Below are 230,686 nucleotides of genomic sequence, written 5' to 3'. Positions count from 1 at the left end.
ATCGGGGCCCGCGGCCTGGTCGATGTGGATACTCCGAATCTCGACCGACTCTACCAACAGGGCACGTCCTTCAATCGAGCCTACAACATGGGCGGCTGGAATGGGGCCATCTGCGTTGCAAGCCGCTGCATGCTCATCACAGGACGAACGCTCTGGGATGCTCACTCGATTTACGAGACGACCGCCGAGGAAGCAAACGCTGGGCGAGTTTGGCCATTGCTCCTGAATAAGTCAGGATATGAAACGTATTTCACTGGGAAATGGCACATCCGAGCCAACGCCAACGAACTCTTCGACGTGGTTCGTCATGTTCGTCCGGGCATGCCGGCCCAGACCCCGCAAGGCTACAACCGTCCTCTCCCCGATGGCGTCGATCCCTGGGACCCGACCGACCCTCGCTTCGGCGGCTTCTGGGAAGGGGGGACCCACTGGAGCGAAGTCACGGCCAACGACGCCATCGATTATCTCGATCGCGCCGCAGACCGGGATGCCCCATTCTTCATGTATGTCGCCTTCAACGCCCCGCACGATCCAAGACAATCTCCTCCAGCGTTCGTCGACCGCTATCCTCCCGATCGCGTCGCACTCCCTGAAAACTTCCTTCCCGAGTACCCCTTCAAGAATGCAATCGGCTGCGACCCGAAACTCCGCGATGAAGCGCTTGCCCCGTTTCCCCGCACCGAGCATGCGGTCAAGGTCCACCGTGGCGAATACTTCGCCTTGATCGCTCACATGGATGAGCAAATCGGCCGGATCCTCGACGCCCTCGACGCCTCCGGCAAGGCCGACAACACCCTCGTCATCTTCACCGCCGATCATGGGCTCGCGGTGGGACGACACGGCTTCATGGGAAAACAAAACCTCTACGAGCACAGCACGCGCGTCCCCTTCGTCATCGTCGGACCTGGAATCGCCGCCGGTGTCCAACAAGACAAACCCATTTATCTACAGGACATCATGCCCACGACCTTGGAACTCGCAGGCATTCCCGTACCCGACCATGTTGGCTTCACCAGTCTCCTTCCGCAACTCCAGAACGAGAGTTCACCCCCCCCTTACCAGGAGATTTACGGAGCCTACATGGACTTCCAACGGTCGATCACCCGAGACGGCTACTCCCTCATTCTGTATCCCAATGCCCAAATTGCTCGACTCTACAACCTCAGGGAAGATCCGCATCAACTTCACGACCTTGCCTCATCGCCGGATCACACCAACGTCTTGAACGCACTCTACACCGCGCTTCTCAGGCAACAGCATACCCTTGGTGATCCACTCGATCTCACCGCCACCTTCGGAACATCCCTTGCACGTCATCCCTGATCATGCTCCAGACGTTCGAGTTCTGATACACATCACATGAAGCGTTCCAGAGTCTCATTGGGGCAACTCCGTGACTCCACTCGGTTCTCCCAATCTCCCCGCCTCCCTATGAATCAGGTTTCGCCCGCGTGAGAATACAGTTAGAATTGAATTGTAGAACCGGAGAAACCTTCCGGTTCGAGTGATTCTTGCACGTCTACGGATTCCCGATTCGCGAACGCTCAACCAGGGATGACCGACGTTGATTGAAGGCTCTCCTCGATTCGAGACAACCTGCTGGAGCGTGGTTCTGGCCGCGGGCGGTGATTCCTCTCGGGCCAAGGAAGCGCTTTCCACCCTCTGCAAGACGTACTGGTATCCTGTGTATACCTTCATTCGTCGCTGGGGCCACGCTCCCGAGGATGCCGCCGACCTAACTCAGGGATTTTTTACCGAACTGCTTCGCCGCAAGGATCTCGAAACGGTCGACCCTGCCCGGGGACGGTTCCGATCCTTTCTCATGGCCTGCTGCCGAAATTATCTGTGCAAGGACCGACGCCATGCCGCCGTTCGAGGTCCAGCGCCGTTTTCCATCGACGCAGTCGACGCCGAGCAGCGCTATTGCATCGAACCTGCCGACATGCTCACCCCTGAACAGGTCTTCGACCATCGCTGGGCCCTGTCCATTCTGGAACGGGCGCTTGATTCACTCCGCGACGACTATCGCCGTTCGGGCAAGTCCTCATTATTCGATCGACTCGAACCGACACTCGCCGGTGAATCCCTTCCCGGTGGGCTTCGCGCGGTAGCCGACACCCTGGGTATGAGCAAGGGGGCCGTTCAGGTCGCCGCTCACCGTCTCCGGCATCGCTATCGAGATACCATCCGCAACCTGATCGCCGAGACGGTTGATGATCCCGCAGCCGTTGATGATGAGCTCAGGGATCTCTTCATCGCCCTGATGCCTCCAGACGCACGGAACATCCGCTAGGTTCCTCCTCGGCCCCAGCAACACGACCGATCACGCTAGAATCTCCCGGACGACCCGCCCGAACACATCGGTCAGCCGAAAGTCTCGACCACTGTGGCGGTAGGTCAGACGCTCGTGATCAAAGCCGAGCAGATGCAGAATCGTCGCGTGGAAATCGTGCAGATGGACTGGATTCTCCGCCGGATCATAGCCATAGTCATCACTTGATCCGTAGACCATTCCACCTTTCACCCCGCCACCAGCCAACCACGACGAGAAAACGTACGGATGGTGGCTCCGACCAGTCGGGCCGTCAGTGTGCGGAGTCCGTCCAAACTCGGTGGTCCAAACCACCAGCGTTTCGTCGAGCATCCCGCGCGACTTCAAATCCTTGAGCAGCCCGGCAATCGCCTGATCGACTCCCCGAGCCTTCGGCACATGGTCCTTCATTGCGCCATGAGAGTCCCAGTTGTCGGAGGAACCCGAGTCAATCAGCTCGACAAAGCGAACCCCTCGCTCCGACATTCGACGCGCAACCAGGCACTGCCACCCGAAACCGTCGGTCTGCCCCCGTTCCAGCCCGTAAAGGGCCAGCGTCGCGTCCGACTCCCCCGAGAGGTCAAGCACATCCGGCATGGCCTGTTGCATCCCAAAGGCCGTTTCGAACGATCGCATACGGCCGGCCAGTAACGGGTCGGACGGTCGATCCTGACCATGGCGGCGGTTGAACCGTGAGAGCAGGTCCAGCTCCAGCTCTTGCACCGTGGCGCTCGGCGCCCGGCGTCTCAGATCGCGGATCGGCTCGTCTCCAGGCTGAATCCGCGTCCCCTGATGACACACCGGCAGGAAATCAGACGACCAGACCTGAGTGCCGGCGTACGGCAGGTGAGGTGCCAGCACCACGAACGAGGGCAAGTTCTGGTTCTCGGTCCCCAGGCCATAGCTGACCCACGACCCAATGCTCGGCCGCTTCACGGTCAGCGACCCGGTATGCACGCCGAGCGTCGCCTGGAAGTGCTCGAAGTGACTCCCATGCAACGAACGAATCACACACAGGTCATCCACGCATGTCGAAACATGAGGGAACAGCTCACTGACCGGTATGCCCGATTGGCCCGCTCTCGAAAATCGGAACTGAGGAGCCAGCAGCGTGCGCCCTTGGTACTGGGTGCCCCCGTCTCGCGCCAGCAATGGCTTCGGGTCGAACGACTCCAGGTGCGACACCCCTCCCGTCATAAACAGGAAGATCACTCGCTTTGCCTTGCCGGGAAAGTGAGGCGCTTTCGGGGCCAGCGGATCGTCCTTCCCCGGTGCCGGCGCATCGGCTGCCAGCAGCTCCGAGGCGATTCCGGGAAGCAGCAACGAACCGCTCATCAACGATTGGACGACCTGGCGACGATTGGGATGAAACGGCATCGGTCGACCTCGCTGCGGAACCTAATCGACAAACACGAATTCGTTGCTGCCCAGAATCACCCGAAGATAGCTCGCCCAGGCGGCCCGGGGACGCTCCCCCTCCGATATGCCGGCCTTCTCCAAGGCCACCCCGACTTGAGCCAGATATTCCATCGCCTCGCTCACCTCATCCTCCGACGCGGGGCGACCGAAGGCCAGCCGAAACACCCGATCGACTCGGGCGGCGGGGCCAGTTTCCTCCGCCGCCAAACGGTCCGCCAACCGTCTGGCTTGCTCATGAACGAATTCATCGTTGAGCACGAAGAGGGCCTGTTGCGGTGTGGTACTAATCTTGCGAAGGTCGGTTGAGGCATTCGTGTCGGCCCCGTCGAACACCGCAAGAAACGGGTGCAACCGTATGCGCTGCTGCATCAGGTAAATGCTTCGCCGCCGACTCGGATAATCGTCCACAAACGGCTTGTGCTGAGAGTATCGCCATTTCCAGATATCTGGAAACGGATGTTCCCCTCCCGGTGAGCGATCCAGCGCGTCACTGACGCAGAGCATCGCATCGCGGATCTCCTCCGCATCAAGCCGCCTCCGGTTGAAGGTCCAGAGCAAGCGGTTTTCCGGGTCGTGTTCCTCAGACTCAGGAGCTTCGAGACTGGCCATCCGGTAGGTTGCCGAGCGCAGGATCTCCCGATGCAAGGCCTTGATCGACCACCCCTCCTCAAGAAATCGAATCGTCAGCCAGTCGAGCAATTCGGGGTGGGTCGGCGGCTCTCCCCGGGTGCCAAAGTCGTTCGGAGTTCGGACAATCCCCTGACCAAAATGATGCTGCCAGACCCGGTTGACCAGCACCCGGGCCGTCAGAGGGTTCTTCGGGTCCGTGATCCAATCGGCCAGCTCCAACCGACCGCTCCCCGACCCCTCGGCCAGTACCCGATGCCCACCCAGCACCGTGAGGAACCCGCGAGGCACTGCTTCCCCTAACCGCTCCGGATTTCCCTTGAGCTGGATCCGAGCGTCGGCCGGTTCACCCTCCGACACGCCATACGCCTGGTCATACTCCGGCAGCGACTTGACCAGTTCATCCCGCTCATCCTGGAGCTTCCGAACGTCTTTCCGCAACGAATCCTTGGCCGCTCCGGTGTCGAGCGACGCCATCAACGTATACGTGTCGTAAATCTCCCGGTCGAGTTCCTCCATCCGATCCAGCAACGGTCTCAGCTCCTCCTCGCTGCGTTCCGAGGAAACCAGCGGAATCAGATGCTGTGGATGCCGGTAGATTTCCGTTCCGGGGAACGCATAGGTCGTGCTCTGGAAGATGCCGTAGAGCGCATAATAGTCCCGCTGCGAGATCGGGTCGAACTTGTGGTCGTGGCAGCGAGCGCAACTGATCGTCAGCCCAAGAAACGCCTTGCCCAGGTTGTCGATCGTGTCGTCAATTGTCAGGTGGAACTCCTCGCCGAGCGAGGAAAACCGACGACTGATCGCCAGGTAGCCGGTGGCGATGATCTGCTCATAACGCTCCGGATCCTGGTCCGAAGGAAGTAAATCACCGGCAATCTGTTCCTTCAAGAACGCATCGAAGGGCAGATCGCTGTTGAAGCGATCCACCACGTAGTTCCGGTATCGATACGCCTCGGGCATCGGGAAGTCGCCGTTGCAGCCCGACGTATCTGCGTACCGCACCAGGTCGAGCCAGTGTCGGCCCCATCGTTCGCCATAGTGGGGGGAGGCCAGCAGGCGATCCACCAGCCGATCGAAGGCGTCCGGAGCCTTATCGCCGAGGAATGCCTCCACCTCCTCCGGGGTCGGCGGCAGTCCGGTCAGGTCAAACGTCAGGCGACGGATCAAGGTGCGGCGATCGGCCTCAGGTGCCGGCCTCATCCCTTCGGCTTCGAGCCGGGCGAGGACGAAGCGGTCGATCGTGTTCCTTGGCCAGGTTGTGTCCCGAATCGGTGGCAAATCGGGTTGGCGAACCTCCTGAAACGACCACCACGACGCCGAGATGTCCTCTCCAGACTCGACCGGCTCGGGCGATCCGTGTTCATCAGCGGGGCTGGGAGCACCGGCCTTCACCCAGGCTTCCAGAACCTCCACCTCCCGAGGGGAAAGCCGTCCGTCGGGCGGCATTCGCAGCGAGCGATCGTGATAACGGATCGCCTGGATCAAGAGGCTCTGGTCCAGGTCGCCGGGAACCACGGCCGGCCCAAGGCCCCCACCTTCGAGCATCCCGGATCGCGAATCCAGCAAGAGGTCGCCCCGAACCCGTTCCGCATCGGCCGAGTGGCACGAGTAGCACCGCTCGGCCAGGATCGGTCGGACCTCCTTCTCGAAAAATTCTCGCTCCGAGGCCGAAACGTCCGGGGCCGAGACCGGATCGCGTCCCTCCTGACCCTGCAGCCTGCTCGGACCAGTCAGCATCAGAACGCAAACAACCAGCACGGTCCGACGCGTGGCAGATGGAATCATGGGAGGAATCAACCGTGACGATGGCTGAGGATGAATCGCTCGAACGCGATCCGAGCGACAGGGAAGAACGCTCCCGGCACAGAGAGTTCAATCGTCAGGTCAGACCTGGAGACAACCAAGGCATCGGTGTCCTTGGCATTTCGAAAGAATATTCCACATGCCAGGATAGCCGACTCCCTTCCCCTTGAAAAGCCATCAACGATCGCAACTGCTCAGACGCGAAGGCTAGGCTCCTCCATTCGGCGATTGAGCAGGCGTCCTGATCACCCGTTGGCCGAATCCACACTCGCAAACCCCTCCTCCGTGATGTTGAGGCAACCGCGCCCGAAGGAACGTCGTTTGCACGTCGAACACACATTTTCCACGTTTCGGGGACAAACATGTCACGATCATGGGCTCAGGACGCCTTCTTCACCCACATTTACCCCCTCGGTCAGTGCGGTGCCGAACCGCTCAACGACTTCCGATCGCCACCGATCCCCCGCCTGGATCAGCTTCGTGACTGGATCGGCCACCTCCGAGCGCTGGGTTCCGATGCCCTCTATCTCGGTCCTGTCTTCGAGTCCTCCTCCCACGGCTACGACACGGCCGACTACCGCCTCGTCGATCGCCGCCTCGGTACCGACGACACCCTGGCCGGTGTGACCGCCGCGCTGCACGACGAGGGAATCCGCGTCATCCTCGACGGCGTCTTCCACCACGTCGGCCGCGACTTCTGGGCCTTCCGCGACCTTCAACAACAGGGCGAGCAATCGGCCTATCGCGACTGGTTCTCCGGCGTCAATTTCTCCCAGCGCAGCCCGCTCGGCGACCCATTCTCCTACGACGCCTGGGAAGGCCACTTCGATCTGGTCAAGCTCAACCTCGGCCACCCCGCCGTTCGGGATCACCTGTTCAACGCCATCCGATCCTGGGTTGATCGCTTCGCCATCGACGGCCTCCGCCTCGACGTTGCCTACGCCCTCGACCCTGGTTTCCTCCGCGCCCTCGCCGAGTTCTGCCGAAGCCTCCACCCCGACTTCTGGCTGCTGGGCGAGGCCATCCACGGCGACTACCGCCGGATCGCCGGCCCGGGCCTCCTCGACGCCGTGACGAACTACGAGTGCTACAAGGGCCTCTATTCCAGCCACAATGACCGCAATCTCTTTGAGATCGCCCACTCGCTTGATCGCCAGTTCGGCGACGGCGGCCTCTACCGCAATCTGACCACCTATAACTTCGTCGACAACCACGACGTCGACCGCATCGCCAGCACGCTCCGGGAACCAGCACATCTCGACCCGATCCACCTCTTGCTGTTCACCATGCCGGGCGTGCCGGCAGTTTACTCAGGCAGCGAGTGGGGCATCGAGGGCGCCCGAGCCAACGGCGATGACCGGCCGCTCCGTCCCCCGTTGCCCACTCCCGAAGCGGCCAGGACGCTCGGCCGCCATCCCGACCTGGCCCCGGTAATCGCCCAACTCGCTACCATCCGTCGGCGATTGCCTCCCCTCCGCCAGGGATCGTACCGGCAACTGCTCGTCGCCTCCGAACACCTCGCGTTTGAGCGTCCCTTCCAGGAGGATCGCGTGATCGTGGCCATCAATGCCGCTGGATCTCCCGCGTCTCTGGAGCTCCCCGTCTCGGCCCCCGATGGCGAAGGGTTCGAGGACCAGCTTGATCCCGGCAAGGTCGTCTCAGTCCTCGGTGGTCGGCTGTCACTCGACCTGCCACCCCGATGGGGCCGCATTCTCGCTCGCCCCGGATCGGCTCTGGCCTCGTCGAGTTGAGTTCCTGTCGGCCGTTGTCTCCCGATTGGCTCACCGACCGAACCGCCCCGACCGCCGAGCCCTTCCTTCCCAATTGCGCGCCGACTCGATCAAAAAGTGACTAACCCTCCTGATTTTCCTGATAGTGAAAGGAAGGGAGGTGTGCAGTCCTCCCCAACTGTCCGCGAAGCAATCGATTGGCGATCGAATCATTTGGGGAGACCGCGTCTCATGGCTACCATGAAGCAGACCATTGCCAACCGCCTGAATGCCTTGAAATCGACCGGCCCGCGTACGCTCGAAGGACGGGCCCGATCGGCCCGCAACGCCTTGAAGCACGGACTCTCCCGCCTCGGTTCGACCCGGCCCGCCGCCCTGGCAGACCTGATCGCTGAGCGGATCGAACATTGGCGCGAGGCCTATCGCCCCGAAGGTCCCGCCCAGCTCTGGATGTACGAACGCCTTTGTGCCGAATCGGTCCGCCTCGATGCCTGCGAGCGTCGCATCCTCGCCGTCCGAGCCGAGATCGCCGATCGGGCCTTCGAAAGTTGGGACGACGACCGAGCCGCGGAGGTCGCCTCCTTGGCCTCAAGGCTGGCGACCCATCCCGAGGTCATCCAGCCGAAGCTCCTCCAGAGCAAGCACGGCGTCCTCTGGCTCCTCGACCGCTGGGACGAGGTGGCCGACTCCCTCCAACGGCTCGACGGCTGGACTCCCGAAACCTGGAACCGAGCGATGGACTTGCTTGGCGTTTCTGCCCTGGCCCGAGAAGGCTCTGGCCCCTGGGACCTCGATCCCGATGACAACGGAGCCGGTCCCGGTCTGGAGCTGGCCTATCGCAGCATCGAGGCGCTTCGGGCTCGCATCGACACTGCGCTCGACGCCCGAGACGCCCGTGCCCGCGACGACGCCGAGGAAGGGCTGGACAGCGAGTCTCCCCAACTCCGCCTCCTGGAACGCTACGCCTCCGATGCTCGCCGCCAGATCGACCGCTGCCGCAACGAGTTGCGTCGACTCCAGGCGACCTCCCACGCGAACCGCGGCAAGCCCGATCCCGCAACCCCGTCCATTCCTGTCAATCGTCCTCCGAGGCAACCATCCTCCTCATCACTCCCACCGAACGCCCCTGCCGATCAGAAGCCCACCAGCCTCAACGCTGCGCAATCGAAATCGAGACCCAACCTCCCGAGCAGCCCTTCAAGGCTTGTTCGGTCCTCTCCCCTTCTCTGCCCGTCGAGCGCTCCGACGCCCCTCGCCAATCGACAGGCCCGCCGAGCGCAAGCCGCCCGAGCTCGACGATCCTGATCCCCAACACCCCGGCCCCAGCCCCAGCCCGAGTGTTTCAACCGGAACCGGCCTCCGACCGTCCCCATCGTGTCGAATCCTCGCCCGACGGCCCAATCAGTCCGTTCTGCCCGGGCCACCGTGTTGACTGGAACGCCCCGGAGCCGTGGATCTGACCGCGTTCGTCCCAACATCCACCTCTGTTCCAGACACTGGCAACCTTCTCTCCCCTCGATCCCGCTCAAGGCGCGAAACGAAGCCAATCGAGGGAAGCTCAAGTGGTCCGGTCGTCGGTGCAGCGAATTGACAAGACCCTCCGACGGCGAAACTTGAAGCAACCATCCTCGGCAAATCGTTTGAGCCGTACCGTCACTCGACGACCATCCCGGCTTATCCTGACCCCGCTTCCGACTGACCGATTCCCAGGACGCTGCCCCCCACCGCTCGGAAACGGAGAACGCCGCGCCCAGTACCCGACGTTTGAGACAAGCCCTATGTGTTCCATGAGTGGCAGATGGCGAAGGCAAGATTCGAACCCAAGGTCCCAGTGACCCGTCCCCCCGAATTCAACACCGGCCTACGACGACCACCAAACACCGTGAATGATCCCAGATCGCCTCAAACCGTGTCATTCGGTCGACACGAGCTCGCCCGCGAATCCGCACCGCAAACCCATCATGAATCACGGGTTCGGGAACGAACCCGTTGCACCCGACGACGAGCCTGGAGGAAAGTCATCCAGGCAATTCGGTCTCAGTCCCGGCCGCCCTCAGGTCGACCCGCCTGCGAGCTTCGCCGCCTCGGCATCGATCATATCGGGCTCGCCCATCTTCGCGATCAGTTGGTCGGTGCTGGTCGGGTCGACGACCCGGCAGCTCTCGGTCAGCTTCGCGGCCAGCTCGTGCAACTCGTCCCTCCAGGCGGAGGCGGAGGGGCCGGCGTCGACGTCGAGGGCGCATGCCCGCTCGAACTCGCCGCAGAGCATGATCATCCGCTGGACGTGGCGGAAGACGATCCCCTCCTGCTTGGTCAGGTCGACACTGGTCACAAACTTATTGAAGTTCCCGTCATACGCAATCAGCTCGCCGACACACCAGATCGCGTGCGAGTGGACGTCGGCGAGGTCGGGGTAGCGGTGGTCGAAGTACAGCCGGAGCTTCTCCGCCAGGGTCGGCGGCCGCTTCTCCCAATCCTCCCTGTCGTCGTCCTCCTCCTCTTCCTCGACCGGCGAGGCCATAAGCCCACGCTGGATCAGCTCGGTGTCGAGCATCGAGCTGGCGAGGGCGCCCGACTCCAGGAGCCGGAGCGGGACCCGGAGCCGCTTCCGGACCGGGCCGGGCATCTCCAGGGTGCTCTCCATCGCCTGCACGCGTTCGTCGGCATCGGCCCCGGCCAGAAGTTCGGTCAGGAAGGCGCCGTAGAGCGGATGGATGCTCCGGAACGCGAGCAGCTTCCCCAGCGAGGGCATCGGTTGGGCCAGGGTCGGTGTGTAGGGCGCCGGGGGCTGGCCAGGCTCCGGGGGCGGTGGCGGCTCGGGGCTCAGGGTCACGAACCCGCCGTCGTGCAGCGCCAGCAGCATCCGGTCGAGGGCCTTCTCGCCTGCGGCGATCCGAGGGTCGTCCATCAGCCGCTTGCGGACCGCGGCGCGGATGCCCTCGACCTCCGGCGAGACCTCGAGCAAATAAGCCAGCAGCCGCCACGGGAGCGGCCCCTTGCTGGAGAGTTTGCCGGGAGGGGCGGCCTGGAGCTGGTTGAAGTGCCCCTCGACCCAGTACTGCTCGGTCTCTCGGCGTCTCGGCTTCTTCTTCTTGAGCGCCTTCTTCGCCTTCAAGAGGCCCGGGTCGCGGGTGTCCTCGGGGATGGCGTCGTACTTCACCCTCCACCGCTCGATGTCGACGTCGTCGGGGTGGGCCAGGGCGTAGACATACCCCCGATCGTCGAACTGCGGGCGACCGGCCCGACCGAAGATCTGGTGGGCGATGCTGGAGCCGATCAGCTTCTTCGCCCCGAACGGGCCCTTGACCAGCGACGAGAGCACCACCGAACGCGCCGGCAGGTTGATACCGGCCGCCAGGGTCTCGGTGCAGACGACGACCGGGAGCAGTTTGCGCTGGAAGAGGTCCTCGACGGCCAGGCGATACTTCGGCAAGAGCCCCGCGTGGTGGACGCCAACCCCCCGGTGGAGCAATCGCTTGAGCTTGGGGCCAGCCCCCTGGCTCAGGTCGAGCGCGTTGATCCGGTCGTGCAGCTCCTTCTTCTGCGTGTCGGAGATGTTGAGGTCCTTGCCCATGACGTTCTCGGCGACGCTCCAGCACTCCTCACGATCGAAGCAGAAGACCAGGGCGGGCGTCCGACGTCCTTGCTCGTCGCCGGCCGCCATCACGACGAGCTGCTCGTTGAGAAACAGATCGGGAACCCATTCGTAGGTCAGCGGCACCCGGCGTTCCTTGCCCTCCACGACCGCGATCGAGCGGTTGTGCTGCCTCGCCAGCCAGTTGACGAACTCGGCCGAGTTCCCGACCGTCGCCGAGAGCAGGAGCAGCCGGACATGGCTGGGCAGCATACCGAGCGACAGCTCCCAGACGATCCCTCGCTGGATCTCGGCGAAGTTGTGGAACTCGTCCATGACGCAGGCCGTCACGTCGGAGAAGTCGAACCGGTTGAGCAGCCGATTCAGGAGGATCTCGGCCACGACGACGAGCACCGGGGCCTCGGGGTTGACCTTGCGGCTCCCGGTGACCATCCCCACGTCCTCGCGGCGGAACCCCCACTCGACGGCCCGGTCCTGCATCTCCTGGAATTTCTGCTCGGTCAGCGCGATCAAGGGGGTCGTGTAGTAGGCCTGCTTGCCCGTATGGAGCGCCTCGAAGAGGGCCGCCTCGGCGATCAGGGTCTTGCCCGTTCCCGTCGGGGCGCAGACGAGGACCCCCTGCTCGGACTCGAACCAGGCCTCCAGCGCGGCGTCCTGGACGGGATAGGGTTCGTAAGGCAACTGGTCCACATACCGCACGTACAACTCGTCTCTCGTCGGAATCTCCAACGGCATCGGCCGCATTCTCCCGGGCTGGTGGGCAGGAACTCCATCGGGCTCCCCTCACATCGGGCCGGCGCGAACCTGCCCTGCGAACGGTCCGGGAAACCCGGACCGGACGCCGAGCCTCGAGTCGGCCCCTCTCACGAGGATTCCTCCAGTGTGACCAGCGACGCGCTTTCACGAAACCCGGTCGCTCCGCGACGAGACGCGCGAGGACCCAAGTTCGAGGCCCCTTCACCAGGTCCATCGACGCCACGACTCGCTTCGGCATGGTCGCAGCACACTGCTCCCGCGAAGTCGACAGAGCCAGCGGGCGTCAGCGAAACGTCCTTGACCACACGGACATTCGCCTTCCTTCTCGTTCCAGGATGGAGTTTTCGGAAGCCCCAAGCGCTTCCTGTGAGATCACTCCGGCGGTTCATTCTCCCGAATTTACCAAGCAGGAACGGGTCAAGACGACAAGGGCTCGGGGAACCGAGGAGGTGGGCCAGGCGGTTCGGCGATCACGGCCTCAGCTTCTCTCCGGAAGGTGAGCAACTCGTTGCCGCTTGAGAGGCGTTGGCGGCCCTCAAACCATGCGACCGCCCGACCAAAGTCGGCCCGGGCGGCCTCGGGGTCGCCAAGGCGATGGAAAGCCATCGCCCGGAAGAGGAGGTCGAACACCTCGTCCCCCCGGGCGGTCGCCAGGCTCCGGGTCAGGACGTCGACGGCCTCGCCATAATCGCCGGCCCTGTAGAGGGCGAGGCCGAGGGTGTGGAAGGTCCTCTGGCTCACGGTCCCCGCGCCCGACTCCAGTCGGAGGGCCTGGCGGGCCTGGATCAGCCCGAATCGCACCGCGGCCTCGGAGGTCCCGGGCGGCGCCACCAGCTTCCAGGCGCGCTCGTGGAGCCCGAGGGTCAGGCGAAGCCGCAGATCCAACTGCGATTCGAGCAAGGAGACAGCGAGTCGCTCGTCCGCCTCGGCCTCGTCGACCCGGCCGATCATCGTCCGTGCGCGTGACCGCGCCAGCAGCGTCTTCGGCTCGTCGGGGCGGAGGGCCAGCGAGCGATCGAACGACGAATCGGCCTCCTCGAACCGGAACAGATCCGAGAGCGCGAGCCCGCGCTCGTGGTGCGCCTGTCCGTCGTCCGGATCGAGGGCGAGCTTGCGGTCGGCGACCGCCAGCTCCCAGCGGCCCTCCCAGTCGAGGTTCCGGATCGGCTCGGCCACGACCTCGACCCGGAGCGGCTGATTCGGGTCCGGCTCGGAGGGAAGATCCGGGAGCGCCGGCAGGTCCCAATCCAGTCCCATCGCGGCCAGTTCCTTTCGAACCAGCCTCAGATCCCACATCCGGGCGCCCCCCGGCTGGTCGTTGCCAGTGGCGACGACATACCCGCCGTCCGGGCTGACGGCCACGGAGCGATAGGTCTCCTCCATCGGGGCGTCGAGGAGGACGACCTCCCGGTTCGAACGCACCTCTCGGATGCCGATCCGGCCGGGACCGTCGCCCAGGAAGGCGAGAGAATGGTCCACCGTGAACCCCGAGTCGTTCTTGGTGAGTGTCATGGTATGCAAGGGCCCGACCCCGCTCGATCGATCGGCCGCATCGGGGACGCCCCACAGGTGCCAGACGGCCGCGAGCCCCGCCGGATCGTCGTTGTCGATGGTCCGCACTGAGGCCCCGGTGGCGGAATCCCAGACCTGGACGATCGGCGAGGTATGCGGCCGGGTGAGGACGTACCGGCCGTCCGGGCTGACGCTGAGGCCCCTGATGTCGATCTCCTCCGCGAGCCGGAACGCCCGATCGGGATCTTCCCTCGGGAACACGATCACACCGGACACGAAGTCGGGGGTGAGAGCGACGATGTTCCCGTCCGCACTTGTCCGGATCGGGTTGTCCGAGCTCCCCAACGAATCGACGCGCAGGGCGGGGCCGAACACGAGGGCCCCGGACTCCTCGCGGATCGGCCAGAGGTGCTTCCCCGACGTCCAGTCGGAGGTCCAGAGCGCCCGGCCGTCGGGCTGGAACCAAACGTTGCCCCCCGTCGGCAGCTCGCCGACCTCCCGACGGGTCGCCAGGTCCCAGAGCACCGTGCCGCCCTCGAGCATCCCGCAGGCGACCAGCCGGTTGTTCCGGTGGATGCTCACTTGCTCGATGAAGCGGTCGTCACCGGTAGCCACGCGACGGAGGCACTGGAACGCGGATCCGGGCACAAGGGTGTACTGGGCCAGCTTGCCGCCGTTCGACGGTATCGCCGACACGATGGTGTCACCGGCGGCTCGTCCCTGGGCCCGACCGTGGATACTGTGCAGCGAGAACCCGGGGATTCGGAGGAGGAGCCTCCGGGTGTTCGTCTCGTAGACGTTCAGGCCGCCCGTCGCCCAGTTACCAACGCAGGCCAGCATCGACCCCGAGGAGTTGAAGGCCGGATAAACGTTGGGTTCGACGTTGGTCGCCGGCGATTCCAGCCGGACGGGAGGCGTTTGCGAGAGGTCCCAGAGGCCGATGTCGCCGGTGTCGGTGGCCCCGACAGCGAGGAGGTCGCCGAGCGGTCCCCAGGCGATCGACTCCACGCCTTCCTCGAACGGCAAGGTCGTGATCTCCCCGGACTCCAGGTCGAGAATGCGCACGTTCCGGGACTCGGGCGACTGGTATCCCCCGTTGACGAAGGCCAGGCGGTCCCCGCTCGGCGCGATCGCGAGGTTGCAGTAGGACGGCGTCTTCGCGGGGACGCTGTAAGTCCTGCTGATGTCGCCCGAACCGGCATCGATCTTCCGGATGATCCCGGCATTCGAGTCGAGGATGTACAGAAACCGGCCATCCGGGCTGAACGCAGTGCTGTGCGCGGCTCCCGAGAGGGATGCGACCTTCGAGGCTGGATCTCCGATCGTCCAGAGATGAATGGATCCCGATTCCTGGAAGAACAGGGTTCGATTGTCGGGGCTGACGCCAAGCCATCCCCGTCCCGAACCCGTCCCTGGAAGTCGGGCCACCAGGCCGTCGTCCCGGGTCCGAGTGACCACGATCGTGCCGTCGTTCACGTCGGACCGGACCCGGAGCGAACCGTCCGGGCTGACGTTGAAGTGGGTCTTGTCTCCCTTGATCCCCGGGAAATCGGGCCAGATCGTCTCCTGCTGGTCGGCGAGCGCGAGCGCGGCGATGGCCAGATTGCGGAGTTCGGAGCGGCGGGAGTCGACCTCCTTGCGATCGAGGCCCAGGCGAGTGAGCAGCGCGTTGGCCTCTCGGACCGCCTTCAGGGTCCCGAAGCGCTGCCCCGCCCGGCCGCTGAACCGGCTGGCGCGGGCCTGGGCAACGAGCGCCTCGTATTCGCGCTCCAGGGCGACGGCCTCGGCCGCCTCGGCCCGGCGGCGGGCGTCGGTCTGCCGCTCCAGGGCGACGGTGAGCCGGCCCGCCGACTCGTTCAGCCGGAGGGCGGTCGTCGAGGCCACGACGGCGACGGTGATCGTCAGCGCCGCGGCGCTCGCGTTCGAGATGGCCAACGCCGGGTTGCGACGGCACCAGCGCCAGGCCCGCTCGGCCTGGCTGACCGGCCGGGCCTTGATCGACTTCCCTTCCAGGTAGTTCCCCAGGTCCTCGGCCAGTCTTCGGGCCGATTCGTATCGCCGGTTCGGGTCCTTCTGGAGGGCCTTGAGGACGATCGTCTCCAGGTCTCGGGGGACGGCGCTGTTGAGCTGGCGGGGGGGCACGGGCTCCTGGGAGCTGACCTGGCGGAGGGTGTCGATCGGCGACGCGGCCTGGAACGGCGGGCGGCCGGTCAGCAGGCAGTAGAGCAGTGCGCCAATCGCGTAAATGTCGGCGGTCCGGTCGACGGGCTTCCCCTCCGCCTGCTCGGGGGGCATGTAGCTGGGGCTGCCCATCACCAGCCCGGTGTTCGTGACGCTGTCGTCGCGCTGGAACCGCTTGGCCAGGCCGAAGTCCGTGACCTTGGGACGGCCTGAGCCGTCGATCATCACGTTGGCGGGCTTCAGGTCACGGTGGAGAACGCCGTGGTCGTGGGCGTGCTGGACAGCCTCGCAAATCTGGCTCGACAGCTCGGCCGCCCGGCGGGGCGGCAGCGGGCCGTCGGCGACCTCGGCTGCGAGGCTGCGGCCGTTGACGAAGGCCATGCTGAAGTAGTGCTGGCCGTCGTGCTCGCCGATCTCGAAGATGGGGACGATGCCGGGGTGGTCGAGGTTGGCGGCGGCCTCCGCCTCAAGGCGGAAGCGACGGACCTCGACCTCGGAGGCGAACTGCCCGGTGAGGATCATCTTCAGGGCGACCGGCCGGTTCAAGCTCACCTGCCGAGCGCGATACACCACGCCCATGCCGCCCCGGGCCAACTCGTGGATCAGCTCGTAGTCCCCGAACCGTCGGACGCACTGGTTGGGGGCGATGGAACCTGAGGCCGGCTCAGTGGACCGCCCCTCGTAATGATGAGGGGAACTCCGCAGGAAGTCAGTCCCGGCGGGGGGCTCCAGGTCATCCTCGTGGCAGAGGGTGAATCCCAGGTGGGACAAGTCCTCGACTCCCGGAGCGATGGGAACGTCCGCGTCATTCCCGAAAGCGGTCGCCATCAGGCATGAAGGGCAAAGGCCCTCGGGTGCGTCTTCCGGTGGCAGCCGTCGGCAACTCGGGCACGGAGCGAGGTCCGGCATGGGTTGGTTCCGATCCAAGGTCGTTTGTCCGAGGTGATCCTGGCCCAAGTCGATCCGAGGAAGGTCATCGGCACGTGGGAATGAAAGCACAGCTCGCCCAAGAATTGAACTATACCAACGAAGGACATCTCGATTCATCTCGAATCCGCTGAAGCACCGTTTCTCGACGCAGTCCGACTGGCCTGGCCCAGATCGTGCGAGTCGATCGGCCATTGAGAGCCGGTTGGTGCTGGCGAAACACAAACATGCAGGCGATGATTGACGAGAGGCCCCGGCCGTCTTGTGAACGCCCCGGGACCCTGGAATGAGGCCATCGACACGCCATGTCCTCCAATCCTCCAGAGACGGAACCAAGGGGCGTTGCGAAGGTCACGAGCTTCGAGACCACGTCATGGAGCCTGGTGCGGCTGGCCGCGAATCGGTCGAGCACCGAAGGTGAGGAGGCCCTCGCCAAACTCTGCCGCCAGTACTGGTATCCCGTGTACGCGTTTATCCGGCGCCGGGGCTTCGGCGAGGACGAGGCGGCCGACCTGACGCAAGGCTTCTTCGCGCGGCTCCTGGAGAAAGACACGCTTCGGGCGGCCGACCCGGAGAAGGGTCGGTTCCGAACGTTTCTCCTGGTCTCATGCCGGAACTTTCTGGCAAATGAGCACGACCGCAAGATGGCGATGAAGCGGGGCGGGGGCGTTCTCCCCCTCTCGCTCGACCTCAAGGACGCCGAGGATCGCTACCGTGCCGAGCCGTCACACGACCTGACTGCCGAGCGGCTCTTCGAGCGGCGATGGGCCCTGGAGCTGATCTCCCGGTCGCTCCAGCAACTGGAGGAGGAGTGCAAGGCGGCCGGCCGAGGCCCCCTCTTCGACGCCTTGAAGCCTGGCCTCTCCGGGGTCGACGAGTCGGTGCCCGCGTCGATCGTGGCCGCGTCACTGGGGATGACCGAGGCCGCCGTGAGGAAAGCGTCTCAGCGGCTTCGCCAACGGTTCGGGCAGATCCTTCGGGCCCGGATCGCCGACACCCTGCACCGTCCCGAGGATCTTGAGGACGAGATCCGGGCGCTCTTCCTCGCGCTGGCATCCTGAGCGGTTTCGGCGTCGTGGTCACACTTTGTTTGCAAGACTTTAAATACGTATGCCGAGAGGCGGAGTCCTGATCGCAGCCCTCCTCGGCCATACGGCGCGAGCGGCGGATTGCCCTGGGGCAGTCCCGTCCCGTCCCCCGACCGTGCCGCGGAAGCCGGCCTCTCAATGGTTCCCCACTGATCCGGGTTCGAGTGCTCAAATCCGCTGCCAAGGAGACCGCGATGAGGCGATCCATCGTCGAGGGCCGGGGCCCGGTGCGTCGTCGCCGAGGCCAGCTTTTCCGCGAACCTCGACCAGGTGTCGTACGGGGTGGCCGGAGCGATGGGTGGCCCGGACATCGCCCCTGACCTCGACAACAACGGCGGCCGAGTCGTCTCGATCGCGATACCCGGCCTGCCCAGAGTTCATCGCATTCCGACACCCGTCGGACATCGAGGGCACGGGAATCCGATCGGCGGCGATCACGTCGTTCCGTCCTTCGAGAATAACCCCCCAATCGTGATGCCTGCCCCGCCGGCACCCACCTGGCCAATCGTGGAGTTCTCGGAACGGCCGTGGAATCGCCGACTCCGTTCTCCCATCGTCCTTATTGGCTCGGACTTCAAACGAGCAACCTTTGTGACGCTGCGAATCCAGGTTACGTACAAGCGAGGATTGATGCCATGTCAGTCATTTATTCGATTCTATCATTCGTAGAGTCGGCACTGATCGCTCGTGTCGCTCAATATACGATCGGGACGGTCCTGGGGTTAACGATGTTAGCCTGGATCGCCAGCCGAGCCGGCTCAGCTGGCGAGGTGATCATTCATGTCACTGAATCCAATGTCCAGATCGATGTCGCTGGCTACACCTTTGACATCGACGACCAATTGTATGATCCAATCGTCCTCGATCTCAGCTCTGGTTCCTACGAGCTGGTTCTGAACCGAGACGATCAGGTCCTCTACCGAGAAACCTTCGAGGTTCGATCGGGAGAGACCTGCATCCTGACCGCTTACGACCCCAATCGGCCCGACTCCAATCCTTCACCCAGTCGGATCTTCTTTCCCGGCGACCTGATCGAGGTCGATTTCGCCAATCCGCTTGGCTCCAATCCTTGACTCCCAATCCTTTCTGATCCTGTTTGATTATACTTGGTTTTTGTTAGTAATTATGATCATGTGCTTCATAACTATAATGGAGAACCGGGTGCGAGTCTGCAAGATGCTCATCACCTTGGCCGGCAGTCGCAACGCTCGATCCCCATTTCCGCCAAACGTGATCCGAACAAACGAAAACCGCTCACATCATTGGTCAGCTGGGGTTGCACCAGATCAAGACGCGAGACGATCAAATTCAATCATGAACTAGTTTGCATGGATTTACTTATTATAACAGCAATTCTTTGGTTATAATTCTTCGCGGTCAAATCCCTGGACCGGGGCGATTGAGCTTCAATGGCGTCAGGAAGATCCACCCGTAATCCCGGACCTGCCTGGGTTTCTCTCCACGGGGAGAAAGCCGTCACTTTGCCGCGGCGATCAGGTCACGGAAGGATCGTTCCTGGCCATGCGGTCAATGGGCTTGTCATCGAGCCGATCGTCCAGGGACATGATGCGGTCGTGGTCGGACCAGACGAGGCTGATGAGATGGAGGGGGTGGATGACCCACTTTGCATACCGGACCAGACCCGGTGGACCAGCTCGATGGACTTGGTGTCGCGGTTTCGAGTGTCGAGTCCCTGGATGCCGTCGGCCTTGCCGACCAGCGTCTCGGCCTCGCGAGAGAGGGCCTTCCGGTTGTGCTCAGCAGCCGGGTGTCCTTGGCGGGGGCGGGAGGGTCGTGTGCGGGCGGCCCTCGGCGGGCGGATGGCTTCAGAATATCTGGCCGCCCTGGGGTCGCGATCTGGAACCCGATGCCGCCCGCGTCGCAACAACTCGGGTGGCACATGGGACCCGCGTCGCGCCACCGGCCGAGGGGCGCATCCTACACAGAAAGCCACAAACTGCCCAACTTCGACGCCAATCGAAGTCCGGAAAAAAATGCTGTCAGAACGTGATGGGTACGCTCAGGCAGTGATCGCGGCCTCCTCCAGGGAACGGCGCCACACCGAGGCGCCGATGAGATCCTGGACCCCGGGAGTCCATACCCTGGAGAAGGCTTCGCAGGACCGCGTTTCGTGGTTCCGAGAGTCAGGTTGGTCCGGCTGGCGGAGGATATCACCCAGGCGCACTGAGGTGACATCATCTCAGCCTCTGGACCGGGATCGGGGCGTCACGGAGTCGAGCCCAATCAGCACGGCCAGCATCAGCACCAGAGGATGAACGGCCTGGGCGACCATCGTCAATCCAGTCCCCTGCCCGGGGGCTCCACCCCCCCTGATGGTTCCTTGGAGCCAGGCGAGTTGGGTGAGCAACGGCACGACGACCGACACAGCAAGGAGTATCGTAGCGACGCGGAAGCTGTACAGGCTCCGGATTCGATCCGGATGGACCAGCGCCGCCCAGAACAGCCCGATAAGCAGGGCCGAGTCGACGAAGCCCCTCCCGCCACCGAACATCATCGAAAGCCATTCCATCGAGTGTTCTCCGAGACGGGAACGTGAACGCGACCACCCTGGGCGCGTCGGGGTGAGAATCAGACTGAGACCGGCCTTCGCCCCCGCATGAGGGCAACGACGCCCGCCAGCCCGAGGGCCGATGCCGAGAGGGCAAGGCTCGAGGGCTCAGGGACCACCGTGAGGATGTAGGTCACGTCCTGCACGTTCGGATCGAAGTCGCTGTAGATACCGGTCGGTGTGGCCATTCCGCCGAATCGCAGGGTGTAGGTGCCGACTTCCAGCGGCGCGAGCATCAGCCACCATCCCCGCTGGACCGAATCGATCGGCCCGGTGTAGTCGCCGCCGGTGAAGATCCCGCCTGGGGGGAATTCCAGTGTGAAGACGTCGGGAGAGAGTTGGAGCCAGTCATTCAGATCGCGACCTCCGGCCAGGCTCGTTCCGTCGAGCTCGGCATAGAAGCCGGAGCCCTCGCCGACGAACTCGATTACGTCCTGTCGCATCTCGTCGTACGATGGGCCATAGCTCGAATCGAGCACGGTGGTCACGCCGTTGGCGAGAGGCAAGAAGAGGTATTGATTCCTTCGGACGGTGGCCCTGCGAGTGACCGGCCCCGCTCCGCCGAAATGCCCCGCGAGGAAGAAGACCTTGCCCTGGTCTCCGAGGTTCGCGAAGGCCCCGGTTGTGTCTGTCACCGGATTTGAGGCCTCGGGAAAGCTCAACGTCCAGTTCCACCAGGCCTCGGCCCACTCGTTCTGGGTTCGGCCAGCGACTGACACCGAGGGCGAGAGGAGCTCGGCCTGCGCCCGGTTCGCGACGCCGAGCATTACGAAGATGATGAGGAATGCGCGTTCTGTTCTCATGAGGTGCTCCAAGATGCGTCGGACTTGAATCGCAAAGGGCCCCGCCTTACTGGGCGAACAACGACCCTCGAGGATCTAAAGCATCTCGGCTGAGAAGTGACGATAACAGCCAAACTCCGAGGTTCTCTCCTGCTCTCAGCGTGAACCGATGAGCGTTGCGCCACCCCTCCAGACTGCGTCTTCAAATCGCGTTCGAGTTCCCCTCGACCAAGACATAGGCATGGTGGTCGGCCGAGCGTTCTCGGCCGTCATCTGCAGCTGCAACACTTCGCGCGAGCTACCCTTCAGAATCATCTTGGATCATGGAAGCAGGGACAATTCGAATCTTCGCCCCGGTCGCCATCAGGTGGGTTGTCTCCATCCTTGCTTTGTCGGCGTCTGGCATTGGACGGAAAATCTGAAGTGACACCTTGTCAGAATGAGTCAATCAATTCAGACTCTTCACCGACGCGACGGTCCGACACGCCTGAACGTTTGGAGATAGTGGTTCACGTGCTCCAACTTGTCTTGATGTTCCTGATCGCCTTTGGCATCGTTGGATCGGTGGAAGCCCGTATGCGGTCGTTGCTCGGGCGTCACGAGCGGCGGCTTGACGCTTTGCGCGATGATCTGGATCGAGTCGAGCGAAAGTTGGATCGTCTGATGCGTCACGAAGGTTTGGACAGTCGGAGCTCGAGTGGTCGGGACGTTTGAACCGATTTAAATGCATACTTGTTTAATCATTTTGAAGCTTGTGTCGCCGATGCCATGCGAGATTGACGAGATTCGGCCACAGGGTCCGCCCTGCCGGCAACTGGTTCTGCTGACCGTGATTCGCGCCGAGCGGGCGAACGTCCGGGCACTCCTCGACGAAGCAACCCACGACGACGATCACACGGCAGTCGTCGGTCAGCGACCAGAGGCCGCTGTCGAACGCCCAGTGCGCGTCCTTGCTCAGGGCCAGGCCGTAGCCGATCTTGTCGCTCCCCAAGCGGGCGAACTGGCGGATGTGGGCCGCATCGACCAGGCTCCCGGCCGTGACTGTCGTCAGGCGGCAGCCCGTCAGGGCACAGGTGTAGTTGTAGGCCGCGACCACATCGATCCGGAACCGAGCCGAGGGCCCGTTCCCCCTCGCCCGACAAGAATCCGACTTTCGAGCCACCTCGATTGATGTCCCATCCTCCCCATCGGTCGGCTCCGGCTCGCCGACCAGGATCCCGAGGGCCACTTGCTCCGGGGGCGTGAAGGAGGAACGGATCAGGACTCGACTCGCCGCCCGGCGGAATTCCGGGACGCGGAGGGCGGCCTCGAAGGTCGGGGCAAACGAGGCGAAGCGTGCCGTTCGGGGAGTGTCCGCCGACCCGCCGTCCTTATGCAAGGCGTCTCAGAAGCCCTCGCTGCCGAGATGGAAGAACGGGAGTCGCACCTCGGGCCGCTGGGTCCTGCGATGGGCGACGATGCCCCAGTAGGAGCAGAAGCGGGAAGCCAGTTCCGGCGTCAACCGCAGAACCCTGGCCGGTAGCTCCCCCTTCTCGGCCATCTCCAGCAGGACCAGGAGCAGGAGCAGCCTGTGGGGTGCCGGTCCGCCTCGGGCCAGGTACACGTTGAGCCGCCCGAAGACCCGGAGCCAGTGTTCAGCATCGCCGTCCATTCCAGGATCCTCATCGATACCACCATTTCCGTTACAAATCCATCATACAAGGTGGAGGCTCACCGATCGGGATTCTGGGTAGAGTGGACCGACGGACGGGCCGCGGCGCATATGCCTTCCCATACTCTCACCGTTCCGCCGACATGCGTCCGCATGCGACGGCATTCGACAAGCGAAACGTGATCCGGGCCGGTCCTGCGGCCGGCCCGGAAATGCCGAACGCCGCGTCCCGGACGCGGCGTTCGGCATAAAGGTCACTGTCTCAACGGTTTGCTAGCGGAGGAGGTGGGATTCGAACCCACGGTACCGGAGACCGGTACACCGGTTTTCGAGACCGGCCCTTTCAACCACTCAGGCACTCCTCCAGGAGTTACGAACGCTGAGATCGCTTTCGAAGTGTTTGAAAAAAATGGGAGAGCAGTTCAGCACACTCGCCAGCAAGAAGTCCAGGTCGAACGTCAGTCTGATGATTCAGTCTTCGGTCGGTGGTGAGTCGGAAAAGCGATTCGCAGGCTCCCGCTTTGGGATCAGACACACCATAAAACACGGTGGAGATTCGAGCAAGAACAATTGATCCCGCACACATCGAACAGGGTTCAAGCGTCACGTAAAGCTTGCAGCCATCGAGACGCCATGTCCCCAGTGACTTTCCTGCCATCGACAGAGCAAGACGTTCGGCGTGAGCTGTGGGATCAGACAATGTCTCCCGAAGATTAAAGGCTTCCGCAATGATTCGATCACCGTGTGTGATGACGGCACCGACTGGGACTTCACCGAACCGTTCCGCTTCGCGGGCCATCGCAAGGGCACGCTGCATCGCCACAATGTCACCGGTAGAGAACGCTTGAGAAGCCAATCGTCCAGAGGTGTCAGGAAGGCGAGAGAACGGGGGAAACCGCCGATGCAGAAACCAACCGTTCAGACAATTGTGGAGAATGAGGTTGGTTATCGTGATAGAAAACTATCATCTCCTGCAATGCCGGGAGAGTCAAGGTGTCAGCTCGGTGGGACGAGGGGACAGCGCACTCCACCCAGACCGAGATCGTCTTCTCAAGACGAATGCTCGACGGGCAAGACTGACGAACCTTGGTTGGGCAAACAGGAAATTGGAGACAACCTGCGATTCAATCCCACAAGCGGGACGTTCCTCTCGTGGTGCTCAAGCAGCGTGAGCCTCAAGGCGAGGGCACTCAACCGTTCTCGACTATCCGAGCGACCGTCATTGGCTTGTGAGGGTGGTCGATTGAAGATTAAGATCTTGAAAGTGCCCAATAGGGCATCCCACGCACGCTCATCAGCGTTCTCGTGAACGTGTCTCGACGCCACCCCGTGCTCCTCCTCACCGAGGCCCCGCCTATGCCTCGCCTCTGCTTGATTGGGCTCGTTGGCTTCCTTGCATTCAGCAGCGGGACGAACCCGACATTCGGCGCTTCCGAGGACGGTCCGCCGATCGTGTTCAACCGGGATATTCGTCCCATCCTGGCTGAGAACTGTCTCTTTTGTCATGGGCCGGATCCAACAGACCGTCGCGGAAACCTGAGGCTTGATCAGTTGGAGGACGCTCGGGCCGATCGAGGAGGGTATCGGGTCATCGATCAGGACGATCCCGAAGCCAGTGAGCTCCTCTTTCGGATCACGTCCGAGGATGATCTGGATCGGATGCCCCCTCCCGACTCGGGCAAGGAGCTAACGGACGAGCAGATCGAGATGCTCCGCCGATGGATTGCCGAAGGCGCGGAGGATCAGCCGCACTGGAGCTTTGTTCCGCTTACTCGGCCACCGCTGCCAGAGGTGCATGAAACCTCGTGGCCGATCAACCCCATCGACCAATTCCTTCTCTCCCGCATCGAGACCGAGGGACACTCCCCTGCCCCAGAAGCCGATCCTGTCACGCTGGCTCGTCGGGTTGCTTTGGATTTGACCGGCCTGCCTCCCCAGTCTGAAGACGTGAATCAGTTGCTCGAACACGATCGGGCAGGAGAGTACGAGCGGTTCGTTGATCGACTGCTCGCGTCTCCCCGATACGGCGAACGGATGGCGATCCTCTGGCTCGATCTGGTGCGATATGCCGACACCGTGGGATATCACGGTGACCAGGAGCATCATGCCACCCCCTACCGGGATTATGTGGTCGCGGCATTCAATCAGAATATGCCGTTTGATCGATTCACACATGAGCAACTCGCTGGGGACTTGCTTCCGAATGCGTCGATCGATCAGCGTGTTGCGTCCGGATATAACCGCTTACTCCAAACAACGCACGAAGGAGGGGCACAGGACGGCGAGTACCTGGCCAAGTATGCTGCCGATCGGGTCCGCAATGTTTCGGCCGTCTGGCTCGGCGCCACCATGGGATGCGCCGAGTGTCATGATCACAAGTACGATCCGTATACACAACGGGATTTTTATCGGATCGCCGCGTTCTTCGCAGATCTGGAACAGCGAGGGGCTTACCCGGGTCCAGACGCAACGCCCACGATTCGGGCCCCCGAGATCGAAGTCCTCGACCCGATCGATCGACAGGCGCTTCTCGAAGTCGAGCAGGCGATCGAGGCGTTGACGATCGCCGGGAACAACGCGAACAAACAGGACCTGGAGCAACTGGAACAGCGCCGCGAGGCGATCCGCAAGCGATCGCGTCGCACGATGGTCAGCGTTTCGGTCGAGCCGCGCATCACGCGGGTTCTGGCCCGGGGTGACTGGATGGACACCACCGGAGAAGTGGTCGATCCCGGAGTTCCCGAAGTTCTCCCGGAGCTGAAAACCTCAGCATCACGCGCAAGCCGGCTGGACCTGGCCCAATGGCTGACCCGGCCCGATCACCCCCTCACGGCTCGCGTGTTCGTCAACCGGCTCTGGAATCATTTTTTTGGCCGCGGTCTTTCCCGATCACTCGACGACACGGGATTGCAGGGGGAACTGCCAAGCCATCCCGAATTGCTTGACTGGCTCGCCGTGGAATTCATCGAGAGTGGCTGGGATATCAAACATCTGATTCGACTAATCGTGACCTCAAAGGCATTCCGCCAATCGTCGATTCCTGACCCGGCCATGCTCAAGGCTGACCCCGGCAACGACCTGTTCGCCCGCCAGCAGCGGTTCCGACTGCCTGCGGAAGTGATCCGAGATCAGGCACTCGCGATCAGCGGGTTACTCGTGGAACAGCGAGGCGGTTCCAGCGCTCGCCCCTATCAGCCCGAGGGCTACTATGCTCACTTGAATTTCCCGAAACGACAGTACCAGGCCGACACTGATCTGAGCCAGTACCGCCGAGGACTCTACGTTCACTGGCAACGCCAATTTCTCCACCCCATGCTCCGCGCCTTCGATGCTCCGACCCGAGAGGAATGCACAACGCGGCGCCCTTCGAGCAATACGCCGATTGGTGCCTTGACCCTCCTGAATGATCCGAGTTTCGTAGAAGCCGCGCGCGTTCTTGCCACCCGAGTGTTGCTCGAACACGACGGGTCCGATCGCGATCGGATGGTATCGGCCTGGCGATCGACTCTGACCCGAGACCCGAGCGATGCTGAGCTAGAGGCCTTGCAACGGTTGCTGGAGGCTTCCCGCATCCGATACGAGTCCGATCCTACCGCGGCGTCCGCCGTGTGCTCGACCGGCCTGGCACAAGTCCCCGAAGCGCTTGACCGTGTCGAGGTGGCCGCCTGGACCGCCATCTGTCGGGCCCTCTTGAACTTGCACGAGACGATCACCCGATTTTGATTGACGGAGACCTTGCCCGATGCATCCGATCGAAGGCCGTCACTTGCGACTGTCTCGCCGCACATTCCTCGGTCAGAGTTCCCTGAGCCTCGGATCGGCGGCCCTGGCAACCTTGCTGAGCGGCTCCCGATCATCGGTCGCTTCGGATCGAGCGAAACGGGCAGGCGGATCGGATCGGCTGGGCGGATTGCCGCACCTGCCTCACTTCGCACCTCGGGCGAAGCGGGTTATTTTTTTGTACATGTCTGGTGGACCAAGCCATCTGGAAACGTTTGACTTCAAGCCGGAACTGGCTCGCATGGACGGCCAGCCCATGCCTGAGTCATTCACGGCGGGCCAACCGATCGCGCAGCTTCAAGGTCAGGAGCTCAGGTGCCTCGGGCCGCGATTCCGCTTTCGAAAGCACGGCGAGTCGGGCCTGGAGATCGCGGATTGCTTGCCCAGGATTGCCTCCATCGCAGACGATCTCTGTATTCTTCGGTCGATGTATACCGACCAGATCAATCATGATCCAGCCCACACAGTGATGAACACCGGCACCTCGATCTCGGGCCGACCGAGCATGGGCTCCTGGGTGACATACGGGCTTGGCAATGAGGCTGACGACCTGCCGGGATTTGTCGTCCTGACGAGTGAAGGAGGGCGGAATCCCCAGCCGATTTCCTCGCGCCAATGGGGAAGCGGCTTCCTGCCCGGGAAGTTTCAGGGGGTGCAGTTCAACTCGGTGGGAAGCCCCGTTCATTACCTTGAGAACCCTCCGGGCGTGGATCGATCAGACCAGCGTCATCTGATTGACACGGTCACCGAACTGAACACACTCGGCAATGAACGCTGGCACGACCCGGAGCTAGAAACACGGATCGCACAGTACGAGCTTGCCTCTCGGATGCAACTGAGTATCCCTGAACTGGCCAATTTCCGGGACGAGCCTGATCACATCCTTCGCGCTTATGGAACGAACGGGGCCGATGGGTCGTTTGCCGCAAACTGCCTCATGGCCCGTCGCTTGGCGGAGCGCGGAGTTCGATTTATCCAGCTTTACCACCGAGGCTGGGACCATCATGGCGATCTGGTTCGCTACATGGACACATGTTGCCGTCTATGCGACGGTCCCTCCGCCGCCCTCATTGCCGATTTGAAGCAGCGCGGCATGCTCGACGACACCCTGGTCATCTGGGGAGGCGAGTTCGGCCGGACCCCGATGTTTCAGGGCAAGGGCCAGGATGCCGGCCGCGATCATCACATCAAAGGGTTCTCCATGTTTCTTGCAGGAGGCGGGATCCGAGGCGGCCAAACCTATGGTGCGACCGATGACCTCGGATACAACGCCGTCGAGCATCCCACGCACGTCCGGGATCTGCACGCGACCATGCTTCATCTGCTCGGGATCGATCACGAACGCTTTACGCACAAGTTCCAGGGGCTCGACATGAAGCTCACGGGCGTGGAAGATGCCCGGGTGCTGACCGAGCTGCTGACCTGAGTGATCAGGCTCAGGAGATCCTCTCCCCTGACCGGATGATGGAGAATCACTGATGGCTCATTGCCGATGTTTTGCCACAATCGTCACTCTCGCCGCGTTCGTGATTCCGAGCGTTTCCTCCGCCCAGAAGCCGCCCCCACCGAATCAGGGGCCTCCGGCAGTCTACCCCCGGGTCAGTGTCGCCACCTGGTTTCAGGTCGATCCCGCCTGGCCGGGTACACCCGAAGGCATGCCAGGAGGCCACGTGCCGGGGATCGCCGTCGGTCCCGATGGCAATGTCTATGTGGCTGTTCGCGCCGAGCCCCCGATTCGGGTGTTCAAGCCTGACGGCACATTCGTCCGAGCCTTCGGCGGAGGTGAGAACTCAATGGTTCATCACCTCAAGTTTGATCCTGATGGGCACCTCTGGGTGGCCGACGTCGGTGATCACACCGTCAAGCAGTACTCGACCTCCGGAGAACTGTTGAAGACGCTTGGGACCCCGAACGAGAAGGGTTGCGATGAGTCACATTTCAACATGCCCACAGACATTGTTGTGACGGAAGCCGGTGATCACTTCGTTTCTGACGGCTATGGAAACGGCCGAGTGGTTCACTTTGACCGGGACGGCAACTTCGTGAAGTCGTGGGGCGAGCTTGGCATCGAGCCGGGCCAGTTCAGCATTGCTCATGCGATTGCGATCGACTCCAAAGGGCGTCTCTACGTCGCCGATCGCAATAACGTTCGGATTCAGATCTTTGACCAGGAAGGGAACCTGCTCGACACCTGGGCCAACATCATCGTTCCCTGGGGTTTCTGGGTGACCCCCGAGGATGAGATCTGGGTCTGCGGCTCCTCTCCGATGCCCTGGCGTGTTGAGGACATCACGCTTGGTTGCCCTCCCAAGGATCAGGTTTTCATGAAATTCTCAACCGAGGGTCGCTTGCTTATGCATTGGACCGTTCCCAAGGGAGAAGACGGGCACGAGCATCCGGGCGATTGCAACTGGGTCCATTGCATCGCCGCTGACACCGAGGGGAACCTTTATGTCGGCGACATTATCGGCGAACGGGCTCAGAAGTTCGTCCCCATTTCCAATGGGGACATTGCTGGGCCCATCGCGGACGCCGGTGACGAATGAGTGATCGGGGCAACCCTGTTATGATTGCCTGTCGTGCCACCCAACGAACCAGACGAACTTGATGGTGCATTCGCCTGGTTCGTGCTCTTCCTCGCTTCTCCGATCCGACCAACGGATGAACGAGAGAGACAGGAGCCCATTTCACCAGCTAACTGGCAATCGATGGATTGAAGCTCGATCAAATCTTCAGAAACAATTTCCGGCGATACATCCAGTAAAGTAGGAGCCACATGATGAGAAGGACCGCGGCCCCATGGAAAACCCGTTCGTAAGGGTCGCCGAAGGCACGGAACGTCTCGGCGCCGAGATGTCGGTTCAGGGCATCGCCAATAAACCCCTCGATTAGCCAACTCATCAAGTACGCGGCGATCGAGTTCATGCCGATCACGACCAGAGGAAAGACCCAACGCTTCCAGCCGAATCCGTCGATGACTCCATAGGCTGCTCCGAGGAACAGGAAGCACCAACCACCACTGAACAAGACCCAGCTTGGGGTCCAGATGCGCTTGACCACCGGGCAGAGATCAAGTTCTCCCAACCCCCAACCGACGGCCATTGAAATGGCTCCGGCCGCGAGAAGCCATCCGACCTTCCCTCGGGCAGTCCGAGCGTTGCGAAGCACCTCACCGGCGATCAAGCCCAGCGTCATGGTCGCGAGCGTCGGGATAAAATTGAGCGTTGCGTAACCTCCTCCATTGAACGCAAACGGCTCACTTCGAGGAAAAAGGTTGAGGAACCAGCGATCAAACGCCCAGGCCAGGTTCGTATTCTTGTTCCAGTGGGCCGTGATTCCATTCATCAGATGAGGCCAGTCGGGCGGCACTCCCACGTCCATCAAGTTGAAGGTTGGATCCGGAAGAGGGTAGAGCACGAACGCGACCCAGGTCCCGACGAGCAGCAGCGCCACGGCAATCCAACGGTCTCGTTGGGGACGTAGACCGAGAAGAAACAGGAAAGGATACCCCAAGCCAATTTGCGTCAACGTATCTTCGAACGTGTAATTTGTCCCAGGACTCCCGAGCGACCTGAGGAAGATCCCCAGGGCAACCAGGACCGCTGCTCTCCAGAGCGCATGGAGAAACAGTCGGCGTCGTGATTGCCCGTGTGCACTTCGACTTGCCAGCGAAAAGGGGAGTGAAACGCCGACCAGGAATGAGAACGACGGCTGAATCAAGTCGTGCAGCGAACATCCCACCCACTCGACATGGGACTGATGATACCCGAGGAAGTCCCAGACCGGGCTCCCCGGCACCGCCGCGGCAACACCGGCAAAGTGCATCACCTCTGCCATCATGAGGAACATGACAAGGCCTCGATAGGCGTCGATCGACGCCAGTCGGCCTGGGACCGGCGGAGGCGAGAAGGAATTGCTCATGGTGCAGATCGGTCCTGAATCGAGCGAAAGTCGTTCCCACCGCGATCGATCTCCCTTGCGAAGGGCTCGAGGCAGGAACGGCACGGAATCGTTGTCACGTGATCGGTGATCCTGATGGAACGGTTAGCCGATCAGTTCCTGGATCGGTTCACCGGTTTCAATCAGAGGAACAGGCCGGCGAGTCCGATCTTCAAAAACGACGTGGCGTGAATCGATGCCAAGATGGTGGTAAATTGTCGCGCAGACATCTTGAGGGCTGACGGGCCGATCGACCACCGTCTCACCCCGGGCACTGCTTCGGCCGATGATCTGGCCCATCTGCATCGAGCCGCACCCGAAGAGGACACTAAAGGTCCTGCCCCAGTGATCGCGTCCCGCATCTTTGTTCATGCGAGGCGTGCGGCCGAATTCACCCATGGCCACGATGAGCGTGGAATCATAAAGCCCACGATCGATCAGGTCATCCAAAAGCGCTCCGATTGCCATGTCGAGTGGAGGGATCAACTGGCGAGCCCCTTCCTCGGTCTTCAACTGATTGCCGGTACCGTGGTGATCCCACGGGACACAGTTCACGGTGACGAAGGGAACACCGGATTCGACCAGCCGTCGAGCCACCAACGCACTTTGTCCGAAGGTATGCCGACCGTAGCGATCGCGGAGCGTGTCTGGTTCCGAGGCGATGTCGAAGGCATTAGCGACGGCCTTGCCGGCTAGCATGTCGAAGGCTCGACCATAATGGTCATCGAGGTCGCCTAACGCAGGCTCGGCCCAGCGCCGCTGAGCATCGAGGGTTTCGAGCAAGGTCCGACGGTCCTGCAGCCGAGCCATGGACAATTCGCCGGGACGTTGCAAATTCCTCACTCGAAACTTCGGATCATTCGGGTCCGACTCGACGATGAACGGATTGGCGCCACCGCCGAGATAGGCGGCATAATGGAAAAAGTTGTCGGTCCCCCCTCGAAGATGAGGCACGGCGACGTAAGGAGGAATCCCAGGCTTTCGCTCGCCGATCAGGCGAGCCACAGCGGATCCCATGGCAGGGCGACGTTGCACCTTGTTGTCGGCGGCGTTGAAGGCGGGCCCTTCAAAGCCGGTGAGCATCCAGTGATTCCCCTTGGTGTGGTCGCCTGAGCCGTGATTGACCGTCCGGACAATGGCGAGCCGATCGGCCCTTCGGGCGTTTTCGGGCATCAGCTCTCCGAACTGGACACCGGGAAGACGCGTTGAGATGGCTCCAAACGGGCCTCGGAAGCCATCGGGCGCTTCCGGCTTCGGGTCCCAGGTTTCCATATGCCCGGGACCACCACTGAGCCAGAATAAGATGACGCTGCGCTCGGTACTGGCATTGGACGCCATTCCTGAGGCTCGAAGTCTCAGCAGGTCGGGAAGCGTCAGTCCTCCAACACCGAGAATCCCCGCCTGGAGAAAACTCCGTCTCGTCACGCCATCGCAGTCTCGCGCGCCACCCCCAAGAATTTTGAGCATCGATCAGACTCCCAATTCGACGTGTTCGAGGAGTGTTAAAATTTTCGATCGGTTGCCCAAAGTCAAGAGTTGAGTCGCTGGTCGAGCCTGATCATGAAGAAAACGCCCACTTTCCGTGGACCTTTCCTCGATTCAACCCTCCCCGGCTTGAGATGACGTAACGCACGATGAGAGGGTCAGCATCACCCAGATGAAGTATGCCTTCGACACGGACCTGCGGCAAATCCGGGAAGCTGGTCTGAAGCCCGGTTGCCGCTCCACGTCGGTTGTGAGGAACCATCCCAGTTGCAATCGCGCAGCGAGAAACCTCGCCTCTCGTGAAGAGAGGCGAGGTATTGAAGATCGCAGACTCAAAGGGGCTCTCAACGCTCAGAGCTGGAGGCACTTAGGGTTTAGGCTCACCCTTGATGGCCTCACCGGCTTTCTCAACCGCTTCGCCGGTCGTCGTCGTGGCACCAGCGGCCGATTCGCCCACATCTCCGGCTGCGTTTTCAATCTTTTCGCCAGTGCCTTCGAGGCCGACCGCCTTGGCCGCCTCGCCAACCTTTTCGGTCGTGGCTTCGGCTGCGTTCCCGACTTCATCGGCCGACGCTTCGATCGACTGACCGACGGATTCGATGGCGCCTCCCGTAACCTCGCGAGCCGAATCGACCGCTTCACCGGCGGAGTCCATGGCGGAGTTAAGCATCTCACCAGCCTGATCGGTGATCGACTCCGAAGCACCTCCCTCGGTGGAGATTGTGGCATCAGTCATGTCCGCCGGCTGCTCGCTGGCGCATCCAAGCGTCAAGAGGGCGGCGGTCAGCATTCCGAACCCACTGGCCCAACGGTTGAGCACAGGACTCATTGAAGTGAACTCCCGATGTGTGAAATACACGTTCGGACGATGAGACAGGTCGCATGACCCGCAGCACCCATCGTACGAATGCGCCGGGGTTGATCGTCCATGGAAGGTCATCGAACGCTCAACGGCGTCGGAACATCTCTCGGAGCGAGAAGACTTGGCTCCGTGGCTTCAACACGCTCAAGTCTCATGAAACCGGATCAGAACACGACACGACCGTCGCATCGTGCTCATTTTAGTCAAGCTCCGGCGGCTCGTCCAATCACTCCTCCAAAGAATTCGCTCCTGAACGGTTCTGGGTTTTTCCCTCATCGAAGTCACAAGGCAGGGTGATTCAGGTTTGCGTGTGTCTGACCTTCGGACTCTCGTACACTTGGAGAGGCAGTCCTCGATCCTGGCCGCCCCGGTGAAAGCTAGGTTTCAACACGACCGTTGAGGGACGCGGATCATGGAACGACTCGGCGCAGTCATCCTGTGTGGAGGGCGAAGCCGTCGCATGGGAAGGCCCAAAGAGTGGATGCCGATCGGGGAGGAGACGTTTCTTCAGCGCATGGTTCGACTGGTCTCGACCCGAACCCCGCTTGTGGTCGTTGCGGCGGCCAAGGGGCAGGAGCTCCCTGCTTTGCCCGCCGAGGTCGAACGTGTCTTCGATCTGGAACCCGATCGAGGGCCGCTCCAGGGGTTTGCGGTCGGAATGCAGGCCCTGGCAAGCCGATCGACGTGGGCCTTCGCCTGTGCGACCGACTGTCCGCTGCTTCGTCCTGAGTGGATCGATCGACTGCTCGCATGCACTTCGGACAAGATGGATCTGATTCTTCCCCACGTCGAAGGTCATGACCAACCCCTGGCGGCGTTATACCGACCTGAAGTCGCCGCGGAAGCCGCCGCCGAGTTGCTCGCAACAGGCCAAACACCACTGCGACTAATTCGCAATCAACTTCGTACCCATACGGTCGAGGCTGAAATTCTGGCGGACGTAGACCCAGATTTTCTCACCGTGAGGAATATCAATACGCAATCAGATTATGAAATTCTTATTGAATTGCTCTCTGATCCTGAGATGAATCCAATCAGGAAATCCAGGGACTAAAATAATAAAGAAATCGACTTGCAATAACACCAAGAAACGCTGTCACTTTCATCATTCCAAGAATCGAGCGACGCCGAGGCCAAAGGGATCGGCCCCGACCACTTCGATAGGTAAGTATCAGCACAATCAGTGCCGACGCCTCAGCGGCAAATCGACTACCGGCATCAATCAATCGATATTGCTCAAATGATCTCGGCAGGATTGAAGCGAGCTCAAAGGCAGCGGACAGCGCAATCGCCGTCATCGAGGCCGCCGCAATTGCAGTGAGCCCAGCCAGGCCGACCGCAAGTCCGGCGGAGGTCACTGGGCCGCAATCTGGCCCGATGCGTTCATCCATGGAGGATGCATTCATGACTCGTAGAGGTCCGTGGAGAGGTATTTCATTCCGCTGTCGCAGGCGAGCATGGCAATCGTCGAACCTCGCTCGGCTCCCTGAAGCAACTGGAAGGCGGCGGCCAGATGGGCGGCGGTGGAGAAGCCGGCGAAGATTCCTTCCTCCCGGGCAAGCAAGCGAGCCGAAGCAATGACGTCCTGATCGGTGACCTGGAGAAACCCATCGACGTGTGATCGCTCAAAAAGGGGTAAGTCCGAGTCGCTCCGTGAATAGCCAGCCCCTTGAATCCGATGTCCCTGCGAACCGGTGCTCTTGCCGGCAAGCACGGCCGAATTCCTCGGCTCGACGGCGTAGATCCTGACCGAAGGATTCTTTCGTTTTAGCACCCGAGCCACGCCGGTCAAGGAACCGCTGGTTCCGGGACAATCGACGTAAACGTCGATCGTCCCTCCAGACTGTTCCCAGAGTTCGGGGCCGGTCTGCTGTTCGTGGGCGAGCACGTTGCCGGGATGCTCGAACTGCTGGACACGGAAGGCTCCTCGCTCCGAGACAACGCGCTGGGTCGTGGCTTCCACCAGGGCAAGATCAGCCCCCGAGACCTGGCCGGGAATTGATCCCGGGGCCTGGTCCACCAGCGCAACCTCGGCGCCGAGCGCCGCCATCATCCGGACTCGTTCGATGCTGTTGCCCCGAGACATGACCGCCACGAAGGGATGATCAAGCATCCGACAGACGATTGCCAGACCGGTTCCGGTATTCCCGCTTGTCAATTCCACAACGGTCTGACCCTCACGGAGGGTTCCGTCACGACGGGCTTGCCCGATGATTTGAGCAGCGACACGATCTTTCTTGCTGCCGCCGGGACTGAAATATTCCAGCTTCATGAAGAGTCGGCCGCTAAGGTTGAGCAGCCTCACCAGGCGGCCGAGTTCGACCAAAGGGGTTTGGCCGATCGTTTCAAGGATGGAGCTTGCAAGCGGCGGAGGAGTGCGTGACATGGGTCAGATCCGAGGGACCGCGAGGATCCGCCGGCCAGGCTGATGATCCGGCGGTCGTTTCTCTCGTGATCTTAACGGGTTTCGTGGTCATGAGGCGACTGGGCTCGGACGACCAGAGCGTCTCCAGGAGACGGATCGGTGGGCATGGTCCGAGATGCGACCAGGTGCCACGATCGCCAGGCTCGGTCCAACTCTCGGGTGTTTGTGAACCCATAATGAGCGCGGGTCGCGGCATCCCAACCCTCGTTCATTCCCGCTCGAAGAAACGCGAGAAACCGGGGTCGGCCTCCCATTTCCACGAGAAAGCGGGAGACAGAATAGCCCTGGCCGTAGAACCCCATCAGGTCCTGGGGATACTCGTCGATGGTGAATAACTCGCTGAGCGCCCAGCCTCCGCTGCGAGTCATCAGATCGGCTGCAAACTGCTCGTGACGAAGCCGCTCCCGGCGATCTTCGCTGAGCAGCGAGGCCCCCTCATCGGCCCATCGTGGCAAGGGTTCACCGAAGTAGGACGCAAAGATGGTGTGAGTGATCTCATGAGGTAATGCTGAGGCAAGAATACGATCGAGCCTCCCTTCCAGACTCATTTCCTGGTCGACGACTCTCCCGCGACCGAAGCCGAAGGAGGTCACGCCTCCCGCTTCTCCTCCGGTCATCTTAATTCGGATGGCGCAGGGCCTCGGCCAGTCCGGCAGCGGTTCGCCAAGCCACTGGCGAGCAATCTCCTTACGATAATGCTCCGCGTAACGCGCGACCTGATGCGCGATTTCGGGCGTCGGGGCCTCGACTTCGAAGTTTGTTGACCGCGCCGAGGCCCCCATCAGCAATGGCAGCAAAATTAAGCCCAATGCTGCCCGCAGACGGGGACCGACCATCCGGGTTCGGGGGTGGATACCCATGCCCGAGTCCTCCCTGACCGGCTGAAACGGGTCCGTCATGAACCCGTGGTTCGATTCCGTTCGATCTCGACCGTCAACGCGATCAGGTCCTGGGCGTCTTGCCCGTTCGACCGCGACGGCGGCGAACTTTAGCAGAAGTCGAGCGACCTGTCATCCCCCGCTTCGTACGAAGAGGATGACGGGTCGAGCCACTTCCTGAAGCCATTGCCCATCAGGGCAGTCACCGGAACCAGTGACCCGCCACGCGGCGCGTGTGAGCCTGTCAGACCGAAGCCGTTCCAAGCGTCGGCTCGGGTTCCGGTATGAACCCGACCGTCTCGATCTCCTGAACCACACGACGCGCGGTGGCCTCGTCCAGAGATGCCAACGGGGCCGGGAGCATCCGAGTCAGGAAGCCCCGATGACGGCAGGCCACTTCGAGACAGGCGTGCATCGAACCGAACTCCATCGTTCGGGCAAGGCGGGTGAGTTGATTCTGGAGTCGGAAGGCACGGGCTTCGTCGTTGGACCGGGCCGCATCCCAAACGGCCACGCAAAGCTCGGGGAAGGCATTGCCGATTGCGGGAACGAAGCCGTCGGCCCCGAGTGCAGTGGAGGTTCCGATCAGGTCTGATCCATGAAGATAGGTGAAATTCCGTTCGCGACGTGTGGCGGAGGTCCAGTTCTGGGTTCGGAAGAGACTGGGACAAACATCCTTGACGCCGACGATTCTGGGATGCTCGGCAAGGACTTGGAGTTGCTCGAAGCTGAGCTGATTGCAGACCCAAGGGGCGTTGTATATCACCAGCGGCTTGCTGAGATCGTCGGCGAGGGCGTGGAAATAGGACATGAGTTCGCCGGCCGAGAGATTCAAGTACCAGGGAGGCAAGGCGGCGTAGTAGTCATAGGGCAGGTCATCGAATCGTGAGGCCCGTTCGAGCGTTCGCCGGGTACTCATGTCCGAGACATTCAGGACCAAAGGGATGCGCCCGTTATTGATCGTGACCACCAGTTCGGCCGCGCGACGGGCGACACGGTCGGTCACCAGGTCAAATCGGGCAGTGGTCCCCATAATCCACAATCCATGCACCCCACCGTCAATCAAGGCGCGGGTCAGCCGGTCGAGGGAGGGTTCGTCGATCACATCATCGGGCCCGAGCGGAGTGGCCAGCGGAGGAACGATCCCATGCAAATGAGGCAAATCCATCGAGTATTCTCCAAGCAGTTCAGACGGTGGGTCAGGACACTCCTGATCCGAGGTCTCCGGACGCCAATCGCCCTGTCATCCACCAAAGGAAGTCAAGTATGCCAGGTCCGACAATTCCTCGCTACGGTTGCGAGAGCCGGTCCTGCGATCAATGGACCTTGAGCGGTTCCGACGTTCGGATCGCTCGCAATCGCATTTCTGCGTTCAGTGGCCCAGAAGGGAACGATGGTGAGGGGGTTCACCATTTTTTGGGGAGAAATTGTCTGAGATTCCCTGATGGTCGTTCCCCGAAACGTCCGATAAGGCTTGTAAGACATCGAAAAATGGCGAGTCGTCGCATACCGGTTGGATTCCGGCAAAGCGGTCTCGGCCACTGTTGAGTAGTCGATCGTCTCTGCTAGGACTGTGAGGTTCTCGTGGCAATGGTCACAGAGCCAACATCCTCGCTCAGTCGGCGACGTCATCGGTAGCCGGCACTCCTTGAGACGATTTGCTCGGAGGAGGAGATCCGATGCCTACCCCCCGACTGCGTATTTTTCCCCGACCGCAGGACGAATTCGAGCTCGAGACCGATTCTCCTGCCGTCCCGATTCGTCTGGCGGACCTGTACCCTCTGCTCGCCCAGGCATACCGCGATAACTTCGTCTGGCTTCGTGATTTCGAAGAAGACGAACTCCTGGTGAGCAATGACCTGTTCGAGGTCGTTCGAGCCTTCTCGGATTACCGGCCTTCGGCCTGAGGTCGGTGGCACACGGCGACTTCCGCATTCGCCAGAGGGTCTGAGTTTCTCGAACCAAAAGTCACTGTTCTCTTGTTTGCGACGCGTTCCGACTCTAGGCTAGATCAGGGACAATCGGCAATCGCTTTCCATGCCATCGATTGTCCCCTTTCCCGAGCCCCGGAACGGTAGTCACACGCTCATGTCTCTGACCCCCTCAGACGATGGATTCACGCTCGAGCGTCGAGGCGACGTCCTGATCTTCGTTCCTTCCGCGCACCTTGAGGAATTTGACCTTTCGACCGCCGAGGAGCTGAGTTCGGTATTGCTTGGTCCGATTCAAGAACTGCCCATGCCGATGTTAATTGTCGACCTTGAAGGGGTCGATTTCTTCGGCTCCAGTTTTCTCAGCCTCTTGTTGCGGTGCTGGAAAGCGGTGCTGGTGAAAGGCGGACAAATGGTCCTGGCCGGGGTTTCTCCTCGGGCTCGCGAACTGTTGCGAATCACCTCCCTGGACATAGTCTGGCCCTTGTATGCAAACCGGTCCGAGGCACTCTCGGCGTTGCAATCCGATTGAGTGAGCTGGTCTCCCAACCAGTCTCGGTTGACAGGGGAACTGACCCCGACCGATGATGGAAAGGATGCCGGATCGTTCGCCTCGAGGAGGGAGGGCCTGACCGCCGCGCCATCATGGGAATCTACGATCGCGACTACATTCAGGACCGCCCCGGCGGATTCGGCCTTTTTGTGGGCGGTGGATCGGTCGTCAAGACCCTGATCCTCATTAATGTCGCGGTCTTTCTGTTGGGATGGCTTGGCGGGCCACCCCTTCGGATCTTCCTGGACGAGACTTTCGCGGCCCGAAGCGAGTCGATCGTTCAACATTTTCAGGTCTGGCGACTGCTGACCTACGCCTTTCTTCACGACCCCTCGAACCTGTTCCATATCCTTTGGAACATGATTTTTTTATGGTTCGTGGGACGAGAGCTGGAAGAGATCTATGGTCATCGGGATTTCCTGACCATGTACCTCACGGCCGCGATCATCGCCGGGCTGTGCTGGTCGATTCTTGATCTGAGCCAAGGGGGTCAGGCTCGGATGGTGGGAGCCTCTGGTGCCGTTGCTGCGGCCTTGTTCATTTATGTGCTCTACTACCCAAACCGGGAGATTCTGCTCTTCTTCGTGCTTCCGGTGCCAATGTGGATGTTCGCCATCATCTTCTTTGGCCGAGACCTTCTCGGATTGATCCAGAGCCTCCAGGGGTCGACCACCGCTCCAATCGCCTTCGCCGCGCATCTTAGTGGAGCCGCCTACGGCTTTCTGTACAAAAAGTACGACCTGCGATGGTCTCGGATCACCAGCGGATGGAGCTGGAGATGGGGCCGTCGCAGCCGTTTGAAAATCTTCACTCCCGAACCGCGAACTCGGCGGCCCTCCCGTCAGGGAGCAAAGACTCCTGCCCGATCCGGCAGTGCGGGCCAGATCGGGTCTTCGGGCATGTTCCCCGATGAACACCTCGATGCCAAGCTCGATGAAATTCTCGCCAAGATTGCCCGGGAAGGACGTTCCGGCTTGACCGAGGAAGAAAACCGCATCCTTCAAGAGGCAAGCGAACGTGCCCGCAACCGCCGAGGCGAGCGACTGAGATGAAGACCGGTTCCCTGATCGTCCGAGATGCTCAACTTTCGGATCGCGATGCCCTTGTGTCGTTCAATTGCTCGTTGGCACTCGAAACCGAAGGCAAACAGCTCGACCCTTCGGTCGTCGGTCGGGGCGTGGAACGAGCCCTGACGACGGAAGACCGCTTGCGATATTGGGTTGCCGAACGCGAGGGGAAGCTCCTCGGTCAATCCGCCATCTCCCGAGAGTGGAGCGACTGGAGATGCGGCTGGATCTGGTGGTTACAGAGCGTCTACGTGGTCAGCGAAGCCCGAGGGTTCGGGGTCTTTCGGGCTTTACATTCGCACATCAGGGAAACGGCTCACCAGACAGACGAGGTGATCGGGCTTCGGCTTTACGTCGAACAGGAGAATCACCGGGCTCAGAAGACTTACGAGGCTCTCGGGATGTTACCGGGCGGTTATGTTGTGTTTGAGGAACTGTGGCCCGATCGTTACGGTCGATCCGAGAGCGTGAGCGAACCGACTCGACATCCCTTCACGTCGAGGGGTGGGTCAGCCTGATCCAGCGATCGAGCAAGTCCCGAGCTTTGCCGGAGTCAATCGCCTCGGCCGCCTGGGAGACGCCTTCGGCCGGACGGCTCGCATGCCCGGCGACCATCAAGGCGGCGGCAGCATTGGCAAGCACGACCGATCGGACGGGGCCGGGTTCTCCTTCGAGCATCCGAAGGATGAGATCGGCGCTGTCGTTGGAATCAGAAACCCGGAGTTCGTCGGCTCGGGTCTCGGGAAGACCAAACTCCGCCGGCAACCAGGTGCGCGACTCGACCCGATTACCCTCGATCCAGATCACCTGAGTCGGTCCGGATAGTCCGACCTCGTCCAGCCCTTCCGGCCCAGAGACGACAGCCGCTCGGGTGATCCCGAGTCGAGCGAGGGCATTGGCTATCAGTTGAGCGAGCCTGGAATCCGGAACGCCGACAAGCTGATATTCAGGGCGAGCCGGGTTGGCCAGCGGCCCAACCAGATTGAACAAGGTGCGGAACGGCAACTGCTTGCGAACCCCTGCCACGTGCCGCAAGGCCGGATGAAAACTCGGCGCAAAGAGAAACGTCAGGCCGAGTTCCGCAAGGCAACGTTTCTGCGTCTCGTGCCCCGGATCAATCGCCACTCCCAATTGTTCGAGCACTTCGGAGCTTCCGGAGACTCCCGAGGCTGACCGATTCCCGTGCTTGGCGACGGGAACACCCGAGGCGGCGACGACAATCGCCGAGGCCGTCGAAACGTTGACCGAAGCCGCTCCGTCGCCTCCCGTGCCACAGGTGTCGAGCACAGGCCGCACGGGGACATCGAATGGGGTCATCGCACGCCGAACCGCATCGACGGCACCGGCGAGTTCCTCGTCTGATTCCCCTTTGACCCGCAACCCGACCAGGAAGGCCGTGATGAGGACCTCGGAAGCCTGTCCGGCCACAATCTCGGACACGGCTTCGAAGGCAAGTTCTCGGCTGATCGAGCGCGACTCACCGAGTTGCCGGAGAGCGAGTTGCAGGGATCGACAGTCACCAGACGAGGGGAGCAAGGTCTGAGCTCGTTGAGAAGGGAGAAGGAATGCAAGGAAGTCGGACCGGAGGGGAGGACGCTGAGTCTCGGCTCAGCATTCCTGTTCCCTCCAGACACAGCCCACGGTCACGGACGGACCAGATACCCCTCGGGGCTGAGGTTCCGAGTGGGGATCTGGGGAAGCTTCGCGGTCAATTCTTCAAAATCGGCCACTTCGACCTTCATTGAGACTTCACTGCCATTTCGCTTTACCACCAGTTCCACCGATTGGCCAATCGGGGTGGTAGAGACCATGTTGATTAAATGCCAGGTGTTGTTGACCTGGATTCCATTGAAGCGAACGATCACGTCCCCCTTCTGAATTCCACTCGACTTGGCGGGCGAGTCCTCGGCGACCGCCGAGATGCGGGTGCCTCGGGGACGGTCCAGGCCATAGCGTTCGTAGTCTTCGGGAAAGATGTCCTGAAGCGAGATGCCGATGGCTCCTCGTCGCACCCTGCCGGTGGTGATGAGCTGATCCATGGCCCACCGAGCCAGGTTGATCGGAATGCTGTAACCGACTCCTTCGTTGCCACCTCCGTGCGACGCGATGGCGGTATTGATCCCGATCACCTCTCCTCGAAGATTGACTAGCGGACCTCCGGAATTCCCCGGATTGATCGCGGCATCGGTCTGGAGGAAATCCTGGTTGTGCACGCCACTTTCATAGAGATCACGTTCCTGGCGACCTCGGGCGCTGATGATCCCCTGGCTGACCGAGTGCGTCAGTCCGAAGGGACTACCGACCGCGAGAACCCAGGTTCCCGGGACGGCCTCGTCGCTATCGCCGAGGCGAGCGGAAGGAAGATCATTCACAGGCAATTCCAGGACTGCCACGTCGGAGTCTTCATCACGGAAGATAGCCTTGGGACGGAGGACCCGGCCATCGTGCAGATTGATCTGGATATTGTCCGGATCGGCGCCGCTGATAACGTGATTGTTCGTCAGGACAAAGAGGCCAGGCCGGATGGAGGACTGGACAATGACCCCCGACCCGCTCTCCTCGAACGTTCGACGGGTCCGCCCCTCCTGCTCCTCAGCCCGTTTCACGGCGACGATGTGAACCACGGTTCGGGACACGACCTTGGAAACCAGTTCGAAGGTTCGGTTGACCTGATAGAACTGTTCGTACTGCCGGGCAAGGCTCTGATAGATCGCCTCGTCGGAATGGTCGAGTCCGGCGGGCTCAAGGATCCGGTCTGGATCATTGGGACGAGTCGGTGAGGGATCCGCGTTGAGCCGGCCTCCTCGATCGACGATCGAGCCCAGACCAAAGCCGAGGCCGATGCAACCGACAGCGGCAAACATCATGGCGGTGGAGGGTCGCGATGCCATCAAGATGCGCTCCACTCGTCGAAGGAGACCTGATGAGGTTCCCGGCAATGACCAATGGACATGCCAGGTGTGGCGACGTTCCCTCGCTCACAAATCATGATCGCTCGTAGAGTATATGCCTCGCAGTTCGTCAGAGTCAAAGCAGCGAAGCTGGGTCGGATTCGAATGACCACCCTGCCTCACGGACAAAAAAAGGGCGGGATGACGATGTCACGCCATCCCGCCCTGTGTGGTTCGCCGAATCGGCCTCGGCAGCATGGTGAGTCTCGCCTTAGCGGCCCGACTCACTCATGTCCATTTCGTAGTCGCTGAGGTTGATTTGCCGATCGTTCTCGTCGAAATGACGATCGGAGATCTCAGACCATCGGTAGTCGATTGCCTGGCTCATGCCAGTGTGGCCCATCCGCTCCTGCTCGCGCTGGCAGTCGATGCAGGTGCAGGTGTACGGGAGCGCGTTCAACCGGGCGACGGCAATCTTCCCGCCACAATGTTCGCACTGGCCGTAGGTTCCCTCGGACATGCGGTCGAGGGCATGTTCGATCTGGCTGAGTTCCCGGCTCTCGATCTGGGCGATTTGCGAACTGATTTCATCGTTGGCCGAGTCGACGGCCGCATCGACGCTATCGCCCACGTCGTTCATCGCCCGCAGATCGTTCAGCGATTCAAGATCACCAGCCAAGGCTTTCCGCAAGGCGTCGCGACGGGCGACCAATCGCGAGTGCAAACGAAACAGCGCGTCTTTACGAGCCATGACACACCTCCAGATGTTCGTCGCGAGCGGGCGGGACGATGTGCAACATCCTGGCCGAAACCGGCCAAGATGACCGAACCCACGTGAAGAACCGGATGGAATGATTCGAGCAGGGTCAACTTCAGGCAACCGCGGACTCGAATCCAACAGAATCCAGTTCGATCTGAAAAAACCTTCAGGTAAGGATCGTCGTCCGGGTGGCGAAGCCTAGCACATTATGCGCCAAGGGCAAGATGCCAGAGCCTGCGATGTCACCTGTGTAGAATAGTACGCCCGGTCAGGCGAAAGGTTTGATGGATTCCCCGAAAAACTTCGATCAGCGCTCGGACACTGCCTTTCCCGTGTCTCTGACACGCTTAAGGCTTGATCATTCCAGTCGGTTCCAGAGGATTGCTCAACGCGCGACCAGAGACATGTATGCAAATCCAATACCATCGCGAAATATCCTGGGTGGACTCCCGGACATCCTATTCCTCAACGACCGTGAGGTTCGTTCCACCACCGCTGAGGAATCGGTTGAGTCTCCAGGTGATCGCCGAAAGAGCCGATCCGGATTCGGTGGTTCGTGGGGATTGGAATGGAGGAAGTGGGGTTTTGCCTCGGGAGCCGATCGTCAACGGAGATAGAAGTCCTGGGCCACCACGGCGGGACCACTTCGCCCTGTCGATCTGAGAAAATTGAGATACTGCCGGGCACCGGAGGGAGCATCGTAGATCCATTGTTCGAGATACTCCCCCTGAGAAGCGGACCTGGCAAAGGACCGTGGGGCGCCCAACCGTTGCAAGATTTGATCGGGCGTCTCTCCCCTGAGGTCTTGACGAGGCGGAGGGCTCAACAGGGTCGTTAGCAGAAGGGGTGAGAAGCGGTGCTCTCGTATCGAGTTAGGAGGGAGTGAGGCCGTTTCGACCGGGGTCCAACCGAGGGATCGGATTGCTTCCTGATGCGTCATCGTTACGCCACTGTTCGGCTCGAGGCGAAACCGCCAGCCATTGGGTTCCGATTCGACCGCAGCCAGGCGAGCCCCGAATTGAATTTGCCAGCCCACCTCAGGCTCACTGATCTCGAAGAGTCGGAACCCTTCGAAGTCGATTCGAGCTTCGCGAGGGGCAATCGGACCCTCGGACAAAATCCGGTAGTTCAGTTCGTAACGCCCAGCGCTGTCGGCCGGAGTCGCCGTCACCTGCGCCGAGATGAGGATGGCCCGACCCTTGTAGGATCGATCGAACGTGGCCTGCCATTCGGATTCATCACTCGACCGCGCCCGTTGATCGAGGATCATCTCCAGCCGGTCGGGGATGAGGTCGACAAAGATTGCCGCCTCGCGAGCGGCCTGACGCACCTCGTCGGCCCCTCGAATCTGCCCCCGAAGCGACTCCACCGCCTCCGCCGCCCGCGAGAGGATTCGATAGGCCTGGTCAAAATCGCCCCGATCCAGGGCAGGGATTCCTTCGTCTCGGCCTTGCTGCACCAGAACCGGAGCATTTCGCCGCTGATTTTGGACGATCGTCCAGAAGACGGTCCCCCCCAGCACCAGGACCACGGCCGATGCCACCAGTAAGGGGCGGTTCCGCCGGACCCGCTCTCGGAGGCCGGGTCGGGCCGGGATGAGGATCTGTCGGCCGAAGTGCACGTCTGGCTGATCCGAACGCTGGGGCCGGACAGGCTGCGGTTGATCCCGCCGCGAAGGACGTGGTTCGCGGATCGAAGGTCGATCTGATGCCGGGGCCTGTCGATTGCCAGCGGGAGGCCGCTTTTCGGAAGTTGGCAACTCCGAAACCGCCGCCTCGACCGGATCGAACCCCGAAAGGCCGCCTGGCAATGATTCCCCGGTCGAGTCAACCGGCTCCAGCCATTCGACCTCTGCAGCCTCGTGCATCGGGTCGGGGACATGATCGGAAAGAGGGATTGGAGCCTCGTCAAACCCGACCCCTGCCTGTTGATTCGGATCAACACGAGCCGCGGGCATGGGGGGCATAGGTAATGGGCTGCTCGGAAGCACGAAGACCCCAAGCCCACACTCGGGACACCTGAGCGCCTGATACCCTTCCAGGCGGCGACCCCGGATGACATGCCCTTCCGGACAGCTCACCCGAAAGGTTTGCACCTCAGGGGGAGGGGCCGGTGCCATGCCCTTGACCCATTGTTTTGCGCGGCCGAACAGGTCCAAATCATCCCTCCTCTTCTCCCGTTTCCCCGCATCCACGGGAGCAACGCTTCAATCGGATTGTATGACGAGGTTGACTGGTTCTTTCCGGAACATCGGAAGACCGAAATTGCCGCTTGCGGTGTTCAGACCCTCGTTACTGATCCTCGAAGCCGATTGCTCGGGACTCGGTGGTCCTGGAAATGGTCGAAGGTCCATTGCGCTCGATCCAATGGGCGAACAGGTTCTTCACAGGTCGCGGGGCGTAGCAGGGTTCACCGAAGGGATGTCTCGCCTGGATTCCATTGAGAGATTTGAGCGAAGTGTCTGAGACACGAACCTCTGAAATCGCTTTGCCGCGTTTCCACCAGAAGCCTTCGATGCAGATAACGTAACACGATGCCACACGCCTTGTCCCCTTTTCTGTCGCAATGAGGTGCGTTAGCCTTTGGTTCTCGATCGGGGTCCTGGTCCAGAGTTATCATTTCTTCGAGCCTGCCTCAGGACCAATCGTCCCTGGCAAGCACCTGCAACGGAGTCATTCTGGTGCGGATTGAACTCGATGATCGGAATCGTGAACGGCAGACCGAGGGAATGACGATCACCCCCGCTGCACTCGGAATCAACGCATCAGCGTCGTGGTCGATCAGCCAAAGGACGCTTCGGGGTGGTCGCCGTAACGGGGTCGAGTTGATCCGTGTCGAGAACGGAGCCCTGGCGATCGAGATCGTGCCGACTCGAGGCATGGGTCTCTGGCGAGGTCAGTTCCGGGGAGATCCGGTCGGTTGGTCCTCTCCCATCAGCGATGGCCCGATTCACCCAGCCCTGGTCAATCTTGCCGGGCTGGGGGGGTTCGGCTGGCTCGATGGGTTTGATGAACTGCTTGCGCGTTGCGGTCTGGAACACAACGGTCCGCCGGGAACTGATGGGCCGTTCGCTCACGGGTTGCACGGCCGCATCCAGAACATCCCCGCCCATCAGGTTTCGATTGAGGTTTCCGAAGAACCTCCCCATGAACTTGTGGTTTCAGGGCAGGTCGATGAGGCTCGCCTGTTCGGTCCAAAGCTCCGCATGATGACCCGGTACGCGACGATCCCGGGATCGAACCGGGTGGAGGTCCGCGACGAGTTCGTCAATCTTGGGGATCGTCCGGCCCCGCTGGTGATCCTTTATCACTGGAACCTGGGACCGCCGTACCTCGACGCGGGTGCCCGACTCGTTGCCGCTGCCGAAACCGTGGTGCCCCAAACGGCAAGAGCCGCCGAAGGGATCGATCACCATGACACCTTCGGCCCGCCCGATCCCGGTTTCGCCGAACAGGTCTATCTCTGCAAGCTGATCGGAGCAGGGCCTGAGGGTCACACCGCGGTCATGCTTCGAAACGCCGAGGGAGACAGGGCGTTTGTCCTGCGGTTTGCCACGTCGCAGCTGCCGTGTTTCACCCTCTGGAAGAATACGATGGGGCTCAACGAGGGGTATGTGACTGGGCTGGAACCCGCGACCAACTACCCAAATCCCCGCGACTTCGAGCGTCGACAGGGACGCTTTGTGGAAATCGCTCCGGGAGCATCGCATGTCGCGGAACTCTCCTTCGAACTCCTCGATTCGGCCGAGGCGATTGCCGCCGTTGAGAACGAGATCAAGGCCCTTCAGGCAGGAACGACTCCGGTGATTCTTCCGAATCCTTGCGAACCCTTCGCTCCCGTCTGATCGTGAAGGGGCTGAACGAGTGCCTCGGCTCGCACACGGAGCCGAGGCCGTCTTCTCGCAAGAGCCTCAAGGCTTGAGGAACGCGGGGACTGCTCCCTCGGACTTGAGATGGAGATCGAAGAACTCAAAAGTCGCTTCCTTGGTCCGAGGAAGCTCCGGACCGCTGACCCCGTGTCCTGCTCCGACAATCAGTTCGACCCGTCCGGGAACACCGGCTTCAGCCATGGCAGCGGCCAGGGTGGTTGCCTGCGAGGTCGGGATGAGTGGGTCGGCCGTCCCCTGGAAGACGAGGATCGGCGCATCTCCCCTGGAAACGTGGGTGATCGGCGACGCCGCGGCGGTTGCCTCGGGCTTTTCCTCGGGGGTTCCGCCGATGAAATCGTTGCGCAAGGGGATGGAGATCATCGGCAGATCCTCGGCGAGCAGGTCGGTCGGTCCGAAGAAGTTGACCACGGCCTGAACATTTGAGGCGGGAGCATCCTCAGGGACCGGTCCTTCCAAAGCGCCGCTCGGGTCGGTCAGACCCAGCATCAACGCCAGATGCCCTCCGGCCGAGAAGCCAACCGCTCCGATCCGGTCTGGATCGACGCCGTATGTCTCGGCATTTGCGCGAAGCCAGCGCACCGCGGCCTTCACGTCGTGGACCTGCGCGGGGAAGGTGTGCTCGGGACAGAAGCGATACTCAGGAGAGATGGCCACGTACCCCGCCTCGGCGAATTCGACGAGAAGGTTCCGCAGGTCGCTCTTGTTCCCGGCCCTCCAAGCTCCCCCATGAATGGCAACGATTGCGGGGCGGGCGTCGGATCGGGCCGCCGGTTGGGCAAGGTCGAGCTTTAACTCGCGGCCATCGACGGTCGTGTAGACGATGTCGGCGGTCACTTCGGCAGTCCGCTCCTGACGTGCCGTTGCAACCGGTGCCAGGCTGAGGAAGGCAACCACACCGAAGACAAACGATCTCATTGTTCCTGATTCCTTTCTGAAACTCAGGCCCAGACACTCCGGTCAAGTGATCGGTACCCGACGGCCTCGGCTACGTGCTGTGGTTCAATGGCGTCGGTTCCTTCGAGGTCGGCGAGCGTCCGGGAGACGCGGAGGACCTTATCGTGAGCTCGGGCAGAGAGTCCGAGTTCCTCCATCGCCCCTTTCAGCAAGGCGGACGACTCAGGTTTCAAGGTGCAAATCTTCCGGACCTGGCGGGGGGTCATTCGACCGTTGACGCCGGGGCCTGCCGAGCCGAAGCGATCGAGTTGTCGGGCCCGGGCATCGAGGACCTTTTCCAGGAATTCGGCCGAATCAGGACCAGGAGGCGCTTCGGCAAGCTGGGTAAACGGCACCGCCGGAACGTGAATGTGCAGGTCGATCCGATCAAGCAAGGGGCCACTGATCTTTCCCAGGTAACGCTCGACCTGTGGCGGAGAGCAACTGCACGCCTTGCGCGGGTCGCCGCGATAGCCGCACGGGCACGGATTCATGGCCGCAACCAGGACAAAATCGGCCGGGAAGGTCACACTCCGCAGGGCTCGGCTGATCGTCACGCAGCCTTCTTCCAGGGGCTGGCGGAGGACTTCGAGGGTTTTGCGGTTGAATTCAGGAAGCTCATCGAGGAACAGGACGCCCTTGTGGGCCAGCGAAATCTCTCCGGGCTGGGGCGTGCTTCCCCCTCCCACCAGGCCAGCGTCACTGACCGAATGGTGCGGGGATCGGAACGGACGAACGCCGAGCAGGGGTTGCGAGCCGAGTAATCCCATCGCGCTATAAATTCGCGTGGTTTCAAGACTTTCGGCCGGCGTCAAGGGGGGCATGATGGTCGGCAAGCGACGGGCGAGGAGGGTCTTACCCGTGCCCGGTGGTCCGATCATCAACAAGTTATGAGAGCCTGCGGCGGCGATGAGCAAGGCCCGCTTGGCGCCGTCCTGGCCCTTCACGTCGGAGAAATCTTCTTCATAATGAGCGGCACGATGGAAGACCTCGTCGACATCGACGGCCGTTGGCTCCGTGTCGAGCTGGCCGGAAAGGAATCCGACGGCCTCGGCCAGGCTGCCGATCGGGAATACGTCGAGTCCCTCGACCACCGCAGCCTCGGAGGCGTTGGCGGCGGGAACAAGGAGCCCCGTTCGGCCTTCTCGACGGGCACGCAGGGCCATTGCGAGTGCCCCCTTGATGGGCCGAGTTTCGCCGGTCAGGGCCAGCTCGCCGACCACGGCAAACGTCCCAAGACGTTCCAGGCTGATCTGGCCACTGGCCAGCAAGAGCCCGAGCGCGATCGGCAGGTCGAAGCCGCCAGCGTCCTTTTTGAGATCCGCGGGGGCGAGATTGATCACAACCCGATCGGAAGGTCGACGGTAGCCGGAGTTGACCAGCGCACGCTCGACGCGGTGGGTACTCTCCCGCACTGCGGCCTCGGCCAAGCCCACCAGCACCGTCTTGGGTACCGGAGTTGCCGAGACATCGACTTCGACCTCAACCGGTTCGGCCTCGATCCCGATCAGCGTGTACGACGCGAGCTTGGCGAGCATGACGCACCCCGCCGGGACAGGCCGGCTCCATCGCCTTGAGCCGTGTTCATGATCGGATGGTACCACGCGACGCTCAGGTTGCAAGTGTCCACCATGCTCGGCAATCCGAGAAGGAGAGAGAGTCCAACCCTTCGGCGGAATTCTGCCAGGGCCCGATGCCACCCTCGCGAAGCCTCGGATCGGTCTGGTACAGTGAAGCACGTCGCCTGATCTCCCCGGCCGAGGTTTCGCTGATGCCCTGGATTCCGCATGTGATGATCCTCGACGACGATCCGAGGGTCCTCGAATCGCTCGTCCCCGGCTTCGTGCAGGAACTGGGACGCAGCCTGTCGCAGAGCCGAGAAATTGCCGGGCTACTCCGTCGCGGAGCGGCTCCCGACGATGCTCGGGGGCCAGTGCGGATCAAGGTCTCGGCGCATGGTTTCGAGAGCAATCGGGTTGCATCTTTCCGCTACCGATCCCCGTTCGAGGTCCATCTGCATCTCGTTCGGGAACGGGGAGGATCGTTCGAGGTGGCTCGGCGGCTCTTGAACCAGCAGACCTTTGCGGCGGTGGTCTCAGATCAGCGCTTCTCGGATGATGCGGGAGGGCAACGCGCCGGTCAATATTTCGTCGCCGAGGCGGCGCGGGTGCACCCCGAAGTTCAGGGCCTGCTGTACTCAGCCTATCCCCGGCCCGACGATTTTCCGAGCGATCGGTTTATTCGTAAGGGGGCGGGCGGCTCGGGAGGGGCCGATGATCTGGCCGAACAGGTTGTTCGAGCCGTTGAGCGCCACCAGGCGGTTCCGGCGGTCCGAGCCTTTGCTCAGGAAATCGGGGATCGCGGCCTGATCTCTCAATCGGAGAGTTTTGGCGCGGTGATCGCGCAGCTTTTCGATCTGGCCCAGTTGATTGGATCGGCGGACGTGCCTTCGGGCAGTCGGATGAGGCGTCCCCTGCCCTGCCTCTTGATCGACGGCGAGAGTGGGACCGGCAAGCGAGGTCTGGCCGAGTTGTTTCATGCGGCCTCGGACCGGCGATCGGCCCCTCTGGTCGTCGCGTCGTGCAGCGAACTCACCAACGAAACCTTGCTTCGGAGCATCCTCTTCGGCCACAAACGAGGGGCATTTACCGATGCGAGGGAAGATCGCCCCGGTCTGGTGTCCGCGGCCGGCAAGGGAGTACTTCTGCTCGACGACGTGCATCGGTTGCCGCCTGCCTGTTCCGCCATCCTGCATTCGTTTCTCGAAGACGGCGAATACGGTCGGCTTGGGGAAGAGGAAATCCGCCGACGCGCCGAGTGTGCCGTCGTCCTCACCGTCGAAACGGGTCCCTGGCGCGAACGCCGGCAGTCAGGGGAATTGCCCGTCGCCTTCCTGGCTCGGGTCGAGCGATTGCTGGTCGCGGTCCCTCCGCTCCGTGATCGTCCGGAAGACATTGAGGCCCAGGCCCGATGGCTCACCCGCACCCTCTCCGCTGAGCTCGGGGTCGATCTTGAACTGGCCGACGATGCGGTCGCTCGACTGAAAACGCTCAGGTTTGAGGAAAGCAACAGCCGCGAATTACGCAATGTGTTGGAGCGGGCCATCTATCGTCACTATCGCGAGGCGGATCAGCTGGAATGGGCGCAGATTGAGCCCTTTGCCTCCGCTGGCGAGCGGACAGTTCGGTCTTCTTTGGTGTCCCAGGCGTCGACCTCTTCACCTCGCCCCCCCTCAACTGCTACCCAGAATGACTGGCAACGCCGACTGCGGGCCCTGGCCGCCAAGATTCTGGCGAAGGGGACGGACCTTGATGCCGACGAGGCCCGGCAGGTGGCCGACTCGTTGTTTGACGAGCGGTTTCCCGGAGCCTGGGAGGCCGTTCAACAGAGCAGAGACTGGCAGGAGGGGCAGCCTCCCCTCCCCTTGCCCCTCTGGGAGGACCTCTGGCGATGCTTCTCCGTGAGCTGGCTCGGAGGGCCTTCACCCGCGGAAAAGGACCTCGGGATTCCGGCCAATACCCTCCGCCAGTGGATCAACGACCGGGAGTCGCGGTGACTCCCAGTCGTCATTGGAAGCCGTCAGCCTGTTTGCTCGATGCGCTCGTCCTGACTGCTCGGCACCCGCAACGGTCGGTGAGGACCACGAGGGGCCGGACGATCGGCCGTCAGCAAGGCGGCGATCCGGTCAGCCGCGCGCTCGGTCGCTCCGGGCAAGACGACCCGATCGCGCAAAGCGGCCAGTGATTCCGAGACGCGAAGCCGCTCAGCCTCATCGTTGAGCCAGGTCAATGCGTGATCGGCCATCTCCTGAGAGACATCGCCCGAGGTGGGATACTCGGGCATCAGCTCGGCATCGGCCAACAGATTCACCAGAGTCATGTAGCGGACCTGGACAATCTTATTCGCCAGCCAGAGATGTGCCGCCCCGAGCTTGTAGACCACGACGGTCGGCAAGGCCTCGGTCATCAGTTCCAGGCTCACGGAACCGGAAACGGCCCAGCAGAGATCGGCCAGTCGGATCAGTTCCGGAGTCCGACCGGAATAAAGCTCGATCGGAAGCCCAGCCACCAGCGGCTCGTCGGCGATCATCTCGGCACAACGGTCGCGGTGCCGATCGTGCAAACAGGCCACGGCAAACCGGACTTCCGGTCGCGACCGGGCCACAAGGGCCGCGGCGCGGAGCATCATTGGGAAATTGCGTTCGACTTCCTGCGTCCTTGAGCCCGGAAGTAACGCGACGACCCGGCCGGATCGTGCCCGCTGCTCGGCCAGAAAGGCGTCATCGAGTAGCCGATCCGCCAGTTCGTCGAAGTAAGGGTGGCCAACATACTCGGCCCCTTGAAAACCTCGGTCCCGGTACCATGAGGGCTCAAACGGCAAGGTGCAGAGGACGTGATCCACGTACTTCTTCACCTTGATCACGCGCCAGCCGGCCCAGGCCCAGAGCTGGGGAGGGACGAAGTAAATGACCGGAATTCCAAGCGCCTTGGCCCTGCGGGCCACTCCCCAGTTGAAACCGGGATTGTCGATCAAGACAACCGCGTCGGGCCGTTCCTCTTTGAAGGAACGCCCCGCCTGGCGGAGCAGGCCGACGAAGACGTGGAGATTCAGAATCACCTGGACAATCCACATGACTGCCAAGTTGACCAGCGGGTAAAGCAGCGACGCCCCAGCCTCGGCCATCCGGGGTCCGCCAAAGCCGACATACCGGGCACCCGGTAGACGGCGACGAAGCGCCCGGATCAGGTTTGCGGCATGCAGGTCGCCACTCGGCTCACCGCAGGAGATGAAGATCCGCATTGTGCGACGCTCGCCTCCATGCATCGGTCGCGGGCCAATCCCTTTGGCCCTCGCCGCAGGCTAGCAGAGGACCGCTCAGGGGTGAACCCCAGGCAACGCATTCCCCCAGCCCGGCGAGTCGGATCAATCACGATCGGCATCACCCCGAGCGGAGAGCGAGATGCTCTCGTCCTCAGGCTCTCCCGCAAGCCCGAGTTCCTGAACGCGGCGATGCAAGCGCGCGCGGGAAATGTGCAACATCTTGGCGGCCAACGACTTGTTGCCCCGAGCCGATCGCAAAGCCTGTTCGATCAGGCGACGTTCGAGGCGTTCGAGCATCGCGTCGAGCGGAAATTGCTCCTGGGATTGCGCCGGAGGCAAGTACGCGCTGCCCAGATGCCCTTGGATGTCCGGGGGCAAGTGCTCGGGGCCAATCATCTCGGTGGTTGCCCGTTGATGGGCGAAGTCGACGACCCGGACCAGCTCGCTGAGATTTCCCGGCCAATCATATTGCACCAAGGTCTCGATTGCTTCGGGACGAAAACCGAGCCGCCGAATCCCGGTTCGTCGGTTGGCCCGATCAAGGAAGTGCTGAGCCAGAACGGGAAGCTCCTCCAGGCGCTGCTGAAGCGGCAAGAGGCGGATGACCAGTGTCGAAAGGGAGTAGAACAGGTCGGACCTGAGACGGTCTTCCCGCAGAGCGTCCTCTGGATCACCCCCTGTCAGGGCAAGTACGCGGACCTGGGGGGAGTCGGGAAGCGTCAGGGCTTCGGCGAGGCGGGCTTGAAGATCTCTAGGGAGTTCCAGGACGTCTCTCAGGACCAGACTACCATGGTCGATCTTGAGACGAGCAGGACCTTTCGATCGAGCCCCGGGACTCCCAAAGAGTTCCCGATCGATTACCTCGGCAGGGAGGGCCGCACAGTCGATCACCACGAAGGGAGCATCCGATCGCCCAGCCCGAGAATGGATCGTCCAGGCCACCTGACGTTTGCCCGAGCCGGGAGGCCCGACGATCAAGACCGGCACCTTCGCCACGGCGGCAGCCTCGATCTGATCGATCAATCGTCGATGAGCCGGCCCAAACCCGATCAGAGAATCCGTTCCCAATCGCTGCTCAAAGGCTTCTCGAAGTTTCCAGAGCTCCGCCCGGAGTCGAGCCCCGGGCGATTCGGGAGCGAGGGACGCCTCGTCCATGGGCCGGACCAGACCAAGAATGAAGAGGACTCGTCCGTCTCGGTCATGGTGGGGCCAAAATTCGAGACGTCGCCAGTGCCTCGGTCCATCGAGACACTGAACCCGTCCAATCGTCGAGACAGCGACTCCGTCCATCGCCTCGACCGGGGGATGAAAGCAATCGAGCACTTCAGAGTGATGGGGGGCCTGGATCGTCGATTCGTCGTTGCGTCCCAGGACCGTCGAGGCGGGGATTCCGGTCAGTTCCTCCCACGCGGGATTCACGTAGAGAAAGCGCCCGGTCGGCCCGAGCAGGAAGACCGGTTCTCCGGAGAGTTGTAATAAGGTCTCCGGGCGTCTTGGACCCGAGGATCGGACTGCTGCCATGAGGGCCGGCACAGACAGGAGGATGTGCACTGCCGACACGGAGGGGCGTCGCCGCCCGAGGCCCACGCCTGCCGGCGAGATCGCAATTAGCGATCAGGATCATGCGCGGGAGCATCAGATGCAAGCACCAAACGCACTCGATTCGAGAAATCGGTTGGGGAGGCTCAGATGAACCGACTCCAGGACCAGACCACCTGACCAAGGATTGGCCCCGCCCCCTGACCGACAGCCGCCGGTTCGATCGCCACGGTGGGCGTATCAGGGCTTGAGCGGTTGGGCCGGAGAATCAGGTGACGACCACTCAGTTCAAGCCATCGGATCACGGCCCGACCTTCCACCCGAGCCGCGACGATGCGTCCTTGAAGCTCCTCAGCCCCTCGGATCGCGCAGTCAACGGCGACCATCGAGCCGATGGGGAGGATCGGATGCATCGCGTCATCCTCGATCCGGAGCGCTACCGTGGACTTCGGGTGTTTTAGCCAGCCGTGGTAAACGAGGATCGAATCAATCGCCCGCAGCGGGCTGACATCACCGGCCAGGTCCTCGGAATTGACGACCCCGACCGTCACAAATTCCTCGGTCTGCTCAGCGTCGTCGTGGTCGACGGACAGTGCTTCTGGATCACGCTCTTCGAGCTTCTCCAGACCTCGTCGAATCAATTCCTGGGGAGTGAGATCCGAAAGGACCTGATCTTCCAGACCGCGACGATAGCGCGGCCCTTCCCCCGAAAGGAGCCAGACCGGGTTGACTCCCGTCTGATCAATGAAGGCGAGCAGGACCTCGGCCGGAACCGTGACACCGGTTTCGTAGTTGTACCAGGTGCGAGCCGGCAGGTTCAGCCGTCTCGCCAGTTCAGGCCCGCCATGTTCTCCGAAGAGTTCCTGGCGAACCTCTTTCAAGCGGTGAGAGATCACCGTTTTGAGCTTGAGGCGGGAATGCGAGGTCTTCTTTCGTGCCACAATCAGAACCCCGGCGGGGGACCTCCCGAAGCATCGCCGCTCGGGGCCGGCACGGCAGCCGAACCGCGGCCTAAGTTGGTTAAATTAGAACACCGTCGATGGTTGTCAAGAGGCCAGGAGCCTCATCGTTGCCGGTGCAAACCACTTCGCTTCACCAACGCCATCGACCGTCGACGACGTTCGGCTGCGGATCCGGAGCAGGTCAGGGATGAATCAGCCTTTGAGTTCTATAATGACGCGGGCAATCCATCCATATCCTGGTTTCCCATTTTCGTCATGGATGTTTCCCGAATCGATCGTACCCCCTCTCGATGAAGCACGCCATACCCCTCCGCTTTCCTGATTAAACGGCAGCCGACGATTGGCGTGACACGGCCATCAATCCACGCAACGACCAATTCCGCATTCCGTCACCCGGTATTTTTCACACTATTTTTTGCGGAAAAATCGAATAACCCGTGGACGACCCCACGGGGTCGGTTTAGAATGAGCCCCATGAGGATGGAAGGGGGAGGTATTTTGACCATGACCACCCAGTTTGATCGTCGCGGTTTTGACCCGGACAGTTCCGACCGACCGTTGCTGGATCTCATTCGGCGACGAGGTCCGCTGACGGTCGCCGAGATGGCTACGGAGCTGGGGGTCACGGCCACTGCCGTCCGCAATCGGCTGATCCGGCTCTGCGGTGCCGGGCTGGTCGAACGTCGGGCCGAGCATGTGGGACGCGGACGACCTCGACACGTCTATCAGGCAAGTGTCGAGGCGCACCGCCGCCTTGGTCAAAATTACGCGGACCTTGCGGTCGCGCTCTGGGAAGAGCTGATGCGCAACGTCGAGGATCGCAAACTCAGGCGTATGTTGTTCACCCGGATCACCGATCGCCTGGCCGACCTGTATCGGAACGAGGTCCGCGGCCGTGGCTGGCAAGAGCGCCTCGAACAACTCGGAACCGTGCTGCACGGACGGGGGATCGAGACCGAGGTCGCCCAGCGAGGTGACGCAATGCCGGTGCTCGAACTTCACTCGTGCCCTTACTTCGAGCTTGCTGAGGCCGACCGAGACATTTGCGCCTTGGAACGCAAAATGTTCGAGAAGGTTCTTGGCCACGGGCTTCGTCTCAGCCAGTGCCGTCTCGACGGGCACCGGTCCTGTGATTTCGAGGCCAAGCCTCCCCCAACATCCGACCCTTCCCGGGCTCAGGCAAGCTGACCGAATCCCCGGTCTCTCAGACCCTTGGCCCGATTGCCCGGTACCTGTGAACCTGAATGCCGGTCGGACCACGCGCCGACCGGCGGCACCCGCGACGAGAGCCACCGAGGCCACCGAACGATGAGCAAAGTCCTGGAGATCAAGAACCTTCGTGTTGCCGTCGAAGGCAAGGAAATCCTCAAGGGGGTCGATCTGACCCTACGTCAAGGGGAAGTCCATGCCTTGATGGGTCCCAACGGTTCGGGCAAGAGCACGCTGAGCTACGCGTTGATGGGTCACCCGAACTACGAGATTCTCGAAGGTTCTGCCACGCTCAATGGTGTCGACCTGCTGGAAATGGAGGCGGATGAACGGGCGAAAGCAGGACTTTTCCTCGCCTTTCAGTACCCGACCTCCATCCCTGGCGTCACCGTTGCCAACTTCCTCCGGCATGCCGTGACCAACGTTCGCAACCCCGACCGCAAGGAAGGTGAAGAACTCATTCCGATGCGGGAGTTCCGCAAGGACCTGCGGAGCGTGATGAATGAACTCGGCATGGACCCCGAGTTCGCTCGTCGCTACCTCAACGAAGGCTTCTCTGGCGGTGAAAAGAAGCGGGCCGAAGTGCTCCAGCTTGCCATGCTTCAGCCATCGTTCGCCATTCTTGATGAGACGGATAGTGGTCTCGATATCGACGCCGTCCGTATCGTCTCCGAGGGGGTGAATCGCGTGGCCGAACGCCAGGGGACAGGTGTCCTGGTGATCACTCACTACCAGCGCATCCTCACCTACATTCAGCCCCAATTTGTGCACATCCTGTTCGGTGGTCGAATCGTCGAGAACGGCGGGCCTGAACTGGTCGATCAACTGGAACGTGAGGGGTATGACTGGGTCCGAGCCAAGTATCCCGAAGCCGCCAAGGACGAGGACGAACTCGAAGAGCGTGCGGGGATGACCTCTTCTTCGGCCTTCTGAGAACTCCTTCGGACCACATCCGCATTTGTGTTGAAATTCTGATTTTTTCCAAATTCATCCCTGCTCACCGCCCGACGGTGGAGGATTCCGCATGGCAACCGACCTCAACGCCCAGGTGAAGGGCATCAACGAAGAGTACAAGTATGGCTTCCGTGATTCGGACGCCAACTATAACTTTAAGAGCCAGAAAGGCTTGTCTGCGGAGGTTGTCAATCAGATCTCCGAGATGAAGGGAGAGCCTGACTGGATGCGGCAGATCCGCCTGAAGGCCCTTGAGGTCTTCTGGCAGAAGCCTACCCCGAACTGGGGCGGTGTCCTATCGGAACTCGACTACAACGACATTTACTACTATATGAGGGCCGCCGACCGGCAAGGGAAGTCGTGGGACGACGTGCCGGCTGACATCAAGCGGACCTTCGATAAGCTCGGCATTCCCGAGGCCGAGAAGAAGTTTCTTGCCGGTGTTGGCGCTCAGTATGAATCTGAGGTCGTCTATCACAGCCTTCGTGAAGACTTGCAGAAGCTCGGCGTGATCTTCACTGATACCGACTCGGCCGTCCGGGAGTATCCGGATCTGGTCCGCGAGTATTTCGGCACGATCATCCCGCACGACGACAACAAGTTCGCCGCCCTGAACACTGCCGTCTGGTCGGGAGGCTCGTTCGTCTACATCCCCGCTGGGGTGAAGGTGGACATCCCGCTGCAGGCCTACTTCCGGATCAATGCCGAGAACATGGGCCAGTTTGAGCGAACCTTGATCATTGTCGAAGAAGGTGCTCAGGTCCATTATGTCGAAGGCTGCACCGCCCCGATGTACACGACCGAGAGCCTTCACTCGGCCGTCGTCGAGATCATCGTCAAGAAGGGCGGCCGCTGCCGCTACACGACGATCCAGAACTGGGCGAACAACATCTACAACCTCGTGACCAAGCGAGCGGTCGCCCACGAGGACGCCTTGATGGAGTGGGTCGACGGCAATCTCGGTAGCCGCCTGACCATGAAGTACCCCGCCGTCCACATGCGAGGCAAAGGGGCTCGCGGCGAGATCCTCTCGATCGCCTTCGCCGGCAAGGGGCAACACCAGGATGCCGGCGGCAAGGTCGTTCACGAGGCGCCTTACACCTCCAGCCGAATCATCTCCAAGTCAATCTCGAAGAACGGCGGCCGATCGAGTTATCGAGGCCTCCTCAAGGTGATGGACGGGGCGAAGGGCTCGAAGTCGAACGTCGTCTGCGACGCCTTGATCCTCGACCCGATCAGCCGATCAGATACATACCCGTACATCGAGATCGAGGAAGATGATGTCAAGCTCGGCCACGAGGCCAGCGTCTCGAAAATCGGCGAGGAGCAGCTCTTCTACCTGATGAGCAGAGGTCTCTCCGAAGCCGAGGCCAGCACCTTGATCGTCTCCGGCTTCATTGAGCCTCTGGTCAAGGAGCTGCCGATGGAATACGCCGTCGAAATGAACAAGCTGATCCAGCTTCAGATGGAAGGCTCGGTCGGCTAATTCGATCCTCACTCGGCCATCGGTTCTCCCTAGTCTGCTTTGTCTCCGCGATGAGAACCGATGGCCTGGCTCGCTTGCAATCTTGCTCCGTCCGTCCGGTCGGAATCGTGTTTCCGATCGGATGGTGTTCCCGGAATCTCTCGCCTCCTTGCGCCGATCGAGCCCAACCCGGCGTGCCGACCGAATCTGTCCGTCTGCGACCCAAGACATCAAGACGAAATGCGATGAGCAGCGCCACCACGACTCCAGCCGCCGGCGGCTTCACCGAAGCGACCTTCACCTCGTTCCTCGACACTCGCGACGAGCCGAGCTGGTTGCTCGATCGTCGTCGATCGGCGTTCGAGCGGTTCAAGACCACTCCCCTCCCGACGCTTCGCGATGAGGAATGGCGACGCACCGACATCCGTGCGCTCAAGCTCGATCGGTTTACTCCCCCGTCCTCTCGAGAGCCATCCGAAGCGGCCCGGAACGCCCTTGATCCAGTCGCTAGGGGCCTCGATTCCCTTTATGGCACCGGCATCGCTCAGGTCGATGGGTGTCCGACGCGCGTTGCTGACGCTTCGAAACTCGGCGGAGCGGTCTTCCTCAATCTTGCCACCGCGATCAAGGAGCATCCCGACCTGCTTCGTGATCACCTCATGACTGAGGCGTTCCAAGTGGACGCCGACGCCTTTGCCGCCCTTCATGCAGCCTTCTGGACGGGAGGGGTGCTGCTCTATGTGCCAAAAGGGGTCAAGGTCGAAGTGCCGTTGTTCCATCTCATCGGCCTCTCTCCCGAAGGAACGACGGATCTGAACCACACCCTTGTGCTGCTCGACGAAGGGGCCGAGGCGACACTCGTCCAGGAAACCGCTGGAGCGGACCGTGGCAAGGAACCCGGTCTGCATGTCGGCGGTGTCGAGCTGATTCTCCGTCGCGGTTCAAAGCTCCGATTCGTGAACCTTCAGAACTGGGACGAGGCAACCTGGCACCTGAGCCGAGAGCGAGCCCTCGTCGGTGCCGATGCCGCCTTGCAGTGGACGGTAGGTGGCCTCGGTGGCCGGGTCGCGAAGGTGAATCAGGATGTGGCCCTGGTGGGAGAAAAGGCCAGGGCGCAGGTTAACGGTGTCATGTTCACTTCGGGAAGACAGAATCTGACGTACATTACCCGTCAGGATCATATGGCACCGAATACGACCAGCGACCTGCTCTACAAAGGTGGATTGAAGGACAAGTCACGCCTCGTCTGGCGAGGCATGATCAAGGTTGAGCCCGACGCCCAGCATACCGACGCCTACCAGAAGAACGATAACCTCGTCCTCGACGAGGACGCACGGGCTGACTCGATTCCGGGTCTCGAAATCGAGGCCAACGAGGTCCGCTGCACACACGGTGCGACCGCCGGTCCGGTTGATCCGGAGATGGTCTTCTACGCTCAGGCCCGAGGGATCGACCGCGCGACGGCAACCCGGCTCATCGTCGAGGGCTTCTTTGCCAACGTCTATGATCGGATCAGCGTCGAACCGGTCCGAGACACCCTGGCTCAGGCGGTCGCTCAGAAACTCGAGTCTGGCAGCACCTCCTCGTTGAGTCTGACCGAAACCGTCGGCTCCTGAACGAGAGGCCTTGCCTGTCATCACGCATCTTTCGCCTTCACCCTGCGATCCGCAGACGGCCCTGCCGTCTGCGGATTTCGAATCCATTTGTGAGTGAATCCAGGAACCCCCCAACCATGGCCGATTACGCCCATCCCGAAGTGCTCGTGTCTGCCGACTGGGTCGAGCAACAACGCGACAATCCCAAGGTTCGCATTGTCGAAAGCGATGAGGATGTGTTGCTGTACGACATGGGCCATGTGCCCGGCGCGGTCAAGATCGACTGGCAAGGCGACCTCCAGGATCAGTTGATCCGCGACTATATCGACGCCGAGAAATTTGCGGACATCTGCTCGCGAAGCGGCATCGCCAACGACACCACGGTTGTCTTCTACGGCGACAAGTCGAACTGGTGGGCCTGCTACGCCTTCTGGGCCTTCAAGCTCTTCGGGCACGATGACTGCCGGATCATGAACGGCGGTCGGAAACTCTGGATCGACCAGAAGCGCCCCCTCAGCAAGGACACTCCCAGTTACCCGAGGACCAACTACACGGTCAAGGGAAGCGATCCCTCCAAGATCCGCATCTTCCGCGACGAAGTGCTTGCCCACCTCAAGGCCGGGAAGAAACTGATTGATGTGCGAAGTCCGGGTGAATACACCGGAGAACTCTTGCACATGCCCGACTACCCTCAAGAAGGCTCACTTCGCGCTGGTCATATTCCTGGAGCCAAGAGTGTTCCCTGGTCTCGGGCGGTCAACGAGGATGGAACCTTCAAGTCGGTCGATGAGCTGAAGGGGATCTTCGAGCAGGAGACCGGCCTGAACTCGTCGGATGAGGTTGTCGCCTACTGCCGGATTGGGGAACGATCGAGCCTGACCTGGTTTGTCTTGACCTACCTGCTCGGGTATCCCAGGGTGCGGAATTATGATGGTTCCTGGACCGAATGGGGGAACCTCGTCGGTGTTCCGATTGCTCGGGGCTCTGAGTGATCGTCGTGACTCGAAGATGGATTGTCCCTGATTGACTGGCCTCAAGCCCGATGGAGAGTGACCGTTGCCCCCTGCACTCGATGAACTTGTCGAGGAACTGCGCGAGGCGGATCGTCAGGAACGGATCGAACTGCTGATCGACCTGGCGAACGATCTCCCTCCGCTCCCCGATCGGCTCTCACAGTACAAGGATGAGGCGCATCGGGTTCCTGAGTGCCAGTCGCCGGTCTTCCTCTTTCTGGAACGTCAGGGACCGCACATCCATCTCTTCGCGGATGTTCCCCCGGAAGCGCCGACCGTGCGGGGCTTTGTGTGCCTGCTGGTGCGGGGTCTCGACGGTGCAACCGTTGAGGACGTGCTGAGCGTCCCTAACGACCTGATTCAACGCACCGGAATGGCCGAGATTCTGGGCATGCAACGCACGAGCGGTCTCTCCGGAGTTCTTCAGCGCCTCAAGGCCATGGTGGCTCGAACCGAAGCAGCTTCGACCGAACAGTCTCAGCAGAAATGAACCCCGAGCCTCCTTCGTCCCGAATCCTCGTCCCCGACTTCGGAATCCCTGTCATGACCGACGCTTCCACGCCGCAGCCCGACCCGACTCAGTCCCCAGACTTGGGCCAAGGGCCCGATCAGGAGATCGTCCTGACCGCCCTGAAAGCCGTGAAGGACCCTGAGATCGGCGTCAATATCGTCGACCTCGGCCTGGTCTACACGGTTGCAACCCGAGAGGGGGAGATCGATGTCGAGATGACCTTAACCTCTCCGGCCTGTCCAGCCGGACCTCAAATCGTTCGGGAAGCGACTGAGGTGATCGAATCGCTTCAAGGGGTCTCAAAGGCCAACGTGAAACTGGTCATGAGCCCTCCCTGGTCTCCCGATCGCATGTCCGAAGATGCCCGAGATGAACTCGGGATGTACTGACTTCGGAGCCGAGAGCGCACTCCAGGCAAAACGTTCTCGTTGCTTGACCCTGGAAACACATGCGGGGCCAGTTCCCGACCCATTCCGATGCGAATGGGTCGGGAACTGGCCCCGTTTCGTCAGGCGCTGACGGAAATGAAAGCCTAATGCTCAGGATTTCTTTTTGCCGCCCGCAAATCGCAGCTTACTGGGGTTGCGAACCCCAAGACGCTTTCGACGACGCCCCTTGGCCACCGGGGAGCTATCGGCTCGTTTCCGCCAGGCGTAGCTTTTGCGATGCTTCGTCTTCTTCTTCATGACTCGGCTTCCCCATTGATCTGGATCGCCTCCTGGTTTTTAGGGGCGAGAAACAAACATTATGACGTGATTCCCGTCGTCGGTTCAAGGTGACCTGGACCGGATTTCCGTCTTTGGTGTCCGAAGCCCTTCGGCGTCAAGACTTGAAGGAGCGGGAGGTGGTTCGTACACTCGTAACAGGTTTGTGTGATTCACAATGCCCGTCAGGTCCGAACGAGGGAGCAAGGCAGTGAGCGACTTCGACTCGCAGATCGGCAGGGTCTGGCGGCGTTTACGCTTTCAACGGTTCCTCTCGGCCCTGGTCTGGTGCCTGGGAGGAGCCCTGTTTCTCACGGCGATTGCCATCGGGATCGAAAAGGTCTTGGCGGAACCGATGCCGATCAGCCATCCGGTTCTGTTCGCGATTGCCGGTGGCGGTGGAATCGTCGTGGCGATCCTGATCGCAGCGCTCGGCGGGCCGAGCAGACTCGACGCTGCCGTCGCCATTGACCGGGCCTTCCATCTCAATGAGCGACTGGGGACGGCCCTGACCCTTCCGTCAGACCTCCTCGAATCGCCCGCGGGTCGGGCCTTGATCGAGGACACCAAGCGGCACCTGGACACGCTCGATGTCGCCAGTCCGTTCGGTCCCAAGGTTCCGCGGGCGGCCTGGTTGCCGCTGGTGACCGGGCTTCTGGCTGTCGGTCTGCTGTTCGTACCGGAACTCTCGCGAGCCACGACCGTGCCCGGCGAATCGATCGATCCGGAGCAGCTTGAAGCGATCGCCAAACAGGCCGATGCCTTGAACAAACGAATCACCGAAACCCGTCAGAAGCTTGATCAAGCCGCCTTCGCCGAAACCGATAAGCTGCTCGTCGAGATTGAAAAAGCGGCCGAAGCCCTGGCAAAGGCCCCTCCGAGCGAAAAAGACGAAGCGTTGGTCAAACTCAACTCCCTGACCAATGCCCTGGAAGAGCGGCAGAAGCAGATCGGCGATTCCCAGCAAATCAGCAAGAAGCTTCAGCAACTCGATCAGATGACCTCCGACGGTCCGGCTGACGAGTTTGCGCGCGAACTGGCCAAAGGTGATTTTCAGCAAGCGGCCGAGAAGGTGAAGGAACTCCGAGACAAACTCCTGTCCGGCTCCATGTCCGATCAAGAAAAAGAGGAACTACGCGAGCAGCTTTCCGAGATGAAAGAACAGCTCGAAGAGCTTGCCAACCTCGACGAACGGAAAAAACAGCTCGAAGAGGCCCGAGATCGAGGTGCGATCAGCCAGGAACAATTTGAGCAGCAGATGGCCAGGCTCAACGATCAGGCCGAAGACTTGCAGAAGCTCCAGCAAATGGCCCAACAGCTCGGCCAGGCCCAGCAGCAGCTCTCCCAGGGTGATTTGCAACAGGCGGCCAATGCCCTCGGGATGAGCCAGGAACAGCTCGAACAGATGGCCAGCGACCTAGCGGAACTGGAGATGCTTGACGCCGCCATGGCCGACCTTGAGATGGCCAAGGACGGCATGACGGGTGGCGACGGTCTGAACCAGATGGGCGACCGCCTCAGCGGCATGAACGCGTTCGGTCAAGGAATGGGCAACACTCAAGGGGAGGGACTCGGCCGCGGCCGCGGTCAGGGTGATCGCCCGATCGCCGCCGACAACACCAGCACCTTCAATACCCAGGTCAAGCAGCAACTTGGTCAGGGAAAGGCAGTGCAGGAAGGCTTCGGCCCGCCGAATGCCCAGACGATTGGTGAGAGCATCATTGAAGCTCAGGCTGTCACCGAGGCCAACACCGCCGCTCAGGCGGAGGCCCTTTCGAATCAGAAGGTCCCCCGGCACATTGAACAGCACGTTCAGAGCTACATCAACTCGTTCCGTGATCAGAACGACTGATCGTGGGGACTCGTTCGGGCCCCCGATGCGTTCAGGTCACTCGGGCGTCGAGGCTTGCTCTGGCTTGCTCCATTCCAGGGCAATCTGAAGCAAGCCAAGATCGTCGCGATAGCTTGGGTCCTGTTCACGACCCAGTTGCTCGAAACGGAGTCGATTTTCGCCGATCCGGAGCTGATTGGTTGGGATCGGAATTCGAAGCCGACTTGGGGTACGGTTTGCGTCGCGGACGTACCGATTCATCGCATCGAAGACCTCGCCATTGAGCCGGAGATTCGTCCGCTGAAACCCAGCCCGCAACTCTTCGGCGAATCGCCCCCCTTCATATTCCCCTTCCACGTGAACCGCATCGAGAACAAGAGCAATCGGTTCTTCTGGTAAGGCCTCGATCAAGAAGGAGACATCGTAAGTATCGCCATCGGGCAACGGAGGATCGAGCTCCGGCATGATCTGATCACCGAGATGTCGGGCGTGGGGATCGATGACCTGTCGACGTTTTGGACCGAGGATCTCCATCTGACGGAGTTGACTTCGAGGAATGGTCAGCGTTCCGGCAAACGGAACCGCAATCTCGTAGCCGTCGGGGGCGATTCCCTGGAGCACGCCCTCAAGGCGATCCGGTCGTGACTCCGGGTCGCCGACCTCCCATTCCACCCGAACCCACGTTCCCGACAGCGGTTCCGACGCAGTCGGAATTCGACGAAAGAAGATTCCCGCCACCTGCGACCACGACGCCTCTCGATCGTTTCCGAGAAGTCGAATGCGGGCCCCGGTTTCATTGGCCGACTCCACGGAACCCCAGATCTGGTTCCCGGTCACCATCCGGAGTTCGTCCTGGGTCGGATCAATTTCCGGATGGTTTGTCGGCTCAAATGATCGGATCACCAGGAGATTGTCGATCCGAGCCGCGATGCCTTTCGGATCATCCGCATCGCGAGCGGCCTCGGTCTGAAATCGAAGGGCAAGGAGCGGTCCCCGCGGCCCTCCTCCGCGGCCCAGATCATTCCCGTCGATCGTCAACAAGGTCCGTCCGGGACCGAATCGGACCACCAGGTGGTGCCAGCCAGGCTCCAGAATCAAGGGTTGCACCACAATCTCCGGACCGCCTCGGGACTCGACCGAAGGAAATTCGTCCCTCCAGCCGAGGACCACTCGCGTGATCTCCTCACCATTGGGTCCGTCAAAGATCAGGTCAAGAAACCATCGTTGTCCGGCAACTCGGTCTCCTTCCCAGAAAAACGAACACTCGACCCGACCAGCGTCAACGGTTTCCGGGAATTCCAACCGAGCCAGAGCGCTTCCGGGCTCGAGGTTCAAGAAGGCCCCCTCATCATCCTCTCGGGGAGCAACCGACGCCCCTTGTTGAAGGATCCAGGCCTCCTCCGGATCAAGCGCATCGAACCGATCCATGAAGACCTGAGCCTCTCCCGGCCGCTGAATCAGCGAGGCCACCGCACGACGATCGATGCTTACGGGCTGTGCGTCAGTCCCCAGAGTCATCCGAATCGTCTCGTCATCGACGGACACCAGTCGTCCGGACAGGCGCTGATCAAACCCAAACGAGACGAGAAACGGCTGAGCATCGGCGCGCGCTGGGGCCTCGTTCTGCCCATCAAGGCGTTGCAATCGGACGATCTGATCGAGAGCGATGGGGGGGGAAGCTGACTCGGACTCGAAGACGATTGCACCGTCAGCCGTTCCGGCGAGCTGACCGGAAACGCGCTGGCCGTCTCGCAATTCGGCAACCTGGCGATCCTTCGACGCCTGCTGGCTACCCTGAACTCCCATCGGAACATGTGCGAGCAGCCCGAGGCCGCAGAAGCAGAGAGTCAGTCCGCGAGAAGGCGATCTCCGGGCAATCACGGTGCGACCTCCGGGCCGATTGAGGTTCGACGGACGATCAACGCAGTAATTTTTCGAGTTCGACGTTGAGACACCGGAGGGATCTCCCGGTCGTCTTCCCGCGTCGATTGGCTCCGAATCAAGAGACAGGAGGCACGCTCATGCGGACCTCCAGCCCGGTTGAGATCCAGTGTACCGGGATCAATCGTCTCTGTCGGCGCCGGGCACCGAGTGCTCGACCCGGAACGCAGTCCGCGATAGAACCAATGCCTGGAGATTTCCGATCTGCTTCCACCAGGAGACCGCCGCCGATGACTTCACCTGTTCGATGCCTCGTGCAGCTTTCGCTGATCCTCGTCTTCCCGTGGTGCCATGCGGCCCGTGCTCAGGACGCAGACTCCGATGCCGATCGGCCGCTCCGAATCATTGTCTTCGGTGCGCACCCGGACGACTGCGAACTGAAGGCCGGCGGTACTGCTGCCCGATGGGCCAAGCAGGGCCACAAGGTCAAGTTTGTCAGTACAACGAATGGCGACATTGGCCATCACGAGATGGCCGGAGGTGCGCTCGCCCAGCGCCGGACCGCCGAGGTTGAGCGCTGCGCCGAGATTCTCGGAATCGAAACCGAGGTGCTCGACATTCACGATGGCGAGCTGATGCCGACACTCGAAAACCGTCGGACTATCACCCGATTGATCCGGGAGTGGGAGGCCGACCTCGTCATCTCCCACCGACCGAACGATTACCACCCCGACCACCGCTATACCGGCATCCTGGTGCAGGACGCGGCCTTCATGGTCATCGTCCCGTACTTTTGCCCTGATGTGCCCGCCTTGCGAAAAAACCCCGTCTTCATGTACTCCGAAGACGGCTTCCAGAAGCCGAACCCGTTCAAACCCGATGTGGTCGTTCCCATCGACGAGGTGCTCGATCAGAAGGTCGCCGCCATCGACGCCCTCGGTTCGCAGTTTTATGAGTGGAACCCCTGGCTGTTCGGATACCTCGACGAGGTGCCTGACTCTCCCGAAGGCCGGCTCGAATGGACCCGGGAACGAGCGCTCAGTCGTTGGGGGGGAGTGGCTGATCGGTTCCGAGACGAACTGGCCGACTGGGTCGGTGAAGAGGCTGCCAGGCAGGTGAAGGTTGCCGAAGCCTTCGAAATTTGCGAATACGGCTCTCAGCCCTCGAAAGCAGAACTGGGCAAACTCTTCCCCTTTTTCGGTGAGCAGAAGTAAGGAGACGCGAGACGCGTCGTTGATACCAAAAGGTTGAGAATGGTCGAGGAGTCAAATCACCCAATCGCTTCACGAAGAACCATTTCCAAATGAAATATCCCCGGACATCGAGCCGCCACCACGTCGGCGTCGATGTTCGGGGATCGAGGGATGGAAGGATGCTCGCAAGGAGGAGGGTCGGTGCAGGGGGCCGACCCTCGTTGCGATCAACCGCCTCCAGGAACCGTTCCGACCGCGGGACCGCCACAGCGACGGAGGTAATCCTTATCGATGTAGATTACTTCCACGCGAGCATCGCGGTGATTGAACGGGATCGGATAGTCAGACCAGTACAATTCGTCAAAATAGACGGTGCACTTGTAGTGACAGTGAATCAGCTGGCAAGGACCAGCCAGGGGGTAGACCTTGCACGGATCAACCGACTCGCCGATCTTCTCGACGACGAAGCGAGCGTTGTTCCGCTGGACCGTGTAAAACGGGTCCATGCCGGCCCGAAACTTGGGAACCTTGGCCCAGATTTCCGCCTCGCTGGGCGGATCAAGGCACGGGGGAGGAGCAAACTCGCCAGGAACCGGATCGAGAATCGGCACTCGGTCGAGTTCTTCCTTGGCGATGTCTTCTTCCAGTCGCTGAGACTGCGAAGGCAGGATCGGCCAGGCGAACGACCAACCGGTCGGTCGCAGCGGCGAGATATTTCGGAACACGTACGGGATGCCACATCCGCCAATACTGGCGGACATTGTCAAAAATAGGGCACCCGTCAGCAGGCCGCGAACCCATCTCGGGGTGTGCGGGCCCCGGTGCCGCGCGGAACGGGTCATTGTGTCTTCCCCTCCTTGGGATCAATCGCCATCCGTTCGGGGGGCCCTCCACCCCTCCGACTCCGGCGCCGGGACCACTCCCGCCTGATGGACTCCGACGATCCCCGTCGGTTCCGGCGGGAGGCCGGCTCAGGTTCTTGGCTCGTAACGATTATCGAACCAAGATCACTCCGGCTGTAAGAAAATCCGCGACGCCGGTGGAGGCCGCGGTTGCCCGGTCAACCCCGATTGAGGATCGATCGAGCGTTTCCAACGGAAGGATCGGTCCAACCGGCATTTGATCTTGAGCCCTGCCGGCCCTCTCTGAAGAAAGACTCGGCTTGAGTCTGCCCTCCCCTCGGTCCTAAACTGTATTTCTGTCGATTAACCACGGGCCACGTATCCTCCAGGGAACCGGTGTCAGGGACGGGATTCGATGCCGCAGACTCGACCACTCTGGGGATGGGGACTCTGGCATCGCGGCGTCCTTGGCGCCCTGATCATGGGGCCGGCGAGCGTGCTTGTCCTTCTTGCACCGAAGGGGGAACCATCTCCCGAGGGGCTCCCTCCGTCTTCGATGGTGGTGGAGATCAATTCCGCCCCGCCACTGGCCTTGCTCGCGTTGCCAGGGCTCGGACCAACACGCGTTGATCGTATCCTTTCGGCTCGTGGCGAAGGGCCGATCGAGTCGCTCGACGCCCTCGCCCAGCGGGTGAAGGGCATTGGTCCAACGACGATTGACGGCATCCGGCCCTTTGTCCGAATCAAGGCTCCCGTCGTCCCAGAACCGCCGGCTGCGGCTTCGCCGTGATTGCAAGGCGATGACGTTCCTTCGCCCCTCTGATTTTTTTCATTCGCCACCCAATCGAGGCCGCCATGTCCGAATTCCGGATCGAACGACCGTTCTCACCGGCCGGCGACCAGCCGGCGGCGATCGAGGCTCTGGTTTCGGGAGTGACCGAAGGCAACGCGCATCAGACCTTGCTCGGCGTCACCGGCTCCGGCAAAACCTACACGATGGCCAACGTCATCGCGCGATTGGGCCGACCGGCGCTGATCCTCTCGCATAACAAAACCCTCGCCGCCCAGCTTTATGCCGAGTTTCGCGACTTCTTCCCGCACAACGCCGTTCGCTATTTCGTCAGCTACTACGATTACTACCAGCCCGAAGCCTATATCCCCCAGCGCGACATCTACATCGAGAAGGATGCGTCGATCAACGAGGAGATCGAGCGCCTCCGCCTGGCCGCCACCAGTGCCCTTGTCAGCCGCCGCGATACGATCGTCGTCTCCTCCGTCTCCTCGATCTACGGCCTCGGCTCTCCCGAAGACTACCGGAAGATGATGGTTCACCTCCGCCTCGGCGACATCATCGACCGCGACGAGATGCTCCTGAAGCTTGTCGACATCCAGTACGACCGCAACGACATCTCCTTCGAGCGGGGCAAGTTCCGCGTCCGGGGCGATGTGGTCGAGGTCTGGCCTGCCTATGAGGAAACCGCCGTCCGCATCGAGCTATTCGGTGATGAGGTAGAGACCCTGGCCGAAATCGACCCCATCTCGGGAGCCGTCATCGAGAAGCGCCCGGATCTTTACATTTATCCGGCCAAGCACTTCGTCCTTCCCGAGGAACGGATCAAGGGGGCCGTCGATGCCATCAAGGAGGAACTCGACCAGCGACTGACCCAACTGAAGGAACACGGCAAGCTCCTCGAAGCCCAGCGTCTCTCGGCCCGGACCCGGTACGACATGGAGATGCTGCTCGAAGTCGGCTACTGCCAGGGCATTGAGAACTACAGCCGGCACCTTTCCGGACGCAACGCCGGTGAGACGCCGAACACCTTGCTCGACTTTTTTCCGGCGGACGCTCTGATGTTCATCGACGAGTCTCACGTCACAATCCCGCAGGTCCGCGGTATGTTTGCAGGAGATTTCAGCCGCAAGAGTACCCTTGTCGAGCACGGGTTCCGCCTGCCAAGCGCACTCGACAACCGCCCGTTGCGCTTCGACGAATGGGAAACGAAGCTCGGCCCTCGCATTTATGTTTCGGCGACACCCAGTGATTACGAAATCACCATGTCTGGTGGCGAAGTGGTTGAGCAGGTGATCCGGCCCACGGGCCTGGTCGATCCGGTCGTTCGCGTCGAACCAGCCCGAGGCCAGGTTCCCGCCTTGCTCGAAGAAGTTCGTCGACGTGCCGAGCGGGGCGAGCGCATTCTGATCACCACCTTGACCAAGCGGCTGGCCGAAGAACTCTCGCGATACCTCAAGGAGCAAGGCACCCGGACCAAGTGGCTCCACTCCGAGCTTGACGCCTTCGAACGGGTTCAAATCCTTCGGGAGCTTCGCGAAGGGGCATTCGATGCGCTCGTCGGCGTCAACCTCCTTCGCGAAGGGCTCGACCTGCCGGAGGTGTCGATGGTCTGCATCCTCGACGCCGATAAAGAAGGCTTCCTTCGCAGCGAAACGAGCCTGATCCAGACCATCGGCCGGGCCGCTCGCAACGTCAACGCCGAGGTCGTCCTCTACGCCGACACCGTCACACGCTCCATGCAAAACGCGATCGACGAGACGAATCGTAGACGAGCGAAACAACTGGCCTATAATTTAGAGCATGGTATCACGCCTGAAACCATTCGAAAGGCGATTCGACGCGGGATCGAGGAGGAGATTCAGGCCCGATCGATTGCCCGTAAGGCCGTCGGAAAGAATGAGGAGGCTGCCATCACCGAGGAATATCTGAACGAGTTGGAAGGCGAGATGCTTCAGGCCGCGGAATCGCTCGAATTTGAGCGGGCGGCGGCCCTTCGCGATCGAATCGTTCAGTTGCGTGCTCAGGTCGAGGGCGGACCGGAACGCCCCCTGGCATCTCCTCAAGCCGTGGGGGCTCGTCGTCGAGGGGCTGGGAAGAAAGGAAGAGGTCGTCCGAAACCCGGTTGAACCGGAACTTCATGGATCGAGCGTTCCCCATGGCATAACTCCTGCACACGATCACGGCCATAACCTAACCTTGAGAGAGAGAAGGCCATCAAATTCAGACGTTTGAGCGTCTTCGAGAATTCCCGAGAGGAGTCTCAGTCGTGTCATTGCGCACCTTGATTTTGCTCAGTCCCTTTGTCCTTGCCGTCATTCTGGGACGTGCCTCAACACTTCCTGAGGAAACGCCCGAGCAGGAGACTGGGCCAATGCACCACTTTTCGATGAAGCGTTACCAGTGGAACAGCAGACCGGTTCTCATCTTTGCCCCTTCGAGAGACGACCGATCGTACTGCGAAACCAAGATGATCTGGAATCGCAATGGTCCTGAGCTGGACAATCGCGACATCGTGCTCATCGAGGTCTTCGAGGATGGAACGAGTCGCGCTGAGGGACGGGAGATCCCGCAAGATTCCGCGAATCATCTCCGCGAGTCCTACCAAATTGAGGAAGGGAAGCTGGCCATCGTCCTTGTCGGCAAGAATGGTTCGGAAAAAGGGCGTTGGGAGAAACTCCCCCCCTTGCAGCGGATCTATGAAATGATCGACGCGATGCCAATGCGACAGCGGGAAATCCGATCGCAGAAGGCAACCGATCCGGAGTAAGCTCTCAGGGAGTCTTTCGTCGCATTCCGACGGTTTTCTTCCAAGAGTCGATTCCCAATGACCTCACAGGATGAGCCCAACGGCTTCGGGTCCGTTGAACGAGAAAATGCCGAGACGTTGATTGCTCTGGCCCTCTCCGAAGACCTGGGTCAACGCGGTGATCTGACCGCGGATGCCACCATTCCCCCCGAAGCAACGGGCGCGGCTTGCTTTGTTTCTCGGCAATCGGGAATTCTTGCTGGATTGCCCGTCGTGGCCTTGATTGCCAGCAAGTTCGGCCTGGATCAGGGATTTGTCCCGAAGCGGACCGATGGAGACCGACTCGAACCGGGAACCATTATCGCGCGCGTCGCCGGGCCGATGCGGGCGATCCTGTCGATGGAACGGACTGCGTTGAATTTTCTTCAGCGCCTGTCAGGCATCGCAACCTTGACTCACCGTTTCGTTTTGGCGGTCGAAGGCTCTCACGCAGCCATTTTGGACACCCGGAAGACGACCCCCGGCTGGCGTCGTCTGGAAAAATACGCTGTGCGATGCGGTGGCGGGAGAAACCATCGGATCGGTCTCTTTGACGCGGTGTTGATCAAGGATAACCATCTCGCCTGGCTCGCCTCCTCGGGTGATCCGATCGGTCGCGCGATCAAGTCGGCTCGGGGGCTCGCTCCTTCGGGGACGACCATTGAGGTCGAAGTCGATACGCTCTCACAGCTTGATCAAGCGCTGGCCTGTCGGCCAGACATCGTTCTCCTTGACAATTTCTCATTTCCAGAATTGTCTGAAGCCGTTCGCAGGAGAGACGACCTGGCACCAGGCGTTTTGCTCGAAGCCTCGGGAGGAATCGACCTTCATTCGGTCGCGGAAGTCGCGCGAAGCGGGGTCGATCGGATCAGCGTTGGAGCGATCACACACTCGGCCCCGTCGCTCGACATCGGACTGGATGAAGAAATCGCGGCAGATTGAGATCGGTCGAGTTGACAGATGGGTGGGACGGCCTAGGGTTCTGTCGCCGGGGACATTGGTTGCCCCCGACCTTGAAGCGGTTCGCCGCTTCAGGAATCGTCGGCTCTTGCCGGCGAGACGCATCGGTGACGGCACCTTTGGGGAGGGGTGTCGTCGCACTTGAGGGGGTGGGGGAGGTGCACGGAGTGTGCCGAGGGGCCCCCACCCCTTCCTCTTTGTCCCAGGACTTGGACCGGACGATCCTGCTTGCTAGACTCGATCACGACGGTGACGGGCCCGGCCCCGAACTCGTGACGGAGCCCCTCGTGATCTCCCCCGCGTCTCCTTCCTCCTTGATCCGCTGCCCGATGGTCGCGTCCTGGGTCGTGACCATCGCGATCGCAACGATCGTCTGCCCGGTGGCATCGGGCATTGCTCCTCGCCCCGATCGAGGTGCCCCTTCCATGAGTGAACCCGGCCGGCAACCCCTGCTTGCCTTTTACTACGAACAGCTCGATCGAGACGGCGACCTCGATACCTTCCAGGTTCGGGTGGAAGCTCGCTATTCCGAAACAACCCTCCGCCGCCTCGTTTCGTCTGCCGACGTTCGGGCCCGTCGAGGAGCTGTCTCGGCCCTTGGCCTGATCGGTGATTTCGGCTCCAACGATGCACTCGGATCGGCCCTGGCCGACGAGGATCCAGCTGTCCGGCAACTGGCCGTTTCCTCTCTCTGGTCCATCTGGTTCCGAGCGGGGTCCGACGAACAGAACGAGAAGCTCCGCCTTATCGTCGAGTTCAACAACCGTGGGCTCCCCCGAGAGGCCCAGCGCCAGGCGACTCGATTGATTGCCGAAGCCCCCACCTTTGCCGAAGCGTATAATCAGCGCGCCATTGCATCGTTCGTACTCGGAGAATTCGTCGAGAGCGCCGCCGACTGCAAGCGGGTACTGGAACTCAACCCGTATCATTTCGGTGCACTCGGCGGCCTCGGTCAGTGCTACTTGAGACTCGGTCGGCCCGATCTGGCGCTGGAAACGTATCGACGTTCCCTTGCAATCCAGCCCCACGACGAGGGACTGAAACGCTTGATCAAGACACTCGAAGCCGATCGTCGATGAGTTCCCTTGCCTCTCCATTGGACTGACCATTCCCCTGATGCTCCCTCTGCCGATCGACCCCCGACTGCCCGAGATCCTCGACGTGATCCAGCGGCATCGGTCGCTTGTGCTTGTCGCTGAGCCGGGCGCGGGCAAGACGACCCGCGTGCCTCCCGCCCTGCTCGACAACGGCTTGCTTGATCCGAACCATCCGCATGTGATGGTCCTTCAACCGAGACGAGTGGCTGCCAGGGCCTCGGCTGCTCGCATCGCCCAGGAACGTGGCGCGACTCTCGGCGAGGAAGTCGGCTACCTCGTACGCTTCGAACGCCGGTTCAGCCCACGGACTCGCCTTCGCGTGGTGACCGAAGGGGTGCTGACCCGTCTCCTGCTGAAGGACCCGAGCCTCGACGGGATCGGCGCGGTTGTTCTTGATGAGTTTCACGAACGAAGCATTCATACCGACCTGGCCGTGGCCTTGCTCCGAGAGGTCCGCGATGCCCTGCGCGACGACTTGATTCTGGTCGTCATGTCGGCCACTCTCGACGCCGAGCCCGTCGCCAGGTTTCTCGACGCTCCGGTCCTGTCGGTCGAAGGACGCACCTATCCCGTCACCCTCTCGTACCGCCCGTCCGATGGCCTCACGCTGCCCGACCGTGTCGCGTCTGCCGTCCGAGACGTGCTCGACGATCCCGAAGATCCGGGCGACCTGCTTGTCTTCCTTCCTGGAGCTGAGGAGATTCGCCGAACGGCCCAGATCCTGGCCCCGGTTGCCGATCGTCTTGGTATTGAGGTGCTCCCGCTTCATGGTTCCCTTCCAATCATCGAGCAGGACCTCGCACTGGCCCCAAGCGATCGTCGCAAGGTGGTCCTGGCGACGAACATCGCCGAGACCTCCCTGACCATTGAGGGCATTCGCACGGTCATCGATAGCGGCTTCGCACGCCAGGCCTCGTCCGATCCGGCCCGAGGCCTCGACCGCCTGGAACTGACGCGGATCAGTCGAGCCTCAGCCGATCAGCGCTCCGGCCGTGCCGGTCGCACGGCTCCTGGCCGCTGTGTGCGACTCTGGGCCGAGCGAGAGACGCGAGGGATGGCCCCATTCGACCTTCCCGAAGTCCGCCGCGTCGATCTCTCCTCGACGGTGCTCACCCTGCATGCCTGGGGGGCGACCGACCTGCACGCCTTCTGTTGGTTCGAAGCTCCCGATGCCGACCGCCTTGCCGCAGCCGGGCTGTTGCTCAGGCGACTTGGGGCGATCGATCCATCGTCCGGTCGAATCACTCCCCTCGGTGAGGCCATGCTCGCGTTTCCGGTTCATCCCCGGCTTTCGCGCTTGATCCTTGCTTCCGCCGAGCGTGGCGTCCTCGAACTTGGAGCCGCCACGGCCGCCTTACTATCGGAAAAAGACATCCTTGCGCCTCGTCGCGACCTCGATCGACGTAGCCGATCTCCCGAGGTCCACTCCCGATCCGATCTCCTCGTCCGGCTCGACCTGCTGGCAGAGGCGGAACGGAATGGCTTCGCTCGCGGTCGGATCGACCCTCGGATCGATCCCAGAGTCGCCCGAACGGTGGTGCGCGTCCGAGATGAGCTGATTCGAGCCGCCCATCGCGTGATCAGACCGGGACCCCCTCAATCCCAAAGCGACCCCGAATCCGCCTTGCTGCGATCGGTGTTTCTCGCATTTCCCGATCGGGTGGCCCGACGCCGGGGCCCCGATGATCCCACCGCCCGGATGGTGGGCGGCCGGGGAGTCCGTCTCGACCCGGAGTCGGCGATCCGGGAGACCGAGCTGTTCCTTGCAATCGACGCCCGCGAAGACCGGAGAGGCTCTGGCCCGCTGGAACTCCGGGTCAGGATCGCCAGTGCCATCGAGTCCGACTGGCTTGAGGAGTGCTTTCCCGACGCCTTCCATCGGTCTGAAGTCGTCCGCTTCGATCCCTCCTCCGGTCGCGTCGTGGGCCTGGCGACCGTCACCTATCACGACCTCTCCCTCCGCGAAGTCCCGACCGGCTCGATTGACCCCGATCGCGCCGCGGAAGCTCTCGCCGACGCCCTGGCCCCCCGTGCCGAGGCCATCATCCGAGCAGACGAATCCGCCGCTCGATGGCTCGAGCGGCTTGCGTTTCTCCGTCGATCGCTGCCCGAGCGAGATCTCCCTGGGTTCGAGGCCGAAACCTTGACCGAGGTCCTCCGATTTGCCTGCCTTGGCAAGCGCACGGAGGACGAAGTCCGACGATCGGCGTTTGTCCCCTTGCTCCAGGGTCGTCTCACTTTGGAGCAGCTCCGCTTGCTCGACGCCGAGGCTCCCGACACGCTTCTCGTCCCGAGCGGCAGCCGTCATCGTCTCAGCTATGAATCTGATGGCCCGCCCGTGCTTGCCGTCCGCCTTCAGGAACTGTTCGGCTGGGAGGAGACGCCTCGAGTCGCCGGAGGTCGGGTCCCCGTCCTGCTCCACCTGCTGGGTCCGAACTTCCGCCCGGTTCAGGTGACAGACGACCTTCGGAGCTTCTGGACGACCACCTACCATCAGGTCCGCAAGGATCTCCGCAACCGTTACCCCCGTCACTCCTGGCCCGACGACCCCTGGACCGCCTCTCCCGAGGCCAAGGGAAGCCGCCGACGATGAGACAGGCTCACGGGGTCGCGACTGCGCGAGGCGTGATTCCCCAGAATGCTCGAAGCTGAGCCGCAGCCTGTTGATCCTGCATCAAGAGCTTCCCTCCCCGGGTTCCCAGGTCACCGATGATCGGCGTGAGCGGATCGCTGTTTCTGGCCTGTCGAATCGCCGCCCGAGCCTGAACCACCTGGAGCACGACCTGATTCAATTCCACGATCGGCAAGAGGCGATCCACCGGCGCTCGACCGCCGGGTCGGACGGTATCGACCAGTTCCACGACCGGAAGTCCCTCAATCAGCGGAAGCGTCCTGGACTGCTCGAACAGGCGATCCTCCGAGGGACCATTCACCAGAACCGCGATGGAAACGGCCGAGCCGTCGGTCCGGGGGACGGATTGAGCGGTCCATCGTGTCTCGGTGCCTGTCTGCTCGATCGTCACATCGAGTTGCTGCCCGGACGGTGCCAGAATCCGGCTCCGAATCGATCCGTCCGCGGCCTGCTCGGCGTCCTTTCGGTCTCGACGATCGGCCTCGATGATTGAGCGGAGGTCGAGCAGAAACGGTCCCCCCTGCTCGGCCATCCGTGCCTCATGGTCCTCGGGAGTGGTCGAAAGGATGAAGTCTGCAGCCCCTTGGTCTCCGAGTTGGAGGATCCGAACGGCCACACCCGACGTCCCACCAAGAAGAAGGCGATCACCGAGCGGATCGTAGACCGTCACGGTCTTCCCATTCGACCAGGCGATGGGAGTCTGGTCAAAGTCGTCGAAGACCATCAGCACGACCTCACCGGACTTCCGCCACAGTACCCGCATCGTGATCGACACGCCCGGATACGTAAGGCTTACCCGGACGTCAACCCGCAACACCTCAGGGTCGGTTGCGAGAATCACAGGTGATCGTCGAATCACCTCCTCAAAATCGACGCGATCAAGTCCAGGAGCAGGCTCCTGTATAACCAGCACGACCGCGACCGCCCAAGACATGATCATTTGTCTGCTTTCGTGCTCCGGGCATTGCGGACCAGGCACAATGTTTTTCAATTCCTACAATCGAGAATTGTCCCATTAGACGTTGAACCTTACACCGACACTCCCCTGCCATCCTGTTCGACCAACTCCAGCAGCAGGTTGTTCTGGGGATAAGGATGTGCGGTGTACTGGCGGAAGCCCTCGGCGTAGGCAACGCCGATTTCCTTCCCCCGATGAGAGGACCACTGCTCCTGGATGCTCATATATTCGTCGATGCCATGTTGACGCATGAGCCAGTTTCGCTGGCTTGCATGGCATGCGAGCATCTGACGCTTCACGTCCCAGAATTCGGTGATATCGACCCAAAAATGCGGAGGGACCGGGGTTCCTTCTCGATCTCGTCCCTCGATCGGATCGACCAGATAGAGGTGCGGAATGTGGTCAAGCGCCGGTGCCGGCTCCCATTGCCGGGTCGCATAATTGGGGATCGGGGCGACGAAACACGCATCCCGAACCAGCAGATGCGTCGCCTCATGATCGGCCAGGTAGTCGGCTGGGGGAGCGGTGAGAATCAGGTCGGGCCGAACCTTCCGAAGAAACTCGACAACCCGACGGCGAGAGAGATCGTCGTTGAAGATCGAGAGGTCACGGAACTCCAAACAGTGATAGTGGGCTCCCACAAGATCCGCCGCGTCCTTCGCCTCCCGACGCCGGATCGCGGCAATCGCCTCGGCATCATGTTCGACCGAGCCGCAATCCCCGGGCGTCATCGTCGCGACTGTTAGATGACAACCAGCCTTTCCAAGAAGGGCAAGCGTGCCGGCGCATTGAAATTCAATGTCGTCCGGGTGGGCGTGAATTGCCAGGACGCGAACCTGTGCCTCGGCCATAATGAGATCACACTCCGAAAGGCGTGTCGTATCAAAACGATCGTTGTGTTGCTGTGATCCTGACGGATGTTCGACAGTGATGCCAGAGATTCCTGAACAGCCCTCGACAAAAAAATCGGGAAAATGTTCTCGCGTGCGCTAGACGACCATTGTACACTTGCCATTCAAAGGGTCAGTTGGTGATCGTCCGTGTCGTGGTTGCTGCCCCACGCTTCGTCGTGATTGCCGCCACCCGCTCGCGGGCGCAAGGACGGTCCGACCGGCCCCGACGATCCAGGCAGGATGCGACCTTTTCGCGAGTGGAGGCATGAGCGATGGCCGACCTAGACTCCCTGACCCCTCGTCAGCGCGAGATTTACGATTTTATTCGCAGCAAGATTCACGGCCGAGGCTACGGCCCGACCGTTCGGGAAATCGGTGAAGCCTTCGAGATCAAGAGCCCCAACGGGGTCATGTGCCACCTGAAGGCCCTTCAAAAGAAGGGTCTGATTTCCCGAGAACCGAACATGTCTCGGGCCATTCAGCTCCTTCAGGAATCAGCGACCGCCCCTCGATCCGGCGGCGGCGTTCCCTTGCTCGGCCGAATTGCCGCCGGTGCCCCCATTGAGGCCATCGAGCAGGCCGACGAGGTTGTCGACTTCGACGATTGGGAAGGAACCGGCGACAAGTTCGCCCTTCGCGTCACCGGCGAGTCAATGATCGAGGAACACATCGCTGACGGTGATTACGTGATCATCAAGAAGGCCGAGACCGCCCGTGACGGCCAGATTGTCGCTGTTCGAGACGATGACGGTGAGGCCACCCTCAAGCGTCTCTTCAAGGAAAAGAACCGCGTTCGCCTTGAACCAGCCAATAGCGCCATGAAGCCGATTTACCGCACCAAGGTGAATATCCTTGGCGTCCTGGTCGGTGTTGTTCGCAAATACTGATTCGTCGAGCCAACCCATCGGGATGGACCTCGGAGCGGATCGTCAGGATTCGCCTGTCCGCATCGAGGTCACCCGGATATGCTCGTTTTCCCGACGATCAGGGCGGGTCTGTATCCGTCTTTCGGTCGATGTTTTCAGGTCTGGCGTTGAGGAAACGGATGGTCCCCTTCGCACTCTCCTCGGATGACCTGGTTACCTCCTCGTCCGATCCGAATGCGGTCGATCCTCAAGCTCCGGAGGATCTCGTTCAGCTCTTTACCGATGGTGCATGCAGCGGCAATCCCGGGCCAGGAGGCTGGGGGTTTCTCATTCGGCATCCCGCAAGCGGATCCGTTCGTTGCGATTCAGGCGCCGAGCCAAGGACGACCAACAATCGGATGGAGTTGATGGGGGCAATCCGAGGCCTGGAAAGCCTTCAACGCCGCTGCTCCGTTACCCTTGTGACCGACAGTCAATACGTTGCCAAGGGAATTACCGAGTGGATGCCCAACTGGAAACGAAACGGTTGGAAACGTAAGGAACGTGGGCAGCTCAAACCTGTGAGTAATGAAGACCTCTGGCGTCGAATCGATGAACTGGTGGCGGCTCACGATCTTCGGGTCGAACACGTGCTGGGTCATCGGGGCCACCCTGAGAATGAGGCCGTCGATCGCCTCGCGGTTGCAGCCATCAAGTCGCTGACTGCTGCCGGCCGGCTTGACTGACGTGACGCATCTTCGATGTTTCCTTGATTTCATCCAGTTCGTCCTCCGTCCTTGACGCCGCCTCGGGAGTCCGGGATCATCGATGTTTTCCGTCGATTGTCCGGAGGCCCAGTGTGTTCGACAGACTCGCTCGGTTTTGGTCTACGGCGATCATCGTCCTGGCTTCATGGATCTCCGCCCAATCAGGCCATGCTGAGGAACCGATCCGGCTCCGAATTCTCACCTACAATATCAATCATGGTGAGGGGATCGACTCCCGGATCGACCTGAACCGAATCACCTCGGTCATTCAGCACGCACAACCCGATCTCGTCGCGCTTCAGGAGGTGGATCGCGGCATGGCCCGGACCGGACGGCTGGACCAGGCACGATTGCTCGCCAGTCGTCTTGGAATGGAGTATGTGTTCGGTGAGAACTTCGAGTTTCTCGGTGGCTCCTTCGGAAACGCCGTGTTGTCTCGCGTTCCGATCACCGAGCATCGCAATCACCTGCTTCCCTCTCCTGCCGGAGGTGAGCCCCGCGGAGCGCTCAGCGCGACCCTCTCATTGGCAGACGATGGCTCGACCTTTCGGATCATCAGCACCCAGTTCGATCATCGTCAGGACGATCGCAACCGACTTGCTGCCGCCGATTGGCTTGCCGGGCTGGCCGACAACCCCGATGCCCCTCCCGCCATCCTCGCCGGTGATTTGAACGCAATCCCCACGAGCCCGACCGTGCGAAGGCTCAGTACCCGATGGACGCCGGCCAGTCCTGAGGTCATGCCCACAGTCCCGGCAAACGCGCCTCGGGCGGCTTTTGATCATGTGTTCGTCGCTCCCGCCGATCGCTGGTCGATCGTCGAGGTCCGCGTGCTGCCTGATTCCGAAGCCTCTGACCATCGACCCATCCTGATCGTGCTCGATTGGCTCCCACAAACGGCCGAACCCCCGACGAATCCGTGACGGTCTTCCTCAGATCGGCCTTCGACCGCAGAGGAACGCTCCCATGACTCCGGTCGCCATTTCGATCGCCTCCTGGACCTGGGCTTCTCTCCTTCTTTCCTCGGTTGCTCATTCTGAAGGCAATCCACCCCCGATTGACTTTGCCCGGGATGTCGCACCGATCTTCGAGCGGCACTGTCTCTCCTGCCATACGACGGACAATCGTAAGGGTGGGATTAATCTAACAACGAGCGAAGACCTCGTCGATCTTGCATATCTGGATCAAAACGACCCCGATTCCAGTGATCTCCTCGCGCTCGTAACTCCCGAGGCTGAGGGGGAACGCCCCCGCATGCCGATCAAGGGCGATCCGCTCACTCCTGATCAAGTCGAGACACTCCGACGCTGGATTGCCGAAGGAGCGAATTGGCCCGAAGGCCTTGTCCTCTCGCCCGATGACGAATCGATCTGGTGGTCCTTCCGTCCGATCGCTCCGGTCGAACCGCCCAATCACCCAACAGCTCCAGAAGCCTGGCAGACCCACCCGATCGACCGCTTCGTGTTTTCGAGGCTTGCCGAGCAGGGGCTTTCCCCCTCGCCGCCGGCTGATCGACGGACCTTGATCCGTCGCGCCTCGTTCGATCTACGCGGCCTCCCCCCGACCCCCCAGGAGGTTCAGGCCTTTCTCGAAGACGACGCTCCCGACGCCTTCGAACGCCTGATTGACCGATTCCTCGCGTCTCCTCAATACGGCGAACGATGGGGCCGTCACTGGCTCGACGTGGTCCGCTTCGGTGAGAGCAACGGATACGAGCGCAACGTCTTGATCAATAATGTCTGGCCCTTCCGCGACGCCATCATCCGAGCGTTTAACTCCGACCGGCCGTTCGATCAACTGGTACGCGAACATCTTGCCGGCGACGTGATCGGGCCGGGAGATCCTAACCGCGAAATCGGCACCGCATTCCTGGTCTGTGGGCCTTACGACGATGTTGGCAATCAAGACCCCGTCCAGGCCGCTCAAATCCGGGCCAACACGCTTGACGATATGATCCGGGCCACCGGTGAGTCCTTCCTTGGTCTGACAATCGGTTGCGCTCGATGCCACGACCACAAGTTCGACCCAATCCTCCAGCGCGATTATTATGCCTTCTCCTCCGCGGTCGCCGGGGTCCACCACGGCAGCCAGGTCGTCGCCACCGAGGAACAGCGACGGCTCGACGCTGAACGTCGCGCCCCTTTGATCGCCGATCGCGATCGCCTGAACGCTGAGATTGCCTCACTCCGCGAAGCAATCCGGTCGCGTGCCGAGGCCGGCGCTTCCGATATCGAGGGCACCTGGACCCGCCCCTCCGTCTCTCGGACCGGGACCGAGGAACGTTTCGAGCCGGTCGAGGCCCGCTTCGTTCGTTTGGTCATTGAAGGGCTTGACACCAACCCAGACCAGCCGGTCGGCTGCCGGTTGGAAGAGTTCGAGGTCTGGACCGCCAGTGAGCCGCCGCGCAACGTCGCCCTTGCCGCCAACGGCGGCCAGGCAGACGGACCAAGTCGCATCGCCGAAGATTTTGCGGACGCCTACAGCGCCGACCTGACCATCGACGGCCGCTTTGGTTCTCGATGGATCTCCGGCGGCACAACCTTGACCATCCGTCTGGCAAGCCCTGAAACGATCGACCGCGTTTGGTTCAGCAGTGACAAGGCCGGAGCCGCGGCGGGTCTCGGTGAGGCAACCTTTGTCAGTGAGTATCGGATCGAGGTTTCCAGTGACGGTAACTCGTGGATCGAAGTCGCGAACTCACGCGACCGCCTCCCCATCAACGAAGCCCACCGGCAGAAGCGTCTCTTCGACCGCGAAGCCACTGCCGACGACCTTGCACAGCTTGCCACTCTCGCCCGTCAACGCGACGAGGTCATTGGGGCACTTGCGGCCATCGAACCCTTGCCGAACTGGTGGGTCGGCTCGTTCCGGCAGCCAGAAGAGCCTTCCTATCTCCTGATCGGCGGAGATCCCCAGCGCAGGGGCGACCCAGTTTCTGCCAGCAGTCTGTCCGCCCTTTCGGGGCTCAATTCGAGCTTCTCGCTGCCGCTTGATGCCCCCGAAGCCGATCGCCGGCTGGCCCTCGCCCGCTGGATCGTGGCCAAGGATAATCCCCTCACACCCCGAGTCCTCGCCAACCGCCTCTGGCATTACCACTTCGGCACTGGGATCGTCGACACCCCCAGTGACTTCGGTGTCATGGGTGGCCGTCCGACCCACCCTGAGCTTCTTGACTGGCTGGCCCGCCGTCTTCTGGACGAAGGCTGGCGGCTAAAACCGCTGCATCGCCTCATCATGACCTCACAGACCTATCAGCAGTCCTCGGCTTATCATCTCGAGGCTGCCGCGATCGATGGCGACTCTCGACTGCTCTGGCGGTTTCCCGCACGCCGGCTCTCTGGAGAAGAAGTTCGGGATGCCACGCTCCAGATCGCGGGTGTCCTCAACCCAACGATGGGAGGACCCGGCTTCCGTCTCTACCGCTATATCCAGGACAATGTTGCGACCTATGTTCCGCTCGATGACCCCGGACCCGAGACCTACCGCCGCGCCGTTTACCACCAGAATGCCCGAGCCATGCGGGTCGATGTGCTCACGGATTTCGACTGTCCCGACCCCGCCTCTGCCGCCCCTCGTCGTGATGCCACCACCACCCCGCTCCAGGCCCTGACCCTACTCAACCACCGCTTTACTCTCGATATGGCCTCTGCCCTGGCCGATCGTCTCCGACGCGAGGCCGGTGACGAACCCACGGCTCAGGTCCATCTCGCCTTCGCACTTGCCTTCTCCCGGGAACCGGACGAGGCCGAGCGATTATCGTCTCTCGACTTGATTGATCGTCACGGTCTTGATGCGTTCTGCCGGGCTTTGCTGAACACCAACGAGCTGATCTACGTCGACTGATTTCCCTTCACATTCGCCCCTTCCTGTTTCGATCCTGAGTGTTCGTGCTTGCAAACCTGAGCACTAGCGGACCCGATCCACTGCCCCTCGCACTCGAACGCACAGGACGAGCCGATGCCAACCGACAATCACGCTCCTCCGCAGATCTCTCGAAGAACGCTCCTCCAGTACTCAGCGATCGCCAGCGTCGGGGCATCACCGCTCGCCCCTCGCCTTGCCGTCGCGTACGAACCTTCGAAACATGCAGACATTGTGATTGACTGCCATGCCCACCTCCACCATCACAGCCAGAACGAATGGGAACAGCGGGATCGTAACCTGATCGAGGTTGCCGATCGCCTCGGTATCGACCAACTTTGCTGCTCGATCCTCACCCCTCAGCGCCCAGCGACTCCCGAAGGCTTCCGCCAATGCAATGCCTGGGTGGCCGACGCAATCGACCGTTTCCCCAATCGCATCCTTGGATATTGCTACGTCAATCCGGGGCATCAGGCCGAGGCCCTCGACGAGATCCGTCGATGCGTCGAAGATCGTGGCTTGATTGGCGTGAAACTTTACAACGAACATCGATGTACCGATCCGATCGTCTTCCCGATCATCGAGCTCGCCATCGAGCTTCGTGTTCCGATTCTCCATCACGCCGGCCACATGCACTTCGTTCCCCCTGAGCAACCGCTCATCTCCGATGGCGGCCACCTTGCCGAACTGTCCCAACGCTATCCGGAAGCGATGCTCATCTGCGCTCATGTTTGTGGCGGTGGCGATTGGGAATGGACCATCAAGGCCTTAAGACACGCTCCGAGCGTCATGCTCGATCTCAGTGGGAGTGTGATTGACGATGGTGTCGTCGAGATGGCCGTGGAGGTTCTTGGCGTCGATCGCTTGCTCTTCGGCTGTGACATGTCGATGACCGCCGGGATTGGTCGTATCCGAGCAGCCGAACTCGACGAGGAGGCCAAGGCGCGCATCCTCGGCAAAAACATGCAGACTCTCCTGCAAAGGCGAGCCACATGATCATCGATGTCAACGCCTACCTTGGTCCCTTTGCCTTCCGGCACCTCCGCAACCAGGCGGCCGGCGATCTCCTCAGGTTGATGGATTCCCGAGGGATCGACCGCGCGATTGTCTCCAGCTCCGCCGCCATCACGTACCGGAATCCTCAGCCCGCCAACACCGATCTTGCGAGCGACGTTCGCCCCCACCTCGACCGCTTCATCCCCTTCGCGGTCATCAACCCCGCCTATGCCGGCTGGGCCGATGACCTCAACGCCTGCCTCACTCTTGGCTTTCGAGGGCTTCGTCTTTACCCAAAATGGCACGATAACGAGCTCATGTCAGATGCTTGTCTTGAACTGATCGATCGAGCTACCAATCATGGGATGATCATTTCCATTCCAATTCGAGTCGAGGATCCTCGCCAGCGTACCTGGCTTGTCGATGTCCCCAACGTACCGCTCGACGAGCTGGCCACTCTCGTTGCAGCCCGTCCCCAGGCCCGGTTCCACTTCGTCAATGGCCGGGGCTATACCGGCTCGGTCCTCGGGAAACCGGAGAATGGTCTGCCCGAGAACTACCGGATTGAGATCTCACTGCTCAACGTGCTTCTGAATGATGAAGTCGAGACGCTGCTTACCACCCTCGGACTCGATCGCCTCCTCTTTGGAACCGGAATGCCCTTCCAATACCCTGATCCGGCCCTGGCCAAGATTGAAGTGCTCGCCCCGGACAGCGTGTTGAGAGCTCGCCTCCTCCATCAGAACGCGGCCGAGTGGCTTGATTCTCCTCAACCTTGATCGGATCAAGGCACTATCAGGACCTTCACCCCAGACGATCACGACCGGCCGATCCTCAACCTCCGACTGCACATCGCAAGATGTCCGAGTCAGCGACCGGGCGGGTTAATTATGCAAAATTTCTCATGCGAACAACACCTGTCTTCCGTGGGAGGAACACGTCACCATCCCACCGTGGGTCGGGCCACCGACGAGCGACTCGCCCCTTGTGCGGGCAAGGCCCGTAGAGGGGGGAACACCCAAATCGATTCTCGCCAGCACCAGGTGCGTCGACGCGGAAGCTCATTCGGCACGTGGGATCAAACCTTATTGCCAGATCGGGCGTCGCACCATCCCCGTGCGGTCCGTCTCGAGAACGGTTAAAATGAAGCCCTTCCACGATCCATGACATGATCCGAGACTGCTCGCTCGAAGGACAGGAGTCGCCGCCATGTCTCACCCTCGCGACGACGTGAAGGCTCGTTTGTTTCTCGGTCAAGTGCTGTCCAGGCGCGGGTTCCTCGGCAATGCGTTCAGTGGTTTAGCGGGCATTGGCCTTGCAGGGCTGTTGTCGGAGGATCTCCTGGCTCGATCGTCCCCTCGATCAAGCGACGTCGATGATTCGGCACACTGGCTGCCGGGTCAGGGAATGACCCATTTTCCTGCGAAGGCAAAACGCATTCTGCAGGTCTTCTGCCCGGGTGGCGTCTCTCATCTCGACCTTTGGGAGCACAAACCCGAGCTTGAGCGCCGCCACGGCCAGCCATTGCCCGGCGAGGAAGATTTTCTCTCCTTTCAGGGCAAGAACGGCAACCTGATGCGCAGCCCCTGGCCGTTCGTTCCCCGCGGGGAGAGCGGCAAGCGGATCTCGTCGATGTTGCCGCACCTCGCGAACCACGTTGACGACATCGCATTCGTCCACTCAATGACCTCGAAGACGAACACCCACGGCCCCGGCTGCGTCTTCATGAATACCGGGCACGACACCGAGGGATTCCCCGCCACCGGCGCCTGGCTCAGCTACGCGCTCGGACGAGAGAATGAAGACCTTCCCGCTTATGTCGCCCTGCCCGACGTCCGCGGCGAGCCCCCGAACGGCAAGGCGAACTGGTCCAACGGCTTCCTCCCGGCCCGGCATCAGGCCATCGTCCTGGCCGATCATCAGCCCATCCGCAACCTCGAACGCCCCAACGACATCTCGGCCGAAACCGAGGCCGACACGCTCGATTTCCTCAACACGCTCAACACCCGGCATGCCGAGGCCCACCCCGGCGATGAAGAACTCCGCGCCCGGATCGCCGCCTACGAGTTGGCCGGCCGGATGCAAGTCTCGGCCCCCGAAGTGACCAACCTCGGCTCCGAGCCCTCCTCGATCCATCGCCTTTACGGCACCGACGACCCGAACCCGCTCAAGGCGGCTTACGCCCGCAACTGCCTGCTCGCCCGCCGAATGCTTGAACGTGGCGTCCGGTGCGTCAACCTCTACTGCGCCAGCCGAGCCTCGGGGGTCGATGGCCTCCTGAACTGGGACGCCCACCGGACCCTCAAACCCGACTACGAACGCCACGTCCCCATCTTCGACCAGCCGACCGCCGCCTTGATCTCCGACCTGAAGGCCCGGGGGCTGCTCGATGAAACCCTTGTTCTCTGGACAACCGAGTTCGGCCGCATGCCCACCCATCAAGAGGGTACGACCGGCCGCGACCACAACCCCGACGGCTTCACCTGCTGGATGATGGGCCCCGGCGTCCGAGGCGGCACCAGCCACGGCGCGACCGATCCCTTCGGCCGCCGCGCTGAGGTCGATCCGGTCACCGTCTGGGATTTCTACGCCACCGTCCTCCACCTGCTCGGCTTCGACCACACGAAGTTGACCTACTACCACAACGGCCTCGACCGCCGCCTGACCGACGTTCACGGCAACGTTCTCCGGTCAATCCTCACCTGAGTCCACGCGGGAGAGTCGCTTCACCCGCCTAGGATCAACCCGTACAATGCTGATTCGATGCCGAAGCACAGGGAGGCGTTCTGAATGATGTCCAGACTCACGGATTCCATCATCCATCCTGCCAGTCGATTCTTTCTGATCTGTCTGGCCTTTACACTCACCGGTTTCGCCAGCTTGGAGGAACCTGATGATTCGTCCGACCCCTTCGCCCCAGCTCGGGCTCGGATGGTCGAGCGTCATCTCGATGGACGCGGCATTAAAGACGAGCGCGTGCTCGACGCCTTCCGCACCGTCCCCCGGCACAAGTTTGTGCCCGAGGCGTATCAACGACTCGCCTATGAAGATGAGTCGATCCCAATTGGCGAAGGGCAGACCATCACCGCCTCGTTCGACGTGGCCTTCATGACCGACGTCCTGAAGCCGGAACCAACCGACATTGTTTACGAGGTCGGCACCGGGTCGGGCTACCAGGCGGCGATTCTCGGCCAGCTCGTGGCCGAGGTCTACTCAGTCGAGATTCATGAGCCGCTGGCCACGCAGGCGGCCAAGGTCATCAAGGAACTCGGGTACGACAATATCCACACCCGCCACGGCGACGGCTATCTCGGCTGGCCCGAGGCGGCCCCGTTTGACAAGATCATCGTCACCTGTGCCCCGGAGTCGATCCCCCCTCCTCTGGTCGAGCAACTCAAGGAAGGGGGACGCATCGTGATCCCAATTGGCTCCCGGTTCGACCAGAAGGTCTATGTCTTCGACAAGGTTGATGGAAAGCTCGTGGGCGATGCCATTCGTCCGACGCTCTTTGTGCCGATGACTGGCCGCGCTCAGCGAGAGGCTGCCGAACGTCGCGCCCGAGGTGAAGCTCCGGAGCCGAATGTCCCGTGAGCCCTTCAACGATTCGATTGGCCGAAAACGACCCGCGTCGACGATTCCGAGGGATCGTCGGGGTTCTGTTCGCGATCGCCCTCAGCGGCTCGGGAGTCTTGCGTGCTCAGGATGACGGCTCGCTCATCGTTCGGCCTGGCCCTCCTGCGCTGGATGACTTCGAGACCGACACCGACGGCGATGGCACCCCCGATGGTTGGTATAACCTTCGAGATGCCATTCTGATCCCCGAAGGCGGGGTCGTCGGCCCGACGGTTCTCCGATTCGAGGCCGATCAACCCTCTCGACCAGCTCGGATCAGCCGGGGCTTCGGGGTTGATGGTCGGCAAACGGAGGCGTTGATTCTTGGGCTCTGGGTGCGACGGATCGGCGATCGTCTCGTCCCGGGAGAGCGGATCGGCGAGGAACCCGCCCTCCTGATCGACCTGCTCGACGAGAATCTTCGATCGACCTCGCGAGGGCTTCTCGGTCCCTGGGACACCCTGCCTGAAGGCCGATGGGTTCGCTGGGTCACTCGGGTTCCGGTCCCAAGCGCCACGCGAGACGCCATCATGACCGTCGGCCTGCTCGGCGGTACGGGAACCCTGGAGATTGATGGCCTGACCATCGCACAGGAGCCCGTTGGCGGTCAGTCGACCACCAATGTGATCGTGAACAATGGCTTTGAACTCGGTGGCCTGACGCCGGATCACTGGATCGTCGAGGGGAATGCGCGGCGAGTCCATTCGGGCGATCGCTCCGACGCAGCGATCGAGCTTTCGACCACTGGAGATCTGGCGCTGGCCCCCATCGGACTTCCGGTTCGTGGCCTCGACCGGCTTGCCATTTCCGTGAAGGCACGAGGCACCGGATTGCGAGGTGCAGGAGGGGCACAGGCGGTCGTCTTCTTCCTCGGGGACGACGGACGCCCCCTCCCGGGTGCGGCCTCTGGTGCTCGGGCCGTCCGTTGGTCGGGTTCCTTCCCCTGGCGAGTGGATCGCTCGGTCATCTCAGTCCCCGCGGCCGCCTCGCGAGCAGTCCTTCAACTGGAGAAAGTCGACCGTCAAGGAACTCTCTGGGTTGATGAGGTTGAGGTCCTCGGCGAGGGCGGCCTGGGCGGCGCCCGGACATGGGCTCCCTACCATGTTGATGGCGGAGGAGATTCCTGGCCCCCTTACCCGGTGGCCGAAGCGATCGAGCCTGGGTCTGCGCTGGACTTCTCCGGGGAGCTTGAAACCCCCGCAGGCACCCACGGATTCGTCACAGCCGAGGGAGGGCGGCTCCGCTTCGAAAACGGCACCCCGGCCCGATTCTTCGGTGTCTCGCTGATGCCCCCCTTACCCTTCACCTCGACCGATCAGATCGAAGCGATCGCCGATCGCCTGGCCCGATCCGGTGTCAATCTGGTCAACCTCTGCGACCTTGACGCCCCGTTTGGTCCCGGCGGCAGTCTGGTCGATGATGCCGCCAACAATACCCGTTCGCTTGATCCACTCGCCCTGGCCGACTTCGATCGGGCCATCTCGGCGTTCAAGACGCGCGGAATTTACGTGGCTATCACCCTCCAAAGTCAGGCGCGGTTCCGATCCGACGACGAGATCGCCGACGGCCGCGCCCTTCCTCCTGGCGGCGGGCCCGCAGCCGCGTTCGACCCTCAGATACGAGAACGAACCCGACAACTGGCTGAAGCACTCCTGACCCGGATCAATCCCGAAACCGGGCTGGCCCTGCGAGACGATCCGGTCCTTGCCTGGGTCACCCTGGCCGGAGAGCTCTCGCTCTTCAACCTGATCGAAGATCCGGACGCCCTACCCCCGTCTCAAGCCGACGCCCTCCGCGAACGTTCTCGGACCGATCGCCGCGCGGGACGGCCCTTCTGGCAGGTGACCGAGGCGGCCCAGTGGTCGGGCCTGGCGGCAGATCTCCGATCGCTCGGCCTACGAGTACCCATCGCCGGCTCCGCGCACTTTCGTCGCGAGCCCGAATTCGCCGCGGCTCAGCGGGCCGAGGGACTCGATCTGATCGACGATCGACTCTTCTGGCAACCCCCTCGATTCGCTGCTCCCGAGCTTCGCTCATTCATCCGACGCCCCTCGGATGAACTCTCACCGCTGGCCAATGCAAAGGTTGCTCGCGATCGAGCTTACGTGGTGGGCCAGTACGCCTCGTATACCGAAGGAGCCTGGGCACTCCCATTCGAGGGACCAGACCTGCTCCTGGTCAGCGCACTGGCCCGGTCGGCCGGGTGGGATGCCCTGGTCCGGCGGGCCATCAGTCGTCTCCCGGACCCCTGGGGAGCAGCAGCATCCGGCACCGGGGGCGGGCAGGATGTCTTTGTCTTGCCCGAGATTGTCAACGGAAACCCGCAGGTCTTCGGCCTGTTTCCCCACGCCTCGGCGCTCTTGCTCAGGAAGAACCCCGACGCCGATTCCTCCGGATTACCTGGCACCTGGGACCGTCGCATCGGTCGCTTCACCATTGATGCTCCCGACACGATCGGCGTGGCCGGGGTGCTGCAGGGGGCCGCCGCTTCTCGCGACGGACTCTCGATTCGATCCGAAGACGCCGTTGGCGCCGTCGTCGTCTCAACCGTTTCAGGCAAGCCCATCGCCGAGGCCGATCGCTTTCTGATCACCACCGTCGCCCGAGTGCAACCGACCGCCTTGCAGTGGGTCGATCACTGGAAACGCGAGGTGGCGGATCCTGGGCGTCCTCCGCTCCGGGTGGAACCGATCCGAGCCTCGATCACCTGGAACCGAGATGCCCCGGCCAGCGTCTTCGCCCTCGACAACGCAGGACGCCGTGTGGCGGAAATCAAGGGAGTCTCCTCCAGCAACGGACTTCGATTTGTTCTCGATCGCCGTGACGGTTACCTTCACTGGGAGCTCGCCGTCGGTTCGCCCTGAGTGGGGCGGGGCTGCCGGGCCCTTGGGATGTGTGCACGAAAGTAACGCTGATGTCTCGGATGCTCGTCACCGGCGCGGCCGGATTCATCGGATCGCACCTGGTTGACCGCTTGCTCGACGACGGGGTCGAGGTGATTGGGGTCGACAACTTCGATTCGTTCTACGATCCCCGGCTGAAGCGTCGCAATCTCGACCAGGCCGCCACACACCCAGGCTTTCGACTGGTCGAGCTGGACCTTCGCGATTTCGAGGCCGCCTCCCGGCTCGTCCAGGAGACTCATCCCGAGGTGATCTTCCACCTCGCTGCCCGGGCCGGGGTTAGGCCGAGTATCGAGCAACCGCTGCTCTATACCGAGGTGAACGTCTCCGCCACAACTGCGCTTCTCGAAGCCGCGAGAAAGCTCGATCCCATGCCCCGGTTTGTGTTTGCGTCCAGTTCCAGCGTCTATGGGGATCGACCCGATGCACCCTTTCGTGAGGACGACCGCGTTGACACCCCCATCAGCCCCTACGCCGCGACGAAGAAAGCCTGTGAACTGATCGCCCACACCTTCCACCACCTGCACGACTTGCCCGTGACCGGGCTCCGATTTTTCACGGCCTACGGACCTCGAAACCGACCCGACCTGGCCATCTTCAAATTTGCCAAACTGATCGATCAGGGGCGAGCCATCCCCATGTTCGGCGATGGCTCGACCCGACGCGACTATACCTACGTCGGCGACATCGTCGACGGAGTTGTTCGTGCGTCAAAAATCTGCAAAAAATATCATCTTTACAATCTTGGAAATTCTCACCCAATCGAGCTTCGCGACATGATCGCCGCGTTGGGTCGAGCCCTTGGGAAGGAGCCGATCATCGACCAGCAACCTGAGCAGCCGGGAGATGTTCGTCAGACCTTCGCTGACATTTCCCGCGCTCGAGCTGAACTCGGATATGTTCCGTCGACTCCCTTTGAGGAGGGGCTCGCCCGGTTCGTCTCCTGGTTCCGATCCTTGTGAAACGGGTGGGTTGCTGCGAATTACCCCTCGGCAAACCCGAGGGCGCGCATGACCGCTTCCACATCTGCCAGGTCTTCCAGGAAGGATGAGTCACCCACCCAGACTCCCCTGGCATGGCGGTGGCCGATCGCAATGCTTCGAATTCCCGCCGAACGGGCCGAGGCCAGTCCCGCCGCCGAATCTTCAAGCACCACGGCGTCCTCCGAGGAGGCGACGAGGCGTTCCAAAGCCGTCCGGTAGGGCTCAGCGTCGGGCTTGGTTCGAGTCACGTCTTCCTTGGACACGATCGTGGCGAAGGCGTCCGCAATCGCTCCTGACTTCAAGACGCTCTCGACATCCTCACGCCTTGCCGAGGTGACAACCGCCAGCAACGCCAGAGGTTCGAGTCGTCTCACCAGGGCAACGACTCCAGGATAGAGACGGGGTTCGTCTCCCAGCATCGCCGCAGCCAGTTCCTGCTTCCGACTCACCCAGCCCTCGATGGCAACCTCGTCGATCTTCTTGGCCGTGAGGATCTCGCCCAGAAAGGCTCGGTCGTCGATCTCGGCCGCGCGGGAGCATTGTTCAGGAGTAACCTCCAACCCCATTGCGGTGAAGATCCGTTCCCAGGAAGCAATATGAACATTCTCGGTGTCGGCGATAACACCATCGAAATCGAAGAGGACTGCCCTGGGCCTTGCCATCAAACTCGCCTGCGATCAAAAAAAGGGACGGGCAGTTTGGGGGGAAATCAGCCCGTGGAGTATGCCCCAAACGGTCTCGGAACGGATTTCGTGATCCTCCTGCTTACCTCAGACCTTCTGCGAGCTTTCCGTCAGGGAGTGACGTAATTGAGCAACTGAGCCAGTGTGCTCCTCAAGTCATGGCGGGGAACGATCCGGTCGATGAACCCGTGATCGAGGAGGAACTCGCTCCGCTGGAACCCTTCGGGCAGTTTCACGCGGACGGTCTGCTGAATCACCTTCGGGCCGGCAAAGCCAATGAGTGCTTTCGGCTCGGCGAGGATCACGTCACCCAGACTGGCGAAGCTGGCGGCAACCCCCCCCATGGTCGGGTGGGTCAGGACACTGATGAAGAAGCCCCCCGCCGCGTGGTATCGTGCCAGGGCTGCGGAAGTTTTGGCCATCTGCATCAAGGAGAAAATTCCCTCGTGCATCCGTGCCCCGCCACCAGAGCCGGAGACGATGACCAGAGGGAGTTTCAGGCGAGTGGCTTCCTCGATCGCCCGGGTCAGCTTCTCGCCGACAACCGATCCCATGCTTCCCATGATGAAGCCGGAATCCGTGATCCCGAAGACGGTCCGGATCCCCTTGATGAACCCCTGACCGACCACGGCAGCCTCGGTCAGACCCGTTCGGCGCTGCTCGGCCTCAACGCGGGTGGGGTAAGGCCGGCGGTCATTGAAGCCTAGGGGGTCGCCTGGGCGAAGGTCGGCGAACCATTCTTCAAAGGTATCGGTGTCGAGCAAGTCGGCGATCCGATCGCGAGCGGATCGGGTGAAGTGATAGTTGCATTGGGGACAGACGTTACGATTGCGCTCGACTTCCTTCCGGAAGAGCGTCGCCGAACAGCCGTCGCAGCGCATCCAGACCCCTTCGGGGACCTTTTTGCTGACCGAGGGCATGGAGACGGCATCAGGCGGGGAAGTTCGCTTGGAGGCCATGGGCGGAGTCGCTCCGGTGGGGGCGACGGCCGGACTGGGGCTCCGGACATCGGCTTGAGGGGTGGTGAGCTGTTCCATCAATCTCGGGCTCGAGGGAAGGGGAACGGTGAAGTCGGGACCCTCTCGGAATCACCAGGGCCGCCGCGACTCAGGGGGGTGAGCGATCGTGTCGGCCCTCGGCAACGACTTCGATCCGTTCAAAGTCGCCTGTCGGAACCGGTTCGAGCAAGAGGACGCTCTCATCGCGCCTCAGAAAGCAGGAGACAAGCCGAGCGATCGGCTCGGCCACGACCAGGCCGATGGCTTCATCGCGGTGTTTGCGGAGGATCGGCCGAAGCGCCGAGGTGATCCGGGCCAGCGCCGTTTCCACCGGCTCGCCCTGGGGAGGGCAAACGGTACGGGGGTCCTCCTGCCACTGCCGAAACAGCTTCAAATTCCGTCGGCGGATTTCGTCGATTTGCAGGCCTTGCCAGAGTCCCTGGTCGAGGTTTCGAAGCTCGTCGAGCCGACGAACCCGAAGCCCCAGGGCACGACCCACCGTCTCGGCGGTTCGCACCACGCTTTCTCCAGGGCCGCAATAGAGCGCGGAGATGGCCACTCCGTTTCCCGAAAGTCGATCGGCCAGTTCAGCGACCTCGGCGCGGCCGCGATCGCTCAGGGGGACGTCGAGGATACCTTGAACCCGGTTCTGCTCATCGTAGACCGTGGCACCGGGTCGGATCAGGAGCACCTGCGTCATTCGAGTGACGGGTTTGCCGTCCCGCCCGGAACGCCCCCGCCTCGTTCGAGCCCACGACGCGCAGCCTCGGCCACCTCGCCCAGGGACGCCGCGTAGTTGCCATCGGGTCGATAGGTGGCCGAGCCGACAACCAGCTGGGTCGCACCGGCTCCGGTCGCTCGGTCGGCCGTTGCGGCATTGATGCCGCCGTCGATGGCGATCCGCAGGCTGGGCCGAGCCTGGCGGATCGCCCGGACTTTTTCCAGGACATGATCCTGAAAGCTCTGGCCTCCAAAGCCGGGCATCACACTCATCACCAGAACCGAATCAAGCATGTCGAGATAGGGCTCAACCACGGTCCAGGGAGTCGGCGGGTTAATCACCAGACCGGCCCGACAGCCATGATCCTGGATTTTTCGGAGGAGGTCGGCCGGAGCGTCCAGCACCTCGGCATGGACCAGGATACTGTCGGCCCCAGCCTTGACAAAGGCGTCGAGATAGGCTGCCGGATTGGTCATCATCAGGTGAAGATCGAACGGAAGGTCCGTCACCTTCCTCCAGTCGGCCACAACAGGCGGTCCGTAGCTCAGGTTGGGCACGAAATGCCCATCCATCACATCAAGGTGGAGCGCGACCACGCCGGCCGACTCAAGGGCGGCGATCTCCTGGCCCACCCTGGCAAAATCGCAATCCAGGAGCGATGGCGTGATCAGGGGCGCGGATGCGCGATCCCAGACAAGCAGTCGCTCGGTTCGATCGCTCGGCATCGGATCACCTCGGGTGACCTCGGGTCTCGGTGCGAGGGCATGATCGCTCCGACCCCGGTCCGATGACCGATCCCTCCTGCTCTGTTCCGAGAGCCAGGGATCGATCGTATCTCTATACCACTGCCAATCGCGAAGGTCCAGAGAATCCGTCCGGCTACCCCAATCGGTTCGCTCCAAACCCCCAACGATCGAATATCAGACTCTCCGGGAAGAGATGGCTCCCAATTGACCCAGCTTTCTCCGTCCGCACACCTTGTGCCGATGTGGAAGGCAGAGGTCGGTAACCGATTGGTCTGTCCGTGACCTTCAGGTTCCATCGGACACCTGCAGGGGTCGGATCGCCCGAAATTCGCAATCCCTGCCATTTCCTGAAGGTTTCGCTGCGGAGGGACAACGCGGACGTCCCAGAGTTTACGTGAGGGCCAGGGATGCCTCCGGATCGAGCACCTTGCCATCACACGATGCAGTGACCGTCAGACGCATCATGACCATTGCCAGCGGACCCGTATCGGGACCCGGAAAGTCGCGCTGCGACACGGCTTCCCGAGTCCCGTCGAGTCTCTTGGCGAGTCACTTGCGATCCGGGATGACCAGGAGCGAGTTGAAGGTCTTCCCTTCGAGCGATTCCAGAAAGGCGCCGCCACCGGTAGAGACGTGGGAAACCTTGTCTGCCAGGCCGAACTGTTCCACGGCCTCGGCCGTTTCGCCTCCTCCGACGGCAGTGATCGCGGGAGAGGCGGCCATGGCCTCGGCGACGGCAACGGTTCCTTTGCGGAAGGGCTCGTCCTCGAACTTGCCCATCGGACCGTTCCAGACAACCGTTCCGGCGTTCCGGATGATCTCGGCGTAGGCTTCGGCAGTCTTGGGGCCGATGTCGATCCCGATCTGTCCTTCGGGAAGGTCCGAGCCCTCGACGACCGTCGTTTTGGCTTCGATTGGATCGAGCGAGGTGGTGATCAAGTGGTCCTGGGGCAGGACAATCTTGTCGCCCCCGAGTTTCAAGAGATGCTGGGCCACGTCGAGGCGGTCTTCCTCGCACCGGCTCTTGCCGATCGAGTGTCCCTGGGCCTTGAGGAAGGTGTAGGTCATCGCGCCACCGATGAGGAGCTTGTCCACCTTCTTGAGGAGGCTTTCGATCACGCCGATCTTGTCGGAAACCTTGGCCCCTCCCATCACGGCGACCATCGGGGGCTTCGGCTGACCCAGGAGCTGGTCGAGGATTTGCAATTCCTTCTCCACCAGGAGGCCAATGGCTCTCTGGGTGCTCGGAAATTGCTCGGGGACGGCGAGCATCGACGCCTCATCACGGTGGCAGGTGCCGAAGGCATCGTTCACATAGCAATCGGCCAGGCTGGCGAGTTGCTTGGCGAACTCGGGGTCCCCTTTCTTCTCTCCTTTGTTGAAGCGGACATTCTCCAGGACCACGATCTCGCCAGGCTTCAAGGCAGCGCATTTGGCCTGGGCGTCGGGACCAACCGTATCGTCGGCCTTCTGCACGGGGCGGCCGATCAACTCCTGAAGCCGAGCGGCGACCTTGTCCATGCGGAAGGCGGCATCGGCCTCTGGGTCCCCCTTGGGGCGGCCGAGGTGGCTGACGAGGATCAGTGAGCCCCCCTGGTCGAGAATGTGATTGAGCGTCGGCAGGGCCGATCGAATGCGACGGTCGTCGGAGACCTCGCCGTTCTTGGTCTGGGGGACATTGAAATCAACCCGGACCAGCGCCTTCTTGCCCTTGAAATCCAGGTCCTTGATCGTTTGCTTGGCCAAGGTGCTTGTCCTTTTTCCTTCTCGGTGCGGGATCAAGGTGATCGGGCCGGTGGCTCCCTTCAACTTGGGAGATCGGCTCGTCGGAGACGTCATCAACACGCAGATGAGACAACGCCCGGCCTCCCTTGTGTGGGATCGGCCGGGCGTCGCAGCAAGGAAACGAAACGAGATGGCAAGAACTCGAACGGCTCGGCTTAGAGAGCCGCCATCTTCGAGATCAGCTCGGCGGTCCGGCAGGAGTAGCCCCACTCGTTATCGTACCAGGCGCAGGTCTTCAGCAGGTTGCCCTGCATGACCTGGGTCCAGTCGGGAACGAAGATGCAGGAGTGGGGGTCGGTGATCACGTCGCTGGAGACGATCGGATCGGTGACGTAGGAGATGATCCCCTTGAATGGAGCCTTGGACGCGGCTTGCTTCAGGGCGTTGTTGACCTCGTCAGCCGTCACGTCGCGCTTCATAACGGTGGTCAGGTCAACGATACTGCCGGTCGGAACCGGAACGCGAAGGGAGATGCCGGTCAGCTTCCCCTTGAGCTCGGGGATCACTTCGCCGACGGCCTTGGCGGCGCCGGTGGTCGTCGGGATCGTGTTGATCGCGGCGGCCCGGGCGCGGTAGGGATCGCTATGGATCTGGTCGGCCACGCGCTGGTCGTTGGTGTAGGCGTGGACGGTCGTCATCAGGCCCTTTTCAATGCCGAAGGTGTCGTTGAGCACCTTGGCGAGCGGGGCGAGGCAGTTGGTCGTGCACGAGGCGTTGGAGATGATCCGGTGGTCGGCCTTGAGGTGTTCGTCATTGACGCCGAGCACGACGGTCAGGTCGAGGGCGTCCTTGGCCGGGGCGCTGAGGACGACCCGATCAGCTCCAGCGTCGATGTGCTTCTGCAAGCCGGCCCGGTTGGTGAAGAACCCGGTCGACTCCAGGGCGATCTGGCAGTTGAGCGATTTCCAGGGCAGATTGGCGGGGTCCTTCTCCGCCAGGATCGGGATTTCCTTGCCGTTGACAACAATCGCCTTCTCAGCGGCCTCGACCGTGCCGCTGAACCGGCCGTGGACGCTGTCGTACTTCAATAGGCTCGCCAGTTTCTTGGCGTCGGACAGGTCGTTGATCGCGACGATCTCAAAGTCGTTCGGCCGTTCCGCCATCACGCGGAAAACCAGTCGGCCAATACGACCGAAACCGTTAATACCAACACGAACAGCCATGGAGAGAATCCCCGGGTCGTTAAGGAACGCGTCAAATGGGTGTGCAAATCGAGGGGACGAAGATCGCAAGTGAGCATTTCGTAAGCGACTTCGACTGATGGCGCGGATTATAGAAATTCGGCTTTCGGCCTGTCAATCCAAGCCGCGCGTCTGAGCAGTCCGCAGCCCTGACAACGCATCGGGAATTCCGAACAAAACGGAATCGGAGCGAGGCCCTGGAACTGGGGCCTCGCTCCGATCGACGAACCATCGAGCTGTTGAATCTCGGGAGGCGTCAGGCTCAATGAGACTTGAACCAGGATCGCCTCGGAGTTGCGGGCACGTAATAGAGTTGAACCGGGGTTGCCTGCGGCACCGCAATCGAATGGGAGATGACCGGGGCAACCGTGGTGACCGACTGCGATTGCACGGTGACATACTGAACCCGGGGTTGAGCAACCCCTTGCAACTGCGTTGAGGTCTGAGCCGAAGGCGCTGCCTGCGGGGTTGAGGTTGTTCTGGCCGGTTCGGCCTCGATCACCGTGATCTGGATCGAAGGGGGATCGCCTCGGCCGGGGGGTGATTGCTGCTGGCCCTGAGTGACCGATTTGGCCACGTTCCCGAATGCCGGCACGGTAATCAGGGCTTGCTGCGCTGGCACTTGCACGACGCTGACCTGCGCCGGTTGCGCCGGCAAGGCATAGAGGACCGAGGATGCGGCCACGGGTTGAGCCACAGGTACGGCGATGAGCTGACTTTTTTTTCGGAAGAAATCGCCGGCCACGGTGGGTCGATGGCCAAGCAGGGGCGTCAGGAGGACGACCCCGAGCAAGGCCAGGCACCGGACATTGATCGAGGACACCGTCATGGTTGTTCGCTCCTTGACAGGAATTCCGGAATCCATCGTTCGCCTCGGAAGGCGAGGGAAAAGGTTCTGAGCCAAACGGTTGGAAGTCTGGGGCTTAAGGGACAACAAGCCCCGTCAGTTCCAGGGAACGCACCATCGAGAGACGCGATTCGGAACACTGACTTGGGTGGGCCGAGCCGTCGTTGGCACGGTGATGATCGGAGGCACCGTGACCACGGGGGGCTGCACGATGAGGGGAGGATGACCGGGATCAATCGCCCGGGAGTGCTCGGCCAAAATCCGCTCAACTTCCCGATCGACCGCTTCGAGGAAGTCCGAGGGCAGTGTCTCGGCCGTTCGACCCGAAATCCTCGCCGCGTGCTCCCGGAAATACTTCCGGAGCGTCGAGCGTCGGGTCAGCAGGTCAATTCCGGCGACGATGAGCCCCTGATCGACAGCCCTGGCCAGTCTCGCCAGCCGATGGAACTGTTCCAGGGCCAGCTCGAACGGCTCGACGCGGGGAGGCTCCTCCGTCGCCGAAGGCCCATCGGGAGCGGTCGGTTGGTTGGGGGTGGACGGTTCGTCGGGGGGAGGGGTCGTCTCCGGAAGAAGCGCGACGGGAATGCCCCGAGCGATCAGTTCGGCCATTGCCCGAATCTGCTCTCGGACCGGAATGGGGATCGAGGCCTCGGGGTCTCGGAGGTGGACCACGTCTTCGAGCCGGGCGATCCCGAACTGCTCAAGCTGCTCGATCCGGTCACTGATGCCGGGCCATTCCCCCGAGATTTTCCATTCGGCGTTTTTGCGACGAAGCAATTCGAAGAGGGAATCAAGCTCGTCTTGAAGCAGGACATCGGCCTCACGTTCCGCGTCGTCCGTCGGCCCAGGGGTTCCGCCAAGTCTCTCGACAACCATCGCGAGGACGTAGTCACGCTCGGCCGAAATGAGATCCCGAGGGTCATTTGAGGGGGAGACCGCCTTCGCAGCCATCGCAATAGCTTCGCGCTCCAGCGTTTCCCGTAACCGGGCTTGATCGAGGTTCGATGCGTTGAGCTGCTCGAATCGATCCGTGAGGACCTCGGTGAGAATCGGTTGGAACGGCCGGAGGCGAACAGGGACCGAAGGATCGTCGATGAGCAACGGGCCTTGATCGGGCTCAGAAGGTTCAGGCGGTTGGGAATCATCCCTCAAGACCAGCGAGACGAGCCGCCCTGCATCCTGTTTCAGCGAATTGGGTAAACGCAGAAGCTGCTGCTCAGAAAGACCGGTTCTCATCACGTTATTGATGAGTTGATACGCTTCGATCAATAAGCGGCCTCGCAAGGCGTCGGCGGCCAGGTCCGGTTCCGCTGACTTCAATTCATCTTGAATCCCATCGAGCGTGCGCCAAATGAGATCAAACTGGTCAGGAGAGAGTGACTCTTGCTTCGGATCGGCCGCGCGTCCTTGTTCCCGAGCCCTGGCATTCGCCATCGAGGCCAGCGCGACCAGGATCACCAGAACGATCCGGAAGGACGTCGGGTCGGGTTGATTCACCGTGTTCCCCCTCCCGTTCGAAGGCACCGTACTTAACCTGGCAAGTGGGCACGCTCCAGTTTCTTCCCAACAAAGGAAGACGAGGCATTGCCGGCCAAACCACGCAAGTATAGCAGCCAAATTGAGCCGGCGCGAATTCAAGGCAAAGGGCGTTCACCCGCTCGATCAGCCTGCCTTGCGGACGAGAATCCCATAAGCGCCGAGGCCGGAGCGGAGCCGGTGTCGGAGGTGCAAGCGATAGTGTCCCGGGGTCAGCTCGCGTTCAATCAGGGCGTTGAGGCCATTCGGACTGCTGCCGTGATGGTCATCGGCCAGTACCTGCTGACGGGCGTCTCGGAGTGTGAGGACCCAGTATTCCTCTCGACTTCCTGCCGGCGTGAAGGTTTCCATGAGGTAACGGCCAGGCGAGGCGATCTGGAAACCGAAGGGGATCTCGGCCCCTCGGATCGGCAAGGTACCGGTGTAGGGTTCGCCGAGGTTGAGCGGCAGATAGCCGGTCGGTTCCGCTGGGATCGAAGGGGGCGGTTGCACCGAACCCTTCGGGTAGATCGACGCGATGTAGCGTCGGTCCCCTTCCGACAGTTCGTGATTAAGCTGGGTCGTCGAGACGGGGCCTCCGGCGAGAATTGAGGCCGGGAACGCATAGAGCATGATCGATTTGGGATCAAACTGCGTGGCATTCTTCAGCAACTCGACCCGAGTTGGCTGGATGACCTGTTCTCGGACCGTACGCTGGTCCCATCGGTGATTCTGCCAGAAATAGTCGTAGACCTCGGGAACCTTGAAGATCAGGCCCCCGCGAGGGTTCTGATGCTCGTGAATCAGACCGAGGGCATGCCCGAACTCGTGCAGGATCAGCCGTTTGACCTCGTTCGGGTTGGCGAGCACATCGTCGGTGAACCCGAGCGTCATCGACGGGAGTCGCCGATCGATCAACACCGATCCGGTCCCGAGGTACGACTGAAAGATTCGGGTTGTCGGCATCGTGATCCGGAGATGAGCATCAACGAACCGATCGCGACTGAGGAAGTTGAACTTCACGTTTGCCGCGTCTTCCCAATCACGCACATGCCGTTTCACGAGCGACTGTACCGTCGGGTGACCATCGAGAAAGACCACATTCAGGTGGACCGGGCCACGTTTGGGACGATCCCAGAGGGTGCTGGAGAGGGCTCCGGCGCGGAGTTGGCCGTGAGCGCCCATTTGTTCGATCGGATGCTCCGCCGTGCAAGGCACCGGAAGCATGCCATTGATGGGGTGAACCATGGTGCTGATTCCAAGGGGTAAATACCAATCCGAGCATCACACGTCTGTTGAGAACCTGTTGTCCTCGTTCTCTAGAAATCATCTGAGAAATGGCGAGTCTTAGTCACAAAAACCAAAAAAACGAGCTCTAGCCCTTCGACTGGGACCGACGCACTGGCCGAAATGCCTGAGGATTTCCACGTGATCACGCGGAGAGGAGCGATGGGCGGAGAGTGATCGCATCGCTCCCTTCGACGCGGGAATCGCCTCGATTAGCGTTTCCACCAGGGTCGTTTCTGCTCAGAATGTCCGATCGCGGGCCAGCCATGATGTCCTCTGCCGGAATCAGACTGCGGCGACGGGACCGCCGTCGGGTAGACAGGGGACGCGGGGATGATTCCCGGAGCCGAGGAGGGCTGGACCGGTACGGTCATGAGCGGAACTGTCGCGGATGCAGGAAGCGACATCGCAGGAACGAGAGCCATTGTGCCGGCCGTCTGGGGCTTCGGCTCCGGTCTCGGCAAACGGACTCGAGGATACCCATGCTTCTCCAGAGCCTCTCCGAGCAGGAGAAATCCCTTGCCGAGCGCTCCGATCATCGCGTTGACCACGTCGGGATTCTGAAGCAAAAAGGCCACGGCCGTCGTTCCAACCACCGATTGCTGAGGGGCGACGGACATCCCCGACATTGGAGCGGCGGTCATGATGGTCGCACCGGGATTCGGGGGAGCATAGGCCGTGGGGGGCATTGCAGCATGGCCTTGCGGCGAAGGAGCCCCATAGCTCGGAACATCGGGCTGGGGAACCGCGAAGAGATTCGGAATCGCCTGCGGTTGTCCGCCAACCACGGCATAGTTGATCGTTGGGGCGGCCTGAGGCCCCTGCACGATCGTGATTTCTGGAGGAGGCATCTGTCCGAGCATGATCCGGGGGGCCTGTGGCTGAATGTAGATCGTCGGTGATTGCTGCTGCACAATGACCGGAGGCCCCGACTCCTGCATGACAACCGGAGAGAGGGACGGAGGACCGGCCTGCCCCACCGGAATCATTCCCGAGGTGGGAGGGTGCGGTTTGCTCGGAGGAGGGGGAGCCAGGCCCGGCTGTTGTGGAGTCGCCACGGGAACAGCCACAAACGATCCAGGGTCCCGATGAAACAGGCCCGTTTGACTCACTTCCGGATCACTGCTCGTTGTCGAGCTTCCCCCTCCCATCAGGCCAATTGAACCGATCCAGGCGGCCACCTGTGCGGTGTCGGTCGGACCGGCAAGTGTTCCGAGTCGAACCAGGGCTCCATCCCGGCTTCCGTAGGCGAGCAGCGTCGGAAACTGCTGGACCCCAAGCCGTTCAACCCGATCGGCGAACAGTTCCACGGGCAATTCTGCAAACATGGCGATCTGGCCGATGGAGCTGCTGAGCAGGTCTCTGACCATCGTGTCGCGCAGTCCGAGTGAGGCAGGAACCGCACGAGAGGAAATGACCACCACGGTCGGACGACCAGATCGGATCGTTTCGTTCAACGCCCGGGCACAATCGACGAAACCGCTCGACGGCTCGCCCGATCGCTGTGCGAGTGCTGGCGAGGCCAGGACCATCAGCGGGACGATCATCGTTCCCATCGCCCACCGAACCCAATACTGCCTGGTCGACGTGATCATCGAATCCCCCTGCCCTGCTCCGGCGTTGCGGAGATCTGGTCGATGTGAGTTGAGTCGCCTCTCGAAATCGCACCGTCGCGATTCGACGAAGCCGCGGATCGGAAGCCGTTGGCAATGGATCGGAACTGCTCAGCCAGCGCCGAGCGGGCCAGCGGAGAAAGCGTCGTGGCCATTGCCTCCGCCCGAGAGAGGTCGATTCCTCGACCGTTCAGCTCTGTGATCACCGCGGAGCTGATCGGCTCGAAGACCCGGGAGTTCCAGCGATCTCGGGACTCGAGATCCTCTGGCAAGGCTGCATCGAGCCGGAGGGCGATTTCTCGAAATGCCTCGGAGGCCGAGGCGTAGAGGTCGATTCGACCGGCCACCGCGTCGAAGACCCCGGCCATCTCGTTGGCCCTCCCTGGTCCTCCCGAGACGTCCTGGAGCGCCGCCGCGGCGATGGCCGAGATGGTCGATCTCGCTGACTCGGAAGGCGCCAGGGCCATCGACCTCGATTGCTCTGGCACTTCCGATCGCACATCAACGTCGACGAATGAGGGACGAGAAATCAGATTTCCCGAGGCGACGACCAGGGCAAAGCGATAACGCCCGGGAACTTCGGGAATGAAGGTATAGATGTATCCATCCTCGATCGCCAGGACGACGGGCGGTCCCTCGACCTGAAGCCATCGATGTCCGATCTCTCCCGTCGGGGTACTTCGAATGCCGTTGAGCGTCACTTGCCGGCCCACGACCGCCAGTTGATCATCTCCGGCATCGGCAACCAGGTCGGACGGGATCGAGTCGCGCCCGTCCCATCGAATGGGGACATGGAGAGTGGTCAGATCAACACCCTCCTCGTTGCGGACTACCAGCACGAACGCCATCGAGCCGGTCGCTTTGGGCACAATCAAAGAGGGCGAGCTTGAGCTCGGGTCATCTAGAAAAGCGTCTGGTCCCCAGGTCTGGAGCCACCGGTATTGCAATGCGTCACCCGATGACCCGTCCCCTCGAAGCCGAATCCGAAGCCCGGGAGATGCCACTCCTTCGAACTCCGCCCGAGCCTTCACGACTCGAGACGCCGGTTCCCGAAGTGGATCGACCACCTCGGGAGGCAGGGCCGAAGGAGCGTGCTCATCACTTGAACTCACGCTCGGAATGCCCTCCCGAGCCATCGCCGAATCAGACAGGCAGACAACGAGCAGGACCAGGCCAAGGACCGGATACGAGCCGATTGGTCGTCTCATTGGCCTTTCCCAAATCGCCTAAAAGCGCCGTTAAGGCGGACACGAGTGTCACTTTTAAGTTCGGATCGATGAACTGGCCTGCCAACTTGAGCGGCATTGTTATGTTGAGAAAAAATGGTGCGAGGAGGATCATCCGAACGACCGTGTCAATCGGGCCTGCCAAGTTCGGCATTCCGAAGCAAGAGACGCTCGTTTGCTTGTCGGGGGGATGAGATGCCCCTTAGAATAGAGGTTGTTGGCCAGGTGTCATGCATTCGATTCGGATGGAAGGTTCGCTTCAGGAAGGACATCGTCGATGGACGAGGGGACGCAAAGGCCATCGGGCATCGGGCTCCGAACGCAACCGATGCAACACGGTCATCGACCCGCAGCGGCCGAACAGGTGCCGGCAACCCTGGTTCCGGAAACCGGCTGGCACTTCCTGCACCTGTTCTACCGGATCGACCGCGAGATCCTTGCTCGGCTCAGCCCCGAGGCGCGTGCTCAGGGCCGAGCGGAAACCCTGGCGGCCCTTGCCACCGACTCCATTCCTGGGATCGCTCAAGCGCAATGCTTCGTCACCCCCGGTCACAAGAGCGACTTCGGCCTGATGATGGCCGGCCCCGACCTCCGAGCCATTCACAGCGTGCAAACCGCGCTTCAGGCCTCGTCCATCGGGCCGGCGCTGATCCCAAGCTATTCTTTCTATTCGATCACCGAGGTCTCCGAATACGTCCCGGACGCGGAGCAATACGGCGCGATTCTCCGAGACCGAGAAGGCATGGACCCCGAAAGCTCGGCCTACAAGGCCAAGGTTAATGCTTATACCAACCGGCTCGAACCGATGAACCGACAGCGGCTCTATCCGGAGTTCCCGGACTGGCCCTGCTTCTGCTTCTACCCCATGAGCAAGATGCGTCAGGGTGAACAGAATTGGTATCTGCTGCCGTTCGAGCCGCGATCCCAGATGATGGCCGAGCACGGTCGAAGCGGCATGAAGTTCGCCGGAAAAGTGACCCAGGTGATTACTGCGTCAACCGGCCTCGATGACTGGGAATGGGGAGTCACCCTTTGGGCCCGCAACCCGGCGTTTCTGAAAGACATCGTCTACACGATGCGATTCGATGAGAGTTCGGCGCGTTACGCACTCTTTGGTGCCTTCTACTTCGGCTTCATTCTTCCCCCATCGGAGCTGTTCGAGGCAGTTCGGCTTTGAGCCACGCGGCATCATCGCAAGGTCATGTTGCTCCTGCGGAGGTTCACCGAAACGTCGCTCTTGCGTTCACCGAGGCATCCCAATCCACCTCCTACTCGTTTCGTTCGGCTATTGCTGAGTGGATTCGCGGGGTGATGGCCTCGATGATGTCCATGGATCGATCGGTGATCCGACGAGACGAGGGAGCAGGCCCCGATCAATTCCTTCCCCTTTCCGGCCGGCAGCTCGGACGAGATTCCCCGGGGAATCACCCGAGACCTGGCTTGCAACGCGAGAGGCAGATCATGAATCAAGACGAACTGACCCCGTGCTACCAGGCCCTGAGCTTAATGGAAGCCAAATTCATCGCCGACCAGCTCAATGCCGAGGGTATCAAGGCGGTGTCTGATGGCCAGGACATGCAAGACTTTCTCGGAGCCTGGGAAGGAAATCCCCGAGTCTATGTCCGGAAAGTGGATGTGCCACGGGCGGAGAAATGGCTCGTCGAATACGAGCAGCACCGGAAACGCCATGCAGACGAAGAATTGAAACGTCAGCAAGGCTCCGATTGACCCAGGCGATCGAGAACTCGAATGGTCCCGCGCGCTGTTGCGAGACGATTCGAGTTCTCGATCGAACTCCCCTCGATCACGATCGTTGTAGCTGATTGATCTTGTTGTAGAGCGTCTTGAGGCTCACTCCCAGTTCCTTGCTGGCGGCGGGTTTGTTCCCCTTATGCTTTTCCAGCACCACCTGGATGTAATGAAGCTCCAGGTCACGAAGGGTCGGGGTTCCTTCCGGAATCGCGATGTGCGGGCCTCCGCTGGATGCCGGAGTGGCCACGAGGGAAGGGACGGGAGACCGCCGGCTCATGCCCTGGGTCGGCAAGTGCTCGGCATGAATCGTCCCCCCTCGGGCGAGGATCGTGGCTCGTTCGATCGCATTGGCCAGTTCTCGAACGTTCCCCGGCCAGTCGTGGGCGATCAACGCCTCGACGGCATCCTCGGCCAGTTCGGGAATCGGACCAGGGCGGCGACTCGCATATCGTTTGAGCATATGCCGGGCAAGGAGTGGGACATCTTCCTTGCGTTCGCGTAAGGGAGGTGAGTAGATCTCAAAGGTGTTGATCCTGAAGAAAAGGTCTTCGCGGAACTGATCCTCGGCCACCATCTCACGCAGATCGCGGTTGGTGGCGCACAGGACCCGCACATCCGCTCGAAAGGGTTCATTCTCGCCGACCCTTCGAATCTCTCCTGATTCGAGGAAGCGAAGCAGCTTCACCTGGAGCCCCTTGCTCAGCTCTCCCACCTCGTCGAGGAACAAGGTGCCTCCATTGGCCACTTCGAACAGGCCTTTACGGTTCGTCTCGGCCCCCGTGAAGGCTCCTTTGCGATGGCCGAACAGTTCGCTCTCGATCAAATTTTCGGGCAAGGCCCCGCAATTGACCGGCACGAACGCCTGATCGGCCCGAAGGCTCCGCTCATGCATCGTTCGGGCAATCAGGTCCTTGCCGGTGCCGGTCTCCCCCAGGATCAAGACCGTGGCCTCGGTGGGCGCGACCGTGTCGATCAGATGCATCACGTCTTTCATCACCGGCGTCTCGCCGACGAGCATCGGCGTGCCCCCTTCGGCAGCCTTCAGACGTGTCTCAAGGGCAGCGGCCTTGTTGGTCAGCGATCGCCGTTCGGCGATCCGGTTGAGCACCACCTCCAGCTCAGCCCACTTGCACGGTTTCGTGAGGTAATCGAAGGCCCCGAGTCGAAGGGCCTGGACCGCAGTATCTACCGTGGCGTGACCGGTCATCAGAATGACCTGAGTCTCGGGACTGAGCTGCCGAAACTTTTCGAGGACCTCAATACCCGTCAGTCCTGGCATCTGGATGTCGAGCAAGGCCGCATCGAACCGGCCGCGCTCCAGGGCTCGAATCGCTGCCTGACCATCGGGGCAAGTCGTGACCTCATGACCGAGTCGGGGCAGTTCGCGCTCCATCAGGTCGCGCAGGTAGTCCTCGTCATCGGCGAAGAGGATGCGCAGGCCGCCATGTTGCGTTTTCTCCATGATCGAGTCTCCTCCTTGAGCGGTCTCCGGCGCCGTCGCCGGCGCGTGTCGATCGGGGCGGTTCAGGCCGGCAGAAAAACTGGCCGGCCTGACCGGGGTATCCTTGGTTTATTGGCGCGGATCGTCCTCACCCCCGGCCGGGTCAGGGATCGGTTGCAACACGAAAAGGTTCATCTCTGCCTGAGCCCGAGTTCGAAATTCCTCGGGGTATTCATCACCGATCATCCGGTAACACAGCATTACGAACGGCTCGTCGTTCTCATTGGTCCCCTCAGTGATGATTCCTTTGGCGGTTCGACCAACCGACACCGAGGGACCTCCGGTGGATTCCATGTCGAGCCGGTGGGGCTTGGCATCGCGGTCAAGCGTATAGGAACAGGAATATAGCTCATTCTCCTCGGCATCGAGCACCACGATCATTTCCTGCGTGATGCGAACCACATGCGATTCCAAGCGAGGCTGGGGGATGGGCTTCCCGTCGTTTTCTGCCGAGACAATTTTGTAGAACCCGGCATATGTCTCTGACAACGATGGGTCTTGAACCGACTTCGCTGCGAGAGTCTGATCATCTGCCGCCCAGGTTATGGCCGAGCAGAACGTTACCAATCCGGCAGTTCCGAAGCTTGCAAGCATTCGCATAGCTGTTTATCCTTGAATCGGAAGATCTGGGGACAACTGCGAGTCATCATCCCCTGTCGCCATGCTGCTCTTGCAAAGCGGGTGCCGACCACGGGAGGGTTCGGTTACCCCCCGATCCCGTCGCGAGTTCTGAATCTGAGTCGGAAGCCGGACGAAGAAGGTTGATCCGCATCCCTCTCCCGGACTGGTCGCCGTGATTTCTCCGTGGTGCTGATTGATAATTCGATGCGAAATCGACAGGCCAAGCCCCGTTCCCTTACCTGCCTTTCGACGGGTGAAGAACGGCTCGAAGATGTTTTCGAGGACTTCTGGCGACATGCCGCAGCCTTCGTCTCGGAAGGTCAGTTCGGCTCGTCCTCCGCTCACGCGAGCATCGATCCGCAATGTTCCTCCCGCGTCCATGCTATCGAGTGCATTGACCACGAGATTCAAAATGACCTGCTTGATTTCTTGCGGATCAACACATGCAATCACGGCTTCTCTGGGCTGAAAAAGAATTGTCTTGTTCCGATACTTCCCCATGTGGCGCATCATGTCGACGACCCCTTCGATCAGTTCGACGAGATTCGTCCTCTGGCTCTGAATCTCGCCACACCGGGAGAAGTCGAGCAGTTTCTCGGTGATGCGCTTACACCGGAAGGCTTCTTCCTGGATCATTCGCAGGTAGTCTCGAACGACGCGGGAGTCTCCGGTCCCCTCGGGATCGGTCGTTCGGAGGACAGGTTCGAGGCGTCCTTCCAGCGCCTCGGCACAGAAGGCAATTGAGGCAAGGGGGTTGTTGATCTCGTGCGCGACCCCAGCGGCGAGAAATCCGACCCCGGCGAGTCGCTCGGAGCGGACCAGTTGTCGGCTCCTTTCGGAAACCTGCTGTTCGAGTTCGGCGTAGCTTGCACCAAGCCGGGTGGTCATATCATTGAAAGCTTCGGCCAGGGCTTGCATCTCGTCGCCGGTCTGAAGCTCGATCTGATAGTCGAACGACCCCCGAGCCACATGACGAACGCCGCGGTGGAGCAGCCGGATCGGCGTGAAGAGCCAGCGATGGACGAGCTTCGTCAGACCACAAAGCATCGCCAGCACCGCGAGTGCCACAGTCCAGATCATCACGCGGCTCGACTGGTAATGACGCTTCGAGGCTTCGAGCACCAGGAAAAAGTCGCTGTGAAGCTTGTCGGGAAGCGCGATGGCCGAGGAGGTCAGGCGATCGAGTCGGGCCCTCGTCAATGCAAAGGGTTCCCAGGGACCGGCATTGAGCATGTCGGCTTCGGGATGGCGCGTTAAGTAGACCGAAGTGCGGTCGATCAGGTGATCGATGGTCAGGTCAGGCTGAAGTTGACGGAGAACCCCTGTCAGATCGTCATCAATCAAAAAGGCGAGGGTGAATTCGTCTCGACCATCAGAACGATTGCCTCGGAGGCTGTTGCGTTCCAGCTCGGAATAGTATCGAAGTAGGGCCTGCCGAGCGGTTTGAAGGCGGTTGAGCAAGCGATCGAGCAACTCCCGACGCCTCGCATCACTGTCGAGGATGGTCACGTAAGGGCCTGACGTTCGCTCAACCCGATCGTCAATCGGGGGCGTTGCAGCTCTTTGAGCCTCACCATGAGCCAGCCCAACGAGCAAGAGACCCGACCATCTCAACGACCCCGGTGTGGGAAGGTCCTGAGCTCCCACTTCGGAATAGCTCGGGAGCGAGCCATTTTCAGTGAGAAAATGCTCCAGTTCTCGATCGTCAAGATCAAGTTGCATCACCGCCTGAAGCAGGTCCTTCGAAGCCCCCAGCTCTCGGAGCTGATCGGTGAGCGTGAGATTGCTGCGATGAAAGGCACGAAGACCGATGACAGCACCGGCCAGCAGTGTCATCATCATGGCAACAACCAGACTCAGGCCGACGATCAGCTTGAGCCGAATCGGCCAGCGGGGCATGGGGCGACCTCCGTGTCGAACCTTTTTGGATGCTCGGCGACCCGAAGACCGCCGTTGCTCTGGCAATTCCATTGGCCAGGGGCGCGGAACCCTACCACAAACCGCTCCGACTGAGAAGGCGGAGCGTGTCGATTTTTCTCAAGTTCGTCATCGAATCGGCCGACGATCGTCGGATTATCGGAAGGAATCGATCGCCCCGGTCGAGACGGCAACAAGCACCGCCATCGCCAGAACCAGCCCCAGGCCCAGGCGAAGCCGATGCAGACGGGTCTGGAACCGGCGCTCGACTTCGGGCCGCCCTTCCAATTTCCTCAAAAAATCGATCCTGCGAGCGATGCTCCCGTGCCTCCACGAGGCCGCCTTCGGTTCCAGACCGTTGAGTGTCGCCACCAGGCTGAGGGCTTCGATGAATATCCCGATTCCGACCGGGCAAAGTGACTCGGGGACGTTCCCCGAATTCAACGACGTGTCGGCGTTGATGTCGCGATGAGGAGGGCAGTCGGCGAGACCGCACGAGACAACCCGACACCCAAAGACATCCGCCTGACGTTCAAACCATCGTGAGAGGAAACCAAAGACCACGAAGAAGTACACCAGGGCAATGCCCAGGGCGACGGAGGCCTGAAAGAGCAACTCAACCCACCGGCTTCGACCCCAGATCCAGTAGGGCGAGTCGACGGTCAGGACCTGGTCAATCCCGGCACTGAGTAGCGCCATCACTCCCATTGTGCCGAGAAAGAACAGACCGAAGTAGGTCAGGTGGCGGTGAGCGATATGCCCAACCTCATGACCAAACACCGCTTCAATCTGTCGAGGAGCGAGATGTTCAAGCATCGCATCCGTCAGCAACACGTAACGAAACCAGGGTAACGCTCCTGTGACCCCGGCATTGACCAGCGTTCCCCCGGTATCCCAGACGAGGATCTCGGTATAGCGAAAGTCAAACCGTCGCGCAAGCTGTTCCAGCCGATCGCGAATGGGACCGGGCGGAAGCGGTCGAGACGGCCAGCTGAGCCGGACAAAGGCCGGCGAAAGGATCAGAATCAATCCTCCCAGGACCGCATAGAGCCCCAGGTGAACCCACGCTCCGACCTGAATCGCCGATTCGAGCCAACGATCGACTTCCAGAACCAGGGCAAAGAGCACGGCCACGGGCAAGACCAGGCCAAAGGCCTGTCGAGACTTGACGATGAGGTGGCCACCAAGCCGGATCGGTTGTGCAATTCTCGCGCGAGACGCCGTCAAGGATCGTTCCGCGGGAAAAAGGCCCCACCACACCGAGAGGATCATGATCGGAAACGGAAGCAAGACGATGGCTTCCTCAAGCACAATCCAGCCTCGGAGTCCCAAACCATCGGACACGACCCTGGGCCATTGCAGGACATAAATCAACCCGGCAAAGATCAGCAATGCCAGGAATTCCATCACCTGTGCCGATCGCACCAGTTGATGACGCATCCGGAAGGTCTGGCCCACAAAGGTTCCCCTGCGGACCAATCGCCTCCCGATCATCGCCGAGACAAGTGCCAGCATCAGCACAGCGGCGACCATCACTGCCAGGCTGATTGCGAGGCTCGGCACAGACTCGGCTCGCCCTGCCGCAGGGTCCTGGACGACCGGAGACCAGAACGCAACAAAGAGGGCGATCAAGACAAGGAAGGGCATCCTTCGGGACTCTCAACACCGAGGGGACCGAAGGAATAAGTCACGGCCCGATCGCGCTGCCGACATCGTGTCTGCCTGTCAGAAATGATTCAGAACGCGAGTGATAAAGATCGTGCTGGAGCCGCAGACGATCCATCATACGGTTCTCCAGCACGATTTTCGAATCGAACCCGAAGACCTTCCCAGAGATCGGCCTTCGGAATCGGTCTGAAAACGACCTCTTGACCTTAAGCTCTGACGAAACAGCTAGACCGAGGGGAGTTTGGTTTGGGCCAACCAAGACCGCAACGTCCACAAACCGATCAGTGCGGACCGGCACCTTCGAAGACCAGTTGCGTGGTCAACGCCTTGGCCTCGGCTTGATCGGTTTCCAGAGCAATCGTCAACACCACCGAAGTGCGCTTCTCACCTTCTTCCCTGACGATTGAGGAAGCCTTTGCGTCCTCTTCAGCCGGCAACAGAAGGAAGACCGAAGGATGATTGGTCGCAGAGGGTCCGGTGCTGACCGCATTGAGATCGTCCTGAGGAATCGGCTCAAGCTCGATGTCCTCATCCGGCAGCGAGAGCAAGACATAATCACGAAACTTGCTGACACCCAGGTGGTTCCCATCGACCGGCTGCATGCCGTATCGCATGGTATAGACACCGGGCAGGATGATCTGGTCTTTATAATCGCCCGTATCCTCGGCAAACCGAACAGCACCGATCAGTTCACCGACTTGCAGATACGGGAAAATAACCGAACCGGTCGGCCCGGTAATCTCACCCTGGGTCGGCAACGATTTGCGGAGCCAAAGGTCGAGGTACGGTTCTCCCTTCGCATCGAGCACCCGAATGCCCTCTTCGGCGAGTGTCTCGCGAAGTGGAGCAGCCAGGTCTTCAGGAGGTGCCTCGGAAAGGACCTCGGTGGAATAGGAGTCCTGCGCCGAGGCGGACGACCCAAGCAGGGCCGCAACAATCGCCGAGGCGACGATGATCGACATCGTACGCATGGGCATTTGATCCCTTCGATTCAGAATCCGTCAAGTCCGGAATGGGGGGCGGGTGAGGACCATCGGGTTGGTTGGAGGGAGGTTCCGGAAGATCAGAACCTTGATCTCAAGCGGTTCGAGGTCGGAATAACGACCTGGAAGCGAGCCGACCCAGATTGTGGGAGGTTCAATGATCCGAGGGCAGGCAAGCGGATGAGCCAGCCATGCCCTACGGAATCGTAATTCGAAGGGTGAGCGTGAGGATTCGACCTCGCTCAGGGAGCAATCAGTACGCGAACTGACCGACGAAGCTGCTCCGAGCGTTGGGAGCCGCCCAGATGCTGCCAAGGCCGGTGCCTCGGAACGAGTGATCGACGGTATATGCCGGCTGCACTTCGACCCCTTCGGAAAGGGGTTGATAGGCAATCACCTCATTCCCACAAATGCAATCGTTTGCATCGAGCGGGCGGGTCGAAATTTCGGCCAGGCCCTCGGCCGAGAACCGCGCCGGGGGAGCCATCGGCATCAGGTGATGTTTGTGGGCAGGTCCCGCGGCCTCGGTGTGGCAATGCTCATCAATCTCCAGATTGATTGCCGAAGCCTTCACGTCAACAACGTGACCCAGCCGAGTCCCTCCCAGGCGCTGAGCCATCTTGACCAGGGCGACGCGCTGTCGGTCGTCGGCTCGTTCATCGACGATCATGACGGTGAGGGCTTGCTCAGGACGGTCTTCGGAAAAGGTCGTGGTTCCTCGGACGGCGGCGGCGACGCTCAGACCGGAGAGATCGACCCCTTCCCACGAGCCTTCCGTGACCTTCCAGGCCATGACGGCGCGATCGCCGACGATGAAGACCTCGGCATTCGAGAAGCAGGGGCCGGTAAACACATCGGCAGTCCGGGCTTCGAGATAATCGCCGCGCACCTGAACCGCCTCGGACGCGACGACCGCGGAACAAAGGAAAACGCCGCAGAGTGCGGAGAAGATTGTGCGCATCAGGTGAAACTCCTTGGATCGGATCGAGTCGAACGGGGGAGCACATCGAACCGCTCTCCGAGCGATCGATTATGAAGCGCTTCCGGAGGTTGCGTCAAGCAAAGGTCTGAGTTTCAGCAAAGAGCCCTCCGGTCCGAAGTCGGACCGAAGGGCTTGGAAAACGCTCCGGCAGCGAATGGTCTCGCGGCGATCAGTTCTCACCAACGATCACGTTGACCAGGCCAGAAGCGACTGGCGTATCGCTCTGATAGCTGTTGAGGTTGCGGACGACGTCCATCGTGATGAAGGCCAGGAGCATCATCAAAACGGTCGTCACGCCAAGAACGCCCACCCAGATCCCTCCCCAGGGCGGCCCGCCGGCATCAGTCAGAAGGGCGCTTCCTCCCGCCTTCCGACCGGTGGCAGGAGCCGCAGCAGCGGCCGCAGTCGCTCCCGAAGGCTCAAGCTCCTCGTCCCAGCCGACGCCTTCCATCTCCTCGGAGTCGGAGATTTCAGCATCCATCGAGCCGCTCAGGGCATCTTCCGCACCGAGCGCGGGACCGAGGGCGGTGGCGGCACTCTGGTCGACATCCTCCTCGTCGAGCGCGAAGACCTCGGACGCCGAATCGCTTTCATCGAGATCGAAGTCGCTGTTGGCGTCGATCTGAATGGTCGCATCTTCGCCGCTGTCGAGGGCATCGACCTCGAAGTCGGTATCCTCGAAGATGTCCTTCTGCCCCTGATCGCGGATCGGCAACGCGGTTGCCGAGGGATCACCCGCGGCACCGAGGCCGGGCATGGCGGTCGCGCCGGGATCAGCCACCGGACGAGGAGCAGGCTTCGACGCAGCGGGCCGATTCTGAGACTTGTCTTCCTCGAGAGGTGCCAGCTCGATCGATTCGGCATCTCCGGAAAGGCCGCCCATCTGTTGCAGGTTGATGCCCGAATCACTCGGTCGGCCAAGATTGACGCCGGAGGAAGACGGCTCGGCTCCAGTCACGTCCGAATCACTTGGCCGAGGAGCGGCCGACTCGAATTCGTCACTGGCATCGAGGGCGGTCAGCTCGAAATCGCTGCCAGATTCCGGCTGAAGGGCATCGATCACGCTCGAGGGCGTCAGCTCGAAATCGCTATCCTCTTCGTCAGCCAGGCGACCTTCCTCAGCTCGAATCTCTCCGGATGAACCGATTGGGCTGGGGCGAAGGGTCGTCTCATCGCTGGAGCCTCCCTCGGCCGCGGCGCCAAATCCGCCGGAATCATCCTCATCGGAGAAGTCCGCTGCACCGAAGGGCTCGAACGCTTCCTGAGTGTTCTCGTGAACGAGGGTCACGTCGGAATCCCCGGGAGTCAGCGGAGGGACGACATTGATCTCGCCCGACAGCTGGACATCCGAGTCGCTTGCCCCCTTTGGCCCTTCCGGAACCAGGCGCACGTCGGAATCACTCGGTTGCTTGCCGGAGGATTCCATGCCCAGGATATGGGAGCTGGAACCACCTCCCAGAGGCAGCGAGGTATCATCAAGCAGAATATCCGCGTCCGATCCAGATTCCTGAAACGGCAGTGATTCCATCGAGGCCGGCCCAAGATCGGACCGGGCCACGCCGAGCTGGAAGACCGAATCATCGGTCACATCGGACTCGTTGGTTTGATCGGCCGTGTCGGTGGGGAGATCGAGATCGGAGAGCGAGAGTTCCGGGTCGCTGCCCATTCCTCGTCGTCTCGCCAGTTCGTCGATGTCCGAGACACGAAAACGCCAAGAGCCGCTATCGAGGAAGGCCCGCACTTCGCGATGCTGGGCCTTCTGCTTCAACTCCTCAGCATTCATGCCGAGGACATTTGCGGCCTCTTCCAGGGTGTAAAACTGAGCCATTGGGACGTGCTCCTCGCTTCGCATTCGGCCGGTCGGCCGTTTCGAATCGATTCGGTAGTGGTCGGCGGTGCCGAGATCCGAGGGGAGGAGCGTCGCGTCGGCGGTTCCGGCCGCGAGCCCCTGGAATTATTGCCCGGAATTTCCCCGAGGACGAGGGCCGGCGACCATGGCCTCGACCGCCGCAACCTCCGGGGGAAGGTTGTTATACTCCGAAAGCTTCAAATCGGACCCGAACTGTCGAGCGGCCTCCAGCTTGATCGAACCCCCTTTGAAGCCATCAATCTTGTACACGGCCATCGCCTGACTTCGCGGATCAATCAAAAGCAGTCGGGTGGTTCCTGGATCGCCGGGTGCGGAGAGGGTCAGGCTGATCAACCCATTGGCTGTTGACGCCGATCCCGTCTCTGCGTGAACCCCCCGAGCCGCAGAACCCCCCAGCATCCAGGCGATCGCCAAACCCAGGAGCGCCCCAGGAAGGCCATAGCCCAACATCCGCCCGATTCTCCGCTCCGAGGTCGTTCCGATCGGTCCCATTGCTCACCTCCTTGCCTCGATCCCACCCGATCTCCTTGTGACTGTGATCCGAAGCCTCTGCTCACCTTGGCGTAATGGCGATTCAGAGGGTTCAGACCCGGGCATGGCCGAGAGCCGACCGTTCGGTGACGGCGTGTCACAACGACGCTTGCGAGACCAGTCTATCACACCGCGAGACGATCCAGAGGATGCGCCACCAGAAGTGCGGCAGCCAGAACCGGCCAATCGGAGCGACGTGTGTCGGTAATGCTCCAGGTTCCAATTGTAGGGATCTCGTTCGAGACTGCAAGTCCGCCCATCATTCCCTCTTTCGACGACCGGCGCAGACGTCCCGTTCCCCTCGGCTCCAAAAAATTGTTGGAACTTTGCTTGAATCCCCTGTTGTGATTGAGGTACGTTGAACTCGCGTTCTTCCCGAGACCACGCGCGTCTCGCCGCCCGAGCTAATCGCGGCCGATCCGTTTGGCCCGATTCCCCGCCGAACCGCCGGGTGGTCCGCCTCGACGATCGAAAGCAGATTCGGGAGCCATCTATGCTGCGACGATACCACCCGGGACGGATTCTACTGGGGCTTTCGCCTGCAATGGTCGCCGCCCTGACCCTGATTGGCACTCAGGCTGCCTGGGCCGAAGAGGCATCGCCGGCCGATGTGGTCGGCACGCCGGCGAGCCTAACGATCGCGCCGGGCGATGTGTTGCTTTCGGGGAAACGGGCCTCCGCTCAGCTGATCGCGACGGCGACCGACCCCGATGGCTCGATCCGCGACCTGACTCGCCTGGTTCAGTGGACCAGTCTTGACCCTGAGATCGCGATCATCGACGCCCGGGGCCGCGTGACCCCGGTCGGCGACGGTGAGGCCAGGATCGTCGCCTCGGGTGGAAGTGTTGAGGCCCAAACCACGGTCCGCGTCAAGCGGATGCAGGAGCCGAGCCCGGTCAGCTTCCGGCACGATGTGATTCCCGCCCTCAGCCAGGCCAGCTGTAACATGGGCGCGTGCCACGGTACGCCGACCGGTAAGGGAGGCTTTCGTCTGAGCCTTCGGGGCTATCTTCCTGACGAGGATTACCAGACCCTCAGCCGGGAAATTGCCGGCCGCCGCGTCGATCCGTTCGACGCAGACAACAGCATGTTGCTCCGCAAGCCGCTTGGTGAGCTGGCCCACGAGGGTGGCGTCCGTCTTTTCCGCGAAACCAAGAGCTTCGAGTTCCTCCGGGACTGGATCGCCGAAGGCGTGAAGGACGACCCGGAAAGTCCTGCCGCCGTCGCACTCGAAATCGTTCCTGGTAACCGCGTCCTGAACGAGCCCGCTCGGACCCAGCAAATTGTCGCTCGTGTCCGATATGCCGATGGGACTCTCCGGGATGTGACCCCGATCTGCTACTACGACTCCTCGAACACCGATATCGCCGAGGTCGACCCCTCTGGCTTTGTCACCTTCAAGAAGCGAGGCGAAGTGGCGGTCATCGCCCACTATCTCGACCTCGTCGCCACCGTTCGCCTGACCCACCTGATCGAGGTCCCCGGCTTTGCAGAAGTGGACGTCCCTCAGGATAACCTTGTTGACGCCGCCGTCTTCGCCAAGCTCAACCGGATGCGGATCGCTCCCTCGGAAGCCGCGACCGACGAGGAATTCGTCCGCCGCGTCTACCTCGACACGATCGGCGTCATGCCGACCCCCGAGGAAGCCCGCGCCTTCCTCGACGATCCCTCGCCGACCCGCCACGAAACCCTGATCGACGAGCTGCTGGAACGCCCCGAGTTCAACGAGTTCTGGGCCTTGAAGTTCGCCGACATCCTCCGGTCGAACTCTCGCCTCATCAAGTCGAAGGGGGCTTACGCCTTCCATCGCTGGATCCGCTCGCAATTGGAGCAGAACGCACCGATCGATCAGTTTGTGCGCGACCTCTTGACCGCCGACGGCTCGACCTTCGACAACCCGCCGGCCAACTACTACCGGATCAGCCGGACCCCGGACGAAGCGGTCGAGACCACCGCCCAGCTCTTCCTCGGCGTCCGGATCGCCTGTGCCAAGTGCCACAACCATCCGTTCGAGCGCTGGACGCAGGACGACTACTACGGCTTCGCCGCCTTCTTCGCCCGGGTCAAGCAGAAGCCCGGCATGAAGCCCGACGAGGAGATCATCTTCGCGGCTGATGGCGGCGACGTCCGACAGCCCCGCACCAACCAGGTCATGCCTCCCAAGGCGCTGGGCGGCCCGGTCTACGAAGAGGCTCAAACCTCCTCCGACCGTCAGCAGCGGCTGGCCGAGTGGCTCACGAGCGAGGACAACGACTTCTTCGCCCGTAGCATGACCAACCGCATCTGGTACCACCTGATGGGCAAGGGAATCGTCGATCCGGTCGACGACTTCCGCGACTCGAACCCCGCCTCCAACGACGAGTTGCTCGACGGTCTCGCGGCCGAGTTCGCCGCCAGCGGCTTCGACCTGCGTCACCTCGCCCGCACGATCCTCAACAGCCGGACCTACCGCCTCAGTGCTCGGAGCAACGAGCTGAACGCCGACGACGAGGTCTACTTCTCGCACGCTGTCACCAAGCTCCTCTCGGCCGAGGTTCTGCTCGACGCCATCTCCACCGTGGCGAATGTACCGACCTCCTTCAATGGTCTCCCGGCCAATGCTCGGGCGATCTCGATCCCCGACGGTCAGATGGATCACCCGTTCCTCAAAACCTTTGGCCGACCGGCCCGAGAGCTGGCCTGTGAGTGCGAACGAGAAAGCGATTCGAACCTTTCCCAGGCCCTCCAGTTGATCGGCGGCTCCACCGTCCACGACAAGCTTCGTGCCGACGGCGGTCGGATGCATCTGCTCTCTCAGTCAGACAAATCCGCCAAGGAGATCATCGACGAACTCTACGCGGTCGCCCTCTCCCGATCCCCAACCGAGACGGAGCAGGCCGCGGCCATCGCCCACATCGAGGGGGCCGAGGATCGTCGCCAGGCGATCGAGGACCTTGGCTGGGTCCTGATCAACTCCAAGGAGTTCCTGTTCCGACACTGATCGAAGCCCTCCCGATCGCTTGAGGATCGGGTCGCCTCTTTTCCGCTGCCGAATCTCGATCGGGGGCCGCGATGCACACTGGTGTCGCGGCCCCCATTGTTGTTTCGGGACCGTTTCAAGTCGCTTCCGATTCCGGTCGATTCCAGACAACAGGAACGACCGATCCTATCCGAACAATCGGCCGTTCGATCTCCTCCGTTTGTCTTGCCGGGGTCGGGCTGTGGGCTCGACCCGGGCGTCCCCCCATCGAGGAGTCGCGCCGGTCATGAAGCCTCCCATCCTCCGACGGCGACCAGGGAAGGCCCCGTCCGTCGAATCGCTTGAAGCTCGTCAGTTGCTGAGCATGGCGAACCCCATGCCGCCGGGGAAGGCGGCCGAGATCGTCAATCAGTCGTTCCACAATGCTCGACCTGCTCCCCAATCACCGAGCCCGGTCACGACCCGTGTCTCCCTCCTGACCGATCGCCCGAATTACGCTCCTGGCGAGCCAATCGCTCTGACCTTGACGCAAGCCGTTGCCGGCAACACCCCGGTGAATACCGGTCCGTTAGGGAATTACGACGTGATCGTCTCGCAGCGCGGGCGGGAACTCTGGCGACTGAGCGACGATCGAGGTCCGGTCATTGCCTCTCACGTCCTCATCACCATGCAGCCGGGAGAGTCACGTCAGGTCACGACCACCTGGGACGGCCGAGGACGCGACGGGAGGCCCTTGACCGGTCCCGTCGAGATCCGGGCCGTGATCGACCGCGTTGAATCGCCTCCGCGGACCATCCAGATCGGTGTCGCCGCCCCTTCGCAGGCTCGCCCGACGCTCGCAGCTCGGCGGCCTTCTCCCGTCGCATTCAACCGTCCGGCTCCCATCCTGGCGCACCGTCCAACCCCGATTCAGGCCCACCGGCCCAACCGGGAGCACTCGGTAAATGTCGCCCAGGCTCGCCAGCAGTTCCAGCACCAGCAGCAACAGCAACTCCAACGCGCCGCCGAGGCTCGCCAGATCACGTTTTCTCGGCCAGCTCCCCCGACCCTTGCGGGATCGCAGCCCCTTCGACGGTTCTCCTGACCTACGATCGATCGGCGGATGGGCCCGGTCGTGGCTTCCGCGAGTGCTCCCGCTCGGGACGCTCGCCCGCTCGCGGGGCCCGATCGGACCTTGTCCCGGTCATCTTCTCCTTTGATCATGAGGGAGGGGATGACCGAAGCCGATCGAGAGACAACTCATGCCTCCCGAGATGCCCTCCCAGACCTTCCACGCGAACCGGGTGTCCCGAAACCTCGGGTCGGCCATGCTGCTCCTGATGCTCGTTTTGACCTGTGGGTTCCTGACCGATCCGAAGGTGGGATTTGTAGCACAGGCCGCGCGGCCCGATGGCGTCTGGGTGATCACCTTCCTGATCGTCTTCCTCGTCGGATTCAGTCTGATGGGCTTGGGCATGCTCGCCCACTACCGGCGGCATGCCCTCGTCTTCGGTCCCTCGGGGCTCACCGTTCGGGGAGTCTTCCGCACCCGGTATCTCCCCTGGAATGACCTTCGGGAGGCCGTCTGGCGAGCCCAGAAGTATCCAAGCGTGCTCCTTCGGTCCGATCGGGCAACGCTCTCGATCGACCTGAGCCCATATTCCTACTCGTGTGCGGATCGCATCGTCGCGGCCTTTCGACGCAATCTCGACCCGTCGATCCAGCGCGACTGGGACCGCTTTACCCTGCTCGCTGGGTTGGACGACCAGGGACTCCCGCTCCCTCAACCACATGCCGAACCCGACCTGATCCCCGCTCCTGAGGCGGCTGAGAATCAAGCCCGATGGGATCACCTCTTCCCGTACGTCGCGGCGACCGGGGCCTCATTCCAGGTGATCGCCGTTGATGTCCTCCCCCCGTCGTCGTCGTGGATAATCCTGGCCTTCGTGCCGGTCGGCCTCGTTTCCCTCTGGCCCGCTCCGACCTCGTTCCCGCCCTCGGGGACCCTTCAATGGCTGCGGACCATGCCCGAGGAACACCGCCGTAAGGCGATCGACTGCCTTGCGATGCTGGCGAAAATGATCCTCGTCGCAGTGCGATTGATCCTACTCGTGGGCATCCTGGTCGTCGCTACGAGCCTCGGGGCCTTGCTTGCGTTGCATCGCTTCGCCCCTCAATTCGCGGACCCGGAAACGGCGAAACTGATCGGGGTATCAACCCTTTTGCTCCTGATGATCCTGATTCTGGTTCCCCTGGAGCGGCGGAGGAAACGCGCTCGCGAGCAACGACTCGCCGAACACCATCGCATGATGTCTGAAGGTGACTCATCCCCCTCGACCTGACGTATCCTGCGTGGCGATCGGCTCATCCTCCCTGGTAGACTCAACACCATGAGACCACCCTTTCCCGGCATGGACCCCTGGCTCGAACACCCGACCATCTGGCCGGACGTGCACAATCGCCTGATCGCCGCGATCGCCGATGTGCTCGTGCCGATGGTCGACCCCCGATATTTCGTCGGGGTCGAGAGCCGGATGGTCCTGTATCCTTCCCCCGAAGACCCGAGGGGCGCCCGGCCCGACCTGGCCATCACGAGGGGGCAGATCGACGCTCCCATGCCACCGCCCAGAGGGGGAGGGGTTGCGGTCGCGCAGGAGGTCGAGGCGGAAGTAGAGGTCGTCGAGGTCGATTTGCCCGTTCGGGAGGAGGCGATCGAGGAAACCTACCTGGAGATCCGGGACACGAGATCGCATCTACTGGTCACGATCCTCGAAATCCTGTCCCCGAGCAACAAATCAAGCGGCCGGGGGCGGGAAGCATACCTCGCCAGGCGGGAGGAGGTGCTGGAGACGCAGACGAACCTGGTCGAGATCGACCTGCTCCGGGACGGCGAGGTGACCCCCACAACCCCCTCGATCCGCAGCCATTACCGCGTCCTCGTCAGCCGGAGCGTCGGACGACCCCGGGCACGGGTCTTCGCCTGGAATCTCCGGACCCAGCTGCCGGACATTCCTATCCCCCTGCTCCCCGGCGACGCCGAGCCGATCCTCCCCCTCAACGCCACCCTGCACGACCTGATCGACCGTGCCCGGTTCTTCCGCAGGCTCGATTACGAGAAGCCCCCCTTCCCTCTCCTCTCGGGACCGGACATGGCCTGGGTGAAGGCGATCGTTGCCCCTCCTCTGCCCTCCTGATCGCCGATCACGACCGGAGCCGCTGCACCATCGCAATCAGGCGGTCGATGACGTAGCCTTGCAGGCAATCCGACACAATGACACCGCAACGCCGCCATCGCCTCGCCGAGCGATCGGCTCTCGGGAGCCATGCCACCATGTCCATCGCCACCTCGACCGCCTGGAAAACCCTCTCCACGCACGCCGAAACGATCGCCTCGCACCACCTCCGCGACCTCCTCAACGATCCGGCTCGCTGCCGGGCGATGGTTGCCGAGGCCGACGGGATCACCCTCGATTACTCCCGCCAGAACGCCACGACCGAGACGGTCAAACTGCTGCTCGACCTGGCCGGGGAGGCAACGCTCCTCGAGAAGATCCAGGCCATGTTCCGGGGGGACCGGATCAACACGACCGAGGACCGCGCGGTCCTCCACGTTGCCCTGCGGGCGCCGAAGGGGGCCTCGATCACCCTCGACGGCTCGAACGTCGTCGACGAGGTCCATGCTGTCCTGGAGAAGATCCGAGGCTTCAGCGATCGCGTCCGATCGGGTGAGTGGAAGGGGGCGACCGGCAAACCCCTGACCGACGTCGTCTCGATCGGCATCGGCGGCAGTTACCTCGGCCCCGAGTTCGTCCACGAAGCCCTCCGCACCGATCCCGATTGCGCCCGGGCCGCCCAGGGCCGATGCCTCCGATTCCTGGCCAATGTCGACCCGATCGACGTGGCCCGCAACCTGGAAGGCTTGAATCCCGAAACGACCCTCGTGGTGATCGTCTCCAAGACCTTCACGACCGCCGAGACCATGCTCAATGCCAAAACGGTTCGCCAGTGGCTTGTCAGCTCGCTCGGCCCCGAGAGCGTCGCCAGGCACATGGTCGCCGTGAGCACGAACCTCGAAGGCGTGAGGGAGTTCGGCATCGACCCGGAGAACGCCTTCGGCTTCTGGGACTGGGTCGGTGGCCGCTACAGTGTCTGTAGTGCCGTCGGAGTCGTACCGCTGGCGCTCCAGTATGGTATGGAGCAGGTCGAGCCGTTTCTCAAGGGTGCTCACGCGATCGACCGTCATTTCCTGGAATCGCCCTTCGAGAGCAACCTGCCGGTCCTCCTCGGCCTATTCGGGATCTGGAACTCGACGTTCCTGCACCGACCGAATCGGGCCTTGCTCCCCTACTGCCAGGCACTTCTCAAGTTGGCTCCTCATATTCAGCAAGTGGACATGGAATCAAACGGCAAGCGGGTCGGGCTCGATGGTCAGGCATTGCCTTACCCGACCGGCGAGATCGACTTCGGCGAACCAGGCACGAACGGCCAGCACAGCTTCTACCAGCTCTTGCATCAAGGTCGGGTCGTCCCGGCCGACTTCATCGGGTTCACCAGGAGCCAGACCCCCGTCAGCGTCGAGGGAGAAGCGGTTTCGAATCATGACGAGTTGATGGCCAATTTCTTCGCCCAGCCCGACGCCCTGGCCGTCGGAAAGACGGCTGAGGAAGTCGAGGCCGAGGGGGTTCCCGCTGATCTCGTCCCGCATAAGGTCTTTCCCGGCAACCGCCCGTCCAATGTCTTACTTCTCGACGGCTGGTTGACTCCCGAAGCCTGCGGCAAGCTGCTCGCGCTCTACGAGCACCGAACCGCAGTGCAGGGCTTCCTCTGGGGCATCAATTCGTTCGACCAGTGGGGGGTCGAGCTCGGGAAAGTACTGGCCAAGCAAGTGCGCGCGCAACTCGCGGCGACGCGCAAGGAATCCGCCCCGATCGAGGGTTTCAATCCCTCGACGACTGCCCTCCTCCGTAAGTATCTCGGGGTTTGACCCGAGGGAAGGAAACTGATTGATGAGCCTCGACTTGCTCGTCCTGTATGGCTCCGTCCGCTCTGATCGCCAGGGAATCAAGGCCGCACGTTTTGTCGAAGCGCAGTGCCGCGAGCGAGGTCACCGCGTCACCTTGATTGATCCAAAGGAGGTCGATCTCCCCCTCCTCGACCGGATGTACAAGGAATATCCGGCCGGCGAATCGCCCGAACCGCTCGAACGCCTCGCCTCACAGATTAAGGCCGCCGATGCCTTCCTCATCGTGTCTGGCGAATACAACCATTCGATTCCGCCGGCACTCTCAAACCTACTGGATCACTTCCTGGAAGAATGGTTCTGGCGTCCGTCGGCAATCGTCTGCTATTCCGCCGGTGCCTTCGGGGGTGTCCGGGCGGCCATGCAGCTCCGAGCCATGCTCTGCGAGCTGGGTATGCCGAGCATTCCTTCACTCCTTCCCATTCCCAAAGTGCAGGATGCGTTTGCGGACGACGGCACCCCATTCGATGACGCCTGGCCGCGCAGAGCCTCAAAATTCCTGGACGAGCTGGAATGGTATGCCCGAGCCCTGAAAGCTGGTCGGGAGGCCGGCGTGCCCTACTGATCCGCCTTGGTCCGTTTAACGCTTCGAGGAGGCGTCTCTCGATGGATCTGAACAACCGAGACGCGATCCTTCGCGCCCACTTGCTTGAATTGCTCGATTCGGGAGCGGCGCATCTTGACTTTGAGTCGGCGGTCAGCGGACTCGATCCGTCCCTTTGGGGAGTCCGGCCCAAAGGGCTTCCGCACTCCCCCTGGGAGCTCCTGGAACATCTGCGGATTTGCCAGCGAGACATCCTCGACTTCTGCTTGTCGGCCGATTTCGCCCGCCTTCAATGGCCGTACGACTACTGGCCCAACAAGGCGACGGTGCCGGATGACCTCGCCTGGGACCGCTCAGTTGCGTCGTTCCGGACCGACGCTCAGGAGATGCGTAACCTGATCGTTGATCCTCGAACTGACCTGCTCCGCCCCCTAGCTTGGGGAACCGGGCAGTCCATCGCTCGTGAAGCCATGCTTCTGGCCGACCATAACGCCTATCACCTCGGCCATCTCGTTGTGGTCCGTCGACTTCTCGGAGCCTGGAGGGACGCGTAACGAGAGAACGACTCGCCCACCAAGGTCAACGTGCCCACGTCCCTCGATCCGATCGATCGAGGGGCCGATGGCTCAATCTGTTTGGTTGAACTCGATCCGAAAACAAAGTCGGATCGGATGAGATGACAATGCGTCCCCGGCGGGCGTCGGAGGAGATCGCCCGTTATGTCGGGTTCGCGGGTTGGAGAGAGGGCAAACGGTGGGAATCAATCCGGCAAGTGCGGAAAAGGCCCCTCGCACTCGTGTCGCGGGGAGAGGTGGGTGGGAATCAGCGCTCTCGGTAGACGATGCGGCCCTTGGTGATGTCGTACGGGGTGATCTCGACGGTCACCCGGTCGCCGGGGACGATGCGGATAAAGTTCTTTCGCATCTTCCCGGCAATATGAGCGAGCACACGGTGGCCATTTTCCAGCTCGACCATGAACTGCGTATTGGGCAGCGCCTCGACGATGCGCCCTTCGGTCCGTAGCGGTTCCTCTTTGGCCACAAGGCCCTCCAGGGTCAGCCGATCCCGGCAACGGCAGTGCAATAGACCAGAGGTCGTTGGGGAGTCGGACCGCCGGGTCGATCCGATCGATCGGGAGGTCGCCAGGCAGTTGCGCGGCAACCCGTTCCCGAGTCAATCATCATTTTATCCGAAGCCGGCCGGCAAACCAGTCGGATTTTTTCATGATTCGCGTGACGAGTGCTGCTGGCTTCGCTCGATCATCCCGCACTCTCCTCATCATCGCTGTGATCAGGCGGGAAGAAACGGCGGCGTCACGCCCTCAACCTTCAACGGGACCTGGTAGACGGCGTCGACCGCGGTGATGGCCAGGGTCCGCCCATCTCTCCCACACCAGTTCAGGTTTGAGGGACGCTTCGGCGTGGCGAGAATTCCCAGCAAGGTGCCATCGGATCGATAGACCCAGATCCCCTGAGCCACAGCGACATAGAGTCGGCCTTCGCGATCGACCTTTAATCCGTCAGGGCCTCCCTGTTCCTCGGGGTCCATTGTGGCGAAGACTCGGTCGCTTGCCGGATCGATCCTCCCAGAGTCATCCATCTGAAACGTGCGGATGTGGTACTTGGCGGTGTCGCAGACATACAGCGTCCGCTCATCCGGTGAGAAGGCGAGGCCGTTCGGTTTCTCGAAGCCTTCGTGGACAATCGGGAGCAAGGTCCCATCGGTTGTCAGGGAGAAGACAGCCTGATAGGGCAGTTCTTTTTGATCGGGGCTTGGAACACCATACGGAGGATCGGTGAATAGGATCAGGCCGTCGCTGCGGCAAATGATGTCGTTCGGGCTGTTGAGACGATTCCCGTCGAACCGCTCGACGACCGTCTCCACGCCCGATCCGTCGGGATTCATCCGAGACACGCGTCGGCCGTTCTGCTCGCAGAAAAGAATGCGTCCGTCAGGTCCGAAGGTCTGACCGTTGGCGGCACCAGTTCGCTCTCGAAGCACCTGGGCGGGCCCGCCTCCCGAAGGAAGCCGATACGTGCGTTCGGTCTTGATGTCCTGCCAGATCAAGGAATCATCGGGAAGCCAGAGGGGTCCTTCGGTAAAGGCGAATCCCTGGGCAAGCGTTTCAAGGGGACCGTCAATCAGGTCGATCAACCCCGTGTTTCGCAAGACCGAGGCGTTGGACATGAGCAATCGTCTCCATCGTCATCCATTGAGAAGCGAATCGAATCCGCTTCCCTCGTCTTCGGTGTGTGATCGGGGATCAGCAGGATGGTTGTCAAGCGCCGAGCCGCCGGACAGTGCTGGTCGATCCCAACGGTTTGCATCTCCGATGCCGGCGGCCAATGGTTGACCATCGAATCCATTCTGATAGCGTGTACAATCGGTGTGACCGATCCGGGCGCGGAGTGGCGTCCGGTGTGTCAGTGACTGCCCCATCCTGTCAGGGGGTCGCGATTGATGGACTCCGCACCGCAACCCGATCCAAAGGACCTCCATCGGGCCGAGTCGTTCTTCAATTATGGGAATGAAGCCACCGCACGTGGCAACCTCCCATACGCGATGGACATGTATAAGAATGCGCTGAAGATTGCCCCGCTCGAAGTCAAATTCCGTCAGGCGCTTCGGACCGCTATGCGAAAGAAGTTCCAGAACGATCCGTCCAAGGTCGGGATGTTTGCCGGGGCCAAGGTACAACCAATCCGACTCAGGATCAAAGCCTCGAAGGGACGCGGGCACTGGCTCGAAGCCATTGAGCATTGTGAAGAAGCCTTCGCGTACAACCCTTGGGACATCGGGGTCAGCCGCGATCTGGCCGAGGCCGCGGAACAGCTTGGTTCTCCTGCCCTGGCTCGCTGGGCGATGGAGTCTGTCCAGGCCCAGGCCGTCGACGATGTGGGCTTCTGGAAGCACATGGCCCATGTCTACGCCTTCGCCGAAGACTTTCCCAGAGCCATCCTCTGCTGGGAGCGGATCAAGAAACTCTCTCCCGGGGACGAGGAAGCCTCTCGACAGATCAATGCCCTCTCTGCCAGCCAGACAATCCACGGGAGCGGACTGAACAACCAGGTTCAACGCCAGGAGTCACCCTCCGCGAAGACCTTTTCTGAGCAGGATGAGGACACCGAAGCCCTTCGCGGCAGACAGGCCATGAGCCCCGAAGAGCGCATGGAACGCGACATCAAGGAGAACCCCTCCCGGCCCGGCCCCTACCTGGAGCTGGCCTCCCAGTACCGGCTTCAGCAACGACTCGACGAAGCACGTGACGTGCTCGCTCGCGGCCTCAAAGCACTCCCAGACGACGCCTTGCTTCGTGATACCTACGCCGAGATCCAGATCGCTCGGCTCCGCAAGGCGATTGAAGTCATCACAGCTCGCCTTCGCGACCATCCCGACGACACCGAAGCTCAGACGAAGCTCGAAAAATTCCAGGTCAAACTCGCCGATTACGAACTGGCCGAATACCGCCGCCGGGCCGAGGGCCGCCCCGACGACCTGCAACTTCGCTTCGAGTTCGCCCGACGACTCGCCGCGGCCGGACAACATGACGCGGCCATCGCCGAATTCCAGGCCGCTCGGTCCTCTCCGGCGCTCAAGGTCAAAGCCCTCATCGGCGCAGGAGCCTCATTCGAGGCCACCGGCGTTCCCAAACTTGCCGAACGCAGCTACACGGAGGCGTTGAAGGCCGCCGATCCGGAAGATCAAGAGGTTCTGAACGACCTTCACTACCGCCTTGGTCGAGTCGCCGAGCAGATGGGGAACCTTGACGACGCCGAAACCCACTACAACGAGGTCGCTGCGAACAACTTCGGCTATCTCGATGTGGCACAGCGACTCCGGAGCTTGAACCAGCGGATGTCTTCGTGATACAATCAACGCTTTGCCGGTCGGCGTGATGGTTCGCGTGATTGCAACCACCGCTCCCGGACGTTCGAACGATTTCTTCCCCCCGCCTGACGGGACCCGATCGAGCAATGCCCAATACCGAATCCGCCAAGAAGCGTCTCCGCCAGAACGAAAAACGCCGGTTGCGCAATCGGATTGCCAAGAAGATCATCAAGACCTATACGAAGCGGACCCTGACGGCCGCCTCGGAAGGAAATCTTGAGGCTGCTGAGGCCGATTTCCGTTTCACCATCGCCAAGCTCGACCGAGCCGGTGTGCGGCGGGTGCTCCACCCGAATACCGCTGCTCGCCGGAAGAGTCGCTTGACCCGCGAGTACAACGCGCTGAAGAATGCTCCGAAGTCCTGAATCAACCAGGATTTCCGTCGCATTTTCTTGCTTCTCGAACGGCCTGATCCGGCCTCGGATCGGGTCGTTTTGCATTACCCCGGTTGATCGTTCAAAGAGGCTCGTGCAATGGCTTCACTCAGCTCAGAGTTCGATGCCATTTCCGAAGCACTGGCCCACGCCTTTGGAAACCGACCGACGCAACCCTCCGCCTCGCTCGATCCCTTTCGCGACCTCCTACGGCTCGTCTTGCATGTCCAACGCGGGATCCAAGTTGAGCAGGCCATCGAGGCCCTCGATCGTGCCGGCTGGTCGGACAATCCCGAGGCGCTCAGTACCGCCGATCCCCAGGAACTGACCGACCTTCTCCGCGATCCTCGCGGCAAGGTGCCGACGGGAATTGTACCCCTTTTGATCCGGATGGCCTCGTGGGTCAGTGGCCACGGGGGCATGGAGGCGCTCAGCGCGGTTGAGACCGAAACCCTGCGGGACGAACTCCGATCCATTCGGGGAGTCGGTCCGACCACCGCAAGCCAGATCTTGCTTGAAGTCCTTCGCCGACCGACGTTTCCGATCAGCCGATCCGATTACCGAATCCTCATCCGGCACGGCTGGATCGACCCCGGAGCGGAGGAAACCGAGGCGAGGGAGGTCGTCGAACGAGTTGCGCCCGAGGATCCGGACGCGATGACCCGCGTGACCTTCTGGTTCGAGTCGCTTGCCCGATACTGTCGGGCGTCAGCTCCTCGCTGTGATCGCTGCCCGCTTCAACCGTTCCTGCCCGAGGGAGGGCCGCTCGACCCGGACTAGTCATCCAGGTCGAGCGCGCTTGTCGAGAACGGTGGCCGAGAAGGAACGGCTCAATTCCCTGGGGGAGTCGAGCGATTCAGCTGCCCCGGAGGACTCGGCGGGAGTTCGCTGCCGATCGGCGGAATTTGCAGGACGTCTTTGAGGACCGCTCCAGGATCGCTCGCCCCTTCGCCCCCCGCCTGCAACTTGGAGGCCTCGATTAACCGGGCAAACTGCTCAGCTTCGGCGATAAGGGCCTCGGTGCGGTCGCTCACGCGTTCCCGGTCAAGGTCGGGGACCCGGAAGGAAAAATCGCCGGCGCTGAATTCCGGTTCAAGTTCGACGTCGGAGTAGGTCAGCAAAAATCGGCTCGGCGGCTCCTCTTCCGCCACGACGTTCCCGAGCGGCCGACCGGTGGCTGGATCGACCTTCGGGGTGTTCGCCCCTCGGACGATCGCCCGCTTCTTGCCCAGCATCAATACCTGATAGGGCCAGCCGGTCTCCTTGTCGATCTGCAGTTCCACAACACTGGGTATATAGGCGGGAGCGGACGCCATGGGCGCGAGTCCCATCGCGTTCAGATCCTTCCAGTTCCCGCGGAGAATCCAGACCGGTCGTCCGTTCCAATCGCCTTCGAGGCGGCGATCAAAGCGGACCGACTGACGCAACCCATCCAGCAACCAGTGAGGCCCGGAAAGCCCCAAACGTTGCTGGATAAAGTGGTTCCGGTGAATCGCCTCGTACGGTTCCTGATTGATGCGTTCCAGGATGGTGGGCAGAGCGAGCCTGAAGTAGTAGGTCTGATCAAGGATCTGAGACACATCCCAGAGGGTTGTGCCATCACTCACCTGTCGCATGCGTCCCTGAGCCTGAGGAAGGCCTTGAACTTGCAGGTCGAGGCTGAAGGTGTAAGGGCCCGATCGGGCATATTCCCCTTCGATTGTGAACACCTGTCCAAGCATGTCGACCTCTTGGCGAACGGAGGCGCGTACTTGCTCAAGCGCGTGGACTTTGGCAAGGGCCTCATCGAGCGTCAGTTCCGCCTCGGTCGGCGGTTCCGGCGGCAAGGGAGGCGGGGCAAATGTCGGGTCCTGCGCGAGGCTCAGCAGTGGCAAGAGGCCCGCCACGAGCAGGGGAAGTAGTAAACGAATGTTCGACATGGCCGGGTCGTGCCGTTCTTTACTCAAGGGCAGGAAAGGACTGTCCGATCTTATCGCCAGGCGCCGGACGCGGCAAGTCCGGCGGGATCGCCCCGACTCGGTTCGTTTCCAGGGAAGGAGACGGCCGTGCGCGGGACTTTGAGGGTCGGGCGAGGCGTTCGCTCGATGCTCGGGTATCAGCCGATCGGCGGAAGGCAGGGATGCCCGAGGCCGATTGGCTTGCGGTCCCCTGGCCGTCGGCCGCGCCGCGACCGGCGAACGACCTGGCCTCGAGGCCGAGTCGGTCCGCGGTCAGCCCGAGGAGGAAGGCATTCACTCCCATCGTCCGATGACCCGGGTCTCTCGCTCCGGCCGTGGTTTCGGTCGGGTCGACGATCCGATTAAGGGAATCATCGCGTCGAGGGGGCGGGAGGTCAATTCAGGATGAAGACGCTCGGAGTGCTGATGTTAGCGGCGGCAGCGACCGGGACCGGCGGGATCTTCGACGGGCTCGGGAAACCGCACGCCTTGACAAGCCTGTTCCGGCCCCACGTTGTCCGTTATGGTCCGCCGCCGGCTTCTGGACCGATCATGGCCCCGCCGACCGATCCGGCCCTGTCGGGTGCCGGTTTCGGGGCCAACCGGATGTTTGCCAACACCACCAGCCAGGTCTTCTTCGTCGATCCGACGAACATGGAGATCAGCTGGCAAACCGCCGGGCCAGACGGCTCGCCGGTTTATCTGCCGCCGCAACTGACTGTGCCGGCTCGTTACAACTTCCGGCAGGGCTTCATCTATCGGCTGAAGCTCACGAACATTGCCGAGAACCCCGGCCTGTCGCTCTACCCGACGATTGAGGTTGCCCCCTCGTCGCCGCAGACCGACGCCTATCTGACCCACAACCCCATCCCGGTTCAGTTTACTCAGGAGGACTTCGACCAGGTCCGGGCCGGAAACTTCGTGACCAAGGTGGTTTATCTGCCTGATCCGAAGTTCCAGGAACTGGCCGTCGCTGGTCTCTACGGTGCCGAGACCTTGGTCTCGACCCGTCTGGAGCCCGGGGTGGATCCGGTGCTCGAAGCCGACAAGCGAGGCACCATCTTGATGGTCATCCGCGTGGGAGCGATCGACCTGGAGATGCCTGCTGGCGGGGTCGCGGCTCCGGCTTCAGAAGGCTACGCACCGGGCGAGGTGATGTACGGAGAGCCCGGCACGATGACCCCTCCGCCCGCTCCGATCATGGATTCGATCGCCCCGCCCGTCGATGAGGTTCCGATCCAGGGCACCTCACCTTCGACCTTCATTCCGCCTGTGGCCGAGCCCTCGGTCGCTCCGGTTTCGATGGCGAATCCTCCCCTGCCGCAGCCGGCAATTCCTTCGCCGTTCACCGGAAGTCTGCCTGATCTTCCCTGATCAGTGACTCCTCCGGCCGACCCGGACCCTGATCCGGGTCTTCGCGGGTGCCATGCCCCGCGGGTGCCATCCTCTGGCCCCGCCGGGGTGATGGCGTATTCCGGGAACTGCGCGCCGATCGGGCCATGACGCGGTTTCCGGTCCGCTTAGGATCACGTTTGAGAGAGCCTTTCGGGAGAGCCAAGCCTGTCCCAGAAGCGCTGGTTTTAATTCAGTTCCCGGCACTCCACCGCCGCTTCAAGAACTCAGGAAGAGGGAGGGACCGACCCATGACACGAGTAGGACGGACCGGCTGGGCGTTGACGGCGGCCCTGCTGCTGTCCATCTCGGTGGGAATAGCCGTCGGAGCGGCCCAGGGCCGACAGGTTGTCCCCGACGATCCCAGCGCCGGGGTTGCCGTCGTGGGAGAGGCTCCGGCCTTCAATGGGCCGATGTTGCCCCCTCAGATTCAGGTTGTCCGCATTTCGGGTCCACTCGGAATGGGGATCGAGGTGCTCGAACCCACCCCAATGATCCTCTCTGATCCGAACGATGACCCTGCCATTCACGGCTTGACCGTGGGCCTTCAGGTCGGTGTCGGCTACCGGCTCCGACTCTCGAATCTCCCGAATCAACCCGGTGTCGAGGTCTTCCCGGTTGTCGAGGTCGTCGGACACCTGCACCGTCCCCCGGACATCGACCCGACCCGATTCCCAATTCAGGTCATTTTCAGTCAGGAAGACTTGATCGACGTGGCCGAATCCGGCCGCCTGGTCACACAGATCGTCTATCTCGAATCCCCCGAACAGGCGTTGCCCCTGTCAGTCCCGAAGAATCAGATTCCCGTCACAACTCTCGCCCCCGGTGAGGAACCCCTCCGGGTCGCAAGTGCACTGGGGCGGATCATGGCCATTGTTCGCCTCGGCGGTCGAACTCCCGTGCCGGGAGAGCCGCTCGGCGGGTTTGGTGCGACCAGTATGGGCGTCGGTCCTTGCCCCTTCGAGACGACCGAAGGGGTTCGCTGTGGTGTGCCGATCTGTCCGCCCGTCTCGTTCGGCCTCGCACCGAAGCCGCTGTTTCCGGGTGACGAGTACCTTTGCGACGGGGGCGATCACCAGAACAAGGCCGGGATCGGGGCCGATGGCCAGATCGTCGGCATTGAACCCAAAGACGCGATGATCCGCTTCAATGCCGGGTCGAAGCCTCGCGTCCTGCCGACGAATACGGTTTGCATTTACGCTCCCCGATTTGCAGCGGTGCGAACAAGCCTCGGCGTGAACGAGAATCGGCTCATCACCGTGCCGAGAGGCGCCGAGGCCCTGACCCGTCAGATGCAGGAAGCGACGGTCCGACCGCCTCTGCGAATGACGCAGAACCTCGCGGCCAATGCGGTGCGCGATCGGCGACGGGCCTCGGCCATGGAGGGTCGAACCCCGCCGATCACTCACATTGAGGTCCGCGTCCTCAACGGCCTGACCGACGTGGTGGCCATCGATCACCGTGAACTGATTCAAGGCCCCCAGGTCTCTGTCAACGAGATCGGCCCGGTGATCAACCGTCGAGCCACCCCTCCCCTGGGGATCAAGACGGCTGAAGGTCCGGTGATCACGGGGATCATCCAGGGGGCAAGTCAGACCATTGTCTCCCGAGGGCCCGGAGAGTTGGCCGGGGTTGAGACCCCGCCCGACTTACCCGGTCTGGCAGTCAACAAAGAAACCGACACCGACGTGGCCGAACCCGGACAGGTTGTGACCTTCACGATTCGATGGCGGAACATGGGAAATGTTCCCATTCACTCGGTCTCGATCGTCGATAGTCTGCTGCCTCGCTTCGAGTACGAACCGGATAGCGCCCGAGGGCCCGCGGGCTCCATCTTCACGGCCGCTGAAAATCAGACCGGCTCGGTTGAGCTTCGATGGGACCTCCCTGATCCCGTCCTCCCCGGGGGTGAAGGGTCTGTCTCCTTCAAGGCTCGCGTCCGCTGATCCCTCGCGTCTGAGGGCATTGCTTGCAACCCAAAGGGCCCTTCGCGCCGATTCCGAGGGATCGGTACGAAGGGCCTTGAGTTCGAACGAGCCATCGTCCTCTTATTCGGGGTTGGCTATCTGATGTTCGAGCGCTTCCACCCGATGCCGAAGCTTCTCGAACGACAGGACCAACTCGCGGAGTTCCTCGTGAATCTCCTGAACCTTCACACCAAGCTCCGCGAGTTCAACCCTCAGGTCGTCAACCTGAGCCGAACCACCACCCTCTGACGCGGGGGAATATCGGCGAGTCATCATCCATCCTCCCTTCGCGGGTTTGGTTAGGATAGCAATGAGCGTCAACCGTAATCGCTCATCGCAACTCGACTGCGAAGTCTCTCCACGTGCCAGATGGGATGCGCTTCAGGGAGAGAGGCGCTCGATGCTCCAGCCGCTTGCTGCCGGAAGGTAACGGATCCGGTCGTGCAGGCGGCTCGGCCGCCCTTGCCAGAACTCGAAGCCGTCGGGCACAAGGAGATAGCCCCCCCAGTGAGGAGGCCGGGGAACGTTGTCGCCGAAGCGCTCGGCCGCTTCCTGGAACCGCACTTCAAGAACGCGGCGGTCAAGGACCACCGTACTCTGATCCGAGGCCCAGGCACCAAGCTTGGTCTCGGTCGGCCGCTGCTGAAAGTAGGCGTCGGACTCGTCCGGCGAGAGCCGTTCCACGCGCCCTTCGATCCGAACCTGGCGCTCGATCTCATGCCAGTCAAAGAGCAACGACGCGAACGGATTGGCCTTGAGGTCGCGGCCTTTGCGGCTCTCATAATTGGTGAAGAAACGAAACCCTCTGGCATCGACCCCTCGAAGAAGCACGATCCGGGCCGAGGGCCTACCCTCGGCCGAAACCGTGGCCAGGGCCATCGCATAAGGCTCATCAAGCCCGGCACGCTCGGCGTCGGCAAACCAGGAAGTAAACTGACGGATCGGATCGGGATCGACCTCGGCTTCGTTCAAGGAACCGAGGTGATACTCCCGACGAGTGGTGATCGACTGCACGGTGTCACGCTCCAGGGGCATCCCACGTAGCTGTCATGGATGCAGCGAATCAGGACTCAGTAGCCCTGGGAAGTTTCGACCCGGAATCGAAGACCCTGGATCAAGAGGGACCAGCCCCAATCGCTCACCCTGACTGCTCCATTGTAGTCCCGCAGCCAATCCGCTCCTAGAACGGTGCTCGCACCTTCCCGGTTGGGAGTCGACGATGATCCTCCACCTCCGACACGGCAAGACCTTGTATGAGGTCCACGTCCCCCGAGGTTCTCAGATTCATCGCAACGCGATCGGGTTGCCGGTGCTGATTGTCCCCGGACCTCGGCCGCAGGATACAGCCTCCTGGGTCGGGGCTCAGGAGATTGTGGGGGCCGCCCGACGGGGGCAGTTCGGGATGAGTTTTCGCTCGGAGCGTCGGCTTGCCGGATGCGTCTGAATTGGCGACCGATCATGGTCGCGAATCAGCGCGCGATCGAACCACGAGCGTCCCGGCGAGCAGGTCGTGCAAGGCGCGATGCTGCTCGGTGAACGCCGCCATGACGAACCCGACTCCGAAGGGAATCAACGAGAGCAGCTTGGCGAAGAATCGGCCGAACGCCCGGGGGAACGACAGCCGATGACCCTCGTCGGTGGTCACCTTCAGTCCCAGGATGAGCTTGCCGAGGGTCGCCTGACGACTGCCACTCTCCAACGTCGCGAAGTACAGGACAATCAGCACGAAGGCAAGCAAGGCGCTCAGCGGCCGGATCGTCTCGGGATCAAGGCCTGTCAGACCGAGGAGGCCATCCAGCCCGGCACAGGCGGCGAGCAGGAGGACATAATCGATCGCCAGCGCCAAGGCCCTCGGAAGGATTCCCACCCCGAGTGCGGATGACCTCACCGCCTCGTCGTCTTTCACTCGACGAAACTGACGAGACTCGGCACCGGTCCAATCGGTCATCGCCATTGCACTCGCACTCCGTTGTCCACTTGTACTCGCTTAGCAATCGAACCCACCGAGCCTCCTTCGACCGGTCCAACCGGGTTCAAGAGAGGCTGGTCACGATCACTTTCCCCGCCGCCTCGCGTCCCAACGCGATGGGATGATCGCAGACCTGAACGACCATCGCTCCCGACTCACTCCGGTTCTCGACCACCATCCCCTCGGCTCCGAGATCGAGTCCGCAGTCGGTCAGGTAGCGCAGGAAGCTTGGATCCTGATCCACCACCCGAGCGACCCGGAACCGCTCGGAGGCAGCCAGATCATTCAGGGGTCGGCCGCTCGGCAGGTCGAGTGAGCCGTCGGCCTTCGGAATCGGGTCGCCGTGCGGGTCCACCGAGGGATGATTGAGATAGGCGTCGATCCGGTCAATCAAGGACTCGGAAACGGCGTGTTCCAGGTGCTCGGCCTCTTCGTGGACCTCGTCCCAGTGCATTTGCAGCGTCTGAACGAGGAACAGTTCGAGCAACCGATGACGTCGCAACACTTTCAACGCCAATCGCTCCCCTTGCGGAGAGAGGCGGACCCCTTCATAGGGGGTGTACGAGGCCAGGCCGGCTTCAGAGAGGGTCTTGAGCATGCCTGTCACCGTGCCCGGCGAGACATTGAGTGCCTGCGCCAGTTCTCCTGTGGCCACGATCCGATCGGGGACCTCCCGAGAGGCGATCAGATAGATCGTCTTGACGTAATTCTCGACGGTCAGACTCGCCACGCGACCGGCCCCTTTCCGACGGCCTTGTTGCCTCGTTGAATGAACGATCCCCAGCGTACACGAGTCGAGGCCCGAACTCGACCCTCTCCCCCCACAGATCCAAAGGTCTCGGGAGTTGCAGGAATCAAGACGATCTCGACTCGGTACCTCCTGCACGATCACTCGGTCGAGGATGGGACCTCGGGCCGATCGCCCACGAGCAGCCAGGCAGCCTTCAGATACGCCCCTTCCGGGGCCTCGAGCCCAACGGGATGATCGGCGGAGGCTCCAGTGACGCTGAGTATACGGGCCGATCGACCCGCCCGACGTCCGGCTGATCGGAGGATCCCGAGAAATTCCTCGGCCGGAAGCAAGCCCGAGCAAGAACAGGTCAGTAGCAAGCCTCCCGGCTCGACGAGTCCAAGGGCCAGGGTGTTCAGATCGAGATACTTCTTCCGGCCTTCGTCCATCTCCAGGCGAGAACCGATCAACTTCGGCGGGTCGAGCACCACGACGCCGAAGCTCTTTCCGTTGAGCCCCATCTGACGCATGTATCCAAAAGCATCGGCATGGACCAGCCCCATGCGCACCTGATTGAGGTTCGCGTTTTCACGAGCCATAGCCACGGCCTTCTCGTCGAGATCGACCCCAGTCACCTCCTTCGCCCCCCCCTGGAGCAGGGCGGAGAGGCCAAATCCCCCCGAGTAACAGCAGACGTCCAACACCTCGCGACCCCGGCAATAGCGGGTCAGTTCGCGTCGATTATCACGCTGATCACAGAAGAATCCGGTCTTGTGCCCGCCTTCGAACTTGACTCGATAGCGGATGCCATTCTCCCGGATCTCCACCTTCTCCGGAGCGTCTTCGCTGACGACCGGGCGCCCACCGAACGCCTCGGCCTGGGCAATTCGATGATCGACGTGGACACGGTAATGCGAGGCTCCTGTGGCCGCCAGCAGCCGGTCCATCAACGGGCCAATCCGCTGGTAAATGCCCAGGCTGAAGACCTCGGCCGAGAGCACGTCGGCAAAGCGGTCGACGATCAAGCCGGAAAGACCGTCTCCCTCGGCATGGACCACGCGGTAGGCATCACTGATCGCCTCGATGCCCAGGAGGTCGCGACGAATCGCGACGGCATCATGGATTCTCGACTCCCAGAAGGCGGCGTCCGGAGGGGTGGTCCCCCGGGCAATCAACCGTACCGGAATTTGCGATTTGGCATTCCAGAGCCCAAAGCCCAGGGGAACCCCGTCGCGGTCGATCACCCGAACGAGGTCGCCGTCATTCGGCCTCGGACCGGGTTCGGGGCCAATGACCATCTTCTTGAAGATAAACGTATGAAGGCCCGGAGATCGAACCCGGACCGTCGGCAAGGTTCCTTCTAGATCCAGCTCGCGACTCGGCGCAGGAACGCGCTTTCGATTGTCCGCCTCACTCACCCGATCGTCCGCCATCGTCGCCCGAGCCCCAGAAGGTCAATGCGTCTCGATCCAAGCCCGATCCCACCCCTTCACGGTGGCTTCGGGAGCATGAAGGCCAGGAGCCTTACTCCTCGTCGTCGTCCGGCCCTTCGAGGCCCTCCAGATCGTTACGGACGAGGCGACGGAGCCGCACGAGCAAGGCCGTGGCATAGCGTTGCACGGCGATCTGACGAAGCATCACCTCCTCGGTCGCAGCGTCGAGCGGGATGGCGGCCAGGTCTCGATAGGTGCGGTTCAGACTCTCCCAGCCCGCATGAAGCAGGGTTTGCGCCAGTTCCGGACGGTCGGCCGGGTCCGCCTCACGAACCTGAACCAGTCCTTTGCGGACCTTCTTCATGGCCTGCTGCGCCTGCTGAAGCTGTCGGAGGGCAAGGCCGGAGGTGATCTTCTGGGCCATCAGTTGCTCGGTCGGATCGGGTTGGCGAATTTGCGCTACACAGAGACGGTTGCCGAAGACTATTCTAATCAGGTCACGCCTGATCCGTCCAAATGCCCTTATTTTCCGACCTTCTCCTGGAGCCGTCAGGGATGAGTGAATTCGACCACGAACACTCGGGCGACACGTCCGTGGCCGATCCCATCGTTACGACCAAGACCGCTCCCAAGCCGCAAGAGCACGCGGAGAACGAAACAGAAACGCGGCGACAGCCCCCCTACAACGTGATCATCCTGAACGACGAGGAGCATACGTTCGACTACGTCATCGAGCTGCTCTGCAAACTGTTCCGGCATTCGCTCGCCACGGCTCAGGAACTGACTTGGCGGATTCACCTCACTGGTCGGGCCGTCGTCTTGACCACGCATAAAGAGCTGGCCGAGTTGAAGCGCGACCAGGTGCTTTCCTACGGTCCAGACCCTCGGATGAGCGTCTCCAAGGGGCCGCTCGACTGCTTCATCGAGCCCGCGCCGGGAGGGTGATCGTCACGGCCCGGCGGGTGCCGTGACCCGGTTTGCCTTGCCTGCCCTCTCAGATCGCTCCGCCCGAGCGATGCTGAAGCTCGACCCATCGCGTCTTGAGCTCGCCGAGGATCCTCCAGAAAAGGTCGCTGTGCATGGTGCCGGGAACCCGTTCGCAGGTTCGGGCATTGAAGCGCTGGGGCTCGGTGTACTCAAGATGGTGGGCAACCTCGTGCAGGAATGTGTCAAACAGTTCCTCCAGCGATCGCCGCCCCGACTCCCGATCGTGCGTGTAGATTCGGATCAAACGGCGGCGGCGGTAATAGCCTCCGAGAACCCTGGCCGTCGCTCGGGGGTTAATGTCCAGCACGAAGTCAACGGAAGGCGGGTGAATGCGCTCCAGACGACGCAGGAACAAGGGGCCGATCGCCGACAAGGGAGGTTCGTAACGGGTTGAGCCGATCCCGGGGGCTCGGGCCACCTTCGTTCCTTCGGGAGGTCTCGCGGTATCAGCCCGCGGTTCGCCTCGCAGTCGACCTTCGGTGAACCGCACCCGATTGCTCAAACGATTTCGGTTCCCTCGACTCGAATGGGGCACATCACCGGTTCCGTCGGACAGGGCAAGCCAGGAGCGTTCGGGCATGAGTCTCGAACCCGTTCGATCGATTCCAGGATTCACCCTGGCCCCGGAAAGGGAAGTCTTCGGGATTAGCCCATATTGTCGTACGAGTTTAGCACCAGGCTGCTCCCTCGTCAGCCGGATTCGCGACGGGGTGTTGCCTGAATCCTTCCCCGACTCGTTGACCCGAGTGCCGCAAGGTGGAGAGCCGCGGGGAATCCCGCGTTCTCCCGGGGCGATCCGTTGCACCGATGCTCCGGCCCGTCTATGTTCGGCCGAAACAGACTGGCCGATTTCGCAGGTTCTTCGACAACGAGAAGTTGCCTCCGGTCCGTCGATCCCTCCCTTGCCCGATCCGGGAGCCTTGAAGGCGCTCAGATCGTCCCTCCCTGAACCGATCCCCGGAGCCTCGCCATGAGACACCTCCACCGTGTCCTCTCCCCCCTTGCCGTATTGGTGCTGGCCACTCCCGCCTTAAGCCGCCAGGCGGAACCGGTCGGGACTTTGAAAGGACATGAGGAGCAACCCTATGCGGTCTGCTGGAGCCCCGATGGCAACACTCTTCTCTCGGTTGGCTTCGACAAGACCCTGCGACTCTGGGACGCCGAGACGCTCGAACAACGCGCGGTGATCCCAGCCCACGAAGACCTTGCCCTCTGTGTCTCAACGAGCCCGGACGGCTCGAAAATCGCCACTGGAGGACAGGACAAGCTCGCCAAGATCTGGCCAATGCCTGACCTGGAGACCGACTCCCCGGTTGAGCCCCTGGTCACACTGACCGGGCACGAGGGGCAGGTTTATGCCGTCGCCTTCGCTCCTGATGGCAGCCGGATCGCCACCGCGGGGGCCGACAAGTCGGTCCGCCTCTGGAACGTCGAAACCGGCGAGGCTTCCCGGACCATCGCCGAGGCTCACGCGGCAATCGTCTATGCCGTCGCCTTTCATCCGTCGGCCGATCTGCTCGCCTCGGCAGGAGATGATGGCCTGATCAAGTTCTGGACCTCTGACGCCGAGGCCGAACCCCTGAAGGCCGAGGGGCACGAGGCCGCAATCTACTGCCTTGCCTTCAGCCCCGACGGCTCGACACTGGCCAGCGGATCGGTGGACAAGACCCTTCGCCTCTGGAACGTGGAGGACGGCTCGGTGCAACGGGTCCTTCGAGGCCACACGGACGACGTTTATGCGCTGGCCTGGTCACCCGACGGAACACGTCTGGTTTCTGTCGGTTACAGCGGCCAGTTCCTCATCTGGGACCCGCAATCCGAGGAACCCCTTTCGCAACAGCGCATCGCCCCCGACACTCGGGCTTCCAGCCTCGCCTTCAGCCCCGATGGCCGCCGACTGGCCGTGGCTGCATCGGATGGCCTAGTCCATGTGCTGACCATGCCCTGATCAGGACGCCCCTACGCTCCCACCCATGCGTTCGTGTCGCGCTGTTGCTCCGGTCACGCGCGATCTGTGTTGTTTCCCGGCAGTCCCCCTCCGTTCGAACTAGTGTTGTGATGAATGCACGCGGGAGTCGAGGTCGAGAGGACCGCCTCGGTTCGCTTCAGCACAACTGCCATCAATTGGCTCAGGAACGGTTTGAGAGGAAAGGGTGGGAGCAATGGGGATTCGACTACTGACTAACGAAGAGACCCGTCGATCAGATCCCAATCATCCGTACAACGGAATGGACCGACGTCGGGCAACACGGTTCGATGCCGTCGAAGATCGTGTCTGGTTGGGATGGTGGGACGGTGAGGTCTTCCAGACCCTTGGCGCGCTCTTACTCGACATCAGCCGCACAGGAGCGGCCGTAATCTGCCCGGATGGCCCGTCGGAGACGATGGACGCCTGGTTCTGCGTGGTCGGCCCGAGTGTTTCCGGTGGAGCACGAGCGCGGGTCGTTGGCCGAGAGCCTATCCCGGAACGGCCGGACCAGATCCGCCTGCGACTTGAGTTCCAACCGACCTGTCCCGAAGATCTGTACCTCGTCGCGCTCGGAATGATCTCAACCGATTGGATCGCGGCGTCGCAGGGATCAGCTCTCGCTCAGGTCGGCAGCAAGTAATGCCGGGTGATGACGTCTCGCATGGCCGATCGGCTTCCAGCCGCATCTGAGCCGAAGCGATCGGCGATCGTCCGGGTCTCCTCCGCAAGTTCCTGATCCTTGAGCACCTCAATGAACCAGGAGCGGTAATCGCCGTTGTGCAGATGGTGGAGCCACGTCTCCTCATCGACTCCCTCACCAATCTGAAGGAACAACCAGAGGTTTTGCGCTCGAAGGTTGAGCCGACCATCAGGGCCTCTGAAGTAAAAACTCAGGTGGGGCTCAAGCTCTCCAATCGCATACTTGCGTGAATGGCGACGACGCTCGGCGCGGGCCGGCAAACTTCGTACCACGCGAGGAGGTCCCGCTCCGGGACGTCGTGACCAGACCAGGCATTCTCCCGGAGCGAGCGTCGGTTCGTCGCTCAGCCTCGGGGGTTGCTCGCCGATCGCCTCGGCAAAGCGGGCCAAGGTCTTCGCTGGCGACTCCCCAACCGCCCAGATCTCCTCGACCGTGGCGAGCACCTCCGGGGCCATGCTCTCTGGATGCACGGTGATGAACAGGGCCCCTCGAAGATCGAGGGGCAAGGTCGTCGGGTGCCGTCCCCTCGGCAACAGATGATGCGCCTCGTCGATCACGATCCATTGGGGTCGACAGGTCCGTGCCCGAAGCTCCTGAAGCCTCGGCATCAAGGCATCAAAGAATTCCGGCCGATGGGACATCGACAGGCCGATCAGGTTGACCACCACCGTTTCCTCAGGATGTTCGAGGACATCACCCACTTCATCAAGCGGCGGTGGCGTCTCCGCGCTTCCCAGCACAATCACCTGGGGAAAGGTGGAGTAATCACCCTCCGGATCGACGATGCAGGCCTGATAGCCCCGTTCAGAGAGTCGTTCCAGGACCCCGGTGACAAGCGTCGATTTTCCACTCCCTGAGGTCCCCGCGATCAAGATGTTCAACCCAAACGGGGGAAATCGAACCTCCACCTCCTCGTTGTCCCGATCACTCCCCAGCGGAATGTGATGCCGCGTCAATTTCGGCTCCAGGCTGGCCAGGTCGTCATCAAGCAACCGATCGATGAGCTGGCAAACCCCTGCGCCCCGGGGGGCTTTGGCGGTCCAATCAGCGTGTTCCTTGAGCGAGGCGATCGCATTCTCGACCGCAATCCCGCACTCGGTCAGCCGGAGCATCGCGTGATCGTTCTCCGCGTCACCAACCGAGACCACGTTACGAGGCGAAAGGCCAAGCCTGCGCAGTGCCTCACGCAGGCCGCTCGCCTTGTTCACGCCGCTGGGCAGGATCATCACGGCCTGCTTGTTGAAGATGACCTGCAATTCCAGGCCCATTTCGTGAATCGTGTCGATCACCGCTTGTTGATGCGGCTCCCACGTGGCCACGATGACCCGCCCCACACCAAGCGGTAAGACCCCCCGCTGCTTGAGGCGATCGAGAAATTCCTTCGGCGGTAGCTCATCGAGGAGCGAAACCTCGTGGAGCTTCGGATCGTAGATCAGCCCCCCGTTCTCGGCCACGACAGAGTCGAAGAGCTCGATCTGAGGACAGACCTGGAGCAACTCGTCGAGCTCTCGGCCCGTGACCATGATCAGTTGCCGGCCCGAGGACTTGAGCCGCAGCAAGGCCGACACCGTCTGCTCGTCGATCGCGCCGTGAGCGGCCAGGGTTCCGTCATAATCGGCGGCAAGCGCAATGTATCGCATAAGAGTTCACCGAAGCGTCCGGTCCGATCGCCCCGGCCACCCTTGCGGCGGATCGGGGCTGGTGTCAGGACGTCGAGCCGAGACGAGGACCTCGGCTCAGAACCGCCATCAGGGCCAGAATCGCGACCACCTGACCGGCAATCAGCGGCACGAACTGGATCCACTGGCTCCCCGCATCAAGACGGCTGACCCATTCCGGCCATCCCTCTGAAACGATCGTACGGGTGAATCGCCCGCCAATCCACCACGGTGCCATCGGCTCGCCAAGCCAGTGCGGCAAGACAATCTGGGTGATTGGATCGGTCAAATCCTGCGGCAACTGCGCCCCGACACCTTGAAACAAGAGGATCACTACCCCACCCCACACAGCCAGAATCACCGCGGGAAGCATCGCCCATTTGCCTCCGACCGCAAGCAATCCCGCCACACCGATCATCCCGAAAGGCAATAACGGCACCAGCAACCGCGGACCGGTGGACCATCCTCCGGTCCACTCCGGATAACTTATATTGATCAGAAACACCGCCACACTTGCAAGCATGGCCACCAGGCCCAGGCCCCATTGCCTGCGAATCATCAGGGAAATCCACCCCGGAACGGCCAGCAAGAGGATGGGGGCATAAAAGAACAGACCCCGATACCTCCCCCAGAGCAAGGGGGCGGCGATGTTCCAGTCGGGTGACCGCAGGCCAAGCGGGTTGTCTTCCGAATGAACCTGAGCAAACTGTTCGGTCGCGTGGTGGGCGTAACCGATATCGATGGGTGATCCGAACGCCAGCAGGTTGTATCCCATCAAAATCAACGCCGGTCCCAACGCCCCCATCGCAAAGGCCCCGAGCGCTTTGATCGGCAAACCTTTCCCCAATACCTTCGCCAGCACGAAACCCGCAAGGAGTGCCGAGATCGGCCCGACCGAAAGCTCAACCACCGACGCATAACTCGCCAGGATCCCTGCAAGGACCAATCCCCCGAAGGGATGCCGGGCTCCCGGTCGGTCGATCAGGGCCAACGATCCCAGCAGGCAGGCCGACGCCAGTTGATGCCCGTAACTCATCGTTGCATAGGCATAAGCCGGGGTCGCAAGGCCATAGGCCAGACCCACCAGCACCGCCCCTCTCGGACCACAGCCGACACGACCGGCCAGGATCACGAGGACCGCAGCGCCGATCGCCGTGGCCAGACCGGCTGTACCCAGGGTTGTCCAGTAATCCCCCGGCCAGTGCCGCAAGGCGGGTTCGCCAATTGGGTGATCGGGCAAGCCCACGACGAACTTGGCAATCGCGTAAGGGATCGTCGCCACCAGTGAGTAACCCGGCTGCTTATCCGTATAATAGCGATCGTCGATCCGCGCGATGTCGTTTGTCTGCACCCGGTAATCGTCGAGGCGGATCGTCCCCTGATCAACGAGGGCATACGCTAGCATCAATCGACTTGCGCTGTTCCAGTCTCGCGCGTGCCAGAAAAAGGCAAAGCTGCCGAGGAGAATCAAGGCCACGCCGACCGGTGCCAGGACCCGGTCACGAACCGACCAGCCAATGAACTCCTCGCGATCAGCCACGCGTCCCATCCCCCGGGCCCTTGCTCCGCCAGATCAACCCGATGACCGCCGACACCGCAGCCGCTCCCAGCAAGGCCGCTCCCGACTGGATCGGCAGCATGTAGCGATCCCAGGCCATCGGGATGAACGCCAAGACGGTCGCCAACCCGACGGCGAACTGGACCAACACCGCCCAGGCCGTCGGCGGCTGCCCTGCTCGACGCTGACGACTCCCGATTCCGATCGCCCCAATCACCCCCGTCATCACGATCGGCCCCCAGAGCAAGGCTCCCCAGTCCTGCGCCCAGTCGTAACGGACGATCGAGTCGGTCGTCCTCGGCCCGAGCGGTCCAAACCGGCCAAACCCTTGCACTCCCACCACCGCAAGCTTCGCTCCCAGCCCGTTGACCGGATACCCCTGGGCCTTGAAGACCGGGTGTTCTTGCGCTCCTCGGGACACGTCCGAACGATGCTCCATCACCGCCAGGGTCCGGCCGAGCACACCTTGCTCGGCCAGATTCACGACCCCGTCCGGCGCTCCTTCCGGAAGCCTTGGGGAAGCCGTCAACACCGGGTTACCGAGGATGAAGGTGCCGAATGCCACCAGGCCCGCCAGGATGACCGACCCAAACACCAGGCCCTTGCGACCGAGGCTCACCCCTGGCACCACCACCGCCAACGCGGCCCAGGCGACCAGAGTCATCGTCGCCAGACCTCCGCTGAGCTTTGACAGGGCGGCAAGGCCCGCCAGAGTTCCCGCTCCTCCTGCGATTGCCAGCACGGCGCGTCCACGACGATGACCGCCCATCAACTCCCGCCATCCCCAGAGTCCCACGGCCAGTGCCAGCAGCATGAAGGCCTCGGTCGGCACGTCCGACATCGCCCTCCGAGCGTGCATCCGATAAAGCGGATTGATCGCCAGCAGGACGCCCGCCAGGACGCCGGCCCGAGGCCCGAAGCTCATCGCGCCGATCGCCGCCACTGCCATGCAGCCCACGGCCCCCAGGAACACAGTCGGCCATCGGGTCCAGACAAGCAGGTCCATGTCGCCGAAGGTCGTGGCCGTGTTGTTGTACCAGGCGAAGGCATCGGCCCGTCCGGGCATTGGCCGCCCTCCCAGATGGAGCATGGCGCCTATCACATACTTCGGCAGCGGAGGAAGGTCGATCGCCGGATATTCGAGCCAGGCCTGGTCATTCCAGCGTCCTTCCCACCAAAGGGGCCCGAAGTAGCCCTGGGAGACGTACGCCCACTCGTCGATGAAGCTTGGCTCGTCGGCCAGGCGGAACCCAAAGCTCAGCAGGGCCATGAGCCCGACGGCCACGAGTCCGAGGCGGGGCCAGAACGATCGGCGGGGAGGTGTCTCGGGATCGGGTCCGTCGGCAGGCATGGCGTCGGGGGATAGGGGAAGAGGGGTTGCGCCGGTCGGATCGATCGCGCCTGGGGTACTGGTGGGGTTATTTTAGAAATCGGTACAGATGACTGGCAACCATGCGGCCATCGGATATGGTTCCGTGACGCCTGATTTGCCCCCGTGCCCGGCGATTGTATTGCCGTGCAAGGTGTGTGAGTACGAGGCGTCGCCGCCTCATCGATCGGCGGGAATTGCCGTCATCGTCCTTGATCCGACCGCCGCGAGCGAATTCATGCCTTCCCCTGAGCATTCCTCCACCCGAGCGTTCGATTCGCGGCGTCACGGCATCCGAAGGCCCTCGGGCCTGACATTCCCACCTCTCGCTGATGGCGGCTCGACCCCGACGACTTCGGTCGTCCGGCATCCGCAACGCTCCCCGATCCACCCGACCATTCCGGTCTGGGCTGAGTGCTTGGGTGCGCGACGGGCCGGGTCTCGAACTCCCTGGAGGAATCCCCGATGAAGACCGAGCGAAGCGCATCGACGGGCCCGCCCGCCCGCCGGGCGTCGCCTCGCCTCGCCCTGATCCTCATGGCCCTGGCGGCGATCAGCCTGGAGGGATGCCAGTCTCTTCAGTCGATCAACCCCTTCCGAAACTGTGTGGGCTGCGGTCCACTTAGCAGGATCGGCAACGGCGGTGGCCTGTTCAACCGCAACCGCGGGCGGATCGTCTACGAGGAGCCGCCGATCATTCTTGATTCGGCTCCTGGTGTCGAGGTTCTGCCTGGCGAACCTGCCATTATTCAATCGACCCCTCCCATGGGTTCGACCCTCGTGCCGGCCGATCCGGCCCTCACGACCCCCGCTCCCGCGATCCGGCCTCCCGACGACACCCTGGAGCTAGAACCCCTGCCCGAACCCTCGGGACGGGCTCCCCAGGGCTCCAGTAACCCTCGGGCCAGTACAGACCGTACGCTGGGGAGTCGGCCGATCGATCGAGCCTCTACCGCTCCGACCTCGACCGGCGACTCGTTCGCCGATCGCATGGCAAGACGAAGTAGTGATGAGGCTCGGCCTCGCTTCGGCTTCGACCCGGCTCCTGAGCCGGGTCGGGCCGCCCCCCTTCCCTCCCCTACCACACATTCCAATTCTAGCGAGAGTCTCCGGGTCATTGACCAACTTCCGGCTCCCGAGAGCATCGACTCTGATGACTCGGACGACTTCGCTCCCCCTCCTCCGGTGGCCGATCCAAAGTCCGAATCGGCTCCGATCGAATCGGTAGTAACCCCGAACCTCGGAGATGAGACTCCTCCTGCGGTCCGGCAGCCGATCGTGTCCAACCCGGTTCCTGCAGCCGACCAAAGTCTTTCGCCCCCGGCGGTGGTCGAGCCGATGCCTCCCCCCTTCGCAGACTCGGCTGCCGTGCCGTCCGAAGGGGATGAGGCTCAGCAACTGCCCGATCCTGCTCCTCCTGGGGTCGCTGAGCCTGAGCAAGCGACTCCCAAGGAACCGATCGAGCCACCTCCCGATCCTCCGGCGGTTTCCGAACCGACGACCCAGGTAATCATCCCCGAGTCGCTGCCGGAGACCGGCGCGACCTCGGGGATTGACGCATTTTACAGTGTCGCTCCGTTGCTGGCCGGTGGGTCCATCCCGGAGGAATCGGGATGGACCTGGCTGGCGGATCGGGGCTATCGGACCGTGCTCGACCTGCGTCCGGTTGATCAGATCCGACCCGCCGATTTTGCCTCAAGTAACCGGCTGGGCCTGCGTCACGTCCTCTTGCCCATGACTCCCGGGACGATTGATGCCTCGCTCGTGAACCGGTTCGAGGAGGAAATTGCACTCGAATCGGCCAGGCCCCTTTTTTTCTGTGACTCAGACGGGTCGGCCGCCGCGGTCCTCTGGTACATCCACCGGATCAAGGTCGACCGCACCGACCCAGACCGCGCCCGACGCGACGCCGAACGCATCGCTCCCATTCCTCCTTCCTTGATGCTCCTCGCACAGTCGTTTCTGAACGGTCAGCCCCTCGCCGCTCAACCCGAGCCCGAGATGCCAGTCCTCGTGATCGAAACCGACTACCAGGTTGACGCCGAACTCGCGGCGACCGAGCCCTCACCCTCCGATGTTGATCCTTCTGAGGCTCACGATCCTTCGCAGGCGGTTGCGGAGACAACGGCCGCTTCCAGCACCTCGGAGCAACCGGTCAATCCCGAACCGTCCGCTTCCAGCGTTGCCGAGGCTTCCGTCGCCGAGGTCTTCGAAGACCCATTTGCCAAGCCGGCCCCCGTCGATCCCAAGAGCTGGGGACCTTATGCCGCGCTCTTTCTGACGATCCTAGCCATCCCGCTTGCCTACTGGGGCTCCTCCAACCTGCCGAACGGCTTCAGGACGAGGGTCCGGGCCAGTCTGACGGGACCGGCGCGACAACGAGCGTCGCTGCCGACGTCGTCGGATGCTTGAATCGCAGCGACCGCGCATGAAGGGCAATCCGGTGCCCGCCATCGCTCGCCGATAGCCGACCCGATGCCCCGTACTTCAAATCACCCACGATCGGCAACCTTCGCGATGCTAGTTGCACCCGGATTTGATGGCTCCTGCCGCTAATCGGCCTGACTTCCAGCCACGATTGACCCTTCCAACGCTCCAGCACCCGGAACGCCAGGACCGCTTCCTTCCCTCCGGCTCCGACCCGCACGACGTTCTTCGCCTCGTCCTTGATGAGCCGATCGGTCCACGTCCCTGCATCCTCCTTCGGGCTTCCCTCCACAATCGCCCAGTACACTTTTTCGACCGTCCCGTCGCGGAACTGGGCCGACAGCCGGCTTGCCCCTTTACTCGTCTTGCCGAGCACGACCACCCCTGACACCGGCCGATCGAGCCGATGCACAAGGCCGACGAACACGTTTCCCGGCTTCTGATACCGGACGCGCAAATCCTCCCGCGCCCAGTCGACCAGCGACTCCGATCCCGACTCGTCTCCCTGCGTGGGCATCCCGCTCGGCTTGTTCAGCGCAAGGCAGTGGTTGTCTTCATCGAGCACGACAGGTCTCATCGAGACGTCCTGATTTGAATCATTCCGAGCTTCCTGCGCCGAGGTCGGGTGAATCCTCACAATGCGGTCGAGGGCCCGCCAGCGGCATCGGTCAGGCGCTTGACGATCAGGGTCGCATACGCTCCTCGGGGCAGCTCGAATTCCAGCTCTAGGGTTTTGCGACCTCGGTACAGATCGTCGTCCTTCAGGTCCGACTGCGACCATCGACCGGCCCGAAAGATCGCCGCGCGGTCCCCTTTGGACAGGAAGACGTCCTTCAAGTGCCGGACGCGGAGATCCTCCCAGGCCATCCCCTGCTCCACGACAACCGACCGGGCGATCTCGGCCACCTCGTCCGAGCCGATCACCGTCCGAGACGCCGGCAACGGCAACCGGGTTTTGGCGAGCCGATCGACCTGTTCGGGCTCCAGGCCGACCGGTACCGGAAGCATTGCCGTCCGGAACGGATGCATCACCCGTTGTTCCGGCCGGGTCAGCCGCTCGATGAACCGACCCAGAATCAGGTTCCAGAGATGGCTCTGATAGGCCGAAAAGTAGATCGACCTGAGATCGCGCCTGACCCGAGCAAAGGCCCCTCGAAAGTCGGTCGGATGATCAACCAGGTACGTGACGATACTGCGGATGTGGGACCGGTCAAGCGTGTCTTTCGCCTCCGGCCACTGGCCCCAGAGCTCACGAAGGATCGCCTTTTGTCGGGCGTCTCCGGGACGGTCCGAATCGTTCTCTTCAGCCAGGGCAAGCCAGAGGGCTCGCTCGTGATCCCCGGTGATCCAGGCCCGGCCGATAAACTCTCCGCTCGGACCGACCGAACCGAACCGCTGGTCGTCGAAGTAGTTCGGGATGCCGTCGCGAGGAATCTCCGTTGCCGCCTGAAGCGCCCGGGCCGCCTCTTCGTCTGACAGGTCGCGGAGGACGATTCCGAAATGGTTTCCCCGGAACGACGACGGCCCGTACGGCTCGTCGATCCGACCGATCGGCTCCAGGTCGATCTGTTCCTGATGCAAGGACCGCTCGGGCCCTTTGAAGATCGAGAGGTATTGAATCGTCAACGCATGCCGATCCTTCAATCCTCCGTGACGGACGACGTCGGGCGGAAGGTTCCAGCGGCGTCGGATTGACTCGATTGCCTCAGGCGTGCCGATTCCTCGCTTGGTTAATCGGTAGAGGACGAAGCGGCCCCGGTCTCCGGGCTGAACAGTGGGCAATTCCTCGACCCGGAAGTCCTCGGGTCGGCACTTGATCTTCACGGCAATCGCGTCTCAAAAAAAGGCGCAGCGGGTAGGACGTTCGGGGCAGTTCCCATTGTAACGTCCCGGATCAATTCGCGCGCAGAAACGCGGAGCCGCAGAGACTCGAACAGGAGTATTCTCTCTGTTCGTCTCCGCGACTCCGCGTCTCGACGCGAACTCCCTTGTCGTCTCCCGACCGATCAGCCGAAGAGCGAGGTGACCGCCTCACCCTTCACCAGCTCGCGGGGCTGGTTCAGGTGGTTGTAAACGATCGTGTCCGGGGCAATCCCAAACGAGTGGTAGATCGTCGCCAGCAGCTCGTTGGGGTGGACCGGATCATCGACCGGAGACGAGCCGGTCTTGTCCGACTTGCCGTGGACGTTGCCGCGACGGATGCCGGCCCCGGCCATGACGGCGGTGTAACAGTACGGCCAGTGGTCGCGGCCGTCGGCGCTGTTGCCGTTGCCGGACGTGCTGACCCCCTTCTGCGGGCTACGGCCGAACTCACCGACGGCCACGACGAGCGTGTCGTCCAGCATCCCTCGCTCGTCCAGGTCAGTGATGAGGGCTGAGAGCCCCTGGTCGAGCATCGGGCCCGACTGATTCTTCATCCGCTCGGTCAGGCCGACGTGGTGGTCCCACGAGTGGTTGTCGCTGTTTGCGACCTTCGGCCAGATGACCTCGACGACCCGGGTTCCCGCCTCAACCAGCCGCCGAGCCAACAGGCAGCTCTGGCCGAAGGTGTTGCGGCCGTAACGGTCACGCAGCGGGGTCTTTTCCTGGGCCAGATCGAACGCCTCGCGGGCCTTGCCCGAGACGACGAGGCTAAGCGCCCGATCGTAATACTCGTTCAGGTTGTAGTTCGAGACCGACTCATCAAGCACTGGCATCGCGTCGTTCAGGGCCTCGCGGAGCTTGGCCCGGCGCTGAAGTCGAAGGGCGAAGACCTCGGGACGGAGTTGGAGGTCATCGACCTTGATCCGGCTCATCTTCTCCATGTCCATGTCGTCACCCTCGGGGTAGAGGGTGTACGGGTCGAACGCCTTGCCGAGGAACCCGGCGGTCCCCCCCTTGCCCACCACGTTCGACTCTTGCAACGGACGCGGAAGCATGACGAACGGCAGCATTGGCACCGTTGGCGGCTGAATCCGGATGATGTTCGAGCCGAAGTTTGGAAAGTCTTTCGGGCTCGGCGGTTCGAGCTGACCAGAGGGGCTGACCTTATCGGTCGTGTAGCCGGTCATCATCTGGTAGATCGCGGCCGTGTGGTTGAACAGGCCGTTGGGGGTGTAGCTCATCGAGCGGATAAAGGTGTATTTATCCGCAATCTGGGCCATCTGGGGTAGAATTTCGGTGACGTTGACACCCGGCACATTGGTCGAGATCGACTTGAAGGCGCTTCGGACCTTCTCCGGGGCGTCGTCCTTGGGGTCCCAGAGGTCAAGGTGGCTCGGGCCGCCCTGCAGGTAGACGAGGATCACGCTCTTGGCCTTGCCCCAGCCGGGGCCGCCCGCGAGCCGTCCGGCGTCGTTGGCAGAAGCGGCCTGCAACTGAAGCAGGGAGCCGAGCGACAGGCCGAACAGGCCCGACGCCCCCACGCGGAGAATATCGCGCCGAGTGGCGCCGAGATGGTCGTCGCAGAGGTCCTTGCCGCTGGGTCCGGGAACGAACAGCATCGCGGTCCTGCCTTTCGATGGGCGGTTCGGGAGATCGGTCCTACGAGCCGTCAGTGAGGGGTTCGAAGACAGGTTCGGGTTCGAGCACGTCTCGATTCCGGGGATCTGTCTTGAGCCCCCGATCGCAACACGATCAATGATTGAACAGGAACGCCGGGCTGTTGATCAGGGCCCAGGCGATATCCTGGGCCGCCGTGAGCCGGCGGGATTCGAGCTGATTGGTGCTCATGGCCAGGTCAGTCCGAAGCCGGACCAGGGTCGGGTCCTCGGGAAGCGGCTGCTCCGCTTCGGTCAAGCGCTGGCGAAGCTGGACGAGCTTCGGATCTTCGGGCAACGGCTGCTCGGCCTGCGCGAGAGCCTGCTCTTTCTGTCGGTACGGCTGATCAATGGCCTTGAAGTAGGCCATGACCGAAGCCCGTTGCTCGTCGGTCCACTGGGATTCCCCAGCAGCGACCAGCGATGCAAACGCGTCGGGAAGGCTCACGCCCACCGGCTCCGGCTGGGCGCTGAGCGCGAGACGGAACCGGCCGATCGAATGCTCCCGGCTCTGGAAATTCTGCACCATCTTGATGGTCAGCAGGGTGCCTCCGGGGTGATTGAGCGGCTCGGCCAGCTGGAAGGTGGCCCAGTGGGGCACCCCCGAGGCCGGCGAGACGGCCCAGCCCTGTGCCGGGTCCTTGTCGTTGCCGTCAACCGCGGCGGCAATCGGGAGATTGTCCTGGCTGAAGTCGGCCAGCGGATTGACAAGTGAGAGCTTCCGGACCTGCGTCGGATCGGTCAGCGGGGCGGCGTAGACCTCGATCTCGTTGAGCACGAAGTTGCCGTCCTTTGCCCGCCCTGGCCCGTTGCGGGGCAAGGACTCATCGGTCAACACTTCGAGCCGAAGCGCGGTCAGTCCCGTCAGCTCCGTCTCGGCCACGATCGTGTAAATCCCCTGGCCATTCTTGTCGCCCGAGGCCACGATCGAGCGGTCCTCTCGCTGGTCCAGGGTCGAGCCGTTCGAGGCCGTCATGCGGCGGGCTTGCAGCGATTCCCAGGCCACGAGGTTCTTCGACTGCTCCTCGGCCCACTGACTGATCTTGGTAGGCAGGTCGTTGGACGTATACCCCTCCAGATCGGCTCTGGCTGCGGCGATCTTCTCCTGGCGCTCCTGTTCTTGCTCGGCGATCCGGGGGGCGATTTCTTCCTCGAAGGCCGACAGGGCCTCGCGGGCGGAGGCGATAGCCTCCTCGCGTTCCCGTTCCCACTGAGGCATCAGGGCGGCGACTTCCGCCTCTCGCTTCGCAAGAGCGGCGACGAGTTCCTGATGATCCGCACCGATCTCATCGAAGACGGCGAGGCAGGCATCGATCTCGCTCACCTTTGCCGGCCGGTTGAGGATCCGCAAAAACAAATCGTTGATGAGCGAGGCGTTCCCGTCCTCCTCCTTCACGATCGAGGCAATCGCGTTCTTCGGGTCGCCGATCGCCTCAGCGACGGTCGGGCCGCTCACCAGGGCCATGATCGGCCCGAGCTGAAGGTCGTCGGACCGCTCGCATTCGCAGGCGCTCTCGCGGACCGGTCGGCCGAAGGTCGTCAGGAATCCACTGGGCAGGTCGATTCCCGAGTCGGGCAAGGCGGCCGCTCGGGTCCCTTCCGGCACACCGGGAATATTCGGCGTGGCACCGGCGACCTTGTAGATCGCGTCGTACAGAACCTCGGCCGGCAGTCGCTTCGGTCGGGCGCTGGCGTAGTTGATGGTATCGTCGGTGTTCCACTCGTTCGTCTCGACCGAAAGCTGATAGGTCCGAGAGGTGGCGATGAGCCGCATCAGGTGCTGCACATCGAACCCACTGGACACGAACTCGTCGGTCAAATAATCAAGCAGTTCAGGGTTTGTCGGTGGGTTGCCGGCGCGGATGTCGTCGAGCGGCTCGATCAAGCCGACTCCCATCAAGTACCCCCAGATCCGGTTCGCGTAGCTCCGGGCGAAGTACTGGTTGTCGGGTGAGGTGATCCATGAGGCCAGCGCCACGCGGCGAGGGGCGTCCTCGGGTGCCTCGTGGGCACTCTCATACGGGAAGACCGGCTCCGTCGGGGCTCCGGTACGTTCGTGAATCACTTCCGTTGGCGAGGTATCGCTGACAATCTCAAAGAGCGGCTTGGCCCCCTCGACGGCCGATCCTCCAATGCGGCGATCTCCACTCTCTGGATCGGTCGCAAGCGCCACCTGGGCGAAGAAGGCGGACGTCTCGTAATACTGGTCCTGGGTCCAGCGCTCGAACGGGTGGTCGTGGCACTTGTTGCAGTTGAAGCGGATCCCGAGGAACAGGTGGGTCGTATTCTCCATCGTCTCCTCCGGGGTGCGAAGGATCTTGTAATACGACGCCGCCGGGTTCTCTCGGTTCGAGCCGCTTGCGGTCACGATCTTGCGGACGAACTCGTCGTACGGCGTATTGGCCGCGACTTCCTCCCGAATCCAGTTCCGGAAGGCTCTTGCCCCCTCGGGAGCGAGGAACTTCGCGTTGACCTGAAGCAGGTCGGCCCATTTGTTCGTCCAATACTCGACGAACGCCTCGGACCCGATCAGTTCCTCGACCAACGCCTCGCGCTTCTCGCGACTCGGCCTCGGATCGTCAAGGAAGGCCGTGACCTGTTCAGGAGACGGCGGCAGGCCGGTCAGATCGAGATGAGCCCGGCGGAGGAACTCCGTATCGGTGCAAAGGTCCGAAGGAAGGATCTTCATCCGTTCCCACTTGCGGACAACCAGATCATCAACCGCGTTGTAGGTTTCCGGCTCGACCCAGACGAAGCCGCTCCGATCACCCATGACGGTCAAGGTGGTGGCCGCGTAGGCTCCTTCGAATCGGGCGAGGATCGGGGCCTCGCCACGCCGAATGGCGGAGATGAGGCCACGTTCACCGGCCTCGGCCACTTCGGTGTTGCCACTTTCAAGGAAGGCGTTTTGCGTCACGTCGCGGCGAGTCCCGTCGGCATAGGTTGCCACCACGCGCAACTGCTGGCGAGCGCCAATCCGATCGATTATCGGGTTCGACGGCTGGACCTCGATGTTCGTCACCCGGGGCGTTTCCAGGTTGAGCGACGCTCCCGAGGCGATCCAGTCGCGGAGAATCCGATAGTTCGGCTCCTCGGTGTCCATCAAGACCCCGCCGACGTGGGCCACGCCGCCGGTCGGCTTGAGCAGCATCAGGCTATCGTCGGGAGAGGCCAGGTTCACCCGCCTCGCCGCGTGGTCGTCGGTCAACGATCGGATGTCGAAGATCGGGTCATACCCTCGGAGCGACAGTTTGAAGCCGTTTTTGCCGTCTTGGGCCCCGTGACAGGTTCCCTGATTGCAGCCAAGGCGTGAGAGGACCGGGTTCACGTCCCGGACGAAGTCGACCTCAAAGGGCTGCGAAAGCCCCTCGACCCTCACCGGAACCTTGGTCGATTTGCCCGCGATCGACACCTCAAGCATTCCATTTCCATCGGCCTTTGGCGTGACGAAACCGGATCGGGCAACCTCGACCACCGGGCTCGACAGGCTCAGGTCAACCGTTCGGGTCAGGTCGACCACCGCGCCGCTCGAAAGAGTGCCGCTGACGACGATCTGAACCGAATCAAACAGGTTGACCAGTCGGATCTCGCTCGGAGTGATGGTCAGTTCGACAAGCTCAGCTCCTTCGGGCAGGCGGTCGGCCTCGGCCACTTCGGTCGAGTCATCCACGGCGACACGCTTGGGCCGAACCGGTTTGCCAGCCTCGGCGACCTCGGCCGAACCTTCTTCAAGCGGGGCGGGAGACACCTGATCCACGACCGTACCCGTCGCGGCATCAATCACCCGAATGATCCCGTCGCCCCCGGACGCCAGCAAACGACCATCGGCCCCGAAGGCAATGGAATAGAGGCCCGTCTCAGAAACGCTCAGGCGAGCGATCTCGCGGACCCCTTCCGTGTGATAGGCGTTGAGCTTCTGAACCTCTTCGGCCGATCGCGTGGTCACGACCTTCTCATTGATTTCCTTGATCTCGTCCGGCAGGCTCGTGTCGAAGTCGTAGGAGAAGATGGCGACCTCTCCTTGACCATCAAGCGCGCTGGCCGCGGCGATCATCGATCCGTCGGGGCTGACGGCCACCGAGAAGATCCGGCCCTTCATCGCCGGGAACTCGCGGATCAGGTTGCCATCGTCGCCGATCACGCGTTTTGTCAAACGCTCGACCCGGTAGAGCTTGGGCACACCGTCCGAGCCGCCGACCACAATCTCATCCCGATCCGGGTGCCGGGCCACGGCATTGACCCCTCCCTTCAAGGCTCCGGGAGTGATCGAGGTGATGTTGTCCACAAATCGCTGCGTCTCGATCTCCGTCAGCTTCACCGCCATGTCTCGACCGACCGAGATCAGGTGCGACCCCTTCGCCGAGAACACCGTGTCGAGCGCCCAGTCTTCATGGGCGAGGAGAAAGAGCACCTGCTCTCCCGTGGTCACGTCAATCGCCCGGACCGAATTGTCGGCGCAACCGAAGGCAATCTTCGTCCCATCGGGCGACCAGCTCGCGCCATAGACCGTGTCGTACGTGACCGGGACCGATCGAATCAGGCGAGACGAGGCCACATCCCAGATTTGCACCTCGCCCAACCGCCCCGGATTACCACCGGTCACGGCCAGCTTCGAGCCATCCGGGGAAAACGCGACCGACTCGATCCGCTCGGAAAGACCGATCAGTCGGCCCGTGCGTTCCAGGGTTTCGGCTGACAGGAGCAAAACCTCGTGGAAACCGGCAACGGCGATCGTGCTTCCATCAGGCGAAACGTCCATCGACGCGATCACCGGCGGACGGACGTAAACCGGCGGGTTTTCTGCGCTGAAGGTGGTCCGGACATTGGCTGGGGTGTCGTCGATGGCCCCTTCGGCGATCCACTGGCGAATCAGAGCGATCTCGGCGTCGAGCAACGGCGGCGCATCCTGGGGCATGAGCGCCTCGCCATTGGTCGGCGTGATCTGATCGATCAGGTAGCTTTCCACCGGATCTCCCGGCACGATGGCCGGCAAGGTCGATTCCCCTCCACTGAGCAACCGTTCGAACTCGGTCATCACGAACTTGCCCCCGGCTTTCGCCGGCTGGTGGCATCCCTGGCAGTTCGCCTCGAAGATCGGCCGGATTTGCTCGTAATAGCTGACCTTCGCATCGGCCGGATCGGCCGGGGTCTCGGCGTCGTCGGCCTGTGCGAAACCAGCCCAGAGCAGGGCCATCAGGACCGCGGTCGTCGTCGGGTACCCGTACCAAGGTCTCATCACGGCGGTCTCCTACATCGCTCGATTCGGCAGTCGAAGCTCGGAGGGATTGAGAAGGAGCGCCTCCCGGGAATCTCGCAAACGATCCCAGGAGACCCGGCGGTGGGGGCGTCGAGTGTACTCGCACTTGCCCTCAAGATCGGGCGGGGGAACCCGATTGGGCGATGGTTCATCTTTGGTTATACAGTGATCAACCGTCTGGATCCAAAAGAATTTTCTCGTCGGGTCATCATCGTCTCCTCGAATCACCTCCTCTCGACAAAGACCTTCGCGCCTCGACCGATGGCGTCTATTCAGGTCAGCCTCTCTCCAGGCCGGACCGCCGACGCCAACAGGAATTCCGATCGCTGAGGAGTCCCTCTGGCAATGCCCGAGCGTAGAATGCAACAATTACAAGGTTGCCAACTCAGAACGCTCAGGAGGTGTGACGTACCCTCGCGGCGTTCGGCTCCTGCAAAGCGTGAGGGAACGCGGGGGATCGGGCTGCCGACTTGCAATGAGTCCTGATGTTTGACCGCCGCACCCGGACAATCGAATTTGTCAACGACTCGGCACGCAGCCGAGTCTGTCACTCGATGGTTCCGATGATTTCTGAGCGATTTTCTGACACAATCGTGCCGGACAGACGAACAGCTTCGCGGAGGAAACCGTCTTCCATCGACAGAGAGAAAACGTAGTCGCCCGCTCCGAACATGGTTTCGAAGACTTGCAACTGGTCGACAACACCCGAAACAACGCTGAGGATGGAACCATCATGAACGAACCAGATCCTTCAACGCGAATCAGTTATGTCTCGTGGATCCTGGGTCAAACCTCTTCGATCCTGGGGATCATCCTGGTGGTGATCTACGGCTTCGATCTGGTCTTGCTTCAGGCCAAACGAATTTATGCTCAGAATCTCGGTGAAATCGCCGAGGCTGCCGAGAGCTGGATCCCCCCCCTCAGCCCAGCCCTGATCGGCCTCGGGATCGCGCTGGTGGCCTGGCTGGCAGCCTACCTTCGCGGCCTGATCTGCCCGGTGCCGGTGCTCGTGGGGGCCGGACTCAATTTCTTCGCGTTGGTGCTGGCCCTGATCGCCCTGACGTATTGACCCAGACACCACCCAACCGCCCGAGCGGGGATCGCCTCACGTTGGTCTTCAGCCCCTGAGTCGCAAGGGGGAGCTTCACGCGATTTTTTCTCGGCTTGAGGCTTCCCCGCGAGACGATTCTTGGGAGCGGAGTCCCACTCCCATCCCACCCGTCATGTCCGTTCGTGCTTGCCGTTATTGTGAGTCCGGGAGCGCCGAAACGTTTCCTGCACCGCTTCGATTTCCCGTTCCAGCGTCTGACGTCGTTCCTCGGCGAGTTTGCGACGCTGCCGATCGGCGTACCGTCTCGTGGACCACAGATCCAGAAACGCCAGCAAGAGCGTCTGCAAGACGAGCAAGAGCACCAGGATCCAAATGACGACAAAAGCAATCCGTTCCGATTGACCCGCCCGGATGTCGATGTTGCCTCCCACGCCGATTCCCAGGCCGAGCATCGCCAGGAGCACCGCCCCTCGGTATCGTCGGCGATCCTGTCGCGCGAAGTAACGGGCATCCGCCTCATCAGCCAGATTCCGAGGCCGTCGCGATTCCAGACGCTGCCGCCACGTCAGCACAAAGGCAATGCCAATCACCACCACCGCCAGCACCGCACTCGCCGCTCCGATCGAATGCTCGTTCTCCATCGTCCCGCACCCCTCTCGATCTCTGCCGGGCTCGTCCCCGAGCGTTCATCCCCGCCCCTTCGAGGCCGTCCGCTCGAACAAGTCTCGCAGCACCGGGACACACACGTCGAGACTGTACCGCTCCCGGCTCCGTTCCGAAGCGGTCGATCCATCTCCAGAGCCGCCAGCACCTGAAGCCCCTGCTCGCCCCAGGCCTCGGCGTCGAATAACGGAGCCACCAGCCCAGTTCGTCCCGGCTCGATCACCTCTCGAACCGGCTCGATGATCGCCGAGGCCTCGGGTTCGTCCATCGGCACGAGGAATCCGGACTGGCCGTCCTTGATCACCTCACGGACGGATTCCGACTCCCAAGCTATCACCACTGCCCCGGCCGCCATCGCCTCAATCACGGACCGATCCAACGGATACGGACGACTTGGCGACACATGAAGGTCTGTTCTCTCTAGAAGCTCCACAACTCCCGAAGCGGACAACAGGCCAGGCATCCAGAATCGCTCGGGGTCGACCAGCGGCTCTCACTCCAGCAGAACCGCCGCGTCGTCGATCCCGTAGTGCTCCAGATCCAGTCCACGACGGACCTGTCCCCCGCCCGCAACCACACAGATCACGTCATTTTTCATTCGCATGATCATGTTTGAGATCGACACATCACGGTCGAACTCCCGCAGCATGTTCGGCTCCGAGGCGACACCATCAGCCACTTCCTCAGCCAGATCGTTCCGGCGAGGATGAAGGTATCCATCGAACAGGTTGACCAGGGGAACCCTTGTATCGAAGCCAGGGACAAACAAGGTCGAACCCAGGCCGCTCGACCGGGCCGGGACCACGTCTACCGGACGTGGTCGCTGAGCCTCCAGCAGTTCCCAGACGCCATGGGCATGGCAGAACCAGCGCTCCAGGCTCCTCGTCCAGGGCACCGAGGGTTCCCAGGCTACCCCTCCTACCTCGTACTGCAAGAGTTCCAGGCCGCGGCCGACCGACTCGGGCCAGAACTCACGTGGACTGATCCGGTTGCTGGCAAACCAGCAGCGATAGCCCCGTGTCCGAACCAGCCAGTCCGTCACGGCTCCCAGGCGACCCGGAAAGCTCGGCTCGACGCAGAGCAGGCACAGCGGGTCCTGGGCCATCGCGCGGATCCTTCAACGAGTTGATCGGCTCAGCGTGCTGCGCGTCGCGAAGGGCCGGTCCCTTTCGACCGGGATGAGACCGATGATTTCGAGGCCCCAGACTTCTTCCCGGTCGACTTCGGTACCGGCTCCGCAAACAAGGCGTTCACCACGTCGTCGAGCGATTCGACGCTCTGGAAGGTCAAATCGCTGCGCACTTCTTCAGACAGATCCACCAGATCTTTCTCATTATATCGAGGAATCAAGACTGTCTTGATTCCCGCTCGACGCGCCCCAAGCACCTTTTCCTTGACACCACCGACAGGCAAGACCCGTCCGGTCAGGGTCAACTCGCCGGTCATTGCCAGGTCACGACGAATGGGCTCATCACGAAAGAGACTGATCAGCGCCGCCGCAATCGCCACACCGGCCGAAGGGCCATCTTTTGGCACAGCTCCGGCAGGAACATGAATGTGAACATCTGTTTTTGCAAAACGAGCCGGATCGATTCCCAGCGACGTTGTGTGAGACTTCAAGTAGCTCATGGCCGCGTGCGCGCTTTCCTTCATTGATTCGCCAAGCAAGCCGGTCAGGGTGAACGAGCCTTTGCCTGGCATCCCGCTCGCCTCAATGAACAGGATCTCGCCTCCCGTCGGGGTCCAGGCCAGGCCGGTGGCGACACCAGGCACCCCGGTTCGCGCGGCGACCTCGCGGAAGTGCTTTGGCGGGCCGAGGTAGGTCGGCACGTCATCAGCGCCGACATTTGCACTGACCTTCAAGCCCTCGGCTCGCTTGCGGGCCACCTTTCGGCAGATTGCGGCCACCTCGCGTTCCAGGTTCCGCAGACCTGCTTCTCGCGTGTAGTCGGCAATGACACGGCGGATGGCATCATCACCAATCGCCAGTTGTTTTGAGGTCAACCCGTGGTTTTCAAGTTGCTTGGGAATCAGGAACCGCTGCGCGATGAGGATCTTTTCTTCCTCGGCATAGCCCGGAAGTTCCAGCACTTCCATGCGGTCGAGCAAGGGGCCGGGAATGGTCTCCAGCATGTTTGCCGTGGCAATGAACATGATTCGCGACAGATCGAAGTCAATGTCGAGGTAGTTGTCGCGGAACGTCGAGTTTTGTTCCGGGTCCAGCACTTCGAGCAGAGCGGCCGACGGATCTCCCCGGAAATCGGCACCCAGCTTATCGACCTCGTCCAGCATGAACACTGGATTATTCGTTCCCGCCTTGCGCAACCCCTGAATGATCCGACCCGGCATCGCGGCGACATAAGTGCGCCGATGCCCCCGGATCTCGGCCTCGTCGTGCACGCCGCCGAGACTGATCCGCACGAACTCCCGGCCCATCGCTCGGGCGATCGACCGGCCGAGGCTCGTCTTCCCCGTCCCCGGAGGACCGACGAAGCAGAGGATCGGCCCTTTCATGTCCTTCTTCAGCTTCCGAACAGCGAGGTATTCAAGAATTCGTTCCTTGATCTTTTCCAGGTCGAAGTGATCTTCGTCAAGCACGGTTCGGGCGTGCTTCAGGTCAAGGTGATCCTTGCTCGCCTTCGCCCAGGGAAGGCTTGCGAGCCAATCAACATAGGTGCGCACGATCGAGTATTCGGCCGAGCTGGGGTGCATTCCGGCCAGGCGGTCGATCTCGCGTCGGGCCTCGGCGCGGGCCTCGGGCGGCAGCTTCGCGCGGCGGATCTTCCGTTCCAGCTCGCGGGCCTCAGCGGCCTCGGGCTCCATCTCGCCGAGTTCTTCTTGAATCGCCTTCAGTTGCTGGCGGAGGAAGTGCTCGCGCTGCGCTCTTGTGATCTCCGAGCCGACCTGAGCCTGAATCTTGGTCGACAGTTCCATCACGTTCAGGTGCCGCGTGAGATATTGCCCCAGGAGCATCAGGCGTGACTTCACGTCCAGCTCAGACAGCATCTCCAGCTTTTCTTCGACCGAGAAAGGCAAGCTGGAGCCGAGCAGGTCGGCCAGTCGCGCCGGGTCTCGGGTGTTCATGGCCGCGACCTGAAGCTCCTCGGGAATGTTGTCGCTCAGGCGGTTGAACAGACCGTTGACCAGATGGACCAGGGCGTCGAGTTCTTCCCCTTCCTCGACCGCTTCCTCCAGCGGTTCGACCTGCCCCACCAGATACGGCTCGGTCCGGTCGATTTCAGACAATCGGGCGCGGCCGAGTCCCTGGCAGACGATCCGGGTCGAGCCATCAGGGAACTTCAGCATCTTCAGGATCGACCCGACGCAGATCGTGTCGTACAGGTCGTCGAGCGTCGGTTCCTCGACGTCCGGTGAGCGCTGGGTCGCCAGACCAATCAGGCGGTCGCCGGTCGAGCCGTGCACATCGTCGATCAGCTTCATTCCGGCCGGGCGATTGACAACCAGTGGCACCACGGTTTGCGGGAACACGACATCGGCGCGCAGTGGCAAGATCGGCAGCCGGTTCGGCAACGGCGGCCCCTGCTCCTCCAGTTCCGAAAGGACCAGATCACGGCCCTGAGAGGACGATTCCTCAAGACTCGGCGTGGGCTCGGCTTTGGCGGTCGACTTCGACTTGCGTTTGCTCATCGTCGCAATACTTTCACGTTCGGCGCGCCAAAATCGGGGCGCAGGCTCAAGACGCTTGATTCTCGAATAATTGGCCCGCGATTGGAAGGGCGCGACGATTCAGCGAAGGTGTTCAATCAGGAAATTCCGGGCTCGCTGCCGCAGTGCCGGGCCGATCGTTGGAGAAAACCAGAGCCGGGGCGTCCCTCCCGGCCCGAATGTCCCCACGATCCTCCCCCGCGGCACTCCCCCGGCCTGATCCCGGAAGAAACCCGCAATGCCCGGCACCTTCGACCTCGGAACCTTCCCCGTCACCTCGACCCGATCCCCCGGTCCCAGCCGGATGACGAAATCGCCCCCGCCAAGCCGCCCAGATCGCACCAACCAGGCGATGGCCGCCACGCCCCCGACGACCGCCAGCATCCACCCCATCGATTCCGTCACCGGCCTCGCTTCCACCAGTCGCCCCGGTCCACGTCGAACGAACCATAGCCCCCTTGCTGCTGCAGGGCCCGCCTCCCCTGGTAATTCGAGAAGGCGAACAGCGCGAAGAAGATCGCCAGGAAGGTCTGATCGGCCGAAAACGCCCACAAGGCGACCAGGCCCGCCGCGATCATCCCCACCGTATACGTCTGCTGCATCCCTCGGTACGGGTGACGACTCGTGAGGACCTGGGCCAGAAACTGCCCCCCATCGAGGCTCCAGATGGGCAGAAGGTTCACGAGCGTCCAGCCAAAATTGAAGAACAGCATGCTGTAATAAAAGCTCAAGACATAAGGACTGTTGAACTTGGAGATCGCCTCCCTGATGCTCCCCGACCCCAGGCCGAACAGAGCCAGGTTATCCTGAAGCGTTAGCCCCCCGACCCCTGCGCCGATCATCACCGTCAATAGTCCGAGCACGAATCCTGCCCCCGGCCCCCCGAGGATCACCGCGATGTTCCCCCCGATTCCCAGCCGGTCCCGCTCGCTGAAACAGAGTCCCCCCATCCAGTACAGCACGACGCTCGGCCTCAGGCCGTTCCAGACCGCGGCCATCGCGTGCCCCATCTCGTGCCAGAGGATCGAGACGAACAGCACCGCCACCCAGACCAGGGTCCGTTTCGGATCGGTCTGGTCGAACCCGAGCATCAACCCAACAATCCAGAACGCCGGGTGAATCCGGACCGGAACTCCGAGCAACTGGAAGCGCAGGTCATACGGCGTCGTATCGGGACGACCCATCAGCATCGCGGAATCTCACCTGGAAAGGGTCATCGAACTCGGTCTCTCAATGCGGGTCTGCGGCCGGCGTTCTTCCGTGCCAGCTCACGGCGACCAGCGACCACTCGCGGCCCAATCGCCCAAACCGGAGATCATACCGAGAACCGATCTCCCGAGACTAGCCGAGGGCGCTTCCGCCCGCCCCCGCTCACCAGAACCAGAACAGCTTCACCAGGTCGCGCAGGGTGAAGATCGTCCCCGCCACGTTCAGGACGATCCCGAAGACTCCCAGCGTTCGCGTCAGCGGTGCTCCACCTTGAATGGCCTTGAGCAACGGCTCCACCGTGCAGACGATGATCGCCAGGATCGTCAGGGAAACAACGCAGAAGACAGCAAACGAGTAAGAGAACGTCGATTCGCTCCCCGTGCCGGCGAACCAGAGCAGATTCATCGCCAGTTGCGCGATCCAGGCCGCCAGGAACACGCCGAGCACGAGGAGGCCCAGGCCAAAGACACTCGCGAACGCGTTCTCCCAGGGCTTATGCTGCCATTCCTCGTCACCACTCCGGAAGATGGCGATGGAGAGCACCGGCAGCAGCAAGACCGAAAAGGCAAGCAGCCGCAAGGTGGGCTTGGCAAGCATCAGCTCGTCCGCCTGGGGATTCTTCCTGGCATACGCTTTGTTGATCCCCGCCTTGAACCAACCGGGATCCGCACAAGAGTCGGAGACCAGGAACTGATACGCCGGATTGTTGATGATTTCCGAGGGCAGCTCTCCCGAGGCGTTAGCGACCCCCTCCTTCTCGGTCCTGATATGGGTCAAATAGACGGGGGTGGAATCGAACGTCCCCTTCGTCGTCACGCTTACGAGAACACGCGTCACACTGCCCGCTGTCCCGACAAAGCTCGTGTGCCCACCGGAATACGAATCTCCTTGCCACCAAGTCCCCTGGAACGACAGCGTATTGACGCCGTTCTCTGCCGGTTCGAAGGTGAACTCCTGGAACTCCTCCGTGTCCAGCGTCCCCAGTTGAGTCCCGTTCAGGTAGGCCACCACCGAGAGGCCCAACCAACCCGTACGCCCCATGCGTTGAATCCGGAGCGTCGCCGTCCCCGAGGTCGAGTCGTCCGAACCCTTGGCCTGCTGACCTCCGAAGTTAACACCGCCAATCAGCAAAAGGAGGATGCACGCGATCTGACGCATGGGAATGAACCTGAATCGAAAAGAGGCTTCGAAGCGACAGGGGAATGAGGTTCAGGCGGGTTCGGTCATCGACGCGCAGGGCATCATACAACCCGGCACCCGATGGTCCCGAGGGGCCTCGGGGGCGTGATCGCGTCCATCGGGAACCGGCGAATCGCACACTCGGTTGCGGTGGCACGGCGAGACCGCGTGCCACGATCAGTCAGCTCGAGCGCGAAGAGTCCTCGGCCTTCATGGCTGCCTTCATGGCTCGCTCACGCTCCTGCTGGGCTTCGTTTCGGGCGATGATGTGCCCATAACGGGCCTCCATCTCCCCTGGCAAGAGCTTTGCGAGCAACTGGCCGAGCTTGATCCAGCTCCAGAGTGAGTTCCCATCCATCGCCAAACCTCCCCGGAGCCGATCGGCCCAGTCATATTCGTCGTTGAAGTACAACTTGAAAAGAGGTTCGTCTCCCGACTCGAAATATTCTCGAACGACCTGTCGGACCAAACCGCCCCATCGATCGGCTGCCCCCTAACCTGACCTTCCGCGCGCAGCCCGGGGAGATCAACCGTCATGAAGCTTTTTTTGGAATTTTTGACGGATTTTGTGATTAAATCGGTCAAAAACACGATGATATAAAGTTAAGGGCCCTGAGTCAGACCGCGAGCACCTGCCTCCCTTCTGCTCAGCACTCACCCTCGATCCTCCACGCGGTCCCTCAAGAGGGGTTGCCGGCGGGATCGTTCGAAGCCCCGTCGGCCGGCATCGTCGCGCGGACCGAGGGGGGAGGAGCCATCGGCAATCACCCGCCCCCGTGCTCAATCGAGGACATCGGGGGAATCGAGGAGCGGAATCCAACGGACACCGTTCCCGATGGTCGATCGACCGGCCCAGCGGCCCCGAGTGCTCTCCGATGTCTTCGCACGACCCCCTCCCTTCCGATCAGTTCCCGCAGTTCGCTCAAATCGTCCCCCCACCGGTTGAAGGCGTCACCGTTGCCCCAATGGGGCTGTTGATGCTCCGAGACGCAAGCGACGACCAGTTCGACGACCTCACCAGGTCCTGGCTCGCCCAGTTCGACCCCATCGACGTGCTCGCCCGGCTCCATGCCGAGATGGTCGTCCTCGCCGCCAACCGCCTCCGACGCGCCGCTCGATTTGAGCCGGAGGCCGCGATCCCCGACCTCGCCTGGTGCCGCTTCCAGAGCCTCGCCGAACGCAACTACCGCACCGCCTGCAAGGATCTCCAGCGTCACCTTGAGCATCAAGGGACCGGCTCCACCGCGAACCCCTCACCGAAAACAGCCAAGGGCAAGACGTCGTCCCCTCCCCCCGATCCCACCCCCGAACCGCCTCCCTCTCCTCCCGAATCAACCTCCGAGGAGATTGCCGACGCCTACGCCAACTGGCGCATTCACATTGCCCTCGTTCGTAGCATGAGCGAGGAATGGCCCGTCATCCTCCGTCTCCGCCGCGAGGTCGAAGACGTCGCCGCCTGGCTCGCCGACGGCAAGACCGAGGAGGAACTGATGACCTGGTATCCCGGCCTCACCCGAGCCGACATCGCCGCCTGCCGCGCCTGCGACGCCGAAGGCCTCTGCGGTCCCTTCGACCTCGCCGACGGTCCTTATCCTCCCGGCTTACCCGTCCTTGACGACTTACCCGACGATCCGTCCGGTTGACCGTCGCTCGTTCCAGGTGGCGTGCCAGGAACGGAGCGCACGCTCCGACCACGAGAGGTCTTCAACCGGAACGGGTAATCATCCTTTCGAAGCGACTTCGATCGCCTCAACAAGCTGACGTACTCGTCCGCGTTCGACGAAGCCACCGCGATCCCCCTCGGCACAGGCCGCTCCCCGAACCCCGAACAGATCGGGACAGAGTGACCTGAGCCGCTCGATCGCGGTCGAATCGAGTCCTCCCGCCAGCGCGATCAGTCGCCCGGTTCGCCGGATCGGCTCGAACCAGGCAAGGTCAATCGGCTCAATTGGGGCCGGCCGCGATTTGTCCCAGGTATCGAGCAAGATCCCGGCGCACTCAGGCATCGACACTGCCACGTCTCGAATCGCTCGTCGATCCGGCGCACCGGCCCGATCGGCATCCAGATACGCGACGGCAATCCAGGGCGGACCCGGGCCGAACGATTCCCGAACCTGGCTCCAGTCCCGTTCCCAGTCGTTCCCGAGCATCCCCGATAGCCCGAGCTTCCGAAACGCGATCCCCGCAAAAGCCTGGGCAGGTGGTGGAGAGCGATCGACCCACTCTCGCAGTTCCCCCAGCGCCACGCTCACGGGAACCTCGGGGGGGACCGCCTCCCGGACCGCTTTCCAGACGCTCAGCTCCGCGCAGCCGAGAGGACCTCGGCTCGGCTCTTTGACATCCACGACCGAAGCACCACCCAGAACCGCCTCGATCGCCTCGGCCGACGACCTGACGCTGACGAGCAAGCCCGGCCTCGCTCCGAGTCTCAAGGGTCGGCTCACCTGGCCTCGGCCGCAGCGACTTGACGTGCCGAAAGAACCGGCCTCAGCACCGCATCGAGCCCGAACAGAACCACTGCCCCGCTCAGGTCGGCCACCAGGGTCGCCCGGTAGAAGGGAACCGCGTCACCATAGCAGGCGATCAGGCCGGAAAACGTACTCGGCTGAAGCGAGACGCCCGAGGCCCAGACCGCGAAGTTCGTCACCACGAAGAAGATCAACGATCCGACCACCGCCATCCCGACCGGCATCACAAACTTCGCATCCCGGCTGGTCCATCGCCCGAGTAAGACGATCGCCAGGTATGACCCGTAAACGGCCAACCGAGTCGGGTCGAGCGGCCCCCGGCGAAACTGAGGGTAATAGACCAGGTCGATCACCAGGTCCGTCGCCACCATGATCACCAGCGGAACGGCCAGGGCATAGCGTCGCGAAAGCCTGGCCCCGGCATAAAGCGCGATGGCTCCCAGCGGCACCAGGTTGTGGAGATGCTCGGGATTGAGCCGGGCAAACACACCCAGCAAGATCAGGAGAAAGGCGGTGGTCATGCGAGCCTCGACAGCAGTTCGGTACGTCACCGATCGTCGGCCGACCGACCGCCGATCCGGATCGGGCCGTTGTCTCGACCCTTCCCATTGGAATCGGCCGGAACAGCCCCAGAATCACTACCTTAGCCGCCCGAAGTCGGATCATCAAGCGGGCTTGAGACGGACCTTCTCCAGCCGCTTCCCCTCCGAGCCCGTCCCGGCCTTATGCCACCGGCCTCGCCGACTCAATCAGATCGAACGACACCACCCGATCCAGGCGAAAGGCTTTCTCAAACCGCTCCAGATGGCAGAAGGCCACCAGATACGCTGCGCCCCCTTTGTGGATCAATCGCCGAGGGGTAATTTCCCTTGGCCCGCTGCCCCGCGAGCCCCCTTCGTAGCAGATTTGAAGCCGATGCCCGGCCGCGATCGCCGCCGAGAGCCCTTCCCAGCCACAGGGGATCAGTTGCTCCTGAACGGGGTCGGCAATCGGATAGCGCACGTGAGGCCCCGCCTCGCCGTCAAGGGCCACCCAAAGCCCCCGAACCCGCTCGCAATCGGCCAGCGCTCGGTGAGCCGGGCCGGCAGCGACCCCAAGCAGCTCGGCGACCGCATCAAGCCGGTGGCTTCCGGCCTTCGGCAAGCGACGACGGGCCAGGGCCAGGGTATCGGTGATTTCAATGCCCGGCATCTGCCGACCAATCGCCGCCAGCTCATTCCCGAGGAATCCTGCATCGAACCTTGCATGATGAGCCAAGACCCGGTGCGGCCGATTGTCCAGAAGCCAATCGAAGAAGGCAGGCAGGACGACCTCCCTCGGCTCGGCCTCGGCCAGCATGGCATCGGAGATACCGTGGATCCGCTCGGCAGCGGGGCTCATCGGGCGACCGGGATGAACAAGCCGATCGAACCGATCCAGTACCCGGCCTTCTCCGTCGAATCGCACGGCACCGACCTCGACGATTCGATCAACCCCCGGAATCAGGCCGGTCGTCTCCAGGTCAATCGCCACAGATGGTCCGATCCGGCTGCCCGGCATGATCGCCTCGCTTCGATGCTCGATCGAGGGCCACCCGCCCAGGATCGAGCCGATTCATTCTACGACGGAAGCCGATCGACCGCCCAGTTTCCTTGAATCAACCACCCGAGGGAGACCGACCAATCGGGCTTGACCGATTTCAGCCCCTCCAGAAGATCGATCCCCTTGGCCCCTCAACATGATCCTTCGTTCCTGGTCCGACCCTGCTCCCGGGTGAAGCGATCCGGAGGACCGATCCCGATGCCACCATCGCACCAAACGGTTTCCTCGCGATTGCCAGCCCGACTGGCCCTGCTTTCCCTATCCTGGATTCTCGGGTTTTCTGGCTGCCAGGGAGCGTTGAGGACACTCCCGAGCCATCCCCCCGTGCCCTCAATCCCGCGAGAAGACCCAGATCTGGCCGACAACGCCCCGATCATCCAGGACCTGCTGAGGTTTCATAATGAAATTCGAGCCGAGCGCGACCTGCCTCCGCTCTCCCTCTCGCCGACCTTGAGCCAGGCCGCCCAGAACCACGTTGCCGGGATGATCGAGATGGGCAAGGCCCGTCATCGAGGGGTTGATGGTTCGACCCCGGCCGATCGCGTCACGCAGGTCAGATACCCTTATCGAGCGATCGGCGAGAATGTCGCCGCCGGCCAGCAATCGGCCGAGGAGGTCATGGAAGGCTGGATGGACAGCGCCGGCCACCGGCGCAACATTCTCGGTGACTTCGAGGAGATGGGAGCCGCCTGTGCTGACGACGACATGGGCCGCCCCTACTGGTTTGTCGTCTTCGCCACCCCAATCCCTCAGCGTGATCCCAAGGAGGCCGCCGCCTCTTTGCTCAATCAAATTAACATGTTCCGGTCAACGAAAGACCTCGATCCCCTGGCCTCCGACAAAGGCCTCAATCGCATCGCCCAGGCTCATTCCCAGGAAATGGCCAGATCGGGCTCCCTGAAGCCATCAGGCCCGTCGATCGTTGATCGTGTTCGGGAGGCAGACATCCCGTACCGTCGCCTCGCGCAGAGTGTCGCCTCGGGCAACCCCGGTCCGGAGGAAGTGCTTGATGCGTTGACCGCGTCTGCCCCGCAGCGTGAAAACCTGCTCGGTCCCTTTGATCGCGTCGGGATCGGCTACGCGAACGCCGAAGACGGCCGTCCATTCTGGACAATCCTCCTGATTGAAGGCAAGGAAGGATCGCCATGAACCCATTTTGGGATCTCTTCGGCCCATCCAACCGACACGATTGCCCCAGGACATAAGTCCGCCCTCCGAAGAGCGCCTTGTCGATTGGATTTCTCCTTCGTCTGGTGTCAGACTTCGCTCGGCGAAGTGTTCGGCAACCGAGCGGTTGCCTCTCAACCTTGCGCCCGAAGGAGGACGGATCCCATGTCGACACGAGCGAGATGGGTCATGCTCTTTGCCGTGCTGGCGACCTTGACCACGGGATGTCATCGCAAGGAATTCATCCGCAACCAATCGGTCGCGATGGACCCTTCCCTCGTGTCAATCGACCCGGCATTGAGCGACCCGATGCTGACCCAACCCAGTCGAGCGACCTTCGTCGATCGACACCCCTTACTGCGCAAACCGGTCGAATACTACCAAACGGCCAAGCCCCACCCGGCGCACCGCTTGGCCTCGGCCACGTTCATCGGGGTTCCTGCCGGAATTCTCGGCGAGATGCGACAGATCATCGTCGGTTGTCCGCCGGGCTTCTGAGTCTCGGTGTTGCCATGTTCGAGGGTCCGACGCCTCACGTTCACCGAGGCAAGATCGACCCTCATGGGGTGCTTTCCCCCAATCGCCGTGCGACCTCACGTCGAAAGGACTCGCGCGGCGATCCGATCGAAGATCGGTGCAGGCAAGAGACGGACCAGTCTCATCAAGGCCAGGGTCGGCGCAGGGAAATCGACCCGGCGTCGCCCCCTGGCGATACCGTTGAGAATGATCGATGCGGCTCGATCGGCGTCCATCATCCACGGCTGCACATGTCGCGATTGCTCAGTCATGGGTGTCTTCACGAAGCCAGGATGAACGATCGTGACCAGGACACCTCGCCTTCTAAGTTCGGGACGAAGCCCTTCGAGCAGAGTCGAGAGGGCCGCCTTGCTCGCACAATAGGCACTCGACCCGGGCAACCCTCGGAACGCGGCCAGGCTGCTCATGCCGACAATCTGACCTCTCCCTCGATTGAGCATGCCCGGCAAGAGCACCTCGATTGCCACGGAGGCCCCGATCAGATTGACGCGGACGATCTCCTCGACCACCTCGGCCGAAAAGCCGACGGCTGGCGAACTGCGACCAAGCCCGGCATTCGCGATCAACAGATCGACCGGTCCAAGTTCGTGTTCAAGCCGACCGATCGCCTCGGTCGTGGCCTGTCGATCTGCCGCGTCGGCCGGAGCTACAACCGCCACGCCCCCGGCGTCTTGAATCGATCGGGCCAGCGTCTCCAGACGATCAGCACGACGGGCGGTCAGGCCTACGTGGATCCCTTGCTGCGCCAGTTGAACTGCCAGGCAGGCACCGATTCCGCTGGAGGCTCCGGTGACGATGGCCGATCGGGCACGAATGCGTTTCAAAGGCGGTCTGCTCCTACGCTCAACGTACCAATCGTCCTCTGCCGACTCCTCGGATCAGAGGTTCTGACCGTCGTATCCGGTGCCATTGCTTCCCTCGGAAGTGAAACCGTCCCACCATGCTCTCCCAACTCCGAGCCACCAGCCGACTTAATCATTGGAAACTCCGCGAATGATTCGAGGATTGGATCGAACTGATGGAGGGTGATGGTCATGCGCCGATGGTTACTGGTCATGACTCTGCCCGTCCTGCTGGTCGGGTTCCAGACCGCTTCGAGAGCCCAGGATCGTTCGGGACTCGTCTTGCAGCCCCCGGCTGAGATTCTCTCGGAAGAGGTCCACTCGGCGCCGCCGATTCCGTTCCCACCGATGCCGCAACCGACTTCTCCCCTTCCTCACGAGACCGCCTCCGCACCGCTCTTGAACTTCACTCCGACGCGGCCCATTCATGCCGCGTCGAGCACTGGGCAACCTGCGCCGCATCGTTCAGAGGACGTGCCTGACGGGATTCAAATCCTGACACCCTTGAGTGGCTCATCCCCGGAGCTTTCCTCGCTGGAGACGACGCCCCTGCCACCGACCACGATTGCACCGCCGATCGGAGCCGAATCAACCGATTCCGTCAACGTGAACCCTTTCTTGCCGCCAGGACCAGACCAGGAATCCTCAGCGAAACAGCAGGCCAAGGGAGTCGATCGATCCGATCGGAACCGAGGCTCACGGTCGATCGGCCCAGAACGTTCGGGAATCTTTGGAACGATGTTCGACAGGCTGACCAGCCGTTTTTCCGCCTCACGATCCCTGAGCCTTCCCGTGCGCGTCACACTTCCCGGGAACCTTGAGCCGGGCGACCCGGCCTCGGCCGAAGCACTGAAGCAACATCTTCAACGCATCATCATCCAACAGGAAGCTGATCGGATTCGTTCAATTGAATTGCTCATAGTCGGGACTCGCGTTCACATCCGGGCCGAAGCGGCTCGTCCCTGGCAACGCCCTGCCCTTCGACGCGAACTCGAACGCTTGCCAATGCCCCCCGGATTCCACTCAACCGTTGAGGTGCGTTGACCCTGACCGAACAGACGCGACGACCCGCATTGCCTCCGGTCAAGGACTCTCCGGAATCGGCACGTCGGTCGCGTCTGGTTCGGGGAGGCTGAGCTGATCTCGATACTGGTCGAGGAGTTCCTGAAATTCGCTCCGATCGCTCAGTGCATCCAGTTCCGGATCACCCCAGATGATCGGATCGCTGAAACCAAGTTCGAGCGCCTCGCGAAGCCGGTCGAGTGCCAGGTCAATGTCCCCCTCAAGCGCAAGATTGCACGCCTCGTTATAAAACGTAGCGCTGATATATTTTTGTTCCTCGTTATTTGGCGGCGGATCAAGTTCGAGGAGCATGCGACCGACTTCAGCCGACCGGTTCAGGTAAGGCATGCTTTCCCCACGTCGACCTTCCTGGACCGCGAGATCCACACCTATCGTTTGAGTCACCTCCATCAGACTCAAGAGCGCCATTCGGTGATTAGGAACTCGGCGAACCACGGCTTCGAGGACAATTCTCCGGTCATCGGGTGCCTCCCGGCGATCGAGGATCTCGAGCAACTCTTCCAGAGAGTGTTGGTCGAGATCCATCTGATCGAGTGCGAGGGGCTCACCTTGTTCCTCATCAATTACGAGGTCTTCGGGATCGGCATTTTCCTCCGGTTTAGGAGGATTCTGAGTCGTGTTCGGATCGATTACGGTAGACCCATTGCTTGATGAATGATCAAGCTCAGGTGAAGGCTCGCGACAGGAAATGCTGAAGAGGAGAATGCTTGCCAGGACCGTCAACGTTCGCAGTCGCAGACCTCGTCGCATGGTGATGAAGCCTCCAGCAATCGAGCAGGAAATCGACTTGAAGATGCTCGTTTGTGTCCTCAACTTAAGTATTCCTCACTGGCGTGAGCAACGCAACAGTCTCCTCAGGTCTCTCCCGTTCCAGGAGCGAGGAGAGGACTGGACCAGAAGCTCGGCGGCAGGCACCATAAAGGATGTCGCAAACCGTCAGGAGCAATCGCCATTGATCAATGAGTGCTCGTGATCCGTTTGCAATGCTTCGGAACAGCATGGTCGAGACGAGGAGGACGGTCATGGACCTTGGTTTGATCAACTCCGCCTGGGCCCAGGCCGGTCGGGAAACGGCCTTTGGCATCCAGAAGACCAAGGAGATCGGGTTCGATTGCATCGACATTTTTGCCGATCCGCTGGACATCGACGTTCGAGAACGCAAACTCATCAAGGATGCGTGCGACAAGCTTCATCTGCCGATTGTCAGTGTGCCGTGCGTGGCGGTCGGCCTGATCGACTTCAATCCGAGTGTGCAACGGTTCCATCTGGAACGTTGCCGAAAATACCTGGACATGGCCTACGAGTTCGAGGCCCGAAACCTGTTGCTCGTGCTCGGAGAGTATATCTGGCAGAAGCAGGTCATCCCCCCCGAAGAACAGTGGGAAACCGGCGTGCAGAACGTCAGAATCCTGGGCGAATATGCCGAGGATCTCGACCTGGAGATTGCCCTGGAGTTGGAACCGTTCGAGCTCTCGCTCGTGCGAGATATCGACGGGATGGTCCGCTTCCTTGACGCGGTGGACCATCCGACCGTGAAGGCGAACCTGGATATTTCCCACCTGGTCCTCTCGGGAGAACCGCCCGAGAAGATCGTAGCGCTTTCCGGTCGAGTTGCTCATGTTCATATTTCGGATTGCGACGGCAAGGTTCATGGCGATCTGCCACCTGGTCGGGGGGTGGTCGAGTTCGCGGGTTATCTCGAGGCGATCAAACACTTGAACATCCCTGATGCCACGATCTCGATCGAGCTTGAGTATTCGCCCGAGCCGGACAGGATTCTCGACTGGGTGCGGGAGGCGTTCGATTCGACCAGCCAGTTGATGCGCGAGGCGGGGCTCAGAGCGTGATCAGTGCGGTTGGGATGGGTCGGGTTGTCACCGGGGCCGCGCTTGTGGTGGTCGTGGTCTGGCCGGTTGTGGCCACGGTCTTGCTCGCTTTGCAGGGAGAGGCAGGCCCTTCCACCAGCGCGGGCCTGATCGACGCCTCCGCGTTTGGTCGAGAGACGGGTTTGGTCGCCGGCCCTGCGGTTGAGACGTTGCGGGTGGTTGGCTTTGCAGTCCTGGGCTCATTTCTGCTCGGCATCCCACTCGCGCTGGGCCTGTTTCGAACAGACCTCCCCGGTCGGGTCCCAGTGCTCGGGATGATGGCGTTGGCCCTCTTCGTCCCCATGCCCCTCTATGCGGCGGCATGGATTGGTGGATTTGGAAACGCCGGATATCAACAAGCTTATGGGACGTCGCCCTTGCTGGTGGGCTGGACAGGCGCAGCCTTCGTGCACGCGATGGCAGGAGTGCCCTGGGTGGTCCTCCTGGCAGGGATAGGGTTGAAGGGGGTTGAGCCAGAGCTGGAAGAATCGGCCCGACTGGACCTGCCACTCTGGCGCGTCGTGCCAGGGGTGACGCTCCGACGATCCGCCGCGGCGATCATCGGGGCCGGGCTCCTGGTGGCGGTCCTGACGAGTGGCGACATGACCATCACCGATCTGCTGCTGGTGCGGACCTACGCCGAAGAGGCTTACGTTCAGTACGGACTTGGCCGACCTCCCTGGGCGGTTGCTCTGGTGGCAATTCCTCCGACGCTAGTCATGATGGGCACCCTGCTCATTGCACTAAGGTTCACAGAGATTTTTGAGTCTTTTCGTGTTTCGACCGGAACCCGATCGTCTCAGGTCTGGTTGCTGGGTCGGTGGCGATGGCCGGCGGCAGGAATGGTTTGGGGAGTCTCGGTCGCGATGTTTGGGCCGCCGCTGGCTGCCTTGATCTGGCGAGCGGGCAGGATCGGAGGAGACGCGGCCCGGGGGATCGCCCCGGGATGGTCCGTGGAGGGCCTGGCCGAGTCGCTCGCATACGCGATGGCCGAGGTTCGCGCGCCGCTCGTTCAGACCGGAATCGTTGCCGCCATTGGCGCGAGCCTGAGCGTGGTGCTGGCCTGGGGACTTTCGTGGCAACTGCGGACCCGAGGGGCCTGGCGGGTGGGCATCGTGACCTTGTTGGCCTTGATGCTCGCAATGCCGGGGCCGGTCGCGGGAATGGCCTTAAAACTTGCGTATCTCCATGTTCCGATTTTTTATGATACATCCTTGATCGTCATTCTTGGTGCCATGATCCGTACGGTGCCGTTTGCGGTCCTGGTGCTTTGGCCGGCCGTTCGCAGGGTGCCGCTTGCCGTCCTGGAGTCGGCCGAGGTGGATGGCTGGGGCCCCTGGCAACGGGTATGGCGGGTGGCTGTTCCCTTGTCGCTTCGGGGGATCGCTGGTGCCTGGCTCGTGGCCTTCGTGCTGGCCATGGGAGAGCTTCCGATCACGAACCTGGTCACGCCCGCGGGAATGGACTCGTTGACCGTGTTCCTCTGGGGGCAAATGCACTTCGGCGTTGACAGCCGGATCAGCGGAGTCGGACTGGTGTTGCTCGGGCTGTACGCGGCAGTCGGTGGACTGACCGTGGCTGTCACCTCGGCAACGCTCCGATCGTTTCATAACGTGATCAGTTGACTTCAATAACGAGACGGTATGGTTTCGTTCGTGGAATAAATCACGATCGAGACTGCCAGGACAACCGTCGGATCTTTGGTTAAGATCGTCGTCGAGCGTTGGGACGAGTTCACGTGGGGGGCGCCGCGAGCTCGGGATCGGAGAAAGGAGGCCGGAAGATGGCGAGGCGTATTGGCTTGGGGCCGGTCTTCGCGTTCGAGTGGCTGATGACGTCGAGGCGATGGCAAGCGTATGCGATGCGATCGCTGACCGTCTTGATCTTGCTCGCGGCGATGACGTTGGTCTGGTTCGAGTCGTACGCCGGGCGAAGCGGGGGTCGGGAGCTCTCGATACGGCAGCAGGCTCAGGTGGGCCAGGCGTTTTTCGGAACCACAGCGATGATCTTGCTGGGACTGGTGGGCCTGGCAGCCCCGGCCGCGACAGCCGGATCGATCTGTCTGGACAAGGCAAGGGGGAATCTGACACTGCTGTTCGCCACAGACCTTTCCAATACGGAGATCGTGCTGGGGAAGCTGGCGGCGCGGCTGGTGCCGGTGCTGGGCTTGATCCTCTGTGCGGCTCCGGTGCTGGCGATCGGCACCTTGTTCGGCGGGATCGACCCGGTCGGGCTAATCGGCTCCTTGCTGGTGATTCTGGCCGTGGCAATCTTCGGCTGCTCACTCGCACTTGCGCTGTCGATCTGGGGACGAAAAACCCATGAAGTGCTGATCGCAACGTATGTTTTTGGAATTCTTTACCTCATGGCCGCTCCCATCAGCCTCGGTCTGTTCGAGCTGGTCCCGAGGAACTGGCGTTGGACCCAAATGAATGTGTTCGAGGAACTGCTCCGATTCAATCCGGTTTTCCTGGTACTCTCCACGATTGAGACACCGCCGATCATGCGGCCGGTGACGTTCGGGACGAACGTGCAGTTTCTGGGACTGGGTCTGGCGGCATCGGCGGGCCTGATGGGGCTGTCGATCTGGCGGCTTCGGTCGGTGGTGGTCGGGCAGCTTGGCAAAGTGGAACGCGGGGGCACACGACGCCGATCAATCCGATCGCACCTGACCGGAGCCATTGAGTCGGATCGGTTCGCTCGGGTTGCACCGGGAACCGCTCGAGTCTCGCGATGGATCCGGGGTGCCTGGCCGGCTCCTTCGCTTGACCGCAATCCGGTCTACTGGCGGGAGTGCCAACGCAAACGACCGTCTCGCCTGGATCTGATTTCGTGGAGCATCTACATTCTCTTTTGTGGGGGATTCAGCCTTTCTGCAATTTTTTTGATGCTGAGTGGAGAGAACTGGGGTGCGGGCATGGGGGTGTTTGTCAATGTGGTTCAGGTTCCGCTGGGCTTGTTGCTGTTGAGTGTTTCCGCGGCGACAAGCCTTTCGGAGGAGCGGCAACGCGGGAGTCTCGACGTGCTGCTGGTCACTCCGATGTCGACTCGATCAATCGTCTGGGGGAAATGGTGCGGAGCGTTCCGATCGGTTCCGCCGCTCCTGATCTTGCCGATTGGTGTGGCACTGGCACTCTCGACCGAGTCCGGACATGTTTGGGCGGTGGCCTTGCTGGCCGCTCTGATTTTGGCCTACGGAGCGGCAATTACAAGCCTTGGCCTTGCGCTGGCCACCTGGACGAACCGGATGGGGAGAGCCGTGGGACTGACCACAGGAATCTACGTATTCGTTTCCATCGCCTGGCCCTTTCTGGCCATGCTCCTGTTTGGAAATCGGGCGGAGAACCTGGGACTCGGGATCGCGTCGGCCAGTCCGTTCTTCGGAGTGGGTGCCTACTCGGCGTTGATCGCGGACGAAGGACCTCGAAGCGCGTTTGCCAGTCAGACCTTCTGGGTGTTGTTCTGGACCATGGCGAATCTTGGGATCGCTGGGGGTTTGCTGCTGGTTACCGTGCAATCGTTTAACCCATGCCTGGGCCGTATCGACGACCCGACCGAAGGGTTCGGAGGGGAGCTGGAGGATGAGCCGATTATCCCGGCGAACCCGCGTGCAGAAACGGGTTCGGCCAGGACAATCGGCGTGCAGCACATCGCGGACTCGGTTGGGCCTCGTGAGTAAGATCAACTCACGTTTCGATCTCTTTGTGTCTCCAGATATTAGTTGTTGGCCGGTCAAAATTTATAAAGATTGAATTGTCTGCTCACACGATTGACTCGTCAGAACGACTCCAGTGAGCGGTGGCCCATTGACCGAAGTTCTCCTCGACTGAGACTCGCATGGCCACTGGGAGCGTGAGGCCGCGAGCCGTCAGGGCCTCGCGAAGGCGAACGCCAAGGTAATCGGCGATCAATTCGGTGGTGGTGTTGGGCACGGGAAGCAGGACGCACTCGTCGCGGGGGAAGCTCCAGTAGCGATCCTGGTAGTGGCAGATCAGGTTCGGCCCGTCTTCGGAAACGGTGATGAAGGGGCTGCGATCGGGCAGGAGCATGCGGTGATCGAGTTCGAGGACGAGGGCCTTTGTGAGGTCTCGGAGGGCGATGAAGTCGAAGACGTAATGGTTGTCGTCGAGCGGTCCATCGACTTCAACGGCCACGCGCCAGTTGTGACCGTGGATGCGTTCGCAGATGTCACCGTTGAAGGTGATGAAGTGCCCGGCGCTGAAGACGAGGTCGTCCTTGGTGACGCGGACCGTGTAGAGATTCGCTGACATGGGGATGATTTCGACCGTGGGAGTCTGAGGATTCAGAGCACGTCGCCCGCGTCCCATCCGAGGCGGGAAAGGTGGCGGGGAAACTTGATTGTCCCGTCGTAGAGGGCAGCGTACAAGGTGGCCGCGATCAGGTCGGCGGTCGCGCCGGGGTTGCGGGAGTGGCCTTCGGCACGGAGCCAGGTGTCGAACGCTCGGATCTGCGTGATCGAATCCGCCGAATCGGGCCAGCCGGTGGCAAGGACGGAAATCGCTCGGTGGGACGATTCGAGCGCGACGTCGGGGCCGCACTTGCGGGCGATGAGGGTGTCGGGGCGCTCGGCCATGAGGGTGAGGTGAGTGAGGACGATGGCGGTTTCAAGGGGGCGATTGCTGAGCAGGGCGTCTCGCAGCGTGGGAAGTGCGAGATCAAAGATGTCTGCATATCCTGCCTCATACTGCCGAGCGATGGCGTCATGAGAGGCCGCAAGGGTCATCGCCTCGCGGAGGGTGATTGTGGGCTCGTGGGCGACGTCGTGTTCGGGGACCGAGCCGAGACCTCCGGGTCGGGCGATCCGGATGGCTTCATAAACGACTCGGGCATCGTCGATGGTCAAGTCGTCGAGGATGCGCTCGACCCCCTTTCGCAGCCCCTCGGCCTTGTGACGCACGCCGGCCATCGGGGTGAGAAGGAGAATCATGCCGAGGTTGGTGTTGTGGCCCACGCGGGCACGAGACTCTTGCACGGCGGCCCGGACGACAGCGCCGACACCGAACTCCTGAATGCGATCCGGATCGAGCCACCCGGAGAGGGTCGCGGCAGAGAGGACGAAATCGAGGTAGTGGGAGTCATCGAACGCCCGACCCGGATGGACGTTGCCAGGCTTGCGAGCCGTGGCTTCGAGCAGGCAGGCGAGGAAGGCGGGATCAAATCCAAGACGGGAGAGATCCTTGATCATCGATGCCACCGAATGAGATCGTCGAGGAGGGCGGCGGCCACGTCGATGCCGGTTGCCGCGGAGAGGGCCCGCCAGCCGGGGACTGCGTTGACTTCGAGGACGACAAGACGGCCGGTGCGGGAGTCGGGAAGCAGGTCGACACCGGCCATGCGGGCGCCGACGGATTGGGCAGCACGGAGGGCGAGACGCTCGGCCTCGGGGTCGAGGAGAAGGGCCTCGGCACGGCCGCCGAGGGAGACATTGGTGCGCCACTGGCCATCGGGGGCGGTGCGGCGGATTGCGCCAAGGACCCGGCCATTCAGGACGAAAGCGCGGAGGTCGTGGCCGTTGTTCGGAATGTGTTGTTGCACATACAGAACAGCATCGATTCGTTCCATTGCCCGAAACGCTCGAAGGGCGAGGTCGGGGTTGGAGAGGCGGACGAGGCCGCGGCCCTCGGCCCCGAAGAGGGGTTTGAGGACGACATCGCCGCCAAGGGCGTGGAAGGCGTCCATCGCGTCTCGGGCCGACTCACCGACCCAGGTGGGCGGGACGGGGAGGCCGGCGGCGTCGAGCTTCGCGAGCGAGAGATACTTGTCGACGGCAGCCTCGACGGCCCGGGGGGGGTTCAACACCGGGATGCCGCGGGCTTCCAGGCGATGCAGGGCGTCCATCCGGTAGACGACCTGCTCCAAAGAGCCGGGGGGCATCATGCGGACGAGCACGCCATCGACGCCGAGCAGGTTGACCTGGCGGGCCTCGATGCGGGCAGGCCCTCCGCCGATTCGGGCCGCGAGCGAGGGGAACGGGAGCGGGTCGAGGCGGCAGCCGACGACCTGGGATGCTCGGATGAGATCCTGGACATGCCAGCCGGTCCCGGAGACGAGGGCGACGAGGTGCGGGGGCATGGGCCGGTCATGCGCCCTCGGTGCCGAAGGATCGGGCGAGCACGGCGGGTTCGAGGCGGCCGAAGGCGAACGAATGACCCGTCTGGAGGTTGCGGAAGGCGACCTCGGCGGGGCTGAACAGGTGGGGATCGACGGCGTAGAAGTCGTGGTTGTAGCGGGCGAAGATGTCGGCAAAAGGCTCGCCGTGGTCGCGGGAGGAGGAGGACGGGACCTTCGGGCCGAGGGCGCGGAGCGAGTCGTCGTCGCCCGTGACATCGAGCACGACGCGGGCGCCGTAGAGGATGGCGTCGTTGGTCCGGCCGATGGCCTTCAGATCGTCGGAGGCCACCGGTGGCAGCGGAGCGGTGCCGAAACCGGAGACGATCCGGGAAAGGTCGAACTTCAGTTCGTGGAGCTTATGCAAGCATGTTTCGACGGATCGAGCAACGACCTGAACCCCACCGGCGAGGCTGGCGGTCGGGGCGATCAGCAAAGTGACGGCCGAGGGAGCAACGCGGCACGATTGCGCGACGTGGGCGATGACCTCGGCGGTGGGCAGCGAGCGGCCTTCAAGGACGCCGACGACGGCATCGGCGTCCTCGCGGAATCCGATGGTGCTGAATAGATCTTCATGTCCCCATGCCGCCCGCATTGGCCCGGAGCCCATGGCGAAGAATTTGCTGAGGGCGATCTGCCAGCCGGCGTACTGGCTGGCAAGGCAGGAGGCGACGGGGTGGTCGGTGGCGACCTGGATTGTCGGGCAGGCAATACCCTCCACCTCGCCGGGGGCGAGGGTGATCTCGGCGAGGTCGGCCATGCAGATGCGGGCGAGGTCGAGCCCGGCAAGGAGGCCGCCCGGAGTCTCGACGCCGCAATCGACGACCCGGCCGCCTCCAGGCACGTCAACCACGCGGACTCGACGTTCCAGGGCGTGAGCGATGAGGAAGTCGGTCCGACGGGCGGCTCGGGCGTTCAGGTTCATCGGGCGTCCGGGGGCTGGGCGGGGTCGCGTGAGGGAGTCAGACAGGGGCGAGGGTCAAGAGTTCCCCCTGGCCGCCGTCGAGCAGATCCCCGTTGTACCGATCGAATGCGCGGGATTCCAGTCCGGGAGGGATCGGGAATCCTTGATCACGGAGGAACCGAAGATAGATCGCCAGGAACGGGAAACGATATCGACCCGAGGCGGCGAACGTGGCCAGAGGTTCGAAGTCGGGGCCGGGGTCGACCAGGGCGAGTGTCCCCCGCTTCATCCCTGATCCGGCCAGGCGGCCGACAGGGCCGAGGGAGAGGATCGTTCCGGCGATCAGGCCGCGACCGAGGCCGGGGCCGCTCGAACCGGTGACGGCGATCAGACCGCGGCGCATGGCCAGGCCGACCTCGGCACCGACGGGGCCTTCGACGAGGATCATGCCCTCTCGCATGCCGCGACGGCTGCCGGGTTCGGCCGCGCCGAGGTAGTCGCCGGTTGATCCACGGATGTGCAAGCGTCCGCCACGCATCTCGGCCCCGGCCCAGGTGGAGGCGGAGCCGATGAGGGTGATCGAGCCGCCGGCCATCGCCGCAGCGAAGTAGGGTCCGACATCCCCTTCGACGATCAAGGAGCCTGTAACCATGCCCGCGCCGATGCCTCGGACGTGGCGGAGATCGCCTCCGAGACGGTGAGGGCCGTGCGAGGCGTCTCCCTCGATGCGGAACAGGTCGCCGAGCGTGGCGGGTTGGTTGCCGATGCGAGCGGGAAGCGAGGCGGCTTCAACAGGAGAAAGGCCCGCCAGGCCATCGGCGCGGAGGGCGTCGGAGGCGACGGGGAGGGTGGTGGCGTCGGTCCAGGAAAGTGTCAGAGGCATGGGAGGCCTTGGGGGCAGTCGACCGTGGGTGGATCGCTTCCGAAAACGATAGCGGGGGAGCACAGGTCGGGCAATGCGCCGGTGGCTCAGTGGCCAGAGGCGAGGAGGTCGGTGGGGAGCGGGTCAATCGATTCCCAGGAGGCTCCAGAGGAAGAGGCGCGGGTCCAGAAGCATCGGGAGGGGCGGAGGGAGAAGCGGTCGCGGAGTTCGGCGAGCAGGGCATCGCGTCGGTCGGGCGGGCCGTTGTCGAAGGCGTAGAGGGCGGGTCCCCAGGAGCTTTGGCCGACGCCGTGGAGCTGGCGATCGGAGAGGAAGCGGGCGAGTTGCTCGACCTCAGGGCAGGCGAAGCGTCCGCCCTGGGCGGGGGAGAACCAGTCGCCGACGTGGGATTGGATTTCGACGAGGGCGGCGCCGAAGGCGGGGAGATCACGCTCGGCCACCGCGGGGAGCAAGCCGAGCAGGACGAGGCGGCAGAGGCGATCGGAGAGGGAATCGGGCATGGGGGGGAGGTCGCGGAAGGCGAGGCGTTCGGCCTCGCCGTGGAGGCCGGGAGGGGCAGTCGGGATGGCGACGAGGACGGCCCAGTCGTCGGGGAGGGTGGCGCGGGCGACGAGGGGAGGGATCGCCCCGGAGGCACGATGGCCGCCGTCGACGATCAGGCCGCCGCGTTCAAATCCAAGGATGCCGATGCCCGACCGTGCCCCCCGGCCAGCGAGTTGCGCCAGGCGCTGGACAGGTAAATCCCCTTTGCCGTTCAGCAGGGTAATCGCCCTTGCGACCGCCAGGCCGAGCTGGGTGCCGGAGCCGAGGCCAACGTGCTCGGGGATCGCGCGGTCCATGTGGATGTGGGTGGCCATCGCCCGGGCACGGTCCATCTTGCGGGCGAGCTGGAAGAGGACGCGGGAGGAGAAGTCGGAGACGCGGGGGCGCTGGCCCATCATGCCGGTGATCGCCCATTCGTCGCTACGCTGGGCACGGAGTTCGACGCCCGGTTGCTCGATCATCAGGCCCACGCCACCGAAGCGACGTCCTGCCTCCGGTCCCCAGGCAAGCGGGCCGAAGTGCAAGCGGCTGGGGGTCTGGATGCAGACGGCTCGGGGGACGACCACGTCGGAAGAACCGGGAATCGGCACGCCTCGACGACGGGCAATGGCATGGACATGATCGCGCAAGAGTGCGAAGGCTTTTTCTTCATCGGGTCCGGCGGTCTTGTCGATGAGGACGGAAAAGCGGTCGTACTGCTCCAGGATTTCGGGCAAGTGGAGGAAATCGGTCCGGGTGGCGAGGATGGCGGCCTCGACGACGGCATGCTTGGCGCGGTTGAGGCCGAAGAAGTCGCGGAGGGTGCCCCGGGCGACGGCCTCGCAATGGATGGTGGTGCGTTCGTCGCGGTCGTCGAGCTGGGTGACGCGAAATTCGACGTATCGGCAACTGCTCGTGAGAATCCGACCCTTGACAACGTCGGCCGGGCGGGTGGGGGCGTCGTTGAGGCGGCCGATCGCGCCCCGGGCGATCATGAGGACGTCGTCGGTGACGTGGAGGACCCCTTCGCCGAGGGCCTTCAGGTTGCGGTAGGTGGTCGAGGAGGTGTAGGGGCGGAGGGTGAAGCGGTCGAGCGTGGGGGATTCGACGATCGGCCCCATCGGGGCGATGTTGAGGGAGCCGTCGGGGCCGAGGGTAGTGACGATGCCTTCGAGGATCACGAGCCGAGCCCCCCTGCCCCGCCCTCGTGGCGGCGGTGGAGTTCGCGTTCCCACTTCCGGCGATCGACGGCGCTGACCTCGGGCTCGGTGAGGAATCCCCAGTCGAGGGCCTGGTCCTGACGGTAGTGCTTGCCGAGGGTCAAAGCTGTCTTTGCCTTGGCCAGCTCGTAGCCGAGGTAAAAGGCGTGCGACGGCTCATCGACCCCCATGCGGTCGAAGAGGGCGAAGGGGTCGGAATCGGAGAGGAAATGCTGATGATTGAGGGCGTAGATCATGCCGTCCTCGGCGAAGATGCGCCAGTTCGGGTCCTTGATGCGGCGCTGGAGTTCCCGGAGATTCTCGGGGCCGAAGGTGGGGATCTTCGGATCGCGGAGCATCACCAGGCCGGGCTCCAGGTGCTTCGGCAACGTCTTGTTCGTCACCGCATGATAGGCAAGTCGGCGGGCCAGGTCGATCTCCCGGACGGACGATCGCGCCCAGTTGATGACGGCGGTGGTCAGGACGGAGCCGACGCGAAGCTCCTGGCAGAAGCCGATCAGCGCGACGTTCATGCCGCTCGAATCGACGTCCGTCAGTTCGGTCAGGTTGCCGATGCCCATCATCATGGGGGCATCGGGGTAGCGGCGACGCGTTTCCAGGTAACGGCCGAGCGAGGCGGCGAAGCCGAAGCCGATCGGCTCGATGATCGGGTCGAGGCGGAAGGGAATGCCGTGCTTCGTGAGGAATTCGACCGATGCGTCCAGGCCGTCGAGCGTGCCGACCTGATCGGGGATGACGACGACCTCGACGCCCCAGTCGCGGGCCCGGTCGCGGTTCGACCCGTTGACGCTCAGCACCAGGTCGGCCCCGGCGGCGACGGCGCGCCCGACCTCGACGGGATCGAAGCTATCGACCGAGACGCGGTGGCCCTGCTCGCGGAGCCCGGCCACCGCCTCGCCGACGCCGAGCCAGGGGCCTCCGGGGTCGCAGCCGAGGTCGATCCGGTCGGCCCCTTCGGTGCGGAAGCGGTCGGCCTGGACGAGTAATGCGTCGATCGGGAGGGTCGGGGCGTGGTTGATCTCGGCGAGGATCTCGATGTCGAAGGCACCGTAGCCGTCAGCCTTCGGGCAGTCGAGGCCGAAGGCACGCGGCAGGTCGCGCAGGTCGTCCGGGCCGCGCTCGACGGGCACGGGGGCCACCTTCTCGACCACCGGGGCCAGGTCCCCCTTGCACATGCCGGGCAGGATGACGCGATCGACCCCCTCGGGAACTTGCAGGTGCCTGGCGATCCACTTCGGCGGCATCAGGGCCGCGACGGTGATCGGCAAGACGGCGACCTCGGCCCTGATGTTCGCCCTCGGCGCGAGGTCATCGAGCACCTGCCGGAGCGCGAACTCCGCCAGGCGGCCGGTGACGAACAAGATGCGGGGGCCGTCGCGGTGGGGCATCCTCTGATTGTCGCACTTGCCCCCGGCCGATCGTCAACGGCCCTTCGAAATTCGCTTGACGGTCGGGTGGCGCCTGGGTGAAGATCACCAATCATCCGATCATGCCAGATAGTGTTTGTCCTTGATGGCAACAAGCGTCTCGGGTCCAACGCCGTCTGGTTTTCTGGCGACGTACGGTTGAGGATTGAAGGACAGGGAGGGCCGGTCAATCGACGTGCTTTGGCGACATCCATTCAGTGATTCGCAACGCCGGCGATGGGCTTCCCTTCCCTCGATCATGCAGGAGGGATCGATGACAACGATTGCGCTCGTGTTCCTGGCGTCCACACTCGTGCAACAAGTTCAGGTCGAGGAGGTGCTTAGGGAAGTACCCGCTCATGAGCGCCCGAAGTTCGCCAAGGAACCTGGCTGGGAGTTGATTTTCCCTCAGAAGTTCCGGGTCGGCCATGACTGGGGTGTGGCCCGAGAGGATCAGGTCATCAGTGGATTCTCCGTCGTCGACACCAATGGTGAGGTGCTGCGTATCCACTGCATCGTTGCTGGGCAAGGGTTGCCGGATCCCAACGCCCCAGAATTCCGCATCGTGGTCTTCGAGGCCGCAGGCAAGCGGTATCTCCCCGAGCGGGACGAAGCCAGCGGGCTGAGCAACAGGCACACCAACGTGCGCTCGTCCGTCTTCTCGCTCGACCCTCGGGTAATCGCCGCAGACCGGATCGAGTACATCGCCGTCGAGCAGGTCAAACGGGGTCCGAAACTCAACGAACTCTCTCGGTCGTCGGACGGGCGGAATGATCAAGGAGCAACGCATGAGCGAGGATCGTCGAGGGGGATCGGCGCCGTCCGTTGACCTGATCCGGGCGATCCGGGAGCGTGACGAGCGGAAAAGGAAGAAGGAGGGCCGGGTTCAGGAGGGGATGGGGTCGCTGATGTTCGGCGTCCTGTCGATTGCGATCGGTTCGTTCGTCCTGTTCGTGGCGGTGTCGGGGTTGCTCGACAGGCCGGTGCCAGGCTGGACCGAGCCATATTCGATCATGGTGGTCGACGATGTTGAGTATTCGCGGAGCCCCTGGACGAACAGGTTGGTTGCAACGCCGGTGAAAGTCGAGGGGAGGAGGATCGAAGTCCCCTCGAAAACCTGTGCGGTGATGGTCCTGGTTGGGATCGGCCTCGGGGGGGCGGGGGTCGCCTTGGAACAGCGAAAGCCGCGGCGAAGGGGAGTGATTCTCTCGGTCGCGGGAGCGGTCCTGTGTGCGGTGGCGATCGGCCTGCCGTTGCTGGTGTGCGTGACGTTGAACCTGGCGGGGTGATCGGGCAGCGGGGGGGTGACCGTCACCCTCGGCGGGATCGAAGCCGGGCAAATCGAGGGGTCGGCACGGCTGACCATTCGCGATCCAGGCTCGGAAGATCACATGGTTGTCCCGATCCGGATCGCGGCCGGCGTGAATCGGCCTTGACGTTCCCGGGAAATGCTGGCCGGACGCGACGAAGTTGCCGCCGATAAGAGTTGGTGAATCCTGACGCACGGTCGCATCCAGAATTCAAGAACTCGGATTGCGATGGGAGGACCGATGAGACGTCCGGGCCTGACGCTGATCGAATTGATGGTCGTCATTGGAATCCTTGGTCTGCTGGCAAGCCTGATGCTGCCCGCGGTTCAATCGGCACGCGCGGAGGCCCGACGCGCTCGGTGCGCGAACAATCTCAAGCAACTCGGCCTGGCGATGCATGCCTATCAGGGGGCCTGGGACGTCTTCCCCCCGTCACCGCTCGGCCACCACATCGGCGTACCCAACTTGAACGGCCCTACTTACGTGAACCTCTCTGCCCACGTCGCGTTGCTGAGCGTGCTCGAGCAGGAGCCAATCTACGACTCGATCAATTTCAACGTTCCCACCATGTCTTTGCGGATGATCGAGCGCGGGGCGAACATGACCGCAGCAAGTCGGCACGTCACCTTGTTTGTGTGCCCCGAGGACGGATGGGCGTCGCCGGATCCGTTCGGCCCGACGAACTACCGGGCGAACCGGGGCGTCTGCGGCTTCTGCCGGTCGGGCTTCGACGACGGGTGCTTCACGTATCAGGGGACCGGCGTGCGGGGATTCACCGACGGTCTGACGCACACGATCGCCTTCTCGGAGAAGCTGGTCGGCGTGGGATCGCCTGGCGAGCCGACTTATCGGCCCCATCGCGACTGGATCCAGAAGGGGCCGGCGGGATATCCGTTGACGATCAGCGTGGACGAACTGGTCGATTTTTGCGCTCGACGCAACCTTGTGAGCGATCGAGATCGGATCAAGCACGACGCCGGCCGGACCTGGATGCTCGGGGGGGCGGAATATACCGCCTTCTTCGCGTCGGTCCCGCCCAATTCCCCGGTCCCCGACTGCGGCACGATCTATATGGGAGGGGTCGGCGTCTTCGCCGCCCGGAGCTACCACGCCGGCGGCGTCAACGTCGGCATGGCCGACGGCTCGGTCCGCTTCGTGTCGAACGGGATCCGCGACGAGGTATGGAGGGCGCTGGGGACACGCGGGGGTGGCGAGCTCATCCCCCATGCGGACTGGAGCGGGCGTTGACTCTCTCAACTTGAACAGTTCCGGTGACTATGCACGCAGATTTCTCTCATAATAGACATCTTTATTCTCTTGTCCATTTACTCGGGGGGGCGAAGTCCATGCAAGCCGATCGCACGGTCGAAATCATCGAGAACCTCTTGCGCGAGACGGCTCCGGAATCGATCCGGGTCGTCGTCTCGACAAAGCACCCACCCAGAGAGGTCCGGGAGGGTGGACCCGGGGAGAAATCGCAGACTTACATCGAAACACGCCAGGGAGAACGCTACTTCGACGACCAGATCATCGCCCTCGGCAGGCCGGTGGCCCGCCGGGCCTCGTATTGCGACGGGGATCGTTGCATCAACATCACCTACCGGCGCGAGGACGTCGAGACCCAGGATAAGGTCGGCATCAGCAATGATTTCATGTTCGATGCCGAGTTTGGCTTCCGAAGCGCCCCGGACCCAATCCGGTATTATCATGTAGGGCTGACACCACTCCATGAGGCCCTGCCGACCGCAGAACGGCTGCTTGATGAGCAGGTCATTGGTCGCGATTGCGACGTGTTCCACTTCGAGGGGGTCGGCCGCCCGGGTCGCGAGCAGTCGCTCGTCTACGCCCTGGACAAGGAAACCTCGGTGCCGCTCCGCGTCTCCGCCTATAATGATCCGGAATTCCTCGACTCCGGGGTGCCGAACTGGGTCTGGGAGGCCGAGTCGCTTGACCGCGTGGGTGAGCACCATTATCCGAAGGCGTCGAAGCTTTCTTCCTATGTCATCCGCAACGCTGATGGGGAGCGGCCGAAGGCGGAACTCGACGTCGTGACGGCGATCCGGGCCGAAGAGGTCGTCTTCGACGCGAGTTATCCTGCATCAACCTTCTGGCCCGACATCCAACCGGGGATCCGCGTCTTCGACCTGATCGAGGGGGGCTCCTACGTCGCGGGTGGCGGAGAGGAGGCCGTCTCGGACGACCTGGCCGTGAGCCAGATTCAAGAAGATACTCCCCCAATTCGCGTTGGCGAGCCCGGGACGGGGGCCTGGATGGGGGGCGTCGGCATCACGTTGAGCATTGCCGTCCTGGTCGTCGCCTTCCTGCTCCGCAAGAGGATTGCCTGATTGGAGGATTGTCAACGCGCCTTCGAGGCGGCGAGATAGCGGGAGAGGACGCGGATGTTCTCCGAAAAGGTGGCCGACTGAATGATTGGGGTTCCCTTCTCGGTAAGGTCGAGCCAGGCGCCGCGGTCGTCAAGTGCGTCGATGACCGCGCGGGCGGATCGGGAGAGGGTGGGGGTGAGCTTCGGAGAAATGGATTCGGGGGACGATCGACGCGGAGCGGGTTGCTCGCGGAGGCGGTCGTATTCGGAGGCGATGCGGTCGAGGCGGGAGGGGACGATGAAGCCGTAGTGAGTGGGCATGTCGTCACTGGAATAGGTGAGTTGATAATCCCTGGTGAAATAGAGCGGGCGATTGGTGCGGAGCTCGTAGAAGCGGGCGAGGCGGCCGTCGGGGAGCTGGGAGCGGCGGAGGTAGTCGAGGGCCTTCGGGATGGGTTCGAGGTATTTGGGGTCGCCCGAGGCGCGATAGAGCCGCATGAGGACCTGGAGGATGCCCTGGGATTCGCCGCCGCTGATGGCGGGGGGCTCGAACTTGCGGGACCATTCGGGGTGCATGGCCACGTTGTATTGCTGGGCCCAGGCGGGCTGGGGGTCGGGCATCTGGGCGAGGATGAGGAAGTCGCCGGCGCGGCGGGCGGCGGTGAGGTAGCGGGGGTCGTCGTAGGTGCGGTGGGCGAGGAGGAGCGTTTCGATCACATCGGGCATGAGGTTGTCATTGGTGACGTAACGCCCCAGCCAGGTGTTGGGCCATTCGCGGAGCCAGGTCTCGGGGTAGCAGGCGGGGAGAATCGGGTAATCGTCTTCAGAGAGGGGCTTCGGGAAAGAGTCCCACCAGACGTACCAACCGCCGTTGGGGTGCTGCGCGGCGAGGAGGGCATCGAGGCCGTAGCGGACGGCGTCGTGGATGCGGGGGTCGGCGAAGTCGAGGGTCTCATCCATCCGGATGAGGAAGCGGAGGGAGGCCTGGGTGGTGTCGTCGTCGAGGGTGGTCATGCGCTGGCTGCGAGAGGCTTTGGCAGGGCGATCGGGATTGTCGCGGTAGTCGAAGGCGGGACGTTTGGCGGGGTCGAACTCGATTGAGTAGAACCAGCCTCCGGAGTTCATCTGGCCGAGGCAGAGGGCGTGGGCGGCGTCAAGGGCGGCGTCGAGCAGGAGGGGATCGTCCGTGTCGAGGTAGGCGTCGAGCAGGGCCTCGCCGACGCTCGGGGTGCCAGGGGGCTGGACCCAGGCCATCGTCGGGCTGGCGATCCCCTCGCCTCGGCGGTCGGTCAGGTCGGAACTGACCCGCCAGACGTAGGCCCCGTGAGAAGCGACCTTCTCCGTGAAGAAGGAGACGGCGGCATGGAGGGCGGCCTCGGCCTCGGCGGGGGTGGGATCGGGGCGGTCGGAGGCCGAGACGACCTGGCCGATCGTCAGTGCAACCCAGAGGGAGAGATTCATGCCTCGATCTCCTGAATTCTTCGGGTTAGCGATCCTGCTGATCGACTACGGATGCTCAAGAGGGAGTCAGGCTGTCTGAGGGTGGGGTTCTGTTCTCTCCGACCATGCCGGGATCGCCAAGCATTTTCTGGAATTCCTTGAGTTTTTCGAGTTCGGTTTCCGCGAGTTGTTTCGTGGCGTACAGGGTTGAGAGCGCGAGCAGGGTAATCGCTGAACCACCGATGAGTGCCACCTGCCAGCGGGCTGAGCCTTCGAGACGACCGAAGGCATAGGCCTGCATCGCGACGAAAATCAGGATGCAGTTCAGGGTCCATCCCCGGGCGATTCTCAGTCGGCTCCGACCGTATTCGAGAATGAAGCGGAATGTCTCGTGCCGCGAGAGCACGGAGTATCGGGCCTGATGATAACTGTCCTTCGATCCAAACGTTCTCGTTCGCGCCGCTTCGATCCATTTATCGAAAGGGAAGTCAGCCAGGCGATCAACAACGATGCCGAGCACATAGGCGATGGCAAGCAGTGGGACCAGAATGAGCCACTCCACCGGCTTCAGGAGCGGAACCCACTCGTAACCGCAAAGGCCAACGATGGCAAGCGCCACCGCGATGGCAGCCCCCGCTCCGATGATGAGGAGTTCGACGAACAGTGCGGTCGTGTTCATGATGCGCCCCCGGGCGTCGATGATTATCGGATCGCCCCTCCATTGATACGAACGATCTGGCCGGTCAAGAACTTGGCGGCAGGGCTGACGAGGAAGCGGGCGACCTGGGCGACGTCGTCGGGGGTGCCCCAGCGAGCGAGGGGGGCCTCGGAGACGGCGCGAGCTTGCCACTCGTCGGAAGCTTGTTCACCCCAGGAGGTCTTGATCCATCCGGGGGCAAGGCAGTTGACACGAACCTCGGGGGCGAGGCTGAGGGAGAGGGAGCGGGTGAGGCACATGATGGCCCCCTTGGTGGCGGCAAAGAGTTCGCCGGAGTCGCCTTCCATCCCGGTTTCGGCCTGGTCCCAGCCCATGGTGAGGATGGTTCCGTGGCCTTGCTGCTTCATCAAGGCACCGACCTGACGGCAAAGGCGGAGGGTCGAGACGACGTCGACGGCCCAGAGGAGGTCGAGTTTGGCGTCGAAGTCGAGCGATGCACCGGGGCCGGTCAGGGTGTCGGCGCCGGCGAGGTGGAGCCAGGCGTCGAGGCCGTCCCAGAGATTCCAGGCATCCTGGACGAGTTGGTCGCCGGCGTCGCGTGCGGCGAGGTCGGCCATGAGGACGGCGGATCGCGCCGAGCCGAGACGGAGGCACTCGGCAGCGACGGATTCGGCGGCGTCTCGGGAGCGGCGGCCGTGGATGATCACGTCGGCCCCTGAGGAGGCAAGGGCGAAGGCGGTGGCTCGGCCGATGCCGGAGGTCGAGCCGAGCACCATGCAGCGGAGGCCGGAGAGATCGGGAGAGGAGCGCATCGGAGGAGGCTCGGAGGAATGGGCCAGGGCGAGCGATCAGGTGTATTGTGATGAGGGATTAAGGGGGGAGGAAGACCTATGTGCAGAAACAAAAGGGAGAATGCGAGGAGGGGATCGCGCGCAGCGTCGCAAAGACGCGGAGAAAACGAAAGGCGGAGCGAGAAGGAATTGGGGAGGTTGAGCGTGTCGAGAGCGTGATGAATCCTGAACGACGGTGCGGCTCTGCGATCGCACCTCGTCCCCGGTGGCATCGAGAGGACACCAAGGGACGAGGGCTCGAGGGTTCAGGAGGAACGGGATTCGTAAGAGAGGGACCAGCCGGGCTTGGTGATGGCCTGGTGGCCGGGGGGATGGGGGCGGGTGATCGGCTCGTAGAGTTCGGGGCGGCGGGCGTTGAGATAACGGCGGCCGGAGGCGTGTTCGAAGGCTTCAGAGGTAAGAAGCGCGACGGCGAGGTCGTCACCGAGGGCGTGGCATTCGGCGAGGATTTCGCCGTGGGGGTCAAGGATCATGGAGAGGCCAGGCTTGATCGTATCGCCATCGACGCCGATCGGGTTGGAGAAGACGTAGTAGACGCCGTTCTCCCAGGCGCGGGCGGGTAGCCAGCGCAAGAGCCAGCCGCGGGCCTTCGGCCCCTGGAATTCGAGGCGGAGGCGGGAGGGGTCGCGGTGGCGATTTTCCCAGAGAGCACGATCGACCGAACCACGGCCGGGCATGGTCGAGGGGAGGCAGCCGGTGACGTGGGGAGCGATGATCACCTCGGCGCCGAGCAAGGTGGTGGCTCGGGCGTTCTCAGGGAGGTTGTTGTCGTAACAGGTCAGGATGCCGAACCGGACGCCATCGTGATCGAAGACCGTGTAGCCCGGTCCCGGAGAAAGGTACGGGCTGATGAACACATGGAGCTTTCGATGGCAGGTGAGAAAACCGTCAGGACTGACCACGGCATAGCTGTTGAACAGGCGCCCCTCGGAATCGATCTCGACCAGGCCGGCCATGACGACGACACGGGATTCCCGAGCGATTTCCCAGAGTGACGCGATCGAAGGGCCATCGGGAACCGGCTCAGCCAGGGAGGCAAGGCCGTCGCGATCGAGCGACTGGAGGAAGGTGTAGCCGGTGATCGCACACTCGTGAAAGCAAACGACCTCGGCACCTTCGCCTGCGGCGCGACGGGTCAGGTCGCGGATGCGGGTGAGATTGGCGATCTTGTCGCCGTCGAGATGCTCGAACTGGGCGGTGGCGATACGGATGTCTCGCATGAGGGGCGGTTCCGGGACGGAAAGTCATCAAAGGGGGAGATTTCGCCACGGATGAAACACAGATAGGATCACAACAGCGATAGAGACAGAAATGACTTGCAGCGATCTTGATCGCATGTCTCATTCTTCTTCTTCTCGTTTCTCATCTGTGTTTCATACGTGGCTGGAGTATCCTGTTTGTGTGCGTGTGTTCCGATTCTGTCGGAGGGTCCGTGGCCATCGGGGGCGGGTTACGCTTCCGGTTCGGTGATGGGCAGGTCGCGGTCGACCTCGACGTCTTCGAGAACGGTTTCGGCACCGGAGGGCCAGCGGATGGTGAGGCGGTCGATACGGTCGGCCTTGCCAAGACCGATCAGAACGCGAGGATCGTTGGAGGAGAGCATACTGGTGCCTGATTTGCGCTGGCGGTGGATGGTCTGGGCGTTGGTCTCGACGGTGATGATCGCGCCGATTGCGTCGCGATTACTCTGGGTGCCGGTCAAAAGGAGTCGGACCCAGTGGTGGCCCTCTCGGGGCGTATCGTTGCGGAGGATCGCGGGCCGATCATCCTTGTGAACGATGACGATGTCGAGGTCGCCATCGTCGTCGAGGTCGCCGAAGGCGGCCCCGCGGCCGACGTGCTTGGCGTCGAAATAGGGGCCGACATCCCGGGTGGCGAGGCGGAAGCGTCGGCTGGTGGAGTCGTCGCCGAGGGCGACGTTGCGGAGCAAGAGCGGCGGCTCGGGATATTCAAAATCAGGATGGTTCGCATCAACGTGGCCGTTCGTGACGAAACAATCAGGCCAGCCGTCCGAGTCGAAGTCGGCCAGGGCACACCCCCAGCCGACCCAGGGGCGACTGTCTTGAGAGAGGCCGTAGAACGGCGTCATGTCGGTGAAAAACCCGTCGCCGGTGTTGCGGTAGAGGGTGTTGTACTCGTTCTGAAAATTGGTGACGAACAGTTCGGGAAGGCCATCGCCGTCGATGTCTTCGGCATCGACACCCATGCCCGACTGGGCCATGCCGTCGATGTCGAAGGCGGCGCCGGAGGTCTCGGTCGCATCGGTGAAGCTACCGTCGCCGTTGTTCAGGAACAGGAAGTTTGGGTTCTGGTCGTTGGCGACGTACACGTCGATCAGACCGTCGTTGTTCAAGTCGGCGGCAACGACGCCGAAGCCGTGACCATCGGAGCGCCCCATGCCGACCTCGTCGGTCACGTCGGTGAAGGTACCGTCGCCGTTGTTCCGGTAGAAGACATCCTTAACGGTGCGAATCTGGCGAGGAGAGCAATAGAGGCGGATGCCACGATCCTCGAAGCCGCACCACTTGTCGTCCTCGGGCAGTCGCCAATCGCCGTGAACCGCCACGTAGAGGTCGAGGTCGCCGTCGTTGTCGTAATCGAGCACGGCACCGCCGGACGCCCAGTTGATGAGGGTCCGCTCGCGTTCGACGGTCTTGCCGGAGGCGTCGGTTTCGCGGTCGATAACGGTGCGGTCCATGTTCTCGATGCCGGCCTCGCTGCTGACATCGGCAAAGGTGCCGTCACCGTTGTTCCGGTACATGCGATTGGGGCCGTAGCAGGCAAGGAAGACGTCGGGGAGACCGTCGTTGTCGAAGTCGGCAACAACGATGCCGTGGCAGAATCCCTGAAATCCGAGTCCCGAGGACTCGGTGATGTCCGAAAACGTGCCATCGCCATTGTTTCGGTAGAGGCGATTATTCCCTTCGTTGGACGAGCCGAGCGGAAGGTACGTGCAGGAGGCGAAATAGAGATCCATCACACCGTCGCCATCGGCATCAAAGATGGCGACACCCGAGGCATTGGCCGAAGGGTAGTGCCGCTCGTCGGTCATGCCGGAGATGTGGACAAAATCAATGCCGGCCGACGAGGCAATTTCGGAAAAGCGGAATGGGCTCGGCTCCTGAGGGATCATCGGATTGGCGGCCCGAGGCTGTCGGTCGGCCGTGTCGGATGCGGCAAAAGGATCAAGATCGGCTTCGACGGGCGACGTACTGGCGACGGCGTCGGGGACCGACGAGACCGATTCCCCTTGCCCGCAACCGGAAAGCGTCATCGCCAGGACCGGAAAGATGACAAGGTGGCATCGGATTGGCCATCGAATGGCCCCGTTCGAGGCTGCTTCGGGTCGGCGTTCGAGGTCGAGCATCGCAGGCCCTTGGAGAGAATGAAGGCAAACAGGATGGGGCGGATCGGGAAGAAAATCGAGCACGGATCGGCTTCGATTCCCGCGAGAACGCGTGCTCGCCGTTATTGTAACACGACGACCAAGGGGGGCGTCCAACCCCTTCAATTGTCTCGAATTGCCCGATACCCCCTGGTCTGGGCTCGTCATTTGCTACAGGATCATCAACAATCCCCCAGCCGGTCCAGTTTCACGAGATACCGGATCGTCTGGGATCACCGAAGACCCGCAATCGAGGGAGGAACAGGACGCGATGCAATGGGCTCGAACGCGGATCGGAACGGCTGGACTTCTCAGTCTGGGTATGATCGTCATGCTTGGCGCGGCACCGGCCACGTCATCGTTTCAGCAGATTCTCACCAGGATTGATCAGGCCAAGGAGCAACTTTCCGGCGAGGACCAATCCCCTGAAAATGTTGAAAACTGGAATACATTTTTTCAAGCTGTTGTTGATGTCTTGAACGCTCAGTCAAGCGCCGAGTCAATCACCGAGCGTCGGGAGCATCTGGAGCGACTGGGCCGGATGCGAGACGCTCTGACGGCCAAGAACTGGGGGCCGTCGAATCGGATCGCCGAGAGTCTCACGGAATGGCTCGAGCCGAGGCTTGCGGTGGCTCGGACACTTGAATCCTTGGAACAGGCCGTAGCCGGACTTCCGGGTGAGGTCCTTAATGATGAAGAGGCTCAGGAGGACGGGCAGGATGGAGCCGAGCCAGAAACCCCTCGGGATCGCGAATCGATCCTGAAGACGAACTGGACCACCTACGTCGATCGACTGAACGCAGCGATTCGCGAGTACGAGTCGGCCAGTTCCGTCTCGGAGCGGCTGAATGCGGCGAGGAAGTTGCGGGGCGGCCTGGCCTCGCTTCGGTGGACCCAGACGAATTTTCCGTGGGCTCCGGCGGGACAGCTCGCCGGCGCGATGCAGGCGATGCTCGACAAGCCGAACGTGCAAATTGTCGCCGATCCGAACATCCTCTCGCCGTTTCTCAATCAGCAGATTGTGTTCCCGGAAACCATCTTCTTTCGGGGTCAAACGTCGTATGTGCAGCCAGGCCCCCGCACGGGATTCGGCCTTCTGCACAGCAATAACGGAATTGCCTTTTACAACAGCCAGTGGAGCTACAGCACCACGCCGGTGACCGACTTCCAGCAGCAGGTTGCCTCGGACCCTCAAGGGCGGCAGGCGACCAACATGTATCAATTCGGCGCGACGATATACAACACCAACCACGCCACGGCAACCGCGGTTTTGACCCCCGAGGGTCTGGTGGTCGATACACAGAATGCCCCGAATGTTTCTGCGTCCTTTGGTATCACGCCACAGCCGGGGCTCGGACCAGGTTTCATGCGGTTTGTCGCGTCAATGATCGGGTTCAATCAAGGCCGGATTCTCTCCGAACTTCAACAGCAGGCATTGCCTCAGATTCAGGCGGAAACGGTTGACGGGACCAGGGAACTGGCGGCGATCAAGTCGGCAGAGGAGGTCGGACAGCAGAACCAAATGATCCGGCAATATCTGGTCGGCAACCGGACGTTGCGGTTCGAGGATTTTGCCGTCACGCAACTGAGTCTCTCGTCGGCGCCCTGGGCGGCCTACGTGTCGGGAGTCCTTCAGTGGGCTGCTGAGGCCGGGCCGCAGGTCGGTGCCGATTTCCCGAAACCCCCCGAGTTTGTTCAGCCTCAGAGTGGTCTGACCGTAGATGTGCACCTGAACTCGACCCTGACGAACCTAGCCGCCGGGTTCTATCAGACCGATCAGGTGAAAGACGTGGAGACCCTCTTGATCAAGGTCATTCCTCCCGAGGGAGACGCGCCGATCGACGAGGGAATCGAGGTCATCCCCAACGGCTCGTACCAGGATTTGCTTGATGCGATGGCGGACATCCGAACGCAAACGGACGACCCGAACGCCATTGCTCTGCGTCTCACCAAGCCGGAGGATCCTCCTGCCTTCGCCGTCGACGCTCAGGGAAGGCTGGTGACGTTTTTGCGAGGGGTGACGATTGAGGTTCCTGCTCCCGAGAATTTCGCCCAGCAGGGCGGCCTGTTCGGGTTCGGCGGAAACACAAGGGTCCTTCGGTTCATCCTGGAGGAGGTCGAGCTGACGGTTGACGCCGACATCACTCCTGAGAATGGCGGCAAGTCAGTTCGGGTTCAGGGAGAGATCGCCAGCGTCACCTACGGAGGCACCGGCACCACGGTCGTGACCGTCGGCGACGAGGAAGACCAGACGCAGACCCTCGGCCTCCTGAACCGATCGGGCGCGCTCGGTGTCCTTGCCGGACGCTTGCAGGGCCAGAACATCGATGCTCCCGTGCCGCTCAATGAGCTGCAAGGGTTCCTGATCGCAGACGTCTCAGACCTGCACCCGACCGGCTGGATGCGCGTGGTGGTCCAGCGCGATCCGACCGAGCCGGTTCTGAATCCCGCGGCGTTGACCGCAACGAACGCCGTTCCGGAAGCCCCGGCCGTTCCGGAGGTCGCCGCCCAGCCGAGCCCGGTCCTGCCGCAGCCAACGCTGGTTCCGACCGGATATGTGACCCAGTAACGCAGCTGGCGGAACGCTACTCCATGAGGCCCCAGCGCCCCCGGAGACGATGGTCTTTGGGGGCGTTTTTTTTCGAGACAATCACGTCCGGAACGACACTCGGACCGCTCAGGCGTCAGTCTTCCAAACGAGGCGTGAGGGGCCTTTCGATAGATCAAAGCAAACGATGGAGCCCTGGGTCGTCCGGCACCAGGTCCCGTGGTCAAGCTGGAGCGGCCCGCGCACCTCTCGTAGGGAAATTGAAGCGCCGTCAGCACCCTGGAGCGTGGGCAGACCCGGCGGGGGGCCATCGACCTCGACCGTGAATCCGGGGCAAGCGTAAGGGGCGCGGAAGGAGACCTGATCGGCGTCGGCCGAAATGGTCGTCAGCTCCCGGGCAGCCCAGTAGCGGGCAATCTCGGAGTTTTTCATCCAGATCAGGTTGTCGTAGGCAGCGTTCAGGCGGGCGACGATCTCCTTGAAAATGTTGAATCCAAGCTCGTCGCCGTTGAAATAAATGCCGGGCCAGTGGCAGACGAGGACGGCTGGTTCACCGCGGTCAATGACCTCGGGGAGGCGACCGCCCTTGAGGTCCTCGGTGATGAACTGGTCCACCGAGCCGGGGGTCAGACCATCCCAGCCGCCGAACCAGTCGCCTGTACAGCCGATGATCGAGACAACACAGCGGGGGTCGTCGCCGTCGAGGCCCGAGGCGTACTCGACCCGAGGGGCCACGCTGCGATCGTCGGTGTAGAGGTGGCGGAAGTAGTGCGGGATCTCGGCGCCGAAGACGTCTCGGACCGATTCAAAGGTAGCCTGAGAGAGTTCCGGTAGGACCCGAGAGCCGAAGCCGCCCGGAGTCGTGACCCCTTCGCAAGGCAGACCGACATTCTTGAGCAATCGGAGGGCGTAGGCGAAATAATCGGTCAACTCATCGACTGACTTGCCGACGCTGAACCCCCAGTTTTCCATGAAGCGCTCGGTGCGTTCCTCATAAGGGCGGCCCGTTTTGGTGTTGATGGCCCAGGTATGGGTGATCATCTCGGGATGGATGTCCCAGTCGGGCATCATCAGGGTCCGGACCAGCTGGAGGCTATCTTCCAGTTGGCGGCGCGACCAGCCGGGCATCTCTCGGTCGATCCAACCAACGCAGGCTGGATAGGGAACGATGCTGTACTTGCCTTTCACGCCGTGATCGTGGCACCACTCGCCGAATGATCGGACGAAGGAATCTGGGATTTCTCGGGGAAGCTCTTGCCAGGGCTGGAGGTACTGGTCGGGAAAGACCTCGGCGAATTGAGGGATGCAGAAGTGGGCGAGATTTACCAGGCAGGTCGAGTCGTCGATGATAAAACTGAGGGGGACTCGCGTTTTCGGGTTCAGGACGCGAACTAGATCAGATCGCTTCGGCCGATCGCCCGGTTCCTGGGCGACGAGGTTCGGCGAGGCAAAGCCCGAAGCGGCGGCCAGACCGATTCCGGCCTGGAGAAATTGGCGGCGAGAGGTCGTCACCATCGTCGTCCCTTCATGGTGGATTTGAGCGTTCTTGAGTTCCGGGGCATCACGGCTCGGAGGTCGATCCGACGCGGAGGCTGCGGACGTCGCTGCGCTGGTTGATCCGGCGGAGGGTTCCCTCGAAGACCGACACCTCGCCCGCATGTTTGACACGAACCTTCCATCGGGTCGGGACAACCTTTCCGCCAAAGCCTCCGGGAGGTCCGTAGTAGTGGACATACCAGTGATAGACACCGGAAGGTCCCAGCCCTTTGACTTTCTCGCTGTGCTGGGCCTCAGGGTCAAGCCAGTAGACGTTTTCCGGGCCGAAACCGTCGGTATCGTCGACGTCCAGTTCTCCGCCCTTTTTCCCCTGTCGCGAGGCCCAGTAAATATGGGAGCCGCCGGGTTCGACGACATGCAGGTCGATGTCGGCGGCCGTGTCCCAGATCAAGGTGAACTGAGGATCGCCAACCTTGACCTCAACCCCCTGGATCGTCTCCAGCCCTTCGCCGAACCGGGCGGTGCCGAACTCTCCGCCGCCCAGGCCGGTCGATCCACCCACCTCTGAGCGGCTGGGATCGGTCTGGACACGATCGGTGTTCACATCAAGCCCGGTGATCAGTTCGGGCATCAAGGGTTCGGGCGTCGTGATCTCGGTCGGGTCGAGTTCGAGGGACAACTCGTCGTCGAACCCGCCGATCCGGTCGAGGCCGTCTTCGTCGCCGAACGGCGAACCCAGCTCGGTTTCGAAGGCACGCTTCGGGGGTTCCTTGGGCAACAGAAAGACGAGCAAGAGGAGCAAGGCGACCAGAGCCGCATGGACAATCACTGATCCGGTCCAGCCGACCAGCAAGGTTTCAAGTAACGGCTTGCGTTCGGCCTCTTCCTCGGGAGTGTCGAGAATGGTCCGACGCCCCTTCAATCGCACGAGGGGGGTGATCGATCGCCGTAATCGCGTTGCGCGCGATGTCGTGACCGTGGTGTTTCCGGAACGAGCCGGGGACGACGCGTTTCCGGAATCGGTGGAAACGATCGGGGCGGTTGCCGGGGACGAGGGGAGGGAATCGACGCGCTGGGCGTCTTCGCGGTGCTCCGGGGTCATCCGGTGCCTCCGTTCGGGCCGGAACGACGGATGGGCGAACGATGTCAGCAAACGATGATTGTGATTGAGACGGGAAAGATCGTCGAACCTTGTTCGTGATTGTGTATCTTATCATGTCCGGACAGCCGCCGGCGCGGCCACCCCCCTCCGGTCGACGGTTGGTTGCCAGCAGACCGACCGTCCGGATACAACGGAACCGAAGACACGAGCGGTCCCGGCACCCCGGCTCCTTGCAGCCCCGGGCCGTTGGACCGTCACGGGCCAAAGGCGACGAGAGTGATGGACGCGCACGACCTGAAAAACCTGCTCGACGCGGTCCGATCGGGGACCGTCTCTCCCGAAGAGGCCGAGCGCAAGATTCGGTGGCCTTCGCCGTTCGAAAAAGTGGGTGAATACGCCACGATTGACCACCATCGCCGCCTCAGATGCGGATTTCCGGAGGTGGTCTTCGGCCAGAACAAGACGGCCGAGCATATTGAGGGGATTCTCCGGGTCATGATCCGACAGGGAGAAGGTTGCCTGGTCACGAGGGTTGCTCCGGACGCCGCGGAGCACCTGAAGCAGGCCTTCCCCGAGGGGGAACACAACGCCATCGGTCGCACCTTCCGGGTCCGCCAGAACGGTTCTGAGCCGGAACGGCTGGGCGTTGTCCGAATTGTGACCGGGGGGACGAGCGACTTGCCCGTCGCTGAGGAAGCGAAGGTGACGGCGGAAGCCTGGAACTGCGATGTCGCCTTGATTTCGGATGTTGGTGTGGCGGGGATCCACCGGCTGCTCGGCCGGCTCGACGAGTTGCAAGGGGCCGATGTACTGGTTGCCGTCGCCGGCATGGAAGCGGCCTTGCCGAGTGTCCTGGGAGGTTTGACGGACTGTCCGATCATCGGGGTTCCGACGAGCGTCGGCTATGGGGCCCACTTTGGTGGCCTGGCGTCGTTGCTGGGGATGCTCAATAGTTGCTCTTCCAACGTGGTGACGGTGAACATCGACGCCGGTTTCAACGGCGGTCACGTGGCCGCCCTGATCGCCCGGCGCGCGGCCCTAGCCCGCCTCGGGCGATCGCCGAACGAAGGGATCAGCCCGAAGGATGAAGGATCGGCCGCGGAATTGCCGAACGAGGATCGGAGAGCTCGCGCATGAGCGTTGACGTGGAACGAATCACCGCCGTCCCGAGCCTTCCCAAGCGATCGAGCGACGCCCACAAGGGGCAATTCGGTCATGTGCTGGTGGTTGCGGGCGGGCGAGGGATGGCGGGAGCGGCCGGATTGGTGGGGGCCGCGGCTCTGCGATCGGGAGCGGGGCTGGTCCGGGTGGCCTCGCCTGCGGAAGTGCAGCCCGTTGTTGCCACGTTTGAGCCAAGCTACATGACCTATCCGCTGCCACAGGACAGCGAGGGCTTGATCGATTTCCCTGCCGCCGCTCCCACACTCGGGCGCCTGATCGACCCGGCCGACGTGCTGGCGATCGGTCCCGGCTTGGGACGATCGCGAGGGCTGGACGCGATGGTCCGATGGATTGCCGAGGAAGGACAGACTCCCGCAGTCATCGATGCCGACGCACTGAACGCTCTGGTGGAGACGCCGGAACTACTCCGGTCCGTGGCTCGACCGATCGTCGTGACGCCCCATCCTGGAGAGTTTGCCCGGATGATCGGCTCGACCGTGGCCGAGGTCCAGGCCGACCGTGAGGGGAAGGCCGTGGCCTTCGCCGCGGGGGTTAAGCATCTGGTGGTGGTCTTGAAAGGTCACGGGACGATCGTGACTGACGGCCGACGCGTGTTTGTCAATCAGACTGGAAATCCCGGAATGGCGACCGGAGGCTCGGGGGACGTTTTGACTGGCGTGATCGCCGCCTTGATCGGCCAAGGGCTCGCGCCCTTCGATGCCGCTGTGCTTGGCGTTCATGCTCACGGACTGGCCGGCGATATCGCACGATCGCATAGTGGTGAGGTCGGCCTGATCGCCGGGGATATCGTCGATGCCCTGGCGGATTCGTTCGAAGCACTCGGGGCCCTTGGTTGATCATCGCGGTGGGATACGAACTTTGGGCCGGTCGTGACCCTGGTGTTGATTCCAAGGGTTGACCTGTCCCGAGTTGGCCCTCGCTCGTATACTTCTCGGAGGAACGACTCCGGATGAACGACCGACGGCCGGAACGCCGATGACTGATCATCCCGTGGACGAAATCGATCGCGATCCAAACGCCGATTGAGGAGGTTGGGGTGTCTTCGAGCAATAACCAGAATTCGCCACCGTGGACGTATCGGATGGATATCACCCCGACCGGCCAGGCGCCTGGCCTTCCGGCTAGTAACGATCCGGTGGCGTTGCTGAATTTGATGGTCAATCTGCAATCGCAGACCATCGAGCTTCAGCGCCAGATGCTCGAAAACCAGCGTCAACAGCTTGAGATGATCCGAGAAACGACCCAGGTTGCCCGGGAACAGCGTGCTCGCCAGATGGCTGACCTGGAACGATGGCAAACAAGCCACGGTGACGTGCTTGACACCTGCAAGGAATCGCTCGGGAAGCTCGAACAGGTTCACTCGACGTTGATCCGCGATCTGACCGACTACGTCGCGGAATATCACGACAATCTGGTGGATGGCGACTTTGCCCTTTCCGATTTCGTCGATCGCTTCGGCCCGAGGTTGGCCCATCTGAACACAATGCTCGCAGTCCTTCGCCCGCTGGCCGCGGCTCAGAAAAAGCCGAACACCTGAGCGGGCCAAGTCAGTCGGGCCTGTTCATCGGCTCCGTGCTGATCTCGCATGCGAAACCAAGAACAGCCGGCCTCGGAGTTGAATCCGGGGTCGGCTGTTTGCGTTTGCCGGGTTCGAAGAGGGAACTGAGGGTCAGCCGTCGAGCTGATCGAGCCGCCCGGTACTGTCGCCCAGCTCGTCGATAGGAGTGTCCATGCGGTCGAGCATCGAGAGATAGAGGTTGTTGAGCGGGGTATTTTCGTCGTAGCGGATGTGACGGCCGGTGGTGATCGTGCCGCAGCCGCCCCCGGCGAGGACGAGGGGGAGTTCGTTGTGGTTGTGGCGGTTACCGTCGCCAATGCCGGAACCGTAAAGGATCATCGAGTGATCGAGCAAGGTGCCATCCCCTTCCGGAATCGCCTTGAGCCGGCCGAGGAAGTAGGCAAGCTGCTCGACGTGGAAGAGGTTGATCCGGGCAATCTTGTCCTGCTTCTCCGCGTCCCCCTGGTGGTGCGAGAGGTAGTGGTGCCCGTCGGGAACGTTGATCCAGTTGTACGACTTGTTGCTGCCCTCGTTGGCGAAGACCATCGTGGCGATCCGGGTCGAGTCGGTCTGGAAGGCGAGGACGAGCATATCGAGGATCAATCGAATGTGGTCCTGGTTGTCCTTCGGCACGCCTTCGGGCTTGACGATGTCGTCGGGACGCTCGACCTCCTCGATCCGCTTTTGTTCGGCGGCGACGAGGCGACGCTCGATTTCCCGGACGGAGCCGAGGTACTCGTCCACCTTGCGACGGTCGTTGACGCCGAGCCGGTTGTGGAGCTGCTTCGCATCGTCAGCCACGAGGTCGAGGACGCTCTTGTTGTAGCGGCGACGACGCTCGCTGAGCTGTTCGGCGTCGTCGTTGCCGAAGAGTCGCTCGAAGACCAGGCGGGGATTGATCTCCTTCGGAACCGGCTGGGTGGGGGTCCGCCAGGAGATGTTCGACGAATAGGCACAACTGTAGCCGGAATCGCAGTTGCCGGACTGGGCGCTGGGGTCGATGCCCAGTTCGAGGGACGGCAAGCGGGTGTGGTAGCCCATCGCCGCGGCAGCCACCTGATCGACCGAGACGCCGGCGCGGATGTCGGCGCCGTTGGTCTTGACTGGGTGGACGCCGGTCAAGAAGCAGGCCATCGAGCGGGCGTGGTCGCCGCCACCGTTGCCGTGGGCGCGGGCCATGTCCTGGGCCAATCCGCTCACAACGAGCAAATCCTGCTTGTAAGGATTCAAGGGTTCGAGGATGCGAGGCAAGGTGAAGTCGGTCCCAAGCTGCTCGGGGGTCCACTCTTGCATGTGAGCGCCGTTGGGGACGTAAAGGAACGCCATGCGGGTCGGGGCAACCTTGCCTCCGGGACGGGGGGCGAGACCGGCGGCCGGGGCCATCGCTTCAAGCCAGGGCAAGGCCATCGCGGTTCCGAGGCCCTTCAGGGCGGTCCGTCGAGCGAGGGAAAACATGGTACTTATTCGCCTCCTTCGGTCTTCCGCATGCGGAAGGCGTCGCTCGTGACGATGTCCACGACCAGGCGACCAAACCGGAAGTCGTGCCGGTCCAGGTCGGCCAGGATGCGGTCAACGGCGCATCGATCGAAGTACTCGAGCCCGCGCCCGAGTGCGTAAGTCATGAGATTTTCGGTCAGGGTTCGGGCGAACTCGTCGCTCCGGGACGTGAGTAGGGCCTTCAGGTCGGCCGGACCCTCGAAGGAATCGCCTCCGGGCAAGGTGCCCGAGGCGTCGATGGTGGCCCCGCCGTCCTGATCACGCCAGCGGCCAATGGCGTCGAAGTTTTCGAAGCCGAACCCGAGCGGGTCCATGCGTTTGTGGCACGAGGCACACGACGGGTTTTCGCTGTGCTGCTGCATCCGTTCGCGGAGCGTTCCGGTCAGCTCGGGGCCTTCTTCCAGCTCGGGGACGTCGGGAGGAGGGGGAGGAGGAGGCGTCCCGAGGATCTGATCGAGGATATACTTGCCGCGCTTGACGGGAGAGGTCCGAGTCGGGTTCGAGGTAATCGTGAGGATGCTCGCGTGGGTCAGGATGCCGCCTCGGGGTGAATCAGCGGGCAAGGATACGCGACGGAACTCGTCGCCGGTTACTTCGGGGATGCCATAGTGCCGGGCGAGGCGCTCGTTCAGGAAAGTCTCGTTCGCATCGAGGAGGTCGAGAATGCTGCGGTCTTCGCGGACGACAGCCTCAAAGAACAGTTCGGTTTCGCGCCGCATGGCCTCGCGGAGTGGGTCGTCAAAGTCAGGGAAGCGGGCCGGGTCGGGATTGACCGTCGCGAGGTTCTGAATCTGGAGCCACTGGCCGGCGAACCGCTGGATGAAGCGGGAGGCTTTCGGGTCGTCGAGCATGCGGAGGGTCTGGCGTTCCAGCTCGCTCGGATCGCGGAGCTTGCCCTCGTAAGCGGCCCGAAAGAGGGCTTCGTCGGGCATGCTCGACCAGAGGAAGTAGGAGAGCCGGGAGGCCAGCTCCCAGTCGCTCAGGGGACGGACGCCTTCGGGAGCGTCGGGGTCGGGAGCCGATCCGTACTCGACCCGAAAGAGGAAGTGCGGGGAGACGAGTACGGCCTGGACGGCCAGTTGCATGGCTTCCTCAAACGATCCGCCATCGCGACGAACGAGACGGAAGAGATCCATCAGACGCTCGACTTCGTGCTCCGAGGCTGGTCGACGAAAGGCGCGATTGGTGAAGCGGCGAATGCTCTTGCGGGCAACCTGCTCATATGAGCCGCTCAGGGCCGGTTCCGCAATGATTCGGCGGTGCGACTCCGGCAACGCGGCGTAGTAGGACTCGACTGGCCCGACGATCTGAACGCGATCGACGACCAGGTTTCGGTCGCCTCGGAGGCTTTCGTCTGCGTGGTCGGTGTTGTAGTAGTCATTGAGGAACGCCAGGGCGACCGATCGAGTTCCGCTGGAGATGAGGACGCGGGCCTCGTAGGTGTCAGGTTCGTCTTCGGTTGCGATGACGTCGACGACATCGATGGTTTCGCCGTCGATCTTGATGCCCATGCGGGCTGGATCGGGGCCGGCCTGATGGCCGAAGGCGCGGACCCGGATGCGGTATTCTCCGTCGCGTTTGAACGAGTGGTCGAAGGCGACTTCGCCATGGGTGGCCAGAATGCGGCCGATGCCGCCATAATCCTTGCCGCCGGCATCGTCCTTGAGCGTGGCCAGGTCTTTGGAAGCGACCGGGTCGGTGGGGCCCTGGACTTCGAGGCGATTGATGATCAAGTTCCGATCGCCACGTTCGTTGGGATCGTCCGCGTCGGGCTTGTAATAATCGTTGAGAAAGGCGACGGCGAAGCGTTTGGTCCCGGCCTGAACGGTGATGGGAACCTCGTATGTCTTGTGTTTCTCCTTCGCCTCGACGTCGAACTCTGTGACGGTCTCACCATCAAGTCGGATGGCCATTTTTACAGGCTCGGGTCCTGCCTGATGACCATAGGCGCGAACTTTCAGAATGTAACGACCGTCGCTCGGAAAGTCGTGTTCGATCGTAAGCTCACCATTGGAGGTGAGTATTTGATCGTCACCGAGGGATTCGCCCCCCTTCTCGCGGAGGAGTCGATTGTAATACTGAATCGTCTTGCCGGGTCCGGGGCCGGAGACATCGATGGCTCGGCGGCTGATCTCCTCCGCAGCGGTCAGGTATTTTTCCAGAAGCAAGGGGTCGAGGGTCAGAACATCGCCGATGTTGTCGAAGCCGTAGCCGACGTCGTCGGCCGGGAAGTCATCGGCGGGTTGAAACTCAAGGCCCAGCAAGTCCTGGATCGTGAAGTTATATTCGGCGCGGTTGAGGCGACGGAGGGTGACGCTGCCGGGCTCGACGAGATTGCAGTCGATCTGGGAAAGCGTGGCCTCGATCCACTCGGTCAGTTCGCGAGCCTCTTCTTCGAGGGGCCTGGGCTCGACATCGACCGGAGGCATGTCGCCATCTTCGATGAAATACTGAATCGTTTCCCATTGGGCGCGATCTTTTACGATCGAGTCCACGTCGGGATAGGCTTCGAGGTTCAGGCCCGCTTCTTGCTTGTCGTTGCTATGGCAGGAATAGCAGTAGGTCTTCAGCAGGGGAACGATGCGATCCTTGTAGGCATCAGCCGCGGCAGCCAGGTTGTCGTCGGCTTGAACCGAGGGGAGAGCGGCCAGCAGCGCGAACAGTGAGGCAGTGACGAGGAATTGCGGTCGATGCCGATAAATCATGAGACTGGCTGACCTCGGAACCTTTGGGGAGTGACAAACCGGCAGGGAGGAATGATCTTCGAAAAGCAGAATGGGGGAGGGATGGTCAGAGATTCTCGTGCATGGCATTATCGGTGATGTTGAACGCTTATTCAACGCGTTTTCCCGAGAATTCTCGGGAACAGGGGTGCGAATCGCTCACTGGATCACGGACAGAAAACGGTCCCCGGCACGGGAACTTCGCGATGCGGCGGGTGCATGGACACGCCGCTGTCCGCACTAATGGTGCAAACACAATGCCATCATGTGGTTGCGGCCCGGCCCGGCCAACCGTTGAAGGATTCCATCTTGACCAGGGCGTTGATTGCCGGACATTGCGTTCTGGATGATCGGTTATGATTTCAAGGTCGGGACCCCGCACAAATGAGCGACCTGACCGGTTCTGGGGGGCAGGATCAATGGGTTTTTTCGACCTTCTTCACGGTGCCCGAGACCGGGCCTCAGCCCTCGATGATCGCTCTCGGGCGAAATTGCTCGAAGCGTGGGGACTGGCTGAGGACGAGATGGCGACCGACCAGCCGACTCGATTGACTCCGGAAGGGGCGCCTCTGGACTACGACCGGACCCAGTGGCTCCGGAAACTCAAACACATTCTGGATGAACTGCCCGATTCCGAGCCTCGCTGGGAACAGCTTGTTCGGGAGGGGCGTGCCAAGGGCTTTGAAGAGTCCTGGATGCGGCACTTGATGCTCGAAGAGTTCACGTTGCTCGTACGTCGGGCGGTGGCCGATCGGGTCTTCTCCGAGCGAGAACGGCGCAAGCTTGACCTGGCCCGGGTTCTGGTCGGGCTTGATCAAGCCCAGGCTGAGGCGATTTATGCCTCGGTGGTCAAGGAGGCTGAAACGTTCTTCGGCGAGGAGGTTGAGGGGGCCTGATCCCTTGAGGCACAGGTGGGGCGATCAGTAGGGATCGCCCTGTTCTCCCCCCCGAAGCAAGGCGGGCAAGGGCTGCGGACGTCCGGACCGATCGATGCAGGCGAGGGTGGAATGCCCCTCGGCCAGGAGTTCGCTGTCTCGCCGTAACTCGTATCGGTGAATAATCTTGACGTGCGTCACCCGCTCGACAGAGGTGCGTAGGATCAGGAGATCGTCGTAGCGGGCCGGCCGTTTGTACTTGCAGCCGAGATCGACGAGGACGAGCAAGAAGCCCGAGTCTTCCACGTCGCGATATGACACGCCTCGGCTGCGGAGCAATTCGGTTCGGCCCATTTCGAAGTAGACAAGATAGTTAGCGTGATGCAGCAGGCCCATCCGATCGGTTTCGGCATAGCGAACCCGGATTTCGATCTCATGACTCTCCGGCATCGTCTGGGGCTCCGAGGGCTTTCGCGTCAGTAACGGGCTGCCGCGTCCTCAGGCCGGGTGACGACGCGGAGCGGATAGGGGTTGTAGGGCCAGAGTGACCGGTTCGGCGTGCCGGGCTGATACGAACGGGCGAACCATTTGCGGAAGGTTTCGGAATTATGCGATCGGCCTTCGGCTTCGAGCCATTGCTCATATTGCCGAAGATGCCCCTGCATCACCACGCCATCCTCCAGGGGCAGGAAGAGATAGTAGAGGGAGAACTGTTTCCTCGCCTCGGACAGAGTACTGCCGGGTCGGAGTAAGGTGGCGATCGAGGAGACAAGGCCGGTCCGCTCGGACCCGAACTGGCAATGGACCAGGAGGGGACGTTCGGCCGAGTCGAACAGTGAGATCAGCTCGTTGGCCTGCTCCGGAGTCAGCCAGTAGTCGGACGACATGGGCACGTCGATCAACGTGGCACCGGCCTTTATGGTCGCCTCGCGCTCGGGAGGATACCAGGAGGAGGCGGGATTGGGCCCGCGGAGGTTGAGCACCGTCCGAATCCCTTTCGATCGGATGAGCCGAGAGAGAGAGTCGGCGTCGAGCTGGGCTGACCGGTAGATTGAGCCGGGTTCAACGGTGCCGACGTTGCCCGTCGTCCATCGCCAGGCGATGAGGATCACGAGCAACGATACCAGAACCGCCAGGCTTCGGGAGATCGTCCGCAAGATCCGCTTCCGGGGCATGCTGCAACTCCTTGCCTCGGCCGCGGTGGACCGCGGCAAAGGCTTCGATCAGGCGGAGGTCGTCGGCGTCGGCCTCGGCTCTCGTCCAGGGAAACTGCAAGAGTTCAGACCATGCCTGCTCGGCCGACCAGCCGTCGTGTCGGATTCGGTAAGCCGCCAGGGCAAGATTCGTCCGATGATGACCGGCAACGCAGTGGAAGAAGACCGGCTGGCGAGCGGGATCGGCCAACAGATCGGCAGTTTCGGCAAGCTGATCAATCGTGGCGGTCGAGCCTCGCATGGGAACAATGATCCAGTCGACGCCCGACTGATCGACGACCTTGCGTTGCATGACGTACTTCGGGTCGTGCGTGTTGATGGCCGTGAGGGTGACAATGGTGCGCACCCGTTCGCGATCGATCAACCGCCGCAACGGCCAGGGTCGCTGCCAGGCTCCCCGGACCAGTTGGCCGGGGGCGATCACCCTCACTCGCTTCTCGAACAGTTCGTGACGATGATCAATGGCCAGCGCGCAGAGGATGGCGGCCACGAGAATCGCCACGACTCGACGTTTGCGCCCGCTCAACGGCGAATCCTCCGTGAGTTCGCGGGTCGAGTGTGTTCCGTTCCGTATCCGGCCCGGATTGTAGCGGAGTCGGAGCATCGGGCAAGCGGAACTCTCCAGGCGCACGACAGGTCAACAACGGACCTGAGCGGATCGCGTTCCGCCTGTCCGATCGTAGGAGACACCCTCCTGGTGGGGTCTACCGATGTTGCTCAGGGTCCGCCCACGACGGTGAAATCGGCGCGCGAGTCTGCGGAACGAGCCAGCTCAACCTTGATTCCGTCCGCGGCACGTTCCTCGGTGTTCACCCGGATGACAAGGGCGTGTCGACCGGGGTCGAGATCGGCTGAGACAGTGTCCGCGGCGTCAATCGGCTGACCGTCGAGCCAGAGGGAAAGCCCCTCGGCTGAGTCGATCGAGAAGGTGATGGACCCCGACCGGGTCACATCGACCTCGCCTCGCAGGGCAAGCACGGGGGCATCGACCATTCGGGTCACTTCATCAAGCGGCAAGGTGCCCCCGGTCATTCCGTAGGCGGGTCGCCAGTCGGCGGGATCAACCTGAGCAACCGAGGGCGGAAGTTCGGCCACATTGGCCGAGGCGGCGGTGTCGGGATCGAGCTCGGAGCCGGAGTCGGGCCAGGGGAGGACACCCCACCGCTGGATCGAAGGGGTGGCTCGGATGGCATACGGACCGGGCTTGCCAAGCTGATCGAGGAAGGCGACGAGATCGACGAATTCGTCTCGGGTGAGGAAGTTGACCAGGCCGGCGGGCATGATCGAGCCGCCGGCTTTCTCGTCCTCGATGTCATCCACGGGGATGACGCGGTCCACTCCCGTCGCCTCTCGGAGGACGAGACGTTCGGCGCTCGACTCCTTGATCACCCCCTGGAAGATTTGACCGTCGATCGTCAGGACGGTCTTAACCCCGTACTCCTCCTTGACCGCTTCTTCGGGATAGATGATCGACCGAATCAAGTAATCGGGAGGTGAACTCGCGCCGATCGCACTGAGGTCGGGACCGACGTTGCCGCCGGCTCCGCTGATGGCGTGGCACTTGGTGCAGTTGACGTCCTCGCGACGGAAGATGCGCTCGCCGCGCTCGGGGTCGCCGTGGGTTCGGACGTCGGCGATCATTGCTTGCATTTCGGCGTCCGACAGGGGCTCAGGATCGGCGTTGATGCCGGCGGCATCGCTGAGGGCCGAGACGAGCGGGGCGTCCGTCCGACCCACCGAGTAGAGATAGCGGAGGGCCACTTTGGCCGGATCGGCGGCGAGCCTTTGCGTACGGATCTCGGCTGCGAGTCGTTCGGGACCGACCTGGCGGTCAAGGAAGGCGCTCATTAGGGGAGCAACGTCGTCGAGATCGCCGATTCCCTCGGCTAGCGCGGCTACGGCCCGACCGGCGGCGGCATCGACATCGAGGCTGACCAGAGCGGCGATTGCCGGAACCCGGACAGAGAGCGGCTGTTCGGGACTGGCGAGCGATTCGATCGCCTTGCAGCTGGCGGGGCCACCGATCTCGGCAAGGGCGATCAGCGACGCCTCACGCAAAGCTCGGGGGTCGTCGGAGTTGGCGGCGATGACGGCGAGGGTTTCACTGGCCTCCTCGACCTTCCAGGCACCAGCGAGCTGGATGGCCGAGAGGCGGGCCTCGTCATCGTCCAGGGCGGCGTCCCCCTGGATGAGGGCGGCAATCCGGGTTCGATCCCCCTCAGGGAAAACGCTTCGGTTGCGGGCGGCCTGGGTCAGGGCCTCGATGGCGAGACGACGGTTGGCGTCGGACGCAAGGTCCGGATCGGTGGCCAGTTCGAGCAGGAAGCCGAGGTCGGTGGGAGACCCCTGACGGCCAATCAGGGTGATGAGCGTCCCCTGACGATCATCAGGGACCCGTCCGCTCCGGAGCATCCGGACCATCGCACTTTCCTGTTCCTGAGCACGGACGGCGACAGGGAGACCGGCCAGAAGCATCGGGACGACAAGCATCGAGAGACGAAGGCAGGTTGATCTTCTTGGGAGCGACGAAAGGGTCGGCATCATCGGGAAACCTCGGTCGGGCTTCGAGGGCGGTTCAGGAGGGGGAAAGGGGCGGGGTTGGATCACTGCAGCAGGAGAAAGTCGAGTCGGTGATTGTCGCGAGACGTTGGGTCCGTCACCCTCGCCTCCGATTGCGGGGGAAAGGATTGTGGTGAGGGGACCAGCGTGAGGACGGTGCAGCTTGCGAGCCGGCCGGAGCCCCCTCACCCGGCCTCCGGCCACCTTCTCCCCCGCGAACGGGGGAGAGGGTTGGGAGGGGAGCGTCTCAGGGACGGCTCTATGAGGAAGCAGGCAGACGGCTCTTATGAGGAAGCAGGCAAGGACCCACCCCTCAGAATCCAGTCAGGATCATTCCTCGGAAGTGAGCTTCAGGATGCGCTCGCTCAGCGTCGCATTCGTCTCATTCAGGGTGTATTCCAGGTAGTAATCCTGGGGATGAAGGAGCGATTCGAGGGCGATTTCCTGAGCGAGGAGAGCGTCTTCACCCTTGAAGAAGCTCAGGGCGCGGACGGCTTCGAGCCGGACGCGGGGGTGATCGTCGTTGACCTGCTGCTGAAGCAAGCCGAGCGGGTCGTCGAGCCGGTCTCGCCAGTAGCCGAGCACTCGGGTGGCGGCGGCGCGGGTCTTTGGCTCGGGGCAAGTCAGAAGGGTTCGCAGGAAGTCCTGATCGACGACGTCGTGCTGCTGGTGGACCCAGAGGGCTTCGAGCATGTGACGCCAGTACTCGGGATCGTTCTGGTCGAGGTTGGCGACCCAGTCCTTGAGGGCGGAGAGGACCTCGTCGGTGTCTCGGGTTCGCAGCTCGATCCGGGCTCGGTAGCGGGTACGGTCCTCGTATTCCTTGAGTAGGTCGAGCAGGGCCGGGATCGGCTCACCGGCGATCTTGGCCGGTTCGACCAGGGGCTTGCCGGTGTAATGGATCCGCCAGATCCGGCCGTGAATGGCGTCGCGGTTCGGGTCGCGAATCGAGTGCTGCATGTGGCCGATCAGCGGGTTGAACCAGTCGACGAGGTAGAGGGCACCATCGGGACCAAATTCGAGATCGACCGGGCGGAAGTTGGTGTCGCTTGACCGCAGGAGCGGCTCGGCCGGGTCGGCCGCGAAGCCCGAGTCTTCCTCGCGCATCGCGTAGTTGAGGACGCCGTGAAAGCCGATGCAGTTGTTGATCAGGTAGTTGCCCTGCATCTCATCCGGGAAGTTGCGGCTGGAAACCAGTTCGCAACCGGAGGTCGGCCGCCATTGCTTGACGAGGAACTCGTTGAGCCTCGGATGCTTGCGCGGGTAATCGACATCGCCGGAGAAGGCAGTGCCGTAGTAATTCGCACCACCGGAGGCGTCGGCCACGAAGTTCTGGCCCCAACGGTCGAAGTAGTGGCCCCAGGGGTTGGCAAACGGGTAGGAGACGAAGATGTCCAGCTTCTCGGTCAACGGCTCGTAGCGGAACACCCCGGCGTTCTTGACGCGGGTCGGGCCGTGGGGGGTCTCGATCTGAGAGTGGTGGAACGTGCCTTCCTGGAAGTAAAGCGCGCCGTCGGGGCCCCAGGTGAAGGCGCTGATCGAGTGGTGCGAGTCGGCCGAGTCGAACCCGTGGAGGCGGAAGGAGTAATCGTCGGCGATGTCGTCGCCGTCGGTATCTTTGATAAACACCAGGTTGGGCTGCTGGGCGACATAAGCGCCACCGTCTCCCAGTTCGATCCCAGTCGGGACGTGCAAGCCTCGGGCAAAAATCGTTTGCTTGTCGGCCTTACCGTCGCCATCGGTGTCTTCGAGAATTAGGACCTTGTCATCGACGGGGGTGCCGGGCAGGTACATCGGGTACGACTCCATGGTCGTGACCCAGAGGCGGCCCTTGGCGTCGAAGGCGAACTGACAAGGGTTTTTCAGGTCGGGGAAGTCCTGTTCGGAGGCGAAGAGATTGATTTCGAAGCCTTCGGGCAGGGTGAAGCTCTCCAGCGCCTCCTCGGGAGAGGTGATCTTGATGGGCCCCTGGACGTTGCTCTCGATCTCGACGAACTCCCCGGTTCCGGAATCGTCGATCGTGTCGGACACGTAGTTGCCACGGGCGACTTGCCAGATGCGACCGTCTCTGACGGCGATCATCTTGCGAAGCTTTGCGAATTCAGCCGGGAAATTGACCACGCCGAAGGGCTCTTTGCGGCCGCCGTAGATATAAAATCCGTTGACCGCGCGATGATCATAAAAGAACTGCTTGTTCTTCTCCAGAACCTCGGCGCGCAGTGCGTCCAGATCGGCTGCGATCGAGTCAGGGCCTGGGCGGGGGCCGAAGAGGGACTCGTCGAGGATTGGGGCGAGCTTACGATAGCCGTCGTCGGTCAGGTGGACACCGTTGAAGGTCCAGGGCTCATCGTCCGCCTCAAATTGCTCGTGAGTTGGGTGGAAGAGGTCGATGAACAGGACCCCCTTGGCCTGGGCAATGTCGGCCATTGCCTCGGTATAGAGGGCGAGGTTCTCGTTGTTGGTCGAGCCGTCGGGGAGGGTTCGCGTGTCGAGGTCCTCGTGAGCAATCGGGGAGAGCAGCACGAGCGTCGGCGGCGCCTCGCCATTGTAGGCGGTGGAGGTCGTCTCATCGATGAACGCTTCCAGGTCGCGGCGGAAGCCGTCCAGACCCTCAGGACCGGCGAAGGACTCATTGAAGCCGAAGGCGGCGATCACGACGTCGGGCTCGTGGTCGTGAAGCGTATGGCCGTGGTCCTGGAAGTCCTGCGACCGAGGGCGCAAGGTCAACTCATCGGCCGACCAGCCGAGGTTCCGGACCACCAGCTCCAGTTCGGGGAAGCGGCTGTGGAGCAGGGTTTCCCAGTGGCCGAAGTACTGCATCCGTTCGGCCAGGGTATTCCCGATCATAATGATCCGGTCCCCCTTTTCGAGCGAGAGACGCTCCGGGGCTTCAGCTTCGGCGATGGCTTGAGGGATGGGAACCAGCGGCGACGCCAACGTCGCCAGGGCCATCACGGACCAGATCACGGCGGTCGCTCTCATGGTGCTCGTCTCGCGGGGGGTGTTGAATTCGCGGAGGAAAAGAGAAGTTCAGTCGGCGATGACTCGCTCCGAACGTTGGCCGGTGGACGGCCTCGGTGATTGCCCATTATACTCCGCCCGGGGCGGGACTCCACGAGGTCGTCCGTCTTCACGTCGAGGGGCCCGGACGCAATCGGACCGGAGCAAGCATGATGGATCGGATCGGACGGAATCGTTTGCGAGGAATCGGGTGGACGAGGCTCGGGGTCGTGCTGACGACCTTTCTTGCCTTTGAATCAACAAGCCAGGGGCAGGAGACGGAGGGCGCTCAACGTCCGAATGTCCTGCTCATCATGACCGATGACCAGGGTTATGGCGACCTGGCCTGTCACGGCAATCCTATGATCCAGACTCCGAATCTCGACGCCTTGCATGCGGAGAGTGTTCGCCTAACCGATTTTCATGTTGATCCCACTTGCTCTCCCACACGATCGGCCCTGATGACCGGCAGATACTCGGGGCGGGTCGGGGTCTGGCATACCATCCGGGGGCGGTCCATTCTTCATCGAGCCGAGACGACGATGGCCGAGGTCTTCGCTCGCTCCGGTTACGCGACTGGGATCTTCGGCAAGTGGCACCTGGGAGACAATTACCCCTCTCGCCCGCAGGACTTCGGGTTCTCCCATTCGTTGATTCATGGGGGCGGGGGCGTCGGGCAGACCCCGGATTCGTGGGGAAACGACTACTTTGATGATGTTTACTTTGAGAACGGGAATCCGAGACCGACCTTCGGGTATTGTACCGACGTCTGGTTCGAGGCTGCTCTGGGGTTCATCACCGAGCAGAGTGAGGCGGGGCAGCCGTTCTTCTGTTACCTCGCCACCAATGCGCCGCACGGGCCGTATTTGGTCCCCAAGCGTTATGAGGAGCAATATGCCGGGGATCCGAACGTCCCCAACGCGGCCTTCTACGGAATGATCACCAACATTGATGAAAACCTAGGCCAGTTGCTCGCGGCGATGGATGCGCGCGGCCTGACCGAGAACACGATCGTGATCTTCATGACCGATAACGGCACCGCGGCCGGGGTGCGAGGGGATCTCGGCTACAACGCGGGAATGCGAGGCCAGAAAGGCAGCCCGTACGAGGGTGGCCACCGGGTCCCTTGCTTTGTGCGATGGCCAGGGGGCGGAATCGAAGGGGGGCGCGACGTTGAGCAACTCGCCGCCCATCTGGATCTCTTGCCGACGCTGATCGAACTGTGCGACCTCGATCATCCCGATGAGATCGCCTTTGATGGGAGGAGCCTGGCCCCCCTACTCCGCGGCGAGGCGATCGACTGGCCCGATCGGGTCCTTGTGGTCGAATCGCAACGGATTGACGTGCCGCAGAAGTATCGGCAGTGTGCGGTCATGACCGAAGCATGGAGACTCGTGAACGGATCCGAGCTCTACGCGATTGGTGAGGATCCCGGCCAGACCCAGGATCAGGCCGCCGAACACCCCGAGACGGTCGCGGAACTGCGAGCCATCTACGATCGTTGGTGGGACGATGTTTCCCGGACCCACGATCGGATCGCTCGAATTGTCGTTGGCTCGGAGGAGGAGAACCCGGCCCGACTCACCTGCCACGACTGGTCCGGCTCGGATCAGGATCCGCCCTGGAATCAATCAATGATCCGCACGGGCCTGGTTCGGAACGGCCTCTGGAACGTCGAGGTTGATCGCAAGGGTGTTTACACGATTGAGCTACGCCGATGGCCGGCACGAGAGCCAAGACCCATTAACGACGGTCCTGGACCTCTCGCCCACGATGCGAGACTGGCGATTGGCGGGCTTGAGGTCACTCAGCCGGTCGGACCGGACGACGTGGCCATCACCTTCCGCGTCGAGTTGGACGCCGGCCCGGCAGGATTGCAAACGTGGTTCGAAGGCCCCGAAGGATCGCGGGGGGCCTATTTTGTCAGTGTCCGTCGCGACACCCCCTGAGGAGAGTCTCCATGACGCACAGAATCCTCTCGATGGCCCTCCTGCTCAGCGTTTTCGTTACGGCGACTCCGGCTGTGGGCCAAGACGAACGTCCTCCCAACATCGTGGTCTTCCTGGCCGACGACCTCGGCTGGGGGGACCTTGGCTGCTACGGTCATCCGATGATCGAGACGCCGAATCTCGACCAATTTGCCGAGCAAGGGGTTCGGTTCACGCAGTGCTACGCAGCTTGCGGAGTCTGCTCTCCGTCCCGGTCAGCGATCCTGACGGGGCGGACACCGTATCGCAACGGCGTGTTCCGCTGGATTCCGGAAGGGCACCCGGTACATCTCCGTCCTTCGGAAATCACAATCGCCCGCTTGCTCAAGGAGCGAGGGTACGACACCGCCCACGTGGGAAAGTGGCATCTGAATGGGATGTTCAACGCGCCGGAACAACCCCAGCCGAACGACCACGGCTTCGACTACTGGTTCGCCACCCAGAACAATGCCGCGCCCACGCACAAGGACCCCGTGAACTTCGTCCGAAATGGCGAACCTGTCGGGCCGATGGAAGGGTTCTCGGCAATCCTGGTGGCAGAAGAGGGAATCGAGTGGCTCCGCGAGCATCGCAATCCTGATGCACCGTTCTACCTTCAGGTCTGGACGCATGAGCCTCACCTGCCAATCGAGTCTGACCCGCGCTTCATGGCGCGTTACGAAGATCAGACCGATGATCCCGGAGTTCTGCAACATCACGGCAACGTGACACAGCTTGATCATGCCTTTGGGATGGTCATGGCGGAACTCGACCGTCAGGGGTTGACTGATTCAACGATCGTCTTCTTCACCGCCGACAACGGTCCCGAGGGGGACGGCTTCGGCGATCCGGCCAATCCCAACTCGCAACGCAACCGGAATCAAGGTTCGACAGGGGGCCTTCGGGGTCGGAAGCGAGACGATTTTGAAGGGGGTATCCGGGTTCCCGGGATCGTTCGATGGCCCGGCAAGATCGAGCCGGGGACGGTGAGCGACGTTCCGGTCGTCGGCTCCGACATCTTCAGCACGATCTGCGAGATCGTCGGCATCCCCCTGCCCGGAGATCGGGTGATTGATGGTGTGAGCATGGTGCCGGCCTTTGGGGGCAAATCGGTCGAGCGACCGATCCCGCTCTACTGGAGGACCCATATTTCCAGCCCCGACAGTCGGGTCGCCATGCGGGTCGGTGACTGGAAGATCGTGGGGAATGTTGATCTGACCCGGTTCCTCCTGTTCAATCTCGCGGAGGATCCGGAGGAAACAACCGACCTTTCGGCTCAGGAACCAGAGCGATTCCAGCAAATGACCGAGCAATTGCTTGAGTTGAACGCTTCGATCCTGGGAGACGGCCCAGACTGGTGGAAGTCGGAAACGAACTTCTGAGCCTTTCCAGCCTTCGGAGTGTTTGTCCTTCGGGAAACGGCCCACGACCGATGCCCTTGATCCCCCTTGATGACCTGGACGATCCTCGCCTGATCTCTTATCGCCACCTGAAGGCGACGAACGAGACGAGGTATCTCCCTCAGTTCGTCGTCGAGGGGGAAAAGCTCGTCGAACAACTGCGTGACAGCCGGTATCCCATGGAGTCGGTATTACTCTCCGATCGCCACGCCGAACGGATTGGGCCGAGGATTCCCAAGGACGTCCCTGCCTTCGTGGTCGATCATCAGAAAATCAGTACTCTGGTCGGGTTCAATTTCCATCAAGGGGCGATGGCGGTCGGGTTCCGATTGCCACCGATTGATCCCGGATCGATCGTCAACCACGCCGCAAAAACATTGACAATTGTCGTTTGCCCTGTCGTTCAGAATCCGGAGAACCTGGGAACGATCGTCCGAACAGCCGATGTGTTTGGTGTCGATGCCGTACTGGTCGGCCCAACCTGCCCCGATCCGCTTTCCAGGAGAGTCTTGCGGGTCTCGATGGGGACGGTTCTCGACCTTCCAGTCATCGTTCTCGACGACCTCGCCGATCGGCTCATCGCCTGGCAGCGTGCATTCGGTCTTCAGCTTGTGGCGACAGTGACCGACTCCGATGCGGAGCCGCTTGACTCGTTTGCACGTCCCGATCGATTGGCAATCGTCATGGGATCCGAGGCCCACGGCCTCGATCCTGAATGGGTCGCCCGTTGTGACCAGCGCATTACCATTCCGATGCGAGCGGGGGCCGAGTCGCTGAATGTCTCCGTCGCCGCAGGCATCGTTCTCTACGAATTGAGCAAGCCCGGCGGGTCATGAGATGGATCAGGATGACGCGAAGACGCTCATCTCGCCCTCGCGAACACCCGGCAAGCACCGAGCGCCGGCCACCGCGACATCGATGTTGAGCCTAACCCCCATCGGGACCGGCGCGAGGCCGGCCCCGAGAGTTCCGAATCAGCTGCGGAGACCGATCGAGACGGACTTGGTTTCGAGGTACGATTCGAGCCCCTCAATGCCCAGTTCGCGACCGAGGCCCGATTGCTTCATCCCACCGAAGGGAGCCTGCGGAGTGGCGGGAACGGGGTCGTTGATGCCGATGATTCCGGCTTCGAGCCCTTCGGCCATCCGGGTGGCAATGGTCAGATCGTTGGTGAAGACGTAGGCGGCCAGGCCATAAGGGGTGTCATTTGCGGCTTTGATCACCTCATCAACATTTGAAAAGTCGACCAGAGGCATCACGGGGGAGAAGGGTTCCTCAGTCATGAGACGCATCGAGCCATCGACATTTTGCAGAATGGTCGGCTCGCAGAAGTACCCCTTGTCGAAGCGGCTCGACTTGCCACCACCGGCCAGAACGGAGGCGCCTCGGGCCTTCGCGTCGTTGATCAACTCGACCGCCTTGGCAAGCCCCTGTTCGGCGAACATCGGTCCGACGGTGACCCCGTCTTCCCAGCCCGGCCCGAGCTTCAGGCGCTTCGTCTCCTCGACGGCCACCTCGGTGAACTGATTCGCAAGCTTCTCGTGGATATAAAACCGCGAGGGAGCGATGCAGACCTGCCCGTTGTTGCGGAACTTGCCGAGCACGGCAGCCTTGGCCACCTGTTCGACGTCAGCATCCTCGAAAACGATGAGTGGCGCGTGACCGCCCAGTTCGAGGCTGAGCCGCTTGACACCATCGGCCGACTTGCGGATCAGTTCCTTCCCAACTCGGGTCGAGCCGGTAAAACTGACCTTGCCAATCTCGGGACGGGCGAAGTAGGCATCAGCAATGGTCGGCGCATCACCCATGACCAGATTTGCAACACCAGGAGGGAGGCCGACTTCTTCCAGAATCTCGAACAGGGCGATCACGCAGAGTGGCGTTTGATCGGCAGGACGAGAAACGACGGTGCAACCCGCGGCGAGCGCAGGGGCGAGTTTCCGGCTTGGGAGGGTAAGCGGAAAGTTCCAGGGGGTAATCGTCCCGACCACGCCGACCGGGTGTGAGATGGCAAAATGCCGCTTGTTGCTCATCGTCGGAGGAATGATCCGGCCGTAGGCCCGCTTGCCTTCCTCGGCGAACCAGTCGAAGGTGGCGGCGGTATGGAGGACCTCGGCACGGGCCTCGGGAACAGGCTTCCCCTGTTCGAGCGTCAGAGCCCGAGCAATGACGTCGGCTCGCTGACGGAGCAAATTCGCCGTCTTGTTCAGGAACTCGGCACGCTCGTAGGAGGTCTTCGCGCGCCAGGCGGGGAGGGCCTTGGCGGCGGCGTCAATGGCACGCTCGGCATCGGCACGACCGCCGAATGCGACCTCGGCGATCGTTGATTCGTCGGCCGGGTTGATCACGGCCAAGCGGCCGCCCTCGACGGCATCGCACCATTTGCCGTCAATAAACATCTGGGTGCGGGTCGGGCAGGTCAATTCGGGTGCAGTGGCCGTGGGCATCGTGTGACCTCGGAAGGCTCGAAGCGATTGACGATTCGGGGAGCAGGCTGGCATCACCCGGACGGGTGGCCCGATCCCCCTTCGATCCTCACGATACCCGCCTGCCTCGGCCCCTTGCAATCGAACCGGCCTCTCGGGGAAGGCTGGAGCGGAAGAACCTCGGGTCAATCGAGGCTCTCAAGCAGTTGCTGAAAGTCGGGGCGGTGACGAAGTCCATCCAAGTCGGAATCGTGCTCCAGGTTCTCCATGCGGACATAACCCGCATCGACCGCCCGCACAAGTGCGTTCATGGCCCGGTCGTTCCGCAGCCGACGGGTCTCGTCATCTTCCCGGGTGAGCTGTTCAGGATCGCTGCCGACCACCTGGGCAGCCAACGCAGCATTGCAGGCAAGGTTGTAATTATGAATCGGATCGGCCTGAGCAATTTGATCCAGCAGTGAAATTGCTCGATCATAATATTCGAGTGCCTTACCTCGGTTCCCTTGATCCTCGAAGAGGCGTCCGAGGTTGTTCATGCTCTTTGACGCATAAGAAACATATTCGATCACGTCCGGATAAGATTCTCTAAGCGATTGAGCAAGTTCCTCGGCGACCCGAGCGGACGCGAACGCCTCCTCAATCCGTCCTTCGCGTCGATCGAGCTCGCAGGCCAGATTGGAAAGATAGAGCAAGTCCGACTGATAGTCGGGAACTTTGGGATTTGATTCCACAAGCGGTTCGAGCAAGTCAATCGCCCGACCGGTTGCGTTCCTTGCCTCAATCGAATTGCCCTGATACATTTGAATAACTGCGTACTGGGAAAGAGCCTGGGAATAACGATTCGCATCCAGCATGTTTCTCGAATCTCTCGCTCGAATGGCTTCGTAGAGGGAGAGACTTTGTTCCAACACATCGAGCGCGCCTTCATCGTTGCCAAGCATGAATGTCGGTCGACTTGAAACTGTGAGCATATCGGCGAGTTGTGCCTGACGATCCAAATCGTCAGGCTGTTCCTCGACGAGCGATCGCTGGAATCGGATTGCCTCACTGTGGCAGTCGATCGCCTCCTCTAGACGGCCAACCTCGACAAGCACCAAGCCAAGATTATTGACCACGTTGGCCAGGGCCTCCTGGTAAAAGGACTGGTCCGGTCGGGCTGCTGACACTCGCTTGGCGCTCTCTCGAGATCGCTCGAAGTTGGAAAGGGCACTCTGGGTCCGGCCGATCCGACGCTCGATCAGGCCGAGGCTATTCAAGACGGTCGCGTGGTCATGTAAGTATTCAATCCGGCGGTTGACGGACTCCGGATGTTCTGCGGGTTCGGAGCGGATCAGTTCTTCCAGGATCGCAAGCGCCTGGTGATTGGCCTCCAGAGCCTCCTCATTGCGGCCGATGAGTTCGTTAATTTCGGCGATCCGATGATACGTGGATGCGAGGTTGACCCGAAGTGCGGGCTTATCACTTGAATCTTCCAGGAATTCTTCATAATATTGCAGAGCTGATTCGAGTAATTCTCGACGGAGGTCCTGAAGTCCGGGAGCATTCAAGAGCTGATTTTCGGTGACCCGGACGAGTAACTCCTCAACCGCCCGGCGGGCCCGATCTTCGTTACGGAGGGCCATCGCTTCGGACGCTCGGGCGCGAAGCATTCCGACCGTCGTGCCGACAATCCCTCCGATGAGGAGCATGAGCATTACGACCGCAAGACCGACGGCCACCCGATTTCTCCGAACGAAGCGATTCAGTCGGTAGACCAGCGTGGCGGGCCTTGCCTCGACCGGAATCCCTTTGAGGTGTCGCTCAATGTCTCTCGAAAACCGCTCGACGGAAGGATAGCGTCGTTCCGGTTCCTTTCGGAGTGCCATCAAGACGATGTTGTCGAGATCTCCCGAGAGTTGCCGAGCGAGCTTTCGCTTCAGGGGAGATGACTCGGAGGGAAGCGGATTGGTGCTCGGGAGTTCCTCCGCTGAGGCCGAGGTCTTCGGCTGATGCTGCCGTTGAGTCACGACGGTACTTGGGCGGGGAGGAGGCTGCTTGCAAACGGCCTGGATCAGTTCATCGATTCTCCCGGTTGTGAGCCGATAGGGTCTTTCTCCGGTGAGCAATTCGAACAGCACGACCCCGAGAGAATAGACGTCGGTCGCGGTCGAGAGCGGTCGACCTTCAATCTGTTCGGGGCTGGCGTACTGCGGCGTCAGGATCCGTTGTTCGGGCATGGTCGAGGGATCAGAGGCATGTCCCGAATCGTCATTTAGCCACTTGGCAATCCCAAAGTCGATCAGCTTGGGAACGCCTGAGGGAGTCACCAGAATATTGCTCGGTTTGAGATCCCGGTGAATCACCGCGACCGAGTGCGCGAACTGTACGGCCTCGCAGATGGATCGGAAAAGGTGCAACCGTTCTGGGATGTCGAGCTTCTGTCGCTCGCAATACGTATCGACCGGGAGTCCCTCAATCCACTCCATGACGAGGAAAGGGCGATGGTCGGGTGTTGTTCCGGCATCCAGGATTGCGGCGATGTTGGGATGTTGACCGAGGGCTGCCTGCACGTGTAACTCATTGCGGAAGCGGCGGAGGATCTCGTCGGTGTCCATCCCTCTCTTGATGAGCTTGATGGCGACGACCTGAGTGAACTCCTCTTGGCGGACGGCCCGATAGACGCTGCCCATCCCTCCGCGACCGATCAAGGCCTCGATCGCGTAAGGGCCGATCTGCTGCCCGATGAGGGAATCATCCTCATCTGAATCAGGCCTCGATGTGTCGAACTCCGATCCGAGCGGTTTCCCGAGGAACTCGCGATCGTGAGCCAGGGCATCAGCCTTGAGCAAGGCTTCGACCTCGCGAAGCAGGGTCGAGTCGTCGCCGCAGGAGTCTCGAAGGAACGACAACCGTTCCGATGCGGGCCGTTCGAGGGCCGCTGCGAAGAGCTGATCGACCCGATTCCACACGGAGGGATTCATAATTCACCATCGCCCAGTTGTCGAGCGAGCCAGGCGCGAGCAAGACGCCAGTCCTTCTCGATCAGGGAAACCGAACAACGCAAATGATTGGCAATTTCTGGAATGGTCCAGCCGCCGAAGTAGCGAAGGGTGACGACCTCAGCCTGTCGAGCGTTCCAGGAGGAGAGACGTTGGAGGGCGTCGTCCAGGTCGATGAGGTCGAGATGTTGATCAAGCTCGACGGCATCGACAATCGCATCGAGGGGAACCCGTTTCGGATCGGACCCACCTCGTCGAGCAGCCTGGCGGGCTCGGGCATGATCAACGAGCACGCGGCGCATCGCCCCGGCCATCACGGCAAAGAAGTACGACCGGCCCCTCCCCTGGCCAATCTGGCGATGGTGCTGCACCCGGAGCATTGCTTCGTGGACAAGAGCGGTCGGTTGGAGCGTATGTCCCGGCCGTTCGCCCCGCATCAGGTCGGTGGCGAGACTTTTCAACTCGTCATAGGCGACCGTCAGGAGGGCATCGCGCGCCTCGTTGTCGCCCGATTCGATGCGGGCAAGCAACGTGGTGATGGTCTCCGACGTGATTTCCATGCTGTCATGAACCTGACGTGGTGATGGGGGGCGAGTGTTCAACCTGAGGGGAAAGTTCAAAAAAAGTGTAAGGGAATGTTCGGGATTCCTCGCCAGGGAGATCGAACGCAAACTCGAATCTTCCTCTCGAACCGAGGGACCAGGCGCATGAGTCTTCTCCATCGAATCCTCCCAGGCCTCCGATCACAGGTCTCGGTAAGGTCTCCGAAGGCATTGCGCACGCGACGCAGCGACTTCCGCCTGGAGGGCCTGGAACCGCGGGTGATGCTCGACGCCAATGCCGGGTTGATTCGTTTCGACATCATTGATGAACCGGCGAACGTTGACTGGCCCTCGAGTCGACAGGGGGCTCCGACCATTCCTCTGTCTCGGATGATGGTGACCGACGTGGATGGCTCACTGAGCCGGGTGAAGGACGTAGACGTCGTAAGGGTCGATTTGAAGACCGGCGAGGTCTTTGTTGCCTCACTCAATGATTACAATACGAATGACAGAGACATCGGCACGTACCGCCTGCGATTGCTGAATGGTTCAGGCGCTGAGGTCACGAGCGAGTCGTTCCAGGTCAAGCATAACCCGTTTCGGAACACGGTGGAGAAGTCTTCAGGACCGGGAAGTGCCAATGTTGCGTTTCAGAACGCGTTGTCGATCGTGCATCAGATCGAGCAGACCGGAGCCTATTACGTCGAATTGGCTGACGTCTCGGGCCTCGGGCGGGAGGGTCATGAATATTCGCTCGGGCTCCGAGTGATCGGCCTGAATGATGGGATCTCGGAGCGAGGATTTCTGAATTCTCCCGCAACGAACCATCTCTTTGTGAGCTTGCAAGGCGATGTGCTCCAGTTCGCCGGGCCGATCGGTGCTGGATTCGGCCTCCGAGGCGACTGGACTCAGACGATCGAGACCAGCGACGAGGGGGTCTCGTCCCGATATGAATCGGAAGGGCTCGTCTTCCTGAGATCGGCCGCCGGGGAGATTCCGATCCCGATTCCTCCGGGGATGAGCTTCTCGGTCACGACGGTCCCGAACCGCTGGGGTGCGCATTTCGGCGAGATTGACGAGATCGACTGGACGGCACAGCTCGGTCCGATCGCGCTGGCGAAGCCGTTGACGGAGGCACTCGGTTTCCGGCTCGACTCGGCGTTTGGTTCGGTGACCGGGAACCGAAAGACTTACGGGTTGAAGCTTGGTCGGGACGAACTGGTGCAGGAAACCAACGCACCGGTCAACGCGAACATCCCCTACCTGTTTTTCCACGAGAGCCAGGGGCTGTCGGCGAACTTTGGCGGAATCGAGGCGAAGGCGAGCCTCGGCTATGGCTGGTCGATCGTCACCGACCCTTCGGATGTCTTCCTTTACGCGGGAGTCCGAGGGATTCCCACGGCCCTTGGCGAATTCGCACTGGCCGGCTCGCTCAACGGGAATATTCCCTACACGCCGTTCGCAAAGCCGACGGCCTACAACGGGACAATGTTCGGACATATCTATCTTCAAGCTGAAGTCGACCTCACGAGGCTTGTCGGCACTCCCATCAGTGTCAACGGAGAGGTGGTGATCGACTTTGATGCCAACGACGACAACCGATTACTCGGTGGAGTCTTCGACGATCCCTCCCGGTTCGCCTCCGCGGGATTTGATCCAGGTGTGTTCGGATCGTCCACAGTTGCAGCGCTGGGTGATCTGGCGATCGGCGTGAACGCCGAGATCCGGCTTGGCCTGAAGTTCGGCGACAATTCCTCAGGGAATTCACAGGGTGGTGGATCAGGTTCGGGAAGCGGCTCGGATAGGGGGAGTCTCGTCGATCTGACCATTCCGATTGGTGAAGGCTCGTTGATATACGACCCGAGCGAGGACGGCTTCTTCGTTCGGGCAGGATCGTCAAACCCGTTCGAGGACACGTTTCTCGAGAAATTCGTTCCGATGAATCGAGTCGTTGGGGACGGGTTCATCAAGCGTGACGGCACCTTTCGATTGCAATTCGACACGAACATGACAGTGCTCGGTTACCGGTTGTCCGCGAGTCGGTTGACGGTCCAAAATCTTCCCGGATTCTCTGGGGTTCGGGCATCGGCTCAGGCCAATGTGCTGGGTGCTGGGGTCAATTTGTCTGGTGAAATCAAAACAAGTGGTGACTTTGTGTTCACGGGGAAAGCCAATGTCAACCTCGCGGGCATCCTAAAAGGTAACGCCAACGTCACCTTTTCAAATCAAGGGGGCAAGGTTTCCTTCCGAGCAAACCTTGTTGCGGAAGTCAGCACCGAGATTGCCGGCAAGGACTTTGGCGGTCGGATCACGACGAACATCATGGTCGGGGTTCGCGGCGGACGATTAACTTATGACGGCTCGGTACTCGGGGAATTGCTCCTCGGTCCGTATGTTCTGGACGTAGGGCTGAGGATTTATGACAACGGCAATGAGTTCGGGCTGGAGCTCAAGCTTCCCGCGGTCAGTATTATCCGCGACGTGGTCGGAGGGTTCCTTTCCTTCTTTGGGTTGGCGAGTCCTGACATCCCCGACGTGATCCGGATTGTGTTCCCAAGAACCCAGCGAAACCCATCTCAGATCATCAATGTCCCCCCTCCCTTACCCGGCCCCCTTCCCTTGCCCGTCCGAAATGCAAGGCCGGGCGACTTCGACGGTGACGGCAAGAGCGACTTCGGCGTCTACGGGTTGAACCCCGAAGGAATTCCACAATTCACCATTGCACTGTCAACCGGTGGGACCTTTGCGTTGCCGTTCGGCGGGCGTGATGACCTGCCGGTCATCGGTGACTTCGATGGTGATGGCGTGCTTGACTTCGGAGTTTACGGCTACAGCCCGAACGATGGATACAGCCGCGTCGCGATCTTGCTCTCGGGAGGTGGCGTGATCAACCAACCGTTCGGCGGGCGAGACGATCTGCCGGTCGTCGGTGACTACGATGGCGACGGCACCACCGACATCGGCGTCTATGGATACAGCCCCAACGAGGGGTTCAGCCGGTTCGCCGTCATCCTCTCCAACGGTGGCGTGATCAACCAGCCGTTCGGAGGGCGAGACGACCTGCCGGTCGTCGGTGACTACGATGGCGACGGCACCACCGACATCGGCGTCTATGGATACAGCCCCAACGAGGGGTTCAGCCGGTTCGCCGTCATCCTCTCCAACGGGGGTGTGATGAACCGGGGATTTGGGGGACGCCTTGACGTCCCGGTCGCGGGGGACTTCGACGGCGACGGCAAGACGGACCTGGCCGTCCACGGCTTCAGTCCCAACAACGGCTTCAGCCGATTCGCGATCTTACCGTCGAGTGGAGCACCCGCAGTTACGCAAGGATTTGGCGGGTTCGATGATCTGCCGATCGCGGCTGACTTCTCCGGAGATGGAAAAACCGATTTCGCCGTCCACGGCTTCAGCCCTGCCGATGGCTACAGCCGGTTCGCCGTGTTGCTCTCCGACAGCAGATCGAGCATCAAACGGCCCTTCGGCGCTCCGGGGATGGTACCGTTACCCCCGTCCTCGTCCGCCTTCCTTTCGGCCCAGTCTCACCGAACCTTCGGTCAGGCGAGTGCCCGATCGACGGCCTCAAGTGATCCGGCCCCGGTCCGGTCCGCATCCGTCCGATCGCGCAGTCAAACTCCAGTCATGATCCGAGTCGACCCAATCCCACCTGGAGGAGAGGGTATGGCCGCGCGATCGACGTTGTCGACGGCCAGTGAGTCCGTTGCTTCAAGCCCTCAGTCGTCCAGGGCCAGGATTGCTCAGCACGTCGATGCGGGGTTGCGCTCCCTCCTGAGTCAGGAGAAACCGATCGAGCAGGATCAAGAACGCCAGAACTCGCGGTTCCTCAGTCGGTTCTGGACGCTGAATGTACTGATGGACCGTGAGGTCTGAATCTGGTTCACCATTGGGTTTCCCGATAAGGCCCGTGCCATCCCCGAGGTCAAGGATGGCATGGGTCTTTCTGCGTCCTGAATCAGGCGATCGCAGAATTGGGGTTGACGGAATCCAGGAAAAGTTCTTTCCAACCAAAACAACCCGATCGATCACTTCAAGCCTGGCGGCCCGACCTCCGATATTCCCATTGTGCCGGAAAGAAAATCTGGCATAGTGCTCGACCGTCATTCGTACTGGACCGGAGCCAGACTGGTGGGTTCGTCATGGACACGACTCGCAGAAGATTTAGGTGGCGAAATTGGTCGCCCCGCCTCGGTCGGCTGGTGCTGCTCGCCACACTGACCCTGGCCCTGGCCCCGACGCTTTCT

187 protein-coding genes and 1 tRNA gene (2 of these 188 running past the window's edge) are annotated in these 230,686 nt (G+C 62.1%); 82 read left to right on the top strand and 106 right to left on the bottom strand.

Annotation, left to right across the window (positions count from 1 at the left end; translation table 11 throughout):
- Positions 1-1,323, top strand: partial view of a sulfatase-like hydrolase/transferase gene (locus tag HG800_RS05385; protein WP_206352127.1) — the 3' portion only. It extends 135 nt beyond the left edge of the window; only the last 1,323 of its 1,458 coding nucleotides appear in the window; the start codon falls outside the window, past its left edge; the stop codon is at positions 1,321-1,323.
- A 241-nt stretch (positions 1,324-1,564) separates the two neighbouring features.
- Complete coding sequence (locus tag HG800_RS05380; RefSeq protein ID WP_169974477.1) at positions 1,565-2,293, top strand: RNA polymerase sigma factor; 729 nt, start codon at positions 1,565-1,567, stop codon at positions 2,291-2,293.
- 30 nt (positions 2,294-2,323) lie between these two features.
- Here the strand turns inward: HG800_RS05380 and HG800_RS05375 are convergent, their stop codons facing one another.
- A complete protein-coding gene (locus HG800_RS05375; protein WP_169974475.1) occupies positions 2,324-3,688 on the bottom strand; it encodes a DUF1501 domain-containing protein in 1,365 nt (454 codons plus the stop codon).
- Between the two features lie 21 nt (positions 3,689-3,709).
- On the bottom strand, positions 3,710-6,145 hold the full coding sequence (locus tag HG800_RS05370; RefSeq protein WP_169974473.1) for a PSD1 and planctomycete cytochrome C domain-containing protein: 2,436 nt from the start codon (positions 6,143-6,145) through the stop codon (positions 3,710-3,712).
- Between the two features lie 380 nt (positions 6,146-6,525).
- Here HG800_RS05370 and HG800_RS05365 point away from each other — a divergent pair, with 380 nt between their 5' ends.
- A complete protein-coding gene (locus HG800_RS05365; protein ID WP_169974471.1) occupies positions 6,526-7,914 on the top strand; it encodes an alpha-amylase family glycosyl hydrolase in 1,389 nt (462 codons plus the stop codon).
- 210 nt (positions 7,915-8,124) lie between these two features.
- Positions 8,125-9,198: a hypothetical protein gene (locus HG800_RS05360; RefSeq protein WP_169974469.1), complete on the top strand. Its 1,074-nt coding sequence runs from the start codon at positions 8,125-8,127 to the stop codon at positions 9,196-9,198.
- A 748-nt stretch (positions 9,199-9,946) separates the two neighbouring features.
- Here the strand turns inward: HG800_RS05360 and HG800_RS05355 are convergent.
- Together HG800_RS05355 and HG800_RS05350 are read right to left on the bottom strand one after the other, a co-directional pair.
- Positions 9,947-12,223: a DEAD/DEAH box helicase gene (locus HG800_RS05355; protein WP_169974467.1), complete on the bottom strand. Its 2,277-nt coding sequence runs from the start codon at positions 12,221-12,223 to the stop codon at positions 9,947-9,949.
- 438 nt (positions 12,224-12,661) lie between these two features.
- Positions 12,662-16,708 (bottom strand): protein kinase domain-containing protein, encoded by a 4,047-nt coding sequence (locus HG800_RS05350; RefSeq protein WP_169974465.1) that lies wholly within the window; start codon positions 16,706-16,708, stop codon positions 12,662-12,664.
- A 461-nt stretch (positions 16,709-17,169) separates the two neighbouring features.
- Between HG800_RS05350 and HG800_RS05345 the strand changes: the two genes are divergently transcribed.
- Positions 17,170-17,925: an RNA polymerase sigma factor gene (locus tag HG800_RS05345; RefSeq protein WP_206352126.1), complete on the top strand. Its 756-nt coding sequence runs from the start codon at positions 17,170-17,172 to the stop codon at positions 17,923-17,925.
- Between the two features lie 662 nt (positions 17,926-18,587).
- A complete protein-coding gene (locus HG800_RS05340; RefSeq protein ID WP_169974463.1) occupies positions 18,588-19,025 on the top strand; it encodes a hypothetical protein in 438 nt (145 codons plus the stop codon).
- 1,127 nt (positions 19,026-20,152) lie between these two features.
- Here HG800_RS05340 and HG800_RS05335 read toward each other — a convergent pair.
- The 6 genes from HG800_RS05335 to tadA all read right to left on the bottom strand — a co-directional run bounded on the left by HG800_RS05335 (position 20,153) and on the right by tadA (position 23,771).
- Entirely contained in the window at positions 20,153-20,482 is a 330-nt protein-coding gene (locus tag HG800_RS05335; protein WP_169974461.1) for a hypothetical protein, read from the bottom strand.
- Between the two features lie 59 nt (positions 20,483-20,541).
- Positions 20,542-21,324: a PEP-CTERM sorting domain-containing protein gene (locus HG800_RS05330; RefSeq protein WP_169974459.1), complete on the bottom strand. Its 783-nt coding sequence runs from the start codon at positions 21,322-21,324 to the stop codon at positions 20,542-20,544.
- 715 nt (positions 21,325-22,039) lie between these two features.
- The gene (locus HG800_RS05325; RefSeq protein WP_169974457.1) at positions 22,040-22,681 is read right to left on the bottom strand and encodes an HNH endonuclease; all 642 of its coding nucleotides are present in this window, start codon (positions 22,679-22,681) and stop codon (positions 22,040-22,042) included.
- A 6-nt stretch (positions 22,682-22,687) separates the two neighbouring features.
- Entirely contained in the window at positions 22,688-22,954 is a 267-nt protein-coding gene (locus HG800_RS05320; protein WP_169974455.1) for a hypothetical protein, read from the bottom strand.
- Positions 22,955-23,231: 277 nt separating this feature from the next.
- Positions 23,232-23,319: transfer RNA gene (locus HG800_RS05315), tRNA-Ser, on the bottom strand.
- Positions 23,320-23,324: 5 nt separating this feature from the next.
- Complete coding sequence (tadA, locus tag HG800_RS05310; protein ID WP_169974452.1) at positions 23,325-23,771, bottom strand: tRNA adenosine(34) deaminase TadA; 447 nt, start codon at positions 23,769-23,771, stop codon at positions 23,325-23,327.
- A gap of 539 nt (positions 23,772-24,310) precedes the next feature.
- On the opposite strand from tadA, the gene HG800_RS05305 reads away from it, so the two are divergent.
- The 3 genes from HG800_RS05305 to HG800_RS05295 are packed head-to-tail and all read left to right on the top strand — an operon-like array spanning position 24,311 to position 29,280.
- Entirely contained in the window at positions 24,311-26,677 is a 2,367-nt protein-coding gene (locus HG800_RS05305) for a PSD1 and planctomycete cytochrome C domain-containing protein (RefSeq protein WP_169974450.1), read from the top strand.
- Positions 26,678-26,696: 19 nt separating this feature from the next.
- Entirely contained in the window at positions 26,697-28,160 is a 1,464-nt protein-coding gene (locus HG800_RS05300) for a DUF1501 domain-containing protein (protein WP_169974448.1), read from the top strand.
- Positions 28,161-28,212: 52 nt separating this feature from the next.
- A complete protein-coding gene (locus HG800_RS05295) occupies positions 28,213-29,280 on the top strand; it encodes a peptidyl-alpha-hydroxyglycine alpha-amidating lyase family protein (protein WP_169974446.1) in 1,068 nt (355 codons plus the stop codon).
- A 178-nt stretch (positions 29,281-29,458) separates the two neighbouring features.
- On the opposite strand, the gene HG800_RS05290 is transcribed toward HG800_RS05295, so the two are convergent.
- From HG800_RS05290 to HG800_RS05280, 3 genes are all read right to left on the bottom strand, one after another.
- Positions 29,459-30,655, bottom strand: coding sequence for an acyltransferase family protein (locus tag HG800_RS05290; protein ID WP_235963282.1), 1,197 nt, complete (start codon positions 30,653-30,655; stop codon positions 29,459-29,461).
- A 123-nt stretch (positions 30,656-30,778) separates the two neighbouring features.
- Positions 30,779-32,140 (bottom strand): DUF1501 domain-containing protein, encoded by a 1,362-nt coding sequence (locus HG800_RS05285; RefSeq protein ID WP_169974444.1) that lies wholly within the window; start codon positions 32,138-32,140, stop codon positions 30,779-30,781.
- 385 nt (positions 32,141-32,525) lie between these two features.
- Positions 32,526-32,987 (bottom strand): hypothetical protein, encoded by a 462-nt coding sequence (locus HG800_RS05280; RefSeq protein WP_169974442.1) that lies wholly within the window; start codon positions 32,985-32,987, stop codon positions 32,526-32,528.
- Positions 32,988-33,432: 445 nt separating this feature from the next.
- On the opposite strand from HG800_RS05280, the gene mobA reads away from it, so the two are divergent.
- Positions 33,433-34,074 (top strand): molybdenum cofactor guanylyltransferase, encoded by a 642-nt coding sequence (mobA, locus tag HG800_RS05275; RefSeq protein ID WP_169974441.1) that lies wholly within the window; start codon positions 33,433-33,435, stop codon positions 34,072-34,074.
- Here the strand turns inward: mobA and HG800_RS05270 are convergent.
- The 4 genes from HG800_RS05270 to HG800_RS05255 form a co-directional block, all read right to left on the bottom strand.
- Positions 34,055-34,426 (bottom strand): hypothetical protein, encoded by a 372-nt coding sequence (locus HG800_RS05270; RefSeq protein ID WP_169974439.1) that lies wholly within the window; start codon positions 34,424-34,426, stop codon positions 34,055-34,057. The two genes, mobA and HG800_RS05270, sit on opposite strands and share 20 nt — an antisense overlap.
- Positions 34,423-35,406 carry a PLP-dependent cysteine synthase family protein gene (locus tag HG800_RS05265; protein WP_169974437.1) on the bottom strand — a complete coding sequence of 328 codons (984 nt, stop codon included), beginning with the start codon at positions 35,404-35,406 and terminating at the stop codon, positions 34,423-34,425. Before HG800_RS05265 ends, HG800_RS05270 begins: the two co-directional genes overlap by 4 nt.
- A gap of 71 nt (positions 35,407-35,477) precedes the next feature.
- Positions 35,478-36,305, bottom strand: coding sequence for a hypothetical protein (locus tag HG800_RS05260; protein WP_235963280.1), 828 nt, complete (start codon positions 36,303-36,305; stop codon positions 35,478-35,480).
- A 262-nt stretch (positions 36,306-36,567) separates the two neighbouring features.
- Entirely contained in the window at positions 36,568-37,491 is a 924-nt protein-coding gene (locus HG800_RS05255; RefSeq protein ID WP_169974435.1) for a dihydrodipicolinate synthase family protein, read from the bottom strand.
- A 511-nt stretch (positions 37,492-38,002) separates the two neighbouring features.
- On the opposite strand from HG800_RS05255, the gene HG800_RS05250 reads away from it, so the two are divergent.
- From HG800_RS05250 to HG800_RS05235, 4 genes are all read left to right on the top strand, one after another.
- A complete protein-coding gene (locus tag HG800_RS05250) occupies positions 38,003-38,230 on the top strand; it encodes a hypothetical protein (RefSeq protein WP_169974433.1) in 228 nt (75 codons plus the stop codon).
- Positions 38,231-38,411: 181 nt separating this feature from the next.
- On the top strand, positions 38,412-38,786 hold the full coding sequence (locus HG800_RS05245) for an STAS domain-containing protein (protein WP_169974431.1): 375 nt from the start codon (positions 38,412-38,414) through the stop codon (positions 38,784-38,786).
- A gap of 113 nt (positions 38,787-38,899) precedes the next feature.
- Positions 38,900-39,859: a rhomboid family intramembrane serine protease gene (locus HG800_RS05240; protein WP_169974429.1), complete on the top strand. Its 960-nt coding sequence runs from the start codon at positions 38,900-38,902 to the stop codon at positions 39,857-39,859.
- On the top strand, positions 39,856-40,392 hold the full coding sequence (locus HG800_RS05235; protein WP_169974427.1) for a GNAT family N-acetyltransferase: 537 nt from the start codon (positions 39,856-39,858) through the stop codon (positions 40,390-40,392). Before HG800_RS05240 ends, HG800_RS05235 begins: the two co-directional genes overlap by 4 nt.
- Here the strand turns inward: HG800_RS05235 and trpD are convergent.
- From trpD to HG800_RS05215, 4 genes are all read right to left on the bottom strand, one after another.
- Positions 40,367-41,410: an anthranilate phosphoribosyltransferase gene (gene trpD / locus HG800_RS05230; protein WP_235963278.1), complete on the bottom strand. Its 1,044-nt coding sequence runs from the start codon at positions 41,408-41,410 to the stop codon at positions 40,367-40,369. The two genes, HG800_RS05235 and trpD, sit on opposite strands and share 26 nt — an antisense overlap.
- A 107-nt stretch (positions 41,411-41,517) precedes the next feature.
- The gene (locus HG800_RS05225; RefSeq protein WP_169974425.1) at positions 41,518-42,765 is read right to left on the bottom strand and encodes a S1C family serine protease; all 1,248 of its coding nucleotides are present in this window, start codon (positions 42,763-42,765) and stop codon (positions 41,518-41,520) included.
- 271 nt (positions 42,766-43,036) lie between these two features.
- On the bottom strand, positions 43,037-43,516 hold the full coding sequence (locus tag HG800_RS05220; RefSeq protein WP_169974423.1) for a TraR/DksA family transcriptional regulator: 480 nt from the start codon (positions 43,514-43,516) through the stop codon (positions 43,037-43,039).
- Positions 43,517-44,129: 613 nt separating this feature from the next.
- Entirely contained in the window at positions 44,130-45,644 is a 1,515-nt protein-coding gene (locus HG800_RS05215) for a hypothetical protein (RefSeq protein WP_169974421.1), read from the bottom strand.
- A gap of 561 nt (positions 45,645-46,205) precedes the next feature.
- Here HG800_RS05215 and HG800_RS05210 point away from each other — a divergent pair.
- Positions 46,206-47,369, top strand: coding sequence for an aldose 1-epimerase family protein (locus HG800_RS05210; protein WP_169974420.1), 1,164 nt, complete (start codon positions 46,206-46,208; stop codon positions 47,367-47,369).
- 66 nt (positions 47,370-47,435) lie between these two features.
- Here the strand turns inward: HG800_RS05210 and HG800_RS05205 are convergent, their stop codons facing one another.
- The gene (locus HG800_RS05205) at positions 47,436-48,329 is read right to left on the bottom strand and encodes an alpha/beta hydrolase (protein ID WP_169974418.1); all 894 of its coding nucleotides are present in this window, start codon (positions 48,327-48,329) and stop codon (positions 47,436-47,438) included.
- A 23-nt stretch (positions 48,330-48,352) separates the two neighbouring features.
- Complete coding sequence (locus HG800_RS05200) at positions 48,353-49,885, bottom strand: YifB family Mg chelatase-like AAA ATPase (protein WP_169974416.1); 1,533 nt, start codon at positions 49,883-49,885, stop codon at positions 48,353-48,355.
- 233 nt (positions 49,886-50,118) lie between these two features.
- Here HG800_RS05200 and HG800_RS05195 point away from each other — a divergent pair, with 233 nt between their 5' ends.
- Positions 50,119-51,903: a sigma 54-interacting transcriptional regulator gene (locus tag HG800_RS05195; RefSeq protein WP_169974414.1), complete on the top strand. Its 1,785-nt coding sequence runs from the start codon at positions 50,119-50,121 to the stop codon at positions 51,901-51,903.
- A gap of 23 nt (positions 51,904-51,926) precedes the next feature.
- Here HG800_RS05195 and lpxB read toward each other — a convergent pair whose 3' ends face one another.
- The 3 genes from lpxB to HG800_RS05180 form a co-directional block, all read right to left on the bottom strand.
- Positions 51,927-53,147: a lipid-A-disaccharide synthase gene (lpxB, locus tag HG800_RS05190; protein WP_169974412.1), complete on the bottom strand. Its 1,221-nt coding sequence runs from the start codon at positions 53,145-53,147 to the stop codon at positions 51,927-51,929.
- Between the two features lie 123 nt (positions 53,148-53,270).
- Complete coding sequence (locus tag HG800_RS05185; protein WP_169974410.1) at positions 53,271-54,689, bottom strand: sigma 54-interacting transcriptional regulator; 1,419 nt, start codon at positions 54,687-54,689, stop codon at positions 53,271-53,273.
- Positions 54,690-54,853: 164 nt separating this feature from the next.
- Entirely contained in the window at positions 54,854-55,648 is a 795-nt protein-coding gene (locus HG800_RS05180; protein WP_169974408.1) for a helix-turn-helix domain-containing protein, read from the bottom strand.
- A 525-nt stretch (positions 55,649-56,173) separates the two neighbouring features.
- On the opposite strand from HG800_RS05180, the gene HG800_RS05175 reads away from it, so the two are divergent.
- The 7 genes from HG800_RS05175 to HG800_RS05145 all read left to right on the top strand — a co-directional run bounded on the left by HG800_RS05175 (position 56,174) and on the right by HG800_RS05145 (position 62,805).
- Positions 56,174-56,857 (top strand): helix-turn-helix transcriptional regulator, encoded by a 684-nt coding sequence (locus HG800_RS05175; RefSeq protein WP_169974406.1) that lies wholly within the window; start codon positions 56,174-56,176, stop codon positions 56,855-56,857.
- 120 nt (positions 56,858-56,977) lie between these two features.
- Positions 56,978-57,811, top strand: coding sequence for a Fe-S cluster assembly ATPase SufC (gene sufC / locus HG800_RS05170; RefSeq protein ID WP_169974404.1), 834 nt, complete (start codon positions 56,978-56,980; stop codon positions 57,809-57,811).
- Positions 57,812-57,902: 91 nt separating this feature from the next.
- Complete coding sequence (gene sufB / locus HG800_RS05165) at positions 57,903-59,318, top strand: Fe-S cluster assembly protein SufB (protein WP_152051113.1); 1,416 nt, start codon at positions 57,903-57,905, stop codon at positions 59,316-59,318.
- Between the two features lie 224 nt (positions 59,319-59,542).
- The gene (sufD, locus tag HG800_RS05160; RefSeq protein WP_169974402.1) at positions 59,543-60,913 is read left to right on the top strand and encodes a Fe-S cluster assembly protein SufD; all 1,371 of its coding nucleotides are present in this window, start codon (positions 59,543-59,545) and stop codon (positions 60,911-60,913) included.
- 116 nt (positions 60,914-61,029) lie between these two features.
- Positions 61,030-61,884 (top strand): sulfurtransferase, encoded by an 855-nt coding sequence (locus HG800_RS05155; RefSeq protein WP_169974401.1) that lies wholly within the window; start codon positions 61,030-61,032, stop codon positions 61,882-61,884.
- Positions 61,885-61,948: 64 nt separating this feature from the next.
- Positions 61,949-62,395 carry a SufE family protein gene (locus HG800_RS05150; RefSeq protein ID WP_169974398.1) on the top strand — a complete coding sequence of 149 codons (447 nt, stop codon included), beginning with the start codon at positions 61,949-61,951 and terminating at the stop codon, positions 62,393-62,395.
- Positions 62,396-62,448: 53 nt separating this feature from the next.
- Entirely contained in the window at positions 62,449-62,805 is a 357-nt protein-coding gene (locus HG800_RS05145; protein ID WP_169974396.1) for a metal-sulfur cluster assembly factor, read from the top strand.
- Positions 62,806-62,955: 150 nt separating this feature from the next.
- Here HG800_RS05145 and HG800_RS05140 read toward each other — a convergent pair whose 3' ends face one another.
- Positions 62,956-63,102, bottom strand: coding sequence for a hypothetical protein (locus HG800_RS05140; protein ID WP_169974393.1), 147 nt, complete (start codon positions 63,100-63,102; stop codon positions 62,956-62,958).
- Between the two features lie 229 nt (positions 63,103-63,331).
- On the opposite strand from HG800_RS05140, the gene HG800_RS05135 reads away from it, so the two are divergent.
- Positions 63,332-64,972 carry a hypothetical protein gene (locus HG800_RS05135; RefSeq protein WP_169974391.1) on the top strand — a complete coding sequence of 547 codons (1,641 nt, stop codon included), beginning with the start codon at positions 63,332-63,334 and terminating at the stop codon, positions 64,970-64,972.
- Between the two features lie 36 nt (positions 64,973-65,008).
- Here the strand turns inward: HG800_RS05135 and HG800_RS05130 are convergent, their stop codons facing one another.
- Positions 65,009-66,832, bottom strand: coding sequence for a hypothetical protein (locus HG800_RS05130; protein ID WP_169974389.1), 1,824 nt, complete (start codon positions 66,830-66,832; stop codon positions 65,009-65,011).
- A 290-nt stretch (positions 66,833-67,122) separates the two neighbouring features.
- Here HG800_RS05130 and HG800_RS05125 point away from each other — a divergent pair, with 290 nt between their 5' ends.
- Complete coding sequence (locus tag HG800_RS05125; protein ID WP_169974387.1) at positions 67,123-68,046, top strand: PIG-L deacetylase family protein; 924 nt, start codon at positions 67,123-67,125, stop codon at positions 68,044-68,046.
- A gap of 206 nt (positions 68,047-68,252) precedes the next feature.
- Here HG800_RS05125 and HG800_RS05120 read toward each other — a convergent pair whose 3' ends face one another.
- A complete protein-coding gene (locus HG800_RS05120) occupies positions 68,253-68,867 on the bottom strand; it encodes a hypothetical protein (RefSeq protein WP_169974384.1) in 615 nt (204 codons plus the stop codon).
- 415 nt (positions 68,868-69,282) lie between these two features.
- Here HG800_RS05120 and HG800_RS05115 point away from each other — a divergent pair, with 415 nt between their 5' ends.
- The 6 genes from HG800_RS05115 (at position 69,283) to hrpB (ending at position 77,095) form a co-directional block, all read left to right on the top strand.
- Positions 69,283-69,657 (top strand): helix-hairpin-helix domain-containing protein, encoded by a 375-nt coding sequence (locus HG800_RS05115; RefSeq protein WP_169974382.1) that lies wholly within the window; start codon positions 69,283-69,285, stop codon positions 69,655-69,657.
- 65 nt (positions 69,658-69,722) lie between these two features.
- Positions 69,723-71,786, top strand: coding sequence for an excinuclease ABC subunit UvrB (gene uvrB, locus HG800_RS05110; RefSeq protein ID WP_169974380.1), 2,064 nt, complete (start codon positions 69,723-69,725; stop codon positions 71,784-71,786).
- A 140-nt stretch (positions 71,787-71,926) separates the two neighbouring features.
- Positions 71,927-72,427 carry a DUF4174 domain-containing protein gene (locus HG800_RS05105; protein WP_169974378.1) on the top strand — a complete coding sequence of 167 codons (501 nt, stop codon included), beginning with the start codon at positions 71,927-71,929 and terminating at the stop codon, positions 72,425-72,427.
- Between the two features lie 57 nt (positions 72,428-72,484).
- Positions 72,485-73,387 (top strand): carboxylating nicotinate-nucleotide diphosphorylase, encoded by a 903-nt coding sequence (gene nadC, locus HG800_RS05100; RefSeq protein WP_169974375.1) that lies wholly within the window; start codon positions 72,485-72,487, stop codon positions 73,385-73,387.
- A 305-nt stretch (positions 73,388-73,692) separates the two neighbouring features.
- A complete protein-coding gene (locus tag HG800_RS05095) occupies positions 73,693-74,484 on the top strand; it encodes a tetratricopeptide repeat protein (protein ID WP_169974373.1) in 792 nt (263 codons plus the stop codon).
- 37 nt (positions 74,485-74,521) lie between these two features.
- Entirely contained in the window at positions 74,522-77,095 is a 2,574-nt protein-coding gene (gene hrpB / locus HG800_RS05090; protein ID WP_169974370.1) for an ATP-dependent helicase HrpB, read from the top strand.
- A gap of 7 nt (positions 77,096-77,102) precedes the next feature.
- Here hrpB and HG800_RS05085 read toward each other — a convergent pair whose 3' ends face one another.
- Both HG800_RS05085 and HG800_RS05080 read right to left on the bottom strand, forming a co-directional pair.
- Positions 77,103-78,074, bottom strand: a complete 972-nt coding sequence (locus tag HG800_RS05085) for a hypothetical protein (RefSeq protein WP_169974368.1) — start codon at positions 78,072-78,074, stop codon at positions 77,103-77,105.
- An 89-nt stretch (positions 78,075-78,163) separates the two neighbouring features.
- On the bottom strand, positions 78,164-78,943 hold the full coding sequence (locus HG800_RS05080; protein WP_169974366.1) for a PIG-L deacetylase family protein: 780 nt from the start codon (positions 78,941-78,943) through the stop codon (positions 78,164-78,166).
- 314 nt (positions 78,944-79,257) lie between these two features.
- On the opposite strand from HG800_RS05080, the gene lexA reads away from it, so the two are divergent.
- The 10 genes from lexA (at position 79,258) to HG800_RS05030 (ending at position 92,931) form a co-directional block, all read left to right on the top strand.
- Positions 79,258-79,872, top strand: a complete 615-nt coding sequence (gene lexA / locus HG800_RS05075; RefSeq protein ID WP_169974364.1) for a transcriptional repressor LexA — start codon at positions 79,258-79,260, stop codon at positions 79,870-79,872.
- A 128-nt stretch (positions 79,873-80,000) separates the two neighbouring features.
- Complete coding sequence (gene rnhA, locus HG800_RS05070; RefSeq protein WP_315851972.1) at positions 80,001-80,576, top strand: ribonuclease HI; 576 nt, start codon at positions 80,001-80,003, stop codon at positions 80,574-80,576.
- Positions 80,577-80,689: 113 nt separating this feature from the next.
- Positions 80,690-81,520, top strand: coding sequence for an endonuclease/exonuclease/phosphatase family protein (locus HG800_RS05065; RefSeq protein WP_169974359.1), 831 nt, complete (start codon positions 80,690-80,692; stop codon positions 81,518-81,520).
- Positions 81,521-81,563: 43 nt separating this feature from the next.
- Positions 81,564-84,440 carry a DUF1553 domain-containing protein gene (locus HG800_RS05060; protein WP_169974357.1) on the top strand — a complete coding sequence of 959 codons (2,877 nt, stop codon included), beginning with the start codon at positions 81,564-81,566 and terminating at the stop codon, positions 84,438-84,440.
- 114 nt (positions 84,441-84,554) lie between these two features.
- Positions 84,555-85,454: an amidohydrolase family protein gene (locus HG800_RS05055; RefSeq protein ID WP_169974355.1), complete on the top strand. Its 900-nt coding sequence runs from the start codon at positions 84,555-84,557 to the stop codon at positions 85,452-85,454.
- On the top strand, positions 85,451-86,233 hold the full coding sequence (locus HG800_RS05050; RefSeq protein ID WP_169974353.1) for an amidohydrolase family protein: 783 nt from the start codon (positions 85,451-85,453) through the stop codon (positions 86,231-86,233). Before HG800_RS05055 ends, HG800_RS05050 begins: the two co-directional genes overlap by 4 nt.
- Positions 86,234-86,663: 430 nt before the next feature.
- Positions 86,664-88,160, top strand: a complete 1,497-nt coding sequence (locus tag HG800_RS05045; RefSeq protein WP_169974351.1) for a DUF1501 domain-containing protein — start codon at positions 86,664-86,666, stop codon at positions 88,158-88,160.
- Positions 88,161-88,244: 84 nt separating this feature from the next.
- Positions 88,245-89,045 carry a protein-L-isoaspartate(D-aspartate) O-methyltransferase gene (locus tag HG800_RS05040; protein ID WP_235963273.1) on the top strand — a complete coding sequence of 267 codons (801 nt, stop codon included), beginning with the start codon at positions 88,245-88,247 and terminating at the stop codon, positions 89,043-89,045.
- Entirely contained in the window at positions 89,042-91,930 is a 2,889-nt protein-coding gene (locus HG800_RS05035; protein ID WP_169974349.1) for a hypothetical protein, read from the top strand. Before HG800_RS05040 ends, HG800_RS05035 begins: the two co-directional genes overlap by 4 nt.
- A 50-nt stretch (positions 91,931-91,980) precedes the next feature.
- Complete coding sequence (locus tag HG800_RS05030) at positions 91,981-92,931, top strand: GDP-mannose 4,6-dehydratase (RefSeq protein ID WP_169974347.1); 951 nt, start codon at positions 91,981-91,983, stop codon at positions 92,929-92,931.
- 20 nt (positions 92,932-92,951) lie between these two features.
- On the opposite strand, the gene HG800_RS05025 is transcribed toward HG800_RS05030, so the two are convergent.
- The 12 genes from HG800_RS05025 to HG800_RS04975 all read right to left on the bottom strand — a co-directional run bounded on the left by HG800_RS05025 (position 92,952) and on the right by HG800_RS04975 (position 105,536).
- Positions 92,952-93,614, bottom strand: coding sequence for an HAD family hydrolase (locus HG800_RS05025; protein ID WP_169974345.1), 663 nt, complete (start codon positions 93,612-93,614; stop codon positions 92,952-92,954).
- Positions 93,615-93,745: 131 nt separating this feature from the next.
- Complete coding sequence (accD, locus tag HG800_RS05020) at positions 93,746-94,672, bottom strand: acetyl-CoA carboxylase, carboxyltransferase subunit beta (protein WP_169974342.1); 927 nt, start codon at positions 94,670-94,672, stop codon at positions 93,746-93,748.
- 70 nt (positions 94,673-94,742) lie between these two features.
- Positions 94,743-95,333, bottom strand: coding sequence for a histidine phosphatase family protein (locus HG800_RS05015; RefSeq protein WP_169974340.1), 591 nt, complete (start codon positions 95,331-95,333; stop codon positions 94,743-94,745).
- Entirely contained in the window at positions 95,330-96,079 is a 750-nt protein-coding gene (gene rpe, locus HG800_RS05010; RefSeq protein WP_169974338.1) for a ribulose-phosphate 3-epimerase, read from the bottom strand. The genes HG800_RS05015 and rpe overlap by 4 nt, the downstream gene beginning before the upstream one ends.
- A gap of 411 nt (positions 96,080-96,490) precedes the next feature.
- Entirely contained in the window at positions 96,491-96,616 is a 126-nt protein-coding gene (locus HG800_RS27925) for a hypothetical protein (protein ID WP_261345884.1), read from the bottom strand.
- 33 nt (positions 96,617-96,649) lie between these two features.
- A complete protein-coding gene (locus HG800_RS05005; protein WP_169974336.1) occupies positions 96,650-97,846 on the bottom strand; it encodes a phosphoglycerate kinase in 1,197 nt (398 codons plus the stop codon).
- A gap of 194 nt (positions 97,847-98,040) precedes the next feature.
- A complete protein-coding gene (gene gap, locus HG800_RS05000) occupies positions 98,041-99,048 on the bottom strand; it encodes a type I glyceraldehyde-3-phosphate dehydrogenase (RefSeq protein WP_169974334.1) in 1,008 nt (335 codons plus the stop codon).
- A 280-nt stretch (positions 99,049-99,328) separates the two neighbouring features.
- Positions 99,329-99,895, bottom strand: a complete 567-nt coding sequence (locus HG800_RS04995) for a hypothetical protein (protein ID WP_169974332.1) — start codon at positions 99,893-99,895, stop codon at positions 99,329-99,331.
- 114 nt (positions 99,896-100,009) lie between these two features.
- Complete coding sequence (locus tag HG800_RS04990; RefSeq protein WP_169974330.1) at positions 100,010-101,410, bottom strand: hypothetical protein; 1,401 nt, start codon at positions 101,408-101,410, stop codon at positions 100,010-100,012.
- Between the two features lie 165 nt (positions 101,411-101,575).
- Positions 101,576-102,676 (bottom strand): hypothetical protein, encoded by a 1,101-nt coding sequence (locus tag HG800_RS04985; RefSeq protein ID WP_169974328.1) that lies wholly within the window; start codon positions 102,674-102,676, stop codon positions 101,576-101,578.
- 251 nt (positions 102,677-102,927) lie between these two features.
- Positions 102,928-104,262, bottom strand: a complete 1,335-nt coding sequence (locus HG800_RS04980) for a hypothetical protein (RefSeq protein WP_169974326.1) — start codon at positions 104,260-104,262, stop codon at positions 102,928-102,930.
- A 44-nt stretch (positions 104,263-104,306) separates the two neighbouring features.
- Positions 104,307-105,536 (bottom strand): hypothetical protein, encoded by a 1,230-nt coding sequence (locus HG800_RS04975; RefSeq protein ID WP_169974324.1) that lies wholly within the window; start codon positions 105,534-105,536, stop codon positions 104,307-104,309.
- 346 nt (positions 105,537-105,882) lie between these two features.
- Here HG800_RS04975 and hemQ point away from each other — a divergent pair, with 346 nt between their 5' ends.
- Positions 105,883-106,731: a hydrogen peroxide-dependent heme synthase gene (hemQ, locus tag HG800_RS04970; RefSeq protein WP_235963259.1), complete on the top strand. Its 849-nt coding sequence runs from the start codon at positions 105,883-105,885 to the stop codon at positions 106,729-106,731.
- Between the two features lie 284 nt (positions 106,732-107,015).
- A complete protein-coding gene (locus HG800_RS04965; RefSeq protein ID WP_169974321.1) occupies positions 107,016-107,282 on the top strand; it encodes a putative signal transducing protein in 267 nt (88 codons plus the stop codon).
- A gap of 76 nt (positions 107,283-107,358) precedes the next feature.
- Here HG800_RS04965 and HG800_RS04960 read toward each other — a convergent pair whose 3' ends face one another.
- From HG800_RS04960 to HG800_RS04925, 8 genes are all read right to left on the bottom strand, one after another.
- Positions 107,359-108,768, bottom strand: a complete 1,410-nt coding sequence (locus tag HG800_RS04960; RefSeq protein ID WP_169974318.1) for a sigma-54-dependent transcriptional regulator — start codon at positions 108,766-108,768, stop codon at positions 107,359-107,361.
- 108 nt (positions 108,769-108,876) lie between these two features.
- Complete coding sequence (locus HG800_RS04955; RefSeq protein ID WP_169974316.1) at positions 108,877-109,407, bottom strand: hypothetical protein; 531 nt, start codon at positions 109,405-109,407, stop codon at positions 108,877-108,879.
- 6 nt (positions 109,408-109,413) lie between these two features.
- Positions 109,414-111,327 carry a HAMP domain-containing sensor histidine kinase gene (locus HG800_RS04950; protein WP_235963258.1) on the bottom strand — a complete coding sequence of 638 codons (1,914 nt, stop codon included), beginning with the start codon at positions 111,325-111,327 and terminating at the stop codon, positions 109,414-109,416.
- 174 nt (positions 111,328-111,501) lie between these two features.
- Positions 111,502-112,992: a M48 family metallopeptidase gene (locus HG800_RS04945; protein WP_169974314.1), complete on the bottom strand. Its 1,491-nt coding sequence runs from the start codon at positions 112,990-112,992 to the stop codon at positions 111,502-111,504.
- A 302-nt stretch (positions 112,993-113,294) separates the two neighbouring features.
- Positions 113,295-113,984, bottom strand: coding sequence for a hypothetical protein (locus HG800_RS04940; RefSeq protein ID WP_169974312.1), 690 nt, complete (start codon positions 113,982-113,984; stop codon positions 113,295-113,297).
- Between the two features lie 265 nt (positions 113,985-114,249).
- The gene (locus HG800_RS04935) at positions 114,250-114,957 is read right to left on the bottom strand and encodes a DUF1326 domain-containing protein (RefSeq protein WP_169974310.1); all 708 of its coding nucleotides are present in this window, start codon (positions 114,955-114,957) and stop codon (positions 114,250-114,252) included.
- Positions 114,958-115,147: 190 nt separating this feature from the next.
- Entirely contained in the window at positions 115,148-116,806 is a 1,659-nt protein-coding gene (locus HG800_RS04930) for a helix-turn-helix domain-containing protein (RefSeq protein ID WP_169974308.1), read from the bottom strand.
- 126 nt (positions 116,807-116,932) lie between these two features.
- Positions 116,933-117,340 carry a hypothetical protein gene (locus HG800_RS04925; RefSeq protein WP_169974306.1) on the bottom strand — a complete coding sequence of 136 codons (408 nt, stop codon included), beginning with the start codon at positions 117,338-117,340 and terminating at the stop codon, positions 116,933-116,935.
- A 532-nt stretch (positions 117,341-117,872) separates the two neighbouring features.
- Here HG800_RS04925 and HG800_RS04920 point away from each other — a divergent pair.
- The 4 genes from HG800_RS04920 to HG800_RS04905 all read left to right on the top strand — a co-directional run bounded on the left by HG800_RS04920 (position 117,873) and on the right by HG800_RS04905 (position 123,511).
- Positions 117,873-120,359 carry a DUF1549 domain-containing protein gene (locus tag HG800_RS04920; protein ID WP_235963257.1) on the top strand — a complete coding sequence of 829 codons (2,487 nt, stop codon included), beginning with the start codon at positions 117,873-117,875 and terminating at the stop codon, positions 120,357-120,359.
- A 265-nt stretch (positions 120,360-120,624) separates the two neighbouring features.
- Positions 120,625-121,422: a hypothetical protein gene (locus HG800_RS04915; protein ID WP_169974304.1), complete on the top strand. Its 798-nt coding sequence runs from the start codon at positions 120,625-120,627 to the stop codon at positions 121,420-121,422.
- 157 nt (positions 121,423-121,579) lie between these two features.
- Entirely contained in the window at positions 121,580-122,659 is a 1,080-nt protein-coding gene (locus HG800_RS04910) for a PH domain-containing protein (protein ID WP_169974302.1), read from the top strand.
- A gap of 48 nt (positions 122,660-122,707) precedes the next feature.
- Positions 122,708-123,511 carry a DUF4058 family protein gene (locus tag HG800_RS04905; protein ID WP_169974300.1) on the top strand — a complete coding sequence of 268 codons (804 nt, stop codon included), beginning with the start codon at positions 122,708-122,710 and terminating at the stop codon, positions 123,509-123,511.
- Between the two features lie 7 nt (positions 123,512-123,518).
- Here the strand turns inward: HG800_RS04905 and HG800_RS04900 are convergent, their stop codons facing one another.
- Positions 123,519-123,656 carry a hypothetical protein gene (locus HG800_RS04900; protein ID WP_169974298.1) on the bottom strand — a complete coding sequence of 46 codons (138 nt, stop codon included), beginning with the start codon at positions 123,654-123,656 and terminating at the stop codon, positions 123,519-123,521.
- Between HG800_RS04900 and pgi the strand changes: the two genes are divergently transcribed.
- Genes pgi through HG800_RS04885 form a run of 3 tightly spaced genes read left to right on the top strand, consistent with a single transcriptional unit; the run spans position 123,649 to position 126,435 of the window.
- Positions 123,649-125,301, top strand: a complete 1,653-nt coding sequence (gene pgi, locus HG800_RS04895; RefSeq protein WP_169974296.1) for a glucose-6-phosphate isomerase — start codon at positions 123,649-123,651, stop codon at positions 125,299-125,301. The two genes, HG800_RS04900 and pgi, sit on opposite strands and share 8 nt — an antisense overlap.
- Positions 125,302-125,323: 22 nt before the next feature.
- Entirely contained in the window at positions 125,324-125,902 is a 579-nt protein-coding gene (locus tag HG800_RS04890; RefSeq protein WP_169974294.1) for an NADPH-dependent FMN reductase, read from the top strand.
- 41 nt (positions 125,903-125,943) lie between these two features.
- Complete coding sequence (locus HG800_RS04885; RefSeq protein ID WP_169974292.1) at positions 125,944-126,435, top strand: DinB family protein; 492 nt, start codon at positions 125,944-125,946, stop codon at positions 126,433-126,435.
- A 268-nt stretch (positions 126,436-126,703) separates the two neighbouring features.
- Here the strand turns inward: HG800_RS04885 and infA are convergent, their stop codons facing one another.
- Together infA and HG800_RS04875 are read right to left on the bottom strand one after the other, a co-directional pair.
- The gene (gene infA, locus HG800_RS04880) at positions 126,704-126,922 is read right to left on the bottom strand and encodes a translation initiation factor IF-1 (protein ID WP_126723684.1); all 219 of its coding nucleotides are present in this window, start codon (positions 126,920-126,922) and stop codon (positions 126,704-126,706) included.
- A gap of 249 nt (positions 126,923-127,171) precedes the next feature.
- Positions 127,172-128,068, bottom strand: a complete 897-nt coding sequence (locus tag HG800_RS04875) for an SMP-30/gluconolactonase/LRE family protein (RefSeq protein WP_169974290.1) — start codon at positions 128,066-128,068, stop codon at positions 127,172-127,174.
- A 273-nt stretch (positions 128,069-128,341) separates the two neighbouring features.
- Here HG800_RS04875 and HG800_RS04870 point away from each other — a divergent pair, with 273 nt between their 5' ends.
- The 3 genes from HG800_RS04870 to HG800_RS04860 all read left to right on the top strand — a co-directional run bounded on the left by HG800_RS04870 (position 128,342) and on the right by HG800_RS04860 (position 130,923).
- Entirely contained in the window at positions 128,342-129,748 is a 1,407-nt protein-coding gene (locus HG800_RS04870; protein ID WP_169974288.1) for a tetratricopeptide repeat protein, read from the top strand.
- A gap of 107 nt (positions 129,749-129,855) precedes the next feature.
- Entirely contained in the window at positions 129,856-130,134 is a 279-nt protein-coding gene (gene rpsT, locus HG800_RS04865) for a 30S ribosomal protein S20 (RefSeq protein WP_169974286.1), read from the top strand.
- Positions 130,135-130,242: 108 nt separating this feature from the next.
- Entirely contained in the window at positions 130,243-130,923 is a 681-nt protein-coding gene (locus HG800_RS04860; RefSeq protein WP_169974284.1) for a hypothetical protein, read from the top strand.
- Between the two features lie 50 nt (positions 130,924-130,973).
- Here HG800_RS04860 and HG800_RS04855 read toward each other — a convergent pair whose 3' ends face one another.
- The gene (locus HG800_RS04855) at positions 130,974-132,062 is read right to left on the bottom strand and encodes a hypothetical protein (RefSeq protein WP_169974282.1); all 1,089 of its coding nucleotides are present in this window, start codon (positions 132,060-132,062) and stop codon (positions 130,974-130,976) included.
- 423 nt (positions 132,063-132,485) lie between these two features.
- On the opposite strand from HG800_RS04855, the gene HG800_RS04850 reads away from it, so the two are divergent.
- Complete coding sequence (locus HG800_RS04850) at positions 132,486-133,454, top strand: hypothetical protein (RefSeq protein WP_169974280.1); 969 nt, start codon at positions 132,486-132,488, stop codon at positions 133,452-133,454.
- A 269-nt stretch (positions 133,455-133,723) separates the two neighbouring features.
- A complete protein-coding gene (locus HG800_RS04845) occupies positions 133,724-135,418 on the top strand; it encodes a DUF11 domain-containing protein (RefSeq protein ID WP_169974278.1) in 1,695 nt (564 codons plus the stop codon).
- Positions 135,419-135,520: 102 nt separating this feature from the next.
- Here the strand turns inward: HG800_RS04845 and HG800_RS04840 are convergent, their stop codons facing one another.
- Together HG800_RS04840 and pdxH are read right to left on the bottom strand one after the other, a co-directional pair.
- Positions 135,521-135,715, bottom strand: coding sequence for a hypothetical protein (locus HG800_RS04840; protein WP_169974276.1), 195 nt, complete (start codon positions 135,713-135,715; stop codon positions 135,521-135,523).
- A gap of 105 nt (positions 135,716-135,820) precedes the next feature.
- A complete protein-coding gene (pdxH, locus tag HG800_RS04835; protein WP_169974274.1) occupies positions 135,821-136,474 on the bottom strand; it encodes a pyridoxamine 5'-phosphate oxidase in 654 nt (217 codons plus the stop codon).
- A gap of 184 nt (positions 136,475-136,658) precedes the next feature.
- Between pdxH and HG800_RS04830 the strand changes: the two genes are divergently transcribed.
- A complete protein-coding gene (locus HG800_RS04830; RefSeq protein WP_169974272.1) occupies positions 136,659-136,883 on the top strand; it encodes a hypothetical protein in 225 nt (74 codons plus the stop codon).
- Between the two features lie 12 nt (positions 136,884-136,895).
- On the opposite strand, the gene HG800_RS04825 is transcribed toward HG800_RS04830, so the two are convergent.
- The 4 genes from HG800_RS04825 to HG800_RS04810 all read right to left on the bottom strand — a co-directional run bounded on the left by HG800_RS04825 (position 136,896) and on the right by HG800_RS04810 (position 139,995).
- A complete protein-coding gene (locus HG800_RS04825) occupies positions 136,896-137,393 on the bottom strand; it encodes an RDD family protein (protein WP_169974270.1) in 498 nt (165 codons plus the stop codon).
- 79 nt (positions 137,394-137,472) lie between these two features.
- Positions 137,473-138,138: a metal-dependent transcriptional regulator gene (locus tag HG800_RS04820; protein ID WP_169974268.1), complete on the bottom strand. Its 666-nt coding sequence runs from the start codon at positions 138,136-138,138 to the stop codon at positions 137,473-137,475.
- A gap of 158 nt (positions 138,139-138,296) precedes the next feature.
- A complete protein-coding gene (locus HG800_RS04815) occupies positions 138,297-139,571 on the bottom strand; it encodes a class I SAM-dependent rRNA methyltransferase (protein ID WP_169974266.1) in 1,275 nt (424 codons plus the stop codon).
- A gap of 91 nt (positions 139,572-139,662) precedes the next feature.
- The gene (locus tag HG800_RS04810) at positions 139,663-139,995 is read right to left on the bottom strand and encodes a hypothetical protein (protein ID WP_169974264.1); all 333 of its coding nucleotides are present in this window, start codon (positions 139,993-139,995) and stop codon (positions 139,663-139,665) included.
- A gap of 131 nt (positions 139,996-140,126) precedes the next feature.
- Between HG800_RS04810 and HG800_RS04805 the strand changes: the two genes are divergently transcribed.
- Entirely contained in the window at positions 140,127-140,516 is a 390-nt protein-coding gene (locus HG800_RS04805; RefSeq protein WP_169974262.1) for an ATP-dependent Clp protease adaptor ClpS, read from the top strand.
- Positions 140,517-140,565: 49 nt separating this feature from the next.
- Here HG800_RS04805 and HG800_RS04800 read toward each other — a convergent pair whose 3' ends face one another.
- On the bottom strand, positions 140,566-140,976 hold the full coding sequence (locus HG800_RS04800) for a hypothetical protein (RefSeq protein ID WP_169974260.1): 411 nt from the start codon (positions 140,974-140,976) through the stop codon (positions 140,566-140,568).
- A 552-nt stretch (positions 140,977-141,528) separates the two neighbouring features.
- Here HG800_RS04800 and HG800_RS04795 point away from each other — a divergent pair.
- Together HG800_RS04795 and HG800_RS04790 are read left to right on the top strand one after the other, a co-directional pair.
- Positions 141,529-142,506: a WD40 repeat domain-containing protein gene (locus HG800_RS04795; RefSeq protein ID WP_169974259.1), complete on the top strand. Its 978-nt coding sequence runs from the start codon at positions 141,529-141,531 to the stop codon at positions 142,504-142,506.
- A gap of 214 nt (positions 142,507-142,720) precedes the next feature.
- Entirely contained in the window at positions 142,721-143,167 is a 447-nt protein-coding gene (locus tag HG800_RS04790; RefSeq protein WP_169974257.1) for a PilZ domain-containing protein, read from the top strand.
- Here HG800_RS04790 and HG800_RS04785 read toward each other — a convergent pair.
- From HG800_RS04785 to HG800_RS04775, 3 genes are all read right to left on the bottom strand, one after another.
- Positions 143,149-144,867 (bottom strand): HAD family hydrolase, encoded by a 1,719-nt coding sequence (locus HG800_RS04785; protein WP_169974256.1) that lies wholly within the window; start codon positions 144,865-144,867, stop codon positions 143,149-143,151. The genes HG800_RS04790 and HG800_RS04785 overlap by 19 nt on opposite strands.
- Positions 144,868-144,931: 64 nt before the next feature.
- Positions 144,932-146,425 carry a hypothetical protein gene (locus tag HG800_RS04780; RefSeq protein ID WP_169974255.1) on the bottom strand — a complete coding sequence of 498 codons (1,494 nt, stop codon included), beginning with the start codon at positions 146,423-146,425 and terminating at the stop codon, positions 144,932-144,934.
- Positions 146,418-147,794 carry an ArnT family glycosyltransferase gene (locus tag HG800_RS04775; RefSeq protein ID WP_235963256.1) on the bottom strand — a complete coding sequence of 459 codons (1,377 nt, stop codon included), beginning with the start codon at positions 147,792-147,794 and terminating at the stop codon, positions 146,418-146,420. The genes HG800_RS04780 and HG800_RS04775 overlap by 8 nt, the downstream gene beginning before the upstream one ends.
- Before the next feature lie 483 nt (positions 147,795-148,277).
- On the opposite strand from HG800_RS04775, the gene HG800_RS04770 reads away from it, so the two are divergent.
- Positions 148,278-150,224 (top strand): hypothetical protein, encoded by a 1,947-nt coding sequence (locus HG800_RS04770; RefSeq protein ID WP_169974254.1) that lies wholly within the window; start codon positions 148,278-148,280, stop codon positions 150,222-150,224.
- Here the strand turns inward: HG800_RS04770 and HG800_RS04765 are convergent.
- The 4 genes from HG800_RS04765 to HG800_RS04750 form a co-directional block, all read right to left on the bottom strand.
- Entirely contained in the window at positions 150,148-150,816 is a 669-nt protein-coding gene (locus HG800_RS04765) for an RluA family pseudouridine synthase (RefSeq protein WP_169974253.1), read from the bottom strand. The genes HG800_RS04770 and HG800_RS04765 overlap by 77 nt on opposite strands.
- 56 nt (positions 150,817-150,872) lie before the next feature.
- Positions 150,873-152,063 carry a tRNA pseudouridine(13) synthase TruD gene (gene truD, locus HG800_RS04760; protein WP_169974252.1) on the bottom strand — a complete coding sequence of 397 codons (1,191 nt, stop codon included), beginning with the start codon at positions 152,061-152,063 and terminating at the stop codon, positions 150,873-150,875.
- A 182-nt stretch (positions 152,064-152,245) separates the two neighbouring features.
- The gene (locus HG800_RS04755; RefSeq protein ID WP_169974251.1) at positions 152,246-153,721 is read right to left on the bottom strand and encodes a DUF1501 domain-containing protein; all 1,476 of its coding nucleotides are present in this window, start codon (positions 153,719-153,721) and stop codon (positions 152,246-152,248) included.
- Positions 153,722-153,854: 133 nt separating this feature from the next.
- Positions 153,855-158,993 carry a DUF1549 domain-containing protein gene (locus HG800_RS04750; RefSeq protein ID WP_169974250.1) on the bottom strand — a complete coding sequence of 1,713 codons (5,139 nt, stop codon included), beginning with the start codon at positions 158,991-158,993 and terminating at the stop codon, positions 153,855-153,857.
- Between the two features lie 754 nt (positions 158,994-159,747).
- On the opposite strand from HG800_RS04750, the gene HG800_RS04745 reads away from it, so the two are divergent.
- The gene (locus tag HG800_RS04745; RefSeq protein ID WP_169974249.1) at positions 159,748-160,083 is read left to right on the top strand and encodes a hypothetical protein; all 336 of its coding nucleotides are present in this window, start codon (positions 159,748-159,750) and stop codon (positions 160,081-160,083) included.
- 152 nt (positions 160,084-160,235) lie between these two features.
- Here HG800_RS04745 and HG800_RS04740 read toward each other — a convergent pair whose 3' ends face one another.
- The 8 genes from HG800_RS04740 to HG800_RS04705 form a co-directional block, all read right to left on the bottom strand.
- Positions 160,236-160,706 carry a hypothetical protein gene (locus tag HG800_RS04740; protein ID WP_169974248.1) on the bottom strand — a complete coding sequence of 157 codons (471 nt, stop codon included), beginning with the start codon at positions 160,704-160,706 and terminating at the stop codon, positions 160,236-160,238.
- Entirely contained in the window at positions 160,652-161,191 is a 540-nt protein-coding gene (locus HG800_RS28385) for a glycosyltransferase (RefSeq protein WP_169974247.1), read from the bottom strand. The genes HG800_RS04740 and HG800_RS28385 overlap by 55 nt, the downstream gene beginning before the upstream one ends.
- Positions 161,192-161,221: 30 nt before the next feature.
- Positions 161,222-161,833: a hypothetical protein gene (locus HG800_RS04730; protein ID WP_169974246.1), complete on the bottom strand. Its 612-nt coding sequence runs from the start codon at positions 161,831-161,833 to the stop codon at positions 161,222-161,224.
- A 29-nt stretch (positions 161,834-161,862) separates the two neighbouring features.
- A complete protein-coding gene (gene lon, locus HG800_RS04725) occupies positions 161,863-164,376 on the bottom strand; it encodes an endopeptidase La (RefSeq protein ID WP_169974245.1) in 2,514 nt (837 codons plus the stop codon).
- 99 nt (positions 164,377-164,475) lie between these two features.
- Positions 164,476-164,799, bottom strand: a complete 324-nt coding sequence (locus HG800_RS04720) for a hypothetical protein (protein ID WP_169974244.1) — start codon at positions 164,797-164,799, stop codon at positions 164,476-164,478.
- Entirely contained in the window at positions 164,796-165,584 is a 789-nt protein-coding gene (locus HG800_RS04715) for a metalloprotease (RefSeq protein ID WP_169974243.1), read from the bottom strand. The genes HG800_RS04720 and HG800_RS04715 overlap by 4 nt, the downstream gene beginning before the upstream one ends.
- A 181-nt stretch (positions 165,585-165,765) precedes the next feature.
- Positions 165,766-166,761, bottom strand: a complete 996-nt coding sequence (locus tag HG800_RS04710) for a hypothetical protein (RefSeq protein WP_169974242.1) — start codon at positions 166,759-166,761, stop codon at positions 165,766-165,768.
- Between the two features lie 202 nt (positions 166,762-166,963).
- Positions 166,964-167,251, bottom strand: coding sequence for a hypothetical protein (locus HG800_RS04705; RefSeq protein ID WP_169974241.1), 288 nt, complete (start codon positions 167,249-167,251; stop codon positions 166,964-166,966).
- A gap of 406 nt (positions 167,252-167,657) precedes the next feature.
- Here HG800_RS04705 and HG800_RS04700 point away from each other — a divergent pair, with 406 nt between their 5' ends.
- Positions 167,658-168,425 carry a DUF433 domain-containing protein gene (locus HG800_RS04700; RefSeq protein WP_169974240.1) on the top strand — a complete coding sequence of 256 codons (768 nt, stop codon included), beginning with the start codon at positions 167,658-167,660 and terminating at the stop codon, positions 168,423-168,425.
- 78 nt (positions 168,426-168,503) lie between these two features.
- Here HG800_RS04700 and HG800_RS04695 read toward each other — a convergent pair whose 3' ends face one another.
- The 3 genes from HG800_RS04695 to HG800_RS04685 form a co-directional block, all read right to left on the bottom strand.
- On the bottom strand, positions 168,504-169,226 hold the full coding sequence (locus HG800_RS04695) for a (5-formylfuran-3-yl)methyl phosphate synthase (RefSeq protein WP_315851969.1): 723 nt from the start codon (positions 169,224-169,226) through the stop codon (positions 168,504-168,506).
- Positions 169,223-169,771 (bottom strand): DUF6580 family putative transport protein, encoded by a 549-nt coding sequence (locus tag HG800_RS04690; RefSeq protein ID WP_169974239.1) that lies wholly within the window; start codon positions 169,769-169,771, stop codon positions 169,223-169,225. The genes HG800_RS04695 and HG800_RS04690 overlap by 4 nt, the downstream gene beginning before the upstream one ends.
- A gap of 202 nt (positions 169,772-169,973) precedes the next feature.
- Positions 169,974-170,789 carry an exonuclease domain-containing protein gene (locus HG800_RS04685; RefSeq protein WP_169974238.1) on the bottom strand — a complete coding sequence of 272 codons (816 nt, stop codon included), beginning with the start codon at positions 170,787-170,789 and terminating at the stop codon, positions 169,974-169,976.
- A gap of 366 nt (positions 170,790-171,155) precedes the next feature.
- On the opposite strand from HG800_RS04685, the gene HG800_RS04680 reads away from it, so the two are divergent.
- Together HG800_RS04680 and HG800_RS04675 are read left to right on the top strand one after the other, a co-directional pair.
- Positions 171,156-171,980: a CAP domain-containing protein gene (locus tag HG800_RS04680; RefSeq protein ID WP_169974236.1), complete on the top strand. Its 825-nt coding sequence runs from the start codon at positions 171,156-171,158 to the stop codon at positions 171,978-171,980.
- Between the two features lie 183 nt (positions 171,981-172,163).
- Entirely contained in the window at positions 172,164-172,496 is a 333-nt protein-coding gene (locus HG800_RS04675) for a hypothetical protein (protein WP_169974234.1), read from the top strand.
- Positions 172,497-172,591: 95 nt separating this feature from the next.
- On the opposite strand, the gene HG800_RS04670 is transcribed toward HG800_RS04675, so the two are convergent.
- A complete protein-coding gene (locus HG800_RS04670) occupies positions 172,592-173,359 on the bottom strand; it encodes an SDR family NAD(P)-dependent oxidoreductase (RefSeq protein ID WP_169974232.1) in 768 nt (255 codons plus the stop codon).
- A 210-nt stretch (positions 173,360-173,569) separates the two neighbouring features.
- On the opposite strand from HG800_RS04670, the gene HG800_RS04665 reads away from it, so the two are divergent.
- Positions 173,570-174,421, top strand: a complete 852-nt coding sequence (locus tag HG800_RS04665; RefSeq protein ID WP_169974230.1) for a hypothetical protein — start codon at positions 173,570-173,572, stop codon at positions 174,419-174,421.
- Positions 174,422-174,460: 39 nt separating this feature from the next.
- Here the strand turns inward: HG800_RS04665 and HG800_RS04660 are convergent, their stop codons facing one another.
- The gene (locus HG800_RS04660; protein ID WP_169974228.1) at positions 174,461-174,787 is read right to left on the bottom strand and encodes a TPR end-of-group domain-containing protein; all 327 of its coding nucleotides are present in this window, start codon (positions 174,785-174,787) and stop codon (positions 174,461-174,463) included.
- A 695-nt stretch (positions 174,788-175,482) separates the two neighbouring features.
- On the opposite strand from HG800_RS04660, the gene HG800_RS04655 reads away from it, so the two are divergent.
- The 3 genes from HG800_RS04655 (at position 175,483) to HG800_RS04645 (ending at position 180,004) form a co-directional block, all read left to right on the top strand.
- Positions 175,483-176,307 carry a sugar phosphate isomerase/epimerase family protein gene (locus HG800_RS04655; RefSeq protein WP_169974226.1) on the top strand — a complete coding sequence of 275 codons (825 nt, stop codon included), beginning with the start codon at positions 175,483-175,485 and terminating at the stop codon, positions 176,305-176,307.
- Positions 176,304-177,950: an ABC transporter permease gene (locus HG800_RS28145; protein ID WP_169974224.1), complete on the top strand. Its 1,647-nt coding sequence runs from the start codon at positions 176,304-176,306 to the stop codon at positions 177,948-177,950. The genes HG800_RS04655 and HG800_RS28145 overlap by 4 nt, the downstream gene beginning before the upstream one ends.
- Before the next feature lie 158 nt (positions 177,951-178,108).
- Positions 178,109-180,004, top strand: a complete 1,896-nt coding sequence (locus tag HG800_RS04645) for an ABC transporter permease (protein WP_169974222.1) — start codon at positions 178,109-178,111, stop codon at positions 180,002-180,004.
- An 82-nt stretch (positions 180,005-180,086) separates the two neighbouring features.
- On the opposite strand, the gene HG800_RS04640 is transcribed toward HG800_RS04645, so the two are convergent.
- From HG800_RS04640 to HG800_RS04610, 7 genes are all read right to left on the bottom strand, one after another.
- Complete coding sequence (locus tag HG800_RS04640; RefSeq protein WP_169974220.1) at positions 180,087-180,596, bottom strand: 6-pyruvoyl trahydropterin synthase family protein; 510 nt, start codon at positions 180,594-180,596, stop codon at positions 180,087-180,089.
- Between the two features lie 32 nt (positions 180,597-180,628).
- A complete protein-coding gene (locus HG800_RS04635; RefSeq protein WP_169974562.1) occupies positions 180,629-181,531 on the bottom strand; it encodes a triphosphoribosyl-dephospho-CoA synthase in 903 nt (300 codons plus the stop codon).
- Entirely contained in the window at positions 181,528-182,418 is an 891-nt protein-coding gene (locus HG800_RS04630; RefSeq protein ID WP_169974218.1) for an ATP-grasp domain-containing protein, read from the bottom strand. The genes HG800_RS04635 and HG800_RS04630 overlap by 4 nt, the downstream gene beginning before the upstream one ends.
- A gap of 7 nt (positions 182,419-182,425) precedes the next feature.
- Positions 182,426-183,379 (bottom strand): methenyltetrahydromethanopterin cyclohydrolase, encoded by a 954-nt coding sequence (gene mch / locus HG800_RS04625; protein WP_169974216.1) that lies wholly within the window; start codon positions 183,377-183,379, stop codon positions 182,426-182,428.
- Between the two features lie 37 nt (positions 183,380-183,416).
- Positions 183,417-184,241, bottom strand: a complete 825-nt coding sequence (locus tag HG800_RS04620) for a formylmethanofuran dehydrogenase subunit C (protein ID WP_169974214.1) — start codon at positions 184,239-184,241, stop codon at positions 183,417-183,419.
- An 86-nt stretch (positions 184,242-184,327) separates the two neighbouring features.
- Positions 184,328-185,944, bottom strand: a complete 1,617-nt coding sequence (locus HG800_RS27220; protein WP_169974212.1) for a beta-ribofuranosylaminobenzene 5'-phosphate synthase family protein — start codon at positions 185,942-185,944, stop codon at positions 184,328-184,330.
- Positions 185,941-187,371 carry a DUF6513 domain-containing protein gene (locus HG800_RS04610; protein WP_169974210.1) on the bottom strand — a complete coding sequence of 477 codons (1,431 nt, stop codon included), beginning with the start codon at positions 187,369-187,371 and terminating at the stop codon, positions 185,941-185,943. The genes HG800_RS27220 and HG800_RS04610 overlap by 4 nt, the downstream gene beginning before the upstream one ends.
- A gap of 292 nt (positions 187,372-187,663) precedes the next feature.
- Between HG800_RS04610 and HG800_RS04605 the strand changes: the two genes are divergently transcribed.
- The 4 genes from HG800_RS04605 to HG800_RS04590 all read left to right on the top strand — a co-directional run bounded on the left by HG800_RS04605 (position 187,664) and on the right by HG800_RS04590 (position 191,044).
- Positions 187,664-188,218: a hypothetical protein gene (locus HG800_RS04605; RefSeq protein WP_169974208.1), complete on the top strand. Its 555-nt coding sequence runs from the start codon at positions 187,664-187,666 to the stop codon at positions 188,216-188,218.
- Positions 188,178-188,678, top strand: a complete 501-nt coding sequence (locus tag HG800_RS04600) for a hypothetical protein (protein WP_169974206.1) — start codon at positions 188,178-188,180, stop codon at positions 188,676-188,678. Before HG800_RS04605 ends, HG800_RS04600 begins: the two co-directional genes overlap by 41 nt.
- Before the next feature lie 261 nt (positions 188,679-188,939).
- The gene (locus HG800_RS04595) at positions 188,940-189,947 is read left to right on the top strand and encodes a DUF1559 family PulG-like putative transporter (RefSeq protein ID WP_169974204.1); all 1,008 of its coding nucleotides are present in this window, start codon (positions 188,940-188,942) and stop codon (positions 189,945-189,947) included.
- A 98-nt stretch (positions 189,948-190,045) separates the two neighbouring features.
- Positions 190,046-191,044: a hypothetical protein gene (locus HG800_RS04590; RefSeq protein ID WP_169974202.1), complete on the top strand. Its 999-nt coding sequence runs from the start codon at positions 190,046-190,048 to the stop codon at positions 191,042-191,044.
- An 11-nt stretch (positions 191,045-191,055) separates the two neighbouring features.
- Here HG800_RS04590 and HG800_RS04585 read toward each other — a convergent pair whose 3' ends face one another.
- From HG800_RS04585 to HG800_RS04565, 5 genes are all read right to left on the bottom strand, one after another.
- Positions 191,056-192,483, bottom strand: coding sequence for a pectate lyase (locus tag HG800_RS04585; RefSeq protein WP_169974200.1), 1,428 nt, complete (start codon positions 192,481-192,483; stop codon positions 191,056-191,058).
- A 55-nt stretch (positions 192,484-192,538) separates the two neighbouring features.
- Positions 192,539-193,141, bottom strand: a complete 603-nt coding sequence (locus HG800_RS04580; protein ID WP_169974198.1) for a hypothetical protein — start codon at positions 193,139-193,141, stop codon at positions 192,539-192,541.
- Between the two features lie 23 nt (positions 193,142-193,164).
- Entirely contained in the window at positions 193,165-193,932 is a 768-nt protein-coding gene (locus tag HG800_RS04575; RefSeq protein ID WP_169974196.1) for an SDR family NAD(P)-dependent oxidoreductase, read from the bottom strand.
- Between the two features lie 284 nt (positions 193,933-194,216).
- On the bottom strand, positions 194,217-195,191 hold the full coding sequence (locus HG800_RS04570; RefSeq protein ID WP_169974194.1) for a nitrilase family protein: 975 nt from the start codon (positions 195,189-195,191) through the stop codon (positions 194,217-194,219).
- Positions 195,192-195,421: 230 nt separating this feature from the next.
- A complete protein-coding gene (locus HG800_RS04565; RefSeq protein WP_235963253.1) occupies positions 195,422-197,338 on the bottom strand; it encodes a CRTAC1 family protein in 1,917 nt (638 codons plus the stop codon).
- 289 nt (positions 197,339-197,627) lie between these two features.
- Between HG800_RS04565 and HG800_RS04560 the strand changes: the two genes are divergently transcribed.
- Entirely contained in the window at positions 197,628-199,925 is a 2,298-nt protein-coding gene (locus tag HG800_RS04560; RefSeq protein ID WP_169974192.1) for a hypothetical protein, read from the top strand.
- Between the two features lie 108 nt (positions 199,926-200,033).
- Here HG800_RS04560 and HG800_RS04555 read toward each other — a convergent pair whose 3' ends face one another.
- Together HG800_RS04555 and HG800_RS04550 are read right to left on the bottom strand one after the other, a co-directional pair.
- The gene (locus tag HG800_RS04555) at positions 200,034-201,419 is read right to left on the bottom strand and encodes a twin-arginine translocation signal domain-containing protein (protein ID WP_169974190.1); all 1,386 of its coding nucleotides are present in this window, start codon (positions 201,417-201,419) and stop codon (positions 200,034-200,036) included.
- Positions 201,420-201,465: 46 nt separating this feature from the next.
- A complete protein-coding gene (locus tag HG800_RS04550; protein WP_169974188.1) occupies positions 201,466-202,503 on the bottom strand; it encodes a YfaP family protein in 1,038 nt (345 codons plus the stop codon).
- 279 nt (positions 202,504-202,782) lie between these two features.
- On the opposite strand from HG800_RS04550, the gene larB reads away from it, so the two are divergent.
- From larB to HG800_RS04535, 3 genes are all read left to right on the top strand, one after another.
- Complete coding sequence (gene larB / locus HG800_RS04545) at positions 202,783-203,640, top strand: nickel pincer cofactor biosynthesis protein LarB (protein WP_169974186.1); 858 nt, start codon at positions 202,783-202,785, stop codon at positions 203,638-203,640.
- On the top strand, positions 203,637-204,521 hold the full coding sequence (locus HG800_RS04540; protein ID WP_169974184.1) for an NAD(P)H-hydrate dehydratase: 885 nt from the start codon (positions 203,637-203,639) through the stop codon (positions 204,519-204,521). Before larB ends, HG800_RS04540 begins: the two co-directional genes overlap by 4 nt.
- A gap of 245 nt (positions 204,522-204,766) precedes the next feature.
- Positions 204,767-205,222: a hypothetical protein gene (locus HG800_RS04535; protein WP_169974182.1), complete on the top strand. Its 456-nt coding sequence runs from the start codon at positions 204,767-204,769 to the stop codon at positions 205,220-205,222.
- Positions 205,223-205,354: 132 nt separating this feature from the next.
- Here HG800_RS04535 and HG800_RS04530 read toward each other — a convergent pair whose 3' ends face one another.
- Both HG800_RS04530 and HG800_RS04525 read right to left on the bottom strand, forming a co-directional pair.
- Entirely contained in the window at positions 205,355-206,698 is a 1,344-nt protein-coding gene (locus tag HG800_RS04530) for a DUF1552 domain-containing protein (RefSeq protein WP_169974180.1), read from the bottom strand.
- A 5-nt stretch (positions 206,699-206,703) separates the two neighbouring features.
- Complete coding sequence (locus tag HG800_RS04525) at positions 206,704-209,445, bottom strand: DUF1592 domain-containing protein (protein WP_169974178.1); 2,742 nt, start codon at positions 209,443-209,445, stop codon at positions 206,704-206,706.
- A 437-nt stretch (positions 209,446-209,882) separates the two neighbouring features.
- Between HG800_RS04525 and HG800_RS04520 the strand changes: the two genes are divergently transcribed.
- Positions 209,883-210,359: a hypothetical protein gene (locus HG800_RS04520; protein ID WP_169974176.1), complete on the top strand. Its 477-nt coding sequence runs from the start codon at positions 209,883-209,885 to the stop codon at positions 210,357-210,359.
- A 24-nt stretch (positions 210,360-210,383) separates the two neighbouring features.
- On the opposite strand, the gene HG800_RS04515 is transcribed toward HG800_RS04520, so the two are convergent.
- The 5 genes from HG800_RS04515 to HG800_RS04495 all read right to left on the bottom strand — a co-directional run bounded on the left by HG800_RS04515 (position 210,384) and on the right by HG800_RS04495 (position 217,093).
- The gene (locus HG800_RS04515) at positions 210,384-210,788 is read right to left on the bottom strand and encodes an acyl-CoA thioesterase (RefSeq protein WP_169974174.1); all 405 of its coding nucleotides are present in this window, start codon (positions 210,786-210,788) and stop codon (positions 210,384-210,386) included.
- Positions 210,789-210,814: 26 nt separating this feature from the next.
- On the bottom strand, positions 210,815-211,513 hold the full coding sequence (locus HG800_RS04510; RefSeq protein ID WP_169974172.1) for a fused DSP-PTPase phosphatase/NAD kinase-like protein: 699 nt from the start codon (positions 211,511-211,513) through the stop codon (positions 210,815-210,817).
- On the bottom strand, positions 211,401-212,078 hold the full coding sequence (locus HG800_RS04505) for a fused DSP-PTPase phosphatase/NAD kinase-like protein (RefSeq protein WP_169974170.1): 678 nt from the start codon (positions 212,076-212,078) through the stop codon (positions 211,401-211,403). The genes HG800_RS04510 and HG800_RS04505 overlap by 113 nt, the downstream gene beginning before the upstream one ends.
- Before the next feature lie 191 nt (positions 212,079-212,269).
- A complete protein-coding gene (locus HG800_RS04500; protein ID WP_169974168.1) occupies positions 212,270-214,096 on the bottom strand; it encodes a c-type cytochrome in 1,827 nt (608 codons plus the stop codon).
- Positions 214,097-214,441: 345 nt separating this feature from the next.
- Positions 214,442-217,093, bottom strand: coding sequence for a PVC-type heme-binding CxxCH protein (locus HG800_RS04495; RefSeq protein WP_206352124.1), 2,652 nt, complete (start codon positions 217,091-217,093; stop codon positions 214,442-214,444).
- A gap of 248 nt (positions 217,094-217,341) precedes the next feature.
- On the opposite strand from HG800_RS04495, the gene HG800_RS04490 reads away from it, so the two are divergent.
- From HG800_RS04490 to HG800_RS04480, 3 genes are read left to right on the top strand one after another with little or no spacing between them, the layout of a single operon-like run.
- Positions 217,342-219,060: an arylsulfatase gene (locus HG800_RS04490; protein WP_206352123.1), complete on the top strand. Its 1,719-nt coding sequence runs from the start codon at positions 217,342-217,344 to the stop codon at positions 219,058-219,060.
- An 11-nt stretch (positions 219,061-219,071) separates the two neighbouring features.
- The gene (locus HG800_RS04485; protein ID WP_169974166.1) at positions 219,072-220,460 is read left to right on the top strand and encodes a sulfatase-like hydrolase/transferase; all 1,389 of its coding nucleotides are present in this window, start codon (positions 219,072-219,074) and stop codon (positions 220,458-220,460) included.
- A gap of 50 nt (positions 220,461-220,510) precedes the next feature.
- On the top strand, positions 220,511-221,314 hold the full coding sequence (locus tag HG800_RS04480; RefSeq protein ID WP_169974164.1) for a TrmH family RNA methyltransferase: 804 nt from the start codon (positions 220,511-220,513) through the stop codon (positions 221,312-221,314).
- A 138-nt stretch (positions 221,315-221,452) separates the two neighbouring features.
- Here HG800_RS04480 and HG800_RS04475 read toward each other — a convergent pair whose 3' ends face one another.
- From HG800_RS04475 to HG800_RS04465, 3 genes are all read right to left on the bottom strand, one after another.
- A complete protein-coding gene (locus HG800_RS04475) occupies positions 221,453-222,925 on the bottom strand; it encodes an NAD-dependent succinate-semialdehyde dehydrogenase (RefSeq protein WP_235963252.1) in 1,473 nt (490 codons plus the stop codon).
- 164 nt (positions 222,926-223,089) lie between these two features.
- Positions 223,090-225,864: a serine/threonine-protein kinase gene (locus HG800_RS04470; protein WP_169974162.1), complete on the bottom strand. Its 2,775-nt coding sequence runs from the start codon at positions 225,862-225,864 to the stop codon at positions 223,090-223,092.
- Positions 225,861-226,442, bottom strand: coding sequence for an ECF-type sigma factor (locus HG800_RS04465; protein ID WP_169974160.1), 582 nt, complete (start codon positions 226,440-226,442; stop codon positions 225,861-225,863). Before HG800_RS04465 ends, HG800_RS04470 begins: the two co-directional genes overlap by 4 nt.
- Positions 226,443-226,655: 213 nt before the next feature.
- Here HG800_RS04465 and HG800_RS04460 point away from each other — a divergent pair, with 213 nt between their 5' ends.
- Entirely contained in the window at positions 226,656-230,315 is a 3,660-nt protein-coding gene (locus HG800_RS04460) for an FG-GAP repeat domain-containing protein (protein WP_169974158.1), read from the top strand.
- Between the two features lie 326 nt (positions 230,316-230,641).
- On the top strand, positions 230,642-230,686 hold the 5' end (the start) of the coding sequence (locus HG800_RS04455) for a hypothetical protein (protein WP_169974156.1). 606 nt of this gene lie beyond the right edge of the window; only the first 45 of its 651 coding nucleotides appear in the window; the start codon lies at positions 230,642-230,644; its stop codon lies beyond the right edge, outside the window.

Source organism: Tautonia rosea, from assembly GCF_012958305.1.
GTDB lineage: Bacteria > Planctomycetota > Planctomycetia > Isosphaerales > Isosphaeraceae > Tautonia > Tautonia rosea.
This window is presented reverse-complemented; position numbering and strand designations above follow the sequence as displayed.

Bases quoted from the DNA above. Each gene is read 5' to 3' on its own strand.
- sufB (WP_152051113.1), top strand. From the start codon at position 57,903: ATGGCAACCGACCTCAACGCCCAGGTGAAGGGCATCAACGAAGAGTAC.
- HG800_RS05370 (WP_169974473.1), bottom strand. From the start codon at position 6,145: ATGATTCCATCTGCCACGCGTCGGACCGTGCTGGTTGTTTGCGTTCTG.
- HG800_RS05360 (WP_169974469.1), top strand. From the start codon at position 8,125: ATGGCTACCATGAAGCAGACCATTGCCAACCGCCTGAATGCCTTGAAA.
- HG800_RS05355 (WP_169974467.1), bottom strand. From the start codon at position 12,223: ATGCCGTTGGAGATTCCGACGAGAGACGAGTTGTACGTGCGGTATGTG.
- HG800_RS04750 (WP_169974250.1), bottom strand. From the start codon at position 158,993: ATGAGACCTTGGTACGGGTACCCGACGACGACCGCGGTCCTGATGGCC.
- HG800_RS05240 (WP_169974429.1), top strand. From the start codon at position 38,900: ATGGGAATCTACGATCGCGACTACATTCAGGACCGCCCCGGCGGATTC.
- HG800_RS04860 (WP_169974284.1), top strand. From the start codon at position 130,243: ATGGCTTCACTCAGCTCAGAGTTCGATGCCATTTCCGAAGCACTGGCC.
- HG800_RS05045 (WP_169974351.1), top strand. From the start codon at position 86,664: ATGTCTCACCCTCGCGACGACGTGAAGGCTCGTTTGTTTCTCGGTCAA.
- HG800_RS05080 (WP_169974366.1), bottom strand. From the start codon at position 78,943: ATGGCCGAGGCACAGGTTCGCGTCCTGGCAATTCACGCCCACCCGGAC.
- HG800_RS04500 (WP_169974168.1), bottom strand. From the start codon at position 214,096: ATGATGCCGACCCTTTCGTCGCTCCCAAGAAGATCAACCTGCCTTCGT.
- HG800_RS04640 (WP_169974220.1), bottom strand. From the start codon at position 180,596: ATGTCAGCGAATCTCTACACGGTCCGCGTCACCAAGGACGACCTCGTC.
- HG800_RS05015 (WP_169974340.1), bottom strand. From the start codon at position 95,333: ATGACGCAGGTGCTCCTGATCCGACCCGGTGCCACGGTCTACGATGAG.
- HG800_RS05175 (WP_169974406.1), top strand. From the start codon at position 56,174: ATGACCACCCAGTTTGATCGTCGCGGTTTTGACCCGGACAGTTCCGAC.
- HG800_RS05280 (WP_169974442.1), bottom strand. From the start codon at position 32,987: ATGAGTCCTGTGCTCAACCGTTGGGCCAGTGGGTTCGGAATGCTGACC.
- HG800_RS05330 (WP_169974459.1), bottom strand. From the start codon at position 21,324: ATGAGAACAGAACGCGCATTCCTCATCATCTTCGTAATGCTCGGCGTC.
- HG800_RS04575 (WP_169974196.1), bottom strand. From the start codon at position 193,932: ATGCGCTCCTCTCCCGATCTCTCCGGCCTCCGCTGCATGGTGCTCGGC.
- lexA (WP_169974364.1), top strand. From the start codon at position 79,258: ATGGCCGACCTAGACTCCCTGACCCCTCGTCAGCGCGAGATTTACGAT.
- HG800_RS04685 (WP_169974238.1), bottom strand. From the start codon at position 170,789: ATGCCGGGCAGCCGGATCGGACCATCTGTGGCGATTGACCTGGAGACG.
- HG800_RS05250 (WP_169974433.1), top strand. From the start codon at position 38,003: ATGCCTACCCCCCGACTGCGTATTTTTCCCCGACCGCAGGACGAATTC.
- HG800_RS05140 (WP_169974393.1), bottom strand. From the start codon at position 63,102: ATGAAGAAGAAGACGAAGCATCGCAAAAGCTACGCCTGGCGGAAACGA.
- pdxH (WP_169974274.1), bottom strand. From the start codon at position 136,474: ATGCCCCTGGAGCGTGACACCGTGCAGTCGATCACCACTCGTCGGGAG.
- HG800_RS04850 (WP_169974280.1), top strand. From the start codon at position 132,486: ATGAAGACGCTCGGAGTGCTGATGTTAGCGGCGGCAGCGACCGGGACC.
- HG800_RS05205 (WP_169974418.1), bottom strand. From the start codon at position 48,329: ATGAGATCGTTTGTCTTCGGTGTGGTTGCCTTCCTCAGCCTGGCACCG.
- HG800_RS05060 (WP_169974357.1), top strand. From the start codon at position 81,564: ATGACTCCGGTCGCCATTTCGATCGCCTCCTGGACCTGGGCTTCTCTC.
- HG800_RS04515 (WP_169974174.1), bottom strand. From the start codon at position 210,788: ATGCCGGAGAGTCATGAGATCGAAATCCGGGTTCGCTATGCCGAAACC.
- HG800_RS04915 (WP_169974304.1), top strand. From the start codon at position 120,625: ATGAAGCCTCCCATCCTCCGACGGCGACCAGGGAAGGCCCCGTCCGTC.
- HG800_RS04645 (WP_169974222.1), top strand. From the start codon at position 178,109: ATGGCGAGGCGTATTGGCTTGGGGCCGGTCTTCGCGTTCGAGTGGCTG.
- HG800_RS04905 (WP_169974300.1), top strand. From the start codon at position 122,708: ATGAGACCACCCTTTCCCGGCATGGACCCCTGGCTCGAACACCCGACC.
- HG800_RS04795 (WP_169974259.1), top strand. From the start codon at position 141,529: ATGAGACACCTCCACCGTGTCCTCTCCCCCCTTGCCGTATTGGTGCTG.
- HG800_RS04995 (WP_169974332.1), bottom strand. From the start codon at position 99,895: ATGACGGTGTCCTCGATCAATGTCCGGTGCCTGGCCTTGCTCGGGGTC.
- HG800_RS04605 (WP_169974208.1), top strand. From the start codon at position 187,664: ATGACAACGATTGCGCTCGTGTTCCTGGCGTCCACACTCGTGCAACAA.
- HG800_RS04870 (WP_169974288.1), top strand. From the start codon at position 128,342: ATGGACTCCGCACCGCAACCCGATCCAAAGGACCTCCATCGGGCCGAG.
- HG800_RS05215 (WP_169974421.1), bottom strand. From the start codon at position 45,644: ATGGCACCGGCCCCTCCCCCTGAGGTGCAAACCTTTCGGGTGAGCTGT.
- HG800_RS04660 (WP_169974228.1), bottom strand. From the start codon at position 174,787: ATGCCTTACCTGAACCGGTCGGCTGAAGTCGGTCGCATGCTCCTCGAA.
- HG800_RS05290 (WP_235963282.1), bottom strand. From the start codon at position 30,655: ATGAGCAATTCCTTCTCGCCTCCGCCGGTCCCAGGCCGACTGGCGTCG.
- HG800_RS04465 (WP_169974160.1), bottom strand. From the start codon at position 226,442: ATGGAAATCACGTCGGAGACCATCACCACGTTGCTTGCCCGCATCGAA.
- HG800_RS05200 (WP_169974416.1), bottom strand. From the start codon at position 49,885: ATGCTCGCCAAGCTCGCGTCGTACACGCTGATCGGGATCGAGGCCGAA.
- HG800_RS05255 (WP_169974435.1), bottom strand. From the start codon at position 37,491: ATGGATTTGCCTCATTTGCATGGGATCGTTCCTCCGCTGGCCACTCCG.
- HG800_RS05085 (WP_169974368.1), bottom strand. From the start codon at position 78,074: ATGATCATGTCTTGGGCGGTCGCGGTCGTGCTGGTTATACAGGAGCCT.
- HG800_RS05225 (WP_169974425.1), bottom strand. From the start codon at position 42,765: ATGGCATCGCGACCCTCCACCGCCATGATGTTTGCCGCTGTCGGTTGC.
- HG800_RS04960 (WP_169974318.1), bottom strand. From the start codon at position 108,768: ATGGAGAAAACGCAACATGGCGGCCTGCGCATCCTCTTCGCCGATGAC.
- HG800_RS05025 (WP_169974345.1), bottom strand. From the start codon at position 93,614: ATGGCAAGGCCCAGGGCAGTCCTCTTCGATTTCGATGGTGTTATCGCC.
- HG800_RS04930 (WP_169974308.1), bottom strand. From the start codon at position 116,806: ATGGCTCAGTTTTACACCCTGGAAGAGGCCGCAAATGTCCTCGGCATG.
- HG800_RS04985 (WP_169974328.1), bottom strand. From the start codon at position 102,676: ATGGTTCACCCCATCAATGGCATGCTTCCGGTGCCTTGCACGGCGGAG.
- HG800_RS04530 (WP_169974180.1), bottom strand. From the start codon at position 206,698: ATGTTTTCCCTCGCTCGACGGACCGCCCTGAAGGGCCTCGGAACCGCG.
- lpxB (WP_169974412.1), bottom strand. From the start codon at position 53,147: ATGCGGATCTTCATCTCCTGCGGTGAGCCGAGTGGCGACCTGCATGCC.
- HG800_RS04620 (WP_169974214.1), bottom strand. From the start codon at position 184,241: ATGCCTCTGACACTTTCCTGGACCGACGCCACCACCCTCCCCGTCGCC.
- HG800_RS04840 (WP_169974276.1), bottom strand. From the start codon at position 135,715: ATGATGACTCGCCGATATTCCCCCGCGTCAGAGGGTGGTGGTTCGGCT.
- HG800_RS05340 (WP_169974463.1), top strand. From the start codon at position 18,588: ATGTCAGTCATTTATTCGATTCTATCATTCGTAGAGTCGGCACTGATC.
- rpe (WP_169974338.1), bottom strand. From the start codon at position 96,079: ATGCCGAGCGATCGAACCGAGCGACTGCTTGTCTGGGATCGCGCATCC.
- HG800_RS04935 (WP_169974310.1), bottom strand. From the start codon at position 114,957: ATGCGCACAATCTTCTCCGCACTCTGCGGCGTTTTCCTTTGTTCCGCG.
- HG800_RS05305 (WP_169974450.1), top strand. From the start codon at position 24,311: ATGCCTCGCCTCTGCTTGATTGGGCTCGTTGGCTTCCTTGCATTCAGC.
- HG800_RS04715 (WP_169974243.1), bottom strand. From the start codon at position 165,584: ATGCTGATGGGTCGTCCCGATACGACGCCGTATGACCTGCGCTTCCAG.
- HG800_RS05195 (WP_169974414.1), top strand. From the start codon at position 50,119: ATGCCCTGGATTCCGCATGTGATGATCCTCGACGACGATCCGAGGGTC.
- HG800_RS05320 (WP_169974455.1), bottom strand. From the start codon at position 22,954: ATGGACGGCGATGCTGAACACTGGCTCCGGGTCTTCGGGCGGCTCAAC.
- HG800_RS04700 (WP_169974240.1), top strand. From the start codon at position 167,658: ATGTCTTCGCACGACCCCCTCCCTTCCGATCAGTTCCCGCAGTTCGCT.
- HG800_RS05285 (WP_169974444.1), bottom strand. From the start codon at position 32,140: ATGCTCAAAATTCTTGGGGGTGGCGCGCGAGACTGCGATGGCGTGACG.
- HG800_RS04790 (WP_169974257.1), top strand. From the start codon at position 142,721: ATGGGGATTCGACTACTGACTAACGAAGAGACCCGTCGATCAGATCCC.
- HG800_RS05125 (WP_169974387.1), top strand. From the start codon at position 67,123: ATGACTTCACCTGTTCGATGCCTCGTGCAGCTTTCGCTGATCCTCGTC.
- HG800_RS05245 (WP_169974431.1), top strand. From the start codon at position 38,412: ATGTCTCTGACCCCCTCAGACGATGGATTCACGCTCGAGCGTCGAGGC.
- tadA (WP_169974452.1), bottom strand. From the start codon at position 23,771: ATGCAGCGTGCCCTTGCGATGGCCCGCGAAGCGGAACGGTTCGGTGAA.
- HG800_RS04900 (WP_169974298.1), bottom strand. From the start codon at position 123,656: ATGGACATGGTGGCATGGCTCCCGAGAGCCGATCGCTCGGCGAGGCGA.
- HG800_RS05335 (WP_169974461.1), bottom strand. From the start codon at position 20,482: ATGGAATGGCTTTCGATGATGTTCGGTGGCGGGAGGGGCTTCGTCGAC.
- mch (WP_169974216.1), bottom strand. From the start codon at position 183,379: ATGAACCTGAACGCCCGAGCCGCCCGTCGGACCGACTTCCTCATCGCT.
- HG800_RS04470 (WP_169974162.1), bottom strand. From the start codon at position 225,864: ATGAATCCCTCCGTGTGGAATCGGGTCGATCAGCTCTTCGCAGCGGCC.
- HG800_RS04655 (WP_169974226.1), top strand. From the start codon at position 175,483: ATGGACCTTGGTTTGATCAACTCCGCCTGGGCCCAGGCCGGTCGGGAA.
- nadC (WP_169974375.1), top strand. From the start codon at position 72,485: ATGACCTCACAGGATGAGCCCAACGGCTTCGGGTCCGTTGAACGAGAA.
- HG800_RS04770 (WP_169974254.1), top strand. From the start codon at position 148,278: ATGAAGACCGAGCGAAGCGCATCGACGGGCCCGCCCGCCCGCCGGGCG.
- HG800_RS04690 (WP_169974239.1), bottom strand. From the start codon at position 169,771: ATGACCACCGCCTTTCTCCTGATCTTGCTGGGTGTGTTTGCCCGGCTC.
- HG800_RS05115 (WP_169974382.1), top strand. From the start codon at position 69,283: ATGCCGCAGACTCGACCACTCTGGGGATGGGGACTCTGGCATCGCGGC.
- HG800_RS05300 (WP_169974448.1), top strand. From the start codon at position 26,697: ATGCATCCGATCGAAGGCCGTCACTTGCGACTGTCTCGCCGCACATTC.
- HG800_RS05295 (WP_169974446.1), top strand. From the start codon at position 28,213: ATGGCTCATTGCCGATGTTTTGCCACAATCGTCACTCTCGCCGCGTTC.
- HG800_RS05185 (WP_169974410.1), bottom strand. From the start codon at position 54,689: ATGGCAGCAGTCCGATCCTCGGGTCCAAGACGCCCGGAGACCTTATTA.
- HG800_RS05345 (WP_206352126.1), top strand. From the start codon at position 17,170: ATGTCCTCCAATCCTCCAGAGACGGAACCAAGGGGCGTTGCGAAGGTC.
- HG800_RS05365 (WP_169974471.1), top strand. From the start codon at position 6,526: ATGTCACGATCATGGGCTCAGGACGCCTTCTTCACCCACATTTACCCC.
- rpsT (WP_169974286.1), top strand. From the start codon at position 129,856: ATGCCCAATACCGAATCCGCCAAGAAGCGTCTCCGCCAGAACGAAAAA.
- HG800_RS04965 (WP_169974321.1), top strand. From the start codon at position 107,016: ATGAATCAAGACGAACTGACCCCGTGCTACCAGGCCCTGAGCTTAATG.
- HG800_RS04555 (WP_169974190.1), bottom strand. From the start codon at position 201,419: ATGGTGACGACCTCTCGCCGCCAATTTCTCCAGGCCGGAATCGGTCTG.
- HG800_RS04910 (WP_169974302.1), top strand. From the start codon at position 121,580: ATGCCTCCCGAGATGCCCTCCCAGACCTTCCACGCGAACCGGGTGTCC.
- HG800_RS04920 (WP_235963257.1), top strand. From the start codon at position 117,873: ATGCTGCGACGATACCACCCGGGACGGATTCTACTGGGGCTTTCGCCT.
- HG800_RS05220 (WP_169974423.1), bottom strand. From the start codon at position 43,516: ATGGCTCGTAAAGACGCGCTGTTTCGTTTGCACTCGCGATTGGTCGCC.
- HG800_RS04635 (WP_169974562.1), bottom strand. From the start codon at position 181,531: ATGATCAAGGATCTCTCCCGTCTTGGATTTGATCCCGCCTTCCTCGCC.
- HG800_RS04595 (WP_169974204.1), top strand. From the start codon at position 188,940: ATGAGACGTCCGGGCCTGACGCTGATCGAATTGATGGTCGTCATTGGA.
- HG800_RS04805 (WP_169974262.1), top strand. From the start codon at position 140,127: ATGAGTGAATTCGACCACGAACACTCGGGCGACACGTCCGTGGCCGAT.
- uvrB (WP_169974380.1), top strand. From the start codon at position 69,723: ATGTCCGAATTCCGGATCGAACGACCGTTCTCACCGGCCGGCGACCAG.
- HG800_RS04875 (WP_169974290.1), bottom strand. From the start codon at position 128,068: ATGTCCAACGCCTCGGTCTTGCGAAACACGGGGTTGATCGACCTGATT.
- HG800_RS04945 (WP_169974314.1), bottom strand. From the start codon at position 112,992: ATGCCCTTCCTTGTCTTGATCGCCCTCTTTGTTGCGTTCTGGTCTCCG.
- HG800_RS04580 (WP_169974198.1), bottom strand. From the start codon at position 193,141: ATGAACACGACCGCACTGTTCGTCGAACTCCTCATCATCGGAGCGGGG.
- HG800_RS04480 (WP_169974164.1), top strand. From the start codon at position 220,511: ATGCCCTTGATCCCCCTTGATGACCTGGACGATCCTCGCCTGATCTCT.
- HG800_RS04565 (WP_235963253.1), bottom strand. From the start codon at position 197,338: ATGCTCGACCTCGAACGCCGACCCGAAGCAGCCTCGAACGGGGCCATT.
- HG800_RS04560 (WP_169974192.1), top strand. From the start codon at position 197,628: ATGCAATGGGCTCGAACGCGGATCGGAACGGCTGGACTTCTCAGTCTG.
- sufC (WP_169974404.1), top strand. From the start codon at position 56,978: ATGAGCAAAGTCCTGGAGATCAAGAACCTTCGTGTTGCCGTCGAAGGC.
- HG800_RS28385 (WP_169974247.1), bottom strand. From the start codon at position 161,191: ATGCCTGGCCTGTTGTCCGCTTCGGGAGTTGTGGAGCTTCTAGAGAGA.
- HG800_RS04570 (WP_169974194.1), bottom strand. From the start codon at position 195,191: ATGCGAGACATCCGTATCGCCACCGCCCAGTTCGAGCATCTCGACGGC.
- HG800_RS04600 (WP_169974206.1), top strand. From the start codon at position 188,178: ATGAGCGAGGATCGTCGAGGGGGATCGGCGCCGTCCGTTGACCTGATC.
- HG800_RS04755 (WP_169974251.1), bottom strand. From the start codon at position 153,721: ATGCTGTTCGTTCCCGGACCCAGCGGCAAGGACCTCTGCGACGACCAT.
- HG800_RS04825 (WP_169974270.1), bottom strand. From the start codon at position 137,393: ATGGCGATGACCGATTGGACCGGTGCCGAGTCTCGTCAGTTTCGTCGA.
- HG800_RS04510 (WP_169974172.1), bottom strand. From the start codon at position 211,513: ATGCCCCGGAAGCGGATCTTGCGGACGATCTCCCGAAGCCTGGCGGTT.
- HG800_RS04525 (WP_169974178.1), bottom strand. From the start codon at position 209,445: ATGATTTATCGGCATCGACCGCAATTCCTCGTCACTGCCTCACTGTTC.
- HG800_RS04630 (WP_169974218.1), bottom strand. From the start codon at position 182,418: ATGCCCCCGCACCTCGTCGCCCTCGTCTCCGGGACCGGCTGGCATGTC.
- HG800_RS04785 (WP_169974256.1), bottom strand. From the start codon at position 144,867: ATGCGATACATTGCGCTTGCCGCCGATTATGACGGAACCCTGGCCGCT.
- HG800_RS05040 (WP_235963273.1), top strand. From the start codon at position 88,245: ATGATGTCCAGACTCACGGATTCCATCATCCATCCTGCCAGTCGATTC.
- HG800_RS04540 (WP_169974184.1), top strand. From the start codon at position 203,637: ATGAGCGTTGACGTGGAACGAATCACCGCCGTCCCGAGCCTTCCCAAG.
- HG800_RS04845 (WP_169974278.1), top strand. From the start codon at position 133,724: ATGACACGAGTAGGACGGACCGGCTGGGCGTTGACGGCGGCCCTGCTG.
- HG800_RS04955 (WP_169974316.1), bottom strand. From the start codon at position 109,407: ATGCGAATGCTTGCAAGCTTCGGAACTGCCGGATTGGTAACGTTCTGC.
- HG800_RS05120 (WP_169974384.1), bottom strand. From the start codon at position 68,867: ATGACCCGTTCCGCGCGGCACCGGGGCCCGCACACCCCGAGATGGGTT.
- HG800_RS04665 (WP_169974230.1), top strand. From the start codon at position 173,570: ATGCGCCGATGGTTACTGGTCATGACTCTGCCCGTCCTGCTGGTCGGG.
- HG800_RS04830 (WP_169974272.1), top strand. From the start codon at position 136,659: ATGATCCTCCACCTCCGACACGGCAAGACCTTGTATGAGGTCCACGTC.
- HG800_RS04495 (WP_206352124.1), bottom strand. From the start codon at position 217,093: ATGAGAGCGACCGCCGTGATCTGGTCCGTGATGGCCCTGGCGACGTTG.
- HG800_RS04810 (WP_169974264.1), bottom strand. From the start codon at position 139,995: ATGGCCCAGAAGATCACCTCCGGCCTTGCCCTCCGACAGCTTCAGCAG.
- HG800_RS04585 (WP_169974200.1), bottom strand. From the start codon at position 192,483: ATGAATCTCTCCCTCTGGGTTGCACTGACGATCGGCCAGGTCGTCTCG.
- HG800_RS05260 (WP_235963280.1), bottom strand. From the start codon at position 36,305: ATGGGTATCCACCCCCGAACCCGGATGGTCGGTCCCCGTCTGCGGGCA.
- HG800_RS04710 (WP_169974242.1), bottom strand. From the start codon at position 166,761: ATGCGTCAGATCGCGTGCATCCTCCTTTTGCTGATTGGCGGTGTTAAC.
- HG800_RS04475 (WP_235963252.1), bottom strand. From the start codon at position 222,925: ATGCCCACGGCCACTGCACCCGAATTGACCTGCCCGACCCGCACCCAG.
- HG800_RS05265 (WP_169974437.1), bottom strand. From the start codon at position 35,406: ATGTCACGCACTCCTCCGCCGCTTGCAAGCTCCATCCTTGAAACGATC.
- HG800_RS05050 (WP_169974353.1), top strand. From the start codon at position 85,451: ATGATCATCGATGTCAACGCCTACCTTGGTCCCTTTGCCTTCCGGCAC.
- HG800_RS05155 (WP_169974401.1), top strand. From the start codon at position 61,030: ATGGCCGATTACGCCCATCCCGAAGTGCTCGTGTCTGCCGACTGGGTC.
- HG800_RS04975 (WP_169974324.1), bottom strand. From the start codon at position 105,536: ATGAGACGACCAATCGGCTCGTATCCGGTCCTTGGCCTGGTCCTGCTC.
- HG800_RS04675 (WP_169974234.1), top strand. From the start codon at position 172,164: ATGTCGACACGAGCGAGATGGGTCATGCTCTTTGCCGTGCTGGCGACC.
- HG800_RS04740 (WP_169974248.1), bottom strand. From the start codon at position 160,706: ATGGAGAACGAGCATTCGATCGGAGCGGCGAGTGCGGTGCTGGCGGTG.
- HG800_RS05235 (WP_169974427.1), top strand. From the start codon at position 39,856: ATGAAGACCGGTTCCCTGATCGTCCGAGATGCTCAACTTTCGGATCGC.
- HG800_RS04925 (WP_169974306.1), bottom strand. From the start codon at position 117,340: ATGGGACCGATCGGAACGACCTCGGAGCGGAGAATCGGGCGGATGTTG.
- HG800_RS05145 (WP_169974396.1), top strand. From the start codon at position 62,449: ATGACCGACGCTTCCACGCCGCAGCCCGACCCGACTCAGTCCCCAGAC.
- HG800_RS04535 (WP_169974182.1), top strand. From the start codon at position 204,767: ATGGATATCACCCCGACCGGCCAGGCGCCTGGCCTTCCGGCTAGTAAC.
- HG800_RS04765 (WP_169974253.1), bottom strand. From the start codon at position 150,816: ATGAGACCTGTCGTGCTCGATGAAGACAACCACTGCCTTGCGCTGAAC.
- sufD (WP_169974402.1), top strand. From the start codon at position 59,543: ATGAGCAGCGCCACCACGACTCCAGCCGCCGGCGGCTTCACCGAAGCG.
- HG800_RS04885 (WP_169974292.1), top strand. From the start codon at position 125,944: ATGGATCTGAACAACCGAGACGCGATCCTTCGCGCCCACTTGCTTGAA.
- hemQ (WP_235963259.1), top strand. From the start codon at position 105,883: ATGCAACACGGTCATCGACCCGCAGCGGCCGAACAGGTGCCGGCAACC.
- accD (WP_169974342.1), bottom strand. From the start codon at position 94,672: ATGGAACAGCTCACCACCCCTCAAGCCGATGTCCGGAGCCCCAGTCCG.
- hrpB (WP_169974370.1), top strand. From the start codon at position 74,522: ATGCTCCCTCTGCCGATCGACCCCCGACTGCCCGAGATCCTCGACGTG.
- HG800_RS04550 (WP_169974188.1), bottom strand. From the start codon at position 202,503: ATGACCCCGGAGCACCGCGAAGACGCCCAGCGCGTCGATTCCCTCCCC.
- HG800_RS04775 (WP_235963256.1), bottom strand. From the start codon at position 147,794: ATGCCTGCCGACGGACCCGATCCCGAGACACCTCCCCGCCGATCGTTC.
- larB (WP_169974186.1), top strand. From the start codon at position 202,783: ATGGACGCGCACGACCTGAAAAACCTGCTCGACGCGGTCCGATCGGGG.
- HG800_RS04855 (WP_169974282.1), bottom strand. From the start codon at position 132,062: ATGTCGAACATTCGTTTACTACTTCCCCTGCTCGTGGCGGGCCTCTTG.
- HG800_RS04520 (WP_169974176.1), top strand. From the start codon at position 209,883: ATGGGTTTTTTCGACCTTCTTCACGGTGCCCGAGACCGGGCCTCAGCC.
- pgi (WP_169974296.1), top strand. From the start codon at position 123,649: ATGTCCATCGCCACCTCGACCGCCTGGAAAACCCTCTCCACGCACGCC.
- HG800_RS05030 (WP_169974347.1), top strand. From the start codon at position 91,981: ATGTCTCGGATGCTCGTCACCGGCGCGGCCGGATTCATCGGATCGCAC.
- HG800_RS05270 (WP_169974439.1), bottom strand. From the start codon at position 34,426: ATGAATGCATCCTCCATGGATGAACGCATCGGGCCAGATTGCGGCCCA.
- gap (WP_169974334.1), bottom strand. From the start codon at position 99,048: ATGGCTGTTCGTGTTGGTATTAACGGTTTCGGTCGTATTGGCCGACTG.
- HG800_RS04610 (WP_169974210.1), bottom strand. From the start codon at position 187,371: ATGCCCCACCGCGACGGCCCCCGCATCTTGTTCGTCACCGGCCGCCTG.
- HG800_RS04950 (WP_235963258.1), bottom strand. From the start codon at position 111,327: ATGCCCCGCTGGCCGATTCGGCTCAAGCTGATCGTCGGCCTGAGTCTG.
- HG800_RS04485 (WP_169974166.1), top strand. From the start codon at position 219,072: ATGACGCACAGAATCCTCTCGATGGCCCTCCTGCTCAGCGTTTTCGTT.
- mobA (WP_169974441.1), top strand. From the start codon at position 33,433: ATGGAACGACTCGGCGCAGTCATCCTGTGTGGAGGGCGAAGCCGTCGC.
- HG800_RS05375 (WP_169974475.1), bottom strand. From the start codon at position 3,688: ATGCCGTTTCATCCCAATCGTCGCCAGGTCGTCCAATCGTTGATGAGC.
- HG800_RS04590 (WP_169974202.1), top strand. From the start codon at position 190,046: ATGCAAGCCGATCGCACGGTCGAAATCATCGAGAACCTCTTGCGCGAG.
- HG800_RS05055 (WP_169974355.1), top strand. From the start codon at position 84,555: ATGCCAACCGACAATCACGCTCCTCCGCAGATCTCTCGAAGAACGCTC.
- rnhA (WP_315851972.1), top strand. From the start codon at position 80,001: ATGTTTTCAGGTCTGGCGTTGAGGAAACGGATGGTCCCCTTCGCACTC.
- HG800_RS04730 (WP_169974246.1), bottom strand. From the start codon at position 161,833: ATGGCCCAGGACCCGCTGTGCCTGCTCTGCGTCGAGCCGAGCTTTCCG.
- HG800_RS04745 (WP_169974249.1), top strand. From the start codon at position 159,748: ATGAACGAACCAGATCCTTCAACGCGAATCAGTTATGTCTCGTGGATC.
- HG800_RS04940 (WP_169974312.1), bottom strand. From the start codon at position 113,984: ATGCGTACGATGTCGATCATCGTCGCCTCGGCGATTGTTGCGGCCCTG.
- HG800_RS04815 (WP_169974266.1), bottom strand. From the start codon at position 139,571: ATGGCGGACGATCGGGTGAGTGAGGCGGACAATCGAAAGCGCGTTCCT.
- lon (WP_169974245.1), bottom strand. From the start codon at position 164,376: ATGAGCAAACGCAAGTCGAAGTCGACCGCCAAAGCCGAGCCCACGCCG.
- HG800_RS04980 (WP_169974326.1), bottom strand. From the start codon at position 104,262: ATGATCGTCCCGCTGATGGTCCTGGCCTCGCCAGCACTCGCACAGCGA.
- HG800_RS04890 (WP_169974294.1), top strand. From the start codon at position 125,324: ATGAGCCTCGACTTGCTCGTCCTGTATGGCTCCGTCCGCTCTGATCGC.